210 protein-coding genes, 4 tRNA genes, 2 pseudogenes and 1 riboswitch (2 of these 217 only partly in view) are annotated in these 226,037 nt (G+C 72.8%); of the genes and pseudogenes, 125 read left to right on the top strand and 91 right to left on the bottom strand.

Going from position 1 to position 226,037, the window contains the following annotated elements:
* The 3 genes from rpsR to rpsF form a co-directional block, all read right to left on the bottom strand.
* A protein-coding gene (gene rpsR, locus AC5L34_RS06790) for a 30S ribosomal protein S18 (protein WP_007073789.1) crosses the window boundary here: on the bottom strand, positions 1-110 show its 5' portion. The gene continues 130 nt to the left of window position 1, outside the view; only the first 110 of its 240 coding nucleotides appear in the window; the start codon lies at positions 108-110; the stop codon falls past the left edge of the window.
* A gap of 41 nt (positions 111-151) precedes the next feature.
* On the bottom strand, positions 152-688 hold the full coding sequence (locus AC5L34_RS06785) for a single-stranded DNA-binding protein (protein ID WP_172896610.1): 537 nt from the start codon (positions 686-688) through the stop codon (positions 152-154).
* An 81-nt stretch (positions 689-769) separates the two neighbouring features.
* Positions 770-1,060, bottom strand: a complete 291-nt coding sequence (gene rpsF / locus AC5L34_RS06780; protein WP_074315517.1) for a 30S ribosomal protein S6 — start codon at positions 1,058-1,060, stop codon at positions 770-772.
* 630 nt (positions 1,061-1,690) lie between these two features.
* On the opposite strand from rpsF, the gene AC5L34_RS06775 reads away from it, so the two are divergent.
* Both AC5L34_RS06775 and AC5L34_RS06770 read left to right on the top strand, forming a co-directional pair.
* Complete coding sequence (locus AC5L34_RS06775) at positions 1,691-2,482, top strand: deoxyribonuclease IV (protein WP_441173927.1); 792 nt, start codon at positions 1,691-1,693, stop codon at positions 2,480-2,482.
* A 353-nt stretch (positions 2,483-2,835) separates the two neighbouring features.
* A complete protein-coding gene (locus AC5L34_RS06770; protein WP_441174090.1) occupies positions 2,836-4,785 on the top strand; it encodes a putative glycosyltransferase family protein in 1,950 nt (649 codons plus the stop codon).
* Between the two features lie 49 nt (positions 4,786-4,834).
* Here the strand turns inward: AC5L34_RS06770 and AC5L34_RS06765 are convergent, their stop codons facing one another.
* The 3 genes from AC5L34_RS06765 to AC5L34_RS06755 all read right to left on the bottom strand — a co-directional run bounded on the left by AC5L34_RS06765 (position 4,835) and on the right by AC5L34_RS06755 (position 10,054).
* Positions 4,835-6,340: a glycosyltransferase family 87 protein gene (locus tag AC5L34_RS06765; RefSeq protein WP_441173926.1), complete on the bottom strand. Its 1,506-nt coding sequence runs from the start codon at positions 6,338-6,340 to the stop codon at positions 4,835-4,837.
* Positions 6,341-6,458: 118 nt separating this feature from the next.
* Positions 6,459-9,392, bottom strand: coding sequence for a transglycosylase domain-containing protein (locus AC5L34_RS06760; RefSeq protein WP_494824097.1), 2,934 nt, complete (start codon positions 9,390-9,392; stop codon positions 6,459-6,461).
* A 194-nt stretch (positions 9,393-9,586) separates the two neighbouring features.
* Positions 9,587-10,054, bottom strand: a complete 468-nt coding sequence (locus tag AC5L34_RS06755) for a DUF5318 domain-containing protein (RefSeq protein ID WP_441173924.1) — start codon at positions 10,052-10,054, stop codon at positions 9,587-9,589.
* 175 nt (positions 10,055-10,229) lie between these two features.
* Here AC5L34_RS06755 and AC5L34_RS06750 point away from each other — a divergent pair, with 175 nt between their 5' ends.
* Both AC5L34_RS06750 and AC5L34_RS06745 read left to right on the top strand, forming a co-directional pair.
* Positions 10,230-10,868 (top strand): PadR family transcriptional regulator, encoded by a 639-nt coding sequence (locus tag AC5L34_RS06750; protein WP_101413433.1) that lies wholly within the window; start codon positions 10,230-10,232, stop codon positions 10,866-10,868.
* A 23-nt stretch (positions 10,869-10,891) separates the two neighbouring features.
* Positions 10,892-11,971 (top strand): inositol-3-phosphate synthase, encoded by a 1,080-nt coding sequence (locus AC5L34_RS06745; protein ID WP_334561472.1) that lies wholly within the window; start codon positions 10,892-10,894, stop codon positions 11,969-11,971.
* 104 nt (positions 11,972-12,075) lie between these two features.
* On the opposite strand, the gene AC5L34_RS06740 is transcribed toward AC5L34_RS06745, so the two are convergent.
* Positions 12,076-12,555: a methylated-DNA--[protein]-cysteine S-methyltransferase gene (locus tag AC5L34_RS06740; RefSeq protein ID WP_441173923.1), complete on the bottom strand. Its 480-nt coding sequence runs from the start codon at positions 12,553-12,555 to the stop codon at positions 12,076-12,078.
* A gap of 83 nt (positions 12,556-12,638) precedes the next feature.
* Here AC5L34_RS06740 and AC5L34_RS06735 point away from each other — a divergent pair, with 83 nt between their 5' ends.
* Together AC5L34_RS06735 and AC5L34_RS06730 are read left to right on the top strand one after the other, a co-directional pair.
* Positions 12,639-13,160 (top strand): NfeD C-terminal domain-containing protein, encoded by a 522-nt coding sequence (locus AC5L34_RS06735; RefSeq protein ID WP_357659798.1) that lies wholly within the window; start codon positions 12,639-12,641, stop codon positions 13,158-13,160.
* Between the two features lie 28 nt (positions 13,161-13,188).
* Positions 13,189-14,706, top strand: coding sequence for a flotillin family protein (locus AC5L34_RS06730; protein WP_441173921.1), 1,518 nt, complete (start codon positions 13,189-13,191; stop codon positions 14,704-14,706).
* 221 nt (positions 14,707-14,927) lie between these two features.
* Here the strand turns inward: AC5L34_RS06730 and AC5L34_RS06725 are convergent, their stop codons facing one another.
* Positions 14,928-16,388 (bottom strand): CCA tRNA nucleotidyltransferase, encoded by a 1,461-nt coding sequence (locus tag AC5L34_RS06725; protein WP_494824094.1) that lies wholly within the window; start codon positions 16,386-16,388, stop codon positions 14,928-14,930.
* A 134-nt stretch (positions 16,389-16,522) separates the two neighbouring features.
* Here AC5L34_RS06725 and murJ point away from each other — a divergent pair, with 134 nt between their 5' ends.
* The 7 genes from murJ (at position 16,523) to AC5L34_RS06690 (ending at position 25,066) form a co-directional block, all read left to right on the top strand.
* Entirely contained in the window at positions 16,523-18,274 is a 1,752-nt protein-coding gene (gene murJ / locus AC5L34_RS06720) for a murein biosynthesis integral membrane protein MurJ (RefSeq protein WP_441173919.1), read from the top strand.
* A 462-nt stretch (positions 18,275-18,736) separates the two neighbouring features.
* On the top strand, positions 18,737-20,341 hold the full coding sequence (locus AC5L34_RS06715) for a protein kinase family protein (protein WP_363891985.1): 1,605 nt from the start codon (positions 18,737-18,739) through the stop codon (positions 20,339-20,341).
* Between the two features lie 43 nt (positions 20,342-20,384).
* On the top strand, positions 20,385-21,176 hold the full coding sequence (gene sigM / locus AC5L34_RS06710; RefSeq protein WP_441173918.1) for an RNA polymerase sigma factor SigM: 792 nt from the start codon (positions 20,385-20,387) through the stop codon (positions 21,174-21,176).
* On the top strand, positions 21,173-22,264 hold the full coding sequence (locus AC5L34_RS06705) for an RsmA family anti-sigma factor (RefSeq protein WP_441173917.1): 1,092 nt from the start codon (positions 21,173-21,175) through the stop codon (positions 22,262-22,264). Before sigM ends, AC5L34_RS06705 begins: the two co-directional genes overlap by 4 nt.
* 180 nt (positions 22,265-22,444) lie before the next feature.
* The gene (gene trxB, locus AC5L34_RS06700; protein WP_441174089.1) at positions 22,445-23,398 is read left to right on the top strand and encodes a thioredoxin-disulfide reductase; all 954 of its coding nucleotides are present in this window, start codon (positions 22,445-22,447) and stop codon (positions 23,396-23,398) included.
* A 32-nt stretch (positions 23,399-23,430) separates the two neighbouring features.
* A complete protein-coding gene (gene trxA, locus AC5L34_RS06695) occupies positions 23,431-23,754 on the top strand; it encodes a thioredoxin (RefSeq protein WP_089002804.1) in 324 nt (107 codons plus the stop codon).
* A gap of 148 nt (positions 23,755-23,902) precedes the next feature.
* The gene (locus AC5L34_RS06690) at positions 23,903-25,066 is read left to right on the top strand and encodes an N-acetylmuramoyl-L-alanine amidase (protein WP_441173916.1); all 1,164 of its coding nucleotides are present in this window, start codon (positions 23,903-23,905) and stop codon (positions 25,064-25,066) included.
* 43 nt (positions 25,067-25,109) lie between these two features.
* On the opposite strand, the gene AC5L34_RS06685 is transcribed toward AC5L34_RS06690, so the two are convergent.
* Complete coding sequence (locus AC5L34_RS06685) at positions 25,110-25,775, bottom strand: GNAT family N-acetyltransferase (protein WP_210834776.1); 666 nt, start codon at positions 25,773-25,775, stop codon at positions 25,110-25,112.
* A gap of 293 nt (positions 25,776-26,068) precedes the next feature.
* Between AC5L34_RS06685 and AC5L34_RS06680 the strand changes: the two genes are divergently transcribed.
* Positions 26,069-27,382 carry an aminotransferase-like domain-containing protein gene (locus AC5L34_RS06680; RefSeq protein ID WP_441173915.1) on the top strand — a complete coding sequence of 438 codons (1,314 nt, stop codon included), beginning with the start codon at positions 26,069-26,071 and terminating at the stop codon, positions 27,380-27,382.
* Positions 27,383-27,389: 7 nt separating this feature from the next.
* Entirely contained in the window at positions 27,390-28,388 is a 999-nt protein-coding gene (locus tag AC5L34_RS06675; RefSeq protein WP_494824091.1) for a D-alanine--D-alanine ligase family protein, read from the top strand.
* Positions 28,389-28,684: 296 nt separating this feature from the next.
* Here the strand turns inward: AC5L34_RS06675 and AC5L34_RS06670 are convergent.
* The 9 genes and pseudogenes from AC5L34_RS06670 to rpmH all read right to left on the bottom strand — a co-directional run.
* Positions 28,685-29,279: pseudogene (locus tag AC5L34_RS06670) on the bottom strand (hypothetical protein); the annotation flags it as partial.
* 1,488 nt (positions 29,280-30,767) lie between these two features.
* A complete protein-coding gene (locus AC5L34_RS06665) occupies positions 30,768-31,808 on the bottom strand; it encodes a ParB/RepB/Spo0J family partition protein (protein WP_494824090.1) in 1,041 nt (346 codons plus the stop codon).
* Positions 31,809-31,835: 27 nt separating this feature from the next.
* On the bottom strand, positions 31,836-33,128 hold the full coding sequence (locus tag AC5L34_RS06660; protein ID WP_494824088.1) for a ParA family protein: 1,293 nt from the start codon (positions 33,126-33,128) through the stop codon (positions 31,836-31,838).
* 277 nt (positions 33,129-33,405) lie between these two features.
* Positions 33,406-34,290 (bottom strand): 16S rRNA (guanine(527)-N(7))-methyltransferase RsmG, encoded by an 885-nt coding sequence (rsmG, locus tag AC5L34_RS06655; protein ID WP_441173909.1) that lies wholly within the window; start codon positions 34,288-34,290, stop codon positions 33,406-33,408.
* 199 nt (positions 34,291-34,489) lie between these two features.
* Complete coding sequence (locus AC5L34_RS06650) at positions 34,490-35,080, bottom strand: Jag family protein (RefSeq protein WP_441173908.1); 591 nt, start codon at positions 35,078-35,080, stop codon at positions 34,490-34,492.
* Between the two features lie 214 nt (positions 35,081-35,294).
* The gene (gene yidC / locus AC5L34_RS06645) at positions 35,295-36,284 is read right to left on the bottom strand and encodes a membrane protein insertase YidC (protein WP_089002794.1); all 990 of its coding nucleotides are present in this window, start codon (positions 36,282-36,284) and stop codon (positions 35,295-35,297) included.
* A 3-nt stretch (positions 36,285-36,287) separates the two neighbouring features.
* Complete coding sequence (gene yidD, locus AC5L34_RS06640) at positions 36,288-36,527, bottom strand: membrane protein insertion efficiency factor YidD (protein ID WP_231926251.1); 240 nt, start codon at positions 36,525-36,527, stop codon at positions 36,288-36,290.
* Between the two features lie 44 nt (positions 36,528-36,571).
* Positions 36,572-36,988 (bottom strand): ribonuclease P protein component, encoded by a 417-nt coding sequence (gene rnpA, locus AC5L34_RS06635; protein WP_494824085.1) that lies wholly within the window; start codon positions 36,986-36,988, stop codon positions 36,572-36,574.
* Positions 36,989-37,024: 36 nt separating this feature from the next.
* The gene (gene rpmH, locus AC5L34_RS06630; protein ID WP_089002791.1) at positions 37,025-37,162 is read right to left on the bottom strand and encodes a 50S ribosomal protein L34; all 138 of its coding nucleotides are present in this window, start codon (positions 37,160-37,162) and stop codon (positions 37,025-37,027) included.
* 635 nt (positions 37,163-37,797) lie between these two features.
* Here rpmH and dnaA point away from each other — a divergent pair.
* The 5 genes from dnaA (at position 37,798) to AC5L34_RS06605 (ending at position 44,269) form a co-directional block, all read left to right on the top strand.
* Positions 37,798-39,633: a chromosomal replication initiator protein DnaA gene (gene dnaA / locus AC5L34_RS06625; protein ID WP_441173907.1), complete on the top strand. Its 1,836-nt coding sequence runs from the start codon at positions 37,798-37,800 to the stop codon at positions 39,631-39,633.
* Positions 39,634-40,475: 842 nt separating this feature from the next.
* Positions 40,476-41,609, top strand: coding sequence for a DNA polymerase III subunit beta (gene dnaN, locus AC5L34_RS06620; RefSeq protein ID WP_101413456.1), 1,134 nt, complete (start codon positions 40,476-40,478; stop codon positions 41,607-41,609).
* Positions 41,610-41,650: 41 nt separating this feature from the next.
* Positions 41,651-42,523 (top strand): phosphogluconate dehydrogenase (NAD(+)-dependent, decarboxylating), encoded by an 873-nt coding sequence (gene gnd / locus AC5L34_RS06615; RefSeq protein ID WP_494824083.1) that lies wholly within the window; start codon positions 41,651-41,653, stop codon positions 42,521-42,523.
* A 17-nt stretch (positions 42,524-42,540) separates the two neighbouring features.
* The gene (recF, locus tag AC5L34_RS06610) at positions 42,541-43,674 is read left to right on the top strand and encodes a DNA replication/repair protein RecF (RefSeq protein ID WP_441173906.1); all 1,134 of its coding nucleotides are present in this window, start codon (positions 42,541-42,543) and stop codon (positions 43,672-43,674) included.
* The gene (locus AC5L34_RS06605; protein ID WP_441173904.1) at positions 43,664-44,269 is read left to right on the top strand and encodes a DciA family protein; all 606 of its coding nucleotides are present in this window, start codon (positions 43,664-43,666) and stop codon (positions 44,267-44,269) included. The genes recF and AC5L34_RS06605 overlap by 11 nt, the downstream gene beginning before the upstream one ends.
* 2 nt (positions 44,270-44,271) lie before the next feature.
* Here AC5L34_RS06605 and AC5L34_RS06600 read toward each other — a convergent pair whose 3' ends face one another.
* Positions 44,272-44,499, bottom strand: a complete 228-nt coding sequence (locus tag AC5L34_RS06600; protein ID WP_089002785.1) for a hypothetical protein — start codon at positions 44,497-44,499, stop codon at positions 44,272-44,274.
* A 94-nt stretch (positions 44,500-44,593) separates the two neighbouring features.
* Here AC5L34_RS06600 and AC5L34_RS06595 point away from each other — a divergent pair, with 94 nt between their 5' ends.
* Positions 44,594-45,079 carry a MarR family winged helix-turn-helix transcriptional regulator gene (locus tag AC5L34_RS06595; protein WP_441173903.1) on the top strand — a complete coding sequence of 162 codons (486 nt, stop codon included), beginning with the start codon at positions 44,594-44,596 and terminating at the stop codon, positions 45,077-45,079.
* On the opposite strand, the gene AC5L34_RS06590 is transcribed toward AC5L34_RS06595, so the two are convergent.
* Positions 45,064-45,618 (bottom strand): hypothetical protein, encoded by a 555-nt coding sequence (locus tag AC5L34_RS06590; RefSeq protein WP_101413461.1) that lies wholly within the window; start codon positions 45,616-45,618, stop codon positions 45,064-45,066. The genes AC5L34_RS06595 and AC5L34_RS06590 overlap by 16 nt on opposite strands.
* Before the next feature lie 508 nt (positions 45,619-46,126).
* Here AC5L34_RS06590 and gyrB point away from each other — a divergent pair.
* From gyrB to AC5L34_RS06560, 6 genes are all read left to right on the top strand, one after another.
* Positions 46,127-48,073 carry a DNA topoisomerase (ATP-hydrolyzing) subunit B gene (gene gyrB / locus AC5L34_RS06585; RefSeq protein ID WP_494824081.1) on the top strand — a complete coding sequence of 649 codons (1,947 nt, stop codon included), beginning with the start codon at positions 46,127-46,129 and terminating at the stop codon, positions 48,071-48,073.
* A gap of 131 nt (positions 48,074-48,204) precedes the next feature.
* The gene (gyrA, locus tag AC5L34_RS06580) at positions 48,205-50,724 is read left to right on the top strand and encodes a DNA gyrase subunit A (RefSeq protein WP_357866783.1); all 2,520 of its coding nucleotides are present in this window, start codon (positions 48,205-48,207) and stop codon (positions 50,722-50,724) included.
* Positions 50,725-50,728: 4 nt separating this feature from the next.
* The gene (locus AC5L34_RS06575; RefSeq protein WP_441173899.1) at positions 50,729-51,640 is read left to right on the top strand and encodes a DUF3566 domain-containing protein; all 912 of its coding nucleotides are present in this window, start codon (positions 50,729-50,731) and stop codon (positions 51,638-51,640) included.
* Between the two features lie 208 nt (positions 51,641-51,848).
* A tRNA-Ile gene (locus AC5L34_RS06570) sits at positions 51,849-51,922 on the top strand.
* 42 nt (positions 51,923-51,964) lie between these two features.
* Entirely contained in the window at positions 51,965-52,093 is a 129-nt protein-coding gene (locus AC5L34_RS06565; protein WP_210834795.1) for a DLW-39 family protein, read from the top strand.
* A 44-nt stretch (positions 52,094-52,137) separates the two neighbouring features.
* Positions 52,138-52,213, top strand: a tRNA-Ala gene (locus AC5L34_RS06560).
* Positions 52,214-52,274: 61 nt separating this feature from the next.
* Here AC5L34_RS06560 and AC5L34_RS06555 read toward each other — a convergent pair.
* Positions 52,275-52,499, bottom strand: coding sequence for a tyrosine-type recombinase/integrase (locus AC5L34_RS06555; protein WP_441174088.1), 225 nt, complete (start codon positions 52,497-52,499; stop codon positions 52,275-52,277).
* 21 nt (positions 52,500-52,520) lie between these two features.
* Positions 52,521-52,895: an ArsR/SmtB family transcription factor gene (locus tag AC5L34_RS06550; RefSeq protein WP_441173897.1), complete on the bottom strand. Its 375-nt coding sequence runs from the start codon at positions 52,893-52,895 to the stop codon at positions 52,521-52,523.
* Between the two features lie 77 nt (positions 52,896-52,972).
* On the opposite strand from AC5L34_RS06550, the gene AC5L34_RS06545 reads away from it, so the two are divergent.
* Both AC5L34_RS06545 and AC5L34_RS06540 read left to right on the top strand, forming a co-directional pair.
* Complete coding sequence (locus AC5L34_RS06545; RefSeq protein ID WP_441173895.1) at positions 52,973-53,125, top strand: hypothetical protein; 153 nt, start codon at positions 52,973-52,975, stop codon at positions 53,123-53,125.
* A gap of 19 nt (positions 53,126-53,144) precedes the next feature.
* A complete protein-coding gene (locus AC5L34_RS06540) occupies positions 53,145-53,600 on the top strand; it encodes an ArsI/CadI family heavy metal resistance metalloenzyme (RefSeq protein ID WP_494824078.1) in 456 nt (151 codons plus the stop codon).
* 259 nt (positions 53,601-53,859) lie between these two features.
* Here the strand turns inward: AC5L34_RS06540 and AC5L34_RS06535 are convergent, their stop codons facing one another.
* The 3 genes from AC5L34_RS06535 to AC5L34_RS06525 all read right to left on the bottom strand — a co-directional run bounded on the left by AC5L34_RS06535 (position 53,860) and on the right by AC5L34_RS06525 (position 55,609).
* Positions 53,860-54,132, bottom strand: coding sequence for a hypothetical protein (locus AC5L34_RS06535; RefSeq protein WP_441173893.1), 273 nt, complete (start codon positions 54,130-54,132; stop codon positions 53,860-53,862).
* Positions 54,133-54,281: 149 nt separating this feature from the next.
* Positions 54,282-55,037 (bottom strand): HAD family hydrolase, encoded by a 756-nt coding sequence (locus tag AC5L34_RS06530; RefSeq protein ID WP_441173892.1) that lies wholly within the window; start codon positions 55,035-55,037, stop codon positions 54,282-54,284.
* A 29-nt stretch (positions 55,038-55,066) separates the two neighbouring features.
* Entirely contained in the window at positions 55,067-55,609 is a 543-nt protein-coding gene (locus tag AC5L34_RS06525; protein WP_101413467.1) for a DapH/DapD/GlmU-related protein, read from the bottom strand.
* Positions 55,610-55,718: 109 nt separating this feature from the next.
* Between AC5L34_RS06525 and AC5L34_RS06520 the strand changes: the two genes are divergently transcribed.
* Complete coding sequence (locus AC5L34_RS06520) at positions 55,719-56,705, top strand: L-threonylcarbamoyladenylate synthase (protein WP_494824076.1); 987 nt, start codon at positions 55,719-55,721, stop codon at positions 56,703-56,705.
* Between the two features lie 154 nt (positions 56,706-56,859).
* A complete protein-coding gene (locus tag AC5L34_RS06515) occupies positions 56,860-57,279 on the top strand; it encodes a CBS domain-containing protein (RefSeq protein WP_441173890.1) in 420 nt (139 codons plus the stop codon).
* Positions 57,280-57,370: 91 nt separating this feature from the next.
* On the opposite strand, the gene AC5L34_RS06510 is transcribed toward AC5L34_RS06515, so the two are convergent.
* Together AC5L34_RS06510 and AC5L34_RS06505 are read right to left on the bottom strand one after the other, a co-directional pair.
* Positions 57,371-58,174: an MBL fold metallo-hydrolase gene (locus AC5L34_RS06510; RefSeq protein WP_441173889.1), complete on the bottom strand. Its 804-nt coding sequence runs from the start codon at positions 58,172-58,174 to the stop codon at positions 57,371-57,373.
* A gap of 91 nt (positions 58,175-58,265) precedes the next feature.
* Positions 58,266-62,696: a cation-translocating P-type ATPase gene (locus AC5L34_RS06505; protein ID WP_441173888.1), complete on the bottom strand. Its 4,431-nt coding sequence runs from the start codon at positions 62,694-62,696 to the stop codon at positions 58,266-58,268.
* Positions 62,697-63,056: 360 nt separating this feature from the next.
* Here AC5L34_RS06505 and AC5L34_RS06500 point away from each other — a divergent pair, with 360 nt between their 5' ends.
* From AC5L34_RS06500 to AC5L34_RS06490, 3 genes are all read left to right on the top strand, one after another.
* On the top strand, positions 63,057-64,451 hold the full coding sequence (locus AC5L34_RS06500) for an MFS transporter (RefSeq protein WP_441173887.1): 1,395 nt from the start codon (positions 63,057-63,059) through the stop codon (positions 64,449-64,451).
* A gap of 205 nt (positions 64,452-64,656) precedes the next feature.
* Positions 64,657-65,442 (top strand): SDR family oxidoreductase, encoded by a 786-nt coding sequence (locus tag AC5L34_RS06495; protein ID WP_441173886.1) that lies wholly within the window; start codon positions 64,657-64,659, stop codon positions 65,440-65,442.
* 37 nt (positions 65,443-65,479) lie between these two features.
* Complete coding sequence (locus AC5L34_RS06490; protein WP_089002770.1) at positions 65,480-65,674, top strand: hypothetical protein; 195 nt, start codon at positions 65,480-65,482, stop codon at positions 65,672-65,674.
* A 176-nt stretch (positions 65,675-65,850) separates the two neighbouring features.
* On the opposite strand, the gene AC5L34_RS06485 is transcribed toward AC5L34_RS06490, so the two are convergent.
* Positions 65,851-66,051, bottom strand: coding sequence for a hypothetical protein (locus AC5L34_RS06485; protein ID WP_144082310.1), 201 nt, complete (start codon positions 66,049-66,051; stop codon positions 65,851-65,853).
* 150 nt (positions 66,052-66,201) lie between these two features.
* Between AC5L34_RS06485 and AC5L34_RS06480 the strand changes: the two genes are divergently transcribed.
* Positions 66,202-66,750 carry a YbaK/EbsC family protein gene (locus tag AC5L34_RS06480; RefSeq protein ID WP_151452791.1) on the top strand — a complete coding sequence of 183 codons (549 nt, stop codon included), beginning with the start codon at positions 66,202-66,204 and terminating at the stop codon, positions 66,748-66,750.
* A 96-nt stretch (positions 66,751-66,846) separates the two neighbouring features.
* Here AC5L34_RS06480 and AC5L34_RS06475 read toward each other — a convergent pair whose 3' ends face one another.
* The 4 genes from AC5L34_RS06475 to AC5L34_RS06460 all read right to left on the bottom strand — a co-directional run bounded on the left by AC5L34_RS06475 (position 66,847) and on the right by AC5L34_RS06460 (position 70,255).
* Entirely contained in the window at positions 66,847-67,482 is a 636-nt protein-coding gene (locus tag AC5L34_RS06475; RefSeq protein ID WP_494824073.1) for a DsbA family oxidoreductase, read from the bottom strand.
* Positions 67,483-67,502: 20 nt separating this feature from the next.
* Positions 67,503-67,931 (bottom strand): SufE family protein, encoded by a 429-nt coding sequence (locus AC5L34_RS06470; protein ID WP_357866730.1) that lies wholly within the window; start codon positions 67,929-67,931, stop codon positions 67,503-67,505.
* Positions 67,932-68,004: 73 nt separating this feature from the next.
* Positions 68,005-68,430: a CBS domain-containing protein gene (locus AC5L34_RS06465; RefSeq protein ID WP_089002765.1), complete on the bottom strand. Its 426-nt coding sequence runs from the start codon at positions 68,428-68,430 to the stop codon at positions 68,005-68,007.
* Between the two features lie 55 nt (positions 68,431-68,485).
* Positions 68,486-70,255 (bottom strand): proline--tRNA ligase, encoded by a 1,770-nt coding sequence (locus AC5L34_RS06460; protein ID WP_494824071.1) that lies wholly within the window; start codon positions 70,253-70,255, stop codon positions 68,486-68,488.
* A gap of 416 nt (positions 70,256-70,671) precedes the next feature.
* Here AC5L34_RS06460 and AC5L34_RS06455 point away from each other — a divergent pair, with 416 nt between their 5' ends.
* The 10 genes from AC5L34_RS06455 to AC5L34_RS06410 all read left to right on the top strand — a co-directional run bounded on the left by AC5L34_RS06455 (position 70,672) and on the right by AC5L34_RS06410 (position 81,078).
* Positions 70,672-70,905: a hypothetical protein gene (locus AC5L34_RS06455; RefSeq protein WP_494824070.1), complete on the top strand. Its 234-nt coding sequence runs from the start codon at positions 70,672-70,674 to the stop codon at positions 70,903-70,905.
* Between the two features lie 105 nt (positions 70,906-71,010).
* A complete protein-coding gene (locus tag AC5L34_RS06450; RefSeq protein ID WP_441173882.1) occupies positions 71,011-72,150 on the top strand; it encodes an NAD-dependent epimerase/dehydratase family protein in 1,140 nt (379 codons plus the stop codon).
* Positions 72,147-73,352: a DegT/DnrJ/EryC1/StrS family aminotransferase gene (locus tag AC5L34_RS06445; RefSeq protein ID WP_441173881.1), complete on the top strand. Its 1,206-nt coding sequence runs from the start codon at positions 72,147-72,149 to the stop codon at positions 73,350-73,352. The genes AC5L34_RS06450 and AC5L34_RS06445 overlap by 4 nt, the downstream gene beginning before the upstream one ends.
* Positions 73,352-74,221, top strand: a complete 870-nt coding sequence (locus AC5L34_RS06440; RefSeq protein ID WP_441173880.1) for a TauD/TfdA family dioxygenase — start codon at positions 73,352-73,354, stop codon at positions 74,219-74,221. Before AC5L34_RS06445 ends, AC5L34_RS06440 begins: the two co-directional genes overlap by 1 nt.
* Positions 74,209-74,778 carry an HAD family hydrolase gene (locus AC5L34_RS06435; RefSeq protein ID WP_494824067.1) on the top strand — a complete coding sequence of 190 codons (570 nt, stop codon included), beginning with the start codon at positions 74,209-74,211 and terminating at the stop codon, positions 74,776-74,778. Before AC5L34_RS06440 ends, AC5L34_RS06435 begins: the two co-directional genes overlap by 13 nt.
* The gene (locus AC5L34_RS06430; RefSeq protein ID WP_441173878.1) at positions 74,775-76,586 is read left to right on the top strand and encodes a M3 family metallopeptidase; all 1,812 of its coding nucleotides are present in this window, start codon (positions 74,775-74,777) and stop codon (positions 76,584-76,586) included. Before AC5L34_RS06435 ends, AC5L34_RS06430 begins: the two co-directional genes overlap by 4 nt.
* 68 nt (positions 76,587-76,654) lie before the next feature.
* Positions 76,655-77,917, top strand: a complete 1,263-nt coding sequence (locus AC5L34_RS06425) for an ATP-grasp domain-containing protein (RefSeq protein WP_494824066.1) — start codon at positions 76,655-76,657, stop codon at positions 77,915-77,917.
* Entirely contained in the window at positions 77,806-78,933 is a 1,128-nt protein-coding gene (locus AC5L34_RS06420; RefSeq protein ID WP_441173875.1) for a radical SAM protein, read from the top strand. Before AC5L34_RS06425 ends, AC5L34_RS06420 begins: the two co-directional genes overlap by 112 nt.
* 58 nt (positions 78,934-78,991) lie before the next feature.
* Complete coding sequence (locus AC5L34_RS06415; protein WP_441173874.1) at positions 78,992-80,005, top strand: LLM class flavin-dependent oxidoreductase; 1,014 nt, start codon at positions 78,992-78,994, stop codon at positions 80,003-80,005.
* Entirely contained in the window at positions 80,002-81,078 is a 1,077-nt protein-coding gene (locus AC5L34_RS06410) for a GDSL-type esterase/lipase family protein (protein ID WP_441173873.1), read from the top strand. The genes AC5L34_RS06415 and AC5L34_RS06410 overlap by 4 nt, the downstream gene beginning before the upstream one ends.
* A gap of 166 nt (positions 81,079-81,244) precedes the next feature.
* On the opposite strand, the pseudogene AC5L34_RS06405 reads toward AC5L34_RS06410, so the two are convergent.
* From AC5L34_RS06405 to AC5L34_RS06385, 5 genes and pseudogenes are all read right to left on the bottom strand, one after another.
* Positions 81,245-82,267: pseudogene (locus tag AC5L34_RS06405) on the bottom strand (MFS transporter); the annotation flags it as partial.
* Positions 82,264-83,427, bottom strand: coding sequence for an ATP-grasp domain-containing protein (locus AC5L34_RS06400; RefSeq protein WP_441173872.1), 1,164 nt, complete (start codon positions 83,425-83,427; stop codon positions 82,264-82,266). The pseudogene AC5L34_RS06405 and the gene AC5L34_RS06400, both read right to left, overlap by 4 nt.
* A gap of 278 nt (positions 83,428-83,705) precedes the next feature.
* Positions 83,706-84,809, bottom strand: coding sequence for a tyrosine--tRNA ligase (tyrS, locus tag AC5L34_RS06395; protein WP_441173870.1), 1,104 nt, complete (start codon positions 84,807-84,809; stop codon positions 83,706-83,708).
* A gap of 438 nt (positions 84,810-85,247) precedes the next feature.
* Positions 85,248-85,754: a roadblock/LC7 domain-containing protein gene (locus AC5L34_RS06390; protein WP_441173869.1), complete on the bottom strand. Its 507-nt coding sequence runs from the start codon at positions 85,752-85,754 to the stop codon at positions 85,248-85,250.
* Positions 85,751-86,122, bottom strand: coding sequence for a hypothetical protein (locus tag AC5L34_RS06385; RefSeq protein WP_132235405.1), 372 nt, complete (start codon positions 86,120-86,122; stop codon positions 85,751-85,753). The genes AC5L34_RS06390 and AC5L34_RS06385 overlap by 4 nt, the downstream gene beginning before the upstream one ends.
* A gap of 412 nt (positions 86,123-86,534) precedes the next feature.
* Between AC5L34_RS06385 and AC5L34_RS06380 the strand changes: the two genes are divergently transcribed.
* The 3 genes from AC5L34_RS06380 to AC5L34_RS06370 all read left to right on the top strand — a co-directional run bounded on the left by AC5L34_RS06380 (position 86,535) and on the right by AC5L34_RS06370 (position 88,720).
* Positions 86,535-87,302 (top strand): SGNH/GDSL hydrolase family protein, encoded by a 768-nt coding sequence (locus AC5L34_RS06380; protein WP_441173868.1) that lies wholly within the window; start codon positions 86,535-86,537, stop codon positions 87,300-87,302.
* A 3-nt stretch (positions 87,303-87,305) separates the two neighbouring features.
* The gene (locus tag AC5L34_RS06375; protein ID WP_441173867.1) at positions 87,306-87,752 is read left to right on the top strand and encodes an imidazolonepropionase-like domain-containing protein; all 447 of its coding nucleotides are present in this window, start codon (positions 87,306-87,308) and stop codon (positions 87,750-87,752) included.
* A 65-nt stretch (positions 87,753-87,817) separates the two neighbouring features.
* Positions 87,818-88,720 carry a sulfurtransferase gene (locus tag AC5L34_RS06370; RefSeq protein WP_441173866.1) on the top strand — a complete coding sequence of 301 codons (903 nt, stop codon included), beginning with the start codon at positions 87,818-87,820 and terminating at the stop codon, positions 88,718-88,720.
* A 112-nt stretch (positions 88,721-88,832) separates the two neighbouring features.
* On the opposite strand, the gene AC5L34_RS06365 is transcribed toward AC5L34_RS06370, so the two are convergent.
* The 3 genes from AC5L34_RS06365 to AC5L34_RS06355 all read right to left on the bottom strand — a co-directional run bounded on the left by AC5L34_RS06365 (position 88,833) and on the right by AC5L34_RS06355 (position 91,287).
* Positions 88,833-90,014 carry a hypothetical protein gene (locus AC5L34_RS06365; protein WP_441173865.1) on the bottom strand — a complete coding sequence of 394 codons (1,182 nt, stop codon included), beginning with the start codon at positions 90,012-90,014 and terminating at the stop codon, positions 88,833-88,835.
* Positions 90,011-90,553, bottom strand: a complete 543-nt coding sequence (locus AC5L34_RS06360) for a SigE family RNA polymerase sigma factor (protein WP_441173864.1) — start codon at positions 90,551-90,553, stop codon at positions 90,011-90,013. Before AC5L34_RS06360 ends, AC5L34_RS06365 begins: the two co-directional genes overlap by 4 nt.
* A 155-nt stretch (positions 90,554-90,708) precedes the next feature.
* Positions 90,709-91,287: a TetR/AcrR family transcriptional regulator gene (locus AC5L34_RS06355; protein ID WP_441173863.1), complete on the bottom strand. Its 579-nt coding sequence runs from the start codon at positions 91,285-91,287 to the stop codon at positions 90,709-90,711.
* A gap of 107 nt (positions 91,288-91,394) precedes the next feature.
* On the opposite strand from AC5L34_RS06355, the gene AC5L34_RS06350 reads away from it, so the two are divergent.
* Positions 91,395-92,558, top strand: a complete 1,164-nt coding sequence (locus AC5L34_RS06350) for an FAD-dependent oxidoreductase (RefSeq protein WP_441173862.1) — start codon at positions 91,395-91,397, stop codon at positions 92,556-92,558.
* Between the two features lie 12 nt (positions 92,559-92,570).
* Complete coding sequence (locus tag AC5L34_RS06345; protein ID WP_441173861.1) at positions 92,571-92,981, top strand: VanZ family protein; 411 nt, start codon at positions 92,571-92,573, stop codon at positions 92,979-92,981.
* Here the strand turns inward: AC5L34_RS06345 and AC5L34_RS06340 are convergent.
* Complete coding sequence (locus tag AC5L34_RS06340) at positions 92,875-94,224, bottom strand: MFS transporter (protein ID WP_441173859.1); 1,350 nt, start codon at positions 94,222-94,224, stop codon at positions 92,875-92,877. The genes AC5L34_RS06345 and AC5L34_RS06340 overlap by 107 nt on opposite strands.
* A 209-nt stretch (positions 94,225-94,433) precedes the next feature.
* Between AC5L34_RS06340 and AC5L34_RS06335 the strand changes: the two genes are divergently transcribed.
* The 3 genes from AC5L34_RS06335 (at position 94,434) to AC5L34_RS06325 (ending at position 97,562) form a co-directional block, all read left to right on the top strand.
* A complete protein-coding gene (locus tag AC5L34_RS06335) occupies positions 94,434-95,057 on the top strand; it encodes a TetR/AcrR family transcriptional regulator (protein ID WP_089002753.1) in 624 nt (207 codons plus the stop codon).
* A 77-nt stretch (positions 95,058-95,134) separates the two neighbouring features.
* Positions 95,135-96,472, top strand: coding sequence for an acetyl-CoA carboxylase biotin carboxylase subunit (locus AC5L34_RS06330; RefSeq protein ID WP_441173857.1), 1,338 nt, complete (start codon positions 95,135-95,137; stop codon positions 96,470-96,472).
* Positions 96,473-96,641: 169 nt separating this feature from the next.
* Complete coding sequence (locus AC5L34_RS06325) at positions 96,642-97,562, top strand: hydroxymethylglutaryl-CoA lyase (protein WP_441173856.1); 921 nt, start codon at positions 96,642-96,644, stop codon at positions 97,560-97,562.
* Between the two features lie 82 nt (positions 97,563-97,644).
* Here AC5L34_RS06325 and AC5L34_RS06320 read toward each other — a convergent pair whose 3' ends face one another.
* The gene (locus AC5L34_RS06320) at positions 97,645-98,205 is read right to left on the bottom strand and encodes a snapalysin family zinc-dependent metalloprotease (RefSeq protein WP_441173855.1); all 561 of its coding nucleotides are present in this window, start codon (positions 98,203-98,205) and stop codon (positions 97,645-97,647) included.
* A 205-nt stretch (positions 98,206-98,410) separates the two neighbouring features.
* Here AC5L34_RS06320 and AC5L34_RS06315 point away from each other — a divergent pair, with 205 nt between their 5' ends.
* From AC5L34_RS06315 to AC5L34_RS06305, 3 genes are all read left to right on the top strand, one after another.
* Positions 98,411-99,943 (top strand): acyl-CoA carboxylase subunit beta, encoded by a 1,533-nt coding sequence (locus AC5L34_RS06315; protein ID WP_441173854.1) that lies wholly within the window; start codon positions 98,411-98,413, stop codon positions 99,941-99,943.
* A 106-nt stretch (positions 99,944-100,049) separates the two neighbouring features.
* Positions 100,050-101,204, top strand: coding sequence for an acyl-CoA dehydrogenase family protein (locus AC5L34_RS06310; protein WP_441173853.1), 1,155 nt, complete (start codon positions 100,050-100,052; stop codon positions 101,202-101,204).
* Positions 101,205-101,363: 159 nt separating this feature from the next.
* Positions 101,364-103,994, top strand: a complete 2,631-nt coding sequence (locus AC5L34_RS06305; protein WP_441173852.1) for an ATP-binding protein — start codon at positions 101,364-101,366, stop codon at positions 103,992-103,994.
* A gap of 263 nt (positions 103,995-104,257) precedes the next feature.
* On the opposite strand, the gene AC5L34_RS06300 is transcribed toward AC5L34_RS06305, so the two are convergent.
* Positions 104,258-104,767: a MarR family winged helix-turn-helix transcriptional regulator gene (locus tag AC5L34_RS06300; RefSeq protein ID WP_441173851.1), complete on the bottom strand. Its 510-nt coding sequence runs from the start codon at positions 104,765-104,767 to the stop codon at positions 104,258-104,260.
* Between the two features lie 104 nt (positions 104,768-104,871).
* On the opposite strand from AC5L34_RS06300, the gene AC5L34_RS06295 reads away from it, so the two are divergent.
* Complete coding sequence (locus tag AC5L34_RS06295; protein WP_101413495.1) at positions 104,872-105,453, top strand: YceI family protein; 582 nt, start codon at positions 104,872-104,874, stop codon at positions 105,451-105,453.
* A 451-nt stretch (positions 105,454-105,904) separates the two neighbouring features.
* Positions 105,905-107,383: a glutamate-cysteine ligase family protein gene (locus tag AC5L34_RS06290; protein ID WP_101413496.1), complete on the top strand. Its 1,479-nt coding sequence runs from the start codon at positions 105,905-105,907 to the stop codon at positions 107,381-107,383.
* A 118-nt stretch (positions 107,384-107,501) separates the two neighbouring features.
* Here the strand turns inward: AC5L34_RS06290 and AC5L34_RS06285 are convergent, their stop codons facing one another.
* The gene (locus AC5L34_RS06285; protein WP_494824060.1) at positions 107,502-108,932 is read right to left on the bottom strand and encodes a hypothetical protein; all 1,431 of its coding nucleotides are present in this window, start codon (positions 108,930-108,932) and stop codon (positions 107,502-107,504) included.
* 124 nt (positions 108,933-109,056) lie between these two features.
* Here AC5L34_RS06285 and AC5L34_RS06280 point away from each other — a divergent pair, with 124 nt between their 5' ends.
* Both AC5L34_RS06280 and AC5L34_RS06275 read left to right on the top strand, forming a co-directional pair.
* Positions 109,057-109,731: a PASTA domain-containing protein gene (locus AC5L34_RS06280; protein ID WP_441173848.1), complete on the top strand. Its 675-nt coding sequence runs from the start codon at positions 109,057-109,059 to the stop codon at positions 109,729-109,731.
* A 173-nt stretch (positions 109,732-109,904) separates the two neighbouring features.
* Entirely contained in the window at positions 109,905-110,696 is a 792-nt protein-coding gene (locus tag AC5L34_RS06275) for a PASTA domain-containing protein (RefSeq protein WP_441173847.1), read from the top strand.
* A 33-nt stretch (positions 110,697-110,729) separates the two neighbouring features.
* Here the strand turns inward: AC5L34_RS06275 and AC5L34_RS06270 are convergent, their stop codons facing one another.
* Entirely contained in the window at positions 110,730-111,182 is a 453-nt protein-coding gene (locus AC5L34_RS06270; protein WP_441173846.1) for a hypothetical protein, read from the bottom strand.
* Positions 111,183-111,281: 99 nt separating this feature from the next.
* The gene (locus tag AC5L34_RS06265; protein WP_441173845.1) at positions 111,282-111,569 is read right to left on the bottom strand and encodes a hypothetical protein; all 288 of its coding nucleotides are present in this window, start codon (positions 111,567-111,569) and stop codon (positions 111,282-111,284) included.
* A 676-nt stretch (positions 111,570-112,245) separates the two neighbouring features.
* Here AC5L34_RS06265 and AC5L34_RS06260 point away from each other — a divergent pair.
* The 3 genes from AC5L34_RS06260 to AC5L34_RS06250 all read left to right on the top strand — a co-directional run bounded on the left by AC5L34_RS06260 (position 112,246) and on the right by AC5L34_RS06250 (position 113,919).
* Positions 112,246-113,127 carry a helix-turn-helix domain-containing protein gene (locus tag AC5L34_RS06260; protein ID WP_101413499.1) on the top strand — a complete coding sequence of 294 codons (882 nt, stop codon included), beginning with the start codon at positions 112,246-112,248 and terminating at the stop codon, positions 113,125-113,127.
* Positions 113,097-113,318, top strand: coding sequence for a DUF397 domain-containing protein (locus tag AC5L34_RS06255; RefSeq protein ID WP_089002739.1), 222 nt, complete (start codon positions 113,097-113,099; stop codon positions 113,316-113,318). Before AC5L34_RS06260 ends, AC5L34_RS06255 begins: the two co-directional genes overlap by 31 nt.
* A 193-nt stretch (positions 113,319-113,511) precedes the next feature.
* On the top strand, positions 113,512-113,919 hold the full coding sequence (locus AC5L34_RS06250) for a hypothetical protein (RefSeq protein ID WP_441173844.1): 408 nt from the start codon (positions 113,512-113,514) through the stop codon (positions 113,917-113,919).
* On the opposite strand, the gene AC5L34_RS06245 is transcribed toward AC5L34_RS06250, so the two are convergent.
* Positions 113,887-114,486 carry a hypothetical protein gene (locus AC5L34_RS06245; protein ID WP_441173843.1) on the bottom strand — a complete coding sequence of 200 codons (600 nt, stop codon included), beginning with the start codon at positions 114,484-114,486 and terminating at the stop codon, positions 113,887-113,889. The genes AC5L34_RS06250 and AC5L34_RS06245 overlap by 33 nt on opposite strands.
* Before the next feature lie 217 nt (positions 114,487-114,703).
* On the opposite strand from AC5L34_RS06245, the gene AC5L34_RS06240 reads away from it, so the two are divergent.
* Positions 114,704-116,566: a S8 family peptidase gene (locus AC5L34_RS06240; RefSeq protein ID WP_441173842.1), complete on the top strand. Its 1,863-nt coding sequence runs from the start codon at positions 114,704-114,706 to the stop codon at positions 116,564-116,566.
* Between the two features lie 72 nt (positions 116,567-116,638).
* On the opposite strand, the gene AC5L34_RS06235 is transcribed toward AC5L34_RS06240, so the two are convergent.
* The 3 genes from AC5L34_RS06235 to AC5L34_RS06225 all read right to left on the bottom strand — a co-directional run bounded on the left by AC5L34_RS06235 (position 116,639) and on the right by AC5L34_RS06225 (position 118,709).
* Positions 116,639-117,445: a WecB/TagA/CpsF family glycosyltransferase gene (locus AC5L34_RS06235; RefSeq protein ID WP_441173841.1), complete on the bottom strand. Its 807-nt coding sequence runs from the start codon at positions 117,443-117,445 to the stop codon at positions 116,639-116,641.
* On the bottom strand, positions 117,442-118,557 hold the full coding sequence (locus AC5L34_RS06230; RefSeq protein ID WP_441173840.1) for an NAD-dependent epimerase/dehydratase family protein: 1,116 nt from the start codon (positions 118,555-118,557) through the stop codon (positions 117,442-117,444). The genes AC5L34_RS06235 and AC5L34_RS06230 overlap by 4 nt, the downstream gene beginning before the upstream one ends.
* A 66-nt stretch (positions 118,558-118,623) precedes the next feature.
* Positions 118,624-118,709, bottom strand: a tRNA-Leu gene (locus AC5L34_RS06225).
* A gap of 224 nt (positions 118,710-118,933) precedes the next feature.
* Between AC5L34_RS06225 and AC5L34_RS06220 the strand changes: the two genes are divergently transcribed.
* From AC5L34_RS06220 to AC5L34_RS06185, 8 genes are all read left to right on the top strand, one after another.
* Positions 118,934-119,722 carry an FHA domain-containing protein gene (locus AC5L34_RS06220; protein WP_089002733.1) on the top strand — a complete coding sequence of 263 codons (789 nt, stop codon included), beginning with the start codon at positions 118,934-118,936 and terminating at the stop codon, positions 119,720-119,722.
* 6 nt (positions 119,723-119,728) lie between these two features.
* On the top strand, positions 119,729-120,214 hold the full coding sequence (locus AC5L34_RS06215) for an FHA domain-containing protein FhaB/FipA (RefSeq protein WP_089002732.1): 486 nt from the start codon (positions 119,729-119,731) through the stop codon (positions 120,212-120,214).
* A complete protein-coding gene (locus AC5L34_RS06210; protein ID WP_494824057.1) occupies positions 120,211-121,647 on the top strand; it encodes a PP2C family protein-serine/threonine phosphatase in 1,437 nt (478 codons plus the stop codon). Before AC5L34_RS06215 ends, AC5L34_RS06210 begins: the two co-directional genes overlap by 4 nt.
* A 25-nt stretch (positions 121,648-121,672) precedes the next feature.
* The gene (locus AC5L34_RS06205; protein WP_494824055.1) at positions 121,673-123,166 is read left to right on the top strand and encodes an FtsW/RodA/SpoVE family cell cycle protein; all 1,494 of its coding nucleotides are present in this window, start codon (positions 121,673-121,675) and stop codon (positions 123,164-123,166) included.
* A complete protein-coding gene (locus tag AC5L34_RS06200; RefSeq protein ID WP_441173837.1) occupies positions 123,163-124,668 on the top strand; it encodes a peptidoglycan D,D-transpeptidase FtsI family protein in 1,506 nt (501 codons plus the stop codon). The genes AC5L34_RS06205 and AC5L34_RS06200 overlap by 4 nt, the downstream gene beginning before the upstream one ends.
* A 1-nt stretch (position 124,669) precedes the next feature.
* Positions 124,670-126,088, top strand: a complete 1,419-nt coding sequence (locus AC5L34_RS06195; RefSeq protein WP_441173836.1) for a serine/threonine-protein kinase — start codon at positions 124,670-124,672, stop codon at positions 126,086-126,088.
* Positions 126,085-127,896, top strand: a complete 1,812-nt coding sequence (gene pknB, locus AC5L34_RS06190; RefSeq protein ID WP_441173835.1) for a Stk1 family PASTA domain-containing Ser/Thr kinase — start codon at positions 126,085-126,087, stop codon at positions 127,894-127,896. The genes AC5L34_RS06195 and pknB overlap by 4 nt, the downstream gene beginning before the upstream one ends.
* 199 nt (positions 127,897-128,095) lie before the next feature.
* The gene (locus AC5L34_RS06185; RefSeq protein ID WP_441173834.1) at positions 128,096-128,713 is read left to right on the top strand and encodes a SanA/YdcF family protein; all 618 of its coding nucleotides are present in this window, start codon (positions 128,096-128,098) and stop codon (positions 128,711-128,713) included.
* 67 nt (positions 128,714-128,780) lie between these two features.
* Here AC5L34_RS06185 and AC5L34_RS06180 read toward each other — a convergent pair whose 3' ends face one another.
* The 4 genes from AC5L34_RS06180 to AC5L34_RS06165 are packed head-to-tail and all read right to left on the bottom strand — an operon-like array spanning position 128,781 to position 132,463.
* The gene (locus tag AC5L34_RS06180) at positions 128,781-129,431 is read right to left on the bottom strand and encodes an aminodeoxychorismate/anthranilate synthase component II (RefSeq protein WP_441173833.1); all 651 of its coding nucleotides are present in this window, start codon (positions 129,429-129,431) and stop codon (positions 128,781-128,783) included.
* 7 nt (positions 129,432-129,438) lie between these two features.
* Positions 129,439-129,726: a hypothetical protein gene (locus AC5L34_RS06175; protein ID WP_441173832.1), complete on the bottom strand. Its 288-nt coding sequence runs from the start codon at positions 129,724-129,726 to the stop codon at positions 129,439-129,441.
* A gap of 2 nt (positions 129,727-129,728) precedes the next feature.
* Positions 129,729-131,660 carry a class E sortase gene (locus AC5L34_RS06170; protein ID WP_441173831.1) on the bottom strand — a complete coding sequence of 644 codons (1,932 nt, stop codon included), beginning with the start codon at positions 131,658-131,660 and terminating at the stop codon, positions 129,729-129,731.
* Positions 131,657-132,463, bottom strand: coding sequence for a DUF881 domain-containing protein (locus AC5L34_RS06165; protein ID WP_101413513.1), 807 nt, complete (start codon positions 132,461-132,463; stop codon positions 131,657-131,659). The genes AC5L34_RS06170 and AC5L34_RS06165 overlap by 4 nt, the downstream gene beginning before the upstream one ends.
* Positions 132,464-132,690: 227 nt before the next feature.
* On the opposite strand from AC5L34_RS06165, the gene AC5L34_RS06160 reads away from it, so the two are divergent.
* Both AC5L34_RS06160 and AC5L34_RS06155 read left to right on the top strand, forming a co-directional pair.
* A complete protein-coding gene (locus AC5L34_RS06160; RefSeq protein WP_089002723.1) occupies positions 132,691-132,954 on the top strand; it encodes a cell division protein CrgA in 264 nt (87 codons plus the stop codon).
* A 354-nt stretch (positions 132,955-133,308) separates the two neighbouring features.
* Positions 133,309-135,507 (top strand): (Fe-S)-binding protein, encoded by a 2,199-nt coding sequence (locus AC5L34_RS06155; RefSeq protein WP_441173830.1) that lies wholly within the window; start codon positions 133,309-133,311, stop codon positions 135,505-135,507.
* A 61-nt stretch (positions 135,508-135,568) separates the two neighbouring features.
* On the opposite strand, the gene AC5L34_RS06150 is transcribed toward AC5L34_RS06155, so the two are convergent.
* Positions 135,569-136,249, bottom strand: a complete 681-nt coding sequence (locus AC5L34_RS06150; RefSeq protein WP_441173829.1) for a GOLPH3/VPS74 family protein — start codon at positions 136,247-136,249, stop codon at positions 135,569-135,571.
* Between the two features lie 304 nt (positions 136,250-136,553).
* Between AC5L34_RS06150 and AC5L34_RS06145 the strand changes: the two genes are divergently transcribed.
* On the top strand, positions 136,554-137,549 hold the full coding sequence (locus AC5L34_RS06145; RefSeq protein ID WP_494824052.1) for a C40 family peptidase: 996 nt from the start codon (positions 136,554-136,556) through the stop codon (positions 137,547-137,549).
* 76 nt (positions 137,550-137,625) lie between these two features.
* On the opposite strand, the gene AC5L34_RS06140 is transcribed toward AC5L34_RS06145, so the two are convergent.
* The gene (locus tag AC5L34_RS06140; RefSeq protein ID WP_494824051.1) at positions 137,626-139,644 is read right to left on the bottom strand and encodes an N-acetylmuramoyl-L-alanine amidase; all 2,019 of its coding nucleotides are present in this window, start codon (positions 139,642-139,644) and stop codon (positions 137,626-137,628) included.
* A 238-nt stretch (positions 139,645-139,882) separates the two neighbouring features.
* A riboswitch (cyclic di-AMP (ydaO/yuaA leader) is annotated at positions 139,883-140,016 on the top strand.
* Positions 140,017-140,028: 12 nt separating this feature from the next.
* Here AC5L34_RS06140 and AC5L34_RS06135 point away from each other — a divergent pair.
* Positions 140,029-141,069 (top strand): C40 family peptidase, encoded by a 1,041-nt coding sequence (locus AC5L34_RS06135; RefSeq protein WP_494824049.1) that lies wholly within the window; start codon positions 140,029-140,031, stop codon positions 141,067-141,069.
* Between the two features lie 54 nt (positions 141,070-141,123).
* Here AC5L34_RS06135 and dcd read toward each other — a convergent pair whose 3' ends face one another.
* Positions 141,124-141,702, bottom strand: coding sequence for a dCTP deaminase (gene dcd / locus AC5L34_RS06130; protein ID WP_363622692.1), 579 nt, complete (start codon positions 141,700-141,702; stop codon positions 141,124-141,126).
* Between the two features lie 78 nt (positions 141,703-141,780).
* Between dcd and AC5L34_RS06125 the strand changes: the two genes are divergently transcribed.
* A complete protein-coding gene (locus AC5L34_RS06125) occupies positions 141,781-142,332 on the top strand; it encodes a pyridoxamine 5'-phosphate oxidase family protein (RefSeq protein ID WP_441173825.1) in 552 nt (183 codons plus the stop codon).
* Between the two features lie 145 nt (positions 142,333-142,477).
* Here the strand turns inward: AC5L34_RS06125 and AC5L34_RS06120 are convergent, their stop codons facing one another.
* The gene (locus AC5L34_RS06120) at positions 142,478-143,464 is read right to left on the bottom strand and encodes a zinc metalloprotease (protein ID WP_494824047.1); all 987 of its coding nucleotides are present in this window, start codon (positions 143,462-143,464) and stop codon (positions 142,478-142,480) included.
* Between the two features lie 305 nt (positions 143,465-143,769).
* Here AC5L34_RS06120 and AC5L34_RS06115 point away from each other — a divergent pair.
* Positions 143,770-143,843 (top strand) — tRNA-Gly (locus AC5L34_RS06115).
* Positions 143,844-144,007: 164 nt separating this feature from the next.
* Here AC5L34_RS06115 and AC5L34_RS06110 read toward each other — a convergent pair.
* Positions 144,008-144,745: a VOC family protein gene (locus tag AC5L34_RS06110; RefSeq protein WP_494824046.1), complete on the bottom strand. Its 738-nt coding sequence runs from the start codon at positions 144,743-144,745 to the stop codon at positions 144,008-144,010.
* Positions 144,746-145,011: 266 nt separating this feature from the next.
* Between AC5L34_RS06110 and AC5L34_RS06105 the strand changes: the two genes are divergently transcribed.
* Positions 145,012-145,488: a hypothetical protein gene (locus AC5L34_RS06105; RefSeq protein ID WP_494824044.1), complete on the top strand. Its 477-nt coding sequence runs from the start codon at positions 145,012-145,014 to the stop codon at positions 145,486-145,488.
* Between the two features lie 124 nt (positions 145,489-145,612).
* On the opposite strand, the gene AC5L34_RS06100 is transcribed toward AC5L34_RS06105, so the two are convergent.
* Positions 145,613-146,026 carry a hypothetical protein gene (locus AC5L34_RS06100; protein WP_494824043.1) on the bottom strand — a complete coding sequence of 138 codons (414 nt, stop codon included), beginning with the start codon at positions 146,024-146,026 and terminating at the stop codon, positions 145,613-145,615.
* A 271-nt stretch (positions 146,027-146,297) separates the two neighbouring features.
* Between AC5L34_RS06100 and AC5L34_RS06095 the strand changes: the two genes are divergently transcribed.
* From AC5L34_RS06095 to AC5L34_RS06085, 3 genes are all read left to right on the top strand, one after another.
* Entirely contained in the window at positions 146,298-147,248 is a 951-nt protein-coding gene (locus tag AC5L34_RS06095; protein ID WP_494824041.1) for a hypothetical protein, read from the top strand.
* Positions 147,249-147,369: 121 nt separating this feature from the next.
* Entirely contained in the window at positions 147,370-148,080 is a 711-nt protein-coding gene (locus tag AC5L34_RS06090; RefSeq protein WP_441173819.1) for a class I SAM-dependent methyltransferase, read from the top strand.
* A 267-nt stretch (positions 148,081-148,347) separates the two neighbouring features.
* Positions 148,348-149,127, top strand: a complete 780-nt coding sequence (locus AC5L34_RS06085; protein WP_441173818.1) for a DUF4253 domain-containing protein — start codon at positions 148,348-148,350, stop codon at positions 149,125-149,127.
* 22 nt (positions 149,128-149,149) lie between these two features.
* Here the strand turns inward: AC5L34_RS06085 and AC5L34_RS06080 are convergent, their stop codons facing one another.
* Positions 149,150-150,247 (bottom strand): hypothetical protein, encoded by a 1,098-nt coding sequence (locus tag AC5L34_RS06080; RefSeq protein ID WP_494824040.1) that lies wholly within the window; start codon positions 150,245-150,247, stop codon positions 149,150-149,152.
* An 87-nt stretch (positions 150,248-150,334) separates the two neighbouring features.
* Positions 150,335-150,655, bottom strand: a complete 321-nt coding sequence (locus AC5L34_RS06075; RefSeq protein ID WP_089003778.1) for a PadR family transcriptional regulator — start codon at positions 150,653-150,655, stop codon at positions 150,335-150,337.
* A gap of 91 nt (positions 150,656-150,746) precedes the next feature.
* Between AC5L34_RS06075 and AC5L34_RS06070 the strand changes: the two genes are divergently transcribed.
* A complete protein-coding gene (locus AC5L34_RS06070; protein ID WP_441173816.1) occupies positions 150,747-151,628 on the top strand; it encodes an LLM class flavin-dependent oxidoreductase in 882 nt (293 codons plus the stop codon).
* Between the two features lie 112 nt (positions 151,629-151,740).
* Here AC5L34_RS06070 and AC5L34_RS06065 read toward each other — a convergent pair whose 3' ends face one another.
* Positions 151,741-152,172: an ASCH domain-containing protein gene (locus AC5L34_RS06065; RefSeq protein WP_441173815.1), complete on the bottom strand. Its 432-nt coding sequence runs from the start codon at positions 152,170-152,172 to the stop codon at positions 151,741-151,743.
* A 104-nt stretch (positions 152,173-152,276) separates the two neighbouring features.
* Here AC5L34_RS06065 and AC5L34_RS06060 point away from each other — a divergent pair, with 104 nt between their 5' ends.
* Complete coding sequence (locus AC5L34_RS06060) at positions 152,277-152,813, top strand: alpha/beta fold hydrolase (protein ID WP_441173814.1); 537 nt, start codon at positions 152,277-152,279, stop codon at positions 152,811-152,813.
* A 100-nt stretch (positions 152,814-152,913) separates the two neighbouring features.
* Here the strand turns inward: AC5L34_RS06060 and AC5L34_RS06055 are convergent, their stop codons facing one another.
* Positions 152,914-153,465 (bottom strand): phosphoribosyltransferase family protein, encoded by a 552-nt coding sequence (locus AC5L34_RS06055; protein ID WP_441173813.1) that lies wholly within the window; start codon positions 153,463-153,465, stop codon positions 152,914-152,916.
* A gap of 233 nt (positions 153,466-153,698) precedes the next feature.
* On the opposite strand from AC5L34_RS06055, the gene AC5L34_RS06050 reads away from it, so the two are divergent.
* The 4 genes from AC5L34_RS06050 to AC5L34_RS06035 all read left to right on the top strand — a co-directional run bounded on the left by AC5L34_RS06050 (position 153,699) and on the right by AC5L34_RS06035 (position 158,638).
* A complete protein-coding gene (locus AC5L34_RS06050) occupies positions 153,699-154,343 on the top strand; it encodes a septal ring lytic transglycosylase RlpA family protein (protein WP_441173812.1) in 645 nt (214 codons plus the stop codon).
* A gap of 121 nt (positions 154,344-154,464) precedes the next feature.
* Complete coding sequence (locus AC5L34_RS06045; protein WP_363892184.1) at positions 154,465-155,592, top strand: PP2C family protein-serine/threonine phosphatase; 1,128 nt, start codon at positions 154,465-154,467, stop codon at positions 155,590-155,592.
* Between the two features lie 207 nt (positions 155,593-155,799).
* Positions 155,800-157,656: an acyl-CoA dehydrogenase gene (locus AC5L34_RS06040; protein ID WP_494824038.1), complete on the top strand. Its 1,857-nt coding sequence runs from the start codon at positions 155,800-155,802 to the stop codon at positions 157,654-157,656.
* Positions 157,657-158,368: 712 nt separating this feature from the next.
* Positions 158,369-158,638, top strand: a complete 270-nt coding sequence (locus AC5L34_RS06035) for a DUF6458 family protein (RefSeq protein ID WP_013730795.1) — start codon at positions 158,369-158,371, stop codon at positions 158,636-158,638.
* Positions 158,639-158,926: 288 nt separating this feature from the next.
* Here AC5L34_RS06035 and AC5L34_RS06030 read toward each other — a convergent pair whose 3' ends face one another.
* On the bottom strand, positions 158,927-159,463 hold the full coding sequence (locus AC5L34_RS06030; protein WP_441173810.1) for a SixA phosphatase family protein: 537 nt from the start codon (positions 159,461-159,463) through the stop codon (positions 158,927-158,929).
* A gap of 115 nt (positions 159,464-159,578) precedes the next feature.
* Here AC5L34_RS06030 and AC5L34_RS06025 point away from each other — a divergent pair, with 115 nt between their 5' ends.
* Complete coding sequence (locus AC5L34_RS06025; RefSeq protein ID WP_089002696.1) at positions 159,579-159,863, top strand: DUF6458 family protein; 285 nt, start codon at positions 159,579-159,581, stop codon at positions 159,861-159,863.
* 59 nt (positions 159,864-159,922) lie between these two features.
* On the opposite strand, the gene trhA is transcribed toward AC5L34_RS06025, so the two are convergent.
* The gene (trhA, locus tag AC5L34_RS06020) at positions 159,923-160,600 is read right to left on the bottom strand and encodes a PAQR family membrane homeostasis protein TrhA (protein ID WP_441173809.1); all 678 of its coding nucleotides are present in this window, start codon (positions 160,598-160,600) and stop codon (positions 159,923-159,925) included.
* Positions 160,601-160,707: 107 nt separating this feature from the next.
* On the opposite strand from trhA, the gene AC5L34_RS06015 reads away from it, so the two are divergent.
* Genes AC5L34_RS06015 through AC5L34_RS06005 form a run of 3 tightly spaced genes read left to right on the top strand, consistent with a single transcriptional unit; the run spans position 160,708 to position 162,930 of the window.
* Complete coding sequence (locus tag AC5L34_RS06015; RefSeq protein ID WP_494824035.1) at positions 160,708-161,343, top strand: 5-oxoprolinase subunit B family protein; 636 nt, start codon at positions 160,708-160,710, stop codon at positions 161,341-161,343.
* Positions 161,241-162,197, top strand: a complete 957-nt coding sequence (locus AC5L34_RS06010) for a 5-oxoprolinase subunit C family protein (protein ID WP_494824206.1) — start codon at positions 161,241-161,243, stop codon at positions 162,195-162,197. Before AC5L34_RS06015 ends, AC5L34_RS06010 begins: the two co-directional genes overlap by 103 nt.
* Positions 162,181-162,930, top strand: coding sequence for a LamB/YcsF family protein (locus AC5L34_RS06005; protein WP_494824033.1), 750 nt, complete (start codon positions 162,181-162,183; stop codon positions 162,928-162,930). The genes AC5L34_RS06010 and AC5L34_RS06005 overlap by 17 nt, the downstream gene beginning before the upstream one ends.
* A 57-nt stretch (positions 162,931-162,987) precedes the next feature.
* Here the strand turns inward: AC5L34_RS06005 and AC5L34_RS06000 are convergent, their stop codons facing one another.
* From AC5L34_RS06000 to AC5L34_RS05985, 4 genes are all read right to left on the bottom strand, one after another.
* Entirely contained in the window at positions 162,988-164,829 is a 1,842-nt protein-coding gene (locus AC5L34_RS06000; RefSeq protein ID WP_494824032.1) for an NHL domain-containing thioredoxin family protein, read from the bottom strand.
* A 193-nt stretch (positions 164,830-165,022) separates the two neighbouring features.
* The gene (locus AC5L34_RS05995) at positions 165,023-165,622 is read right to left on the bottom strand and encodes a hypothetical protein (protein ID WP_441173801.1); all 600 of its coding nucleotides are present in this window, start codon (positions 165,620-165,622) and stop codon (positions 165,023-165,025) included.
* A gap of 112 nt (positions 165,623-165,734) precedes the next feature.
* Positions 165,735-165,980 (bottom strand): flavin reductase, encoded by a 246-nt coding sequence (locus AC5L34_RS05990; RefSeq protein WP_441173799.1) that lies wholly within the window; start codon positions 165,978-165,980, stop codon positions 165,735-165,737.
* On the bottom strand, positions 165,980-166,291 hold the full coding sequence (locus AC5L34_RS05985) for a hypothetical protein (RefSeq protein ID WP_308220822.1): 312 nt from the start codon (positions 166,289-166,291) through the stop codon (positions 165,980-165,982). The genes AC5L34_RS05990 and AC5L34_RS05985 overlap by 1 nt, the downstream gene beginning before the upstream one ends.
* A gap of 376 nt (positions 166,292-166,667) precedes the next feature.
* On the opposite strand from AC5L34_RS05985, the gene AC5L34_RS05980 reads away from it, so the two are divergent.
* Together AC5L34_RS05980 and AC5L34_RS05975 are read left to right on the top strand one after the other, a co-directional pair.
* Positions 166,668-167,435, top strand: a complete 768-nt coding sequence (locus tag AC5L34_RS05980) for a DUF5753 domain-containing protein (RefSeq protein WP_250102468.1) — start codon at positions 166,668-166,670, stop codon at positions 167,433-167,435.
* Entirely contained in the window at positions 167,426-167,617 is a 192-nt protein-coding gene (locus tag AC5L34_RS05975; RefSeq protein ID WP_250102467.1) for a DUF397 domain-containing protein, read from the top strand. Before AC5L34_RS05980 ends, AC5L34_RS05975 begins: the two co-directional genes overlap by 10 nt.
* Positions 167,618-167,785: 168 nt before the next feature.
* Here AC5L34_RS05975 and AC5L34_RS05970 read toward each other — a convergent pair whose 3' ends face one another.
* From AC5L34_RS05970 to pdhA, 5 genes are all read right to left on the bottom strand, one after another.
* On the bottom strand, positions 167,786-170,776 hold the full coding sequence (locus AC5L34_RS05970) for an LppU/SCO3897 family protein (protein WP_494824030.1): 2,991 nt from the start codon (positions 170,774-170,776) through the stop codon (positions 167,786-167,788).
* A gap of 342 nt (positions 170,777-171,118) precedes the next feature.
* Complete coding sequence (locus AC5L34_RS05965) at positions 171,119-171,256, bottom strand: hypothetical protein (protein WP_165947779.1); 138 nt, start codon at positions 171,254-171,256, stop codon at positions 171,119-171,121.
* A gap of 258 nt (positions 171,257-171,514) precedes the next feature.
* Positions 171,515-172,963: a dihydrolipoamide acetyltransferase family protein gene (locus tag AC5L34_RS05960; protein ID WP_494824204.1), complete on the bottom strand. Its 1,449-nt coding sequence runs from the start codon at positions 172,961-172,963 to the stop codon at positions 171,515-171,517.
* A gap of 5 nt (positions 172,964-172,968) precedes the next feature.
* Positions 172,969-173,958: an alpha-ketoacid dehydrogenase subunit beta gene (locus tag AC5L34_RS05955; RefSeq protein WP_494824028.1), complete on the bottom strand. Its 990-nt coding sequence runs from the start codon at positions 173,956-173,958 to the stop codon at positions 172,969-172,971.
* The gene (gene pdhA / locus AC5L34_RS05950; RefSeq protein ID WP_089002685.1) at positions 173,958-175,133 is read right to left on the bottom strand and encodes a pyruvate dehydrogenase (acetyl-transferring) E1 component subunit alpha; all 1,176 of its coding nucleotides are present in this window, start codon (positions 175,131-175,133) and stop codon (positions 173,958-173,960) included. The genes AC5L34_RS05955 and pdhA overlap by 1 nt, the downstream gene beginning before the upstream one ends.
* 551 nt (positions 175,134-175,684) lie before the next feature.
* Between pdhA and AC5L34_RS05945 the strand changes: the two genes are divergently transcribed.
* Together AC5L34_RS05945 and AC5L34_RS05940 are read left to right on the top strand one after the other, a co-directional pair.
* Entirely contained in the window at positions 175,685-176,518 is an 834-nt protein-coding gene (locus AC5L34_RS05945; RefSeq protein ID WP_441173794.1) for a hypothetical protein, read from the top strand.
* Between the two features lie 208 nt (positions 176,519-176,726).
* Positions 176,727-177,317 carry a phosphatase PAP2 family protein gene (locus tag AC5L34_RS05940; RefSeq protein ID WP_441173793.1) on the top strand — a complete coding sequence of 197 codons (591 nt, stop codon included), beginning with the start codon at positions 176,727-176,729 and terminating at the stop codon, positions 177,315-177,317.
* Positions 177,318-177,345: 28 nt separating this feature from the next.
* Here AC5L34_RS05940 and AC5L34_RS05935 read toward each other — a convergent pair whose 3' ends face one another.
* From AC5L34_RS05935 to AC5L34_RS05925, 3 genes are all read right to left on the bottom strand, one after another.
* Positions 177,346-178,566 carry a hypothetical protein gene (locus AC5L34_RS05935; RefSeq protein WP_441173792.1) on the bottom strand — a complete coding sequence of 407 codons (1,221 nt, stop codon included), beginning with the start codon at positions 178,564-178,566 and terminating at the stop codon, positions 177,346-177,348.
* A 115-nt stretch (positions 178,567-178,681) separates the two neighbouring features.
* The gene (locus tag AC5L34_RS05930) at positions 178,682-180,367 is read right to left on the bottom strand and encodes a GTPase (protein WP_494824026.1); all 1,686 of its coding nucleotides are present in this window, start codon (positions 180,365-180,367) and stop codon (positions 178,682-178,684) included.
* Entirely contained in the window at positions 180,364-182,205 is a 1,842-nt protein-coding gene (locus AC5L34_RS05925) for an ABC transporter (protein WP_441173789.1), read from the bottom strand. Before AC5L34_RS05925 ends, AC5L34_RS05930 begins: the two co-directional genes overlap by 4 nt.
* 223 nt (positions 182,206-182,428) lie before the next feature.
* Here AC5L34_RS05925 and dnaK point away from each other — a divergent pair, with 223 nt between their 5' ends.
* From dnaK to AC5L34_RS05900, 5 genes are all read left to right on the top strand, one after another.
* Entirely contained in the window at positions 182,429-184,309 is a 1,881-nt protein-coding gene (dnaK, locus tag AC5L34_RS05920; protein ID WP_441173788.1) for a molecular chaperone DnaK, read from the top strand.
* A 47-nt stretch (positions 184,310-184,356) separates the two neighbouring features.
* Complete coding sequence (gene grpE, locus AC5L34_RS05915; RefSeq protein WP_363892215.1) at positions 184,357-185,085, top strand: nucleotide exchange factor GrpE; 729 nt, start codon at positions 184,357-184,359, stop codon at positions 185,083-185,085.
* A gap of 84 nt (positions 185,086-185,169) precedes the next feature.
* Positions 185,170-186,363 carry a molecular chaperone DnaJ gene (gene dnaJ / locus AC5L34_RS05910; RefSeq protein WP_441173787.1) on the top strand — a complete coding sequence of 398 codons (1,194 nt, stop codon included), beginning with the start codon at positions 185,170-185,172 and terminating at the stop codon, positions 186,361-186,363.
* A 46-nt stretch (positions 186,364-186,409) separates the two neighbouring features.
* Positions 186,410-186,847 carry a heat shock protein transcriptional repressor HspR gene (locus AC5L34_RS05905; protein ID WP_089002673.1) on the top strand — a complete coding sequence of 146 codons (438 nt, stop codon included), beginning with the start codon at positions 186,410-186,412 and terminating at the stop codon, positions 186,845-186,847.
* Positions 186,848-187,250: 403 nt separating this feature from the next.
* Positions 187,251-187,460, top strand: coding sequence for a hypothetical protein (locus tag AC5L34_RS05900; RefSeq protein ID WP_494824022.1), 210 nt, complete (start codon positions 187,251-187,253; stop codon positions 187,458-187,460).
* Between the two features lie 171 nt (positions 187,461-187,631).
* Here AC5L34_RS05900 and AC5L34_RS05895 read toward each other — a convergent pair whose 3' ends face one another.
* The 3 genes from AC5L34_RS05895 to AC5L34_RS05885 form a co-directional block, all read right to left on the bottom strand.
* Positions 187,632-188,063, bottom strand: coding sequence for a hypothetical protein (locus AC5L34_RS05895; protein ID WP_441173785.1), 432 nt, complete (start codon positions 188,061-188,063; stop codon positions 187,632-187,634).
* 293 nt (positions 188,064-188,356) lie between these two features.
* Positions 188,357-189,562: a cation:proton antiporter gene (locus AC5L34_RS05890; protein ID WP_494824020.1), complete on the bottom strand. Its 1,206-nt coding sequence runs from the start codon at positions 189,560-189,562 to the stop codon at positions 188,357-188,359.
* Positions 189,563-189,569: 7 nt separating this feature from the next.
* Positions 189,570-190,070, bottom strand: coding sequence for a cation:proton antiporter regulatory subunit (locus AC5L34_RS05885; protein ID WP_121397280.1), 501 nt, complete (start codon positions 190,068-190,070; stop codon positions 189,570-189,572).
* 262 nt (positions 190,071-190,332) lie between these two features.
* On the opposite strand from AC5L34_RS05885, the gene clpB reads away from it, so the two are divergent.
* The 14 genes from clpB to AC5L34_RS05815 all read left to right on the top strand — a co-directional run bounded on the left by clpB (position 190,333) and on the right by AC5L34_RS05815 (position 202,430).
* Positions 190,333-192,924 (top strand): ATP-dependent chaperone ClpB, encoded by a 2,592-nt coding sequence (clpB, locus tag AC5L34_RS05880; RefSeq protein ID WP_494824019.1) that lies wholly within the window; start codon positions 190,333-190,335, stop codon positions 192,922-192,924.
* A 107-nt stretch (positions 192,925-193,031) separates the two neighbouring features.
* Complete coding sequence (locus AC5L34_RS05875) at positions 193,032-193,412, top strand: hypothetical protein (RefSeq protein ID WP_441173782.1); 381 nt, start codon at positions 193,032-193,034, stop codon at positions 193,410-193,412.
* 70 nt (positions 193,413-193,482) lie between these two features.
* A complete protein-coding gene (locus tag AC5L34_RS05870; RefSeq protein ID WP_441173781.1) occupies positions 193,483-194,307 on the top strand; it encodes a hypothetical protein in 825 nt (274 codons plus the stop codon).
* A 118-nt stretch (positions 194,308-194,425) separates the two neighbouring features.
* Positions 194,426-195,052, top strand: coding sequence for a DUF4178 domain-containing protein (locus AC5L34_RS05865; RefSeq protein ID WP_441173780.1), 627 nt, complete (start codon positions 194,426-194,428; stop codon positions 195,050-195,052).
* Positions 195,052-195,558: a DUF2617 family protein gene (locus tag AC5L34_RS05860; protein ID WP_441173779.1), complete on the top strand. Its 507-nt coding sequence runs from the start codon at positions 195,052-195,054 to the stop codon at positions 195,556-195,558. Before AC5L34_RS05865 ends, AC5L34_RS05860 begins: the two co-directional genes overlap by 1 nt.
* Positions 195,555-195,980 carry a DUF4247 domain-containing protein gene (locus tag AC5L34_RS05855; protein WP_441173778.1) on the top strand — a complete coding sequence of 142 codons (426 nt, stop codon included), beginning with the start codon at positions 195,555-195,557 and terminating at the stop codon, positions 195,978-195,980. Before AC5L34_RS05860 ends, AC5L34_RS05855 begins: the two co-directional genes overlap by 4 nt.
* 31 nt (positions 195,981-196,011) lie before the next feature.
* Positions 196,012-196,434 (top strand): DUF350 domain-containing protein, encoded by a 423-nt coding sequence (locus AC5L34_RS05850; RefSeq protein WP_363622600.1) that lies wholly within the window; start codon positions 196,012-196,014, stop codon positions 196,432-196,434.
* Positions 196,434-197,234, top strand: a complete 801-nt coding sequence (locus tag AC5L34_RS05845; protein WP_441173777.1) for a hypothetical protein — start codon at positions 196,434-196,436, stop codon at positions 197,232-197,234. Before AC5L34_RS05850 ends, AC5L34_RS05845 begins: the two co-directional genes overlap by 1 nt.
* Positions 197,231-198,802 (top strand): polyamine aminopropyltransferase, encoded by a 1,572-nt coding sequence (locus tag AC5L34_RS05840; protein WP_494824015.1) that lies wholly within the window; start codon positions 197,231-197,233, stop codon positions 198,800-198,802. The genes AC5L34_RS05845 and AC5L34_RS05840 overlap by 4 nt, the downstream gene beginning before the upstream one ends.
* A 114-nt stretch (positions 198,803-198,916) precedes the next feature.
* A complete protein-coding gene (locus AC5L34_RS05835) occupies positions 198,917-199,732 on the top strand; it encodes a hypothetical protein (RefSeq protein ID WP_494824014.1) in 816 nt (271 codons plus the stop codon).
* Between the two features lie 73 nt (positions 199,733-199,805).
* Complete coding sequence (locus tag AC5L34_RS05830) at positions 199,806-200,468, top strand: hypothetical protein (protein ID WP_441173774.1); 663 nt, start codon at positions 199,806-199,808, stop codon at positions 200,466-200,468.
* Positions 200,469-200,477: 9 nt separating this feature from the next.
* A complete protein-coding gene (locus AC5L34_RS05825) occupies positions 200,478-201,287 on the top strand; it encodes an SDR family NAD(P)-dependent oxidoreductase (protein ID WP_441173773.1) in 810 nt (269 codons plus the stop codon).
* A 168-nt stretch (positions 201,288-201,455) separates the two neighbouring features.
* Positions 201,456-201,995 carry an orotate phosphoribosyltransferase gene (gene pyrE / locus AC5L34_RS05820; protein WP_089002659.1) on the top strand — a complete coding sequence of 180 codons (540 nt, stop codon included), beginning with the start codon at positions 201,456-201,458 and terminating at the stop codon, positions 201,993-201,995.
* Positions 201,996-202,052: 57 nt separating this feature from the next.
* Positions 202,053-202,430 carry an ArsR/SmtB family transcription factor gene (locus AC5L34_RS05815; protein WP_089002658.1) on the top strand — a complete coding sequence of 126 codons (378 nt, stop codon included), beginning with the start codon at positions 202,053-202,055 and terminating at the stop codon, positions 202,428-202,430.
* A 58-nt stretch (positions 202,431-202,488) separates the two neighbouring features.
* Here the strand turns inward: AC5L34_RS05815 and AC5L34_RS05810 are convergent, their stop codons facing one another.
* From AC5L34_RS05810 to AC5L34_RS05795, 4 genes are all read right to left on the bottom strand, one after another.
* Positions 202,489-203,202 (bottom strand): DedA family protein, encoded by a 714-nt coding sequence (locus tag AC5L34_RS05810; protein ID WP_441173771.1) that lies wholly within the window; start codon positions 203,200-203,202, stop codon positions 202,489-202,491.
* Between the two features lie 79 nt (positions 203,203-203,281).
* Positions 203,282-205,807: a polynucleotide kinase-phosphatase gene (locus AC5L34_RS05805; RefSeq protein WP_494824011.1), complete on the bottom strand. Its 2,526-nt coding sequence runs from the start codon at positions 205,805-205,807 to the stop codon at positions 203,282-203,284.
* Positions 205,804-207,297, bottom strand: coding sequence for a 3' terminal RNA ribose 2'-O-methyltransferase Hen1 (locus AC5L34_RS05800; protein ID WP_494824009.1), 1,494 nt, complete (start codon positions 207,295-207,297; stop codon positions 205,804-205,806). Before AC5L34_RS05800 ends, AC5L34_RS05805 begins: the two co-directional genes overlap by 4 nt.
* A gap of 286 nt (positions 207,298-207,583) precedes the next feature.
* The gene (locus tag AC5L34_RS05795) at positions 207,584-209,155 is read right to left on the bottom strand and encodes an LPXTG cell wall anchor domain-containing protein (protein ID WP_494824008.1); all 1,572 of its coding nucleotides are present in this window, start codon (positions 209,153-209,155) and stop codon (positions 207,584-207,586) included.
* Positions 209,156-209,336: 181 nt separating this feature from the next.
* On the opposite strand from AC5L34_RS05795, the gene AC5L34_RS05790 reads away from it, so the two are divergent.
* Together AC5L34_RS05790 and AC5L34_RS05785 are read left to right on the top strand one after the other, a co-directional pair.
* Positions 209,337-209,822, top strand: a complete 486-nt coding sequence (locus AC5L34_RS05790; RefSeq protein ID WP_494824006.1) for a SigE family RNA polymerase sigma factor — start codon at positions 209,337-209,339, stop codon at positions 209,820-209,822.
* Positions 209,819-210,880: an LCP family protein gene (locus tag AC5L34_RS05785; RefSeq protein WP_494824004.1), complete on the top strand. Its 1,062-nt coding sequence runs from the start codon at positions 209,819-209,821 to the stop codon at positions 210,878-210,880. The genes AC5L34_RS05790 and AC5L34_RS05785 overlap by 4 nt, the downstream gene beginning before the upstream one ends.
* Before the next feature lie 54 nt (positions 210,881-210,934).
* Here the strand turns inward: AC5L34_RS05785 and AC5L34_RS05780 are convergent, their stop codons facing one another.
* On the bottom strand, positions 210,935-211,147 hold the full coding sequence (locus AC5L34_RS05780) for a hypothetical protein (protein WP_494824002.1): 213 nt from the start codon (positions 211,145-211,147) through the stop codon (positions 210,935-210,937).
* Positions 211,148-211,275: 128 nt separating this feature from the next.
* Here AC5L34_RS05780 and AC5L34_RS05775 point away from each other — a divergent pair, with 128 nt between their 5' ends.
* Together AC5L34_RS05775 and fbaA are read left to right on the top strand one after the other, a co-directional pair.
* A complete protein-coding gene (locus tag AC5L34_RS05775; protein WP_441173763.1) occupies positions 211,276-211,659 on the top strand; it encodes a phage holin family protein in 384 nt (127 codons plus the stop codon).
* A 151-nt stretch (positions 211,660-211,810) separates the two neighbouring features.
* A complete protein-coding gene (fbaA, locus tag AC5L34_RS05770; protein WP_089002651.1) occupies positions 211,811-212,836 on the top strand; it encodes a class II fructose-bisphosphate aldolase in 1,026 nt (341 codons plus the stop codon).
* 69 nt (positions 212,837-212,905) lie between these two features.
* Here the strand turns inward: fbaA and AC5L34_RS05765 are convergent, their stop codons facing one another.
* A complete protein-coding gene (locus AC5L34_RS05765) occupies positions 212,906-214,162 on the bottom strand; it encodes an LOG family protein (protein ID WP_441173762.1) in 1,257 nt (418 codons plus the stop codon).
* Between the two features lie 264 nt (positions 214,163-214,426).
* Here AC5L34_RS05765 and AC5L34_RS05760 point away from each other — a divergent pair, with 264 nt between their 5' ends.
* Positions 214,427-214,855: a DUF3151 domain-containing protein gene (locus AC5L34_RS05760; protein WP_441173761.1), complete on the top strand. Its 429-nt coding sequence runs from the start codon at positions 214,427-214,429 to the stop codon at positions 214,853-214,855.
* Between the two features lie 122 nt (positions 214,856-214,977).
* On the opposite strand, the gene AC5L34_RS05755 is transcribed toward AC5L34_RS05760, so the two are convergent.
* The gene (locus AC5L34_RS05755) at positions 214,978-216,627 is read right to left on the bottom strand and encodes a MinD/ParA family ATP-binding protein (RefSeq protein ID WP_441173760.1); all 1,650 of its coding nucleotides are present in this window, start codon (positions 216,625-216,627) and stop codon (positions 214,978-214,980) included.
* Between the two features lie 1,058 nt (positions 216,628-217,685).
* The gene (locus AC5L34_RS05750) at positions 217,686-218,807 is read right to left on the bottom strand and encodes a diacylglycerol kinase family protein (RefSeq protein ID WP_494823999.1); all 1,122 of its coding nucleotides are present in this window, start codon (positions 218,805-218,807) and stop codon (positions 217,686-217,688) included.
* Between the two features lie 122 nt (positions 218,808-218,929).
* Between AC5L34_RS05750 and AC5L34_RS05745 the strand changes: the two genes are divergently transcribed.
* From AC5L34_RS05745 to AC5L34_RS05725, 5 genes are all read left to right on the top strand, one after another.
* On the top strand, positions 218,930-220,216 hold the full coding sequence (locus AC5L34_RS05745) for an adenylosuccinate synthase (RefSeq protein WP_441173758.1): 1,287 nt from the start codon (positions 218,930-218,932) through the stop codon (positions 220,214-220,216).
* 164 nt (positions 220,217-220,380) lie between these two features.
* Complete coding sequence (locus tag AC5L34_RS05740; RefSeq protein WP_441173757.1) at positions 220,381-221,298, top strand: type IV toxin-antitoxin system AbiEi family antitoxin domain-containing protein; 918 nt, start codon at positions 220,381-220,383, stop codon at positions 221,296-221,298.
* A gap of 107 nt (positions 221,299-221,405) precedes the next feature.
* Complete coding sequence (gene purD / locus AC5L34_RS05735; RefSeq protein ID WP_494823997.1) at positions 221,406-222,653, top strand: phosphoribosylamine--glycine ligase; 1,248 nt, start codon at positions 221,406-221,408, stop codon at positions 222,651-222,653.
* 59 nt (positions 222,654-222,712) lie between these two features.
* Complete coding sequence (locus AC5L34_RS05730; RefSeq protein WP_494823995.1) at positions 222,713-223,231, top strand: SigE family RNA polymerase sigma factor; 519 nt, start codon at positions 222,713-222,715, stop codon at positions 223,229-223,231.
* Positions 223,224-224,063 (top strand): hypothetical protein, encoded by an 840-nt coding sequence (locus AC5L34_RS05725; RefSeq protein ID WP_441173754.1) that lies wholly within the window; start codon positions 223,224-223,226, stop codon positions 224,061-224,063. The genes AC5L34_RS05730 and AC5L34_RS05725 overlap by 8 nt, the downstream gene beginning before the upstream one ends.
* Positions 224,064-224,072: 9 nt before the next feature.
* Here AC5L34_RS05725 and AC5L34_RS05720 read toward each other — a convergent pair whose 3' ends face one another.
* Together AC5L34_RS05720 and AC5L34_RS05715 are read right to left on the bottom strand one after the other, a co-directional pair.
* On the bottom strand, positions 224,073-225,437 hold the full coding sequence (locus AC5L34_RS05720) for an MFS transporter (protein ID WP_441173753.1): 1,365 nt from the start codon (positions 225,435-225,437) through the stop codon (positions 224,073-224,075).
* A gap of 127 nt (positions 225,438-225,564) precedes the next feature.
* A protein-coding gene (locus AC5L34_RS05715) for an AMP-binding protein (protein ID WP_441173752.1) crosses the window boundary here: on the bottom strand, positions 225,565-226,037 show its 3' end. The gene runs 1,093 nt beyond the window's last position; 473 of the gene's 1,566 nt are visible here — the last part of the coding sequence; the start codon falls outside the window, past its right edge — the gene reads right to left on this strand; its stop codon occupies positions 225,565-225,567.

Raw genomic sequence — 226,037 nt, 5'->3', positions numbered from 1 at the left:
ATGAACTTGCGCAGCAGCGCGGTGTCCTTGTAATCGATGTAGGTGATCCCGTCCTTGTCGAGCGGGTTCACCTTCTTCTTCGGTTTGCGAAGTGCAGCGGCCTTGGCCATTGCTCGTGCTCCTGGTTTGCGATCGCGGGCGCTCGGCGCCATTAGAACGGGGGCTCCTCGTCGAAGTTGCCGCCACCCGAACCACCGCGCGAGGGTGCCGGTGCAGCCGAGGCCCAGGGGTCGTCGAAGTTGCCTCCGCCGCCGCCCTGGCCACCTCCACCACCGCCGCCGAAGCCGCCGCCACCGCCGCCGGAGCGGGACATCTTCTGCACCTTCGCCGTGGCGTAGCGCAGCGACGGGCCGATCTCGTCGACCTCGAGCTCGATGACGGTGCGCTTCTCGCCCTCGCGCGTCTCGTACGACCGCTGACGCAGCCGGCCCGAGACGATCACGCGGGCGCCCCGCTGGAGCGACTCGGCGACGTGCTCCGCCGCCTGCCGCCACACGGTGCACGCCAGGAAGAGCGGCTCGCCGTCCTTCCACTCGCCGGAGGCCTTGTCCATGAACCGGGGCGTCGAAGCGACCCGGAACTTGGCGACCGCCGCACCAGAGGGGGTGAACCGCAACTCGGGGTCATCGGTCAGGTTGCCGATGACCGTGATGGTGGTGTCTCCTGCCATGACCATCTCCTCGCGCACTCATCTGTTCTGCCGTACAGGCTCTCAGAGCCCTCCGACAGTGCCGATGAGGCTGATCCGGGTGAACCGGGTTGAATGCTTTTAGCGCATCTCCGGCCGGATGACCTTGGTGCGCAGCACGGACTCGTTGAGCCGCAGCTGACGGTCCAGCTCGGCCACCGCCGCGGGCGTCGCCTGCAGGTCGACGACGGCGTAGATGCCTTCGGCCTTCTTGTTGATCTCGTACGCGAGGCGCCGGCGGCCCCACACGTCGGTCTTCTCCACCGAGCCACCCGCGGTCCGGATCACGTTCAGGTACGTGTCGAGCGACGGGGCGACGGTGCGCTCCTCGAGACTGGGGTCGAGGATCACCATTACTTCGTAATGACGCAAGACGTGCTCACCTCCTGTGGGCTAGGCGGCCACGGTCCTTCCGTGGCAGGAGGTCTGCGTCGTGGCCCACGCCGGTTCCGGGGGGACCCGGCCGGACGCGGACAACCGGACCAGGATACCCGGTCCCGACGATCATGCCCGGGGTGGTCGGCGGGAGCCGTCCGCCGGGCGAAGCGACGGGGGCCCGCCTCGACGTCGCTGTCGATGCGAGCCCCCGTACACGAGGCCGCGGGGCGTCCCGTCCGCATTCCTTGGGTGGGACCTGGGGAGGAACGACCACACCGATGAGGTTGGACCGGGGACGCCCCGCGGAGCTTTATCGTGTTGTTACCTGACGTTACAACGGCTCTTGCCCCTTGTCGGGGGTTATGGCGGAATTCTCCGACAAATTTCCCGATGAGTCCGCTTCCGTCAGGGCGGGCCCCCGCCGCGCCGGGCCGCGCGGGCGGGGGTGCCCCTGCCTTACGGGTACGTCCGGTCGGCCGACCGGCGGCCGTTCCTGGCCGGCTGCGGCAACCGTGGATCCCACTCGCATCAACGACCGCCCATGCCGGGAGGTGACGCGCGGGGCCGGCGAGTCCGCCACCGCCGTCATCCCGGCTGTCGGAGACGCGACGTAGGCTCCCCTGCATGCGTATCGGAGCCCACGTCGATTCGACCGACCCGATGGCGGAGGCGACCGCCCGAGGGGCCGAGGCCGTGCAGTTCTTCCTCTCCGACCCGCAGGGGTGGAAGGCACCGAAGCCGCGGGAGGACGCGGACCGGCTGCGGGCCGCGGACGTCGACCTCTACGTGCACGCGCCGTACGTCATCAACGTCGCCACCCTCAACAACCGGATCCGGATCCCCAGCCGCAAGTTGCTGCTCGGGCACGCCAAGGCGGCCGCCGCCATCGGCGCGAAGGGCCTGATCGTGCACGGCGGGCACGTCAACGCCGGCGACGACCTGGCCGTCGGCTTCGACAACTGGCGCAAGACCTTCGCGTACGCGGCGGACTCCGGCGGCTTCGACGTGCCGGTCCTGATCGAGAACACCGCCGGCGGCGACAACGCCTGCGCCCGGCGACTCGATGCGCTCGCCCGTCTCTGGGACGCAGTGGGCGACCACGAGGTGGGCTTCTGCCTGGACACCTGCCACGCCCACGCCGGCGGCGAGGAGCTGCTCGGGCTGGTCGACCGGGTCAAGGCGATCACCGGGCGGATCGACCTGATCCACGCCAACAACTCCAAGGGCGCGTTCAACTCCGGGCAGGACCGGCACGACAACCTCGACGGCGGCACGATCGACCCGGAGCTGGTGGTGGCGGTGATCCGCGCGGCCGGCGCACCCGTCATCGTCGAAACCCCCGGCGGGGTCGACGGTCAGGGTGCCGACATCGCCTTCCTGCGTGACCGGCTGGGCGCGGGGAGCCCTGCGGCATGACGACCGAGCAGTCCGCCGCCGGCAGCCCCCGTCCCGACGCCGCCGCCGGGAACGCCGACGCCGCCGGGAAGACGGACGCCGCCGCCACGACCGGCAAGGCGGAGGCCGAGGCCTCCGGCACCGCCGGGAAGGCGGACGCCGCCGGGAAGGCAGACGCCGCCGGGAAGGCGGACACCGCCACCACCGGCAAGACGAAGGCCGAGGCCTCCGGCACCGCCGGGAAGGCGGACGCCGCCGGGAAGGCAGACGCCGCCGAGGCTGGCGCGACCGGCGGGACGGACGCCAAGGCGGACGCGGCCGGCAAGACGGACGCGGCCGGCAAGACGGACGCGGCCGGCAAGACGGACGCTGCCATGGCAGGCACGACCGGCAAGAAAGAGGCCGAGGCCCGCGGCTCGGACAAGACGGATGCGACCGGCAAGGCAGGCGCAGCCGGTACGGCCGGTGCCGAGGGCGCGGGTGGGGACGGCGGCAAGGCTGCCACCGGTAAGGCCGGGGACGGGAGCGGAAAGGCCGAGGACGGGAAGCCCGACCGTTGGGAGGCCTTCGCGTCCGCCCCCGAACCGGTGCCGTCCCGGCTCGGGCGCGCCGCCCGGGCGGTCGGCCGCCTGCTGGTGCACGAGTGGACGCTCGCGGCGCTCGCCTCGCTGGCGTTGGCCGTGCTGCTGACCTGGCCGACGCTGCGCTACCCGCGCCACACCCTGCCGCAGGACTACTGGGACCCCAGCCTCCAGGCGTGGCAGATGGCCTGGTCGGGGCACATCCTGCTGACCAACCCGGCGCAGCTGTGGCAGTCGAACACCTTCTTCCCGGAGCCGTGGAGCTTCGCCTTCTCCGACACCCTGCTCGGGTACGCCCCGGCGGGCATGATCGGCACCGGCCCCGAGGCCGCCGTGCTCCGCTACAACATCATGTTCGTGCTGGCCCACGCGCTCGCCACGCTCGGGGCGTACGCGCTGGCCCGGCAGCTCGGCGCGGGCCGGATCGGCTCCGCGGTGGCCGGGGTGAGCTTCACGTACGCGCCCTGGCTGCTGGCCCAGGCCGGGCACCTGCACGTGATCTCGAACGGCGGCATCCCACTGGCGCTGGCCATGCTCGCCCGGGGACACGGCTGGTCGCTGCGGCACGGGTACCGTCCGGAACGCCGGCACGACGGCTGGGTCTACACCGGCTGGATGGTCGCGGCCTGGCAACTCAGTCTCGGCTTCGGCATCGGGTTGCCGTTCGCGTACTTCCTCGCCGGGACCGTGCTTGTCGCGGCCGTCACCTGGTTCCTGCGACGCTGGGTCGTCCGGCCGGTCAAGCGCCCGTTCGGCCGTCGGCTGCTGATCGCGGACCTGGTCGGCGGTCTGCTCTTCGCCGGCGTCGGCGCGCTGCTGGCCTACCCGTTCTTCACGGTGGCCGAGGCGCACCCGAACGCGAAGCGCTCCATCGGCGACATCGCCATCTTCTCCCCGCCGGCGAGCGGTTTCTTCACCGCGCCCGCCGAGTCGCGGGTGTGGGGCGGGCTGCACGAGGGGGCGAGGGCGTTGCTGCCCTGGCATCCGGAGATGACCCTGCTGCCCGGCTTCGTGCTCTACGCGCTCGCCGCCGGCGGTCTCTTCTTCTCGGTCTGGAAGCTGCGCCACCGGCTGCTGCTGCTCGCCGGGGTGGTGGTGACGATGGTGCTCGCCATGGGCACCCGGTTCTTCGACGGCACCTTCACCTACGTGCCGCTGTTCGAGTACCTGCCCGGTTGGAACGGCCTGCGTACGCCGGGCCGGCTGATGCTCTGGACGACGCTGCTGCTCGGGCTTCTCGCGGCGGGCGCGGTCAGCGCGTTCGCCACCCGGGTCCGGGAGATCTCCGCCGAGCGGATCCCCTCCTGGCCGAGCCCGTGGCTGCGGCTGGCCACGCTGCTGCCGCTGGTGCTGGTGATCGGCGAGGGGTTGAACTCCACGCCGCACCCGGTCGTGCCACCCCAGCCGGCCGCGATGCGGACCGTGGACGGGCCGCTGCTGGTGCTGCCCAGCAACCAGAGCCTCGACCAGCCGGTGATGCTCTGGTCCACGACCAGATTCCAGGACGTGGTGAACGGAGGGAGCGGCTTCACGCCGCGGCAGCTCGACGACGTACGCCGGGTCACGCTCTCCTTCCCCGACCAGGTCAGCGTCGACTACCTGCGCGTCCTCGGCGTCCGCAACGTCCTGCTGATGCGCGACCACATCGCCGGCACGCCGTGGGAGGTCACCGTGGACGCGCCGGTCGACGGGCTCGGCATCACCCGCGAGGAGATCGGCGACGTGGTCGTCTACCGCCTCTGACCGGTGTTCTCCCGGCCGTCGGGGTCGTCGCCTACGGCCGGGGGTCCGGTCAGACGGCGGCGGGCGTCGGCTCCGCCGGCACCTCGGGGCGGCGTCGCCAGCGGTCGAGCCAGGGCGCGTCCGGGGCCCCGTCGAGCAGCCCGCCATCCGGGTCGTCGGCGTAGGTCCGCCGCACCGGATCGAGTTCCGGCCGCAGAATCTCCCGGACGACCAGCACGCAGAGCACCACCACGGTGGCCAGCCGCAGGGTCGACGCCAGCACGAAGACGCCCTCCGGAAAGACCGGCTTGCTGGTCGCCGCGCCGAGCAGCTCACCGTAGAAGGCCACGAAGTAGCAGACCTCGGCCACCTGCCAGGCCAGGAAGGCGCCCCACTTCGGGCGGGCGAGCACCACCAGCGGCAGCAGCCAGAGCACGAACTGCTGCGACCACACCTTGCTGAAGATCAGGAAGGCGGCGACCACCAGGAACGCGAGCTGGGCGAGCCGGGGCCGGCGCGGGGCCAGCAGCCCCAGCGCGGCCACGCCGAGGCAGGCCAGCCCGAAGAGGGCGTACGACAGGGTGTTCAGCGTCGGGATGTTGACGTTCAGCCACTCGAACGGACCGAGGTCGGCGGGGTTGGTGCTGCCGACCTTGCCGTCCAGGTAGCGGCCGATGTACCAGAGGGTGCCCCAGTCGATGGGGCGGGTCGAGTTCAGCTCGAAGAAGCGGTCCCAGTTCTCCCGGTAGGGAATGGCGACCGGAAGGTTCACGAGGACCAGGGAGACCAGGGCGGCGCCGAAGGCGGTGAGGGCGGCCCGGAGGCGCCCGGCGCGCAGCGCCAGCACCAGGATCGGGCCGAGGATGAACAGCGGCCACATCTTGGCCGCCCCGGCGAGACCGAGCAGGACGCCGGCCGCCAGTGGTCGGCTGCGCGCCCAGGCGAAGAGGCCGAACGCGGCCAGACCGATGGCGAGCAGGTCCCAGTTGACCGTGGCGGTGAGCATCAGCGCGGGGGCGAGCGCGAAGAGCGCGGCGTCCCAGGGTCGGCGGCGGCGTAGGGCGAGGAGCACCGCCACCGTGGCGACCGCCAGCGCGCCGAGCACCAGGGCGTTCAGGTTGTAGAACCACATGCCCTGGTTGAGCCCCGGGTCGTTCTGGCCGAGGGCGTGCACGGGCAGGCCGAGGGCACCCATGAAGTACCCGGTGAGCACCGGATACTCGACGGGGTGGTCCTGGTAGGGCACCGCGCCCTCGTTGAGCCGCTCGGCGTAGTAGAGCGCCAGCACGTCGGTGTAGCAGAACCGGGTGTACTGCACGTTGTTCTGCCAGGCGCCGTCCTGGCAGGGCGACTTCTGCACCCAGTGCAGCGCCAGGGTCAGGCAGACCAGGGCCAGGACGATGCGGGTCGCGGTCCAGAACCGGCTCTCCCGCCCGGCGGGCCGGTCCAGGGCGACGGCGTGATCGCCCAGCGGGCCGCCGATGGCGCCGGAGAGGCCCCGGACGAAGCCGTCGGAGCGGGACGGATGGTCAGGGGCACCGGCGTCGTCGATGCCTGGCGTCGACTGCGTGCTCATGAAGGTGCATCCTGCCGTACATCGGGCCTCCGCGTCCCCTCCCTCTCACGACACGTCGATATGCGAAACGCCGCCGGCGGCCGGAGAGGTTGCTCCGGCCGCCGGCGGCGTTCGTCGATCAGTCGTTGTCCGGTCGGGGTGTCAGGCTCGGTAGCAGCCCGCCCCCGCCGCCGTCCCGGCCAGGGCGCGGATCGGTCGGAGTGGTGGGCGCCGTGGGACCACCCGGAGGGTTGCCGCCGCCGTTGTTTCCGCCGCCGTTGTTCCCGCCACCCGGCGGGCAGAACAGGCCGAGGGGATCGCAGTTCGGCGGGCCCGACGGAGGCGGCGGGGGCGGGGGCGCCTCGCCGTTGCCGGTGTTCGGGTCGCCGACGTTCGCCGCGGGCGGGAAGTCCTTCTTCTCCCAGTCCTTGACCTTGTGTGCCTCGTCCATGAACCGTTCCCAGATGGTGCCCGGCAGGTTGCCGCCACTGATCTTGGTGCCGTTCTTCAGCTTGAGCGGCTTGCGGTCCTTGACGTTGCCGACCCAGACAGCGGTCGCGATCTGCGGGGTGTAACCGATCATCCAGGCGTCGCCGTTGTCGTCGCTGTTCGACTTGAGTTCCCAGGTGCCCGTCTTGGAGGCGGCCTTCCGGCCGTCGTCGAGCTTGTGGTTGACCCGTGCCGGGTACTGCTCCAGCACCGAGGTCACGTCCGCCACGACGTTCTTGTCGATGCGCTGCTCACCCTTGAGCGAACCCTCGTCGGCGATCTTCTTCCACTTGCCGGTCAACTCGTCCCGCTTCTCCACGGAGTAGAGGAAGTGGGCCTTGTGGTAGCGGCCCTGGTTGGCGAAGGTGGCGACGCCGTTGGCGTGGTCCAGGACGGTGATCGGATACTGACCGTAGCCGACGACGTGGAAGAACGGGCTCGGCGCGATGTCCTTCGGGTCGGTCTTGGTGAGGTCGTAGCCCTTCGGCGGGTTGGTGTCCGAACGCCACATCATGCTGACCCCGGCCTTGGCCGCCATGTCGACGACCTTGTCCGGGCCGATCGTCTCGGTGACGTGGTAGAACGGCACGTTCAGCGACTTCAGGGTGGAGACCGTCAGGGTGCAGGAGTCGCCGCACTCCGGGTTGTCGACGCCGGCGTTGCTGACCTTGAACTTGGTGCCCTTCGGCGTGAACGCCCTGCCCTTCCAGCGCGACTCGAGGGCCTTGCCCTCCTTGAGCGCCGCCGCCAGGGTGTAGATCTTGAAACTCGAGCCCGGCGGGTGACCGCCGTAGGGGTTGCCGGAGGCGTCGGTGTTCTTGCCGGCGTAGTCGGTGCCGGTGCCGTTGTCGCCGCCGTAGTAGGCGAGCACGCGACCGTTCTTCGGCTCGATGGCGACCACCGCTGCCATCAGGTTCGGCGGCTGGTCGGAAAGCTCCGACCCCTTCCTGCTGCGCTGGGCGGTCTCGACCGCCGCCTTCTGGATCTTCGTGTCGATCGTGGTACGGATCTTGTAGCCACCCGACATCAGCGCCTGGGAACAGAGCGGCTTGGCGTCGGTGACCTGATCCTCCTTGTCGACGCAGATGCCCTTGTCCCGCATTTCCTGCTTGACGTAGTTGATCACGTTGCCGTACGGGGTGTTGACGCCGTAGTCGATGCCGGCGCCGCCCTGGCTCGGCTTTCTCAGCGTCTTGGTCGGGTACTCGGCCAGAGTGGGAGCCTGCGGCTTGCCCGGGGCGTTCAGCCAGCCCTCGGCGACCATGCCGCTGATGACGTACTCCCAACGGGACTTGGCGTCGGTGGGGTTGACCGCCGGATCGTAGCCCTTGTGGCCCGCGTTGGCCTCCGGCTGCTTGATCAGCGCCGCGAGGACCGCGCCCTCGGCCACGCTCAGCTTGTTCGCCGGCCTGCCGAAGTACGTCTGTGCCGCCGCCTCGATGCCGTGCGCGCCCCGCCCGAAGTAGATGATGTTCAGGTAGTGCTGCATGATCTGCGGCTTGGTGTACTCGTCGTTCAGCTTGGAGGCGAGGATCGCCTCCTTGACCTTCCGGGCGTACGTGTCGTCCTTGAGGTTGTCGAACGCGTTGCGGGCGTACTGCTGAGTGATCGTCGAGGCGCCCTGCTTGCTGCCACCGGAGACGTTGTTCCACGCGGCCCGGACGATGCCCTTGTAGTCCACACCGGAGTGCTCGTAGAAGTTGCGGTCCTCGGCCGCCGCGACCGCGTCCTGCACGTGCGTCGGAATCTGGTCGATGGTGACCAGGGTCCGGTTCTGCGTGCCGACCTTGGCGATGATCGTCTTGTTGTCCGAAGCGTAGAGGGTGGTCGCCTGCGGCGGCGTGGTGTCCTCCGGAAGCACCACGTTGGTCGAGTAGTAGGTGAAGCCGACCACGCCGAGCCCGGCGAGCATGATGAAGACGGCAAAGCTGGCGATCAGCAGGTTCACCCGCTTGCGCTTCTTCGCCCGCGCCGCGCCGGCCGGGTCGCCCGCTCCCCGCGCGCGTCGGCCGGGGCCGGTCGGCCCGCCGGGCCCACCCGGTCCACCGGAGGCCGGCGAGACGCTCGCCCGCGCCGTGGCCCGGCCGCTGACGCCACCGACCGCCGCCGACCCGACACTGGCCCGTCCGGCCGAGGCGGCACCCACGGCAGCCGTACCGACCGTGGCCCGACCGGCCGACCCGCTGGCGGCCGGGGAGACCGGCACCGACGCGCGACCCGCGCCGGCCGCCCGGCCGGCGGCCGGCGCCGGCGAGACGGGCACGGAGGCCCGACCCGGCCCCGCCCGCCCCACGGAGGCGGAACCCACCGAGGCCGAACCGGCGGCGGAACCGCCTCGCGGCGGGACGGCCGCCGACGCCGAACCGGAGGCCGGAGCGCCGCGCTGCGGCACGGACGCCGAGCCGCCGACCGAGGCCCGCCCGGCACCGGCGGCCCGAGGCGCTACCGAAGCGCGGCCCGCGGGTGCCGTACCCTCCTGTGCAGCCGACCAGCCGCCCCCGCGGGCGTCACCGCCGGGGTCGCCGTGCTGGCCCGGAATCTGGGCCCGCCCGCGCGGGGAACTGGAATCGCCGTACGAGTTCATTCCTCACACCCTGCCGTCGCGGTGGGACGCGGCTGCGCCGCCACCGGTTTGCCGTGAGATGGGACACCCGTCGAGGGCGGCACGTACGTGCCGGTCGACCGGTGCCACTTGCGAATCAATCGGGCCAATCAGACCAACGAGCCGTCGGTCTCCCCGGGCGTGCGTGCGGCCGGGGTCGGCCGATCGAGCGAAGATCACCGTTGCGCCTCTCGCCTCCGTCGACCACCCGCACCGTTGCCCGTGGCGGCCGCGCCGCCCACCGCGTCCTGATCCGGCCCGCCCTCCGGGCTGCCGGTCAGCCCGTCCCGGCCGAGCAGGTACTGCTCGACGAGATGGTTCCAGTCACAGCCGAGACACACCTCCACCACGAAGACCTGGAACTCACGCACCGTCATCGCCAGCATCGGCAACTCGGCCAGTGTCCGGGCCTGTCCGGCGGACTGCTTGAGTTCGTCGCCGTAAATGTAGTGGACGTGGGTCAGGTTCTCGCTCCGGCAGATCGGACACCGCTCGTCGGTCGGCTCACCGTGGAAGCGGGCAGCGTTCTTCAGGTAGGGCGAGGCGTCGCAGACGTCGTACGTGCCGACCCTGCCCGCGAGGAGTTCACGCAGCACCGCTCGCTTCCGGAGCGAGTAGTCGACCATCTGGCGCTGCGTACGCATGCGGAGAAGGGTACGCGGTCTCGCCGGACGGGGCGACCACGGTGACGATGCGTGACCACGGAACCGCGGAAACGAGGGTTTGCCCTGATCACGGTGATCCGCTAGCGTGCGATGTATCGGTCCGATACATCGCGGCGGTTACCGCTCCGCCTAGAGGGTACAGAGAGGATGGCCCGTGCTCGAGCTCGCCATCCTCGGCCTCCTGCAGGAGTCTCCGATGCACGGCTATGAGCTGCGCAAGGAGCTGACCGCCAAGCTCGGTGCGATCAGGGCGGCGATCAGCTACGGCTCGCTCTACCCGACCCTGCGCCGCCTCCAGGCGGCGGGGTGGATCACCGAGGCCGCCGACGCACCCGCCACCGCCGAGGAGGTTCCCGCGCTGACCAGCCGGCGAGGCCGGGTGGTCTACGAAATCACCGCGGAGGGCAAGGAACGCTTCGCCCAGTTGATCGCACAGACCGGGCCGGAGACGTACGACGACACGGGCTTCGGCGTGCACTTCGCGTTCTTCGCCCGGACCGACCAGGCGACCCGACTCCGCATCCTCGAGGGTCGCCGGCGGAAGATCGAGGAACGCCGCGAGGGGCTTCGTGACGTGCTCGGCCGCGCGGCCGAACGCCTCGACGCCTACACGCTGGAACTGCAGCGCCACGGCCTGGACGCCTGTGAGCGCGAGGTCCGCTGGCTGGAGGAGCTCATCGCCAACGAGCGCTCCGGCCGTGCCCCGACCATCCCGTCAACCGGGACGGCCGGCGGCCGACGAGAAGACAACAGCCCGCCTCCGCCTGGAGAGTCCAGGAATGAGCGGCCGTGATGAAGAAGAAGGAGGCAGACGCTATGGGCTCCGTCCGCGTCGCCATCGTCGGTGTGGGTAACTGCGCCTCGTCCCTCGTGCAGGGCGTGGAGTACTACCGGAACGCCGACCCGAACGACCGCGTCCCGGGTCTCATGCACGTCACCTTCGGCGACTACCACGTCTCGGACGTGCAGTTCGTCGCGGCGTTCGACGTGGACGCCAAGAAGGTGGGCATGGACCTCGCCGAGGCGATCGTCGCCAGCGAGAACAACACCATCAAGCTCTGCGACGTGCCGCCGACCGGCGTCACCGTGCAGCGCGGTCCGACCTTCGACGGTCTGGGCCAGTACTACCGCGAGATCGTCGAGGAGTCCGACGCCACGCCGGTCGACGTCGCCCAGGCGCTGCGCGACGCGCAGGTCGATGTCGTGGTCTCGTACCTGCCGGTCGGCTCCGAGCAGGCCGACAAGTTCTACGCCCAGGCCGCGATCGACGCCGGCTGCGCGTTCGTCAACGCGCTTCCGGTCTTCATCGCCTCCGACCCGGAGTGGGCCAAGAAGTTCGAGGACGCGGGCCTGCCGATCGTCGGCGACGACATCAAGAGCCAGGTCGGTGCCACCATCGTGCACCGCGCGCTGGCGAAGCTGTTCGAGGACCGGGGCGTCGAGCTGCTGCGCACGTACCAGCTCAACTTCGGCGGCAACATGGACTTCATGAACATGCTGGAGCGCAACCGCCTGGTCTCGAAGAAGATCTCGAAGACCCAGTCGGTCACCTCCCAGATCCCGCACGAGATGAGCAAGAGCGACGTGCACATCGGTCCGTCGGACCACGTGCCGTGGCTGGACGACCGCAAGTGGGCGTACATCCGCCTGGAGGGGCGCTCCTTCGGCGACACCCCGCTCAACGCCGAGCTCAAGCTCGAGGTGTGGGACTCGCCGAACTCGGCCGGCGTCATCATCGACGCCGTCCGCGCCGCGAAGATCGCGCTGGACCGGAAGATCGGCGGCCCGATCCTGTCGGCCTCGTCGTACTTCATGAAGTCCCCGCCGGTGCAGTACGCCGACCACGACGCGCACGCCGCCGTCGAGGCGTTCATCGCCGGTGACGTCGAGCGCTGACGCGCCGACAGCAGCACCGTCGAGGGCCGGGTCCACGGGGACCCGGCCCTCGCCGCGTCCGGCCCTCCCGCAGCCGTACGCGCAGGGGGCCGTCTCGCGCCGCGTCAGGACCAGGCGCGCCGCAGGGCCACTCCCGCCTCCAGCTCCAGCAGCGTCACCTTGCGGTCCAGGCCACCGCCGAAGCCGACCAGCTTGCCGCCCGCGCCGACGATCCGGTGGCACGGCACGAGCACGGGGATCGGGTTGCGGTTGCAGGCCACCCCGACCGCGCGCGCGGCGCCCTGGTCGCCCAGCCGCCGGGCCACCTCGCCGTAGGTGAGTGTCTCCCCGTACGGGATGAGGGTCATCTCGCGCCAGACGCCCCGCTCGAATTCGGAGCCGCCCGGCGCCGCCAGCGGCACGGTGAAGGCGGTCAGCTCGCCCGCGAAGTACGCCCGCAGCTCCGCCAGCGCCTGCCGGGCCGCCTCGTCGTACGGCTCCTCGGCCGCCCCGGGGGCCCGACCGAAGTGGGCCCGGCACACGTGGGTCCCGTCGGTGGCGACGGAGAACTCGCCGATCGGGGAGTCGAGCACGGTCCAGCGCATCCCGCCATTGTCCCCCGCGCCCCGACACGGTCTCCCGCCCGAGCCGCCGACGCCCCGGCCGACGTTTGCGGGCCACCGATACCGTGCAGGTCGTGGCCACGGGGACGCTGATCTTCCTCATCATCGGCGGCGCGGGCGTCGCGGTCCTGGCGCTCGCCCTGCTCGGCGGCGAGCTGCTCCACTTCGGCAACCCGGACTTCGACGGTCCGGTGTCGGTGGAGGCGGTCGCCGGGTTCACCGGAGCGCTCGGCTTCGGCGCCGCGATCGTCAACGAGCTGGTCGGTGGGCGTACGCCCGGGATGATCGCCGTGGCCCTGGCCGGCGGCGTCGTCGCGGCCGTGCCCACCGCCTGGGCCGCGGCCCGGCTGAGCCGGGCGGCCCGCGACATGCGCACCGATCCCACCCCCACCCGCCACCACCTGGTCGGCGCGCTCGGCCTGGTGGTCACCCCCGTGCCCGCCGACGGCTACGGCGAGGTCCGGGTCCGGGTGGCCGGCCAGCCGGTCAAGCTCAACGCCCGCGCCGACCGACCGATCCCGGTCGGCGCCCAAATCTTCGTGGTCGAGGCGCTGAGCGAGACCAGCGTGCACGTCGAGACCTACTGAACCCCCTCATAGAAAACAGGACGGTCACATGCCCCTTCTCATCGCCATCGGCGGCGCGGTCCTCCTCGTCCTCGTGCTCGTGCTCTTCGTGCTCTCCCGCATCAAGGTGGCCGGGCCGAACGAGGCGTTCATCGTCACCGGCCGCAAGGGCCGCACCACCCAGACCGCCGACGGCGGCCGGTCGACCGACAACTCCGGGCAGAAGGTCGTGCTCGGCGCGTCCGTCTTCGTCCTGCCCGTGGTGCAGAAGCTCCAGTCGCTCGACCTGTCCAGCCGGCGGATCGACGTCGGTATCAAGGGCGCCGTCAGCAAGCAGGGCATCCGCGCCGACCTGCACGGCGTCGCGATCGTCAAGGTCGGCGGCACCGAGGACGCCATCCGCGCCGCCGCGCAGCGCTTCCTGCACCAGCAGGACGAGATCGAGGACTTCACCCGGGAGGTGCTGGCCGGCGCGCTGCGTTCGATCGTCGGCCGGCTCACCGTGGAGGAGGTCATCCGGGACCGGGCGGCGTTCGCCAGCGCGGTCGCCGAGGAGGCCGAGCACTCGATGACCAACCAGGGCCTGGTGCTGGACACCTTCCAGCTCCAGGACATCCTGGCCGAGGGCTCCTACCTCCAGGACCTGGGCCGGCCGGAGGCCGCCCGGGTACTCAAGGACGCCGCCATCGCCGAGGCGCGGGCCCGGCAGCAGGCCGAGCAGGAGCGGCTGCTCGCCGAGGAGGCCATCGCCGAGGCCAACCGGAACCTGTCGCTGAAGCAGGCCGCCATCCAGGCGGAGATCGACGCGGCCAAGGCGAAGTCCGCCGCCGCCGGTCCGCTGGCCCAGGCCGAGCGGGACCAGGCGATCCTCTCCGAGCAGCAGAAGGTCGCCGAGCGCAACGCCGAGCTCAAGCAGCGCCAGCTCGACACCGAGGTGCGCAAGCCGGCCGACGCCGCCCGCTACAAGGTGGAGCAGGAGGCCGAGGCGTCCCGCAACGCGGCTGTGCTGAACGCCGACGCGCAGCGCCAGGCTGTCATCGCCGCCGCCCAGGCCGCCGCCGAGCAGGCCCGGCTCACCGGTGAGGGTGAGCGGGCCCGCCGGGCCGCGCTGGCCGAGGCCAACGCGATCGAGGGCGCCAAGGAGGGTGAGGCCGAGCAGCGCCGCCGCTCCGCCATCGCCGAAGCGGTCGAGCGGGAGGGTGCGGCCGAGGCCGCCGCAATCCTGGCCAAGGGCCAGGCCGAGGCCGACGCGATGGCCCGCAAGGCCGAGGCCTTCGCGGCGTACGGCGAGGCCGCCGTGCTGGACCTGCTGGTCAAGGTGCTGCCGCAGGTGGTCGAGGCGGCCAGCGCCCCGATCGGCGCGATCGACAAGATGACCGTCATCTCCACCGACGGCGCCTCGTCCCTGACGAAGTCGGTGGCGGGCAACGTCGCCCAGGGGCTCCAGCTCGGCAGCGACCTGACCGGCATCGACCTGGCCGGCCTGCTGGGGAAGCTCGGCTCGGCGGCGGCGACCACCGGCAACGGCAAGCCGCCGGTCGACGGCACGACCGTCGAGACCCGCTGACGCCACCAGCGCAGCGGTCGGGCCGCTGAGCGCGACAGGGCGCCGTCCCCGGCAGGGGGCGGCGCCCTTCCCGTGCCGGAGCCGGGCCACGCCGTTGCTGTCGGTGCCGGTGGTCGCCCTGGCCGTCGGCCGGCTCGACCAGTCCGACCCCGTCGGCCGGATCGATCAGGCCCTCGTCGTCCGGCCCGGTCCGTCGGACCCGTCCCGCGGAACGCGGCGGGCTAGCCGACGATGCCCTCGTCGCGGGCCCAGCGCAGCAGCTCCGCCTCGGCCTCGTCGCGGTCCAGCGGGCCGCGCTCCAGGCGCAGCTCCTTGAGGTGCTTCCAGGCCTGCCCGACCACCGGCCCCGGCGGTACGCCCAGCAGCTCCATGATGGCGTTGCCGTCCAGGTCGGGCCGGACCCGCGCCAGGTCCTCCTCGGCGGCGATCCGGGCGATCCGCTCCTCCAGCGCGTCGTAGTCGGCGGCGAGTTGGGCCGCCTTGCGCCGGTTGCGGGTCGTGCAGTCCGACCGGGTCAGCTTGTGCAGGCGCGGCAGCAGGTCACCGGCGTCGGCGACGTAGCGGCGCACCGCCGAGTCGGTCCACTCGCCCCGCCCGTAGCCGTAGAAGCGCAGGTGCAGCGCCACCAGCGCGGTGACCTTGGCGGTGATCTCCTTCGGGTAGCGCAGCGCCTTCATCCGGGCCTTGGTGAGCCGGGCGCCCACCACCTCGTGGTGGTGGAAGCTGACCCGGCCGTCCGTGCCCACCGCCTTCGTCGCCGGCTTCCCGACGTCGTGCATCAGCGCGGCCATCCGCAGGACGAAGTCCGGCCCCTCGGTCTCGTACGAGACGGCGTTGCTCACCACGGTGAGGGTGTGCTCGTAGACGTCCTTGTGCTGGGCGTGCTCGTCGATCTCCAGCTTCAGCCCGGTCAGCTCCGGCAGGAAGCGCTCGGCGAGCCCGGTGTCGACCAGCAGCCGCAGCCCGGTGATCGGGTCCGCGCCGCAGAGCAGCTTGGTGAACTCGTCGCGGATCCGCTCGGCCGTGATCCGGTCCAGGTCGGTGGCCATCCGGGCCATCGCCTCGTACGCGTCGGGGTGCACCGCGAAGCGCAGCTGGGCGGCGAAGCGGGCCGCGCGCAGCATCCGCAGCGGGTCGTCGCCGAAGGACTCCGCCGGGGTGCCCGGGGTGCGGATCACCTTGGCGGCGAGGTCGTCCAGCCCGCCGTGCGGGTCGGTGAACCGGTGCTCGGGCAGGCTGACCGCCATCGCGTTGATGGTGAAGTCGCGCCGCCTCAGGTCCTCGGCGAGGTCGGTGCCGTACTCGACGACCGGGTTGCGGCTGACCTGGTCGTACGACTCGGCGCGGAAGGTGGTGATCTCCAGTCGCAGCCCGTCGCGCTGGCACCCGATGGTGCCGAACTCGCGGCCGGTCTCCCAGATCGACTCGGCCCAGCCGCGCACGACGCGCAGGGTCTCGTCGGGGTGCGCGTCGGTGCAGAAGTCGAGGTCGTCGCCGAGGCGGCCGAGCAGGGCGTCGCGTACCGAACCGCCCACCAGGTGCAGCTCGTGGCCGGCCCGCGCGAACCGGCGGCCCAACTCGTCGGCGACCGGGGAGACCCGGAGGAGTTCGGCGACGGCGTTGCGCTGCGCGGCGGTGAGTTCGCGGCGGTCGGCGGCGTGGGGAGCGGAGGCGTCGGACATGGGAGCGCCAGCCTATCGGTCCCGGCGGGGATGTGGTCCGCCGGGCGCGGGTAACGGGTGGCCGTTGACTATCGTCTGTGACGTGCGGGCCGGGCCCCGGCTGCGACGTACCTCTCTGCCTTGGAGGCGACAAGATGAGCGGCGGTCTCTACCGCAGCGCGAACGCCGCCCAGGGCGGCGCCGCGCCCGGCCGGCCGTCGGACGGCGCCACGTTCATCTCCGCCGAGCCGCTCAACCAGCCGGCCCTGGAGTCGACCGCGCCGCCGCAGGAGCAGGTGGCCGAGGCCAGCGCCGCGACCAACAGCGCGGTGATGGCGATCGGCAGCCTCGTCAGCCGGGGTACGGGCTTCCTGCGCAACCTGGTGATCGCGGCGGCGCTCGGCGGCGCGCTGGTCGGTGACGCGTACACGACCGCGCAGATCCTGCCCGGGATGGTCTACGAGTTCCTGCTCGGCGGAGTACTCACCAGCGTGCTGATCCCGGTGCTGGTGCGGCGGCGCAAGTCCGACGCGGACGGCGGCCAGGCGTACGCCCAGCGGCTGCTCACCCTGGCGGTGCTGGCGCTCGGCGTGGCCGCGCTGTTGGCGGTGCTGGCGGCATCGTGGCTGACCTGGCTCTACGGGAGCGGCGAGTCAACGGACGGCTACTCGGATCTGGTCACGGCGCTGGCCCGCCTGATGCTGCCGATGATCTTCTTCTCGGGTCTCAGCGCGCTGATCAGCGCGGTGCTCAACACCAGGGGCCACTTCGCCGCCCCGATGTGGGCGCCGATCCTGAACAACCTGGTGGTGATCGCCACCGCCGGCCTCTACATCGCGATCTTCGGCGCGAAGATCATCCAGCCGGACGAGATGACGACCGGGCGGGTCCTGCTGATCGGCGGCGGCACCCTGCTCGGCGTGGCGATCCAGGCCGCCGGCCTGCTGCCGGCGCTGCGCAAGGTGGGCTTCCGCTGGAAGCTGCGCTTCGACTTCCGCGAGCTGGGCCTGCGCGAGCTGGGCCGGCTCGGGGCGTGGATGTTCTGCTACGTCGCGGTCAGCCAGATCGGCCTGATCGTGCTGTTCAACCTGCTGAACCGGGCCGGCCGGGAGAGCGCCGCCGGTCCGCTGATCTACAACAACGTCTTCCTGCTGCTGATGACGGCGCACGGCATCATCGCCGTTTCGATCATCACCGCGCTGATGCCCCGGATGAGCGCCGCCGCCGCCGACGGCCGGTACGCCGACGTGGCCGCCGACCTGTCCCGGGGCACCCGGACGGTCACCGCGGTGCTCGCGCCGATCGCCGTCTGCTACGCCGTCCTCGCCTCCCCGATCGCGTTCACCCTGTTCAGATGGGGAGCGTTCGACGAGGAGAACGCCGCCGCCACCTCCGTGGTGCTGCTCGCCGCCGCGCTCGCCCTGGTGCCGTTCGCGGTGAGCCAGTTGTTCACCTTCGCCTTCTACGCGCTGCCGGACACCCGCACCCCGGCGCTGATCAACATTCCGGTGGTGGCGCTGCGCATCGGGGTGCAGGTCGTGCTCTACGTGGCCTTCTCGGCGAGCTTCGTGGGTGCCGGCATGATGATCGGCAACGCCGTCTCCTACCTGGCCGCCGCCGTCGCCTCGGCCTGGCTGCTGCGCCCCCGGGTGGGCCGGATCGGCCTCGGCGAGATCATGCGGACCGGCGGCCGGGTCCTGGTCGCGGCGCTCGGCTCGGCGGTGGTCGGCCTGATCGTGGTCAAGTTGCTGCCCGGCGACGACACGCCGAGCCGCCTGGAGGCCATCGTGCAGCTGGTGGTCGGCGGCGCGGTGATCGGCGGGACGTACCTCGGGCTGGCGACGGTCCTGCGGATCGGCGAGATCACCGAGGTCGTGGGCATGGTACGGCGCCGGTTGGGCCGCTGACCGATGCCCGACTCCCCGGCCGGCGGCCGTCCTGCGGGCGGACTCCACTCTCTGTGAACGAGGATCACCAGCCTGGGGATGCGCCTGTGGATAACTCCGCGATTCACCGCTCAGCCACCGGATCGGCCTGTGGATAACCAACCGTACGGATGAGCATGATGGGCCCGGTCGGGGGGAACCCGGCGGCGTCGGCGCGATCGCCGCACCGGCCGGCCCCCTCTCTGCGGGTGCTTGCGGTCAACCTCTAGATTGGCCAGTACATGTGCCAGCAACGTGGCCGACAACGGGCGCAACCGGACAAGCCGGCCGCCTGCCGGCAGCTCAGCCCGGGAGCGGCGCGAAGATGACATGTCGGGGAGACGGCCAACCCGGGTAAGGTCGCACTCGACGGGTACGGCAGGCGCCGGCGCTCCGCGTCGACACCGGTCGACCGGTTCCTTCGAAGGCAGAGCGGGAAGCCACATGCCCAGCAGCGCGGGTCCATCGATCGACACGATCACCGAGGGAGGACGGGTGACCCAGGTCGGCGAAGGTCAGGAGGCGGAGGAGAGCGCTCCTCAGGTCGTGACCTTCGGTGCTCCCACGGCCGGTGAGATCCTCGCCGAGCGTTACGAGTTGGTCGAGCACATCAACAACGACAGCGCGGGTCGGCTGGTCTGGCGCGGGGTCGACGTCATCCTGCGCCGTCCCGTCGCGGTCGTGCTGCGCTACCCGGGTGGCGACTCGGCCACCGAGATGCTCCAGGGCGCCGTCGCGGCCAGCCGCGTCATCCACCCCAACCTGGTCGGCGTCTACGACGCGATCGACGAGGCCGAGCGGGCGTACGTGGTGCGGGAGTGGGTCGACGGGCAGTCGCTGCGCGAGCTGGTCGCCGACGGCCCGCTGGACCCGGCGCGCGCCACCACCATCGGCAACGCGGTCGCCAGCGCCCTCGCCGCCGTGCACGCCACCGGCATGGTGCACGGCAACGTCCACCCCGGCACGGTGATGATCAGCGACGACGGCCGGGTGGTGCTGGCCGACGCGCGCACCGACGGCGCCGACAGCCAGCAGAGCGACGTCCGGGCGATCGGCGGGGTCCTCTACTTCGCCCTGACCGGGCACTGGCCGCACGCCGAGGCCCCGCTGCGGGGCGCCACCGCCGGCCACGGCCGGGCCGCCATCCCCGACGCCGTACGCGACGCCGGGGGTGCGCTCGCCGCGCCCCGGCAGGTCCGGGCGGGCGTGCCGGCGTACCTCGACGACCTCACCATGGACCTGCTCGACGCCGAGATCGAGCCGCCCTCGTCGGACGTGCTCGCGGCCGAGCTGGCCCGGCTGGACGTGCCGGCCGACGAGCAGTTCCTCGACAACGCCGGCCCGCTGCGCTTCACGGCCGACACCGGCGAGGAGCCGTCGCCGCTGGCCGCCGCCGGCGGGCGCAAGGTCGCGATCGGCATCGCCGGCCTGCTGGCGGTCGCCCTCGTGGGCCTGCTGATCGGCATCACCACCCTGCGCGGCGGTGACAACGACCCCCAGACGAACCCGGTCGCCGCGCCCTCGTCGAGCGCGCCCGGTGACGACGCGACCCCGGCCGCCGTCACGGCCGGGCCGCTGAAGATCAGCGCCGCCCGGATCATCGACCCGGAGGGCGACCGGACCGAGGTCCGCAACGCCGACAGGGTCTTCGACGGCAACGAGGACGAGGGCTGGGAGACCCAGACCTACCGGGGGCGGGCCAACTTCGGCAACCTAAAGAAGGGCATGGGCGTCTGGATCGACCTCGGCGGCGAGCACACCGTCAAGTCCGTCCAGGTCCTCCTGTCCGCCCGGGGCGCCTCCGCCCAGCTCTACGCCGGCACCACCGACCGGCCGTCGTCGTCCTCCGGGGACGCGCAGCTCTTCGCGGACTACAAGAAGACCGCGATCGGCCAGCCGTTCGAGGAGCACGAGGGCACCAAGATGACCTTCAACGGCTTCAACGCCGACCAGAAGTACCGCTACCTGCTGTTCTGGATCACCGAGCTGCCGTCGAGCGACGGCGGCTACAAGCTCGGCGTCCAGGAGATCACGGTCCAGGGATCGTGAGCCGGCCACCGCGCTCCGGGCACCGCATCCGCCGGACGTGGTGATGGGCGTACGCGGAGAACGAGCGACCGGTGGACCAGTGGGTCCACCGGTCGCGTCGTCGGTGCCGCCGGCCGGGGCTGCGGACCTCGACCTCCTGCACGCCCACGTGGCCGGCGACCCGCACGCCTTCGCCGAGCTCTTCCACCGGCACCGGGACCGGCTCTGGGCGGTGGCCCTGCGTACGCTCGGCGACCGCGAGGAGGCCGCCGACGCACTCCAGGACGCCCTGCTGTCCGCCCACCGGGCCGCCGGCCGGTTCCGGGGCGACTCGGCGGTCACCACCTGGCTCCACCGGATCGTGGTGAACGCCTGTCTGGACCGGATCCGCCGCCGCCAGGCGCACCCCACGGTGCCGCTGCCGGACGGGGTCCGCGACACCGACTCCGGCACCGGGGGCGTCGAGCCGGCGGCGCCCGTGCAGGACCACGACACGGCGCTCGTGGTCCGGCAGGCGCTCGCCGAACTGCCGGCCGAGCAGCGGGCGGCGCTGATCCTGGTCGACGTGCAGGGCTACCCCGTCGCCGAGGTGGCCCGGATCCTCGGCGTGGCCGAGGGCACGGTCAAGAGCCGGTGCGCCCGGGGACGGGCCCGCTTGGCGACGCAGCTCGGCCACCTGCGCCCCCGTCCCGCCCCGCAGCGGGCCGAGGAGCGGTCCACCCCGCAGCGGGCCGAGCCGGCCCCGACGGCGGGTCCGAACGTGCCGGCCGTCACCCGAGGGAACCCGCGGTCGTCCGAGGGCGTCCGATCGGGGTCGGGACGGTCCCGGCGGGATGCCCACCAGGAGGACGCGTGACGGCCGGGGGGTTCAGGGAGGTCGACCACGACCTGCTCGCCGACTACCTCGGCGGGGCGCTGGACGGCACCCCGGAGGAGGAACTCGTCGCCCGCCTGGTCGACGAGGACGCCGACTGGGCGCAGGCGTACGCGCTGCTGGCCCCCGCCGTGGCGGACGTCCGGGCGGACCTGGCCGCCTGGGGCTCCGCCGCACCCGAGATGCCGGCCGACGTCGCCGAACGGATCGCCGCCGCGCTGGCCCACGCCACCGCCACCGGTGCCGCGTCCTTCGGGCCGGGCGGCGACTCCGAGCCGGTCCTTGCGGGGCCCGGTTCTTCGGGGTCCGCCGACGTCGGGCCAGGCCCTTCGGCTGGCGGCGCGGAAGCGGAACACGCCGGGGCGCAGCCGGGGGTCAGGATCGGCGCCGGCGCGGTGCCCACGCAGCCGCTCGGCGGTTCCGGAAGGCGTCCGGCGGGCGTACCCCGCTCGGAACCGGGTCGCGGCGGGGCCACCGGGCCCGGCCGACGGCGGCGCCGCTGGGGCCGGCTGGCGGGGCCCGTCGCGCTGGCCGCGGTGTCGATCGCGGCGGTCGGCCTCGGCGTCAACCAGTTCACCAGGGAGCAGCAGACCGGCGGTGCCGCGGACACGGCGTTGCCCGGCTCCGCGCACCGCGAGGAGGCCGGCCCGGCCACCGTCACGCCGTTCCGGATCTCCGGCGAGCCGTCGGTACGCAGCGGGACGGACTACACGCCGGAGTCACTGGCCGCCCTCCCGTCGTCGCCGAAGGCACGGCCGTTCACCGGCGGACCGCCCAGGGAGCAGCCCGGCGTCCAGGCGGAGGGCGGGCGGCTGCCCGGCTCCGCCCTCGGCCTCGAGCGGCTCACCGACCCCGCCGCGCTGGGCGCCTGCATCGGCGCGATCAAGGCCGAGCACGGCAACGGTCCGCTGGTGGTCGACGTGGTCGACTACGCCCGCTTCCAGGGGCGCCCGGCGCTGATCGTGCGCTTCACCGACGCCACGGGGACGGGCTGGGCCTGGGCCAGCGGCCCGGAATGCGGGGTCCCCGGGTCCGGCTCGGACAGCCGCTACCGCACGCGGGTAGGGTGAATTCGCGGCCACCGGACGTTTGACCGTCCGCGTGACCTGACCCACCCGGATGACCGGCTCGGGAATCCCCGGTTCGTACGATGACGTTCTGCACATCGAAGTGCCGGCACCCGAGGGGCGTCGGCATCGGATCGGCATCGGTGCGCGCCGATGACGAACAACACGAATCGGGAGACGGCAGTGGACGAGGTCCGCAACCTGATCATCATCGGCTCCGGGCCGGCCGGTTACACGGCGGCGGTCTACGCGGCGCGCGCCAACCTCAAACCGCTCATCATCGAGGGCGTGCAGTCCGGCGGTGCGCTGATGACGACCACCGAGGTGGAGAACTTCCCCGGCTTCGCCGACGGCATCCTCGGCCCCGAACTGATGGACAACATGCGCAAGCAGGCCGAGCGGTTCGGCGCGGAGTTCCTCACCGACGACGTGACGCGGGTCGAGCTGAAGGACACCGGCAGCGTGGGCTCCGACGCCCTGAGCACCGTGTGGGTGGGCCAGACCGCGTACCGGGCCAGGGCGGTCATCCTCGCCACCGGCTCCGCGTGGCGTCCGCTCGGCGTGCCCGGCGAGCAGGAGTACCTGGGCCACGGCGTCTCCTCCTGCGCGACCTGCGACGGCTTCTTCTTCCGCAACCAGCACATCGTGGTCGTCGGTGGCGGTGACTCGGCGATGGAGGAGGCGAGCTTCCTCACCCGGTTCGCCGACTCGGTCACCATCCTCCACCGCCGGGACTCCTTCCGGGCCAGCAAGATCATGGCCGAGCGGGCGCTCAGCAACGACAAGATCAAGGTCGAGTGGAACACCGTGGTCGAGGAGATCCTCGGCGACGATGGCAAGGTCTGCGGGGTGCGGGTACGCAACACGCACACCGGCGAGTCCAAGGTCCTCGACGTCACCGGCGTCTTCGTGGCCATCGGCCACGACCCGCGCAGCGAGCTGTTCCGGGGGCAGGTGGAGATGGACGACGAGGGCTACGTGAAGGTCGAGGCGCCCAGCACCCGCACCAGCGTGCCCGGCGTCTTCGCCGCCGGCGACCTGGTGGACCACACCTACCGGCAGGCGATCACCGCCGCAGGCACGGGCTGTGCCGCCGCGCTGGACGCCGAGCGCTTCATCGCCACGTTGCAGGGCTGAACAACCGAAACACATTCCGGAGGAGGGTCATAGTGGGAGCAACGAAGTCGGTCACCGACGCGAGTTTCGCCGTCGATGTGCTGAAGTCCGACAAGCCGGTTCTGGTGGACTTCTGGGCCGAGTGGTGCGGCCCGTGCCGCAAGGTGTCGCCGCTGCTGGAGGAGATCGCCGGCGAGATGGGCGACCAGGTCACCATCGTCAAGCTCAACATCGACGAGAACCCGGAGACCGCCCGCGCCTACCGGGTGATGTCGGTCCCGACCCTCACCGTCTTCAAGAACGGCGAGCCGGTGCAGTCGATCGCCGGCGCCAAGCCGAAGGGCGAGCTCGTCAAGCTCATCGAATCGGCGCTCTGAGCAGCACCGACGCGCGTCGACCCCGTACCCGGTCCGCCGGGCACGGGGTCGACGCGTTTTTCCCGACGTGGGGCCCCGGAGCCCCCGGAGCGCATAACCTCAACCCGGGGCCGCCCGGCCAGCAACCGTCGTGCAGAGGGGGTCGTGCGTGCGTCCGATCCGACCCGGTGACCGTGGACCCGCGGTGACGGAGATCCGTACGGTGCTCACCGGCCTCGACCTTCTCACCCCGACGGCGCCGGACGCCGACGAGTTCGACACGCACACCGAACGCGCCGTGCGAGCCTTCCAGCAGTCCCGGGGGCTCAGCGTGGACGGCCGCGTCGGCGCCGAGACCTGGCGGGCCCTGGACGCTGCCCGCTGGCGGCTGGGCGCCCGCACGCTCTACCACGCCGTACCGGAGCCGCTCACCGGCGAGGACGTCCGCTCACTCCAGGAACGGCTGCTGGAGATGGGGTACGACGTCGGGCGCGCGGACGCCATCTACGGCGTACGGACCTCCCGGGCGGTCGCCCAGTTCCAGCGGGAGGTCGGGCTGACGCCCGACGGCTCGTGCGGCCCGCACACCATGAACGCGTTGCGCCGGCTCGGCCGCAAGGTCGTCGGCGGGCGCCCGCAGTGGCTGCGCGAGTCCGACGCCATCCGGCAGTCCGGCCCGACGCTGGTAGGGCGGACCGTCGTCATCGACCCCGGGCACGGGGGCACCGACCCCGGCGTGCTGGTGCCGGACGGGTCCCTGCGGTGGACCGAGGCGGATCTCGTGCACGACCTGGCCAGCCGGTTGGAGGGCAGGCTCGCCGCCTCCGGCGTCCGCGTACAGCTCACCCGCGGGCCGGCCCCGGAGGAGTGCCTGCCGGACGTCGACCGCGCGGAGCTGGCCAACTCCCTCGGCGCCGACGTGTTCATCTCGCTGCACGTCGACGGGCACGCCAACCCGGAGGCCGAAGGGGTGGCGACCTACCACTACGGCACCGACAACGGGGTGACCTCGGCGACCGGGGAGCGGCTGGCCGGGCTGGTGCAGCGCGAGATCGTCGCCCGCACCGGGCTGCGCGACTGCCGGACGCACGCGAAGGCGTGGGACCTGCTCCGGCTGACCCGGATGCCAGCCGTACGCGTCGAGGTCGGCTACCTCACCTCGCCGGCCGACCGGGACCGACTGGTCGACCCCCGGTTCCGGGACCGGGTGGCGGAGGCCATCGTCGCCGCCGTGCAGCGGATGTACTTCCCCGTCGAGCGGGACGTCCCCACCGGCTCGATCGACGTGAGCGAGTTGCGGGCGGTGGTGGCCGCCGGCACGGTGGTGGACTGAGCCCGCTGCCGCCTAACGTCGCCCGAAGTCGCCCTTTGCAGGGTCAGCCGGCGGTCGAGCGGGTGGCCGGAGCCGGGCGTACGGGGCGGAGCAGCGTCTCGGGACTCATCGAGCCGAGCAGCTTCTCCAGCGCGTACTCGACGTCGGACTTCCAGCTCAGCGCCGTACGCAGCTCCAGCCGCAGCCGCGGGAAGCGCGGGTGCGGGCGGACCGTCTTGAAGCCCACGGAGAGGAAGAAGTCGGCCGGGGCGACGCAGGTGCCGGCGGGGTCGGCCGCGTCGCCGAACTTGGCGTCGCCGAACGCCTCGATGGCCTTGATGCCGCGCTTGGTGAGGTCCCGGGCGACGCCCTGGACCAGCATCCGGCCCAGCCCGCCGCCGGCGAACGCGGGCACCACGTTGGCCGTCATCAGCAGCGCGGCGTCGGCGGATACCGGGGAGGTGGGGAATGCCATCGAGCGCGGCACGTAGGCCGGCGGGGCGTAGAGGACGAAGCCGGCCGGCATGCCGTCGACGTAGACGAGCTTGCCGCAGGAGCCCCACTCCAGCAGGGTCTGCGAGACCCAGGCCTCCTTCTCCAGCCCCGGGTCGCCGGCCGCGCAGGCCCGGTCCGCCGAGACCGGATCAAGCTCCCAGTAGACGCACTGCCGGCACGGACGGGGCAGGTCCTCCAGGGTGTCCAGGGTCAAGCTGACCAGACGTCGCGACATTGGTGCATCCCCACATTAGGCTCGGAGGTGAGACCGGCACGGAACGACAACGCCGCTTTCCTGCCCCCGACGAGCGATCGTACGCCGCAAACGGACGCGGCGGGAGGGGACGCGCGAATGCCCCTCCCGTCGGGGCGCCCGCCGGGTCCGCGATGTGGACGCCGGCCGCCGGCACGGTGGCATTCTGGCAGGCGGCGACTAGGATCGACACCCGGCGTCCCGCGTCGCCATGGTCGTCGGTGTCCCGGGTACGCCGGGGCGGGAGCCACCCGAGCAGCCATCGAGGTGATGTCATGACCGGCACAACGCTCGACGACTACACCGACCGGTACGCCCGCCGCGTGCGGGGCATGACCGCCTCGGAGATCCGCGCGCTCTTCGCGGTGGCCAGTCGCCCGGAGGTGGTCTCGCTCGCCGGCGGCGCCCCCTACATCGCGGCGCTGCCGCTCGACGCGGTCGGCGAGATGCTCGGCCGGCTCGGTGCCGAGCACGGTGCCACCACCCTCCAGTACGGCATCGGGCAGGGCACCCTGGAGCTGCGCGAACGGATCTGCGAGGTGATGGCGCTCTCCGGCATCGACGCCGCGTGCGGCGCTTCCCCGGACGACGTGGTGGTCACCGTGGGCGGTCAGCAGGCCCTCGACCTGGTGGCCCGGCTCTTCCTCGACCCGGGGGACGTGGTGCTCGCCGAGGGCCCCACCTACGTCGGCGCGCTCGGCGTGTTCCAGGCCGCCCAGGCCCAGGTGGCGCACGTGCCCATGGACGACGACGGGCTGATCCCGGAGGCGCTGGAGGCGGCCATCGCCGAGCAGGCGCGCGCCGGCCGGCGGGTGAAGTTCCTCTACACCATCCCGACCTACCAGAACCCGACCGGCGTGACGCTGACCGAGGAGCGGCGGGAGCGGGTGCTCGACATCTGCGAGCGCGCCGGCCTGCTCGTGGTCGAGGACGACCCGTACGGTCAGCTGGGTTTCGCCGGGGACGCGCCCGCGCCGCTGCGCGCGCGGCGCCGTGACGGGGTCTTCTACCTCAGCACCTTCTCCAAGACCTTCGCACCCGGCCTGCGGGTCGGCTGGATCCTCGCGCCGCACGCCGTCCGCGACAAGCTGGTCATCGCCAGCGAGGCGCAGATCCTCTGCCCGAGCGGCTACGCGCAGGCCGCCGTCTCCACCTACCTCGGCACCATGCCCTGGCGGGAACAGCTCAAGGTCTACCGCGAGGTCTACCGGGAACGACGCGACGCGATGCTCACCGCGTTGGACGACCTGATGCCCGCCGGCACGACCTGGACGACGCCGGCCGGCGGCCTCTTCGTCTGGGCGACCCTGCCCGACGGCCTCGACTCCAAGGCGATGATGCCCCGGGCCATCGCCGCCCGGGTGGCGTACGTGCCGGGCACCGGCTTCTACGCCGACGGCACCGGCACCGGCAACATGCGGCTCAACTTCTCGTTCCCGTCCCCTGAGCGGATCCGCGAAGGCGTGCGCCGGCTGGCCGGCGTGATGGAGCAGGACATCGCCATGCGGCGGGTCTTCGGCACGGTCGGTCGCCCCGGGGCGCGACGCGGGCAGGCCGGCTCGGACGCGCCGGGACCCGACTTGGCATGATTCCGGCATGGTTCCCACCGCTGCCGACCGTTCCGTCGTGACCGACCCCGCCGCCACCGCCGACCTGCGGGTGCTGGTGCTCGCCGGCGGGCTCTCCTACGAGCGTGACGTCTCGCTGCGGTCCGGACGCCGGGTGCTGGACGCCCTCCGGGCCGTCGGCATGGACGCCGAGCTGCGGGACGCCGACGTGGCGCTGCTGCCGGCCCTGGACGCCGATCCGCCGGACGCCGTCGTGATCGCCCTGCACGGCGCCACCGGCGAGGACGGGTCGCTGCGCGGCGTGCTGGACCTCTGCGGCATCCCGTACGTGGGGTGCGACGCCCGCGCGTCGCGGCTGGCGTGGGACAAGCCGTCGGCCAAGGCGGTGCTCCGCGAGGCGGGCATCCCGACCCCCGACTGGGTCGCCCTGCCGCACGACCGGTTCTCCGAGCTGGGTGCCGTGGCGGTACTGGACCGGATCGTCGAGCGGCTGGGGCTACCGCTCATGGTGAAGCCCACGCAGGGCGGTTCGGGGCTGGGCGCCGCCGTGGTCCGGGACGCCGCGTCCCTGCCGGCCGCGATGGTCGGCTGCTTCGCGTACGACTCGACGGCGCTGGTCGAGCGGTACGTGCCCGGCATGGACGTGGCGGTCTCCGTGGTCGACCTGGGCGACGGGCCGCGCGCCCTGCCGGCGGTGGAGATCGTGCCCCGCAACGGGGTGTACGACTACGCGGCCCGCTACACCGCCGGCCGGACAACCTGGCACACGCCCGCACGGCTGGCGCCGGAGGTGGCCGGCGCGGTGGCCGACGTCGCGCTGGCCGCGCACACCGCACTGGGCCTGCGCGATCTCAGCCGCGTCGACCTGATCGTGGACTCCGCAGGACAGCCGCACGTGCTGGAGGTCAACGTCTCGCCGGGGATGACCGAGACCTCGTTGCTGCCGCTCGCGGTCCAGGCCGCCGGCCTGGACTTCGGCAGGATGCTCGGAAGCCTGGTGGCCCGCGCCGCGACCCGGCGCCCCTGACCGGCCTCTCTCTCCGGGGTCTCGTCCGATCGGTCGTGGGCCCACCAGCTGAGCACGTGAGCCGGCTGCGGCCGGGGACGTTGCGGTGACCGGTCCCGCCGGACCTCCCGCTCGGAGCCACCGAGCGCCCGTTCGAGGGATCGGCAGGACGGACAAGCCCTAGACGCGCGGCCTTCGGGCTTCCGCGGCGGACGCCTCGTCTCCCGGTTCCTCTGCTGGCGGGACCTCCTCGGCGGACTCGATCACGGACACCGCCTCGCCCTCCGTCGGCTCGTCCTCGACCGGGGACTGCCCGGTGAAGCTGGAGGGCGCCTGCCACTGGATGCGCGGCGGCTCGGCCAGGGGGCGGCCGCCGAACTCCGCCAGCCAGGCCGCGACCATGGCGAGGTTCTCTCGCCATTGCGACTCCGAGATGGGCGGCAGGATGGAATCCCACAGGGAGAGGAAGGTCCCCCGCAACTGAAGCTGACCGTAGGGCCGGGCGAGGAACCACATGTGCAGGTGCGCCGAGCCGTCGCCCCAGCGGTTGACGTGTACCCGGGCCACCCCGTCGAGGGACCGGATGGCCCGCTCCAGCCGTACGGTCATCACCCCCAGTTCGGCGGCGAGCAGGTTCGGCAGGTCGCCGAGATCCAGATGCGAGCGGGATTCGAGGATCAGCACCATCGGCAGCCCGGTGGGACGGTCCATGGCGCGTACCCGCCATCGCTCGCCCACCCAGATGTACGCATCGTCCGGGGCGTTGCAGGCGGTGCATTCCCGAAGTCCCTCGCCCCTGCGCGGCGGCTCGACCGGGACCGGATCATCGAGTTGCTTGACACGAAGGTCGCCCTCGAAGGGGAAGGACGGCCACTGGGTGAAGTCCGGAACGGAGGGAGGGGTGTCCTGCACGACGCTGACACTAACCGGTTCCGGCACCGCTGTCCCTACCCGAATGCGCCACGGAGCGATGCCGCTCCGGCCCCTAGGTGGGCGCGCGGAGCGACTTATCCACAGGCACGCACAGGCATCCACAGGCTGATGAGACGCCGGACACATGCCGTCATCCACAGGCTGTCACCCTGTTCCACACGGGGTTTCACGTGAAACGGGGTGGCCTGTGGATAACCCCTGTGGATAACTTCGGCGTCCGGAGCCTCTGCTTCGGGTAGGAGAGCGGTCGGATGGTTCCACGTGAAACCAGCGGACGCCGTCGACGTCGGCCGCACCTCGTCATCGCTCCAGTCCTCGCCCTCGCCCCGCTCGGTCCTCGCCGTGAACGTGACCACCGAGACCGTCATCGTCGTCGCACGTCGTCGCGCTCCCAACCGCCGAGTGAGCTCCCGATCCCGTGATCGCCGCTCCATGGCCGCCGGGAGCGCCGCCTCTAAATCCGCCGTTTCCGGGTCCGTCGCCCTCGAATCCGCCGTCTCCAAGTCCGCCGCCCTCGAAGCCCGCGCCTCCCGGTCCACGCTTCTGAGTCCGACGCGTCCGGGTCCGACGCCTCCGGCCTTCGACCGATGGCTGTCCATCGCGCTCCGACCGTCGTCGGTCGTGGGGTCGCCGTTCTCAGCTTCGTTTCCGGAGGGGTCGTATCGACGGATGCACGACGCCGTTGCTGGTCTTACGTTCAGGACCGCCGGAGGGCATCCTGCCGAGCTCACGTCAGGATGCTGCGATCGTCGGTGCGCGTGCGCCGGACCCTCCGGAGCGCTCTGCCAGCAGCATGAGTGCGACTGGCATCCCAAGACCCGGCGACGGCCCGATCGGGCAGCACCCGAGAAAGTTCGGCCGGGCAGGGGTGCGTCAATGAGGCAGTGGGGTTACGGCTCGATCCTGGCGAGCAGACACACGTCCCTCACAGCGCTAACGGTCCCGCTTAGCCGCAGGGGTGGCCCTCGGGGTGCCAGAGTCGGCACGAGGCGCTCCGACGCACTCTCACAGCCCCGGCAGTTGGCCTCGCGGTCCCCTCCGGCAGCCCCTGCTACTGCTTCGCGTTCCTCTGCTCAGTTCGGCTCGGGTGGGTCTCGCCCGTACTCCTCGTTGCCCTCTCGACCGCCCCCTCTCGACCGCCGGACCGCCGGCCGCAGAACCGGGGGCCGCAGAACCGGGGGCCGCAAACCCGCCGAACGCAGAACCGGGGGTCGTTTCACGGGAAACGGTCGCGACGGCGGCTGAGCCAGCATGCGCCGCCCGCGCGGTTTCACGTGAAACGGCCCCGACCTCCGCGATCCGTTGCCGCGCGCTCGACGCACCAACAGCGCTGCCGGCTCGTGGAACGGTGAACTCAGCTCCTGGGCGACACAGAACAGCCGCGTGACCCTGAGGGTCACGCGGCCAGCGATGTCTGCCGTTCAACCGACGTGGATCCGCCCGTAGAGCCGGAGCGCGTCGGCCAGGTCAGGCCTCCGGCTCCTCCTCCTGGCCGACGCCGATGAGACCGACGATTCGCTCCAGGTCGTCGACCGTCGCGAACTCAATGGTGATCTTGCCCTTGCTCCGGCCGATGTCCACCTTCACGCGGGTGTCGAACCGGTCGGAGAGCCGGTCGGCCAGATCTGTGAGGGCGGGGGCGTGCGGCTTCGGGCGGCGCTTGGCCGCCTCCTTCTTCGTCGTACCGTCGCTCAGGGCCAGCGCGACGATCTCCTCGGTCGCGCGTACCGAGATCCCCTCGGCGACGATCCGGCGTGCGAGCTGCTCCTGCGCCTCGGCCTCGTCGAGGCTCAGCAGCGCACGGGCGTGCCCGGCGGAGAGGATGCCCGCGGCGACCCGGGTCTGGACCTGCGCGGGCAGGTTGAGCAGTCGGATGGTGTTCGAGATCTGCGGCCGGCTCCGCCCGATGCGCCGGGCGAGTTCCTCGTGGGTGGCGCCGAACTCGTCCAGTAGTTGCTGGTACGCGGCCGCCTCCTCCAGCGGGTTCAGGTTCGCCCGATGGATGTTCTCCAGCAACGCGTCGCGGAGCATGGCGTCGTCGTGGGTGTCCCGGACGATCGCCGGGATCTTCTCCCGCCCGACGGCCTGCGCGGCCCGCCAGCGTCGCTCGCCCATGACGAGTTCGTACTTCTCGTCGTCGAGCTGCCGTACGACGATCGGCTGGAGGAAGCCGACCTCCTGGATCGAGGTCTTCAGCTCCTCCAGGGCGTCCTCGTCGAAGACCTGGCGGGGCTGCTTCGGGTTCGGCACGATCGTGTCGACCGGAATCTCGGCGAACCGGGCCCCCGGGACGGGGCTGAGTACGGGCTCCGGCTCGGGCTGCACAGCGGCGGGCGGCCTCGCCACGACGGGTGCCGACTCCTCCGGGGCGTCGACGGCGATCGACGCCTCACCCGTCGCAGGCGGTTCTACGGCGGGGGTCGGCTCCACCACTGCGGTCGGCGCCGGCCCGGTCGGGATGAGGGCCCCCAGGCCCCGCCCCAGACCGCCCCGAGGACGGTTCTTCATGCCACGCCTCCCAGCGACAGTTCCGCACTACGCATTCCGGCCCACCGGCTCCTTGACGCCACGCTCGGCGATCTCCTGGGCGGCTTCGAAGTAACTCGTCGCCCCCCGCGACCCCGGATCGTAGGTCATCACGGACTGGCCGTAGCTGGGTGCCTCCGAGACGCGGACGTTACGGGGGATGACCGCCTGGAGCACCTTGTCGCCGAAGTGGTTCCGCACGTCCTGCTCGACGGCGTCGGCCAGCCGGGTACGCCGGTCGTACATGGTGAGCAGGATGGTGGAGACGTCGAGCTTGGGGTTGAGGTGCTGGCGGACCAGGTTGATGTTGTTGATGAGCTGGTTCAGCCCCTCCAGCGCGTAGTACTCGCACTGGATCGGGATGAGCACCTCCTGCGCGGCCACGAGCGCGTTGACCGTCAGCAGGCCGAGCGAGGGCGGGCAGTCGATGAAGACGTAGTCGAAGTGGCCGGGGTAGGCGGCGATCGCCCGGGCCAGCCGCGACTCGCGGGCGACCACCGACACCAGCTCGATCTCCGCGCCGGCGAGGTCGATCGTCGCCGGTACGCACCAGAGGTTGGGGATGCCCTCGACGCCCTGGGCGACCTCCTCCAGCGGCACGCTGTTGATAAGGCAGTCGTAGACGTCCGGCACACCGGTGTGGTGCGGGACGTTCAGCCCGGTGGAGGCGTTTCCTTGCGGATCGAGATCGACCACCAGCACCCGGTTGCCGTGTAGGGCGAGTGCCACCGCAAGGTTCACCGTGGTCGTGGTCTTCCCCACGCCGCCCTTCTGGTTCGCGACGCACATGACCCGGGTCCGTTCCGGCCGAGGCATCGTCACCTCGCCACTCGGATTAAGGATCTGCACGGCGCGCATCGCCTCCATAGCCAACGGTGGGTCATCCTCTTCGCGCGTCGGGGTTTCACGTGAAACGTACGCGGCCTCGGCAGCACTGGCTCCCGGGGCGGCGGTCGTGTCGGTGACGTGAACGGGTTCGGGGGTCGCGTCCGGCACGGAGTCCGGGGTGGGCTGCTGCGGCACGGGAAGCTCGAAACGGGCCGAGGCCGAGGCGTTACGCCGGATCGGAATCACCCGGCCGCCGGCCGAGTTGCCGGCGCGCGGCACGTCGGGAGCGGCGCGCGTCGCCGGGCGCTCCGGTCCAACCGCCTCGGCGTCGGACGGCCGGACGGCCGCGTCCCAGCCGGGCGGCCGGAGCGACGGGCCGTCGGGCGCCCAGTTGGGGTAGTCGGTTTCACGTGAAACGGGGTCGCCCGCTGACCCCGTCACGCGTGGATCGTCGTGCCTTCCGTCGTCATGCACCTGTCATCCCTGCCCGCTTCGGATGGTCGGTCCGCACCCCGTCAACTGGCCGCACGCGATCGCACCGCGGAGCGTACGGCCCGGCGGGAGCGGCGGGACCGGTGAACGTCCGTTGCCGCCCGCTCCACACTATCGACGCGCAGCCAGCCTACGGCTCACGGGCGCAGCCGGTCCACGTCGGGTTCTCATCCTTCCGTCCACCCGTACCGGTTCAACGACGCAACCGCCGGCCGGGAAGCCGGCATCGCGTACATCCGAAACGGTGTCCGAGAGGGACTCAGCGCCGCCGGGACCGGCCGCCTCGCGACCTCTTCGGGGCCTTCGGCCGGGCCGGCCCCACCATCCGCTCCCGCACGATCTCCACCACCGTCGTCGGCGGATCGATCACGCCCTCGCCGCAGCGGTGCACCTCGGGCTCGCCGCCGCCGAGCCGGGCGACCGTCTGCGCGTGCTCGGCGATCTCGTCGGCCGCGGACGCGCCCTTGAGGGCGATCAGCCGACCGCCGGGGACGGCCAGGGGCAGGCACCACGTCGAGAGCCGGTCCAGCGGCGCGACAGCGCGCGCCGTGACCACGTCCCCGCTCAACGGGCCGACGCCCGTCGCGCCGGTCGCCGCCTCGTCGGCCCGCCCCCGGAACACCCGGACCATTTTCGCCAGGCCCAGGTGCTGCACCGCCTCGATGAGGAAGGAGGTGCGGCGGGCGAGCGGCTCGATCAGGGTCACGGTCAGGTCGGGACGCGCGATGGCCAGCACCAGGCCGGGCAGCCCGGCGCCGGAGCCGACGTCAAGGACCGTCGCCCCCTGCGGGATCCGCTCGGCCACCGCCGCGCAGTTGAGCAGGTGGCGGTCCCAGATCCGGGGCGCCTCGCGCGGGCCGATCAGGCCGCGGACCACGCCGTCGGTGGCGAGCAGTTCGGCGTACGCGGCCGCCAGGTCCAGCCGGTCGCCGAAGAGCGCGCGGGCCGCGCCGGCCAGTTCCGGCGGCAGCACCGCCACGGTCGGGGAGGGCGCGTCCTGAGCAGCCCCGGCCGGGGGTGTCGCGCCCTCGGAGGCGTCGCCCGGAGACGGCGGGTCCTCCGGGCCCGCCGCCGGCGACGACGCGGCCTCGGGAGCGGCAGCCGAAGACGGCCGGCCCTCGGGAGCGGCAGCCGAAGACGGCATGGCCTCGGAAGCGTCGGCCGAAGGCATCGGGACCGAAGGAGCGTCGCCCGAGGACGGCGTCGCAGCCTCAGGAGCGCCGGTCGGGGGCGCGGAGGTGTCGGGGTTCACGGGCGGCTCGGGCCGGACAGGCGACGGCCCGGGCGGCGTGCCACCCGGGCCGTCCACGGCACCGGCCGTGGTGTCGTCGTGGGTCACCCGGTCAGTCCGCCGGCCGGACGATGATGCGGCGGTTCGGCTCGACGCCCTCGGACTCGCTCTCCACACCGCTCATCGCGTTGACGACGTCGTGTACGCACTTGCGCTCGAACGCGGACATGGGCTCCAGGCGTACGGGCTCGCCGTACTCCTTGACCTTCTCCACGGCGTTCTTGGCAACGGCGGCGAGTTCCTTGCGGCGGGTCGCCCGGTAGCCGCCGACGTCGAGCAGCAGCCGGCTCGGGGTGCCGGTCTGCCGGAAGACGGCCAGCCGGGCGAGCTCCTGGAGGGCCTCCAGGGTGGCACCGCGCTGGCCGACCAGGTTCTGCAGCCGGCCGCCCACCACCTCGACGACGGGACGACCGCCGGAGACCAGCTCGTCGATGTCGCCGTCGTAGTCGAGGATGTCGAGCAGGCCCTCGACGTAATCGGCCGCGATCTCGCTCTGCCGGAACAGTTCGCTCTCGCCGACGGCCTTCTTCTCCTTGGGGCCCGACTCCTCGTCGGTCTCCTCGGTCTCGCCGTTCACCGCGGTCGGCTCGGTCCCCTCCTCGTCCAGGGACTCGTCGGCGCGGGGGGTGCTGGTGTCGGTCACGGTCTCATCTCCGTACTCGCTCGGCCGGACCGTCGGGTCCGCTGGTTTCCCGGGGCCGGCGGGAGGTCGCCGGTGCCCACGGGCACGTCTGTCGTACGGGCAGTCTCGCCCGTGGCCGCGCCGCGCGCGGCGGTTCCGCCCGGCGCCGGCCGTACGGCGGCTGCGCGGTGCGGAACGGGCCGCCGTCGGTCTCCCGACGGCGGCCCGAATGTCCTCAGCCCTGCCGCTTGGCGGGGCGGCTCTTCTTCGGGTTGGCCGGCTTGGCGCCCGGCTTGGGGCCGGCGACCTTGGGCGCGGCCGGCTTCGCCGGGGCCTGGGGGGCCGCCTTGGCGCGGCCGAGCAGACCGCCCGTCTTCGCCGGCTGCACCGGGTTGCGGGTCGAGGTGCCCGGCTTGCTGGTGGCGGTGGGCGGCGGCGGGAACTTCCGCAGCACCCACTGCTGCTGCGCCAGGGTGAAGAGGTTGTTCGTGACCCAGTAGATGATCACACCGATGGGGAAGATGGCGCCGGAGATGAGCAGCGACAGCGGGATGCCGTAGAGCATCAGCTTCTGGATCATCCGCTGCTGCGGGTCCTCGGCCCAGCCGGTCTTGAGGATCATCTGGCGGCTGGTGAGGTAGGTGGTGCCCATCATCACCAGGACGAGGATGCCGGCGATGATCTTCACGGTGGTGCCGTTGGCGCCGAGCCGGGCCAGTTCCTCGGCGGTGGAGCCGAACTTGCCGGCGATCGGGGCGGTGAAGAGCTTCGCCGCCGAGGCGCTCTCGAACTGGCCGAGCGTCCAGCCGTAGAGGGTCTTGCCGGCCTCGCTCTTGTCCGGGTTGAGGCGGCGGAGCACGTGGAAGAGGCCCAGGAAGACGGGGATCTGGAGGAACATCGGAAGGCAGCCCATGAGCGGGTTGGCCTTTTCCTTCCGATAGAGCTCCATCATCTCTTTCTGGAGCGTCTCCCGGTCACCCTTGTGCTTCTCCTGCAGCGCCTTGACCTGCGGCTGGAGGGCCTGCATCGCCCGCTGCGACTTGATCTGCTTGACGAAGACGGGGAAGAGGATCACCCGGACGGTGACCACGAGGAAGACGATGGCGAGGATCCAGGCCCAGTTGGTGCCGATCACCGCCGCGTCCGGCACCCCGATGGCGTCCCAGGCCCCATGCCAGGCCAGCAGGATCCACGAAATCGCGTAGTAGATCCAGTCGAGACTCAATTCTCAGGCTCCAGTCACATCGGCACGGCGGCGGCCGCCCGGCTCCGGCACCGGGTCGTGTCCACCTGGGTGGAAGGGGTGGCAGCGCAACAACCGCCGGGCCGTCAGGCCCGCTCCCCGGATCGCGCCGTGAACCGCCACCGCCTCCAGGGCGTAGGCACTGCACGACGGGTAGAACCGGCAGCGGGCCGGCAGAGCCGGACTTATCCACCGACGGTACGCGACGATCGGCCCGCTCAGCACCCGGGCACCGATCGTCGCGGGCCGGGGCCCGGTCGCTCCGGTGGTCACCGGGACCGCCGTCCGCGGGGTGCCTTCGCGGCGGCGATCGCCGCGTCCAGATCGGCACCGAGTCGCGGGTACGACGTGTCGGCCGCGGCGGGCAGCGCCCGTACGACCAGGGTGCTGCCGGCGGGCAGGGCGGCCAGCCGCTCGCGGACCAGGTGTCGCAGGCGACGGCGGACCCGGTTGCGGACCACGGCGTTCCCGACGGCCTTGGACACGACGAAGCCGGCGCGGGCCGGTGCGGAGGGTTGCTCCGTACCGATGCTCCGCGCCGGCTCCGGCGAGGTTGCTGTCGCGGGTTCGAGGGTCGTCGGCTGGCTCAGGTGGACGACGACGGCACCACGGCCGGCGCGTCGGCCACCCCGGACCGCTGCGGCGAAGTCAGTGCTGCGCCGCAGTCGCTGTGCGGCCGCCAGCACGACTGCCCACGTCCCCCGGACCTGACCCGGTCGGCCTCAGGCCGACAGGCGGGCGCGGCCCTTGGAACGACGGGTCGAAAGGATGGCGCGGCCGGCACGGGTGCGCATGCGCAGCCGGAAGCCGTGGGTCTTCGCGCGCCGGCGGTTGTTCGGCTGGTAGGTGCGCTTGCTCACGTCAGGCTCTCCGTTTTCGTACGCCCCGGGCGAGGGGTCGCCGGGATCGTGTGGTGGTCCAGGCCACCTCGGCGGTGGCCCCCGATCGGTGCTGCCCGGCGGCGCGGGACCTCGGCGATGCGGGGAAGCGACCGCGGACAGCAAGCACCTATCACCCTAGCAGAGGGCGAGAGAGCAGCCGTTCCAGCCTACGCAGGGCGGCAACCACCGTCAAACACCTCCAGCAGGGCGGACACCGGGCCCCGTGGGCGACCGATGCGGCGGTTTTCGCTGATGTTGCCAAGGGTCGCCGCGCGTCGGCGGTTGATGGCGTGCCGACAACGCTGTTACCGTGCCCGATTGCGGTCAGCGTCGAAAGGTCCGGTCGTCGCCGGCGGGCAAGACCGGACAAGGTAGTGAATCGTTCGGCACGGTGAACCCGCTTCAGCGCCCGTCCAGGCAGGGGGCAGGTCCGACCCGCGTCCGGCGGGCGGCCACAATCGGTGCGTACACAGGCTGTGGATAACTTGTGGACGAGGACCGGTCGGTCGCCCGGTGGGTGTCGTTCCACCCGCGCGTACGCGGCGGGTCCGGGGACGGCCGACCGGAGATGACGGCGGCGTCGGCGCAGCAGAGGCGAGGGGGGTGGCACGACGGTGACCGGTACGACCGACCTTGCCGCGGTGTGGACAGCAACGACCGACGAACTCGCCGACGAGATCATCTCCGCGCAGCAGCGGGCGTACCTGCGGCTGACCCGGCTGCGGGCCATCGTCGAGGACACCGCGCTGCTCTCCGTCCCGGACGCCTTCACCCGGGACGTGATCGAGTCGCGGCTGCGCCCGGCGATCACGGAGGCGCTCACCCGCCGGCTGGGTCGGCCGATCCAGGTCGCGGTGACCGTCCGCGTGCCCGAGGACGGCTCCGGCCGCCCGGCGGGGACCGTCTACCGCAGCGTCCCCGAGTCCGGGCCCGCCGACCACGACGGCGGGCCGCTCGACCACGTCGACGCGCCGGCCGGCTTCGACGGGATGGTCGGTCAGCGCGACGGCGGGGCCTTTGACGGCGGGCAGCCGCCGCTCATCCCCGAGCAGGCGCACCCCCAGCGTCGCCCCGACGGCCCGGCGCCGGGCGACGAGGGGCACCGGCCCGGCGACCGGGGCGGGCAGGAGGCCCTGTTCAGCACCCACTTCGCCGAGCCGCCGGACCGGTCGGCGCCGCCCCGGCACCCGGGCGAGCGCCGGGGCTACGACGAGCAGGCCGCCCGGTTGGACCCGCCGGCCGCCGACGCCCGGGGTTACGAGCCCCGCTACCGCGAGGACGCCGTCTCCCCCCGCGACCAGCACGTCATCCGGGCGCTGCCCCGCGACACCGGCACCGACAGCGGGCCCGGACGCGGTGGCGCGGATCACCATCGGCCCGGTGGCCGGGACGACCGCCGGCTGCCCGGCGCCGACAGCGGCGGCAACCGGCTCAACCCCAAGTACATGTTCGAGACGTTCGTCATCGGCTCGTCCAACCGCTTCGCCCACGCCGCGAGCGTGGCGGTCGCCGAGTCGCCCGCGAAGGCGTACAACCCGCTGTTCATCTACGGCAGCTCGGGGCTGGGCAAGACGCACCTGCTGCACGCCATCGGGCACTACGCCACGACGCTGGGCAACGCCCGCTCGGTCCGGTACGTCTCGACCGAGGAGTTCACCAACGACTTCATCAACTCGCTCCGGGACGACAAGACCAGTGCGTTCCAGCGGCGCTACCGCGACGTCGACATCCTGTTGATCGACGACATCCAGTTCCTGGAGAACCGCGAGCGTACGCAGGAGGAGTTCTTCCACACCTTCAACACCCTGCACAACGCCAACAAGCAGATCGTGATCACCTCGGACCGGTCGCCGAAGCAGCTCGCGACCCTGGAGGACCGGCTGCGTACCCGCTTCGAGTGGGGGCTGCTCGCCGACATCCAGCCGCCCGACCTGGAGACCCGGATCGCGATCCTGCAGAAGAAGGCCGCGCAGGAGCGCCTCTACGCGCCGCCGGACGTGCTGGAGTTCATCGCCTCGCGGGTGTCGAACTCGATCCGGGAGCTGGAGGGCGCGCTGATCCGGGTCACGGCGTTCGCCAGCCTGACCCGCTCGACGGTCGAGCTGTCGCTGGCCGAGGAGGTGCTGCGGGACTTCATCCCCGACGGCGCCGGGCCCGAGATCACCGCCGACCAGATCATGGTCTCCACGGCGGACTACTTCGGGGTGAGCCTGGAGGACCTGCGCGGCCACTCCCGCTCCCGGGTGCTGGTGAACGCCCGCCAGGTGGCCATGTACCTGTGCCGGGAGCTGACCGACCTGTCGCTGCCCCGCATCGGGCAGGCCTTCGGCGGCCGGGACCACACCACGGTCATGCACGCCGACCGCAAGATCCGTCAGCAGATGGCCGAGCGGCGCTCGCTCTACAACCAGATCGCGGAGCTGACCAACCGGATCAAGCAGAACACCTGAGCGACGCCCGACAGGTCGCCGCGCGGCGTCAGGCGCGCCGCACGCACGCTGTCGATCGCGTATGCCCGCCGCCCGCGCGGCGGAGAGGGGCCACGGAGGCGCCCGGCCGGACCACCGGTCGGGCGTTTCTTCGTTCTCCACAGCCCGTCCGGCTTGACCCTCGACATGGTGTAGGCCACAGCATCGAGCCCGTGTCCGTACACAGCCCGGATCGTTGTCCACAACTCGTCATCCACAGCCTGTGGGAAACTACGATCCGTCCACGCCCCGGTTACCCACAGGTTGTGGACAAACCCTGGGGACGAGCTGTGGACGCCTGGGGACAACCGGCTCGTTGCCCACCGACGACGGTGGGCCTGTGGGAAACCTGTTGAAGGTTCTGGGGATGACGCCGTCGGCACGGCTTCCGCCTGTCCACAGGTCTGGGGAGAAAGTCGGTGGATAACCGGTGGATAACCGGTGGACGACGGTGGACAACCTGGGGGCGCCGACCGCCTGTGGACCGGGACACGAGTTGTACCCCGGGTTCTCCACAGGTAAACCACCGGTGGATAACGTGTCTGAGCTGCGCAAACGCGGGTTCTCCACAGTTTGCACAGGTGCGATGAAGATGACGAGTTATCTCTTCTAAGAGAACAAAAACCAATCATCACCGTTGGACTTCCTGTGGATTGGCCGGAACGCCGTCGTGGACGGCCTCCCGGCACCAGAAGTCCACGGGGTCGGGCGCACAGCCGATGCCCACGCGCCCTAAGGTGCGATGGGTACCCGCACGGACAGGCGGGTCGGTAGGCAGCGGTCGGCATGAGAGAGTTGTCGCTGACGTCGACGCGGAGGCATTGATGAAGTTCCGAGTGGAGCGCGACGCGCTCGCCGAGGCCGTGGCCTGGACCGCGAAGAGCCTGCCCAACCGGCCGTCCGTACCGGTGCTCGCGGGCGTGATGCTGCGCGTCACCGACGGCCACCTGCAGGTCTCGGGCTTCGACTACGAGGTCTCCAGCCAGGTCACCGTCGAGGTGCAGGGGGACGCCGACGGCGCCGCCCTGGTCTCCGGCCGGCTGCTCGCCGAGATCACCAAGGCGCTGCCGGCCAAGCCGGTGGACATCGCCGCCGTCGGCGCCCACCTCGAACTGGTCTGCGGCAGCGCCCGGTTCACCCTGCCCACCATGCCGGTCGAGGACTACCCGTCCCTGCCGGAGATGCCGGAGAGCGCCGGAACCGTCGACGCCGCCGCGTTCGCCTCGGCGGTCGCCCAGGTCGCCGTGGCCGCCGGCCGCGACGAGACGCTGCCGATGATGACCGGCGTACGCATCGAGCTCTCCGGCGGCACGCTGGCCATGCTCGCCACCGACCGCTACCGGCTGGCCCTGCGCGAGATGGAGTGGAACCCGGACGACCCCGAGGTGAGCATCAACGCCCTCGTGCCGGCCCGGACCCTGAACGACACCGCCAAGGCCCTCGGCCCGATCGGCGGCCAGGTCACCATGGCGCTGTCCCAGGGCAAGAGCGGCGAGGGGATGATCGGCTTCGCCGGCGGCACCCGGCGCACCACCAGCCGGCTGCTCGACGGGGCGAACTACCCGCCGGTGCGCTCGCTCTTCCCGGCCAGCCACAACGCCGAGGCGCGGGTGCCCGTCAGCACCCTGATCGAGGTCGTCAAGCGCGTCGCCCTGGTGGCCGAGCGGACCACCCCGGTGCTGCTCAGCTTCAGCGCCGACGGCCTGGTGGTCGAGGCCGGCGGCACCGAGGAGGCGCGGGCCAGCGAGGCCATGGAGGCCACCTTCACGGGCGACCCGCTGACGATCGGCTTCAACCCCCAGTACCTGATCGACGGCCTGACCAACCTGGGGGCCCAGTTCGCCGTGCTCTCGTTCGTCGACGCCTTCAAGCCCGCGGTGATTTCGCCCGCCGGCGAGGATGGCGAGGTCATCCCCGGGTACCGGTACCTCATCATGCCGATCCGCGTCTCCCGCTGATCGCATCCCGAGAAGACCCCGACGCACGGAGGTAGGAACACATGCAGCTCGGCCTGGTAGGGCTCGGCCGGATGGGCGGCAACATGCGCGAGCGGTTGCGCGCCGCCGGGCACGAGGTGGTCGGCTTCGACCACAACGCGGAGCTGAGCGATGTCGCGACCCTGGCGGAGCTGGCGGAGAAGCTGGAGTCCCCCCGCGCGGTCTGGGTCATGGTCCCCGCGGGGGTCACCGACGCGACCATCGACGAACTCGCCGGCATCCTCGGCGAGGGTGACATCGTCATCGACGGCGGCAACTCCCGCTTCAGCGACGACGCGCCGCGGGCGGAGCGGCTCAACGAGCGCGGCATCGGCTACATCGACGTCGGCGTCTCCGGCGGCGTCTGGGGCCGGCAGAACGGCTACGCGCTGATGGTCGGCGGCGCCCAGGAGCACGTCGACCGGCTGATGCCGATCTTCGAGTCGCTGAAGCCGGAGGGCGAGTTCGGCTTCGTGCACGCCGGGCCGGTCGGCGCCGGGCACTACGCCAAGATGGTGCACAACGGCATCGAGTACGGCCTCATGCACGCCTACGCCGAGGGCTACGAGCTGCTGGCCAAGTCCGAGCTGGTCACCAACGTGCCGGGGGTGTTCAAGTCCTGGCGCGAGGGCACCGTGGTGCGCTCCTGGCTGCTCGACCTGCTGGACCGGGCCCTCGACGAGGACCCGGAGCTGGCCGAGCTGAGCGGCTACACGGAGGACACGGGCGAGGGCCGCTGGACGGTCGACGAGGCGGTCCGGCTCGCCGTGCCGCTCAACGTGATCACCGCCTCGCTCTTCGCCCGCTTCGCCTCCCGCCAGGACGACTCGCCGGCCATGAAGGCCGTCGCCGCGCTGCGTCAGCAGTTCGGCGGTCACGCCGTCCACAAGCGCTGACGGGAATCCACGCACCTGTGTACGTCCGCCGGCTCGAACTGGTCGACTTCCGCTCGTACGAGCGGGTCGGCGTCGACCTGGAGCCGGGGGCCAACGTCCTGACCGGCGCCAACGGCGTCGGCAAGACGAACCTGGTCGAGGCGCTGGGCTACGTGGCGACCCTGGATTCGCACCGGGTCGCCACGGACGCCCCCCTCGTCCGGATGGGCGCCGCCTCGGCGGTGATCCGCTGCGCGGTCGTGCACGAGGGCCGCGAGCTGCTGATCGAGCTGGAGATCGTGCCGGGCAAGGCCAACCGGGCCCGGCTGGGACGCTCGCCGGCCCGTCGGGCGCGCGACGTACTCGGCGCGCTGCGGCTCGTGCTGTTCGCCCCGGAGGACCTTGAACTCGTCCGGGGCGACCCGGCCGAGCGCCGCCGCTACCTCGACGACCTGCTGGTCAGCCGCCAGCCCCGCTACGCCGGGGTGCGCGCCGACTACGAGCGGGTGGTCAAGCAGCGCAACGCACTGCTGCGCACCGCGTACCTGGCCCGCAAGACGGGTGGGTCGCGCGGCGGGGACCTGTCGACCCTGGCGGTGTGGGACACGCACCTGGCCCGGCACGGCGCCGAGCTGCTCGCCGGCCGGCTCGAACTGGTCGCCGCGCTGGGCCCGCACGTGACGAAGGCGTACGACGCGGTGGCGGCGGGACGGGGTGCCGCCGGGATCGCGTACCGGCCGTCGGTGGAGCTGGCGGAGCCCACCACCGACCGGGAGGCGCTGGCGGCGGCGCTGACCGCCGCGCTCGTCGAGTCCCGCGCCGCCGAGGTGGAGCGGGGCACCACCCTGGTCGGCCCGCACCGCGACGAGCTGGCGCTGACCCTGGGGCCGCTGCCCGCCAAGGGCTACGCGAGCCACGGCGAGTCCTGGTCGTACGCCCTGGCTCTGCGGCTCGCCGGCTACGACCTGCTGCGTTCCGACGGCATCGAGCCGGTGCTGGTGCTCGACGACGTCTTCGCCGAGCTGGACGCCGGACGGCGGGAGCGGCTGGCGGAGCTGGTCGGCGGGGCGAGCCAGCTGCTCGTGACCTGCGCGGTCGACGAGGACGTGCCGGTGTCCCTGCGCGGCACCCGGTACGCGGTGGGCGAGGGGACGGTGCGGCGTGTCGGATGAGCAGCAGCTTCCGCCGGCCCGCCTCGGCCCCGGCCGCGGTGGCGCACCGCCCGGCGGGGAGCCCGGCGGCGAACCGGCGGCCGGGGCGAGCGGCCCGGAGCTGGCGCGGGCGGTGCTGGACGCGGCGAAGGCGCGCCGGGACGCGGCGGCCCGCACGCGCCGGCGTGCCCCCGGCGGGGGAGGCGACGGCGAGGGCGGCCAGCGGCGCCTGCGGGGCTACTCCGGCCCGGGGCCGGACCCGCGCGACCCGCAGCCGCTCGGTGCGGTGCTCAACCGGCTCGTGAAGGCACGCGGCTGGCAGCAGCCGGCGGCCGAGGCGACGGTGTTCGGCGCCTGGGAGCGGGTGGTCGGCCCGGAGGTGGCCCAGCACAGCCGGCCGGTGAAGCTGGAGGACGGCGAGCTGACCGTGGAGGCCCGCTCGACCGCGTGGGCCACCCAACTGCGCCTGCTGGCCGGCTCACTGCTGAAGCAGATCGCCAGCGAGGTCGGCCACAACGTGGTGCGCAAGCTGCACATCCACGGCCCCGCCGCGCCGTCCTGGTCGAAGGGCCCGCGCCGGGTCCGTGGCCGAGGCCCACGCGACACCTACGGCTGACGCTAGCGTCCCTCGCGCCGGGCCTCCCGCTCGGCGCGCTTGCGTTCCCGCTGCTCGCGGCTCCACTGCTTGCGCCGCTCCAGGTCCTGCTTCCATGCCTCCCGGGCGTGGTTGGAGCCGCCCTGCACCGCGCCCTGCACCTCGGGCGGGCCCGCGAGGCGCCGGAACGCCCAGGCCATCAGGCGTCCGCCCTCGCCGGGGGCCTTCGGGGTGGGCTTCTCCTCGGTCATCGCCTGGCCTCCGGTGCGCGCTGAACGGTTGGTCTACAAAACATTGGTACACCAATCATTGGTACGCTCGCAACGACGACGAGGAGGTGGGTCCGTGACCGACCAGCCCGACGGGGATCCCCTGGCGCTGGAACAGCAGGTGTGCTTCGCGCTCTCCGTCGCCGCGCGCGGCGTCGTCGCGGTCTACCGGCCCCTGCTGGAACCGATGGGGCTGACCCATCCGCAGTACCTGGTGATGCTCGCGCTCTGGCAGCACGCGCCGCTGTCCGTACGCGACCTCAGCCGGCTGCTCCAGCTCGATCCCGGCACCCTCTCGCCGCTGCTCAAGCGGCTGGAGGCGGCCGGCTACGTCCGGCGCGAGCGCGACCCCGCAGACGAGCGGAGCCTCGCGGTGACGCTGACCGCCGCCGGCCAGGCCCTGCGGGAGCGGGCCGAGCGGATCCCGCCCGCGATCGTCGAACGGCTCGGCATGCCGGTCGAGGAGCTGCGCCACCTGCACACCGTGCTGACCCGGGTCATCGACGCCGCCAACCGCGCGGGCGGGTCCGGCGCCACCTCAGGAACTCAGGCGTCGGCGTAGACGGCGAAGCCGCGGTCGGCGCAGCGCCGGTAGAAGGCGGCCAGCACGGCCAGTTCGGCGCAGGTGAAGTTCCACTGCGGCGGCTCGCCGCTCTCGTCGCGTAGCGCGTCCAGGCGGCTGTCGAGCCAGCGCAACTGCTGCTCGGCCAACCGCCCGTCGGCGAGCAGCGACCGCAGCACCGTGCTCACCGACTCGAAGGTGACGGCCTCGCCGTGCGGACGGTGGCCCGCCACGAACCGCTCGATGCCGCCGGCGACCCAGGCGCAGCCGTCGGGATCGATTACCGGGTCCTCGTCCTCGGCCGCCGCGTCCGTGGCGTAGAGCACACCCTCGAGGCCGAGCAGCAGGTCGACCAGCTCGGTGTACGCGGTCGCCCGCACGGTGCCGGTCTTGGCGATCAGCTCGGCGAGCGCCGCCGTGGGCGCGGAGATGCGGGGCATGTCGACGATGTCGCCGAAGTCGACGAACTCGGCCGGCGCGACCGGGTCGTAGAAGCGGCCGGTCCGCGGCCACTGCACCGCGACGTTGTCCAGCCCCATCTGGCGTCACCTCTTCGAGAGCACGGGTAGTTCCTATCGGCTCGATCGTCCGGTTCCGGCCGGAAAAGATCAAGGCCGGGCCTGCGGCGTGGCGGCGGTCGCGTCTCCGGCCGTCCGGCCGGCACCGATCGTCAGGCGGCGGCGCCCCCGAACGCCCCCTGGCGTGTAGGGGGAGTCGTGGGCGGCGCGGTTCGGGCGGCTACGTCGGTCTCAGCCGCCTCGCAGGGGGTGCCGAGTGGTGGTTCTGTCGTCCGCGCACAGTAAGATTGACCCTGAGACGAAGACCCGGTGCGGAGCGACGAGACACGGGCCCGGAGCGGGGCCCGCGATCATTGTCCACGTCGGGTCGAGCCGATCGCGATCCGCGGGCAACCGCGGCGACCGGCGCGTTCGACCCGCACCCCGGAATTGTCCCCGGTGTCGGTCCGCGCGCCGACGTCGCGTCCTGTCCGCCGAACCCGCGCCCGACGCGCCACCAGGTGCGGACGGCGCGAGAAAGTGGCCGAAGGTGGCAGCGCAGGACAAGCAGGAGTACGGCGCCGGGTCGATCACCGTTCTCGAGGGGCTGGAGGCGGTCCGGAAGCGCCCCGGTATGTACATCGGGTCCACCGGTGAGCGCGGTCTGCACCACCTGGTGTGGGAGGTCGTCGACAACGCGGTGGACGAGGCGCTGGCCGGCCACTGCGACACCATCGACGTGGTGCTGCTCGCCGACGGCGGCGTCCGGGTCACCGACAACGGCCGGGGCTTCCCGGTCGACCTGCACCCGAAGCTGAAGAAGCCGGGTGTCGAGGTGGCGCTGACCGTGCTGCACGCGGGCGGCAAGTTCGACGGCAAGGCGTATGCGGTCTCCGGCGGTCTGCACGGCGTCGGCGTCTCCGTGGTGAACGCCCTCTCCACGAAGATGGCGGTGGAGATCCACAAGTCCGGCTCCGTCTGGCGGCAGCAGTACCACAACTCCAAGCCGACCCCGCTGGAGAAGGGCGAGTCGACCGACCGGACCGGCTCCGCGGTCGCCTTCTGGCCCGACCCGGACGTGTTCGAGACGGTCGACTTCGACTTCCAGACGATCTACCGGCGGATCCAGGAGATGGCCTTCCTCAACCGGGGCCTCACCATCCACCTGCTCGACGAGCGGGTCCCGGAGGAGGAGGACGGCCGCCAGCGCGAGGTCACCTTCTGCTACAAGGGCGGCATCGCCGACTTCGTCCGGCACCTCAACGCCTCGAAGAACCCGATCCACAAGACCGTGGTCGAGTTCGGCGCCGAGGAGGAGGGCATGTCGGTCGAGATCGCCATGCAGTGGAACGAGTCGTACGGCGAGTCGGTCTACACCTTCGCCAACACGATCAACACCCACGAGGGCGGCACGCACGAGGAGGGCTTCCGGGCCGCGCTGACCAGCGTCGTCAACCGCTACGGCACCGACAAGAAGCTGCTCAAGGGCGACGAGAAGCTCTCCGGTGAGGACATCCGCGAGGGCCTGGCCGCGATCATCTCGGTCAAGCTGGCCAACCCGCAGTTCGAGGGCCAGACCAAGACCAAGCTGGGCAACACCCCGGTGAAGAGCTTTGTGCAGCGCGTCTGCAACGAGTGGCTGGTCGACTGGTTCGACCGCAACCCGGCCGAGGCGAAGATCATCATCCAGAAGGCGTCCCAGGCCGCCCGGGCCCGGATCGCCGCGCAGCAGGCGCGCAAGCTGGCCCGGCGCAAGTCCCTGCTGGAGTCCGGCTCGATGCCGGGCAAGCTGGCCGACTGTCAGTCCACCGACCCGCGCGAGTCCGAGGTCTTCATCGTCGAGGGCGATTCGGCCGGCGGCTCGGCCAAGCAGGGGCGCGACCCGCGTACCCAGGCGATCCTGCCGATCCGGGGCAAGATCCTCAACGTGGAGAAGGCCCGGATCGACCGGGTGCTGAAGAACAACGAGGTCCAGGCGCTGATCACCGCGCTGGGCACCGGCATCCACGACGACTTCGACATGGAGAAGCTGCGCTACCACAAGGTGGTGCTGATGGCCGATGCCGACGTCGACGGCCAGCACATCCAGACGCTGCTGCTCACGCTGCTCTTCCGCTTCATGCGCCCGCTGGTCGAGATGGGGCACGTCTACCTGGCCGCCCCGCCGCTCTACAAGATCAAGTGGAACAAGCGCGGCGACGACGCGCAGTACGCGTACTCGGACCGCGAGCGCGACGGCCTGATCGCGCTGCGCCAGCAGAAGAAGCCCAACGCGAAGCCGGACGACATCCAGCGCTTCAAGGGTCTCGGCGAGATGAACTACCCCGAACTGTGGGAGACCACGATGAACCCGGCGACGCGTACGCTGCGTCAGGTCACGCTCGACGACGCGGCCACCGCCGACGAGTTGTTCAGCGTGCTGATGGGTGAGGACGTCGAGGCGCGCCGCTCGTTCATCCAGCGCAACGCCAAGGACGTCCGGTTCCTGGACATCTGACGGACCTCGGCGGGCCGGCCGGTCATCCACCGGCCGGCCCACCGATCCACAGAGTTATCCACAGCGCGGCCGGTATCCACAGCCGTTATCCACAGCACGAAAACGACTCTGAGTCTGATAAGGGTTAACAAGTGACCGATATCCCCGAGTCCACACCCAACGAGCCCGAGGTCCCCGAGACCATCGCCGCCGTCGTCGCGCACGACCGCATCGAACCGGTCGGGCTCGAGGTGGAGATGCAGCGCTCCTACCTCGACTACGCGATGAGCGTCATCGTCGGGCGGGCGCTGCCGGACGTCCGGGACGGGCTCAAGCCGGTCCACCGCAAGATTCTCTACGCCATGTTCGACTCCGGCTACCGGCCGGACCGGGGCTACGTGAAGTGCTCCCGCGTGGTCGGCGACGTGATGGGTCAGTTCCACCCGCACGGCGACTCGGCGATCTACGACGCGCTGGTCCGGATGGCGCAGCCCTGGTCGCTGCGCTACCCCCTGGTCGACGGCAACGGCAACTTCGGCTCGCCCGGAAACGATCCGGCTGCGGCCATGAGGTACACCGAGTGCAAGCTCGACCCGCTGGCCATGGAGATGCTGCGGGACATCGACGAGGACACGGTCGACCTTCAGGACAACTACGACGGCCGGGCCAAGGAGCCCACCATCCTGCCGTCGCGGATCCCGAACCTCCTCGTCAACGGCTCCGAGGGCATCGCGGTCGGCATGGCCACCAAGATCCCGCCGCACAACCTGCGCGAGATCGGCGCGGCCGTGCAGTGGTGCCTGGAGCACCCGGAGGAGGACGAGGCCACCACTCTCGACGCGCTGCTGGAGATCGTCAAGGGGCCGGACTTCCCCACCCACGGCCTGATCGTGGGCACCCAGGCGATCCAGGACGCGTACCGCACCGGGCGCGGGTCGATCCGGATGCGCGCCGTGGTGGAGGTCGAGGAGGACAAGCGGGGCCGCCCCTGCCTGGTCGTCAGCGAGCTGCCCTACCAGGTGAACCCGGACAACCTGGCCGAGCGGATCGCCGAGCTGATCAAGGAGGGCAAGCTCGCCGGCATCGCCGACATCCGCGACGAGTCCTCCGGGCGTACGGGCATGCGGATCGTGCTCGTGCTCAAGCGCGACGCGGTCGCCAAGGTGGTGCTGAACAACCTCTACAAGCACACCCAGCTCCAGGAGACCTTCGGCGCCAACATGCTGGCACTGGTCGACGGAGTGCCGCGCACGCTGAACCTGGCCCAGTTCATCCGCTACTACGTCGAGCACCAGATCGACGTCATCCGCCGGCGGACGGCGTTCCGGCTGCGCAAGGCCGAGGAGCGGGCGCACATCCTGCGCGGCCTGTCCAAGGCGCTGGACGCCCTCGACGAGGTCATCGCCCTGATCCGGCGCTCGCCCACGGTCGAGGACGCCCGGCAGGGCCTGATCCGGCTGCTGGAGATCGACGAGATCCAGGCGACCGCGATCCTCGACATGCAGCTGCGCCGGCTCGCCGCGCTGGAACGGCAGCGGATCCTGGACGACCTGGCCAAGCTGGAGCTGGAGATCGCCGACCTCAAGGACATCCTCGCCAAGCCCGAACGGCAGCGCAGGATCGTCTCGGAGGAGCTGGGCGAGATCGTCGCCAAGTGGGGCGACGAGCGGCGCACCAAGATCGTGCCGTTCGAGGGCGAGGTCTCCATGGAGGACCTCATCGCCCGCGAGGACGTGGTGGTCACGATCACCCGTACGGGTTACGCGAAGCGGACCAAGGTCGACCTCTACCGGTCCCAGCGTCGCGGTGGCAAGGGTGTCAGCGGGGCGACCCTCCGGCAGGACGACATCGTCAGCCACTTCTTCGTATGCTCGACGCACGACTGGATGCTCTTCTTTACCAACAAGGGGCGCGTCTACCGGGCGAAGGCGTACGAGCTGCCCGAGGCCAGTAGGGTGGCCAAGGGCCAGCACGTGGCCAACCTGCTCGCGTTCCAGCCCGACGAGCAGATCGCGCAGATCATCGAGATTCCGAACTACCAGGTGGCTCCCTACCTGGTACTTGCCACGAAGAACGGCCTGGTGAAGAAGACTCGGCTCGAGGAGTTCGACTCCCCCCGGTCCGGCGGCATCATCGCGATCAACCTGCGCGACGAGGACGAGCTGGTCGGGGCGGCGCTCGTCGCGCCGGAGGAGGATCTGCTCCTGGTCTCGAAGAACGCGCAGGCGATCCGGTTCAACGCCAGCGACGAGGCGCTGCGCCCGATGGGGCGCGCCACCTCGGGCGTGATCGGCATGCGCTTCAGCGAGGACGACGTCCTGCTTGCCATGGAGGTCGTCCGCGAAGGGCTGGACGTCCTGGTGGCCACGAACGGGGGATATGCGAAACGCACCCCGATCGAGGAATACCCCGTGCAGGGCCGGGGAGGTAAGGGCGTGCTGACTGCGAAGATCACCGAGCGGCGCGGTGGTCTGGTCGGCGCGGTGGTGATCGACCCGGACGACGAGCTGTTCGCGATCACCAGCAACGGTGGTGTCATCCGGACTCCGGTGAAGCCTGTACGCCGTACGCGTGACCGGAACACAATGGGGGTCAAGCTGATGGACCTCCCGGATGGCGTGACTATCGTGGCGATTGCTCGCAATGCCGACGAGCCTGACGAACAGGACTAGTTGAATGACGGAGACACAGGCGAAGTCGGGGAACACGGGGACCTCGGCCACCCCGGTCGACGAGGAGGCCGCGAAGAGCGGCACACCAGCGACCGGCCGCGCGGCCGTGGGTCGGGCAACCGTCCCCGCCGACGCGCCTGCCCCGAAATTCACCCGGGCTCCCGGAATGACACCGCCTCCGGACAAGCCCTCGGAGGACGGGGACGCCCCGGACCGGACGGAAGCGGTGGGGGGCGACAAGCCGGCCCCCACCGCCAAGCCGGCCGCCGCCACACCGACGACGACACAGCCGCTGAAGGTCGGTGCCGCCCAGTCGACCGGCACCACCGGCACACAGCCGCGGATCACGGGCGCCACCGGCACGCAGCCCCGCGTCACGGGTACCGCGAAGCCGCAGTCGGACGGCGCCCGCCCGACCGGCGCCGGTCGTCCCGCCAACGGTGGCGGCCTGCCGCCGGGGATCAGTGGCGCCGCCGCCGTCGGGGCGGCGCGCGTGGGTGACGCGGTGCGCGCCGCGCGTACGTCGGTCAGCTCGGCCGCGTCGCGCGGACCGCGCCGGGCCCGGCTGAACCTCAAGCGGATCGACCCCTGGTCCGTCATGAAGTTCGCGTTCGCGGTCTCGGTGGTGCTCTTCATCGTCGTGGTGGTGGCCACCTCGGTGCTCTACCTGGCCCTCGACGCGATGGGCGTGTTCACCAGCGTCAACGACAGCCTGACCGACCTGGTCAGCGCCGGCGGCGGCCAGAGCACCAGCGGCTTCCAGATCACCGCCAAGGGCGTGATCCTCAGCTCGGCGCTGATCGGCCTGGTCAACGTCGTGCTGTTCACGGCGCTCGCCACGCTCGGGGCGTTCGTCTACAACGTCTGCGCGGACCTGGTGGGCGGCATCGAGCTGACCCTCGCCGAGCGCGACTGAACCACCTCGGAAGCCGGGGCACCGCCGAGCGCGGCGCCCCGGCTTCCGTGCATCCTGGGCGCCTCGCCGGGCCGCAGGGACGACGTAATCGGCTGGCCGGGCGGCAGGCCTCCGGTAGGTTCAGAGGCGACGGCAACACCCGGACGTCGCGGCGGCCCCCGATTTGGGGCCGGACGGACGGATGGGTTAACCTTGCTCGTCGCCACGCGGGGCTATAGCTCAGTCGGTTAGAGCGCAGAGCTGATAACTCTGAGGTCGCTGGTTCGATTCCAGCTAGCCCCACCGCACATCGTCCGACGGCAGTCGAGCGCGAGGGTAGGGCCCATGTTCAAGAAGCTTCTGATCCTGGCCGGTGTCGTCGGTGTGGCAGCCGTGGTGGCCAGGAAGGTCAAGGCTTCCAACGACGAGCGCGCCCTGTGGCACGAGGCGACCACCGCGCCCGACCTGCGCTGATTCCCCGCCGGCACTGTCGGCATCGGCGGCGTCGTCCGCCTCCCGGGGCCCTAGCTCAACTGGCAGAGCACTGCCTTTGCAAGGCAGGGGTTAGGGGTTCGAGTCCCCTGGGCTCCACCAATACCGCCTCTGATCAGGCGACTCCTCATCGCAAGATCAACGGACACGAGCCGGGCACAGGTCAGTCATGATCTTGCGGCCGGATGGTCGCCTTGTTGGCACGTTCCGCCGCTGAGCTCAGGACCGAGCCAATGACGCCGCTGGGCCGGTCTCGCTTCGGCAGCCAGTGCACGTACGTCTCCAACGTGATGCGCAACGTCCTGTGTCGAAGCAGACGCTGTACCTCCTGCGGCTCGACGTGGTTGGTGATCAGCGTCGTGGCGAAGAAGTGCCGTAGTGCGTGCAGTACACGCAGGTGGTTGGAGGCTCACGCCGTGGTGTCGGCGGCGGGGGCGGTGGACATGTCCAGCAACGCGCCGAGCTGCCGGAATGCCTCCGGCTTCACCCGGTACCACACCCAGGTGCCGCGTCGGTCGGCGTCGACCAGGCCGGCCTCGCGTAGCACCTTGAGGTGGTGGGAGATGGTTGGCCCGGAGAGGTCGAACGCCGGGGTCAGGTCGCAGACGCAGATCTCCGGCACGGAGGCGATCATCGACATCAGCCGCAGCCGGATCGGGTCGCCCAGTGCCTTGAACATCGGCGCGACCACCGCCGCTTGATCGGCCTCCAGGGGGCGGACGGCGATCGGTGAGCAGCAGGCCACGGCTTGGAGGTCCACCACCGGCAGCGCTTGTTTCGACATAACTCTAGGTTGACAGATCTCGAAACAGGGTGCAACGTAGGTCCTGCTTCGAAAAACATCTAGGCAAGGGTGAAGTGATGCTCAAGCTGTCCTCCCGTCGTCGCAACACCCACGTCCGAGACGTGACCCTCTGCGAGTCGTGCGGGCAGGTGTGCACTCCGGATTGCCACGCCGACGCCCGCTACGAGCGCACCCGCACCGCCGCTCTCACCACCTACCACATCCGCTAAATCCGTCAGGAGGGGAACCATGTCCCGCGTCCAGCTCGCCCTGCGTGTATCCGACCTCGAAGGCTCCATCGCCTTCTACTCGAAGTTGTTCAACACCGAGCCGGCCAAGCTTCGCCCCGGCTATGCCAACTTCGCCATCGAGAACCCGCCGCTGAAGCTCGTGCTTCTCAAGGGCGAGGCCGACCAGCCCACCGTGATGGACCACCTGGGCGTCGAGGTGTTCAGCACCGACGAGGTCGACGCCGCCACCAAGCGCCTCACCGACTCCGGCCTGATCACTCTCGAAGAGAACAGCACCGAATGCTGCTACGCCCTCCAGGACAAGGTGTGGGTACGCGGCCCCGGCAACGAGCCCTGGGAGGTCTGCACCGTCAAGGCTGACTCCGACCACCTGGAAAAAGTCGCCGCAGATGCCTGCTGCACCCCGGACGCCGCGAAGGAGCCAGCCGTGACGGGTAGCGCAAACTGCTGCTGACGGCGCGACGACGAGACGCAGGCCAACCCGCCCGCAACGCCTGGCTTCCGCTTGAAGTGCGAGGCAGGCGGCGGGCGGGATGGCAGCAGAACAGGGCTACCTGGCGGGGACTGTGCAGGATCAACGGGCACAGATCCGGCACAACTGAGCCCGAAAACCCGTGTAGAACGTCGAGAAGCGCCAAACGTGCGTACGAAAGATCCCCACCTGCGTTTCCGCAGGTGGGGATCTTTTTGGCCCGGCGATGGGTCCTCAGAGATCAGGCCAGCGGTCGGGCGCGGGTGGCGGTGACCGTCGCGGTGCCGCCGCTGGACAGGCCGGAGATCAGGTACGCCCGGTAGGTCGGTAGCACGGCCCAGAGGTCCGGGGTGCCATCGGCGTTGATGTCGGCGGCCTGCAGCGTCGTGATCGTGACGCCGGTGTCGACGCCGTCCGCCCGGAACGCGTTCACCAGTTGCAGCGGGCTGTTGCCGTTGGCATCGATCTGATTGTCGGAGAAGATCGAGAACTGGTTTCCGTAAGGGTTGGCCATCGTGCCGTCCCCAGTGCCGTGGATGACGCCACCGTTACGTTCCGTCGGACCCGGTGCCGTCGAAGCACGGCACCGAGAACGACAGATCCGGGCTTCGAGTCTCCGTCGCCGCCGATGATTCGAAGCCACCGAATCACAGGAACAGACGGTCAGGCGCCGGCGTACTCACGCAGCAGTGCGAGGAGTCCGTGGCCGTCCTCGATCCGCGCGTCCGGTTCGACGCCCGCAAGCGCCGGCTCCCGGTCGGTGCGGGGCGAGCGCATGAGGATCGCGGCGCCCGTACCGGCGCGACGGGCGCACACGATGTCGCGGTGCACGCTGTCGCCGACGAACCAGCAGTCGCCGATCGGCACCGCGACGGCGCGGGACGCCAGCAGCGCCAGTTCCGGGTTCGGCTTCCGGGGGCCGGCCTCGTCGCTGTAGAACTCGGCCCTGAACAGCCCGGAGAGCCCCGCGGCGGCGAGGAAGTCCCGGTGGGCGGCGCCGCAGAGCGTGTTGCTGACGACCGCCATCGGCAGGCCGGCGTCGGCGGCGTGGCGCAGGGCCTCGCCAATGCCGGGACGCACCGCCCACGCCTCCCGCCAGGTCCAGGCGTACGCCAGTGGGGTCGCCTCCCGCTCGACGGCGTCGCGGGCCTCCCGCGGCCAGGACCGGGTCACGAAGTCGGCCCACACCTGGGTGTGCGGCAGCTCGACGGGATCACCGGCCCTGCCGACGTCGTCGCGCCACAGGGTGTATGCCCGCGCGCCCTCGCCCAGGTCCCGGGCGATCTGCTCGTCGGGCACCGCGCCGTCGACGAGATCGGCGAGGCGCCGCACGAGCCCCGGCGGGGCCGGCGGTTGGGGTGGCGCGTCGGCCAGGACGCCGCCGAAGTCCAGCAGGAGAGCCCGAGGGGTACGAAGCATGGCGCCATCCTCGCGTACCGGGACGGGTGTCACCACTGTCGATGCACCGTCGCCTTGCGGCCCGTCACCAGGCTGGCCGGCGGTACGTCCTCGGCCACGACCGAGCCGGCGGCGACCACGGCGTCGCGGCCGATGCTGACGCCGGGGAGGATCGTGGCACCGGCGCCGATCCACACGTTCTCGGCCACGTCGATGGGGGCGCCGCTGAGCCAGCCCCGCCGCTGCGCCGGATCGACCGGGTGGCCGACGGTGATGAAGGTGGCCTTCGGTCCGACCATCACTCCCGCACCGAGCCGGATGCCCGCGTAGTCCAGGAACGTGCAGTTCTGGTTGATGAAGACGCGCTCCGCGAGGTCCAGGCGGAGGCCGTGGTCGGTGTAGAAGGGTGGATAGATCGTGACTCTCCTCGGCAGCGGCCTGCCGAGGATCCGTTCGAAGAGCGCGGCCTTGCCCGCCTCGTCCTCGAAGGGCAGGACGTTCAGGCGGGACGTGAGTTCGGTGACCCGCAGGACCCGCTCGGCCATGGCCTGGAACTCGGCGCTGTGGATGCGCAGCAGACGGTCGTTGGACACGGCACGATCCTTCCTGGTCCGGTCACGCCCGACGCGGGGCACCGCCGACGCGTACGGACCCGCACGGCCGCCCACGAGCCGCCCGCCCCGGCAGGTTAGCGTCGGAGGCGTGACCACCGGATCCCCACGCGTGCTCCCGGCCGACAGCGGCATCGCCGAAGCGGCCTCCGTCCTGCGTACCGGCGGGCTGGTGGCCTTCCCCACCGAGACCGTCTACGGGCTGGGCGCGAACGCGCTGGACGCCCGTGCCGCCGCCCGGATCTTCGAGGCGAAGGCGCGCCCCAGTTTCGACCCGCTGATCACCCACCTCGCCGACGCCGCCGAGCTGGAGAAGCTGGTGGGGGCCGTGCCGGCGGCGGTCGCGGCGTTGGCCGAGCGCTTCTGGCCCGGGCCGCTCACGTTGATCGTGGACCGGCCGGCGGCGATCCCGCCGATCGTCACGTCCGGGCTGCCGACGATGGCGGTCCGCGTGCCCGACAACGCGTACGCGCGGGCGCTGATCGCCGAGGCCGGGGTGCCGGTGGCGGCGCCGAGCGCGAACCGGTTCGGCCAGCTCAGCCCGACGCGGGCGGAGCATGTGGTGCGAGGGCTGGGCGCCGCCGTCGACGTGGTGCTCGACGGGGGGCCGACGCGGTGCGGCATCGAGTCGACGATCGTGGACGCCCGGGACGGGCGGCCGGTGGTGCTGCGCCTCGGCGCGTTGCCCGTGGAGGCGCTGGAGGAGGCCGTGGGCCCGGTGACCGTACGCCCGGGCAGCTCGGGGCAGCCCGTCGCGCCCGGCGCGCTGGCGGCGCACTACGCCCCGCGTACGCCGCTGCGGCTGGCGTCGGGCGGCGAGCCGCCGGCGGCCGACGGGGTCCGGCGCGGCTTCCTGGCCTTCCGGGACCGGCCGGCGGGCGACTGGGCGGCGGTGGAGGTGCTCTCGGGCGCCGGTGACCTGACCGAGGCCGCCGCGCGGCTGTTCGACGCGCTGCACGAGCTGGACGGCGCCGGGGTCGGCGAGATCCTGGTCGAGCCGGTCCCCGAGGTGGGCGTCGGCCGCGCGGTCAACGATCGGCTGCGCCGCGCCGCCGCCACCTGGCACCCGGCGGCGTGAGGCGGGCACCCGGCGTCAGGCGGCGGCGGCTCCCGCGGGCTGCGACGGCGTCCAACGTCGGCTGTCGGTGCCGGCGGTTCCTTCCGTGTGCATGGGCGGGGAGGCCGGGGGTAGGAGAAACGGCAACGACCCCCTGGAAGTGAGGTGTCAGCCAATGCCGACCGCACGCGAGATCATGACGAACGACGTGACCTGCATCCGTGAGCAGGACGACCTCAGGACGGCCGCGAAGCAGATGGCCCAGTTGGGTGTCGGCTCGCTGCCGATCTGCGGGGACGACAACCGGCTCAAAGGCATGTTGACCGACCGCGACATCGTGGTGAAGGTCCTCGCCGAGGGCCGCGACCCGGGTCGCGTCACCGCCGGTGAGCTCGCCCAGGGCGAGGCGGTGACGATCGGCGCCGACGACGACGCGGCGGAGATCCTGCGGACCATGAGCGAGCACAAGGTACGCCGGCTGCCGGTGATCGACGGGCACGAGCTCGTCGGCATCGTGGCCGTCGCCGACGTGGCCCGCTCCCTGCCCGAGCGCCCGGTGGGTGACCTCATCGAGGCCATCTCCGAGCGCGTCTGACCGCGCGTCACGACCGATCGCCGCCCTCCGGCCCCGGGCCGGGAGGCGGCGATCGGCGTACGCGGGTCCGTCGACCCGGCGGGTCGGCGGCTCAGTCGGGCGGGGTCAGCGGGACGGTCTCGCCGCGGGCGATGGTGCGGACGCTCCCGGCCAGGCCGCGCCGCCGTACCTCCGCCACGAAGTGACCCAGCGGCGAGCGGAACACCGGATAGTCGTCGTAGTGGATCGGCACGGTGAGCTTCGGCCGGACCAGCTCGACCAGGTCGGTGCCCTGGCGCGCGTCCATGGTGAGCAGGAGCCCGGCGATCCGGGTGCCGCCGAGGTGGATCAGCATGGCGTCGATGTCCGGGTACCGCTCGGGGATCTCGGCCAGCATCGGCCGGTTGAGCGTGTCGCCGGTGACGTAGAGGCGGAACCGGCGGCTGCCGTCGCGCTCCAGGTCGATCATCGTGCCCATCACGTCGGGCAGCAGCAGGTCCAGCGCGCCGGGCCCGTGCCTGCCCGGCATCGAGGTCAGGCGTAGCGTCTCGCCGTCGCGGCGCAGCTCCCGGGAGTTCCAGGTGGGCAGCCCTTCGGCGGCCCGGAAGCCCCAACGGCGCAGCTTGCGCTCGGCGGCGGGGGTGGTGACGATCGGCAGCTCCCGGTCGAGTTCCCGGCGGGCCACGCGGTCGAAGTGGTCGCCGTGCAGGTGGGAGAGGACGACCGCGTCCAGCGACGGCAGCTGGGCGATCCGCAGCGCCGGGTCGGTGCGCCGGCGCGACCAGAGCCCCTTGCCCAGGTACGCGCGCTGGCCCCGGTGCAGGAAGTTCGGGTCGGTGAGCAGGGTGAACCCGCCGATCCGCAGCACCGTGGTGGCGGTGCCGATGAACGTGACCTCGGGCTGCGTCGTCGACATGTGCACCTCCACCGGTAGCCCTACCCGTGATCGGCGGGCCCATTCCGGCCGGGGCCACGGCGTGCTGGTCGCCCGCGTACGCCGGGCGCGGTCACGCCGGTTCGCCGTCCGCGCCGGACCCGGAGCCGGGCAGGCGCCCTACGAGGCGGGTGAGCGCGCCGTTCGCGAAGGTGGCGCCGAGCGCGGAGCCCGTCGCGATGGTCCAGCCGACCGGGCCGAGGGGCGTGCAGCCGAAGAAGTGGCTGACCCCGGGCGTCTGGACCACCACCGTCAGCACCCCGAGCGACGCGGCGGTGGAGGCCAGTACGGCCGGGCTGGTGCCGCCGGCCAGCACCGTCTGCCCGAGCTGGGTGCCGACCAGCGAGACCAGCGCGACGGTGCCCGCCCGCCGGCGTCGCCCCGTGTAGCGGGCCAGCGTCCAGCCGGCGGTGGCGCCCAGCGTCGTGGCGGCGGCGCGCAGCCCGATCTCCCGGGTCATCGGCTCGCCCAGCGAGGTGTCGGGGCCCTCCCGGAGCAGGCCGTCGGCGTGGTCCGCCGCGGGTGGGCGGATCGCGATCGCCAGCGCCGGTGCCAGGTCGGTGAGCAGGTTGACCAGGAGCAGTTGCCGGCCGGTGAGGGCCGAGCGGCCCGTGGCGGCGGCGGTCAGCACGCTGAACGCGATCTCGCCGAGGTTCCCGCCGACCAGGATGCTGAGCGCGTGGCGTACGGAGGACCACATCGCCCGGCCCTCGACCAGGGTGGCGATGATGGTCTCCAGCCGGTCGTCGGTGACCACCAGGTCGGCTGCCGCCCGGGCCGCCGGGGTGCCCCGCTGACCGAGGGCGATGCCGACGTCGGCCAGCCGGATCGCTGCGGCGTCGTTGGCGCCGTCGCCGGTCATCGCGACCGTACGCCCGCACGCGCGCAACGCCTGGATGATCCGGACCTTGTGCGCCGGGGTGCACCGGGCCACCACGTCCGTGGCGGCGAGCCGCGCGCCGAGGGCCTCGTCGTCGAGCTGGTCGAGTTCCGTCGCGGTGACGACCCGCTGGTCCTCGTGGTCGCTGATGGTGGCCGCGATCGCCTCGGCGGTCGCCGGATGGTCACCGGTGATCATGATGGTGTGCACGCCGGCCTGGCGGATGCGGCGCACGGCGGGCGCGGCGCTCTCGCGTACCCCGTCGGCGAGAGCCAGGAAGCCGACGAAGGTCAGGTCGCGCACCTGCCCGTCCGTGACGTCGGGCGAGGAGGCCGGGCACTCGGCCACGGCGAGGATCCGGTGCCCCGCCCCCGCCCGGTCGGCGAGCATGGCGTGCAGCCCGGCGCGCCCCTCGTCGTCGAGCGGCTCGTCCTCGCCGCCGGGCGTACGCCGGCCGGAGCACCGGGGCAGCACCGACTCGGGGGCCCCCTTCACGCTGAGCAGCAGCCGGTCCCCGGCCCGGCCGACGGTGGCGTGGTAGCCCCGGGACGGCTCGAACGGCAGCCCGCCGACCGGCTCCCATCCCCCGGCGCCGGTCTGCTCGGTCACGCCCGCCGCCTGGGCGCCGGAGCGGACCGCGCGGTCGGTCTGCTGGGCCAGGTCGTGGGGTTCGTCGGCGCCGGGGGTGGCGCGCAGCGCCGCCGCGAGGGTGTCCCGCAGGACGTCGTCGAGCCGGTCGACGGGTGCGTACCGGCCGTCGTCGCCGACCCCGGCGAGCAGCAGCCGGCCCTCGGTGAGGGTGCCGGTCTTGTCGAAGCAGAGCACGTCCACCCGCCCGAGCGCCTCGATGGTGCGTGGGTTGCGGACCAGCGCGCCGTGCTCCGCCAGCCGCCGTGCGGCAGCCAGCTGCGCGGCGCTGACCAGGAACGGCAGCCCCTCCGGCACGGACGCGACGGCCAGGTTCGCGGCGGTCGCGGCGGTCTGGGCCAGCGGTACGCCCCGCAGCAGCCCCGCGCCGGCCACCGCCACCGCCGAGCCGGCGGCCAGCGGGATCGCCGCGCGGGTCAACCGGCCCAGCCGCGCCTCCACGCCGCTCGACGGCGGGGCCTGCCGGGCCATCGCCAGGCTCCGTCCCGCCTCGGTGTCCGCGCCGGTCGCGACCACCACCGCCGTCCCGGTTCCGGCGGCGACGCTGGTGCCCTCGTAGAGCATCGAGCGCCGGTCGGCGACGGCGGCGGCGACCACCGGCTGGTCGGTCTTGGTGACCGGCAGCGACTCGCCGGTGAGCGAGGACTCGTCCATCTCCAGCCCGGCCGACTCCAGCACCCGGCAGTCGGCCGGTACGGCGTCGCCCGATTCGAGCAGGACGACGTCCCCGGGCACCAGCTCCTCGGCCGGCAGCGTCCGTTCCGTGCCGTCGCGGCGTACGCGGGCGGTGACCGCCGAGCGGGACAGCAGCTCGGCCAGCGACCGTTCGGTGCTGTGCTGGTGCACCGCCCCGAGCAGCGCCGACCCGCCGACCACGCCGCCGACCAGGGCGGCGTCGACGGGCGAGCCGAAGGTGGCCGAGAGCACCGCCCCGGCGGCCAGTACGGGGGTGAGCGGGTTGGCCAGCTCGTCGACGAAGGCGCGCAGCAGCCCCGTGGGTCCGTCGGGCCTTACGCTCCGGTCGCCCCGGCGGCGCTCGGCCTCGGCGGTGGTCAGCCCGTCGGGGCCGGTGTCGAGGTGGTCGAGCACGGTCGGGGACGGCATCAGGTGCCAGGCGGTGACGGCCGGGGTCGGGCCGTCCGTCCGGTCGGGCAGCCGGTGCGCCCGCAGTACGCCGTGGGCGAAGGCCAGCGCGGCCGCCCCGTTCACGGCCACGACGGCGCGTCCGGGCAGCCGTGCGCGGGGGGCGGTGAGCGCGTTCAGCGCGCCGAGGCCGGTGCCGGCCATGGCCAGGCCGATGTTCTGCCGGGCCATCCGGCGGGCCACCCCCGCCGCCTCGATGAGCAGTGCCGCGACCCGCAGGTCGGCGCCGACCAGCAGGTGCGCCCCCCAGGGCGGCAGCTCCTCGGGGCCGCTGAGCCCCAGTCCGCAGTCGGCGGCGCCGAGCGCGGCGCGGTCGGCGGAGACCACCATCACCATCGCCCCGTCGCGTTGCAGGTCACGCACCGACTCGGCCAGCCGGTCGCGGCCCGGCAGGTGGGCGTCGGCGAAGCCGTACCGCTGCTCGTCGTCGCCGGCCACGACCAGCCGCAGGCCGGCCTGGCGGGCGGCGGCCGGCAGGGCGTCGACGCCCGGCGCCGGCTCCGGTTCGACCCGCAGCACGGCGGCGAGGGTGCCGCCGTCGGCCAGGCCGAGCAGCAGTCCGCCCGCGTCGCGCAGCCGCCGGCTGTCGGTGGTGTCGCCCGGGTCCTCGACGTCCAGCGCGTCCAGCGGCCCGAGCCGCCAGCCGTCGGCGTGCCGTGGCTCCCGGGGCGCGGCGGGGTCGAAGAGGGCGAACGCGCGCGCCGCCACCCGCCCGGTGTCCGCCCCCGCGAGCGGCGCCAGGTCCGCCAGCGCTCCCCGGTCGGAGCCGAGCACGGCGGCGTCCAGCAGGACGGTGTCGATCCGGTCCAGTTCGCGCAGCACGCTGCGGTCCATCGCGATGACCCCGCGCCGGGCGAGGATCAGGCCGAGCTGCGCGGCGTAACCCTCGCGGCCGCTGCCCGGCGCCTTCGGCAGCGTGGAGAGGCCCAGCGCGGCGGCCCGCTTTCCACCCACGACCGGCGTCGCGGCGGCCGCCGCGACGGCGCCCGCGTCGAGCGTCCGGGACACGTACTTCTCGACGGGGCCGTCCGGCTTCGGCCGGGGGCGCTCGATCTTCGGCGCGGGGGCGGCGGCCCGCTCCGGATGCCCGGTCAGCCGAGGTTCGGCCTGTGCCCACGCGCGGAGCTGGGCGCGCGCCTCGCCCCACTGCACCACCCGGTGCGCGCCGTCGAGCACGAGCCCGGTCCAGCTGCCCGTGAGGCCCTGCACCACCGCCTCGGCGAGCGGGAACAGCAGGTCGGCTCGCGGGTCGGCGCGCAGCCCACGGTCCGCCAGCGCGTGCAGCTTCGGATGCAGGTCGACCGCGCCGAGCAGCCCGGCCACCTCCCCGGGCACCGGCGTGAACGGCAGGATCCGGGTGGCGGCGGAGAGGGTCAGGCCCAGGGCGTCGGAGGCCAGCCCGCCGAGGGTGCGCGGTGTGCGGGGTCCCTCCTCGGGTGGGTGTGGCGGCGGGATCTCCGGGTCCGGCTCGTGGGGGCAGGTGCGTTCGGTGCGGGCGACGGTCGCGATGAGGTCGCGCAGGGCGGGCTCTGGCGTACCGACGGCGACGACCACCCGGCCGGACGGGGCGTTGACCCGGGCCCACTCGACGCCGGGCATCCGCTCCAGCGCCGCCTCGACCTGCCGCGCGAGGACGTCGCCGCCGTCCTGGCAGACCCCGAGCACCTCGATGTGGTGCCGGCCGGGGCGGGACCAGACCCGGCGTCGGCTCAGTCCCGCGACCCGCGCGAGCCGGGCGGCGACGGCGCCGACGTTCCGGGACGCCTCACCGACGACCGGCGGCACCGGGACCGCCGGAAGGAGCCGGCCGGCCGCGCGGCCCAGGGAGATCATCGAGGCGTACGACCGGACAGGCGCCGGTCAGGCCCCTCGCCACCGCTGCTCCCGCCGTACGCCATCACGCCTCCCACGCCTGCGCTCCGGCGGCCTGGCTTCCCGGTGGGTAGTCGGTTATGCCCCCGGGCGGCGGAGGTTTCTCCCGTGCGGCCGTCGTGTCCGAGGGTGTCCGTCGGCTTCGGAGGGCCGGAGATAGGAGGGCCGGAGAGAGGCGGGTCACCCTTGACCTCAACCCGGATTGAGGTCCCAGGCTGACCTCATGCTGATCGAACTGCTCCGCGCCGAGGCGGGTACGCCGTACCCGCGGGCCCGCCCTGGCCACCGACCGCTGTGCCTGCCGCGCCCGGCGGGCCGGAGGTGACCGACACGGCGGCGCCCGTCGCCCCGGACGTCGGGGAGGCGGGGCTCTTCGCACCCCGGCTGCGGGCGATGACGGTGGGCAGCGTGGCGCTGATCTCGCTGCTCGCATTCGAGGCGCTGGCGGTGGGCACCGCCATGCCGTCCGTCGCCCGCAGCCTCGACGGGCTGGCCCTCTACGGGATCGCCTTCGGGGGACCGTTCGCCGCCGGGGTGCTCGCCATGGTCGCCTCCGGCATCTGGTGCGACTCCCGGGGCCCCCGGGCCCCGATGTGGCACGGGCTCGTCTGGTTCGTGCTGGGGCTGGTGCTCGCCGGCAGCGCCACCAGCATGGGCGTCCTGGTGGCCGGCCGGATCGTGCAGGGCTTCGGCTCCGGGCTGCTCTCCGTGGCGCTGTACGTGATCGTCGGGCAGGCGTACCCGGAGGTGCTGCACCGTCGGATCTTCGCGGCGTTCGCCGCCGCGTGGGTCGTACCGTCCCTGGTCGGGCCGGCGCTGGCCGGCCTGATCGTGGAGCACCTCGGCTGGCGCTGGGTCTTCCTGGCGGTGCCGGCGGTGGCGGTGCCGGCGGTGCTGCTGATCCACCCCGGCCTGCGGGCGGTCGGCGCGACCACGGCGACCGGGCTGCCGTCCGGCGCGGCGGCCCGGATCGGCTGGGCCTGTGGGGCGGGGGTGAGCGCCGCACTGTTGCACATCGGGGGGCAGCAGCGCGGCGCCACCGCCGTCGGGTTGGTGGCCCTGGCGCTGGCGGGGCTGCTGGTCTGCGCGCCCCGGCTGCTGCCGGCCGGGTTCCTGCGCGCCGGCCGGGGCCTGCCGACGGTGGTCGGGCTGCGCGGCCTCGCCTCGGCGGCGTTCGTCGGCGCCGAGGTGGTGATCCCGCTGATGCTCTCCCGGGAGCGCGGGCTGTCGCCGACCGCCGCCGGCCTGGTCCTGACCACCGGCGCGCTCGCCTGGTCGGCCGGTTCCTGGTTGCAGGGTCGGATGCCCGCCCCGCGCTCCCGGGCCACCCTGCCGAGGGCGGGACTGACGTGCATCGCGGCCGGTACGGCAGTGGTCACACTCGCCGTCGCGCCGGCCGTGCCGGTCTGGGTGGGCGTGCTCGGCTGGGCCGGCGCCGGCCTCGGCATGGGATTGCTCTACCCGTCGCTGTCGGTGCTGACGTTGGAGCTGTCCGCGCCCGGCGAGCAGGGGCGCAACAGTTCCTCGCTGCAACTGGGCGACTCGCTCTTCGCGGCGACCGTGCTGGCGCTCACCGGCGCTGTGCTCGCCGCCGGCGCGGCCCCGGGGCCGGCCAGCTACGCCGGCACGCTCGCGGTGACCTCCGGCCTGGCCGTGCTGGGCGTCGTACTCGCCGGTCGGGTGGTGCCCGGCGTGCCCGGGATCCGCGCCGGCTGACCGCCCCACCGCCGCGGGTGGGCGGGTGCGCCGATTCGGGCCGGTGACGGCCGCCGGCCCGGGACGATGGGCTCCTGACCATCCTCCCGATGGCCGTGGTGATGGGCCGCCGTGAGGCGCCGCACAGTCGGTCACACGCGCGGGTCGGGTGCCGTCTGCCCACTGTCGCGCGGCGGGCGTGCGGCGGCCGGAGAGGGAGGGAACCATGCGGGTGCTGGTCACCGGGGCGGGCGGTCGGCTCGGGCGGGTGGTGCTGCCCCGGCTGCGTGCCGAGGGCTGGGAGGTCCGGGCGACGAGCCGGCGGGCGCGTACCGACCGGTCGGCGCGGTGGGTGGTGGTCGACCTGGCCACCGGGGAAGGGCTGGTCGAGGCGGTGTCCGGCGTGGACGCCGTCCTGCACCTGGCATCGTCGCCCAACCGGGGGCGGCAGACCCACCGGGTCGACGTGCTCGGCACCCGCCGGCTGGTCGTCGCCGCCGGGCAGGAGGGCGTACGGCACCTGGTCTACGTCTCGATCGTGGGGGTGGACCGGGTGCCGATTCCCTACTACCGGCACAAGCTCGCCGCCGAGCAGGTCGTGGCGGCCGGGCCGGTGCCGTGGACCGTACTGCGGGCGACCCAGTTCCCGGAGTTCCTCGACGGGATGCTGCGCGGGGCGAGCCGCCTCGGCCCGGTCGTCGGCGACCCGGCCGTGCTCGCCCAGCCGGTCGATCCCGGCGAGGTCGCGGACCACCTCGTGCGCCGGCTCACCGCCGGCCCGCTACGCGGCATCGAGGAGTACGGCGGCCCGGAGGTCCTCCGCTTCGACGAGGCGGCCCGCGCGTGGACGGCCGCCCGGCGGTCCCGTCGCCCGCTGCTGCCGGTGCGGATACCCGGCCGGCTGGGCCGCGCCCTGCGCTCGGGCGGCCTGGTCACCGGGGCGACCCCGACGGGCACCCGGACGTGGGCCGACCACCTCGCCGACACGTACGGGGGAACCGACGCAAGATGAACGGCTCCCGCGTTCACGTCCGGCCTACCGTGACGCCATGTTCGCCATGGTCGCCACCGTCATCCTGTACGTCGCCGGTTTCGTCTTCCTCTACGGCGTGATCCGGCTCGCCATCCGCCACGCCCTAGAGGAGATGGAGGTGCGCCGGGTCCAGGCCGAGCGGGCCGAGGAACTGGCCGCCGTACGGGACCGCGCCCTGCTGCGCGACAACGGCTTCCTCACGGGCAACTGACCGGCGCCACCCTGCGGTGGCCCTCGGCCCGGCCCGCTCTGCGGCTGGCCGAGCCGGCGCCCGGCCCGCTCTGCGGCTGGCCCGGTCTGGCCGCGGCTGGCCCGTTCCAACTGGGCGGCGGCTGGCCCGGCCGGCCCCGTCCCGGTGGTCCGGGACGGGGCCGGTGCGCCGGGTGGCTAGAAGTCGGCGGCCACGGCGAGGTTGAACTTGTCGATGGCGGCCTTCTTCTCCGGGGGGAGCGCCTCGACGTCGATCCGGTCGGTCTCGCCCCTGCCGTCGTGGGTGTCCACACCCTTCAGGAGGTGGTCGACGATGGAGTTCGCCTCGTCGGTGGTGAAGCCGGCGTCGGTCAGGATGTGCAGCGGAAGATCACTCATGTCGGCGCCGGTACCCGGCATCGCCGGCCCCCACACGCCGCCGGCACCCGTCTCCGGATCGATAGGGGTGACCCCCTGCCGCCGACGTTTCCGGCCGTCGACGGTGTGCCGGCGGCCCGGGTGTGGCCGGGTGCGAGGATCGCAGGCGTGATGGGGACGCTGAAGACCGAACCTGCCCGCAGCCGGCTCGACCTGCTGGCGCCGCCGGTCGCCGCCGCCGTCGGGCAGTGGCCCGCCGAGGCGCCGGTGGACGTGGACGACGTGCTGGTGGCGCCGATCGACGCCGAGCTGGCCGACACCGCCGCCTTCTGCGCCGCGTACGAGGTGGGGCTGGATGAGTCGGCCAACTGCGTCGTGGTGGCCGGCAAGCGTGAGGGGGTCGTGCGCTACGCGGCCTGCGTCGTGCTCGCCACCACCCGCGTCGACGTCAACGGCGTGGCCCGGCGCGCGCTCGACGTGCGGAAGGCGAGCTTCGCGCCGATGGCCGAGGCGGTGGAGCTGACCGGAATGGAGTACGGCGGCATCACCCCGATCGGGCTGCCCGAGCAGTGGCCGATCCTCGTCGACGCGCGCGTCATCGCCGCCCCGCACGTGATCATCGGGTCGGGCGTACGGCACAGCAAGATCGCGCTGCCCGGGCCGGCGCTCGGCGCCCTGCCCGGCGCGCGCGTGGTGGAGGGGCTGGCCAGGCCGGCCTGACCGTTCACCGACGTCGATACCGTTGCACGTGAAACATCGCGCGCGTCGATGTAAGTGGCCGGTGGTCGACCCCGCCGTCGTCGCCTGCGGGCCGGCTCAGCCGGCTGCGGCCTCGCGGCGGCCCACCTCGGCCAGGGCGGCGAGGAGCGTCTCCGGCTCCTGGGCGCCGGTGACCGCGTACCGGCCGGCCAGCACGAAGGTGGGCACGCTGGTCACCCCGATCTGCCGGGCGGTGGCCAGCTCGTCGGAGAGTTCCGCCACCCGCTCGTCGGAGTCGAGGAAGCGGCGGGCCTCGGTGGCGTCCAGGCCCACCTCGGCGGCGAGCCCGGCGAGCGCGTCCCGGGAGCCCACGTCGACGCCGTCGGTGAAGTGGGCACGGTAGAGCGCGTCGACCATCTCGGCGGCGCGCCTCCGGTCGGTGGCCCAGGCGACCAGGCGGTGCGCGTCGAAGGTGTTCGCGGCGACCGCGCGGTCGAAGTCGAGCTTCAGGCCGACCTGGGCCGCCACCTCCGTCACCTGACCGAACATCTGCCGGACCCGGTCCGGCCCGCCGAACTTCGCGGCCATCGCCTCCACCAGGGGACGCGGCTGCGCCATCGGCGACGGATCGAGCTGGAACGGCCGGTAGCGGACGGTCACCTCACCGTCGTACGACTCCAGGGCCTGCTCCAGCCGCCGCTTGCCGATGTAGCACCAGGGGCACACGACGTCGGCGTAGATCTCGATCTCCATGTCGGGTGACAACCCTCCGTCTAGCTGGTCTGTTCCCGGACCTGGCGCTTGAGCCGGGCCAGGATGGCCGTGCCGCCGCGCACCCGCAGCGGGCTGATCGCCTGGGCCAACCCCATCCGCTGGTAGAGGTCGTCGGGCACGGCGAGCACCTCGTCCGCGCTCGCCCCGGCCAGCCCCTCGGCGAGGATGCCGGCGAACGCGCGCGTGGTCGGCGCCTCCGGCGGGCAGTCGAAGAGGGTCTCCACCGTCTTCTCCGGAGTCACCCGGGCGCGCAGGAAGAACGCCGTCTGACATTCCGGCACCTGCTCCATGCCCTCCCGGTCGGCGGAGCCGGCGGGCAGCGGCGGGACGACGTCGGCGTACTCCAGCAGCATCTCCAGCACCACGTCGCGGGGCGCGGCGGCGAACTCGTCGACGATCTCGGAAAGCCTGGCCGGCATGGATGACATGCCCCGAGGCTACCGCCGTCGGGAAGGGACCCCTCCGCTACCGGGAACCTGGGGAAGGGCCCTTCCGTACACCTCAGACGGTGGGCGCCTGCTCGCTTATCTCGCTCAGCGCCGACTGGGGGTCGAGCTGCATCGCGAGGTCGCCGAGGGAGACGATGCCGACCAGCTTGCGCTCGCTGTCGCAGACCAGCACCCGCCGGATGCCCCGCTCCCGCATCAGGGCCGCCGCCTCGGCCGCGGTCGAGTGCTGCTCGATCATCACCACCTCACGGGTGATGATCGAGCCGATCGTGGTGGTGGCCGGGTCGCTGCGCTCGGCCACCGCCCGTACGACGATGTCCCGGTCGGTGAGCATGCCGGCGAGGGTGGCGCCGTCGGTCACCACCACGTCGCCGATGTCCGCCTCCTTCATCACCCGGGCCGCCTCGTCCAGGTTGGTCTCGGCGGGCAGGTAGATGACCTGCTTCGTCATCACGTCGCTGACCCGGTAACCGGTCATGAGAGCCTCCAGAACACTTGCGCCGATCGGACTGCGGTACCCCGTGACACGTTCGCTACACCACGCTCCCGCGCTCCCGGTGTACCCGTTCGACGAGTCGGTCAGCCACCTCGTCGACCGGCAGTTCGTCGCGCTCGCCGGACGCCCGGTCGCGCAGCTCCACGTACCCCTCGGCGAGACGGCGGCCGACCACGACGGCGCGCGGGATGCCGATCAGCTCGGCGTCGGTGAACTTCACCCCGGCGGAGACGTGCGTCCGGTCGTCGACGAGCACCCGCAGGCCGGCTGCGGCGAGCCGCCGGCCGAGCTCCAGCGCCGCCTCCAGCTGCGGCCCCTTCCCGGCGGCCACCAGGTGTACGTCGCACGGCGCGACCGCCTCCGGCCAGACCAGCCCCCGCTCGTCGTGGTGTTGTTCGGCGATCGCGGCGACCGCGCGGGACACCCCGATCCCGTAGCAGCCCATGGTCGGCCGGACCGGCTTGCCGGCGGGGCCGAGCACGTCGACGGCGAACGCGTCGGTGTAGCGGCGACCGAGCTGGAAGATGTGTCCGATCTCGATGCCGCGCCGTATGGTCAGCTCGCCGGTGCCGCACGCCGGGCAGGGGTCGCCGGGGCGCACCTCGGCCGCCTCGATCGTGCCGTCCGGGACGAAGTCCCGGCCGCAGACCACCCCCGTCGCGTGCCGGCCCGGCTCGTTCGCGCCGGTCAGCCACGCACTGCCCGGCACCACCCGGGGGTCGACCAGGTAGCGGATGCCGAGCTTCGCCATGACCTGCGGGCCGAGGTAGCCCCGGACCAACTCGGGGTGGTCGTCCCAGCCGTCGAAGACGTCCACCGTGGCCGGGGCGACGGCCGCGCCGAGCCGCTTCAGGTCGACCTCGCGGTCGCCGGGTAGCCCGACCACCAGCAGCTCGGTGGTCTCCGCGCCGGGGCGGCGCAGGGCGAGCACCACGTTCTTCAGGGTGTCGGCGGCGGTCCAGTCGGCCCGGTCGCGCAGGCTTCGGGCGTTGGCCAAGGCGACCAGGCTGGCGATGGTCGGGGTCTCGGGGGTGTCGTGCACCTCGGCCGCCGGCTGCGCGTCCGGGTCGCCGGCCGGCGGGGCGGGCGTGGTCACCGCCTCGGTGTTGGCCGCGTAGTCGCAGGCGGTGCAGCCGACGAAGGTGTCCTCGCCGACGGGCGTGGCCGCCAGGAACTCCTCCGACGCCGAGCCGCCCATCGCCCCGGACGTCGCGCGCACGATCGTGTGCTCCAGCCCGAGCCGGTCGAAGATCCGCCGGTACGCGCCCCGGTGCCGCTCGTACGCGGCCTGTAGGCCCGCCTCGTCGAGGTCGAACGAGTAGGCGTCCTTCATCAGGAACTCGCGCCCGCGCAGCAGGCCGGCCCGGGGCCGGGCCTCGTCGCGGAACTTCGTCTGGATCTGGAAGAGCGTCACCGGGAAGTCCCGGTAGGAGCTGAACAGGTCCTTGACCAGCAGCGCGGCCAGTTCCTCGTGGGTGGGCGCGAGCAGGTGCTCCGCGCCGCGCCGGTCGGCGAGGGTGAAGATGTCGTCGCCGTACTCCGTCCACCGGCCGCTGGTCCGGTAGGGCTCGGCCGGCAGCAGCGCCGGGAAGTGCACCTCCTGGTCGCCGATCGCCGCCATCTCCTGTCGGACCACCTCGGTGACCCGGTCCAGCACCAGCTTGCCCAGCGGCAGCCAGGTGTAGCCGCCCGGGGCGGCGCGACGGACGTAGCCGGCGCGCAGCAGGAGCCGGTGGCTCGGCACCTCCGCGTCCGCCGGGTCCTCGCGCAGGGTCCGGAGCAGCAGGGTCGACATGCGTAGCAGCATTGGCGCAGCGTACGGCGGGGGCCGGCAACCAGCGATCCGATTTGTTCCCGACGACCGAATCAGCCTGCCGCCCGCCGGCCCCCACGATCGCGCAGGTGGCCCGCGACCACGGCATCTCGTGGCCGGTCGTCGCCGGCGCGTCCACCGTCCACGCGCCCAGGTGCGGCCGGCCGAGCCGGAGTCGGTCACGGTGTCCGATATTGACGAGGATCGTCGGGCAACCACGCAACTGGTCTGCCTCTCTCCGTTCCGCTCAGTGATTATACATCATCGTCGGCGGTCGCTCGCATAACGGACCAAAAGCGTGCGAATCTGAGCTGTGGGGATTCGCAGACGTGGCATTGACGCGTTTCCTTGGCCGGTGTTAACGTGTCGAAACCAACCGATCTCCCGAAGGGACTGGCATGCTTCCTCAGGTGGTCCGAGACATCGAAGCCAAAGTGGCTCCCGACGAGTGGTACAACGCAGTTCAGGCGCTGACTGTTGCTGACATCGAAGAAATCAGCATCAGCGACATCAGCAGCCTGGAGAACAACTCCCTGAAGGACCTCATCAACCACGCGGTGACCAATCGGCTGGCCAGCCACCTCGGTGGCACCTACACCTCGCCGCCGAAGGGCTCGATCGCCGAGCACACGATGTCCTCGTAACGTCGGCTCGGTCGTCGTATCTCAGGGTGGATGGATTCGTTTACGACCCCATCCACCCTGAGATCTTCTTTTGCTGAACCATTTTCGGCTAGGGGGTGTCCGCTCATGCCAATTGGTAACATCGTGATTCTCGGATGTGGCGGATATATAGGTAGTCATCTGCTGGATCGACTTCTGAGAGAACCGGGCAACAAGATCTTCGGGTGGGATCTCGAACATCGGAAGATCGAGCATCACCTGGGTAATCCGGCGCTGAATTTCGAAGAGTCGAACATCGGCTCGACGTACGCCCGTCAGCGACTCGAGGAACAGGTCGCGTCCGCTGACGTGGTGATCAATCTCGCAGCGATCTGCAACCCCGCCGAATACAACACCGAGCCGCTTCGCGTCCTCGACGCCAACCTCTTCGACCTCCAGCCGGTCCTGCGGATGTGCGCCGAGCAGCGGAAGTGGCTGATCCACTTCTCGACCAGCGAGATCTATGGGCGGACGATCTCGAGCTACCTGCCCGACGAGTCCTTCGACGATCCGGATCTGTACGTCCTGAAGGAGGACGAGACTCCCCTCATCATGGGGCCGATCCGGAATCAACGGTGGACGTACGCGGCCGCCAAGCAGGTGGTGGAGCGGCTGGTCTACGCGTATCACCGGGAGCGCGGGATGCCGTTCACCGTCATCCGCCCGCTCAACTTCTTCGGGCCCAGGATGGACTACCTCCCCGGCCACGACGGTGACGGCGTGCCGCGGGTGTTGGCCTCCTTCATGGCGGCCCTGATCGACCGCAAGCCGCTGCAACTCGTCGACGGCGGCTGGGCGCGTCGCACGATCGTCTCCATTGACGACGCCATGGACGCTGTCATGGCCGTCCTGCAGCAGCCGGAACGCTCCCAGAACCAGTTCTTCAACGTGGGCAATCCGGACAACGAGGTGACGGTTCGCGAGCTGGCGGAACTCATGCGGACGGTGTACGCCGAGATCACCGACGACAAGACGTATCTCGAACATCCCATCCACGACGTCTCCGCGGCCGACTTCTACGGGGCGGGCTACGAGGACTGCGACCGTCGTATGCCCAGCATCGAGAAGGCCAAGGCGCTGCTCGGCTGGACCCCGCGCAAGAGCCTGCGTACGACGCTGCAGGAGACCATGCGGGCGTACCACGAGACCTACGTGGTCCAGGCCGCCGCGTCCGGGGCGCCGGCGGAGGCGACCGGTCCGGCGGTCAGTTCCGAGGAGGCACGGTGACTTCGCTCCCCTCCGACCAGGACACCAGCGGTCGGACGCTCGGCGCCGAGGAACTGGCGCTGCTTGGTGAGGTCATCGCGAGTGGCGTGCTCAACTCCACGCGCGGCACCCAGACCGCCCGTTTCGAGAAGGCCTTCGGCGAGCTGCTCGGCCATGGCCGCAGCGCGATCGCCTGCAACTCGGGAAGCGCCGCGGTACACACGGCGGTGGCGGCCCTCGATCTCGAACCGGGAGACGAGGTCATCGTCTCGCCGTTGACGGATGTCGGCGGGGTGGCGCCGGTGCTGTGGCAGGGATGCATCCCGGTCTTCGCCGACGTCGACCCGTACACCCTCAACATCACCGCCGACTCGGTGGCGGCGCGGATCACCCCGCAGACCAGAGCGGTGATCGTGACCCACCTCTTCGGGAATCCGGCCGATGTCTCCGGCATCCTCGCGGTGGCCCGGCAGCACAACCTGTACGTGCTGGAGGACTGCGCCCAGGCCTTCGGCGCCGAGACGGCGGGCCAGCCGGTGGGCACCCTCGGCGACCTCGCCTGCTTCAGCCTGCAGCAGACCAAGCACATCACCACCGGCGAGGGTGGTCTGGTGTGCGGTGCCGACGCGCAGCTCGTCGCCCGAGCCCACCAGTTCGTGAACAAGGCGCGCATCTACTCCGATCCGGAGCCCGAGCACCACTTCCTGGCGATGAACTACCGGATGACGGAGCTGCAGGGTGCCGTCGGGGTCGCGCAGCTCGAGAAGCTGCCCGAGGTGGTCCGGGCACGTCGGGAGAACGCCGCTCGCCTGGTCGCGGCCCTGGACGGGGTCGCCGGTGTCTCGGTGCCCGGCCCGCTGCCCGGGGCGCAGCACTCGTACTGGAAGATCCCGCTCCAGGTGGACCCAGCGGTGCTCGACGGAGGCGGCGCGGCGTTCGGCGCGGGACTCGCCGAGCGGGGTGTCGGATCGGCACCCGGCTACCAGCGGCCAGCCTGGACCTGGAGCGTGATCGCCCATCAGCGGACGTTCGGCACCAGCCGGTACCCGTTCACCCTGGCCCGACCGGAGGCTCTGGACTACTCGCCGGAGCGGTACCCGGGCACCCTGGCCGGTCGGGCCAGCGTGGTGGTGCTGCCCTGGAACGAGCGTTACACCAAGTCCGACGTCGATCAGATCGCCACGGCGATCGACGACGTCGCGGCCACCCTCCGGCGGCAGTGATGCCGGAGAACCGCGAGGTACCGATCGTCGACGTGGCCGCCGACCGCCACGACATCGAGATCTTCCAGGCCGGTGGGACGGTGCCCGCGAACTACCGGCGGGCCGAGCGCGAGGGGCTGGCGGCCCTGGACCGGACGCCGTTCGGCTTCGTGCTGCGGGGCACCGGCTTCGAAACCCTCGACGATCCGCAACGGGGTGCCTACATCCGCCGGCTCACCGGACTGTTCGGCCGGATCTCGGACAGCAACCGGTTCAGCGAGACCAGCAACGTGTTCGTCGACATGGTCGCGCCCACCGAACCGGGCAGCGCGGATCCGACCTTCTCGCTCGGCGAGTGTGAGGCCCACTCCGACGAGAGCTCGAAGCCGAGGCCCGAGGACGTCGTCCTGTTGTGGTGTGTGCGTCCGGCCGAGGAGGGTGGGGAGAGCCTGTTCTGGCCGGCGGACGAGCTGCGGCGGACGATCGGGGCCACCGCCGGCGGTGCCGCCCTGATCGAGGAACTCGGCCGCGACCAGTTCCTCTTCGGCGGCAAACTGCGCAATCCGCCGAGGGTGCTCCGGGCGCCGATCCTCTTCCCGGGCGACGGAATCCGGTTCCGGCTCGGCTCGCTGCAGGATGCCGGCGAGGTCTCCGGCAGGCCGCCGACGAAGGAACAGCGCGCGGCGATCGGAGCACTGTTCGACGCGGTCTCCGGCACCACCCCGTACCGCTACCGGCTGGAGGCCGGGGAAGCGCTCGTGCTGATGAACCGGAAGATGCTGCACGCGCGGACCGATTTCACGGACGACCGCCGGCTGCTGTTGCGGACCCGCTGCTTCAACGACGAGTTGTCGAACAGCCGTTACGACCATGCCGCGTGGCTCTCGTGACGGCTGTCATCTTCGACCTCGACGGTGTCCTGGTGGACAGCTTCGCGTTCTGGCTGGTGCTGATGAACGACTGCGCCAGGGCGTCCGGCCATCGGGAGATCGACGCCGACGCCCTGGCCCGCAGTTGGGGGCAGAGCGGGCGCGAGGACCAGGCGGAGTTCTTTCCCGACTGGACCGTTGAGCAGGTGACCCGGCACTACGACGCGCGGATGACGGCGTACGCCGGATCAATCGCCCCGCGTGCGGAGACGGTCGACCGGGCCCGCTCCATCCAACGCCAGGGGGGTCGGGTCGCGGTGGTGACCAACTCCTCGCGGGCGTTCACCGATCTCGCACTGCGGCGGTGCGCGCTGACGCCCGACGTCGTGGTCACCGTCGATGACGTCCAGCAACCCAAGCCGCACCCCGAAGGGTTGCTGCTGGCCTGCCGGCTGCTGGACACCCCGGTCCCCGCCGCGTTGTTCGTCGGCGACTCCGCGTGCGACGCCGAGGCGGCCCGGGCTGCCGGCGTGTCGTTCCAGCTGGTCGGCTCGCCGTTGCCCGAGGCTTGCCGATGAGCGAGGTGGACGACGCGGCCGACGGCCCGCTCCACTGGGATCTGACGGACCTGACCCTGGTGGGCGAGCACCGGATGGGACCGGACGACCTGCTGGACCGGGCCAGCGGGCACGCGGCGGAGTTGGTTGCCAGACCGGACCAGGACTGGACGGCTGACGCGACGCGGATAGCCCGGTTCATGGCCCACCGGGCGACGGTGGACGATCTGATCGGGCGGGCTCGCGCTCTGGTCGAGCTACCGCTGATGGTGGCCCCGGCGGATGCCGGTTCGCGGGCCCGATGCGCCGCCGTCCAGGACCGGGCGCGCGAGATCGAGTCCCGGTTGGCGTTCTTCGACCATGAGTGGTGCGGGCTGCCGGCGGACCGGGCCGAGTCGTTGTTGGCGGAGCCGGAGCTGGCCGGCTGCCGGGAACTGCTGCGGAGGCTGCGGGTCGAGGCGGGTGCCCGGCTCGGGGAGGAGGCCGAGCGGGTCCTGGCCGAAATGGCCTCGTCCGGGATCGACGCCATGCGCCAGCTGCACCACCAGCTCGTGTCCACGCTGCGCGTCGAGGTCGGCGAAGTGGAGCTACCGATCGACGCGGCGCAGAACGAGCTCGCGTCCGGCCTGAGGTCCCGGCGTCACGCCGCCGGCACGGCAATCTCCGCTGCCCTGTCCGACACCGCCGAGGTGCGGGCCACGGTGCTCACGGCGGTGGTACGGCACGCGGCGGCCAGTGACCGGTTGCGCCGGCGCGGACACTGGTTGAGCGCCCGGAACAGCGCCAACGACCTGCCGGACAGCGCCGTCGACGCCCTGGGCCGGGCGGTCGACGCGCGCTACGACGTGGCTCGGCGCTGGTACCGGCACAGGGCGCGGCTGATCGGCGTCGACCGGCTCACCGAGTACGACCGGTCGGCGCCGGTCGGTCCGTCCGCCGGGGAACCGCTGAGCTGGGCCAGCGGCCGGGACCTGGTGCTCGCCGCCTTCGGGGACCTCGATCCCCTCCTGGGGCGTACCGCCGCCGACTTCTTCGAGCAGGGCTGGATCGACGTGGGCGCCGAGGACGGCCGGCGGTCCGGCGGCCACTGCGCCTTCACCGTGCCGTCCGTGCACCCGTACGTGATGCTGAGCTGGCACGGCGGTGTCGAGGATCTGGTCACCCTGGCGCACGAACTCGGTCACGGGGTGCACGGCATGCTCGCCCGAGCGGCCGGAATCCATCACTACCAGGTGCCGGAACTCTTCGCCGAGACGATCGCCCTGTTGGCGGAAACCGTCGTCGTCCAGTACGCGGTGCGCAGCGGTGCGGCACCGGGCCAGTCGGGGGCGATCACCAACTGGCTGCTCGACCGGGCGGTCTCGACGATCTTCCGGCTACGGGCGCTCTGGCGGTTCGAGCAGCAGGTGCACGAGGTGGTGCGGGCGAACGGTCGACTCGACGCGGACCGCCTCGATCGGATGTGGTCGGGATGCCTTTCCGAGCTGTACGGAGACGCGGTCGACCTGCCCGGGACGTACCGGCACGGATGGGCGCTGATCCCGCACTTCGTCGATGCGCCCGGCTATCTGTACAGCTACGTCGGAGGGCAGTTGCTCGCGTTCTCGGCCGCCCGGCACCTCTCGGCGGCGGGGCACGCCGGTGATCTGATCGACGCGCTGCGGGCCGGCGGTTCGGCTCCGGTGCCCGAACTTTTACGCAAGCTCGGTGTGGGTGTCCATTCGCTACAGTGCTGGACGGATGGACTGGACGAATTGACCGATTGGCTGCGCCGGGTCGAGGACGGCAGCGCGCCGTCGGCGTTGACCGCGGGGGTTGATCGAGGATGAACGCGCGCCCACTGGTCGGGGTGGTGAGCCCGATGGGGCAGGCTCAGCGGGAGTACCTGCTCAGGTCGTTGGCGGGGGAGTTCGACGTCTGGGCGTTCGACGACCAGCGGCGGAACTGGGTGGATCGCTACGTGGTCGGTCAGTCGACCATCGATCCGTACGACGAGGAGCAGCTGATCCGGGCCGCCGGCGCGGCCGGGGTCGACGCGTTGATCAGCTGGGACGAGCTGAGCGCGTACCCCACCGCCCGGGCCGCCCGGGCGCTCGGCCTGCCGGGTCCCAGCCCGGAGGCGGTGAGAGTGTGCCGTGACAAGTATCTGACCCGGCGGGCGCTGTCCGAGTACGGCATGCCGATGCCGGCGTCGGTGCCGGTGTCCGGCATCGACCAGGCGCTGGCGGCAGCGTCGCAGACCGGGTATCCGGCGGTGCTCAAACCGCGGGCACTGGCCGGCAGCGTCGGTCCGATGCTGGTCCGCTCTCCCGACGAGTTGGTCCGCGTCTTTCCGGACGTGCTCGGCGCGCGGTTGCCTGGAGTCCGGGTCGACCTGGCCGAGCCGTTGGTCCTGGAGACCTACCTGGACGGTCCCGAGATCAGCGTGGACAGCGTGTGCTTCGACGGTGTCGTACATCCGTTGTTCGTCGCCCACAAGGAGCTGGGGCCTCCGCCCTTCTTCGAGGAGACCGGGCACTGGGTGGAGGCGGGGGACGCCCTGCTTCGCGACGAACAACTCTTGAGCCGGCTGCGCGACGTGCACGCCGGGGTGGGCTTCGATCAGGGGTGGACCCACACCGAGTGGCGGCTGACCCGGAACGGCCCAGAACTGGTAGAGATCAACTCGCGGCTGGGTGGTGACCTGATTCCCCAGTTGGGTGGGCTCGCCACCGGCCTGCGACCGGCGGTGATCGTGGCCGAGGTGGCACTCGGCCGGCGGCCCGACCTGACCTCGCGGAGCCTTGGCGCGGCCGCCGTCCGGTTCGTCTATCCGGACCAGCCGGGCGAATTCGAAGCCCTGGTGGTCGACGAGGAACGGTTGCCCCGCGAGGTGATGCGCCTCGACCCGTTGGCCGAGTCCGGGCAATGGTTGTTGCCGTCCGCGCAGGTCGGCGGCCGGGCCGCGTTGGTGGCCTGTGCGGGTGATCGCATCCCCGAGGTAGCACGGGCGATAGACGAATCCCTGTCCGCAATCACCCTCGTCCTGCGGAAGCCGGGAGGAGAACCATGCCTTTTGACACCTACGTCTGGAAGATCGCCAGTAGGTGCAATCTCAATTGCACCTACTGCTACGTCTACAACCTCGGCGACGAGTCCTGGCGGCAACAGCCTCGGCTGATGAGCGAGGAGGTCGCCCGGACCGCGGCGGTGCGGATCCGCGACCACGCCGTACAGCACGGCTTGGATCGCGTGGACATCAACTTCCACGGCGGCGAGCCGTTCCTCGGTGGCCGCCGACACCTGGAGCTGATCCACTCGGCCATCACCGAGAGCTTCGCCGGCAGCGGAGTCGCGGTCAGCACAGCGGCGCAGACGAACGCGTTGCTGTTCGAGCCGGCGATCGGCGACCTGCTGATCGAGCGCGGCATCGCCCTGTACGTCAGCCTCGACGGGCCTCCCGAGATCAACGATCGGTACCGCCTCGACCTGCGCGGGCAGCCGACCGGCGCGCGGGTCGCGGAGAAGCTCAAGGAGATCTCGGCGCCGCCGTACGACCGGATCTTCGCCGGCATCCTCTGCGTCGTGGACCCGACCTCCGACCCGCGTGCGGTGGTGGACTACCTGGCCACCTTCCGCCCGCCGATGGTCGACTTCCTGCTACCGCTGAACAACCACGACAACCCGCCCGTGCGTGGTGTCGACGAGTACGCCGACTGGCTACGTGCCTGCTACGACCACGTCATGTCGCTGGCCGAGCCGATGCGGGTACGCATCTTCGACGACATCATGCTGGCACTGCTGGGGCACGGCGCCGGCGACTCCGACCGCCAGTACCTGGTCATGGAGACCGACGGCACGCTGGAGTTGGACGACACGCTCAAGACGGCCTTCGACGGCGCGTCCAAACTGGGTTACGACATCGCCCGGGACGACCTCGACGTGGTGGCGGCCGACCAGCGGCTGTTGCCGCTACGGGCCGAGATCGCCCGACTCGGTCCCACCTGCCGTGCCTGCGCCCTGGTCAAGGTCTGTCGGGGCGGGCACGTCTCGCACCGGTACTCCGAGAGTCAGGGGCTCGACAATCCGAGCGTCTACTGCTCCGCGCTCCAGCGCCTGATCCTGCACATCCGATCCCGCCTGCTCGCCGAGGTCGCCGCCGCCGGCTCCCGGCCGGCCGGTCAGTCGGCCGGGTGACCACCTACTCTCCATCTCCACCTATCGCGACACTGGGAGGCCAGTTATGAGGCTGGGCATGGGTCTGGCGTTGATGAACCCCGGCAACCGCCCCGATCACGAGGTCTACCGGGACTCGCTGGCCCTGGCAGATCTGGCCGAGCCACTGGGCTTCCACTCGATCTGGACCGTGGAACACCACTTCACCGGCCACTCACCGGTGCCGAACCCGCTGCAGTTGCTGGCGTACGTCGCCGCCCGCACCACCCGGATCGAACTCGGTACGGCGATCCTCGTCCTACCCTGGCACGACCCGCTGCGGGTGGCGGAGGAGATCAGCGTCCTGGACATCCTCTCCGGCGGCCGGACGACCATCGGATTCGGTCGTGGCCGCAGTGAGATCGAGTACGCGGGGTTCGGGGTGGATCCACAGGAAGGACATGCCCGGCTGGCCGAGGGCATCGACTTCCTGCGACGCGCCCTCACCGAGGACCCGTTGCACTATGCCGGGAAGTTCTACCACTGCGCCGGGCTGTCCATCCGGCCCCGGCCGCTGCACCAGCCCGAGCGCGGCTTCCACGGTGCCGCGCACAGCTCCGCGTCGGCGACCCTGGTCGGTGCCGCCGGACTCCGTCTGATCTTCTCGCCGGAGACCGACGAGGAATTCACCGACGGGTTGCTGCGGGCGTACCGGGATGCCGCGGCGACCAACGGGCACCAGCCCGGACCGTCAAGCGCCCATCTCTACGTCTGCGTGGACACGGATCGGCGGCGGGCCTTCGATCGGGCCCGCCGGTACATGACGCCAATGGTCGAGTCACTCGCCCGCCACTACCGGGCCCGCCCCCACCAGATCCTGTCCCCGGCCGACCCGGATCCGGAGGAGACGACCGACGCCGTCTCGCAGTTCATGGCCAAGCATGTGGTCGGCACGCCGCAGGAGTGTGTCGACAAACTCGCCCGCCTGGGTGAGCGGTTCGACATCGGCCAGTTCATCGGTGAGTTCAGCTACGGCGGCATGCCGGTCGACGAGGCCAGGGAGAACCTGACCCTGTTCGCTGCCGAGGTGCTGCCGGCACTGACGGACGCGTGACCGGCGGCGCGGTGCGGCTGGAGCCGCCGCCATCGGCCGGCAGCGGGTGGCGCCGGCTGGCTCTGACCGACGACCGGCTGGAGATTGTCGGCGCGGTCAGTACCCGGCACGGTCCGGGGGGCCTGCAACCATGGCGGCTCCAGCACCGCGACCTCGACCTCTACCACCCGTCCCTGCTCGGGCCCGGGGCCTGCCCCGCCGGAGTGCGGCTGCGGCTGCGCTGCGACACCACCCGGCTCCGGCTCCGGCTCGCCGCCAGCGAGTCGGTTCCCGGCCCGCATCCCCGAGTGGTTCCACTCTGCGACCTGGCCGTCGACGGCGAGCTTCGGACGACCCGCGCCATGCCGCCGAGCGGCGAGATCGAGTTCGGCGGCCTCGACGGGACCACGGCGGGCCTCGAGGTGTGGCTGCCGACCGCCCCGGCCCTACGGATCATCTCGGTGGAGGTGGACCGGGGGGCGCGGGTCGATCCACTCCCGCCGGACCGACAGCCGGGCTGGGCCGTCTACGGCAGCAGTCTCACGCACGGAGTCGGGCTGAGCCCGGCCCGGACATGGACGGCGCTGGCCGCCAGAGCCGCCGGGCGACGGTCGTACTGTCTCGGCTACGACGGCGGCGCGCATCTCGACCCACAGGTGGCCGCCGCGATCGGGGAACTCCCGGTCGAGGTGATAACCCTGGAGATCGGCATCAACGTGCACCTGGCCGGCTCGTTCACCGGCCGGACGTTCGCGCCGGCGGTGCACGGCTTCCTCGACCGCATCCGGCTGCACCAGCCGGCGGCTCCGGTCGTTGTCGTACCCCCGCTCCTGAGCCCGGCCCACGAGGCGACCCAACCGGAACACGGACTGGCCCTGGCCGAGATCCGTGCCCAGTTGGCACAGGTCGTCGAACTGCGCCGCCGCCGAGGTGACGCGGCGCTGCACCAGGTGGCTACAACTGACCTGCTGGACGACCCGGCACTGTTTCCGGATGGTCTGCATCTGTCCGCAGCGGGGCACCGGGAACTGGCTCGCCGTTATCTGGAGTGCGAGTCTCGGCTGTTCGACCGGCCGGGCCCGACCCCGGCGTGAGCCGGAACCAGCCGGACGCCAGACCGGCGAGCAGCAGCAGGGCGGCCAGTCCGAGCCAGCCCGGGACACCGGCGGTCAGCACGATCCCGGTCAGGATGATCGGGCCGACCATCTCCTGAGTGGCCGTACCGAGCGAGAAGAGGGCCAGGTGGGAACTGCGGTGTTCCTCCGGCGCGCCGTCGTAGGCCAACTCCCACTCGCCGGTCGCGTGCCAGATCTCGCCGAGGGTCAGCAGCACGATGCCGGCCACCGCCAAGGCGACCGCCACCGGGGTCGGCACCTTCGTCACCACGGCCAGCAGCACACAGCAGGCGGCCAGTGCGGCTCCGGCGAGCCGTACCGAGAGGACTCCCCGGCCGGCGGTCATGTTGGTCAGCGGCACCTGCAGCAGGATGGCCAGCACGGTGTTCAGCACGATCAGCAGCGGCAGGGTCCACGTGGGCACCGCCGCTGAGGTCGCGAGCCAGACGGGTATGCCGACCGCCAGCAGGGTCATGTGGATGCTGAGGAAACCACAGATCCCTGCCAGTCCCATGTAGCGGACGTTCCGCGCCGCCCGGCGGATGCCGGCGGTGACCGAGGTCGACTTCGGCGCGGTGGCGCCGAAGGCACCGATCCGAAGCAACAACAGGGCGGCCACGACGAAGGTGAGCGCGTTGCCGAGGACCGCGGCCACCAGCGCGAACCGGCCCGGATCGATCAGCAGCGCCGCACCGATCCCGCCGCCGACCGCGAAGCCGAGGTTGCGGACCGTGCGGACCACCGCCATCGCCTGTACCCGCTGCTCGGGGCTGCTGAGCCCGGCGACCGCAGCCTGCGTGAGCGGGCCGGACGGGCCCTCCGCGAAGGCTGCGGCGGCCAGCACCAGGGTGAGGGCGAGCCAACCGTCGACGAAGGCCAGCGTGACGAAACAGCCGGCGCGCCACGTGTAGAGCCCGATCAGGGCGGTCCGGACACTCAACCGGTCGCCGAGCGCGCCGAGCGGGACACTGGCGAAGCGGACGATCCCGGCGATGGTGAAGCTGAGGCCGATCTGCTGCGGGCTCAGCTCGAGCACGCGGAGGAAGAGGATGACCGCGGTCGCCATGTAGAGGCCGGTGCCGACGGCGTCCAGGAGCGAGGCCAGGGTGAAGAGCCTGACCGCAGGCTGGGTCGGCAGACTGGCACGTAGCCGGGTCCCCAAGCTCATGTGCCCTCTACCTGGATCTGGATGCCCCGGGCCACCTCGTCGGCGAGGGCGGCGGCCGCCGCGCCGTCGGCGCCGCGGGCGATCACATAGCCGCAACGCTTGTTGGAGTCGGTGATGGGAGCGATGACATCGCCGACGTCGACCGTCATCGCGACGCGGAGCACGCCCGGCCGCTCGCGGGCCTGGTCGACCCCGGTGATGGCGCTGACCCGACCCGGCGAGGCGCCGAGGAAACGGACCGCCGCGCCCTGCTCCGCCGCGGGAGCCTCCGTCTTGCCGCCGGCGAGCACCTCCAGCAGCCGGGCGACGAGGCTGCCACCGTAGGCGAAGTCCAACAGCTGATCGATGTAGTCACCGGGAAGCCGGCCAGCGCACTCGACCAGATGCGGCACCCCGGCTTCGATGATCCACTCGGAATGCAACACCCCGGTACGGAACTGCGTCGCGCCGATCAGCTCCTCGACGCTCAGCCGTAGCCGATCGATGAGTTCGGCCGGCAGTGGTGCGGGCGCGACGTGGGCCATCTCCACGGGGAACCGGCCGTCCTGCACGGTCTTGGCGGTGACGTTGAAGAAACCGATCTGACCCTCGTGGACCAGGCACTCGACGCTGACCTCGGAGCCGGTCAGCCACCGTTCGACGAGGATCCGTCCGCCGGCCGCGTACCGGGCGCGGCGTTCCACCTCGTCCGCGCCGGCGGAGATCGCCCAGGCTTGCGCGGAGTCGGCGGACTCCGCAAGCCGCTGCACGCCGATGCTCGCCTGGAGAGTGGTGGGCTTCAACACGCACCGACCACCGTGCCGTTGACGGAACGCCGACAGATCCTCCGGGCCGTCCGCCAGGATCCAGTCGGGTTGAGGAATTCCCGCCCCGGCGGCCACCGTCCGCAGCCGGGCCTTGTCCCGCAACACCGTGGCGGCGGCGAGCCCGGCACCGGGCAGACCCCATGCCTGCGCCAACGCGCTCGCCCCGACGACGCCGTACTCGGTGCTCGGGAGCACCGCGGACACCTGAGCCGGTCGCTCGATCGCCTCGACCAGCCGTTCGGGGGTGCCCTCCGCCTGGGTGGGCGCGGTGACGAACGAGGCCACGCACGGGTGACCCGCCAGGAGCGCGGGAACATCGCGGATGGCGCTGATTTCCGGTTCCTCGATGACCATTACCGAATTGGCGGGAAGCAGTCGATCGAGATCGGTGAGAAGCTGGCCGCTGAAGCCAACCATGACGTGTGTGACGTGCATGATCCACCCCCGTGTGAGATGTTGCGTCCCGCTACGCCGGTGCGCGTCGCAAGCACGCTACCCGAGTCCCGATAGTCCGTCATGCCACCTGTCCTTGACCGAACAGTTCGGGCGGCACCCTGATGAGGACAAATGTCCGGAGCCTCCGCGGGCCGTCGAAACGACTTCCGCCGCCCCCGGCTCGCGGGGCGGTGCGACTACTTGACGGTGATCCGATGGAAGCGGCGCTTGCCCAGTTGCAGGACGAAGGTGCCCGGTTGCAGAGTCTGCTGTTCGTCGGTCACGGTCGTACCGTCGATCCGGACCCCGTTGCCCTTGATTGAGCGACGCGCGTCATTCTGCGACGTGGCCCAACCCAGTTCGACGAGGATCTTCGGCAGGTACGCCTCCGTGGTGCTCGACTCCGGGATGTCCTCGGGCGCCTGGCGGTGTACGAATCGGCGGTCGAACTCCTGCTCGGCCTGCTGGGCGGCTTCCGGGCCGTGGAACATCTCGACCATGGAGCGGGCCAGGGTCCGCTTGAGCTTGACTCCGCCGAACTCCTCCAGCAGCCGGTTCTTCTCGGCCGTCGGCAGATCGAGGGCCAGCCGTACGTAGTCCGGCATCGCACTGTCCGGGATCGACATCGCCTTGCCGAAGATCTCCTGGGGCGGTTCGGAGACGCCGATGTAGTTGCCGTAGCTCTGGCTCATCTTGCGCGCGCCGTCGGTGCCGACCAGCAGTGGAGCGCACACGCAGGACTGCGGGTCCTGACCGGCGCGTTGTTGCAGGGACCGGGCCAGGACGAAGTTGAACTGCTGGTCGATCCCGCCCAGCTCGACATCCGCCTCGACCGCGACCGAGTCGTGGCCCTGCAACAGCGGGTAGAGGAATTCGATCAACGAGATCGGGCGGTGTTCCACGAACCGCTTGTGGAAATCGGCCCGTTCCAGCAGTTGCGCGACGGTGACGCTGGCGGCGAGTTCGAGCACGTCCGGCATCTGCATGGCGCCCAACCACTCCGAATTGCGCCGGATCTCCAGCCGTTCCGGGTCGAGGATTCGGAGCAACGCGTCCGTGCAGGCGGCGACGTAGGTCTCCACCTCGTCGGCGGAGAGCCGGCGACGGGTGGCCGACTTGCCGGACGGGTCGCCCACCTGGGCGGTGAAATCCCCGATCACCAAGACCGCCGTGTGGCCCAATTCCTGGAACCGGCGTAGCCGGCGCAGCGGGACCGACCAGCCCCAGGTGACCGAGACGGCGGTCGGGTCGACGCCGAACTTCACCCGCAGGGGCACGCCCCTGGCGAGCTTGCTCTCCAATCCACCCTCGGGAAGCTCGGTGAATCCGTCCGCCAGGAGATAGGCGGCCTGTGCCCGGACATCGTCACGGAGTTGTGGAGCTAGAGCCGGGGGTGAGTACCGCATCGCGCCCTCCAGGCGGAATCGACAGCGCCGACGCCATGGACGGTTCCGTGTCCGTGGGCCGTCGACATCCTAATGGATGTCTCGCGGCCCGGCCCGGGCGTTGACGGCCACCGGTGCTGGCGTCGGTCCGGCCGAAGCGGTGCGGTAAAGGTGGCCATGCCGTAAGCGGCGTCGGTGAATATGATCGGCGCGGCGGTACTCGCACAGATCATGCCGACCCCTCCCCTGATCCCGGGCACTTGGGCCGTGGTGACTACGTTCCGTCCAGCCGGCTCAGCGGTTGCCCGTCTCCGGCGGCGGAATGCCACCGCGATCGGGAACAACCGCTGACCGTCAAGACCTGTCGCCAGCGGGGGACGTGACCTGATCCAGCAGGGCGGCGAGCCGCCTGGCCACCGCCGGGGCGTGCAGGTGCAGCCGGGCCACGTTGATGGTGTCCTCACCGACCACGGCGAGCAGCGCCTGCGAGCTGACCGCGTAGACGCTCAGGTAGCCGCTGGCGTTGCGGACGGTGGACTGCTGGAAGTCGCCCTGCCCCAGCCGGAGCCCGACCTGTCGGCCCAGCCCGTACGTGGTGGCGGCGAGCGCCGCCAGGTCGCTCGGGTCGACGTCGGTCTGCAGGTTGTGGGTGATGAGCAGACCGTCCACGCCGCCGAGGACGCAGCCGTGCACCCCCGGGATCTGTAGTCGCAGCTCCGACAGCTCGTGCCCGATCGCCGGGTACGGCAGCGACGCGCTCCCGGCGAGCGACGGGGGCAACGGTCGAGGCGGCGGGAGGGTTCCCGTGCCGCGTGCGGTACGGCGCGGCAGGGGAGTCTCGGTGTCGTCGATCCCGCTCACAGCTCCAGGCTCTCCTCGATGCTGCGCAGCTGGTGGCGTGCCATCGCCAGGTTGGCGCGGCTCTTGCTCACCATCAGGTAGAGGAAGAGCCCCTTGCCGGTGCGGCTGGTCACCGGGCGGATCAGGTGGTACTGGGTGCCGAGGGTGATGAGGATGTCCTCGATCTCGTCGTTCAGGTTGAGCATCTCGATGGTGCGCAGCTTGGCGCGGACGACATCGGTGTTGCCGGCGGCGGCGACGGTCAGGTCGATCTCCCCGGTTCCGCCTGCCACGCCGAGGGTCATCCCGCTGTTGTAGTCGACGAGTGCGGCGCCGATCGCGCCGTCGATGCTCATCGCGGTCTTCAGTGCCAGGTCGAGGTTCGGCACGGTGTTTCTCCCAGGACGTACGGGCGGCGTCGCCGTCTGCGGTGCAGAGGGTGATCCGGCGGTGACAAGTGGTGTGACCTCGTAAAAAGGGCTTGGACGAGGCTCGCACACCGGGGACCGCGGCGCACCTGCTGGCGCCCCCATCCACCTGACCGGACGGTGCCGGCCGGCCGGCAGTTCCCGCAAATGGAACGCTCCGACGGATGGCCGACAGCGCCATCGAACTCCATGATCCCGAGCGGAGCGAAGATCAGGCCCCGCCCTCCACGATGACCTCCGCCACGTTTGTCCGTCGGTGCCCCCCGGCACCGGCCCTCCTGGTGAAGACTGTCCCGCGTCGGGAAGGGCCCCTTCCTCCACCGGAAGTGATGACGAGGCGCCCTTCCCCGCCGCACGTCGGAGGGATGATCAGGTGCGCTGGCGCAGTTACGTGGCGGTCGGGGACAGCTTCACCGAGGGCATGGACGACGCGTACCCGGACGGCAGCTACCGGGGCTGGGCGGACCTGGTGGCCACCCGGCTGGCCGCCGAGACCGGCCCCGACTTCCGCTACGCGAACCTGGCCATCCGGGGCCGGCTCTTCCCCGGCGTGGTGGCCGAGCAGGTGCCGGCGGCGCTCGCCATGAAGCCCGACCTGATCAGCTTCGCCGCCGGCGGCAACGACGTGCTGCGCCGCACGTTCGACCCGGACGCCCTGGTGACCCGCTTCGACGACGTGGTGCGCAGGCTGCGCTCCGGCGGCGCCGACGTGGTCCTCTTCCGGTTCGCCGACGTGATGGCCCGGCTGCCCGGTCAGCGGCTCGTCGCGCCCCGGGTGCAGCTGCTCAACCGGGCCGTCGGCGAGACCGCCGAGCGCCACGGCGCGATCCTGGTCGACCTGTACGCCGACGACGCGTACCTGAACCCGATGCTCTGGAGCACCGACCGGCTGCACCTGTCGGAGGTCGGGCACCGTCGGGTCGCCGCGCAGGTGCTCACCGCGCTGGGCGTCGGCTGCGACGAGGATTGGCTGATGGTGCCGCCGCATCCGGCGCCCACGCCCTGGCTGGCCGCCCGCGCCGCCGACCTGCGCTGGGCGGGGCGGCACCTGGCGCCGTGGATCAAGCGCCGCCTCACCGGCCGCTCCTCCGGCGACACGGTCACCGCCAAGCGCCCGTCGCTCGACCCGATCGCCGACTGAGTCGTGCTCACCCTGCACGCCGCGCCGCTGCTGCGGACCGCGCCCGACGCCGCACCCGTCGCCGGGGCCGCCGTCGCGGTCCGGGCCGACCGGATCGTCGCGGTCGGCCCGCTGGCCGAGCTGACCGAGGCGTACGCCGAAGCCCGGATCCGCCGCTGGCCCGGCACGCTCGGGCCGGGGCTGCTGCACGACGGGCCGCTGCCGGTCGCCGACACTCCCCGCGAGCGGGTGCACGCGCTGCTGCGCGTCGGGGTGACCGCCGTGTTGGCCGGTCACCTGACCGATCCGGCGCTGCGGGCCGCCGTGGAGCGCAGCGACCTCCTGGTGCTGCCGGCCCCCGCACCGCCGACGCTGGCACCCGGCGGGCGCGCCGACCTGGCGGTCGTCGACGCCGACGGCGCCTGCCTGGTGACCGTGGTCGCCGGCCGGATCGCCCACCGCCGCGCCTGACCGTCGGGCGACGCCGCTTGCCGATGACCGGCCGCCGGCCCGCGATGCGGCGTACCTTGGGGATCATGTCTGTGCCGAGCGATCCCGATCCCCGACTCCAGTCGTACGCGGACCCGCAGCGGTTGGTCACCACCGAATGGTTGGCCGAGCATTTGGGCGACGAGGGCCTCGTCGTGGTCGAGTGCGACGAGGACGTGCTGCTCTACGACACCGGCCACATCCCGGGTGCCGTGAAGGTGGACTGGCACACCGAGCTGAACGACCAGGTCACCCGCGACTACCTCGACGCGAAGAGCTTCGCCGAGCTGTGCGCCGCCAAGGGCATCGGCCGGGGCGACACGGTCGTCTTCTACGGCGACAACTTCAACTGGTGGGCCGCGTACGCCCTGTGGGTGTTCACCCTCTTCGGCCACCCGGACGTGCGGCTGCTCGACGGCGGGCGGCAGAAGTGGGTCGCCGAGGGGCGCGAGCTGACCCGCGACAAGCCGGCCCGGCCGCACGCCGACTATCCGGTGCCGCAGCGCAACGACGCGCCGGTGCGGGCGTACCGCGAGCAGGTCATGGCGCACGTGGCGGCGGGCCGCCCGCTGGTCGACGTCCGGTCGCCGGGCGAGTACACCGGCGAGATGCTGCACATGCCGGACTACCCGCAGGAGGGCGCGCTGCGCGGCGGGCACATCCCGGGGGCGGTCAGCAAGCCGTGGAAGTCCGCCGCCAACGACGACGGCACGTTCAAGTCGGCGGACGAGCTGCGCGCGATCTACGCCGACCAGCTCGGGCTGAGCCCGGACGACGACATCGTGGCCTACTGCCGCATCGGCGAGCGGTCGAGCCACACCTGGTTCGTGCTGCGGCACCTGCTGGGCTACCCGCAGGTGCGCAACTACGACGGCTCGTGGACCGAGTGGGGCAACCTGGTCCGGGCCCCCGTCGTGAAGGGCGACCAGCCCGGCGGCCTGGCGGGCTGACGCGTCGGCCGGTCCCCGCGCGCCCGTCGCGGTCGCGCGGGGACCGACCCCGCTGTCGTACGACGGCAGGACCGTCGTCGACCTCCCGGCCCGGCGCTTGCCGGCCGCCCGCTCAACCGGCGGCGAGCGACACCGCCCCGAACAGGTTCCGTGTCACGCCCGTGATCTCGCGGGTCTCCGGCCGCCAGCGCAGCAGCCCGCCCGGGTTGTGGCGCAGCAGTACCGCGCCGTCGGAGTCCCAGCCGAGCACCTCGCAGCAGCCCTTCCAGCGGTCCCGGCCCAGGTCGAGCAGGTGAGTCACCACGCGCGTCCGGGCGTTCAGCAGCGCGACGCCCTCCAGCCCGCCCATCGTGTCCGTGGTGATCCAGCCGGCGCGAGCCACCCGGTCTCCGCGCTGCCAGCCACGCCCGTAGAACTCGTCGACCCGGTGACCGGGTGGCAGCGCGCGGAAGTCGACCGCGCCGTAGCTGCGGTGCGTCTCGTCGTCGCTCCACCGGACCGCCGTCAGGTCAGGCGGCGTGCCACCCAGTTCGAGCAGGACGTTCGGCGGGGCCGTCGGGTCGGGCGCGACGACGTTCCAGGGCGACACCGGCACTTTCCGGGCGGTTCCGGTGGCCCGGTCCAGCTCGTACGTGGTGTCGTCGTCGCCGACGAGCAGCCGGTCGCCGGACCAGAGGACGTGCTCCAGGTAGCCCTTGAGCGGGTGGCGGCGCACGGCGGCGGTGGTCAGGTCGACCACGATCACCTCGTCGGTCTGGGCGAAGGCGGCGGTCCGCCCGTCCGGGGAGAGGCTCCCGCTCTTCAGCGGTACCGCCTCGTTGCCCCCGGCGTCGCGGGTCGGGGCGGGGGTGACCACGTCGAGGTCGCGTACGACGCCGTCGTCGCCGAGCACCCGGATCCGGCCGGCGGCGCCGGTCTCGGGGTCGACCGGCTGGTGCAGCGCCAGCGCCTTGCGTACCGGGCGGGCCGAGAGCGTCGCGCCGACCGGGTCGCCGAGGCGGCCCAGCGGGTGCCCGGGATAGGCCAGGTCGGCCGGGGGCGTCTGCACGGGTACGGGGTGCGGGGTCGGGTTCCGGTGCGGTGTCGCGGTGGTGGCCGGTGGTGGCCGGTCGGCGGGGCGCAGGGCGAGTGCCGTACCGCCGGTGAGCAGGGCGACCGCGAGCGCGGTGGCGCCGGCGGCGCGGCGGGCGCGACGCACCCGGCGGGCCCGTTCCCAGCCGGTAGCCGCCGGATGCGCCGGCCGGACGTCCTCGGCGGCGACGGTGAGCAGCCGGTGCAGATCCTCTTCCCTCACGGGTTCACCTCCATGCCGGTGACCAGGTCGCCGGAGCGACCCTCGTCGCGCGCCAACTCGGGTGCCACCTCGCGGAGCCGGCGCAGCGCGGCGTGGCACTGGCTCTTGACGGTGCCGACGGTGACGCCGAGCGCCTCGGCGGTGGCGGCCTCGGTGAGGTCCTCGAAGTAGCGCAGCACGAGCACGGCCCGCTGCCGGGGCGGCAGGTGACCGAGCGCGTCGCGCAGCGCGAGCCGCAGCGTCCCGTCGCCCTCGGCCGTCGCCCGCTCCGGCGGGTACGCGCTCAGCCACTCCCGGCGGCGCCGTCGCCACCAGGAGACGGCGTCGCGGTAGAGGATGGTCCGCACGTACGCGGCCGGGTCGCCCTGCCGCACGACGGGCCAGCACAGGGCCAGCTTGAGCAGGGCCTCCTGGAGCAGGTCCTCGGCCTGGTGCCGGTTGCCGCAGACCAGGTAGGCCGCGCGCAGCAGCCGGTGCTGGTGGCACTCGACGAAGGTGACGTAGCCGTCGCGCCCGTCGTCGGTCGTCGGCGGTCCCATCCGCCCTCCCTCCGGCCGGCCGTCGTGTGTCACAAGTGAGACGCACCGGGCCCGCGAAAGGTTGGGCGGCCGTTCGCCCGAGTGCCGGACGGCGTCGGCGCGACCGACGACCACGCGCCGGGTGGACGGATCTCACCCTGATGGGCGGGGGCCGGTCAGGCGTCGGGTGCGTCGCGCAGGTAGCGCTGGACGGTCGGCGCGATCCAGGCCACCAGCTCAGCCGGGTCGGCGTCGACCACCGGGGGCAGCCGGAGCACGTACCGGGTCAGCGCCAGGCCGAGCATCTGGCTGGCGACCAGCCCCGCCCGCCGGGGGGCCTGCGCCGGTTCCGGCACGACCCGGACCACCGCCGTGGTGAGCTGGTCGGCGAAGATGCCCCGCATCCGCTCGGCCGCCGCCGGGTTGGTGGCGGCCGTACGCAGCAGCGCGGCCATCGTCCCGTCGGTCTCCCACCGGTCGACGAAGTGCCGGACCAGCAGCTCGCCGAGCCGTTCGGGTGGCGCGTCGGCCAGCTCGGGCAGCCGCAGGTCGAACTCGGCCGCCGCCGCGAAGAGCCCCTCCTTGCTGCCGTAGTAGCGCATCACCATCGACGGGTCGATCCGCGCGTCCGCCGCGATGGCCCGGATGGTCGCCCGGTCGTAGCCGTCGGCGGCGAAGCGTTCGCGGGCGGCGCGGAGGATCGCCGCCCGGGTGGCGTCGGAGCGGCGGGTACGGGTCGGCGCGGCGTCGGTCATGCCCACGACCGTATGCCAACACCTGTTGACAATCCATCGGCGGCCGGCCTAACGTTGCCAACAAGCGTTTGCCAACAGGCGTTGGCATGGACGGACGGAGGCCGACGATGCTGCCCACGAACACGGACGTCCTGGTGGTGGGTGCCGGCCCGACGGGGCTCACCGCCGCGCTGACCCTCGCCCGGGGCGGGGTCGACGTGACCGTGGTCGACCGGCTGGACCGGCCGCCGCAGACCTCCCGGGCGGCGGTGGTGCACGCGTACACCCTGGAGACGCTGGACCGGATCGGTGCCGGCGCCCCGCTGGTGGCGCGCGGGCTGCGGTCGCCGGGTTTCACCGTCCGCGACCGCGACCGGGCGCTGCTCACCGTGCCGTTCGACACGCTGCCCTCCCGGCACGCCTACGCGCTGATGGTGTCCCAGTCGGTCACCGAGGAGGTGCTCGCCGGGCAGCTCGCCGCGCTCGGCGTCCCGGTGCTGCGTCCGTACGCGTTGACCGGGCTGGCCCCCGACGCGGCCGGCGTGGTCGCCACGTTCGCAGGCGGCGCGACGGTCCGGGCCCGCTACCTGGTCGGCGCCGACGGGATGCACAGCACGGTGCGGGAGCGGGCCGGGATCGGCTTCTCCGGTGCGGCCGGCGGCGAGGAGTCGTTCGTCCTCGCCGACGTCCGGCTGGAGAGCGCGCTGCCCCGCGACCGGGTGTCCCTCTTCCTGGCCCGCTCCGGCCCGCTGGTCTGGGCGCCGCTGCCCGACGGGGTGGTGCGGCTGGTCGCGGCGGTTGCCGAGGCCCCCGCCGTCCCCGACCGGGCACACCTCCAGGCGCTGCTCGATGAGCGCGGGCCGAGCCGCCGGCCGGACCGGGTGACGGAGGTGCTCTGGGGCTCCCGGTTCCGGATCCACCACCGGATCGCCGACACCTTCCGCCGGGGGCCGGTGCTGCTCGCCGGCGACGCCGGGCACGTGCACAGCCCCGCTGGCGGCCAGGGGATGAACCTCGGCATCGTGGACGCGGTCGACCTCGGCGCCACGCTCGCCGACGTGCTGGCCGGCGCTTCGGACACGCTGCTCGACGCGTACGCGGCCCGGCGCCGCCCGATGGCCGAGGAGGTGGTGGCCCTCGCCGCCCGGCTGACCCGGCTCGCCACCCTGCCGCCGGCCGCCCGGCCGGCCCGGAACCTGCTGTTCCGGCTGCTCGGCGCCGTGCCGCCGGCCCGGCACCGGGTCGCGATGCGCCTCTCCGGCCTGCACCACCGCGACGGGGCGCGCGGCTAGGCTGCCGGTGCGGTGGCCGGCACCGTGCCGTGGGTGTGGATGATCCTCACTCCCCGGCCCGCGCCCCGGCAGGTCGACCCGGTGCCGCTGCGCGACCTGGCGGACCTGCCGACCGGGCCGCCGACGACCGCCGTGGTCCAGGTCGTCGGCAACCTGCTGGTCTTCGCCGCGCTGGGCTTCTTCGCCCCGGTACGCGTGGCCGCCCTGGCCGGCGTCGGCCGGCTTTTCCTGCTCGGGGCGGCCGGTTCCGTGCTGGTCGAGGCGCTCCAGTACGCGCTCGACCTCGGCCGGGTGTCCTCGGCCGACGACGTGCTGCTCAACGCGACGGGCGCCGCCCTGGCCGGGCTGCTGTCCCGGCGCTGGTGGGCGCGGCGGCCGGTGCCGGCGGGACCGGCCGCAGCAACCGCCACACCGCGAGTGTGACCAGCACGAAGACCCCGGCCAGCGCCGCCGCCACCGGCCCCACCCCGTACGCCGCGCCGCCCAGCCCGGCGAGCGTCGCCCCGACCGGCGCGGTGAGCAGGCCGACCAGCCGCTGGGCGGCGCCCACCCGACCGAGCAGGGCGGCCGGCACGTGGCGCTGCCCGTACGAGGCCCAGAGGCTGTTCCACACCGTCGTGCCGGCCGCGAACACGGCCAGCGCCAGCCCGCCGGGCACGGGGTGCCGGGCCAGCGCCAGCCCGGTCAGCGCGACGGCCTGGCCGGCGAGTACGAGGCGCAGCGCGGGCACCGTGCCGAGGTGGGCGGCCAGCCGGCCAGCCCCGAGTCCCCCGGCGAGCCCACCGAGGACGGCCCCGGCGGCGAAGAGGCCGTACCCGGCCGGCGGCACCCGCAGCACGTCGAGCGCGTAGAGCACCAGCACCGCCATCAGTCCGCTGATCGCCAGGTTGCATCCGGCTGTCGCCACGGTCAGCCGCCACAGCATCGCGTCGCCGCGTACCCACCGCATCCCCTCGACGGCCTCCCGCCACACCGCCCGCCCTCGCTCCGGGCCCCTCTCCGGGCCCCTCTGCGGGCGACGAGATCGCGAATCGGGGCGAAGGGGCTGCGTCTCGGGGCGACGGGGTCGCGTCTCCGGGCGGCGGGGGCGCGGCGGGGTCGGGCGCAGGGCGAGGGTCAGCAGGGCGGCGCAGAGGAACGTGAGCGCGTCGACGGCGAACGGCAGCGGCGCGGCGAGGGCGAACAGCACGCCGGCGGCCGGGGCGCCGAGGAAGCCACCCGCCACCGCCGACCCGGCCTGGAGGCGGCCGTTGGCGCGGGGCAGCGCGGCCGGCGGCACCACCGACGGCAGCAGCGCGAACGAGGCGGAGTCGAAGAGGGTGCCGAGCGCGGCGAGCAGGAACGCCACCGTCACCAGCGCGGCGCCGCCCGCCCCGTCGAGGGCGACCGCGACGGCGAGTCCGCCGACCACCGCCGCGCGCAGGCCGTCCACCACCGCCATCGTCCGACGGCGGTCCCAGCGGTCCGCGTACACGCCGCCGAGCAGGCCGAACAGCAGCGGCGGGAGTTGCCCGGCCACGGTCACCGCCGCGATCACCCGGGGATCGCGGGTCAGCGTCGCGGCCAGCAGCGCCAGTGCCGGCGTACGCAGGGCGTCGCCCAGGCGCGAGGACACGGCGGCGGACCAGAGCAGTCGGTAGTCGCGGCCGAGCGGGGGTGCGGTCATGCGGCGACCCTCGGGGCTCGACCCGGTCGAGGGTCAAGGGCCACGGCGCCGTAGGGGCGAGGCCCCGGCCGCCCCGCCGCTCCTCCTGCGCGCGCAGGACCGCATGCCCGCCCTGGGGCCCCGGACCTGGCATCACGGGCGGCGGACGTGAGCCAACCGACGGGTAACGGAGGCTCCACGCCGGGCCGGTCGAGGTCTACGCTTGCCCGGTGACGGTGGAGCAGCAGGCACGGGGCAGGGCGAACGGTGCCGCGGGGTCCGGCCGGCGCCGGTCCCGCAGGGACGAGATCCTGGAGATCGCGGTCGGCCTCTTCGCCTCCCGGGGCTACCACGGCGTCTCGATGGACGACATCGGCGCGGCCGCCGGCGTCACCGGCCCGGCGCTCTACCACCACTTCGCCGGCAAGGAAGCCATGCTGGTCGCCGCGCTGATCCCGGTCAGCGAGGAGCTGCTGGCCGGGGGCCAGCAGCGGTCCGCCGGCCACCCCGACGACCCGCGCGGCGCGCTGGAGTCGCTGATCGACTTCCATGTCGACTTCGCGCTGGCCAACCCGGCGGTGATCGCCCTGCACCTGCACGAGCTGGACCGCCTCCCCGACGAGCCGCGCCGCCGGATCCGCCGGCTCCAGCGGCTCTACGTCGAGCAGTGGGTGACGGTGCTGACCGCGCTGCACCCGGGCATGCCCGACGGCGAGGCACGGGTGCTGGCCCACGCCGCGTTCGGCCTGATGAACTCGACGCCGTTCCTGGGCGGCGAGGTGGACCGGCGCCGCCGTGCCGAGCTGCTCCGCGCCGCCACCCTGGCCGCCCTCCTGGCCCATCCCGGCTCCTGACCCCGGGCCAACTCGTCAGTAACCTTCCGGCCATGGTTCCCTAGCACCGTCCCGACCCCTGGACGCTGGGAGGAAACATGATCGAGTCGCTGCTGGTCGCCAACCGGGGCGAGATCGCCCGCCGGATCATCCGGACCGCCAGGCGGCTCGGCATCCGCGCGATCGCGGTGCACTCGGAGGCCGACGCCGACCTGCCGTTCGTGACGGAGGCCGACGAGGCGGTGTGCGTGGGACCGGCCAACCCGGCCCAGAGCTACCGCAACGTCGAGGCCATCCTCGCCGCCGCCAAGTCGACCGGTGCGCAGGCCATCCACCCCGGCTACGGCTTCCTGTCGGAGAACGCGGACTTCGCCCGTACCGTCGAGGCGAGCGGTCTCGTCTGGATCGGGCCCGGCGCGGACGCGATCACCGCGATGGGCGACAAGATCAACGCCCGGAACCTGATGGCGGCGGCCGGCGTGCCGGTCGCGCCCGGCACCACCGACCCGGCGGCCGACCTCGACGCGGCGGTCGCGGCGGCGGCGGAGATCGGCTACCCGGTGATGGTCAAGGCCGCGGCCGGTGGCGGCGGCATGGGCATGGGCGTGGCGACCGACGAGGCCGCGTTGCGCACCGAGTACGACAAGGTGCGCTCCTTCGCCGAGCGCATGTTCGGCGACGGCTCGGTGCTGATCGAGCGGTACTTCCCCCGGGTGCGCCACGTCGAGGTGCAGATCCTGGGCCTGGCCGACGGCCGGGTGGTGGCCCTCGGCGAGCGGGAGTGCTCGGTGCAGCGGCGCAACCAGAAGCTGGTCGAGGAGTCGCCGTCGCCGGCGGTCTCCCCGGAGCTGCGCGAGCGCATCCTGGCCGCCGCCGTGCGCGCCGGCGAGGCGGTGGAATACCGCAACGCGGGCACGGTCGAGTGCCTGCTCGATCCCGCGACGCAGGAGTTCTTCTTCCTGGAGATGAACACGCGTCTCCAGGTGGAGCACCCCGTCACCGAACTGGTCTACGGCGTCGATCTGGTCGAGGAGCAGCTGCGGGTGGCCGCCGGCCTGGCGCCGACCTTCGACCCGGACGCGCTCGCCCCGCGCGGGCACGCCATCGAGCTGCGGATCAACGCCGAGGACCCGAAGCGCTTCCTGCCCGGCCCCGGCGTGATCAAGACCTGGGTGGAGCCGACCGGCGAGGGCGTACGGGTGGACTCGGGCTACGTCGAGGGCAACACGGTCACCCCGTTCTACGACAGCCTGATGGCCAAGCTGATCGTCGACGGCGCGACCCGGGCCGAGGCGATCGAGCGGGCGCGGGCGGCGGTGGCCGCCTTCGACCTGGCCGGCCCCAAGAACAACCTCCCCTTCTTCGCCGAGCTGCTGGAGAACGAGGAGTTCCTCTCCGGCGACTACGACACGGGCATCGTCTCCCGCATGCGCTGACCCACCCCGGCCCCGGTTTCGCCGCGTCGATCATGAGGTTGGCCGTGCGATTCGTCGCTGTTGTCGCGGTCAACCTCATGATCGACGCGGCTGGGTGCGGAACGGGCGGGGTGGGTGGGAGGCTGGAGGGACCCAGCACAAGCACTGCGTCACAGTGAGGTGACCCCTTATGGCGGAAATGCCGAACTCCGTGTCGATCCGGGAGGTCGGGCCGCGCGACGGGCTCCAGAACGAGGAGCCGATCCCGACCGAGGCCAAGGTGCGGCTGCTCGACGCCCTCTCCGGCACGGGGGTGAAGCGGATCGAGGCCGTCTCCTTCGTGCACCCGAAGGCGATCCCGCAGATGGCCGACGCCGACGAGGTGTGGCAGCGGGCCGCGAAGGCCGACGGCGTGCGCTACTCGGCGCTGGTGCCGAACACCCGGGGAGCGCAGCGGGCGCTGGCCGCCGGGTTCACCGAGATCGAGGTCGTGGTCTCGGCCAGCGACACGCACAACCGGCGCAACGTCAACCGCTCCACCGAGGAGTCGCTGGACGACATCGCCGAGCTGATCGACCTGCTGCACGGCGCCGGCGCGCAGGCCGAGGTGATCGTCGCGACCAGCTTCGGCTGCCCGTACGAGGGGGACACCGATCCGGCCCGGGTGGCCACCATCGTGGACCGGGTGGTCCGCGACGGCGCCGACCGGGTGGCCTTCGGCGACACCACCGGCATGGGTACGCCCCGGCGGGTGCGCGAGCTGCTGACGGCGGTACGCGACCGCAACGCGCACATTCCCGTGCTGCTGCACTTCCACAACACCCGGGGCACCGCGCTGGCCAACATGCTGACCGCCCTGGAGCTGGGGGTGACCGAGTTCGACGCCAGCGTCGGCGGTCTCGGCGGCTGCCCGTACGCGCCCGGAGCCAGCGGGAACCTGGCCACCGAGGAGGCGGTGCACATGCTGCACGACATGGGCGTCGACACCGGCATCGACCTGGACGCCCTGATCGAGGTGGCCGAGCTGGCCGAGGAACTGGTCGGCAGGCAGCTTCCGTCCGGGGTGCTCCGCGCGGGCCCGCGTACCCGGCTGACGCCGCTGCCGGGCTGACCACACGTAGACGCCGCTGCCGGGGTGACCGCACGCGGGGAGGGGCCGGCACGATGCCGGCCCCTCCGACGTGCCCGGTCGGTCAGCCCACCGTGGCGGGCGTGGCCGGCCAGCTGTCGCGGAAGATCTGCGACCCGACGCGGTTCGTGCTGAGAGTGCCGGCGAAGAGGCTGGACACCCGGTTGGCCTCGGTGGTGCTCGGGTACGGGTTGGTGCAGCTGGTGCCGGCGCTGCCACCGGACATCAGCAGCGCGCAGTTGCCGTTGTAGTTGTCGGGCAGGCCGAGGATGTGCCCGATCTCGTGCGTCATGATCCGCAGCGGGCTGTACTGCTGGGCCTGCTGGGTGTCGATGTAGACCCGCCCGTTGCCGAGGCTGGTCCGGACGGCGTACGAGCCACCGCCGGTGATCTGGTAGATCCGCAGGTTGGAACCGCAGTTCGCCGTGAGCGTCAGGTTCGACGTGGCGTTGTTCCAGATCGAGGCGGCCTGGTTGGCCGTGCCGGCGAAGCTGCCCGCCTGGCTGGTGTTGTAGCAGATGGTCATGGCAGCCGAGGCGGGCGTCGGGTTGGCGACCGTGACGCCGAGGGTGGCGAGCGCCGTCGCGGCGAACGCGGCCGCGAGCCGGTTGAGTCGTGAGGTCATCGCTGACTCCGATCCGGGAGGAGGGGTGTCCGGAGCGTAGCCCCACAAATCCATGATTTTCAATGTCTTGCGGACGGTTGCGACCCGGTGCCGACTCCTCCGCGCCCGCGGCTCGCCGAGCACCGTGCGGATGCGCTAGCCTAACGATCGTTCAGGTCAGTCGGTCCGCCGCGAGGTGACCGGCTCAGGTGGCGAGGGAGTCGGCGTGACGCTCGACGGTGAGGCACTGGAGCAGCTGCGCAAGCGGGCCCGGGCCGGCGGTGCGGACAAGTACCACGCGGCGAACGCCGCCAAGGGCAAGCTCTTCGCCCGGGAGCGGGTCGCGCTCCTGGTGGACGAGGGCTCCTTCGTCGAGGACGGTCTCTACGCCAACGCGATGGCCGAAGGGCTCCCGGCCGACGGCGTCGTCACCGGCACCGCCACCATCGACGGCCGCCCGGTCTGCCTGATGGCGAACGACTCCACGGTCAAGGCGGGCAGCTGGGGCGCCCGCACCGTCGAGAAGATCATCCGGATCATCGAGCGGGCCTACTCGACCAGCGTGCCGATGGTCTACCTGGTCGACTCGGCCGGCGCCCGGATCACCGACCAGGTCGACCTCTTCCCCGGCCGTCGCGGCGCCGGCAAGATCTTCTGGAACCAGGTCCGCGCCTCCGGCTCCATCCCGCAGGTCTGCGCGCTGTTCGGGCCGAGCGCGGCCGGCGGGGCGTACATCCCGGCGTTCTGCGACGTGGTCGCCATGGTCGACGGCAACGCCAGCATGTACCTCGGCTCCGACCGGATGGTCGAGATGGTCACCGGCGAGAAGACCACGCTGGAGGCCATGGGCGGGGCCAAGGTGCACTGCGCCGAGTCCGGCGTCGGGCACTTCCTCTGCAAGACCGAGGCCGACGCCCTCGACGTGGTGCGGCGCTACCTGTCCTACCTCCCGACCAACTGGACGCAGCAGCCGCCGGCCGCGCCCGCCGTCGAGGCGCCCGAGACGGCCGACCTGGCCGCGCTGGTGCCGGCGAGCGAGCGGCAGGCGTTCGACATGCGGCGGTACGTCAAGGGCCTGCTCGACGACGGCTCCTTCTTCGAGATCCAGGCGCTCTGGGCCAAGGAGCTCACGATCGGCTTCGGCCGGCTGAACGGCGAGGTCGTCGGCGTGGTCGGCAACAACTCGATGTTCAAGGGCGGCGTGCTCTTCGTCGACTCGGCCGACAAGGCGACCCGCTTCGTGCAGCTCTGCGACGCGTTCAACGTGCCGCTGCTGTTCCTCTCCGACGTGCCCGGGTTCATGGTCGGCAGCGCGGTGGAGAAGCAGGGCATCATCCGCCATGGCGCCAAGATGATCACCGCGATCTCGGAGGCGACCGTACCCAAGATCTGCGTGGTGGTCCGCAAGGCGTACGGCGCCGGCCTCTACGCGATGGCCGGTCCCGGCTTCGAGCCGGACGCCACGATCGCGCTGCCCACCGCCAAGATCGCGGTGATGGGCGCGGAGGCGGCGGTCAACGCGGTCTACGCGAACAAGATCGCGGCGATCGGGGACGAGTCCGAGCGGGCCGCGTTCGTCGCCGCGAAGCGCGAGGAGTACGAGCGCGACATCGACGTGGTGCGGCTCGCCAGCGAGCTGGTCGTCGACGCGATCGTCGAGCCGCACGAGCTGCGTGTCGAGCTGGTCCGCCGGTTCGCCGCCGCCCGCACCAAGGAGCGGCACTTCTCCCGGCGCCGGCACGGCGTCACCCCGGTCTGATCCGTCGCCGGCCCACCCGGCCGGCCCGGATCCGCACCGCGCACCAGCGACCCGTCCGTTCCCGGCGTCACGAGCGCCCGGCGGCCCATCCACACAGGAGGATTCCATGGACTTCCGGCTCACCGAGGAGCAAGAGGCGCTGCGGGAGAGCGTGCGGGAATTCGCGCGCGAGGTGGTCGCCCCGGTCATCGCCGAGCACTACGAGAAGCACACCTTCCCGTACGAGGTGATCCGGCAGATGGGCAAGATGGGCCTGTTCGGCCTGCCCTTCGCCGAGGAGCACGGCGGCATGGGCGGCGACTACTTCGCGCTCTGCCTCGCGCTGGAGGAGCTGGCCCGGGTCGACTCCAGCGTGGCGATCACCCTGGAGGCGGCGGTCTCGCTGGGCGCGATGCCGATCTACCGCTTCGGCACCGAGGAGCAGAAGGCGACGTGGCTGCCGAAGCTGCTCAGCGGGGAGGCGCTGGCCGGCTTCGGGCTGACCGAGCCGGGCACCGGCTCGGACGCCGGGGGCACCCAGACCCGCGCGGTGCTCGACGAGTCGACCGGCGAGTGGGTGATCAACGGATCCAAGGCGTTCATCACCAACTCGGGCACCGACATCACCGCGCTGGTCACCGTCACCGCGGTCACCGGCACCCGCCCGGACGGCTCCAAGGAGCTCTCCACCATCATCGTGCCCTCCGGCACCCCGGGCTTCACCGTCGCGCCGGGCTACTCCAAGGTCGGCTGGAACGCCTCGGACACCCACGAGCTGACCTTCGACGACTGCCGGGTGCCGGCGGCGAACCTGCTCGGCCAGCGCGGCCGGGGCTTCGCCCAGTTCCTGCGCATCCTCGACGAGGGGCGGATCGCCATCGCCGCCCTGGCCGTCGGCCTCGCCCAGGGCTGCGTCGACGAGTCGGTCAGGTACGCGAAGGAGCGCCAGGCGTTCGGCCAGCCGATCGGCAACTACCAGGCGATCCAGTTCAAGATCGCCGACATGGAGATGAAGGCGCACACCGCCCGCCTGGCCTACTACGACGCGGCGGCGCGGATGCTCGCCGGTGAGCCGTTCAAGCGGCAGGCCGCCATCGCCAAGCTGCACGCCAGCACCATCGCCGTGGACAACGCCCGCGAGGCGACCCAGATCCACGGCGGCTACGGCTTCATGAACGAGTACCCGGTGGCGCGCTTCTGGCGCGACTCCAAGATCCTGGAGATCGGCGAGGGCACGTCCGAGGTGCAGCGCATGATCATCGCCCGCGACCTGGGCATGTGACCCGGCTCGGGCCCGGTGGCGTGGGGCGGCCCCCTCCGCGCCACCGGGCCCGTCGCGTGTCGTCGTCCCTCCGGGCCCCTGTCGGATTTCCGCACCGGTGCGTCGGCAGGGCGACGATCGTCTGCCGCCGGTCGTACCCCGTCCGTACCCTTCCTGGTCATGACTCCGGATCATGATCGTTCGCCGCAACCGGGCGGTCGGACCGGGCTGTCTGCACTGCTGCGCGGGCACCGGCTCGCCGCCGGCCTGACCCAGGCCGAGCTGGCGAGCCGGGCCGGCGTCGGCGTCCGGACCGTCCGCGACCTCGAACGGGGCCACTCGTCCCGGCCACAGCGCACCACCGTCGAACTGCTCGCCAACGCGCTGGAGCTGGCCGGAGCCGCCCGGTCGGCGTTCCTGGCCGCCGCCCGGGGGCCGGTGCCGGCCGCCGGGCCGGTCACCCCCGGAGGCGCCCCGCCGGCCCGCGTCGACCTCGACCACCACGCCGGTACGCCAGCCACGCTCCCGCCCCCGGTCGCGCTGGTCGGCCGCGACCGGGACCTGGCCGAGCTGGCCGGGCTGTTCACCGACGGGCACGGGCCCCGGCTGGTCAGCCTGGTCGGGCTGGCCGGCGTGGGCAAGACCGCGCTGGCCCTGTCGGTGGCCCACGCGGTCGCCGGCGACCATCCCGGCGGCGCGGCCGGGGTGCTCATCGGCGAGGGCTCGGACGCCGCCGACGTCCTCTCCGCCTCGGTCGCCGTCTTCGGCGTCGCCCGGCTGTGCGAGCTGACCGCCCGCCTCGACGGCCGAGCGGCGCTGCTGCTCGTCGACGCGGCCGAGCGGGCCCCCGACGCGGTCGCCGAGACGGTGCACCGCCTCACCGGGGCGGTGCCGTCGCTGCGGGTGCTGGTCACCGGCCGGCACCCGGTCGGCCTGCCCGGGGAGCGGGTGTGGCCGGTCGCCCCCCTCGACGTACCGCCGCCGGGCAGCGAGCGGAAAGGGCCGTTGGCGCTGGGCGACTACCCCGCCGTGGCCCTCTTCATCGCCCGCCTCACCCAGGTGCGCCGCGAGCCGCCCGGTCCCGCGGAGCTGCCCGCCCTCGCCGCCCTCGTACGCCGACTCGGCGGGCTCCCGCTCGCCATCGAGCTGATGGCGGCCCGGGGCCGGATCCTCGACCTCAACGAGCTGCTCGACCGGTACGGCGACCGCGTCCTCGACCTGGCCACCTCGTCCGGGGCGGCCGAGCGGCCGGGCTGGGACACGAGGGATCCGGGCCGCCCGGAGAGCCCCCGGGCGGCGGTGGCGGAGACGCTGCGGGACGCGGTGGCCGTCAGCTACCGCCTCCTCGCCCCGGACGAGCGGGCCGCGTTGCGCCGGCTCGCCGCGTTCGGCAACCGCTGGTCGGTCGCGCTGGCCGAGGAGATGCTCGCCGACCCCGCCGACACCGACGGGACGGTGGTCGTGGACCCGGTGCCGCTGCTCGACCGGCTCGTCGAACTCGGCCTGCTGAGCGTCCGGGGCAGCGGGCCGTTCCGGTTCCGCCTGCTCGACGCCGTACGCGACTTCGCCGCGGAGCAGGCGACCGGCGCCGGCGAGTTGACCGCGATCCGGCGCCGGCACGCGCAGGTCGTCGCCCGGCTGGTGGCGCGGACCGCACCGGAGCTGGTCGGCGCCGACCTGCCGGCGGCGGTGCACCGCCTGGACGAGGTGAGCGGCGACATCAGTTCCGCCCTGGCGCACGCCGCCGTCGACGACCCGCTGACCGCGTTGCGGCTGGCGGCGGCGCTGTCGCGCTGGTGGCGGTTCCGGGGGCGCGACGTGCCGGGCCGGCAGTGGCTGCGGCGCCTGCTGGCGGATCCGCGTACGGCCGATGTCGACCCGGTGCTGCGGGCGTGGGCGTCGCTCGGGGTGGCCCGGCTCGCGGCCGAGCACGGCGCCGGGGCCGAGGAGCTGCCGGCGGCGCGGGAGGCGCTGGCCGCGTTCCGGGAAGCCGGCGACGTCTCGGGCGAGCTGGAGGCGCGTACGGTGCTCTGCGCCCTCCTGATCGCCCTCGGCGAGTACGGGGAGGCGCGCACGCAGGCCGAGACGGTGCTCACGCTGGCCGTCCGGCACGGGCGGGTCCGGGACATGGCGGTGGCGCAGAACAACCTGGCCTGGCACGACATCCGGGTCGCCGACCTGGCGGCTGCCCGGCGCCGGCTGGCCACGGTCGACCGGCTCGCGGCGCAGAGCGGTGAACAGCGGTTGCGCGTCCTCGCCCGGGCCAACCTGGCCGAGGTGTCCCGCCTGGAGGGCCGGTACGCCGACGCCGTCGACCAGGGGCGGCGGGTGGTGGCGGCGCTGGCGGACCTCGGCGATCCCGGCCACCGCCGTCGGGTGCTCGGCACGGTGGGGCTGGCACTGGCCCGTGCCGGCCGTTCCGCCGAGGCCGTCGCGGTGCTGGCCGAGCTGCGCCCGCCCCCGGGGCCGCCCGCGCCGCGCCTCGGGGAGGCCTGGCCGTCGGGGCGCCTTCCGGGCGTGACGCCGGGGGTGCGACCCGAGGACGGGATCTGCGCGTTGATCGAGGGGAACCTGGCCCTGCACCGGGGCGATCGTGAGCTGGCGGCGGAGTGGTTCGCGGCCGCCGCGGCGGCGGGCGCTGGCGGTCAGGACCGGCGGGACGTGGTGGAGGCGCTGGTGGGCCTGGCCGCCAGCTCGGGCGATCCCGCGGTCATGGACCACCTGGAGCGGGCCTGCCGGCAGAGCGGCGTACGGCTGCTGCCGCACGAGGAGGAGCTGCTGCGCGCGTCGACCGCTAGCCGGAACGGATAGCGCGGAGAAGGCGGGCCGCGGCGGTGGCGGCCGGGTCGGCGAAGGGGCTGGTCAGCGGACCGGACCGGGGGTGGCGCGGACGACGGAGCCCCTCTTGCTACCCCTCGCTCGTCGTCCGCGCCGTCACCCCCCGGTGCGTCCCCACTGCCCGAAGACTAGCCACCGCCCGCACGCGGCCTCGTCCGGTTTGATCGTCTATCGGCGCGTGGGTGCGGCAGTTCTGCCGCTCTTTCTGCCGGTGCCGAGTGGGCCTCGGGGACGGGTCAGGACGGGGTGCCGTTTTCGTCCTGATCGGCGACGAATCCGGTGCTTCCGGCGGTGGCGCCGGGGTGCACCGCGTCGCGGACCCGGCGCAGCCCGTCGAGCAGGGCGCCCAGCGCCGCCGGGTCGAGTTGGCCGGTGAACCACTGCTCGATGATCCGCAGATGCCCGGGCAGGGTCTCGTCGAGTCGTTGCAGGCCGGAGCCCGTGACCACGGCGAACGAGCTGCGCCGGTCGGAGGGGCACGCGCGGCGGGTGAGCAGCCCGTCGCGTTCCATCCGGTCCACCACGCGGGTGACGCCGCTGGTCGACAGCGAGGTCTGCGCGGCCAGGTCGGTCATCCGCAACTGGTTGCCGGGTGAGCGGGCGAGTCTGGTCAGTACCTCGAACTCGACCGGTGAGAGGCCGTGCTCCTCGAACTGGGCGGCGAACCGGGCCGAGAGCCCGGCGTGCGCCTCGACGAGCAGGCCGACGGCGGTGATCCGGGGGTCGTCGAACACGTTCTGGTCCACCCGTCCATCGTAGCAGTACTTGACACCGGGAATGTTGTTATGCCTATAGTTGCTGTGGCAGTCGTTGGGCTACTAAACCAATTTCCCCACGGAGGGCAGTTTCCATGACCAGCAGCACCGCACCGGTCACCCGCGACTGGGACGGCCTCACGATCCCGACCGCCGGCACCTACCTGCTGGACGCGGCACACAAGCGCGTGGGCTTCGTCGCCCGGCACATGATGGTCAGCAAGGTGCGCGGTGAGTTCGCCGATGCGAGCGCCACCATCACCGTCGCCGAGGACCCGATGCAGTCGGCGGTGAGCGCCACCATCCAGGCGGCCACCATCAACACCAACCAGGCCGACCGCGACACGCACCTGCGCAGCCCCGAGTTCCTCGACGTCGAGAGCTTCCCGACCCTGGAGTTCCGCAGCACGGGCGTGAAGTCCCGCGACGGCAACGAGTTCGTCCTCTCCGGCGAGCTGACCATCAAGGGCGTCACCCGCCCGGTCGACCTCGAAGTCGAGTTCGAGGGCGTCGGCCGCAGCCCGTTCGGGCAGGACATCTTCGGCTTCTCCGCCACCACCGAGATCGACCGCGAGGACTTCGGCCTGACCTGGAACGTCGCCCTGGAGACCGGGGGCGTGCTGGTCGGCAAGAAGATCAAGATCGAGATCGAGGGCGAGGCCGTCCGCCAGGCCTGATCCGTCGTACCGCTTCCGGGCCCGCGCCGCACCACGGCGCGGGCCCGACGCGTGTACGCGGGGTGCGGGCCTGGGCGTTGACGCGAAGCGCGGGCCCGACGCGTGTACGCGGGGTGCGGGCCTGGGCGTTGACGCGAAGCGCGGGCGTGACGCGTGTACGCGGGGTGCGAGCCCGGCAGCGGCACCGCGAAGCGCGGGCCGATGCGGGGTGCGGAGCGCCGGGCGGGTGTAATTTGTCACGACTCATTCGCGGTCCGGCCCGGTGCCGGCGGCACCGGCTGGGTAGAGATGCGGCCGGGAGCGCGTCCGCCGACCGGAACAGGGTCGTCCCGGCCGTGGGATCGCCGGGACCTCCTCTGGTCCCGACGATGCCGACACTCCTAACGTGGAGGGTTCACCACGCGCTGACCGGGCCGGCACGGCCCGACTGCGCCTCGCGCCGGGAGGAAACATGGGCAGGGACGTCGAGCAGGGCGCCTTCTCCCGGGAGGACCGGGTCCGCTACCGACAGAAGGTCCGGCGTTGCCTGGACGTCTTCGCCCTGATGCTGGACGACTTCGGCTTCGACGCCGACCGCCCGATGACCGGGCTGGAGATCGAGCTGAACCTGGTCGACTCGGCGGCTGAGCCCGCGATGCGCAACGACCAGATCCTCGCCGACATCGCCGATCCGCTCTTCCAGACCGAGTTGGGCCAGTTCAACCTCGAGCTGAACGCGCCGCCCCGGCTGATCGAGGGGAACGGGTTCGCCGACTACGAGCAGGACCTGCGCGGCAGCCTCTCGCGCGCCGACGAGCGGGCCGCCAAGTCGGACGCGAAGATCGTCCTGGTCGGCATCCTGCCCACTCTCACCGAGCGCCACCTGGTCGAGGACAACCTCTCCACCAACGAGCGGTACCGGGTGCTCAACGACCAGATCGTCGGCGCCCGGGGCGAGGACATCGAACTCGACATCCGGGGCGTCGAACGCCTCCAGACCCATACCGACTCGATCGCCCCCGAGGCGGCCTGCACCAGTCTCCAGTTCCACCTCCAAGTCGCCCCGGACAGCTTCGCCGACTACTGGAACGCCTCCCAGGCCATCGCGGGCGTGCAGGTGGCCGTCGGGGCCAACTCGCCGTTCCTCTACGGGCGGCAACTCTGGGCGGAGACCCGCATCGCCCTGTTCGAGCAGGCCACCGACACCCGGCCGGACGAGCTGAAGGCGCAGGGCGTACGCCCCCGGGTCTGGTTCGGCGAACGCTGGATCACCTCGATCTTCGACCTCTTCGAGGAGAACGTCCGCTACTTCCCGCCGCTGCTGCCGATCTGCGAGGACGAGGACCCGGTCGAGGTCCTGCACGGCGGCGGCGTACCGGTCCTGGGCGAGCTGCGCCTGCACAACGGCACCGTCTACCGGTGGAACCGGCCGGTCTACGACATCATGAACGGCCGCCCGCACCTGCGCGTGGAGAACCGGGTCCTGCCGGCCGGCCCGACCGTGGTCGACATGCTGGCCAACGCGGCCTTCTACTTCGGGTTGGCGCGGGGGCTGGCGGAGGCGGAACGACCCATCTGGAGCCAGCTCACCTTCAGCTCCGCCGAGGAGAACTTCCACGCCGCCGCCCGGCGCGGCATGGACGCCGTCCTGCACTGGCCCCGCCTCGGCGAGGTGCCGGTGACCAAGCTGGTCCTGGACGTCCTGCTGCCCACGGCCGCCGCCGGGCTCGACCGGTTCGGGGTGGCCCCGGCCGAACGCGACCGGCTGCTCGGCATCATCGAGCAGCGTTGCCGTACGGGCCGCAACGGCGCGGTCTGGCAGACCGAGGCGGTGTGGGCGGCCGAGCGGCACCGGGGCATGGACCGGGACGCCGCCCTGCACCACATGGTGCAGCGCTACGCCGAACTGCAACGTGGCAACGAACCCGTGCACACCTGGCCCGTCGACTGACCCGGGCCGGTCCGGCGCTCGGCTCCCACCCGGGACCGTTGTGCCGGGCGGCGCTCACCCGGGCCGGGCATGCGCTCACCCGGGCCGTCGGTGGCCGGCGCCTGAGCCGGGCCGGCGCTCAGCGCGTGCGGCGACCGGAACGAGGGCGACGGCTGGTGGCCTGCGGTTCCGTCGGCTCGTCGGCCCCCGGCTCGGCCGGCTCTCCGGCGGGCGCCGACGCCGGCGTGCCGGCGGACGGGGTGGCCGGCTCTCCGGTCGAGGTGCCGGACGTGGCCGCGAAGCTGGCGGCGGGAGCCGGCACCGGTCCCCGGTCGGCGGGGAGGCCCGTGGGCGTCCCCCCGCCCGCCGCGACGGCGTCCCGGCTCGGCGCGGTGCCGCCCGCCGCCGCGACAGAGCCGGAGCCGCCCGCCGCCGCGACAGAGCCGGACCCGCCCGGCGCCGCGACAGAGCCGGAGCCGGGCGCTGCCGCGACGGTGTCGGTGCCGCCCGGCGTGGCGGCGGTGTCTACGGTCGGTGGGGTGTGCCGCCCCGACGACGGGTCGCCGGCACCAGGACCGTCCGGACGGGCCGGGTCACTCTGCTGGTCGGCGGGTTCGCCGGCGCGTTGGCGGGGCACCCGCACCGGTCCCCGGGCCGCGGCCCGTCGGGCGGCCCGCTGAGCGAGGCCGGTGACCAGGACGGCACCGCCGACCCCGATGATCACCGCGTACGGCGCGATCAGGTGGGCCGACACCTGCTCCGGGCTGATCGCGGTCAGCCTCGGCACCGCCAGGAAGTACGCGGTCGCGACGAGCAGCGGCCCGGCCGCACCCGAGGCGGCCGCCCCGACCCGACGGTCGGGGTCGCGGGCGTCCCGGCGGGCGGCGAGGGCACCGATCACCAGCGCGGAGCCGAGGGACAGCAGCGCGCCGGGCCAGTAGAAGTAGTCGCGGATCCAGTAGCGCCCGTCGTCGGGACCGAGCTGCCAGATCCCGAGCTGGGCACTGGTGAGGCCGCGCCCGGCCAGTACACCGTCCACGACGGCGATCACGGCGAGCAGCCAGAGCCAGCCGACCGTGGCGATGACGTTGGTCGCGGCGGCCCGCGAGCGCAGCGCCCAGACCGCCGTCAGCACGCCGACCAGCACGCCGACGGCCGCGTACGCCGCCGCGACGTTGCGGGGCGAGCCGGTGTCGGCCACCGCCACCGCCTCGCGGGCCGGTACGGCCACCAGCAGCACGGTGATCAGCGCGCCCACCCCGGCGGCCACGGCGAGCGCGGCGGAGCCGAGGGCGCCGCCGCCCGGTCCGGCCGGAGCCGGATCGGCGTCCGGTGCCGGGGCGCGGTCTCGCAGCCGCTGCGCGCAGACCGCGCCGAACACCGTCGAGGTGGCCGCGATCCAGGTGGCCCAGATCAGGCCCGCCACCCAGGCGGTCGCGCCGGCGTTCGCGTCCGCCGGCGCCCAGTTGATGATGCCCAGCCCGTAGCCGAAGCCCAGTTGGGCCGCGCCCGCGCCGGCAGCGACGCCGACCGCGGTCGCGATCGATCCTCCCCAGCCCCGTCTGGCCATGCGGGGGAGCGTAACGTCCCGAGGTCGGCGCGGCGAGTCGTGACGGTCCAACAGGATGGACCGCGATGACGCCGACGCCGGCGCGGACGGGTACGGTCGCCGGTGATCGAGGCGGGGTGGGCGGATGACGGACGGCGACACGGGCGAGCGGAACGACGCCGCAGCGGACCGGTCGGCGGTGCTGCTCAGGGGCGGTCTGGCGGTCGTGCTGCTGGCCGCCGTCGGCGCGACCGGCGGCTGGCTGCTGGCCGGCGAGGACGAGCCACCGGCGACACCGCCGGCGGCGGCGGAACGCCTGCCCTCCGCCACCGGCACCCCCGGTGCCGCCCGGTCGACCCCGGGCCGGTCCGCACCAGCGGCTCCCCGCACGACCGGGCCGAGCCGCTCCGCCGGGCTGACGGTGCCGGCGGTCGTCGGCGAGGACTTCACGGACGCCCGCGACGAGCTGCGCGAGAAGCGGCTGGGCTGGCGGCTCGTCTTCGGCCGGGGCACTGGGACGACCGTGGAGCGCACCTCGCCGGAGGTGGGTACGGAGGTGCAGCCCGGGCGCACCGTGACGCTCTACGTGAGCGGTCCGGCGCCGGCCGCCACCGTGCCGGACGTGGTGGGCGACGACTGCGACGAGGCGGCGGACGAACTCGTCGACGAGGGCTTCTACCCGCAGTACCGCACGGGCAAGACGGGCAAAGTCAGCCGTCAGGATCCGGCCGGCGACGGCACGGGCCGGTGGAACGACCAGGTGTCGATCTGGTGCGGCGACGTGCCGGAGGACGACGGATCGGCCTCCCCGACACCGTGACGGCTCCGGCACGCTGATCCCGGCCGATGGCCCCGGGAACCGCTAGGTTGGCGGTCAGGGGCCCGCGCGCCCGCCCGGGCCGGGAGAGGACGTGCGATGAGCGAGCGTCAGCGAGCGAGTCATCGGCACAGTGCGGTGGTGTCTCGGGTCGGCACGCGGAGCGGAGTGCCGGCATGAGCGACGATCGCCGGGAACCGCCCGCCGGGGAACACGACGACCGGACCCGCCCGCTGCCTCCGTCGGGCGACGCCCCGACCGGGGCGGAACCCGACCGTACGCAGCCACTGCCCCGCCCCGACCGGCGTGCCGCGGATGCCGGAGACGCCAGCCGGCAGGTGCCCGTCGACGGCACCGCCCCGCTGGACCGTACGGCCGCCATGCCGCCGGAGCGGTCCGGGCCGGCGGCGTGGTCGGGCCGGGCGGAGGTGCGCCCCGCCGGTCCGGCCGACCAGCCGGAGGCCGAGTGGTACGCCGAGGACCAGGGCGCGCGGCGTTGGTGGCTGCCGATCCTGTGGGGCGTGATCGTGCTGCTGCTGGTCGGCCTGCTCGGCGTCGGGCTGTGGCTGGCCCTCCAGCCGGGCGACGACGATCCGAGCGGGCCCGAGCCGTCGCCCTCGCCGTCGGTGACCCGCGCGTCGCCGACCACCCCCGCACCGACCTCGGCCGCCCCCACCAGCGCGTCGCCCTCGGCGTCCCCGTCGCCCTCGGTGCCGGCGGAACTGCCGATGCCGCCGGTGGCGAACCTGCCGCTGGCGACGGCGCAGGCCATCCTGGACGACGTCGGGCTGGGCCACCGGGTGGAGTACGAGACGTCCGACCGTCCCGCCGGCACGGTGATCCGCAGCGAGCCGGAGGCGGGAGAGCTGGTGCCGCGGGACGAGGAGGTCACGCTGGTGGTGGCCCGCGAGGCCGCCTCGCCGACCGACGGGGTCACGCCGTCGGTCGAACCGACCGCCACCCGGTGAGCCGTTGACCGGTGGGCCCCGCTGGCCGCCGCGTCACCACATACGTCGCCTCGTGCCGACCATGCCGAGCCCGGCCAGCGAGATGGCCAGGCCGAAGATGCCGGACCAGAAGAGGGAACGGCGGACGTCGTCCGGTGCGGGACGGGCGGCCTGCGCCGCGCCGGCCTGGGCGTCGGTGGGTACGTCGGTCCCGGCGACGGCCGGCTCGGGCTCGTCGGCGGCGCCGAGCGCGTCCGGCTCCTCCGGCCCGCCCCAGGCGTACGGGGCGTCGAGGGCGTCCGGCTCGTCGTCGTCGGGATCCTCGTCCACCACGGTGATCTCCGGTGCGGGGACCGGGGTGGTCAGCCGCGTCGTGGACGAGAGGGCGGGATCACGGACCACTACCACCAGCAGGGTGGCGGCGCCGATCAGCGCCAGAAGTCCGAAGGCGTAGGCGATACGGGAGCGGTGGTGCCGCCGCGCGGCGGGCTGAAGGACCATGGCCATCCCAGGTTCGGGGTCCTGGACGCGCGGGGTGGAACGTGCCGGGGTGGGCGTACCTCATTCTATGGCGACGGCACGCCCCCCGGCTGCCGATCGCGCAGGTCAGCCCACCCGGACCGGGGTGCGGGCGACGGGCCGCCGCGGCGCGCGCACGGTGTGCGGGCGCGGCTCGGGGGCCGACCGCAGGTGGCGCAGCCCCTCCCGCTGGACGAAGATCGAGCGCCGGCTGACCGCGTCCCCCGATGCGTTCAGCTCGTAGCCTTCGAGCCAGATCCAGCCGTCGTAGGTCGGCCAGTCGAGGACCCGGATGACCCGGAACATGATGGGACTGAGGAACTGGACACTCGCCGCGCGAGTCACGTGCAGTACGTCACCGGAGCGGGGAAGCACATGGGCTCCTGGGAAGGGTCGGCCGGCGCACGGGCCGGCGGTGCGGGTCGGGGGACGTCGGTGGCCCGGTGGCGGGGTCGTGCCTCGTGGACCGGTGTCGCGGGCGGTGGTGGTCGGGCCGTACCCGCTGGTGGCGAACCGCCACCCGACCAACACCCGGCTGCTCCGGGTACCGCTCCCGCCGCCGCAGCCAACTGGCGTGCAGCGGCGAGGTCATCAACCCGGGGCAGGTCTGGTTGTCGACTGACGGGCGGCCCCACCGCCGCGCGCCCCGCGCCCCGTGGGGTCACCACGGCGGGGAAGCGGACGGAGACGGTGAGTAACCCGTGCCATACGGACAGAGTGCATCAGCGACGTGCTTCATGCAAGTTGCACGTCGACTTTTGCCGATACATGAGCGGCTCGCGCGAAGCAGCGCTTGAAGGGGTTCACGTCCGCCCGGCACACTGGGGTCCGGTTTCGCCCGTCGCGGCCGGCCGATGACCGGCACCACCCCACGCCGCGAACGACGCCCGCCGTACGACGGTCGCGCCCCTGGCGGGTGACGACAGTGGCGCACGGCGAGGCGGAGGTGGACCGGTGAGGCCTGACAGCCGGTGGTCCCGACCAGCGGGGCCGGTGATCCCGTGACCGCGACAAGTGGGCCCGACCCGCGGTCACGGACCGAGGTGGCCCCGTGAGCGAGCGGCGCAGCCCCACCATCCGACGTCGTCGCCTCGGCGCCGAACTGCGTCGGCAGCGGGAGACGGCGGGAATCACCATCGAGGCGGTCGCCGAGCAGTTGGAGTGCTCGGCGTCGAAGGTCTCGCGGATCGAGACCGGCCACACCACGGCCACCCCGCGCGACGTGCGGGACATGCTGCGGATCTACGGCGTGGTCGGTGCCGAGAGTGACGAGCTGGTGCAGATCGCCCGGGAGGCGCGGCAGAAGGGCTGGTGGCACCCCTACAGCACGGTGCTGGTCGGCGCGTACGTCGGGCTGGAGGCCGCGGCCAGCTCGATCCGGGCGTACGAGCAGCAGGTGGTGCCCGGGCTGCTGGAGACCGAGGAGTACGCGGGTGCGATGATCCGGGCCGCCCGGCCCGACTTCACGCCGGAGCAGGTGCAGCAACGGGTGCGTGTCCGTCTGGGCCGTCAGTCGTTGTTGACGCAGGATGATCCGGTCGATCTGTGGGTGGTGCTCGATGAGGCGGTGGTAAGCCGTCCGGTGGGCGGGGACGAGGTAATGCGTGACCAGCTCAAACGCCTGGTCGAGGTGGCGGAACTGCCGAACGTGACGCTCCAGATCCTGCCGTTCGCGGTGGGGGCGCACGCCGGCATGGACGGCACCTTCACGATCCTCAGCTTCCCTGAGCCCGGTGATCCGGATGTCGTGTACGCGGAGAATGCCACGGGTGGGCTCTTCCTCGAGAAGAGTGACGAACTGCAGAAGTACAGCTTCATCTTCGATCACGTCCGAGCGGCGGCCATTCGTCCGGAGGAGTCCATCGCACACATCGCGAAACTGGCAGAGGAGCCGTTGTGGAAATGGCGACCAATGGGTTCCCCGTGGACCTGACGCAGGCGACGTGGTTCAAGAGCTCGAAGAGCGGGCCGAACTGCGACAACTGCGTGGAGGTGGCATACGTGACGGGGGCGGTCGGCGTGCGGGACTCGAAGGACAAGACGGGCCCGGCCCTGGTCTTCGCTCCCGGTGACTGGCACGCCTTCGTCGCCGGCACCAGGGGCGGTGTGTTCGACAAGGGCTGACCGTGATCTGACGGGGTGCCCCCGTCCGGCTGGGAGCCGGGCGGGGGCTTCGTCGTGCCCGCGTCCGCCCGGGCCGACGAAGACGTCCCGCCGTCGGCGTCGCCACATCGGGTCCCGTGTCGTTGTACCCCTCGGTACGGCGCTGGTCGACGACCCGCCGCACGGACGGCAACCGAGCGAGGCAGGCGAGACGATGACGACGATCGGGTCAGACAACCTCACCAACGGGCCGGGCAAGCCGGAACGGTTCGGGGGCAAGTACCGGGGGGCACGCCGGGACACCGTCCTCACGGAGGTGGTGTCGACCGACGCCGAGATCGGCGCCCGGGAGGCCCCGGCCGCCCCGCCGGAGCAGGCCGGCCCGCCGCTCTCCCTGCCCTCGTTGGATCCCAACCCGCTGACGGAGCCGTCGTTCCCGCCCGGTGGCTGGTCGGTGGAGCCGGCCGAGTCGCTGGTCGACCACCCGCTCCTGCGCGGGCTGCTGATGGAGCTGCCGCCGAAGGGCAGCGTCCCGCCGCCCGGCTGGCTCGACCGGTGGTTCGAGGCCACCCGGGCGATCCTGGAGCTGCTATACGTGCAGGGGCCCGGCCGCTCGCGCTGACGCGGGCCGGGCGGGCACGGCCCGCTCGGCGAGCCGGTTGTGGCGCAGCGCGTGGCGTACGCCGATGGCGGCGACGCCCAGCACGCCCACGGTGATCGCCGGCCCGGTCACGCCGGGCCCGAACAGCAGGTCCGGGGTGCTCGCCGCGATCACCGCGGGCAGGATCGCCAGGCCGGTGACCTGCACCGGTAGCCCGATCAGCGGGTGGGCGGCGGAGGCCCGCAGGCCGTGTGGCGCCGGGGTCTCCGGCGCCGAGGAGAGCGCGCCCGCGCCCGCCCGGAGCCGGCGTACCCGACGCACCGTGCAGGCGGCGACCACGAGGGCGGGGAGCGCGGCGAGGGTGAGCCCGGCGGCCGCCCGGTCGGCGGCGGTCGCGCCGGCGCTGGAGAGCCCCGCGACCAGCACGACGGCCGTCAGCCCCAGGCCGGTCAGCGTCAGGGCGAGCACCCAGCCGGTGCGCCGTCGCAGGGCGCGGGCGTGGTCCAGCCGGGGCAGCCCGTCCGCGAGCCATCCGGCGGCGAGCCAGACGGCGGTCAGCGACAGCAGCACGGCGAGGTGACTCTCCATGACCCACAGCCTTGCCCGCTTTCGACGATCGTGAATCCGGGCAGGTCCCCGGTTCGTCCCGCAGCCGCCTCCCCTAGGGGCCATCTTCCCGATGGTATGGGGAAGTCGACATGTTTGAATTCCCGTTTATCCCCACCTACCCTCAGCTTGATCGGCATTCATCGATTCACTCGTCACGAACAGTTGGACGGTCGGTGCCGGTCGGAGGGAGTAGAAGATGGGTCTTCCACGCAGGTCCGTACTCGTCGGGGTGGCCGCGCTGGCCATGGTGGCCACCGCCACGCCGGCCATGGCCGCCGAACCGGTGGGCACGATCCGCGCCGCGGGCGGTGCCACCGCCGTGGCCGACAGCTACATCGTCGTCTTCAAGGACAGCTCGGTCGCCCGCGGTGGGGTCGATGACTCCGCGCAGCGGCTGGTCGGCCGGCACGGCGGCTCCGTCGCCCGCACCTACGGCGCCGCGTTGCGCGGCTTCGAGGTCCGGGTCGGCGCGAAGGCCGCAGCCCGCATCGCCGCGGACCCCGCCGTGGCGTACGTCGAGCAGAACCACACGGTCTCCATCAGCGGCACCCAGACCAACCCGCCCTCCTGGGGCCTCGACCGGATCGACCAGCGCGCGCTGCCGCTGAACAGCTCCTACACGTACCCGAACACGGCGAGCAACGTGCACGCCTACATCATCGACACCGGCATCCGGTTCAGCCACAGCGACTTCGGCGGCCGGGCGGTCTCCGGCTACGACGCCGTCGACGGCGGCTCGGCCGACGACTGCAACGGGCACGGCACGCACGTCGCCGGCACCGTCGGCGGTTCGGCGTACGGCGTCGCCAAGGGCGTCCAGCTGGTCGGCGTGCGGGTGCTGAACTGCCAGGGCAGCGGCACGAACGCCGGCGTCATCGCCGGTGTCGACTGGGTGACCGCCAACGCGGTCAAGCCGGCCGTGGCCAACATGAGCCTCGGCGGCGGCGCGAACACCACGCTCGACACCGCCGTACGCAACTCCATCAACTCCGGCGTGAGCTACGGCCTGGCGGCCGGCAACGACTCCGGCGGCAACGCCTGCAACACCTCGCCCGCCCGCACCGCCGAGGGCATCACCGTCGGGTCGACGACCAACACGGACGCCCGGTCGTCGTTCTCCAACATCGGCACCTGCCTGGACATCTTCGCGCCGGGCTCGTCGATCACCTCGGCGTGGCACACGAGCGACACCTCCACCAACACGATCAGCGGCACCTCGATGGCGACCCCGCACGTGGTGGGCGCGGCGGCCCTGGTGGCCAGCGCCAACCCGGCCTGGACGCCGCAGCAGGTCCGCGACTACCTGGTCAACAACGCCACCAGCAACGTGGTGACCAACCCGGGCACCGGCTCGCCCAACAAGCTGCTCTACGTCGTCAACGGCGACACCCCGCCGACCAACGACTTCTCCGTCTCGGTCTCGCCGACCTCGGGCTCGACCGCGCCGGGCGGCTCGGTGACCGCCACTGTCGCCACCGCCACCACCAACGGCTCCGCCCAGTCGGTGAGCCTGTCGGCCAGCGGCCTGCCGTCCGGGGCCACCGCCTCGTTCAGCCCGGCCACCGTCACCTCGGGCGGTTCCTCGACGCTGACCATCAGCACCTCGGCGAGCACCCCGCCCGGCACCTACTCCGTGACCGTGACGGGCACCGCGGCCTCCGGCAGCAGGACCGCGACCTACTCGCTGACGGTCACCGGCACCGGTGGCGGCGGCTGCTCCGGCACCAACGGCACCGACGTCGCGATCCCGGACACGGGTGCCACGGCCAGCAGCTCGATCGTGATCTCCGGCTGCGCCCGCAACGCCTCGTCGGCCTCCACCGTCGCGGTGAACATCGTGCACACCTACCGCGGTGACCTGGTCATCGACCTGGTCGCCCCGGACGGCTCGTCCTACCGGCTGAAGAACAGCAGCTTCTGGGACGGCGCCGACAACATCAACACCACCTACACGGCGAACCTGTCGAGCGAGGCGGCGAACGGCACCTGGCAGCTGCGGGTGCGCGACGTCTACTCGGGCGACACCGGGTACCTGAACACCTGGACCCTCACCCTCTGACGGAGTGACGAGAGGGGCCCCTTCCCACCACCTCGTGCGTGGGAAGGGGCCCCTCTCGGTGTCTGTCGGTAGTCAGACGGCGAAGGTCGCCGGCCGCTCCGTGGCGGGGGCCGGCGGCCGCGCCTTCCACAGCCCCGTCTTCTGCCCGGCGAGCCGGGTCAGGTAGGCCGGGTTGAGGATCACGTAGCGTCGCCAGAGCCGCTTGGGCTCCAGGCCGAGGCGCCAGAACCACTCCAGGCCGGCCCGCTGCATCCACGGCGGGGGCTGGCGCAGCAGCCCGGCGTGGTAGTCGAAGGCCGCCCCGACCGCCATCAGCGGCATGTCCAGCAGCGGCCGCATGGCGTACGTGAAGACCTCCTGACGCGGGCAGCCCAGGCCGACCAGCACGAGCCGGGCCCCGCTGGACCTGATCCGGTCGGCGATCTCCACGTCCTCGCCCGGCTGCACCGCCCGGAACTTGGATGGCTCGACGCCGGCGATCTTCAGAGCCGGGAACATCCGCTCCAGCGCCGGGATCAGCCTGGCCAGGGTCTCCTCGGTCGACCCGTAGAGGTAGACCGGCAGGCCCTCGTCGGCGAACCGGGAGAGCACGTGCAGGGTCAGGGTGGGGCCGTAGACGCGGTCGGTGAGCCCCGCGCCGTGCAGCAGGTTGAGCGCCCAGCGCACCGGCTGGCCGTCGGGGGTGACCACGTCGAAGGAGTTCAGCCGGGCGTTGTGCGCCGGGTCGAGCACCCCGGTCATCACGCCGTGCACGGCCAGCGCCGTCAGCGCCAGCGGGCGGCGCTCCTGCGCGGCGGCCACCACCTGCTCGGTCGCCGCGGCGTAGTCGGTGGCGTCGACCAGGACCCCGAGGACGTTCCGCTTGCCCTTGCCGGTCATGCCCCCGGCACCCACTTGTCCACGTTGGCCTCGTAGATCTCCCGCATGATCATGGGCACGTCGTAGACCTGCTTCCACTCGGGGTAGTCGGCGTGGAAGGCCTCGTTCGAGCCGATCCACCACTTGTGGTCGCCGATCCGGTTGGCCTCGACGTACTCGGTGATCATCTCCTGGCCGGTGATCTGCTCGGCGAGCGCGAACGCCTCGCGGTTGGAGGTGTTCGAGTGCCGCCCGCCGCCGAGGTTGTAGACCGCCGCCGAGCGCGGGTTGCGGAAGAACGCCTCGAACGCGGAGACCACGTCCGAGCTGTGGATCGCGTCGCGGACCTGCTTGCCCTGGTAGCCGAAGATCTTGTACGTCCGGCGTTCCATGTTGGCGCGCATCACGTAGCCGAGGAAGCCGTGCAGCTCCGTCGCGGAGTGCGCCGGGCCGGTCAGCGTCCCGCCCCGGAAGCAGGCCGTACGCATGTCGAAGTAGCGGCCGTACTCCTGCACCATGACGTCGGCCGCCACCTTCGACGCACCGAAGATCGAGTGCAGGCAGGCGTCGATGGACATGTCCTCACGGATGCCCTGCTCGTACGGGTGCCCCGGCTCGATCTCCCAGCGCGACTCCAGCTCCACCAGCGGCAGGCTGTTCGGCCGGTCGCCGTAGACCTTGTTCGTCGAGCAGTGGATTACCGGCGCCTCGACGCAGTGCTCGCGCACGTTCTGCAGGACGTTCAGCGTGCCGGCGGCGTTCACGTCGAAGTCGGTGAACGGGTCGCGCACCGCCCAGTCGTGCGACGGCTGGGCGGCGGTGTGGATCACCACGGCGACGTCGGTGCCGTACCGCTTGAACAGCTTGGCCAGCGCGGCCCGGTCCCGGATGTCGATGCTGTGGTGCGAGTACGCGGACCCCAGCTCGTCGGTCAGCCGGCGGACGTTCCAGGCGGTGGACGCCTCCTCGCCGAAGAATTCCTGCCGCATGTCGTTGTCGATGCCGACGACCTCGAGACCGAGGCCGGCGAAGTGCCGGACCGCCTCGGAGCCGATCAGACCGCCCGACCCGGTCACGAACGCGACACTCACACGACACTCCTGGTCCGTCGGAGGCAGAAACCATCGGAGCATAGCGTGACGTACGGCACGCCCCGATACGGCGCGAGGGCCCCGCATCGCTGCGGAGCCCTCGCGTATTGGTGGGGAAGGGGGGAGTTGAACCCCCACGCCCTTTCGGGCACACGGACCTGAACCGTGCGCGTCTGCCATTCCGCCACTTCCCCGTGGCTTGACCTCGAACACTGTAGTCTGTGCCGGTCCTGCTGTCTCCAGCGGGCCCGGACATCTTACCGGTCCGTGATCGTTGCGACGATTGGTTACCGTCCGAGGAGCGGTTACCGTTCGTGGCGGACGAAAGAGTAGCACGGCAGTATCGGCCCGTCCGAACGGGCCGCCGTCAGACGGCCGAGCGGCGTGTGAGCTGCGCGCGCGCCGGCCGGATACCATCATGTCCTCGGGACCCGAGGAGGAGCCGGTGAGCGTGCTGCAACGCTTCGAGAAGCGTCTGGAAGGCCTGGTCGAGGGGGCCTTCGCCAAGGTCTTCAAAGGGGTGGTCCACCCCGTGGAGATCCTCAACGCCATGCAGCGGGAGGCCGAGGCGCACAAGGCGATCCTGGCCGGTGGGCGCACGTTGGTGCCCAACCGCTACGTGATCGATCTCTCGCCCTACGACCACAGTCGTCTGGCGCCGTACGCCGCCGCGCTGGCCCAGGAACTGGCCCAGTCGCAGGCGGAGTTCATCGGCGAGCAGGCCTGGACGGTCTACGGCGACGTGATCGTCGAGATCGAGCGCGGCGAGGGGCTGGACACCGGCATGTTCCGGGTCACCGCCGAGGTCTACACCGGCGGCGAGGTCGCCCCGGTCTCGGCGCCCGGCTACGACTCGGGCCAGCCCGCCTACCCCGCGTACGACCAGGGGGGTGGCTACGGTCCCCCGCCCGGTCATGGCGGCGGCCGCAACGTGCGGCTGGTCTCCGGCGACGGCCGCACCTACCCCCTCCAGATGGGCTCGACCGTGATCGGCCGCGGCGACCAGGCCAACCTGCGCCTGCCCGACGTCGGGATCTCGCGGCGACACGCCCGGCTGGACTTCGACGGTGGTCAGGTCGTGCTGACCGACCTCGGGTCGACCAACGGCACCATGGTCAACGGCCAGCGGGTCTCCGCCGTCGCGCTCAACCCCGGCGACATGATCCAGCTCGGCACCACGACGCTGACCTTCCGCGTGGACGGCTGACCCGCGTTGCCGGAACTCGTCATCACCGTCGCCCGGTTCGGGTTCCTCATCCTGCTGTGGATCTTCGTGTTCACAGTGGTCGGCGTGATCCGCCGGGACCTCTTCGCGGGTGCCCGGTCGGGCCGGCTCGTGGCCGCCCCCCGGGCGGTCGGCGCCACGCTCGGGCAGGCGTCGAAGCCGGCGAAGGCGAAGCGGGGCAGGGCGGCGCACCAGCTCGTGGTGACCGCCGGTCAACTGGCCGGGACCCGGATCACCCTCGGCGAAGCCCAGATCACCATCGGCCGGGCCGAGGATTCGACCCTCGTCATCACCGACGACTACGCCTCGGCGCGGCACGCCCGTCTGGTGCCCCGCGACGGCCAGTGGTTCGTCGAGGACCTCGGCTCGACTAACGGCACCTACCTGGATCGCGCTAAGGTCACCGGACCAACCCCCGTCCCCCTCGGCGTGCCGATCCGGATCGGCCGCACTTCTCTCGAATTACGGCCATGACTCTGACCCTGCGCTATGCGGCCCACAGCGACCGCGGTCTGATCCGAGACGGTAACCAGGATTCCGTCTACGCCGGGCCGCGGCTACTCGCCGTCGCCGACGGCATGGGCGGCATGGCCGCCGGTGACGTCGCCAGCAACATCGTCATCGGTGCCATGGCGCCGCTCGACGAGGACGTCCCAGGTGACGCCCTCGTCGACGCGTTGCGTTCGGCCGTGGGCACCGCCAACCAGCAGCTCCGCGACACCGTGGACGCCAACCCCCAGCTGGAGGGGATGGGCACCACGCTCACCGCGACCCTCTTCTCCGGCAGCAAGCTGGGCATGGTCCACATCGGTGACTCGCGGGCCTATCTCCTGCGCAACGGCGAGTTCGCGCAGATCACCAAGGACGACACGTACGTCCAGATGCTCGTCGACGAGGGCCGGATCAGCGCCGAGGAGGCGAGCAGCCACCCGCAGCGGTCGCTGCTCACCCGCGCGCTCGACGGCCGCGACATCGACCCGGAATACAGCGTCCGTCAGGTGCTCCCCGGCGACCGCTACCTGATCTGCAGCGACGGCCTCTCGGGTGTGGTCAGCGCCGACACCATCGGCGAGACGATGCGCGAGTACGCCGACCCGCAGCAGTGCGTCGAGCGGCTGGTGCAGCTCGCCCTGCGCGGCGGCGGCCCGGACAACATCACCGTGATCATCGCGGACGCCACCGACCAGGACATCGTCGAGGCGAGCCCGATCGTCGGCGGTGCGGCCGCCCGGGACCGGGGCATGGCGACCTCCGCCGACGTCTCCACTCCGGCCGCCCGCGCGTCCGCCCTCTCCGCGCCCCGCCCGCCCGCTCCCGAGGAGCCGTCGGCCGCCGCCGACGACGAGCCGGAGCGCCCGAGGCGTCGCCCGGTGCGGGCCGCCGCGATCTCGGTGGCGCTGCTGGTCCTCGTGGGTGGGGCGGTCTTCGGCGGCTGGAGCTACACCCAGCGCCAGTACTACGTGGGCGCGACCGAGAACGGCCAGGTCGCCGTGTTCCGGGGCATCCAGGGCGAGATCGCCGGCATGGACCTGTCGACCGTGCACTCCACCAGCCCGGCCGATCTCGAAGACCTGACGCTGGCCGCCCAGGAGCAGGTCAAGCAGGGCATCCCGGCCAAGAGCGAGCCCGACGCCGAGCGTCGGCTGGCCGAGCTGACCAGCGACAACCCGATGAACCCGAACCTCAAGCCCATCTGCCCGCCGAGCCCCAGCCCGAGCGCCGTGGCGGTCACCACCGCCCCGACGCCGACCACCGGCCCGGTGTCGCCCGCCCCGACCGCCAGCGCGAGCGCCCCGGTCAGCGGTCGACCGAGCACGCCGGCCGCGCCGACCACCACGCCCGACGCCCCGCCCTCCGACACCGACTCGCCGGCGCTCGACCCCGCCGCGTGCCGGTCGCCGGAGTAGGCGCGGCTCGATCCGAGGACGTTCCGTGACCGCAGCGGCCCTTCCGGCACCCTCGCCCGCCACCACGGGCGAGCAGCCCGGCGTACGCCTGGCCCGGTCCCGGCGCAACGCCGAGTTGTCGCTGCTGCTGGTCGCCATGGTGCTGGTGGCCGCGTACGGGGCGATGGTCGAGGCGAAGGTGCTCGACACGGTCACGGCCGACTTCTGGATGCCGGCCGCCGCGCTGACCGCCGTGTTCCTCGGCCTGCACCTGGTGATCCGGTTCCTGGCGCCCTTCGCCGACCCGGCCCTGCTGCCGGCGGTCGCCCTGCTCAACGGGCTCGGGGTGGGCTTCCTGCGCCGGATCGACCTGGGCAAGGCGGCACCGGCCGAGCGGGAGGACCTGGCCATCTTCGCCGGCACGGGCGGCCGGCAGCTCGCCTGGACGCTCGTCTCGGTCATCCTCGCCGCCGGGCTGCTCGCCATCATGCGGGACCACCGCTCGGTGTCGCGCTACGCGTACACGCTGGGGCTGGCCGGCATCGTGCTGGTGATGATCCCGGCGGTGCTGCCCAGCCGGTTCTCCGAGATCAACGGCGCGAAGCTGTGGATCAAGTTCGGCGACAGCTTCTCCATCCAGCCGGGCGAGTTCGCGAAGCTGGCCCTGCTGGTCTTCTTCGCCTACTACCTGGTGCGCAAGCGCGAGGTGCTGTCGTTGGCGAGCCGCCGGTTCCTCGGCATCGACTTCCCGCGCGGGCGAGACCTCGGCCCGGTGGTCGCGGTCTGGCTGGTCAGCGTCCTGGTCCTCGTCTTCGAGAAGGACCTGGGCACCTCGCTGCTCTACTTCGGCATGTTCGTGGTGACGCTCTACATCGCCACCGAGCGGGTCAGTTGGCTGCTCATCGGTCTGGTGCTCTTCTTCGGCGGCGTCTACCTGGCGTACGTGCTCGGCGACGTGGTCGGCGGGCCGTTCGCCAACTTCTACCTGCGGGCCCAGATCTGGCTGGACCCGTTCGCCGACCCCTACAACGACGGCTACCAGCTCGTGCAGGGGCTGCTCGCGCTCGGCACGGGTGGCCTCTTCGGCGCCGGCCCGGGCGGTGGCCAGCCCAGCCTGCTGCCCGAGGTGCAGAACGACTTCATCTTCGCGGGCATCGGCGAGGAGATCGGCCTCTTCGGCCTCTCCGCCCTGCTCGTGGTCTACCTGCTGATCGTCGAGCGGGGGCTGCGGGCGGCACTGGCGGTCCGGGACTCGTTCGGCAAGCTGCTGGCCGGCGGCCTGGCCTTCACCCTCGGCCTCCAGGTCTTCGTGATCGTGGGCGGGATCAGCAAGCTCATCCCGCTGACCGGGCAGACCACCCCGTTCCTCTCCGCCGGCGGTTCCTCGCTGATGGCGAACTGGCTGCTCATCGCGGCCCTGCTCCGGATCTCCGACGGGGCCCGTCGCCCCGTCGCCGGCGGTGGCGGCAAGGCGGCCCGCCCGTCCGGCGGCCCGCCGGAGCAACTGCACGGTGCCCCCACGGAGGTGATCAGGCCGTGAACGCACCCCTGCGCCGCGTCGGCGTCGTCGTCATGGTTCTCTTCGGCCTGCTCTTCGCGAACCTGAACTGGATCCAGGCCTACAAGGCCGACGAATACCGCACCAGCGACTACAACGGTCGGGTCCAGGTCGCCGAGTACGAGCGCAAGCGCGGCAACATCGAGGCCGGCGGCACCGCCTTCGCGCTGAGTAAGGAGACCGGCGGCGAGCTGAAGTTCCAGCGCGCCTACCCGGGCGGGGCGAGGTACGCGCACGTGCTCGGCTACAAGCCGGTCAACCTCGCCGAGACCGGCATCGAGAAGTTCGAGAACGACTTCCTGGCCGGCACCAGCGACCAGCTCATCGCCAACCGGGTCAAGGACATGTTCACCGGCGACCAGACCGGCGGCGGCAACGTACTGCTCACGATCTCCAAGGGCGCCCAGAACACGGCGTTCGAGCAGCTGCGCAACAACCGGGTCAACGCCGCCAAGGGCGCGGCGATCGCCGTCGACCCACGTACCGGGGCGGTGCAGGCGCTGGTCTCCATGCCCAGCTTCGACCCGAACCCGCTGGTCAGCCACAGCACCAGCGAGGCCACGGCCGCGTACAACAAGCTGGAGCAGGACCCGGCGGGTCCGCTGAAGAACCGGGCCCTCGGCGAGGTGCTGCCCCCGGGCTCCACCTTCAAGATCGTGGTGGCCGCCGCGGCGCTGGAGAACGGCGTCGGTCAGGAGACCCGGATCCCGGCCGGTGCCAGCTACACGCCGCCCACCTCGGGCTCCCAGATCCGCAACGCGGCGCCGTCCATCTGCCCGGAGGACGAGGTCACCCTGATGAACGCGGTGACCGAGTCGTGCAACACCGGCTTCGCGCAGCTCGGCGTACGGCTCGGCGCGGACAAGGTCAAGGAGAAGGCCCGGCAGTTCGGCTTCGAGCAGGAGGACCTCACCGTCGGCCACCTCAACGAGGCCGGTCACCCGGTGGCGGCGAGCCGGACCGGGGACATGCAGAACCCGGACGGCAGCACCGACCCGGCCGCGCTGGCGCAGTCCTCGATCGGCCAGAACAACGTGCGGATGACCCCGCTCCAGGGCGCCATGATCGCTGCGGCGGTGGCCAACGACGGCAGCCAGATGCGGCCGTACCTGGTCCGTCAGCTGCTCGCCCCGGACCGCACCACCAGCTACTACACGGCCAAGCCCAAGGAACTGCGGCAGCCGATCAGCGGCCAGGTCGCCGGCGACCTGCGGGACATGATGGTCAGCGTCGTCAAGAACGGCACGGGCGAGAACGCGCGGATCAACGGCTACACGGTCGGCGGCAAGACGGGCACCGCCCAGTCCGCGCCGGACCGGCCGGACCACGGCTGGTTCATCGGCTTCGCCCTGGACAAGAACGGCACGCCGGTCTCCGCCGTCTGCGTGGTGCTGGAGCAGGCCGGCCCCGGTGGCAGCGCCGAGGCGGCCCGGATCGCCGGGCAGGTCATGCGCGCCGCCATCACCGACCCGGGGGGCCGCTGACATGTTGAGCCCCGGGGTGCAGCTCGGCAACCGCTACCGCCTGGACGAGCGGATCGCCAGCGGCGGCATGGGCGACGTCTGGCGCGGCACCGACCAGGTGCTCGGCCGGACGGTCGCCGTCAAGAGCCTGCTCCCCGCGCTGCTCGACGACCCCGACTTCGCCGAGCGCTTCCGGGGCGAGGCCCGCACCATGGCCACGATCAACCACCCCGGTGTGGTCGACGTCTACGACTTCGGCAACGACCAGCAGATCGCCTTCCTGGTCATGGAGTACGTCGAGGGCGACGCGCTGTCGGCCACCCTGGCCCGGGTCGGCCGGCTCACCCCGGCCCGCACCATGGCGCTCGTCGCCCAGGCCGCCGATGCGCTGCACGCCGCGCACGTGAAGGGCATCGTGCACCGGGACGTGAAGCCCGGCAACCTGCTGGTCCGGCCCAACGGCACCCTCGTGCTGACCGACTTCGGCATCGCCCGCTCGGAGTTGGTCGCCCAGCTCACGGCGGCCGGCTCGGTGCTCGGCACGGCCTCGTACATCTCTCCGGAGCAGGCCACCGGCGGCGTCGCCACGCCCGCGTCCGACGTCTACGCGCTCGGCGTGGTGGCCTACCAGTGCCTCGCCGGCCGCCGCCCCTTCGAGGGCGACAATCCCCTCGACATCGCGATGCGGCACGTGCGGGAGACGCCCCGGCCGCTGCCGGCCGACATTCCGCCGCAGGTCCGGGCGGTGGTCGAGCGGGCACTGGCGAAGGACCCGGCGGCACGCTGGCCGAGCGCCGCCACGCTGGCCGGGGTCGCCCGCCAGCTGAAGGCCCAGCTCTCCCAGCAGGCTCGGGCGGCAGGCCAGCCCATCTCCGCCGCCCCGGCGTCGCCGGCCGGCCCGCCCGGCCGGGCCCAGGTGCCGCCGCCGCGTCCGCCGGTGTCGCCGCCCCACCGGCAGCCGAACGTCGCCGCGCAGCCGCCGCGTCCGCCCATGGCGGCGCATCGGCCGCCGGTGGCGAACCCCCGGCCGGCCGCCGCGCCGCACCGCCCCACCTCGGTCGCGCCCGCCGCGCCGGCCCAGCACCCGCAGATGGCACCGACCGGCTACCCGCGCGGCGCGGCGCCCGTGCAGCAGGCCCGGCCGATGTCGTACGCGGGACACGCCGTCCCGCCGGCGCACCAGCCGGGTGGACAGCGGTCCCGGCCCGGGATGGTGTTCCTCGCCATCATCGTGGCCGTACTGGTCCTCGTCTGCTCCGGCGTGATTTCCTACAGCGTGCGGGAGAGCACGAAGTCGAGCGCGGTCACTCCGCCGACGGTGACGTCCGGCGCGCTGTGGCCCGACGGACGCGACGATCCGGCCGGGACGTCGTACCGTCGACAGGAACTGCCCCGGTCGGGCAGCGACGAGACGACGAGCGAAGGACGACAGACGCGATGACAGCGCAGGCCCGCCTGCTCGGTGGCAGGTACCAGGTCGGCGAGCTGCTCGGCTATGGCGGTATGGCCGAGGTGCACCGCGGTCGCGATCTCCGGCTCGGTCGGGACGTCGCGATCAAGATGCTCCGCACCGACCTCGCCCGGGACGCCACCTTCCAGATGCGGTTCCGCCGGGAGGCGCAGAACGCCGCGTCCCTCAACCACCCGGCGATCGTCGCCGTCTACGACACCGGCGAGGAGACCGCGCCCACCGGCGAGACCCTGCCGTTCATCGTCATGGAGTTCGTCAACGGGCGGACCCTCAAGGAGGTGCTGGGGGTCGAGGGGCGGCTCCAGCCGCGCCGGGCACTGGAGATCTGCGCCGACATGTGCGCGGCTCTGGAGTTCAGCCACCGGCACGGCATCATCCACCGCGACATCAAGCCCGGCAACGTGATGCTCACCCAGACCGGCCAGGTCAAGGTGATGGACTTCGGCATCGCGCGGGCGCTGGCCAGCGGTGCCACCACCATGACCCAGACCAGCGCGGTCATCGGTACGGCGCAGTACCTCTCGCCGGAGCAGGCGCGCGGCGAGGCGGTCGACGCCCGCTCCGACGTCTACGCCGCCGGCTGCGTGCTCTTCGAGCTGGTCTGCGGGCACCCGCCGTTCGTCGGGGACAGCCCGGTCAGCGTGGCCTACCAGCACGTACGCGAGACGCCCCCGACCCCGAGCGACATCAACCCGGACGTCAACCCGGCTGTCGACGCGATCGTGCTCAAGGCGCTGTCGAAGAACCCCCTGAACCGCTACCAGAGCGCCGGCGAGATGCGCGCCGACCTGCTCCGCGCGGCCGCCGGCCGCCCGGTGATGGCGACCCCGGTGCTGCCGCAGGAGGAGACGACGCAGCTCGCCCCGGCCGGCGCCGGCTACGCGGGCGCCCCCGGCGCCCCGCAGACCCGGCAGATGCCGGCCCGGGTCGGCGATCCACGCCGACGCAAGGCGTCCTCCTGGCTGATCGCGACGTTCGCCGCGGTGGGCGTCCTCGCGGTGATCGCCCTGGCCGCCGCCCTGCTGAGCCAGCGCGACGGCGACGACCGGGTCACGGTGCCCACGGTGACCGGCCTGACCCAGCAGGAGGCGTTCGCCCGGATCTCGCAGGCCAACCTGGTGCCCAGGGTGGGCGACCCGGTCACGAACGACAGCTGCAAGGAGGGGCAGGTGGTCAACCAGACCCCGCCCGCGAACTCCGCCTTGGAGCCGAACCGCGAGGTCATCGTCCAGGTCTGCGCCGGCCCGGCCACCAAGGTCATCCCGACCGGCCTCGTGGGCTCGACCTTCGAGAACGTGGAGGAGCGGCTCAAGAACGAGGGCTTCAAGGTCAAGAAGGAGTCGAAGGACAGCCCACAGCAGGAGGGCATCGTCCTGGAGGTGTCTCCGGCCTCGGGCACGAGGGTGCCCGAGAACAGCCAGGTCGTCGTCACCGTCTCCAGGGGCAACGTCGGCAAGGTGCCCAACGTGGTCGGCGACAGTGAGGACGACGCCAAGGAGGAGCTGGACGAGGCCGGCTACAAGTTCGACGTCAAGCAGGGCCGGGAGGTGCCGCCGGAGGAGGCCGGCCGGGTCACTAAGCAGGACCCGCCCGCCGGCAGCAACCTCGCCCGGGGCAAGACCGTGACGATCGTGGTCACCGTGCCGCAGGCCGAGCCGACGCCCACCGAAACGCCGAGCCCGACGCCCAGCGTCACGCCGACCACCCCCGGGGACGGCGGTGGCGGCGGAGGCTTCCCGCTGCCGACCACCCCGCCGATCCGGCTCCCCGAGCGCTGACGCGCTCGTGAGTGCGGAGGACCCGGCCGGGCAGCGCCCAGCGGATCCCGCCGGTCAGGGCCCTGTCGACGCCGGCGGGCAGCGTCCTGCCGGCGCCGCCGGGCGGCGTCCTCCGGCTGCCGACGACGACGGACGGCCGGCGACCGGCGCGGCGAGCCGGTGGCGGCGACGCCTGACCCGTACGGCGGCTCTGGGCCTGGTGGCATTGCTCCTGGCCAGCCTTCCCTGGCTCTGGACGACGACGGCCGCCCGTGGTCATGTCTACGGCGAGGCCGACGCGCCGGCCGCCGACGTCGTGATCGTCCTGGGCACGGCGGTGGCGGCGGACCGCCGCCAGCCGGGTGACCGGCTCACCGGCCGCCTGGAGACCGCTGCCGCGCTGGTGACCAGCGGGCGGGCCCGGGTCGTCCTCGTGTCCGGCGACGGGGGTGGCGCGTCCGGCGACGAGACGGCGGCGATGACGGCCCACCTGACCGAGCGGCTCGGGGTCGACGCGCGCCGTGTGGTGGCGGACCCGTACGGCCTGGACACCTACGACACCTGCGCCCGGGCGCGGGACGTGTACGGCATCGAACGCGCCCTGATCGTGACCCAGTCCTACCACCTGTCCCGTGCGGTGACGCTCTGCCGGCACCTCGGCCTCGACGTCGACGGGGTGACCGCCCGCTGTACCGGCTGCGGACCCGTCCTGCTCGTCGGCAAGGGCGTCCGCGACTACTTCGCAAGCGGCAAGGCGGCCTGGGACGCGGTGCGGGGCCGGCCGCCCGCGGTCCGCTCGCCCGCCGACCCGGCGCTCCAGGACGCGCTCAAGGGCTGACCCGGGCGGCTGTGGCCCGGACAGACGGAACCGCGCGGACACCGGCCGGTGGAGCCAGACCCTCGCGTCAGGCCGTGGCGAAGGCGGCGCGGCGGCGCGCGTCCACCTCGGCGGCCAGCGCAGGAGCCCGCTCCAGCGCCTCCGGGTGGCCGCAGGCGGCCAGCCAGTTGGCCAGCATCAGGTGACCGCCCTCGGTCAGCACCGACTCCGGGTGGAACTGGACGCCCTCGATCGGCAGCGTACGGTGCCGCACCGCCATGACCACCCCGGAACCCGTCCAGCCGGTGACCTCCAGCTCCTCGGGCAGCGTCTCGGGCAGTACGGCGAGCGAGTGGTAGCGGGTGGCGGTGAACGGGTCGGGCAGGCCGGCGAGCACCCCGACGTCGCGGTGGCGTACCTCGGAGGTCTTGCCGTGCAGCAGCTCGGGGGCGCGGGTCACGGTGGCGCCGAAGGCCTCGCCGATCGCCTGGTGACCCAGGCAGACGCCGAAGATCGGCAGCTCGCCCGCGTACGTGCGGATGACATCGAGGCAGATGCCGGCGCGGTCGGGGCTGCCGGGGCCGGGCGAGAGCAGGACGCCGGCCGCGCCGACCCTGCCCACCTCGGCGACCTCGATCTCGTCGTTGCGCCGGACGTCGCAGTCGACGCCGAGCTGGCCCAGATACTGCACCAGGTTGAAGACGAACGAGTCGTAGTTGTCGATCACCAGGACACGCATCAGGGGCTCACTCGTCCGGGGAGGCGGGAGGGGTGTTGTTCTGCTCGGTGTCGTACGGCAGGTCGTGCTCGTCGCCGGTGGGGGCGCCGTCGCCCTCCCCGCTGCCCGGCACCGCGTCACTGCCGGGGTCGCCGGAATCCTGGGTGACCTGCACGTCGTCGAAGGGCAGCAGGGGCTCGGCCCACGGGAAGACCACGTACCAGAGCAGGGCCACCATCGCGCTGGCGATCAGCAGGCTGCCGACGAGCTTGCCGGGCAGCCCGAAGGGGAGCTTGCGCCAGATCCAGCCGTACACCGTCAGGCCCCCAACTCGGCCGGGCGTCCCGCCGACTTCGGCTGGCTGCGGGCCAGCTCGGCATGAATGATCAGGCGCTGGTAGTTGTCGAACTTGGGGTTGCAGGTCGTCAGGGTGAGCATCGCCTTGGTCGGCTTCTTCCCGGGCTTGCCGGGCACCGGCGCCACCACCTCGACCTGGGTGGGCTTGACGATGTGGTTGTCGGTCACCTTGTAGATGTGCCAGTCGTTCTTGCCCTCCACCACGATGGCGTCACCGTCGTGCAGCTCGTCGAGCCGCCAGAAGGTGGCGCGGTTGCGGTGCCCGGCGACGGAGAAGTTGCCGACCTGGCCCGGCAGGGCGCTGGACGGGTAGTGGCCCGGCGCGTACCGGATGTCCTTCTGCGTGACGCCCTCGACGACGACCCAGTTCTTGTCGAGCTTGGGGATGTAGAGCCCGGCGATGGGTTTGCCCTGCACGGGGGGCTTCGGCTTGGCGGACGCACTCGCCGACGGTGCCACCGTCGGATCGCCTTCGGGGCCCCAGGCCTGCGCCAACTGCTGGCTGAGGTCGGTCTGGTGGGCGTCGACGATCGCGGACTTGCCCCACACCTCGTAGCCGGCGAAGAGCAGCACCACCAGACCGAAGGTGATCAGTAGCTCGCCGCTGATCCGGATGCCGGTACGCAGCCGGGAGCCCAGCGACGGCCGGGTGAGCTCCGAGTAGACGCTCTTGTAACCCTCCCCGGTCTGCTCCGGGCGGAGCTGGACCACCCGCTCGCCCCGGCGCGGCCGAGGCTGCTCGCCGGCAGGGGCGCTTTCCGGCTCGTCCGTCTTCGGGGGACGCGGCACCGCGCCCATCAGCGCGGTCGACTCGACGAGCGCGGCCGGGGCGGCCTGCGTACGCCCGGGCACGGCCGGGATCAGGGCGGTGGCCCCGGGATCGACGTCGCGCGGGGCGGCCGGGGAGATCGGGGCCGACGGGCCGTTGGCCGACGCGCCCACCTTGGGGATGAAGGCGGTCGGCGCGTCGCCGGTCGGCAGGCCTTCCCGGGCGGCGGCGCGATCGACCGGCGGGCGGGGCGGGTGCTGCTGCCCGCCACCGGCCTCGGCGGCGCCCGGGCGTCGGCGGTCGTCGGACGGCGGAGCGGGATGGGCCGGAGCGGCCGGTCGGACCGGGCCGGCACCGGACCACGGCGGCGGCGGCGGGCCGGCATCGGGTCCCGCAGACGGGCCCGAACCGGCCGGGCGGGACCGGCGGAAGTCGGCGGAGTCCGGGCGGTCGACGCCCGTGGGGCCGGGACGGCGGGGGTCGTCCGCACCCGACCGGCCGAAGCCGGCGGGCCCGGGGCGGTCGCCGCCGGCGGACCGGGTGAAGTCGGCGGACGCTGGTCGGCCAAGGTCAGCGGACCCGAAGTCCGACCCGCGCCGGCCGAAGTCCGACCCACGCTGGTCGAAGTCCGACCCACGCTGGTCGAAGTCCGACCCGCGCTGGTCGAAGTCGGCTCCGCGCCGGTCGAAGCCCGACCCTTGCTGGTCCGGGCCGGGGCGGCCGAAGCCGGCAGGGCTCGGCCGGTCGAAGTCCGGGTGACCGGGACGGCCGGGTTCGGTGGGCCGGGCGGGGTTGCCGGCATGACGGGGCTGGTCGGCGCTCGGGAACCGGCCGGGGTTGGCGCGACGACCCGGCTCCGACGTCGGGCGGCCCGGCCCCGGCGCGTCGCGCGACCACTCGGTGCCCGGGCGGGCTTCGGTAGCAGCCGGGCCGGGCACGTGGGGCGGGCGGAGGGCCGGGGACTGGGGCGGGAGCGTGGGCTCCGGCCAGGCGCCGGCCGGGGCGGGACGGGCGGGGGCGGGGCCGGGCCGGTCGATCTTGGGCAGGAAGGCGGTCGGCCCGTCACCCTGGTCGCGGTGGTGGCCGTCGCGGTCCTCGGACCAGTCGTCCAGGGGGCGACTCACCGTGGCACCGTCGCCGAGCGCAGCGTGGTCGAATCCTCGAACGCCGGCACGGTCACCGTGGAGACCGTCTCCTTGTAACCGAGCTTGTAGTCGTCGACCAGGTCCCTGAACAACCGGACTCCCTGAGAGTCGGCGAGGGCCTGCTGGAGGGCAGCGGGATCGCCGATTGCTACGATCTTGAATGGTGGGGAGTACACCCGGCCGTGCAGCAGCAGGGTGTTACCCACGCAGCGTACCGCGCTGGTCGACAGCACGCGGACGTTCATGATGGACATGGCCTCGGCGCCACCCGCCCAGAGCGCGTTCACCACCGCCTGCACGTCCCCCTGGTGGACGACCAGGTCGTCGTTGGTGGCCCCGGCGGGCAGCGCGCCGTCGTTGCGGCGGGGCGCGTCGTCGAGTTCCACCGTCACCCCGGGGCCCGCGAGCGCCGTGAAGCCGGCGTCGTCCCGGCTGGCGGCGGCCCGGTTCTGCTGTTCCCTGATCGGCCCGTCGGAGCTGGCCAGGGCGTTGGTGCGGCCCTCGACCTCGGCGCGTAGGTTGGCCGCCCGCTGTTCGCTGGCCGCCACCTCCGCGCGCCGGTCCTCGATCAACTGGTTGAGCTGGGGCCGGCGGTCCTCCCGCAGTGCGGTGCCGCCGGCGGTGGTGGCCGTGGTGGTGAAGAGCAGCCCGGCCGCGGCGGCGATCAGCGGCACCCCGATCGACCAGCCCGGTCGTCGCTGCCGTGGGCGCCGAGGCAGCAGCCCGGCGACGGCCCGCCGGAGCACCTTCTGCCAGGAGGCCGCGCCGGATGTGTACTCCACCGAGCGTTCCTTCCCCGTCGTCTGGTTCAGCCCGCGGAGCCGCGGACCGCTGCGGCGACCCGAACAGTCCCGCCTTTTTCGGTCACTGGCTGCATCGGCCTCGCCCCATTCGTGGATTGGACGGGCCTTCGGGACTACGCTAGCTGTCGAACATTATTGGCCATGGACCGTCGCCCCCGCGCCCGGTTGTCAGGCCGGACGAGGTCGTAACCCCTCTGGAGAGCGTCGTGCCCAAGTCTCAGGTCCGCAAGAAGAAGGTGTACACCCCGCCGACGGACGTCCGTCCGACGGCGACGGCGGCGACGCGCAAGCCTAGCCCGGTCTGGCTGCCGGTCTCGGCGGTCGCCCTGATCGTCTTCGGCATCGGCTGGCTGGTGGTCTACTACCTCTCCGAGCAGGAGTACCCGGTCATGGCGTGGGGTTACTGGAACCTCGCGGTGGGCTTCGGCGCCATGGTCGCCTCCCTGATCCTGCTCTCCCGCTGGCGCTGAGCGTCGCGGCCCCGCCGCCGGCCCGGCGGCGGGGCCGCCGAGCGCGACCGCCCCTGCCGTCGACGGTGGCGCGGCCCGGCCGTTGCCGGCAATGCATGTCACCCCGTGGAGCCCCTACCCGGCGGTGACGGTGCCCGCGCCCTATGGTGTGCGCAGGGCGGCGCGGCCTGGATGCGAGATGACTCACGTTACTCCTGGGTAACCTTGCGCGTAGGCTGCACTGCATGACCGAGCGGAGCGAGGTCATCGACCGGTCCGGTCGAGGGTGCGGCAGTTGCGGCTCGCCGATCGCGCCCTGACCCGGCCCCGGTCGCCGAGCCGCTCGACAGGCAGCAGACCGGGGAGGCCAACTCGATGGGCAGCGTCCAGATCGTCACCACGATCCTCGCGTTCGCCATCACCGCCGTGGCGGTGTGGCTTGCGGTACGCGCGGTCATGAAGATGGTGGCCGTCATCCGGCTGGGTCAGCCGGATCCGACCCGCTTCGGTGACAAGGGCACCCGCACCAAGACCATGCTGGCCGAGACCGCCGGCCACACCCGCATGCTCCGCTGGAGCGTCGTGGGTGCGGCCCACTGGTTCGTGATGGTCGGCTTCATCGTGCTGTCACTGCTGGTGCTGGAGGCGTACTTCGAGGTCGTCTCCCCGACCGGCGGGCTGCCCCTGGTCGGCAACTGGGCGATCTACGGGCTGGTCACCGAGTGGCTCGCGATCCTGGGCCTCGTCAGCATCCTGGTGCTGATCGCGATCCGGCTCCGTAACCGGCCGACCCGGCCGGGTGGGCGTTCCCGGTTCACCGGCTCCACCATGTGGCAGGGCTACTTCGTCGAGGGCATCATCCTCGCCGTACTGATCATGGGCTTCGTCATCCGGGGCTTCAAGGTCGCCACCGACCACTTCGAGTACCCGGTCTGGGCCACCCCGCTCAGCCACGCCGTCGGCGGCGTGCTGCCGAACTGGGAGGCCGGCGTCAGCATCGCCGCGCTCATCAAGATCGCCATCTCGATGACCTGGCTCATCGTGATCGCGCTCAACGTCACCATGGGCGTCGCCTGGCACCGCTTCCTGGCCTTCTTCAACATCTTCTTCAAGCGTGACCCCGGCGCCAACGTCTCCGGCCTCGGCGCCCTGCGGCCCATGACGAGCCAGGGCAAGCCGCTGGACTTCGAGGAGGCCGACCCCGAGAAGGACCAGTTCGGTGTCGCCCAGGTCGAGCAGTTCACCTGGAAGGGCCTGCTGGACTTCAGCACCTGCACCGAGTGCGGCCGCTGCCAGTCGCAGTGCCCCGCCTGGAACACCGCCAAGCCGCTGTCGCCGAAGCTGCTGGTGCTGAGCCTGCGCGACCACGCGTACGCCAAGGCGCCGTACCTGCTGGCCGGCGGCGGCAAGGACCTGACCGGCGAGGAGAAGGCGACCGCCGCCCAGCTCGCCCACATGGACGTCCTCGCGCTCGCCGAGGCCGAGAGGCCGCTGATCGGCACCGCCGAGGAGGGCGGCGTCATCGACCCGGACGTGCTCTGGTCCTGCACCACCTGCGGCGCCTGCGTCGAGCAGTGCCCGGTCGACATCGAGCACGTCGACCACATCGTCGACATGCGCCGCTACCAGGTGCTCATCGAGTCGAGCTTCCCGTCCGAGGCCGGCGTGATGCTGCGCAACCTGGAGAACAAGGGCAACCCGTGGGGCGCCCCGCAGAACACCCGCGAGGACTGGACCAAGGGCCTGGACTTCGAGGTGCCGCGGGTCGGCGAGGTCGACGACTTCGAGTACCTCTTCTGGGTCGGCTGTGCCGGCGCGTTCGAGGACCGGGCCAAGAAGACCACGCGGGCGGTCGCCACGCTGCTCAACGAGGCGGGCGTGAAGTTCGCGATCCTCGGCGAGGGCGAGACCTGCTCCGGCGACCCGGCCCGTCGCATCGGCAACGAGTTCGTCTTCCAGATGCTCGCGCAGCAGAACGTGGAGACCCTCAACGAGGCGTTCGAGGGCCGGGAGAAGAGCAAGCGGAAGATCGTCGCGACCTGCCCGCACTGCTTCAACACCCTCGGCAACGAGTACGGCCAGCTCGGCGGCGAGTTCGAGGTGGTCCACCACACGCAGCTCCTGGCGCACCTGGTCGCCACCGGCAAGCTCACCCCGGTGCAGCCGGTCGACGGCGGCGTCACCTACCACGACCCCTGCTACCTGGGTCGGCACAACCGGGTCTTCGCCCCGCCGCGCGAGGTGCTGGGCACGGCCATCTCCGGTGAGCTGACCGAGATGCCCCGCAACAGCGAGCGCTCCTTCTGCTGCGGCGCCGGCGGCGCCCGGATGTGGATGGAGGAGAAGATCGGCAAGCGGATCAACGTGGACCGGGTCGAGGAGGCCATGTCCACCGGGGCGAAGACGGTCGCCGTCGGCTGCCCGTTCTGCTCGACGATGCTCAACGACGGCGTGAACGGCAAGGGCGCCGGGGAAGAGGTCGAGGTCGTCGACGTGGCCAGCGTGCTGCTCCGGTCGGTCAAGCCCGATGCGCCGGGCGGCACCGACACCGAGCGGCTGCCGGTCGCCGGCTGACGCGTACCCCCTGCGACGCCCGACGGCGGCGGCACCCTCCCGGTGCCGCCGCCGTCGGCGTTCAGGAGCTCGTGGTGGTGATGATGACGGCCGTGGTCGCCGTGGTGGTGGCGATCAGCACGGCGGCCTGGGTCTCCTCGATGGCCTTCCGCGTGGCGGCGGACGCCCAGTCGCCGGCGGCGATCTCGGTCAGCCGGCGCTTGACGTGCTCCTTCGACAGTTCCGCGAAGAGCTTGCGATCCAGGCCGACGGCCCGCGCGAGGCCGATGAGGGCGGCCGTACGCCCGTCCACCGGGCCGTCCCCGGCCACGGCGGCGACCATCCGCTGCCGGGCCTGCGTCTCCACCGCCGGCTCCGCGCCGGTGGACGAGGGATAACGGGTACGCGGGAAGACCCACAGCACCTTGTCCGAGTCGCGGCGGAGCACGCCCGCGGTGACCAGCCCGTCCAGCACCTGCTCGGGCAGGTCCTTGGCGAGCCGGCTGATCCAGTCCGTCGGCTTGCGCCGCTTCTCGTCGGCGGCGATCCGGGTCAGCGCGTCGTCGAGCTGCCGCTGCCCGACGGGGGTCGGATCGGTCACCACCAGCCGGCCGTCGGCGATCTCGACCCGGCCGGCGAGCGCCAGTTCCAGCAGCAGGGCACCGGCCAGGCCGTAGTCGAGCGTGGGCCGGCCGAGCCGGTTGACGCCCGCGTCGTCGTAGCCGAGCAGGGCGAGTTCGTGGGCGAGCGTGAGCGGTGCCATGTCCCGACGGTAGCCGGGCCCGGTGAAGCGGGCGGCCTTCGCGCCGCGCCCGGGGTCGCCATCACCCTCCCGGGCGTCGTCACGTCCCCCGCTGCATCGACTGCCCTCGTTGAGCAGCGGGCCGATACCCTTGGTGTGCAAGCGGTTGCGCAGGCGTGAAGTGGACCTCGGTCGCCTTGATTCCGCTGCCGGCCTTCCCTAATGTTGGGCACCGGCCGCTGTGGGTCGTCTGTCTCGCCCCTCTTTCCCTCGCGCGAGGCGCCAAGCGGCCGGGTTGCAAAAGGAGTCGGTGCCGGTGGCAACCATGCCCCCTCATCGTCACGCACCTCGACGGTCTGCTCGTCCGGGTGGCCTACGCAGGGCCGCCCACCGTCTGCTCACCCTGGTCGCCGCGGCGGTCGTCGGCGCCGGCATGCTCGCCGCGCCCGCCCACGCCGAGCCCTCGGTCGACGAGATCGAGGCCGCGATCGACCAGAAGTGGCGGCAGCTCGAGCCCACCATCGAGCAGTACAACAAGGTGCGGGCGCAGCTGAAGGTCAACCGCAAGAAGTCGGAGGATCTCCAGAAGAAGATCCAGCCGTTGGCGCTGGAGAGCGAGCTGGCGATGGACCGGGTCGGCGACCTCGCCTCCCGCTACTACATCTCCGGCCCGTCGCAGGAGATCGGCGCGCTGCTGGTCAGCGCCAAGCCCCACACGCTGACCGAGCAGCTGACGCTGCTGGACCGGCTGGCCGCTCAGGAGCGTAAGCAGCTCGAGGGCGTGACCAAGGTCCGTCAGAAGTTCGACGCGGAGAAGCAGAAGCTCGACACGCTGATCGTCTCGCAGACGAAGCAGCAGAACGACCTGGCTGCCAAGAAGAAGCAGATCGACGCCGACATCAAGAAGCTCGAGGCGTCGCTGCCGGTCACGACCGTCAAGACGGAGAAGTGCCCGACCATCAACGGCGTGGTCAGCGACGCGGCCCGCACCGCGATCCGTACCGCCTGCGCGCAGGTCGGCGACCCGTACGTCTGGGGTGCCACCGGCCCGAACTCGTTCGACTGCTCCGGTCTCACCCAGTACGCCTACAAGGCGGCGGGGATCCACCTGACGCACTTCACGGGTGCGCAGTGGAACGAGGGCAAGGCCATCCCGCGTTCCGAGGCGCGCCCGGGTGACCTGGTCTTCTTCTTCAGCGACCTGCACCACGTCGGCCTCTACCTCGGCAACGACAAGATGGTGCACGCGCCCCGGGCCGGCAAGCCGGTCAACGTCTCCAGCATCAACACGATGCCGGTCGCCGGGTTCCGCAGGCCCTGACGCGCCCACTGATCCCGCGTACGCGACGAAAGAGCCCCCGGTCGGATCGACCGGGGGCTCTTCTCGTGCGGGTGGATCAGCGGGGCGCGCCCAGCGGGGAGGGCACCAGGTTCACGTCGTCCAGGTTGACGTACATGATCCGGTGACCGAACTGGATCTGCACGTACCGGTTGTCGCCGCGGACGACCGTCCGGTCACCCGGGGCGGAGCCGTCAAAGGTCACGGCCCGGTAGTACTCGCCGGGGAGCAGGTTGCCGACGGCGTACCGCTCACCGGCCGAGAGGGTGTACTGCAGCGGCGAGATCGCCTGGTACGGCACGCCCTCCGGGTACGCGGCCTGCTCCGGATAGGCGCGGCCGTACACCGGGATGGTGGCCTTGCCGGCCTTCGGGGTCACCACGAGCCCGACGGACCACTTCGCCGTCGGCTTGGCGGCGGGGTTGTGGAACCACCCCTTCTGGCCGAGGTACCAGATGGCGGTCCAGTCGCCCCGCACCTCGGCCAGCGCGTACGTCTGTCCGGCCGAGACGCGGGCGCCGTGGTCGGAGACGTACATGGTGTTCGGGGTGCCGTCGGGCCGCAGCGCGATGTCGTTGAGCAGCGGCGCGTCGTGGCTCGGCGCGTTGTGCAGGAACAGCGCCGAGGAGCCGCGCAGCGGGCAGGGGGCGGTCGCCGGGGGCGGGTTCGGCACGCCCGGCGGCTGCCGGTTGCAGCCGGTGAACTGCGGCTGGTTGGTGGCGAAGTCCGGGTCGATGGTGACCAGCCCGGTGCGGTGCGTGCCGGTCGACTTGAACGGCGCCTTGAGCAGGTCGAAGTAGTGCGACCAGTTCCAGTACGGACCCGGGTCCCAGTGCATGCCGCGCACGGTCGAGGCGACGGTGCCGGGGACGTTGTCGTGCCCGATGATGTGGTTGCGGTCGAGCGGGATGTTGTACGCCCGCGCCAGGTGGCGGACCAGCTTGGCGGAGGTGCGGTACATCGCCTCGGTGTACCAGGTGCCGTGCCCCGCGAAGCCCTCGTGCTCGAGACCGATGGACTTCGAGTTCACGTACCAGTTGCCGGCGTGCCAGCCGACGTCCTTGGTCTTGATGTGCTGGGCGATGTGGCCGTCCACCGAGCGCAGGGTGTAGTGCCAGCCCACCCGCTTCGGGTCCTTGACCAGGTTGACGCTGGGACCGAAGTAGCCCTCGGTGTCGTGGATGACGATGTACTCGATCTTCTGCTCGACGGGCCGGTTCCCCAGGTCGTGGTTGCCGTAGTCGCCGAGCGTGGGGCCGTACTGCTGGTAGGGGGCCGGAATCCACTCGCAGGAGATGTCGCTCGGGCACTCCAGGCCGTCGGGCCGGGCGAGCTTGCGCAGGCGCAGCCGGTCCAGCCAGGAGCGCTCCGGCCGGACCGCGCTGCCGGCGAGCGTGACCCGCTGCCCGTCGTCGGTCAGCCGGCTGTCGCCCGTGGCGATGGTGGCGTACACCTCGTCGGCGAAGGCCGCCGCGGCGTCGGCGCTGTCCGCGCCGGAGTATCGGGCCACCGCGCCGTACCAGGCCGCGGGGTCGGTGCCGGCGCCGACCGGGGCGCCGATCTCCTTCTGGTACGCGGCCAGCAGCGCCGCGCCGCCCCGGATGTTCGTCGTGACGTCCGTGCGCAGCGCCTCCTCGCTGGCGCCGGTCAGCTCCGCGGCGGCGTCGACCGTACGGAGTGCCGCCTCGGCGGGCGGGGCGGCGGCCGGCGGCTCGTGGGCCTCGGCCAGGGACCGGCGGGAGTCGTCCCCGCGCGGGTCCTCGGTTCCCTCGTCGTGGTGGGTGCCGCCGGAGGCGGCGACGTGCTCGGCGTCGGTGAGGTGCATCGGTCCGTACCCGCCGCTGGTGCTCGGCGTGCCGGCGTTGGTGTCCCAGCGGGACTGCAGGTAGGAGACCCCGAGCAGGACGCTCTCCGGCACGCCGTACTCGGCCGCCGCGGCGGCGTACTGCTGCTGCCGGTCGGTCGTCGGCGCCGCGGCGGCGGATCCGGCGGCGGTGAGCGGCGTCGCCGCCAGGGCGGCGGCCACGGCGGCGGCCAGCAGGACGCGTCTGCTCCTCGATGTCGCTGACAGGTGCATCAGACCCCCAGTTCGGGCGGGCAAAGGTGGGGCCACCTTCGCCCCGTCCACCGCCTCCGGTCAATACCTTTCCGTCAGACACTTCAGAAGGAAGAAAATCTTCGTCCTCCGGGTTGCGGATCCGCCGGGTCCTGGTGAGTACGGAGTGTCACCGCCCGGAGGGTTGCGGATCGATAACGGTCGTCTCTACTCTGGTCATTCGTCGGCCGGTGACAATCCGTCCACCCAGGGCGGTGACGGTCCGACACCGCCGAGTCGCTCACGAGCGAGCCGGGGACCCAGGTACCCGGGGTGAATCCGCAGTCCCTGCGGTAGGGCGCCCCTTCCCGCCCGAACCCGTCAGCTAACCCGGTAGGCGGTCCGGAAGAAGGAGTACGGAACCCGGTGGCACACCATGCCCCGCGGCCACCGTCGGTCCGGTCGGCCCCGGCCGATCCGACGACGGCTGCGCCGCGCCCACGCTGGTACCGCTGCACCACCGCCCTCGCCGCCCTGGCCGCGTTCGCCGTCGTCCTGACCGGCGGCGCTACGGCGGCCCACGCCGAACCGACGGTCGCCGAGATCGAGCGGCAGATCGACGAGGACTGGAACAAGCTCGAACCGGTCATCGAACGGCACAACGCCACCCGGCAGGACCTGGCCGCCAGGCGCAAGCAGGCCGACGCGCTCGCCGCGCAGATCGGGCCGCTGGAGAAGCAGGTCGACCAGGCGATGGAGAAGGTGGGCGCGCTGGCCGCCCGCGCCTACAAGGGCGAGAACGTCTCCGTCGTCAACGCCCTGCTGGGCAGCCGGTCGCCCGGCGAGACGGTCGGGCAGCTCGAACTGCTCGACCGGTTCGCCCAGCATCAGCAGCAGGACGTACGGCAGGTCGCCGAGCTGCGCGACCGGCTGGCCGCGAAGAAGGCGCCGCTGGACGAGATGGTCGCCCAGCTCAGCCGCACCGAGGCCCAGCTCGCGGCGAAGAAGAAGCAGATCAACGCCGAGATCGACCGGTTGCAGAAGCTGCGGCTGCGCGTCTACGGCAACGGCGGCGGCGGGCCGCTGCGTCCCGCCCCGTGCCCGGCCGGCTATCCCGGCGGTCCGGCCGGCACCGCCGTGAAGTTCGCCTGTGCCCAGATCGGCAAGCCCTACGTCTGGGGCGCCGAGGGGCCGAACTCGTACGACTGCTCCGGCCTGATGCTCGCCGCCTGGGCGAAGGCCGGGGTCTCGCTGCCGCACAACGCCGCGCAGCAGCGCCGGGCCACCGCGTCCGTCAGCCGGGGCGAACTGCGCCCGGGTGACCTGGTCTTCTACTACAGCGACCTGCACCACGTCGGCATGTACGTCGGCGGGGGCTGGGTGGTGCACGCCTCCCGCGCCGGGGTGCCGGTCAGGATGAAGAAGGTCGACGACGGCCCGATCCACAGCTACGGCCGACCCGGCTGACGTGCCCGGGGGGTCCCTGCCCGGCGGGGGCCCTCCGCGCGGCCGAGGGTCGGGTCAGCGCGTCGGCCAGGTGCGCCAGTGCTGCCAGGAGCGGCTCGGGGTCGGCCCGCGCTGCCCCTGGTAGCGGGAGCCGTAGACGGCCGAGCCGTACGGGTGCTGCGCCGGCGACGAGAGCCGGAAGATGCAGAGCTGGCCGATCTTCATGCCTGGCCAGAGGGTGATGGGCAGGTTCGCTACGTTGGACAGCTCCAGGGTCACGTGGCCGGAGAAGCCCGGGTCGATGAAGCCCGCCGTGGAGTGGGTGAGCAGGCCCAGCCGGCCCAGGCTCGACTTGCCCTCCAGGCGGCCGGCGAGCTGGTCGCCGAGCGAGATCACCTCCAGCGTCGAGGCGAGCACGAACTCGCCCGGATGCAGCACGTACGGCTCGCCCTCGGGCACCTCGACCATCGACGTGAGGTCGTCCTGCTGCTGCGCGGGGTCGATGTGGGTGTAGAGGTGGTTGTTGAAGACCCGGAAGAGCTTGTCCAGGCGTACGTCGATGCTGGACGGTTGCACCAGCGCGGGCTCGAACGGCTCCAGCGCGAGCGTCCCCGCCTCGATCTCGGAGGCCAGGTCGCGGTCGGAGAGCAGCATCCGCACACCTTAGCGAGCGACACGCGTGACCTGCGTGTCGGAGTGCGTCTTCGTACGTTTGTTCGATAGAATGCCGGCATGGCTTCCTGGTCCGAATTCGCCGCCGACGAGCCCCGCCTCGCCGACGGGATCCGCCTCCTCATGCAGCAGTACGGGCCGGGCTTCGGCTACCTGGCCACCGTCCGCGCCGACGGCGGTCCCCGGGTGCACCCGGTCTCCCCCGTGATCACCGACGAGGGGCTCTTCTGCTTCGTCGTCGACTCGCCCAAGCGGCGCGACCTCGAACGCGACGGCCGCTACGCGCTGCACTCCTTCCCGCCCGAGGAGAGCGACGACGAGGCCTACGTCGCCGGCCACGCCCGGCCGGTGACCGATCCGGCCCGGGTCGCCCGGCTGGCCCGCAGCCACCGGGCCGCGCCGCAGGTCGACTGGCGGGTCTTCGAGTTCACCGTCGACGTGGCGATGCTGGCCCGCCGCGAGTCCGGCGTGGCAGGCGGTGCCGCCGAGTCGCACGGCCGGCCCGCCGTCCAGGTGTGGCTCGACCCCGGCGCGGCCGCCGCCGGCACCGCCGTGCTGCCCGAGACGCGGTCGGGGAGCGCCGGCGGCCACGCCGCCCGCCCGGCCGCCTGAGACGCGGTGTGGCGCCCCGGGCCATCCCCCGCCCGGGGCGCCACACCGTGACCACCGGCCCGCTCCCGCGCGCCCAGCCGGCCGCGCAGACGCCGGTGCCGGCCCCGTCGAGCGAGGCCGGCACCGGTGCGGTCGTACGGCGGAACTACGCCGCGCGGTACGCGTTCCAGGCGGTCAGCATGCGGCTGGCCTGCCCGGCGGTGAACTGGTACATGCAGGAGTCGTAGCTGTAGTCCATGAAGTTGGTGATCGGGTCGACGCCGGGGGCGGTGCAGGTGTCCCGGCCGGTCGGGCAGCCGGAGGCCGGAGACGCCTCGGCAGCGGTGTCGCTGACGCTGTCGCCCGAGCCGGAGCAGCCGCCCTGGAAGGTGTGGTAGAGGTTCAGCCAGTGGCCGACCTCGTGGGTGCCCGTGTCGCCCTGGTTGTAGTTGGTGGCGGTGCCGCCCGGCAGCGACTCGCTCAGCACGACGACGCCGTCCATGCTGTTGAGTTTCCGGGTCGGGAAGGTCGCCCAGCCGAGCAGGCTGTCGCTCAGCTCGCCCAGGTAGATGTTGAGGGTGTTCTTGCCGCCCGTGCGCAGTGAGGTCTTCATCGACCGCTCCGCCGACGAGCCCTGCACGATCGGGTACCAGGACGGGTTCGTCACCCGGTTGATCTTCTGGAGTTGGAAGCTGAACGCGGTGGACGCGCCGCCGGTCGCCCCGCTGAACGACTGGTTCAGCACGCTGATCTGCGAGTTGATCATCGAGTCGGGGATGTTGCCGCCGGCCCGGGTGCTGTTCTCCTGGATCACGTGCACGACCACGGGGATGGTGACGGTGGCCGCCATCGTGGTGGCGCCGGCACCGGCCCGGAACCGGGCCCGCTCGCGCAGGGCGGCGGCGAGGTCGGCCTCGCGCTCGCGGGTCTCCGCGAGGGTCAGCTCGTTCGGCTCGTGCTTGGCCCCGCCGCCCGGCTTGATGCGGGCGTCCGAGTGGACGTCGGCCGGCTCGACGCAGACCTCGCCCGGGGCGGCGGAGAAGGCCGAAGCGGCCGGCACGACGCCGACGGCGGCGGTGCTGAGCAGCAGCGCGAGGGTCGTCGACGCGACGCCGGCCGTACGCCGGGTCAGCAGGTTGGGACGGAGTCCCATGGGCCCACCTCTTTCTGGCGGCGCGACAGGGGGTATGTCACGCCGTGGCTGAGAACGTTGGGCAGACGTTACAACCGATCGAAGGATTTGAGAACGCCCATATGTTGCCGCGCTGAAACTTCTTCCTGGCGGCGGCGCGGCTGACGTCTGCTGGTGGGCGGCCGGCGGCCCGACGAGGCCGCCGCGAGATCTTGGTGGGTTCACGCCCCTGTGGGGCCGTTCGCTGCCAAGGTTGGGACACCGGGGAGCGGCGGAGGGGTACCTGGGTGCACCGGCGTGACGACTCAGGTACAGTGGTGCCGCCTGCGGGTGTAGTTCAATGGCAGAACATCAGCTTCCCAAGCTGACAGTGCGGGTTCGATTCCCGTCACCCGCTCCAGCGCGAAGGCCCCGACCAGGACTTGAATCCGGTCGGGGCCTTCGTAGTTCCACGGCCAGCGCCTATCGGCCGATCGCTCCGCGGTCCGTTCCCTGGACGGAGCAGCCGATCGCCTAGCTCCACCTGTCGCCGCGCCCCTCTGCAAGCGGCTGGCGAGGGTCGGGTCAGCCGGGGGTGAGGAGGCAGAACTCGTTGCCCTCCGGGTCTGCGAGGACGGTCCACGGGACATCGTCCTGGCCGAGGTCGATGACGGTGGCGCCGAGGGTTCGCAGTTTGGCCGCCTCGGCCGCCAGGTCGTCACCCGGGTACGGGCGGATGTCGAGATGGACGCGGTTCCACACGGTCTTCACGTCGGGTGTGCGGAGGAACCGCAGGTATGGGCCGACGCCCTTGGCGGAGCGCAGCATTGCGTGGTGGTCGGTCACCTCGTGCAGGGTCCAGTCCGTGGCCTCGCCCCAGAAGCGGGCCATGGCTCGCGGATCTGCGCAGTCGACCACCACCGCGGCGATCGGCCCGGTGTCGCGGTGGAGCGGACGGGGGTCCAGGACGCAGAACTCGTTGCCCTCCGGGTCGGCCATGACCGTCCACGGGGCGTCGCCCTGGCCTACGTCGGCGGGTGTCGCGCCGAGTTCCTTCAGGCGCGTGACCATCTCCGCCTGATGGGCCGCAGAGGTGGTGGCGAGGTCGACGTGCACGCGGTTCTTCACCGTCTTCGGTTCCGGGGAGACGACGAGGTCGAGGCAGACGGCGACGGGGTCGGGGTAGACGAAGCCCTCGGGTTCGAGGTTGGTCACGCCGGGTCCCTCGCTGGAGACTCCCCAGCCGAGCACCTCCGCCCAGAAGTCGCCGAGGGCCGAGTCGTCCCGAGCCTTCATGTTGATCTGTACGAGCCGCGTTGCCATGCCGGAGATGCTAGGGCCCGTCGAGACGGCGGTGGTGCCCCGTGCCAGCTGGTCATGATCGCATCGGCGGCGTCAGCCGGTCACGGGCCGGAGATCGCGGTGATGGACTCGTGCCCGGCCTGTTACAACCCGAACATGAGCAACAACCTGCAGTCGTGGGACATCAACTCGTATCACAGCGTATGGGGGTCCTGAGCATGAACCGCCGCCTTGTTCGACCGCTGGTCGTAGGCGCCGTCGCTGTCGCGGTGGCCTCTGGTGGGTGGTTGGCCTACGACTCGCTGCGCGCGGGTGAGATGCACTCGGTGCACTCGTCCTACGCGTTCGATGTGAAGGATGAGACGAAGGTGGCCGGGTTCGCCGACTACGTCGTCGTTGCAACGGTGGACCGTGTCGCCGAGGTGCAGGAGCGCGACGGCGCGCCCTACACCGTCTTCGACGTGACAGTGGACATGACCCTCAAGGGCGAGCCGGTCAAGACGCTGCGGGTGGTCCAGTTGGGTGGGACCCTCGGCAAGGACACCTGGCGGGTGGAGGGCGAGCCCTTGCTGCGGCCCGGCACGACCTATGTGCTGGCGGCGAAGACGGAGCAGGGGAGTGGGACGCACCAGCTGGTTGGCGGGGCGGACTTCCCGGTCGTCGACCGGGAAGCGGCCCTTGCTGGGCGATCGGGCCCGGTGGCCGACTGGCGGGACAGCGTCGACCGCCAGCGGTGGCCCCAGGAACTCCCCAAGAGCTCCTGACCGCCGTCCGTCGGTCGAATACCCCTTGGCCTGCCGCCCTGGCCAGGCATCGAACCCCGGTCTGCCCCGGTACCGGCCAACCAGCAACAGCAGTCGATCAAGCGCGACGGAATCACTCTCCGCGTCAGTACCCGCCCGGTTCGGACGCGCGCCGGGTGCGGCGGTGCTGCCACAGCGCTCCGCCGAGGAACAGGGCGCCCAGCCACAGGTTCTGCCAGACAGTTCCCTCCGGCGCGAACGCGCGGGTGTCCTTGGCCCAGTTCGACTCCCGAAGGTGAACCACCGTCATGGTCTCGCCGACCTCGGGAGCGCCCTCCCACGCCCAGAGGTTCGTCTCCTCCCCGGAACTGACGCGTACGCGCACGAAGTCCGAGCGGCCACCGAGCTGCCTGTCCACGACCTCGGCCCGAGTGGTGACGCCGTTCGCGTCGAGGTAGCGCACCTGACCGATGGTGAACAGGGCGTAGGACAGCGTGAGTGCCCCGGCGGCGACCCCCAGCCACACCCGCCATCGGCCCGGGCGGACGGGCGGAACCATGATCGGTTCGTAGCGGGGCTGGTGAGGGTGCATGCGACGAGCATGTCAGTGGGGAGCCAGAAGATGGCCGCCCCCGCGTCCCTTCCGGCTACGTGCCGCTGCGTTCGTCCCGAGTGGACCGGCGGCAGAGCCAGCGCCGGCAGGGCAGATCGAGGCGGCTGGTCCGTTTCGTCCCCGGGGACAGCGTGGACGGGACGAGCCTGGTTATGTTGCTCGGGCAGCATGCGTCCGCTACGGCGCGTGATGAACCACGGGGGAAGGTGCGTCCAGCATGTCCATCACTCTGTCCACAGGGCGTCGCGTCTCGGCTGCCGCGCTCGGCCTGGCGGTCGTTGCAGCCGCCGCGGTCGCCAGCGCGGCCCCGGCCGTCGCCGCGCCGCACCCGTCCAGCACCGGCACGCTGTCCATCACGGCGCAGCGGCTGATCCTGGAGCCGACCGACCAGGGCTACGTCGGCACGCTCAACGCCACGGTCACGAACAACGGCCCGACCGCCAGCTACTACAGCCTGAGCTTCCTCGAACCGGCCGGCGCCGCGGAGGGCCACGTATTCCCCGAGGACGCCTGCGTCTGGCAGGGCGCGGTCGGCGTCCGGACCCTGGTGAACTGCGGCAGCGGGAGCGGCGAGCTGGCGTCCGGTGCCAGCCGGGCGCACAGCGTCCGGTTCCACGTCCGGACGACCCCTCGGGACTACCCGATGGTCGTCGACGGCAGCTGGATCGGCGTGGTGCCGAACGGCGATCAGGAGCCGGTCCAGAGCGCCCCGTTCACGACCCTCTTCCGTTCCACGAAGGGCAAGATCACCAAGCCCCGGCCTTACGTGCAGGCGACCCAGACCGACGTCTCGTTGAGCGCGAACCAGGTCAGGCTCGACCGGCTCCCGGACGGGAGCCTCCAGGGCCGCATGCCGCTGACCGTCCGGTACGGCAACGACGCGCCCTCCTTCGGGCTCAACGTCATCGCCGACCTGCCGGCCGGCGTCGTGGTGGACCACATCGAGCCGCAGGACATGCCGAGTTCCGGGGACTGGTTCACCGTGCCGGGCGGCCGGTTCGTGCCCGGTGAGGTGCGCACCTTCGACGTCATCCTCACCGCGCCGGCCGGCACTCCGGCGGGTGAACTGGGCACGGGCTCATACACGCCCACTTCGGACTACGTGGTGAGCCTGACCGACGTGGACCCGGCGGACGACACCACCTCGTTCACTATCACGGCCGGCTGAACCTCACCAGCGCGCGAGGGCCCGGCACCACCCCGGTTCCGGGCCCTGCGTGTAACCGGGGAGTCCCGGCCACCGCCTTCGAGGTCCCTCGGGCAACCGCACACTGTCGTACCGTGGCCCGGTGAAGAACCAGGACCGCAGTACGTACCTGGCCGCCGCCGCGGCCAACCTGACCTACAACGCGCCGCTCGGCGAGGATCGGGTGGCGGACCTGGTCCGGCGACTGGCCCCCACCGGGGCGGGCTGGCGAGCCCTGGACCTGGGCTGCGGCAACGGCGAGCTGCTCCTGCGGCTGTGCGAGGCTCACGGCATCGCCGGCGACGGCGTGGAACGCCACGCCGACGACGGTGAACGGGCCCGGCGACGCGCGACGGAACGGGGAGCCGCCGAGCGGGTCACGTTCCACAGCGCGGACGCGGCCACCTGGGACCGGCCCGCCGACCTCGTCGTCAACGTCGGCGCCGGCCACATCTGGGGCGACTCGGCGACAGCCCTCACCGCGCTGCGCCGGCTCACCAACCCCGGGGGGAAACTGCTGTTCGCCGACGGCTTCTACCAGACCAGACCCGGCGAGCAGGTCCGTGAGACCTTCGGCGACCTGCCCGACCTGGCGACCCTGGCCCAGCTCGCGGTGGACGCGGGATTCCGGCCGCTGCACATCGCCGTGTCCACGATCGCCGAGTGGGACGACTTCGAGTCCGACTGGCGTGCGGGCATCGAACGCCTCGGCACGCCGGAGGCGCGTGCGTTCGCCGACGAGCGGCGTGCCGAATACCTCGACGGCTACCGCGACGTCGTCGGCTTCGGTTGGCTGATCCTGACGCCGGCCTGACACCCGTACCGCTGCGCGCCGTCGACACCGCCGAGACCCACGGCCGGTCCGGCGGCGGCGAGGCCGCCGCGTGCGTGTGATGCCGCCCTGGACCGCCCGGGCGTCCGGCACGCCCGGCCAGGTGCCGACCTACGTCGGTCGGCCAGCGGCGAGGCCGCCGGGTCCACCGGGGCCGACCGGGCGGGCTCCGCCGACAGGACGAGCCGCATGGGCCCGGGGCGTCGCAGGAGGGCCGGTTAGGTCGTACGGGCCGCCTACGCTCTCGCCGTGATCCCGGACCTCTCCCAGTTGCTGAGTTCGCTACCGCCTACGACGCTGCCGTCCGGCCGCACGGTCGAGCCGGAGGACGGCGGGCCTCCGCCGTACTGGCTGAGCGACGCTCCACCTGATCCGGGGCTGTGGGCGCGGTTGCGGTCGCGGCACCCGGAGTCCGGGCTCTGGCCGCTGCTGCTGACCGGGTTGTCGAGCGACGAGAGGCGCCCGTGGGTCGTCGGCGAGGTGTCTCCGGCCGACATGTCGTCGCCGGAGCTGCACGACGTGGCGGAGCTGCTGGCCCGGTGGTGGGCCGACTGTGCGACGACCGACGAGGACGGTGGGTCGGTCGTCACGGCCCCGTTCGGCCAGGACTGGCCCGGCCTCGCCATGCCCGGCGACCAGGCGGAGCCGCCCGCCCAGCTCGCCGACGAGTGCGCGGAGTTTCTCGTGGACGGGCGGACGCGTCTGGGGCTCGTGCCGGCTGTCCGCGGCGCGGACACCCTCGCCGTGGCGGGTTGGTCCGGCCCGACCAACCACACCGGCGACGCCGGGGAGATCTCGGCGGTGCTGCGGAGTTGGGAGGACCGGTTCGGCGTGCGCGTGGTCGGTGTCGGGTTCGCGACCCTGTACGTCAGCGTGGCCGCGCCACCGACCACCACCGGGCACGCCCTGGCGGTCGCGGCCGAGCACTTCGCCTTCTGCCCGGACAACGTCTGGCAGGGCGCCGGATCGCTGGCCGCCTACGCCGAGGAACTCCTCGGCGTGCACTCCTGGTCGTTCTGGTGGGACTGATCTCGGACCACGTCGGGCGGCGTCAGCCGACGGCGGCCGTGGGCAGCGGGCTGCGTCGGGGTACGGCGGCCAGCGCCAGCGTCAGCAGCGCGCTCGCCGTACCCACCACGAACAGCAGGGAGGCCGCCGGCTGACCCAGCCACTCCCACAGCGGGTGCCAGGTCGGGTGCGGCTCGGCGCGGTGGTGTCGCAGCAGGCCGGGAACGGTCAGCAGGACGGGCGTCCACCAGAGGAACAGGGTGATCGCGAGCAGGACGCCGACCGCTCCCCGGGCGGGGTGTGCCGCCTCGGTGCGCCGGCTGGCCCAACCGAAGACCAGCCAGCCGAGGGCCGCCCCGAGCAGTCCGCCGGCGACACCGGCCGGCAGCACGGCCGGCGGGGCCGTGCGGCTCAGGGCCAGCGACAGGTGGTTGCCGTCGGGCGAGGGCGGGGCGGCCACCTGGAGCTGGAGGACCGTGTCGCCACGCCGGGCGAGCAGGGTGGTGTCGGTGAACGTGACGACCGGGACGCACGTCTTGTCGACACAGCCCGGGTTGCTGCGGACCATCGGCTCGTACACCTGCCAGCCGGTCTCGCGCAGGCGCCGCTGCGCCAGCGCGAGCGTCTCGTCGGCGGACATCCGGGGCGGTCCGGCGGGGCCGGCCACGACGGCGCTCTGCTGGTATTCGCCGCCGTCGCCGAGCAGCAGGTTGTCGAGTGCCCGCACGGTGAGCGGCTGGCTGTAGAAGGTGAAGAGCGCCGGCGCCAGGTCGACGTCGCCGAGTTCGTGACCGGGCAGCACGGCGGCGAAGACGGCGGCGGTCTCGGCCCGGTCGGGCTGCGGGGCGGAGGTCTCCCAGGCGGCGCGGGTGGCGAGGGCGGCGGTGAACAGGCCGCAGATGACGGCGGTGAGGGTGGCCCAGACGCCGACCGTGCGGCTGGCCGGTCGGCCCAGCCGGCAGCGCAGGCCGTGCCGGATCAGGTCGGCGGCCTCGCGCGGCGTGGGGCGGGTGCGGCCCGCCGGCGCCGCGTCGAGCAGGACCCCGACGATCTCGTCGGCCCGGGCCCGCCGGTAGGCGCGGGGATGGCAGAACAGCAGCCGCCGGTAGCGGCGGGCGAGCGGGTCGCCGGTCGTCGGCATGGCTGTCCTTCCGATCGGTACGCACCGGCGCGCCGGTGCGGGAGGTGGCAGGCGGTGCGGCGCACGGGCTCCCGCTGGTGCGGGCGGTCAGGCGGTGCCGGGGCGCAGCGCGCGCAGCCGGGTCTCGGCGGCGGTGGTGAGCTGGCGCAGCCGGACGGTCTCGGCGTCCAGGGCGCGGATCCCGTCCGGGGTGAGGCGGTAGTAGCGGCGGAGCCGGCCGTCGACGGTCTCCTCGCGGTCGGGTGCGACGAGCCCCTGCGCGTGCAACCGGTCCAGCGCCGTGTAGAGGGTGCCCGGCAGCAGGGTGACGCGCTGCGCGGACAGGGCGGTGACCTCCCGGATGATGCCGTAGCCGTGCCGTGGACCCCCGGCCAGCGCGGTGAGGATCAGGAAGGTCGGCTCACGCATCGCGGTCACGGGCGACACGATAGTCAGATCATCGATATATGGTCAAGGCCCGTACAGGCGGCCGGGCGACGGCGGTCCTAGGCTGGCGGTCATGCGGATTGGCATCGTGATCCTTCCCGACCAGCGCTGGTCCGACTCCCGGCGCCGTTGGCGGCAGGCGGACGAGTGGGGCTTCGACCACGCCTGGACGTACGACCACCTGGGCTGGCGGGACCTGGTCGACGGGCCCTGGTTCGACTCCGTGACCACGCTGACCGCCGCCGCGACGGTGACCTCCCGGATCCGGCTCGGCACGCTGGTCGCCTCGCCGAACTTCCGGCACCCGGCGGCGTTCGCGCGGCAGGTCACCGCGCTCGACGACGTCTCCGGTGGACGGCTGCTGCTCGGCCTCGGCGCGGGCGGCATCGGCTTCGACTCGGCCGTGCTGGGTGGAGAGACGCTGCCGCCCCGCCAGCGGGTGGACCGGTTCGCCGAGTTCACCGAGCTGCTCGACCTGATCCTGCGCGAGGACGGCACGACCTGGCGTGGGGAGTGGTTCTCCGCCGTGGACGCCCGGAGCAACCCGGGCTGCGTGCAGACGCCCCGGGTGCCGTTCGTGGTGGCCGCCAACGGGCCCCGGTCGATGCGGCTGGTAGCACGCTTCGGCCAGGGCTGGGTCACCACCGGCCCCGCCGTGGAAGACCTGGAGAGCTGGTGGGACGAGGTGGCCGAGGCCGCCGCCCGGATGGACGCGACGCTCGCCACGGCCGGCCGCGACCCGGGCACCCTGGACCGCTACCTCTCGCTCGACTCCGCGCCGGTCTTCTCCCTGAGCAGTGCCGAGTTCTTCGCCGACCAGGTCGGCCGGGCCGCCGCCCTCGGCTTCACCGACGTGGTCACGCACTGGCCCCGCGACAGCAGCTGGTACGCGGGCGACGAGGCCGTCCTGGTGGACGTGGCCACCCGCCTGCTGCCCGAGCTGCGTCGCGCCTGAGCACGCCGACGGTCGCGTCGGGCAGCGGCGGGACGGGGTGTCCCGGCCGGTGCGGCGGATCGCGGCCGCCCACGCGCACTGCCCGGTCGTGGTCGGCCGTGGCCGGGCGCGCTCAGGTGCCGAGGTCCCCCGTGGCGATGCCGCCGTCGCCGCCCGAGACCAGCCGGAACCGGATGCAGACGACCTCGCTGTCGTCGGTCACGGGGGTGCCCACGCGCGCCCAGTAGGCGGCGTGACCCGCCCGCCACTCCTCGATGGAACGGTCACCCTCCCCTTCGGAGCGGGCGAAGTCCCACGGCACGTCCGCGAAGCGGACCACCTCGACGCCGGTGACCTCCACGACGCCGACCAGCACGTCCTCGTCGTCGACGAGGGTCAGCCGCTCGCCGACGTGTTCCAGCTCCTCGCCCTCCTCGGCGTACTCGGTGGTCAGCCCGGCGGTCGCCGTCTTCACCCCGGCGAGGACCAGGGTGTTGAGCCGCGTCCGCAGCTCACCTGGGGTGCCGAGGGCGAGGGTGCGCAGTCCACCGATCCGAGGCCACATCCTGCCGACGGTACCGGCGCCGCCCGCCACCCGCCGTGGCATTTCCGCCCCCACCGTGGGTGCGGCGGGCGTTACGGTGGGTGGGGCGACGATCGGGAGGCGGCATGGCGGACAGGCGCGTGGTGCTCATCCCCGGTCGGGGCTACGACACCCGGTTCCCGCTCTTCGTCTACGCCGGCGAGGCGCTGCGCCGCGCCGGCTACGCCCTGCATGCCGTCACGTGGGAGGTGCCGGAGCGGTTGGCGCCCGACCGGGAGGGGCCGGGGCGGGCCGTCGAATGGGTGATTGACCAGGTTGCCCCGACCCTCGCCGAGCCCACGGACCTGCTGGTCGGCAAGTCGCTCGGCTCGATGGCCACGCCGCTCGCGGCCGACCGCCGGCTGCCGGCCGTCTGGCTGACCCCGCTGCTGCACGTGCCCGCCGTGGTCGACGGCCTGCGCCGCGCCACCGCGCCGTTCCTGCTGGTGGGCGGCACGGCGGATCCATCCTGGGACGGCTCGCTCGCCCGCCGGCTCACCCCGCACGTCGTGGAGATCGAGCAGGCCGACCACGCGCTGATGGTGCCGGGCCCGCTGGCCCGCTCGGCGGAGGCGCTCGGCCGGGTCTGCACGGCCGTCGAGGACTTCGTTCAGATCAGCTGACCGGCATGTCCGGTGGCGGCCACGCGCGCCGGCCGCAGCGCCGCCACGGCGGCAGGATCTCACCCATGGGGCGATCCTCGGAGTCGAGCCGAGGTTCAGGTCAAGCCGTCAGGTCCGCGCCGTCCACCAGTCCCCGGACGCGCAGCTCGGTGGCGACCGCCGGGGGGCAGTCGAGCACGACGGTGGCGGTGCCGACGGGCTCCGCCCCGCGCGCGGCGCAGATCTCGTAGAGCGCGCGGACCTGCGCCCCGGTGGCCACCCAGTCGTCCACCACCAGCACCCGGTCGCCCCGGCCGAGCCCGTGGTCGCGTACGGCCAGGTCGACCCGCCGGCCCCGGAAGTCCGGCGGGCTCTGTGCCCAGGTGAGCGGCCCGGCGGGCAGCCGCCCGTCGCCCGGCTTGTGCGCCGGTACGAAGCCGACCCCGAGCGCCGTCGCCGCGAGTGGGCCGAGCAGGTAGCCGGTGACCGCCGGCGAGACGACCACCGTGGGCCGGGCGGCCCGGAACGGCGCCACGAGGGCCGGTCCCAGCCGGGCGAGGACCTCCGCGTCCCGCCACCAGCCGGAGACGTCGCTGACCAGGTGGCTGGCGCCGGGGCCGGGGTCGATCCACCTGACCAGCGCGGCGAGGCGTCCGCTCAGCTCGGATGGCATGCACCCATCCTCCGCCACGGGAGCGACCCGGGCGCCCCGGCCCTCACCCCGCATCCGGCTCCAGGGCGCCGAGCCGCAGCCATACCCGGGCCGCCCGGGCCACCACGGGTCGGATGATCGGCTACACGTATCATTGCAATTCCGGCCATACCATCATGATCACGTTGACTTCGGAAGTGCTTCTCTCGTTACGGTCCGACCCGATTTGCTCGGAAGACGAAAGGACCGCACCGGTGACTGGCAGGCACTCCCGTACCCGCATGTTCTCCTCGCCGGCCGGCATCGCGGCCACCGCGGCGGTCGGAGTCGCCCTCGCCGTCGGTGGCACCGTCGGCGCCGTACAGCTGACCTCGGGCGCGCAGAGCGCCCGGCCGGCCGCCGTCGACCTCGCGCCCACCGGCCTGCCCACCGGCGCTCCCAGTTCGCCGGCGGTCGTGCCGAGCGCGAGCGCCTCACCGAGCGCCAGCGTGTCGCCGAGCGCGACCGCGAGCCCCAAGGCCAGCCGGTCCACCCAGGCACCGTCCCGGAGCAAGCCGCGTACCGCCGCGCCGAAGCCCACCGCGACGAAGAAGAGCAGCACCGCCCGCCCGGTCGTCGACAGCGGCTCGTGCGGCGCGTCCTTCTACTCCGAGGGGCAGCTCACCGCCAACGGTGAGAACTTCAACCCGTCGGCGCTGACCGCCGCCCACAAGACGCTGCCGTTCGACACGAGGGTCCGGGTGACCAACCCGGCGAACGGCAAGTCCGTGACCGTACGCATCAACGACCGTGGCCCGTTCATCGAGGGGCGCTGCCTGGACCTGTCCCGGGCCGCCTTCGCCGACATCGCCTCGCTCGACGCCGGCCACGTCGAGGTCCGCTACGAGGTGCTCGGCTGAGCAGGCGCCGGGTGGCGATCGGCACGCGCCGGGTGGCGATCGGCCCGCGGACACGATCCGGCCGGCCAGAAGATTCTCGGACGACGGGCCAGGTTCATTCACCCGCTCACGTCAATCAGGCATGCTGTCCCTCGTACGCACGCGACCCTTCCAGTCGGGCCCCGGCCCACTGAGCCCCGGATCCCGCGCCGGCCTCGGCGCGGCCTTCGTCCTGCTCGCGATCGTCTCGGCCGTGGAGCTGGCCGACGGCCGTCCGGCCAACTACATCGCGCTCATGGTGGCCGCGCCCTTCCTGACCGCGGCGCTGGCGTCGTGGCGGATCACGCTCGGCGTGGGCCTGGCCGCCACGGCCCTGGGGGCCGGCTTCGCCCTCTGGGAGGAGACCGTGGCGCTGCCCACCACGGTCGCCGTCGCGGGCATCGCGCTGGGCACCGCGATCGCGGTCGCCACGGCAGCCGTACGACAGCGGCAGGCCGAGCGGATCGCCGAGCTGTCCCGACTCGCCTCGGTCGCCCAGCAGGCCGTGCTGCGCCCGCTCGGCCCACAGGTCGGCTCGCTCTCGGTGGCCGCCCGCTACATCTCGTCCACCGCCACGGCCGAGATCGGCGGCGACCTGTACGAGGCGGTCGACACGCCGTACGGGGTGCGGATGATCATCGGCGACGTGCGGGGCAAGGGCCTCGACGCGGTGCGGCTCGCCAGCATCGTGCTGGGCTCGTACCGGCACGTGGCGTACGAGCGGGCGGACCTGCGGGCCGTCGTGACCGACCTGGACCGGGCGGTGGCCCGCAGCGTGGGCGACGAGGACTTCGTCACCGCCGCGCTGGTCGAGGAGCGGGGCGGCACGCTCACCATCGTCAACTGCGGCCACCCGCCGCCGCTGCTGCTGCGCCGGGGCGCCGTGATCCCGCTCGAACCGCCGGCCCCCGCCCCGCCGCTGGGCTTCATGCCGGTGGTGCGCCCCCGGGTCGAGCGGCTGGAGCCCGGCGACCGGCTGCTGCTCTTCACCGACGGCCTCGGCGAGGCGCGCCGGGACGGGGAGTTCTTCCCGACCGCCGACCGGGCCTGGCGGCTGCTCGGCCACGGTACCGTCGGCGACGGGCTCGCCTCACTGGAGACCGCCCTGGTCGAGTGGGTGCACGGCCGGCTCGACGACGACATCGCCCTGGTCCTGATGGAGTACACGGGCTCGCGTAGCGCCGCGACGGTGGCCGTGCCGAGCTGGGAGGTCGGCGCGGCCGAGAGCTGAGCCGACCGGCGCGGTGGGCGTCGTGCGGACCCCGCTCGGCTGCGTCATGCGGGCCCGCCGGGTGTGGGTACGCACGCCCGTTCGCAACCTGAACGGGAAGTGTGTAATCGCCGTCACTTCCGAGATCGGCTTGTCGCTGCCTACCCATCGGTAATACAGTCGGGGTTACTGATCGGTAACACCTGTCCGGAAGCGGGGCCAGCGAGCATGACCCACTACAAGAGCAACCTTCGGGACCTCGAGTTCAACCTCTTCGAGGTCTTCGGGGCGGACCAGGCGTTCAGCCAGGAGCCGTACACGGACCTGGACGTCGACACCGCGCGCGACATCCTCGCCGAGGTCGACCGCCTCGCCCGTGAGGATCTGGCTGCCAGCTACACGGACAGCGACCGCAACCCGCCGGTCTTCGACCCGGCCACGCACACCGCACCGCTGCCGGAGTCGTTCAAGAAGTCCTACCGCGCGTACATGAACTCCGAGTTCTGGCGGTTGGAGCTCCCGACCGAGCTGGACGGCAGCAACGCGCCCCGGGCGCTGGTGTGGTCCCTCGCCGAGCTGATCGTCGGCTCCAACGCCGCCGTGTGGATGTACGCCTCCGGCCCGTCCTTCGCGCACGTGTTGCAGGTCGAGGGCACGGAGCAGCAGAAGAAGTGGGCGAAGCTCTTCGTCGACAAGCAGTGGGGCTCCACGATGGTGCTCACCGAGCCGGACGCCGGCTCGGACGTGGGCGCCGGTCGGGCCCGCGCCATCCAGCAGCCCGACGGCTCCTGGCACATCGAGGGCGTGAAGCGCTTCATCACGTCCGCCGAGCACGACCTGAGCGACAACATCATCCACTACGTGCTGGCCCGTCCGGTCGGCGTCGAGGGTGTCGGCGGCCCGGGCACCAAGGGCCTGTCCCTCTTCGTGGTGCCGAAGTACCACTTCGACGAGAACACCGGCGAGCTGGGCGAGCGCAACGGCGTCTTCGCCACCAACGTCGAGCACAAGATGGGCCTGAAGGTCTCCAACACCTGCGAGGTGACCTTCGGCGAGCACGGCGTACCGGCCAAGGGCTGGCTGCTGGGCGAGAAGCACGAGGGCATCCGGCAGATGTTCATGATCATCGAGAGCGCCCGGATGATGGTCGGCACCAAGGCCATCGCCACTCTCTCGACCGGCTACCTGAACGCCCTCGAGTACGCCAAGAGCCGGGTGCAGGGCGCCGACCTCACCCAGATGGCGGACAAGACCGCGCCGCGCGTCACGATCACCCACCACCCGGACGTGCGCCGTTCGCTGATGCTGCAGAAGTCGTACGCCGAGGGCCTGCGCGCCCTGGTCTGCTACACCGCCACCTGGCAGGACAAGGTCGCCATCGCCGAGGCGGCGGGCGACGAGAAGGCGACCAAGCTCGCCAAGCGGGTCAACGACCTCCTCCTCCCGCTGGTCAAGGGCGTCGGTTCGGAGCGCGCGTACGAGCTGCTCGGCCACGAGTCGTTGCAGACCTTCGGCGGCTCCGGCTTCCTCCAGGACTACCCCCTGGAGCAGTACGTCCGGGACGCGAAGATCGACACCCTCTACGAGGGCACCACGGCGATCCAGAGCCTCGACCTCATCTTCCGGAAGATCGTCCGGGACAACGGCAAGGCCCTGATGGCGGTCGCCGGTGAGATCCAGGAGTTCATCGCCACCGAGGCCGGCAACGGCCAGCTCAAGGAGGAGCGGCAGGCGCTGGGCAAGGCGCTCGCCGAGATCCAGAACATGGTCGGCGTGATGACCGGCTGGCTGGGCGAGGCGCAGGGCGGCGACACCCGGGCGCTCTACAAGGTCGGCCTGAGCAGCCGCCGCTTCCTGCTGGCGATCGGCGACCTGGTCGTCGGCTGGCTGCTCCAGAAGCAGGCCGACGTGGCCCTGAAGGCGCTGGCCGGCGAGGTCTCGGCCGCCGACAAGGCGTTCTACACCGGCAAGGTGGCCGCCGCCCGGTTCTTCGCCCGCGAGGTGCTGCCCCGCATCGGTGCCGACCGGCGGATCATCGAGGGCACCGACCTGGACATCATGGACCTCCCGGAGGAGGCCTTCTGAGGTACGCCGTAGCGCGCCTCGGCGCGGCGACGGAGCCAGCCGGGGCGACCCGGCGGTGACTCGACGATGATCGGCACGACGGCCGGTGGGCGACAGCCCGCCGGCCGTCGTCGTCCGTCCCTGAACCGGACGCAGCTCAGCCGCAGCGCCGGTGCAGGCTCGCCGCCTGCCCGCCTGCCCGCCTAGCAGGCTTGGCGGTATGCCGGCCTGGCGAGCCGAGGCGGTGCCGGACGTCGACCTCCCCCAACTCACCGGTGCAAGTGGCGAAGATCGCTCACGGAAAGTCACGTCAAGCAATCCCTCGACCCCATCCCTTCCCACGCTTTGCTCTGCAGCCACGGACGCACCGGGCACCCGGAGTTACCGGTGCGTCCGTGGCTGCAGAGCAAAGCGGCCGTATGGGTGTGGGCGGTGAAACGTGAATCGGGCTGTGGGTGGCCGCTAATGCAGCATTAAGGCTGATAGTCCGATTCGATGCATCAGAACTGTGTGACCGTCGGTAGTTGTGCCGCCCCCTCCGGGTGTGGTCACCGTGCGTAAGGGAAACGCGGGGGCGGCCGAGGCGAGGACGGCGGATGCGGTACCGCAGCGGGCGGGCCCTGCGGGTGCTATTCGCAGACCTCATCCGGGTAGCCGGGCGGTGTGGCGGGTAACCGTCGCGAGGCCACGTCAGAGAACGCCCAGAGCCACCGCACGGGGGAGTGCAGCGCACATGGGCATTGGTAGCGGAATCTTCCTGATCGCCATCGGCGCCATCCTGACCTTCGCCATCAGAGCCAACGTCTGGTGGGTCGACCTGCGCGCGGTCGGCTGGGTGTTCATCCTGGCCGGGCTGGGCGTCCTGCTCACCACGCTCTGGTTCTGGCAGGACCGCCGCAAGCGGGCGCGGACCCTCATCGTCGAGGAGAACCGGCTCTCGCACCCGACCGCGATGATGCCACCGCCGCCCGACCCGCCGCCGCCGACGGCGCCGCCGTCCTGACCCACCGCAGAGGGCACCCGCCGTCCTGACCCACGGTCGACTGCGCGGCCGTTCCTGACCGGCGTCGACTTCGCCGTCGGTCCTGCCCCACCGTCTACGGCCCGCGAGCCGGCCGGGCCGGTCCAGCCGGGTCCGCGGTCCAGCCGGTCCAGCCGGTCCAGCCGGTCCAGCCGGTCCAGCCGGTCCAGCCGGTCCAGCCGGTCCAGCCGGGCCCGCGAGCCGGCCGGGCCGCGAGCCAGCGGACCGCGAGCGGCGAGCTGAGCCACCCGTCACGCGTCGGCGGGTGGCTCAGCCGCGTGCGGTGTGCCGGTCAGTGATCGGCGCCCGGTTCGGGGCGAGTTCCGGCCAGTCGACGTCGGGCCGGTGCACCACCACGTCGCTGGTGCGCATGCCGTCCTGGTCCGCCCGCTCGGGGTCGAGCAGCACCGAGAGCAGCGAGATGCCCGGGTTGTGTGCGATCAGCAGCACCGTACGGACGGTCGGGTCCACGGCCCGGAGCAGCGTGAGCAGATCCTCCGGGTGTGCCTCGTACGCCTCGGCCGTGTAGCGCACGACGGGGGCGGGACCGGCCGAACCGCCCTCCGGCGGAGATCCGGTCATTCCCATCGCCACGCCGTGCCAGGTCTCCCGGGTGCGCCGGGCGGTCGAGCAGACGACCACGTCCGGCAGCAGGTCGTGCTTGGCCAGCCACACCCCGGCGGCGGCCGCGTCGGCCTGGCCCCGCGCGGCCAGGGGACGCCGCGCGTCCGGCCCTTCCCCGGGTGGCTCGGCCTTGGCATGCCGGAGCAGCACCAGCGTGCGCCCCTGGGCGGAAGCGTCCGTCATGCTCTCAGCTTGCCCGATTGGCGATCAGAGCGCCTGGGTAAGTCGATGGATGCCGCAACCTCATCGATGGCCGCGGCGGAAGGAAACGCCAGGGGACAGCCGAGGAGGCGACGAGATGGGCTTTGGTGGCAGTATCTTCCTGATCGCGTTGGGTGCGATCTTCGCGTTCGCCGTGGAGGCGGATCTCGGCTGGCTCAACCTGGCCGTGGTCGGCTGGGTGCTGATGCTCGCCGGCGTGGCCGGCCTGCTGCTGACCCTCCACTTCTGGAACTCGCGCCGTCGGGCGGTGGTCGCCCCGGTGCGCGGTGAGCGGGTCGTCGCCGAGCAGGTCGTGCCGGTGCAGGACGACCGCGTGGTGGAGGAGTACCGCGAGGTGCGTCGACCGCGCCGCACCGTCTGAGATCCGCGACATCTTCTTCCGGGGGCTCCGCCGCAGGGCGGGGCCCCCGGTGCGTGTCGTCAGGCGAAGAGTGCGAAGTAGATGGCGATGTGGTGGCAGAGCGCCGCCAGCAGCGTGCAGGCGTGGAAGAACTCGTGGTGGCCGAAGACAGTGGGCCACGGGTTGGGTCGGCGGAGCGCGTAGAAGACCGCGCCCACGCTGTAGATGGCGCCACCCACGACGAGCAGCACCAGGGCGGTGACGCCACCCTGCTGCAGGATGTCGGGCAGCATCGCGACCGAGACCCAGCCGAGCGCCAGGTAGAGCGGCGCGGAGACCCAGCGCGGGGCGTGCGGCCAGACCAGCTTGAGCGCCACGCCGGCGAGTGCACCGCCCCAGACCAGCGCCAGCATGATCGCGGCCGGCCGGGGTTCCAGCAGCAGTACGCAGAACGGCGTGTAGGTGCCGGCGATGAACACGAAGATCATCGAATGGTCCATCCGGCGCATGATCTGGTAGCCGCGCTCGGACCACACCCGCCGGTGGTAGAGCGCGCTCGTGCCGAAGAGCCCGCACACCGTAAGGCTGTAGATGAGGCAGCTGACTAGCGGGGCCCAGCCGGGCCGGGTGGCGGCGACCGCGCTGAGCACGATGCCGCAGACGACGGCGACGAAGAACGCGTACGTGTGCAGCCAGCCGCGCATCCGGGGTTTACCGATGTCGACCGGCTTCAGTCGAAGCGGTGCGGAGGTGGTCACGCAACTAGGTTACGGCACCGTAGGTTACTTTCAAGTAGAGCGTTCGGTCACGTGGGACGGCGGTCGACCGTCCCTGGCGCCCCGCGTCCGTCGGGGAGTATGGCGGGATGCGGATCCGACCCGTCGGGGCGCACGCCCTGCTGATCGACTGTGCCGGCGCCGACCAGGTGGAGGCGTGGCGGGCCGAGCTGTGGCGGCGGCGCGAACGCGGCGAGCTGAGCGCCGTCGAGATCGTGCCGGCGGCCACCACCGTCCTGCTCGACGGCGTACCCGATCCGGCCACGACGGCCGCGCGGATCGCCGACTGGCAGCCCCGCCCGGGCCCGCCCGAGGCACCCGGCCCGGCGACCGCCGCAGCCGGCGACGGGCCGGTCGAGGTCCCGGTGACGTACGACGGGGAGGATCTGCCCCTCGTCGCCGGCCACTGGGGCGTGGACGTGCCGGGGGTGGTCGACCGGCTGCGGTGTACCCCCTTCCGGGTGGCCTTCTGCGGCTTCGCCCCCGGCTTCGCGTACCTGACCGGGCTTCCCGCCGAACTCGCGGTGCCCCGACTGCCCACCCCGCGCCCCCGGGTGCCGGCCGGCGCGGTCGCCCTGGCCGGCCCGTACGCCGGGATCTATCCGGCGGCCTCGCCCGGCGGCTGGCTGCTGGTCGGGCGCACCGGGATGGAACTCTTCGACGTGCACGCCGACCCGCCGGCCCGGCTCACCCCGGGCACCCGGGTACGCCTGGTGGCCACGTGACCCGCGCCGTCGAGGTGCTGCGCGCCGGGGCGCTGACCACCGTGCAGGACCTGGGGCGGGCCGGCTGGGCACACCTGGGCGTACCCCGGTCGGGCGCGCTCGACCCGACCGCGCTGCGGCTGGCCAACCGGCTCGTCGGCAACCCGGAGTCCGCCGCCGGCCTGGAGATCACGATGACCGGCTGCGACCTGCGGTTCCTCCGCGCGACGGCGGTCGCCGTGACCGGTGCCGACGCCGCCGTACGGATCGACGACCGCCCCGGCGACGTGGGCCGGCCGCTGGCGGTGCCGGCGGGTGCCGTGCTGCGGATCGGCCCGCCCCGCGAGGGCCTGCGCAACTGGCTGGCCGTCGGCGGCGGGATCGCCGTCGAGCCGGTGCTCGGCAGCCGCGCCACCGACACCCTCTCCGGGCTCGGCCCGCTCCCGCTGCGCGACGGCGACCGGCTGCCCCTCGGTACGCCGACCGGACCGCCCGCCGGCGTGGACGCCACCGTCACCGCGCCCGTCCCGACCGAGCTGCGGCTGGCCCTGCGCCTCGGCCCACGCGACGACTGGTTCACCGCCACCGCGCTGGAGCGGCTGTTCGGCAGCGCGTACACGGTGAGCCCGGTGGGTAACCGGGTCGGCGCGCGACTCACCGGCGCGGCGCTGCCCCGCGCGGTGGCCGGGGAACTGCCCAGCGAGGGCATCGTGCTCGGCGCGGTGCAGGTGCCGGCGGACGGTCAACCGCTGGTCTTCCTCGCCGACCATCCGACCACCGGCGGGTACCCCGTCGTCGGGGTGGTGGACGACGTGACCCCGCTCGCGCAGGCCCGGCCAGGGACTACGGTCAGGTTCCATGGACCTCAACGCTGACCTCGGCGAGGGATTCGGCATCTGGCAACTCGGCGACGACGCCGCGCTGCTGGACCTGATCACCTCCGCCAACGTGGCCTGCGGCTTCCACGCCGGCGACGCGTCCACCATGCGCCGGGTCTGTGAGGGCGCCGCCGCGCGCGGGGTGGCCGTCGGCGCGCAGGTCGGCTACCGGGACCTCGCCGGCTTCGGCCGGCGGCACATCGCGTACGCCTTCGCGGAGCTGCGCGACGAGGTCACCTACCAGCTCGGGGCCCTCGACGCGTTCTGCCGGCTGTTCCGCACCCGGGTCCGCTACCTGAAGCCGCACGGGGCGCTCTACCACGCCGCCGCCTGCGACGAGGCCCAGGCGGCGGCGCTGGTCGCGGCGGCCGGCGACTACGACGACCAGCTTCCGCTGCTCTGCCCGCCCGGCTCGGTCCTCGCCCAGCTCGCCGCCGGCGCCGGGCTGCGGGTGGTCGCCGAGGGCTTCGCCGACCGGGGCTACCTGCCCAACGGCTCGCTGGTGCCGCGCACCGCACCCGGGGCGCTGGTGACCGACCCGGAGGAGGTGGCCGCCCGGGCCGTACGGATGGCCGTCGAGCGGACCGTGGTCGCGGTCGACGGCACCGTCGTCCCGTGCCCGGTCGAGTCGATCTGCCTGCACGGCGACACGCCCGGCGCGGTGCGCTGCGCCGAACTGGTGCGCGCCGCCCTGATCGACGCGGGGGTGACGCTCACTCCGTTCGCCTGAGCGGGGCCCCGTCCCGCGAAGGACGGGACCCGCCCGGCGTCGGGCCGTGGCCGGGCGTCAGGCGTCGTCCAGGCCGCGGAGCACCAGCGGGAGCCGTGCGGCGGCGCCCTCGACGACCCGGACCGGCACGCCCCAGTCCTGACGGGTCAGGTGGCAGGCCGCGTGCTCGACGTCCGCGTCGCAGGTCGCCGCCTGGGCGGTCACCTGGAGCACGCCTCCCGCCACCGTGCCGTCGACCACCAGCCGGCGGGACAGGTCGGTGCCGGTGCCCGCCCCCTCCACCAGCAGCTCCGGTGGCGACGCCGACACCACCAGCCGCGTCGACGGGCCGTACGTCTCGTCGAGCTTCTGCCCCGGCGCGGGAGTGAAGATCACGTCCAGGGTCACCTCGCCGGCCGCCACGTCGGTGGGCTTGCGTTCCGTGCGGTGCCGGGGGCCGTCGACGGTGCTGGCGCCGGCCGCCGAGAGCGCGCCCGGTGCCAGCCGGGTCAGCCGGTGCGCGGCGGACTCCACCACCAGCACCTCGCCGTCCGGGGTGAGCAGCAGGTCGCTCGGCTCGGCGAGCCCGTCGGCGACCGTCGAGACCCGGTCGCTCTCCGGGTCGAAGCGGCGGACCGCCCCGTTGTACGTGTCGGCGATCAGCACCGAGCCGTCCGGCAGCGCGCACACCCCCAGCGGATGCTGGAGCAGCGCCTCCGACGCCGGCCCGTCGACGTGCCCGAAGTCGAAGAGGCCCTGCCCGACGGCGGTGCCCATGACGTCGTTCTCGACGTACCGGATCGCGCTGGTCTCGCTGTCGGCCACCCAGAGCCGGGCGCCGTCGGCGGAGACGGAGAGGCCGGACGGCTGCGCCATCCACGCCTCCGCCCGCGGGCCGTCGCGCAGGGCCTCGACGGTGGTGCCCGCGTACATGCCGGCGGTGCGCTTCACCGGGTCGAACCACCACAGCTGGTGGATGCCGGCCATCGCGACGACGACCTTGTCGTCGTACCAGGCCAGGTCCCAGGGGGAGGAGAGGTCGACCGAGAGCGCGTCGTGCGAGTGGTCGTCGACCGTGGAACGCCACTGCCGGCCGGTGCCGGCGACGGTCACCACCTCACCGTCCGCCAGCCGTACGCCGCGCAGCAGGTGGTTGACGGTGTCGGCGACCACGAGGTCGTACCCGGCCACCTCGGCGGTGTGCGCCGGCAGCAGGCACAGCCCCTGCGGCTCGGAGAAGGTGGCGGCCCCGGCGGGACCGTCGGCCCGGCCCCGGGTGCCCGCGCCGATCCGCCGGACCAGCGTCTCGCCGTCGGGCGCCAGCTCAGCCAGCGAGTGCCGGGCGGAGTCGGACACCAGCAGGTTGCCGCTCTCCAGCAGCACCGCCTTGCCCGGGAAGCGCAGCGTGGTATCCGGCTCGGCCGGCGGGACGTACGGGCCGTCGCCCCGGTGCAGGGTGCCCTTCGCCTCGTGGGTGGCGATCAGGTCGTCGACGAGGCGGGCGAGCCCTTCGGCGTGACCCTCGCCGGCCATGGTCGCCACCACGTAGCCCTCGGGGTCGATCACCGACAGGGTGGGCCAGGCGCGGGCCGCGTACTGCTGCCACATCTCCAGCTCGGGGTCGTCGAGCACGGGGTGGTGCACGCCGTACCGCTCCACGGCGGCGGCCAGCGCGTCCGGGTCCTTCTCGTGTTCGAACTTCGGCGAGTGCACGCCGATCACGACGAGCACGTCGCCGTACTTCTCCTCCAGCGGGCGCAGCTCGTCGAGCACGTGCAGGCAGTTGATACAGCAGAAGGTCCAGAAGTCAGCGATTACGATCTTGCCCCGCAGATCGGACAGCTTGAGCTCTCGTCCACCCGTGTTGAGCCACTGCCGGCCCCGCAGCTCGGGAGCACGTACGCGCGGTGTCGTTCCCATGGTTGTCAGCCTGCCATGTCGCGCTGGGCCGAGCCGGGCTCCGTGACCCGGACGACAGCGGCGAGCCTGAACTGAAGGATGTCTCGAAACTCGGTGAAGGCGTTGCCCGGCAACGCGGCCACCAGCAACACCCGATCGGGCGATTGCCCCTGTCGAACAGGCACTGGGTGCGGGACCTCCCATGGCGGCACCGTTAGAGGTCGAGCCGGATCTCCCGGATCGCCTGCCGAATCCGGAGGTTCCCGTCAGATGCTTCCAACCGTGCGAGCTCTCGCTGGAACTCTGGTGCCCTGGGCTCGAGGACGCCCAGGAGTTCCAACGCGCCGATCCTGGCTCCGACATGTGATGAACACAGCCAGGGGTAGTAGGCCGCCCGACCGCTGTGGATGACGGCCCGGGTCCGGGTGACGAACTCGGACAGGTGCGTGTCACCAGGGCGCAGGGGCTCGGGGTGGAATGGGCCGTCATCGCCGACACAGCTCAGCAGGAGGGCGAGCGCCTCGGCGGCCACCTCGGGCCTTTCACCGCGACACAGTTCGATCAGGAACGGAGCGGCCGGTTCGGCGGTGCGGTAGTACAGGCCGGAATGGCCGTGGATCAGGGCGCCCCTCAGCGCCTCGCCCCACTCGCGTGCCGCCTGGCCTTCCGCCGTCGCCAAGCCGCGGATCAGGTCTGGGATCTCACACGCGTCGCGTTCGGCGTCTCTGGGATTGCGCGGTCGAAACCTCGCCCAGCCAACCGAGCTCAGCCCCGCAAAGGGTTCCGGACGCGAGCCAGGCGGCGAAACAACCATCGAATCAGAGTACTGGGACCACGTGGGTCAAGGTGTAGCGCCTAGATGCCTGAACGAGGCTGCTCGGTGGTCGCCCGATGGACCCGTCGGCACCCGAGTTACGAGAGGTCCCTTAGCGGGCGCGTGCCCAGCCGGTGAAGCGCTCCGTCAGGTCCGCCGGCGGATTGCCGTGGTCCAACTCGGCGAGTTGCCCGGCGGCCTCCTCGCGCAGCCCCGCAAGGTGGACCATCAGCGCGTCGCGGTTCTCGCGGTACTTCGCGAGGAGGAGAAGCTTCGCCGTCGAGCAGGGCCACGCCACCCCGCAGGCGGCACAGCGCCAAGTGGGCCGGCTGGGGACGTGGGCGCGGACGTGGGCCATCAGCCCACCGCCAGGCGAGAGCGAGACGGTGGCCGGCGGGAGAGGGCGGGCCGGGCAGGCGCCGGCGCGGTGACGACCCACTCAAGGCCCTCGCGCAGGACGAACAGCTCGCGCTTCGCCACCGCACGGCCCTTGGCGTCGAGCTGGTAACCCTCGAACCAGAGCCAGCCGTACGGCGGGAAGCGGTCGGAAAGCTCACGGATGACGCGGACGCGCATCGGGACCACGAACTGAGGGGACGCGGCCCGGGTCAGGCTGAGGACCTCGCCGGCCCGCAGCATCCGTACGGGTGGCGGCGTCCGCGCGGTCACCAGCGGCTCCCGTTCCGCCGGGCCGACCAGCGCGACGCGGGAACGACGTCGCTCACGCGCCCGGGCCCCCGGTACGGCGGGATGAGGGGACCGATCGGCGCCGGGACGACCGGGCGGGCCGGCGGCGCGTCGATCTTCGGCGTGGGTGTCGATCTCGGCCTCTCCTCGGGCATCGCTTCCCCCTCGTGCGGCGGTCGTGGGAGGGGCCGCCCGGTTGCGCGCCCAGGGGGGCGGCCCCGTCGGCGCGACCGGCGGGCTCCCATCGCCTCCACCGGCTCACGCCGTCTACGAAGCACCCTGCCGAGGGTTGTCGGACAATCACACAGCGTTAGATGATTTCTCGGGAACGTTCTGATCGCTCCAGAAGGGACGCGGCATGAACCATGCATTCGTGGCGGCGCTCGCCGAGGCGTGCGAGACAGCCGAGAGCTTGGGAGGTCGCCTCGGAATTCATCCGAAGACCGTTGCTCGGTGGGCAAACCCGGGGCGCATTCCGCAGAGCCGGCATCGTGCCGAAGTCGCGAAGATTCTCGGCAAGAACGTGTCGGAACTTTGGCCGGACACGCTTAACCGCCGCGAGCCCGTGTGGTTCCGACCGTGGGTCGACATCGAGCGTGAGGCGGTGGCCCTACGTGCGTTCCAACTCTCCTGGGTGCCGGGCCTCCTTCAGACCGAGGCTTACGCGCGGGCCACGTTCACAGGCCAGCCGCTGGGAAAGGACGCGGTAAGCGAATTGGTCTCGGCGCGTGTCGCCCGCCAGGCGATCCTGGCTCGCGATCGCGGGCCCCTGTTCGTCGCGGTACTGGACGAGGGGATCATCCGACGTCCCGCCGCCGGAGACCGGAAAATCATGGCCGAGCAGCTCGCCCACCTGGTGAATTGCGCCGAGCTGCCGAGCGTCCAACTCCACGTCGTGCCCCGTGAGACGGCCACGTATCCGGGCCTCGACGGACCTTTCACGCTCGCCGAGCTTCCCGACGGGACGCGGGTGGCGCACGTCGATAGCCAGGCACGAGCACAAATAGTCGACCAAACATCCGACATTGCTACGCTGGAGCACCGGTGGGAACGCATACGGGGTGAGGCTCTTCCCCGAGGGCGCTCCTTGGAACTTCTCAGAGAAGCGGCAGCATCATGGACCTGACCGGCGCGCAGTGGCGCAAGAGCACGAAGAGCGGCGGCAACGGCGGCGACTGCGTCGAGGTCGCCGACAACCTTCCCGGCTTGGTAGGGGTCCGCGACTCGAAGGACCCGACCGGCCCTGCCCTCGTCTTCGCCCCGACCGCCTGGCGGGCCTTCGTCGCCCAGGTCTCCGAACGGTCCTGATCGATCAGACGCGCGAGAGCGCCCGTCCCCCACGCGGGGGCGGGCGCTTCCGTTTCGTGTGACAACACGCGGCGCTGGCGCTGGCGGTGTTCGCGTCCGCACGCGCCGCCGTTCGGAACGACGACGGCGGGGCCACGGCTTCCCGGGGCCCCGCCGTCGTCGTTGAAGCTACTGGCCTGCCGGCTTGAGGCAGAGCACCCGGTTGGTCCCGCCGCCCTGGAGCTCCACGTACGGCTGGGTCGGGTCGGCGCACTTGTCCTTCGCGTCCACCTTGGAGACCACGGTGAAGGCGCCCGCCTCGCCGCACTGCGCCGCCGCCGCACTCTCGCCCGACTTCTTCACGCAGCTGCCGACCGCCGGGTCGAACGCCGGGGCCGGGTCGTCGCCGCCGACCTTGCCGAGCAGCATGAGCAGGCCCAGGGGTACCGCCAGGATGAGCACCGCCGCGACGAGCACCGCCGCGAGCACCCGGCCGTTGCGGACCTTGGGCGTGGGGGCCGGCTCGGCCTTCGGCTCCGCGATCGGCTTGAACGAGTCGAAGCGGTTCTGCTCCTGCTCCGGGCCGCCCTGGTCCCAGGGGCCGGGCTGCTGCGGGGGCGGCGGGAACGCGCCGCCCGACGTGGGCGCGGCGGTCGGGGCGGGCCCGTAGCCGGGTGCCGCGCCGCCGGCGGACGGCGTACCGAAGGGGTCGGCGGGCCGGTCCGCGCTGTCGTGCGGCCGGACCCCGTTCACCGGCCGGTCACTGGCCGGCGGGTCGACGAAGGACGGCACGCCCGGCGGGAAGGCCGGGGGCGAGGCGGGCGCCATCGGTGCGACCGCGCCGAAGACGGCGGTCCCGCTCGGCGCCCGGTCGCGGTCGTCGAAGCGAGCCTCCGGACCCTGGTCGAACCGGTTGTCCTGGCCCTGGCCGAACTGCTCGTCCGGTCCCTGGCCGAACCGGTTGTCCTGGCCCTGGCCGAAGCGCGGCTCGTCGAAGCGGGGATCCGGCCCCTGGCCGAAGCGCGGGTCCTGGTCGAACTGGGGGTCGGGCCCCTGCCCGAAGCGTGGCTCCGGTCCCTGGTTGAAGCTGGGCGCCGGCGGGTGGTCGGGCCGGTGCCCGCCCGGGGCGTCCTGCTCCGGCTCGTCCGCCGGCTCGGGGCGGGCCGGCCTGCCGTACACCCGGGGTTGCGGCGCCGGCGTGCCGACCGGCCGCAGGGCCTGGTCGGTGGGTGGCATGACCCGGCTGGCCAGCGGCACCGAGGCGCTCGCCGACACGCTGCCGGCCGCCGGGTCGGCAGCCTCCGGCGACGGTACGGAGGCCCGCCCGCCCGCCTCCGGCGAGGTACGGGGTGCGGGGACCACCGGGCCGGCGGGCGACTGCGGCTCGTCGTGCCGGGAGCCGGCCTGGGCCCAGCCCGGCTGCTCGTGCTCGTACGCCTGCGGGGTGCCGTCGCGGCCCGGCTGCTCGGGGGCGAACTGGGCCGGCGGGGCGTAGTCGGCGGGCGGCGCGGCGGCCAGGCTCGCGCCGGGCACCCGCTGCTCCTGCGGTGGCAGCGGCACGGCGTTGGCCGGCGAGATGCCGGGCCCCGGTGCGGGCTGGTAGATCGGCGGCTCCTCGGCCCGCTCCGGCTCCCAGCCGTTGCCGGCCTGGGCCGGTGCGGGCTCGCCCGTCTCCGCGCGACCCCACGCCTCGTCCGCCGACCAGGGCTCGACGTCCGGTACGGCCGGGCGCTCGCCGCTGGCACCCCGCTGCGGCAGGCTCTCGGGGGCGGAACCCCACGGCTGCTGCCCGCCGTCGCCGGGCATCGGGACGGAGGCGCGGCCGGGCGGGGTGGAGGCGGGCTGCGCGGCGCCCCAGCCGTTGGCGTCCCGGTCGTCGGGCTGCGGCGGGGGGACGGAGGCGGCACCCCGTGCGGAGCGCTCGTCCCGGGCCGACCACTCGTCGCCCTGGGGCTGGTCGTCGCGGGGCGCGGTCCAGTTCCCGTCCGGACGCTGCTCCGCACCGGCATCCCAGCCGGGCTGCTCGCCCTGCTGCTGCTCGGCGCCGTTCCAGCCGCCGGAGCGGTTGGGGTCGTCCTGCTGCGCTGCGGGGGGCCAACTGCCGGCCGGGTCCTGAGGGGACTCGGCGTTCCGGCCGCCGGAGCGGGAGGGGTCGTCCTGGGCGGGCCAGGGCTGGGGGGCGGGTGTGGCCTGGGGGACCCGGGCGGCGCCACGGGCGGCGGGCTCGGGCTGGGCGGCCCAGGCGGGCGACGCCTGCTCGTCCTGCTGCTGGCCGCCGCCGGCCCAGCCGCCGGAGCGGTTGGGGTCGTCCTGCTGCTGGCCGCCGCCGGCCCAGCCGCCGGAGCGGTTGGGGTCGTCCTGCTGCTGGCCGGCTGCGTTCCAGCCGCCGGAGCGGTTGGGGTCGTCCTGCTGCTGGCCGGCTGCGTTCCAGCCGCCGGAGCGGTTGGGGTCGTCCTGCTGCTGGCCGGCTGCGTTCCAGCCGCCGGAGCGGTTGGGGTCGTCCTGCTGCTGGCCGGCTGCGTTCCAGCCGCCGGAGCGGTTGGGGTCGTCCTGCTGTGCGGCCCAGTCGGCCTGCGGGGGCCGGTCGTCCGGCGTGGCACCGTCGGCCCAGGCGCCGGGACGCGCCTGCTCGCCCTGCTGCTGCTCGGCGGCGTTCCAGCCACCGGAGCGGGAGGGGTCGTCCTGGGCGGGCCAGGGCTGGGGGGCGGGTGTGGCCTGGGGGACCCGGGCGGCGCCGCGGGCGGCGGGCTCGGGCTGGGCCCAGGCGGGGGACGCCTGCTCGGCCGGCGCCCACGCGGGCTGCTCCGGGCCGGCGTGCGGCGGCTGTGGCGGCGGGGGCGGAGCGGCGGCGGCCCACGCCGGGCCGGACTGCTCCTGCGCGCCGGGCCACGCCGGCTGCGGCGATCCGCTGGGCGGCCCCCACTGGCCGGGCTGGGCCGGGTCGGTCTGCTGTGGTGCCTGGGCGGCCCACGCGGGGGCCTGCTGCTCACCCTGCGCGCCCCAGGCCGGCGGGTTCGGTCGGCCCGCCGGGGGCGGGGGCGCCCAGCCCAGGTCGGGGGCGCCGGCGCCGTAGCCGTTGTCCTGCTGTGCCGGGCGGTCGCCGTACGGCGCCGGTCCGCCGGCGCCCGGCGACACCTCGTCCGGCTGCTGGCCGGGGTGGTGCGTGCCCTCGGACGTCATGCGTGCGCCTCCTCCATCACCTGTCGGCCGCCGCTGCCGATCGGTCTTCTCGGCAGGGTGGCCGGCGTCGCCGGTGTACCGGCCGTGCCGGCTCCCCGCACCGTATCGGGTGACCACCCGAGGGCGTCCGGGGAGCACGGCCGTCACTCCCCGTGGCCGGACGGTGTCGAGCGGCTTCTATCGACTCGACTGCTCCGGGTCGGCGGGCGACGACCGAAGCCCACCGTACCGGGCGCTGGGGCGAGGTGGAATCCCGGTGCCAACCGCTGCGAAACGCCGATGACCCGCCCGGGGGGACCGGGCGGGTCATCGATCTGGAGGAGGTGAGGAGGGTTCCGGGCGTCAGCTCATGTGACGCTGGGCGATGGCGAGGATCTCTTCGCGGACCGCGGGCGAGTTCGCGGAGCGCAGCGCGTGCTCGATGGCACGGGCGCGGCGGTTGGCGTCGCGGCGGTTACGGATTCGCTCGATCATGCTCACGGGTCTCTCCTCCTGGCTATTCGGTTGTCAGCCCTTGATGTCTCCATTGAACCCCAAGATGGCGCCAACTTCCATCGATTGTTAGGTGAGCTGGGACACGGGCCGAATAATCGAAGGTGTGGAGGGGCTGTGACCGACGCATTCCTCTGTCCCTGGAGTCGGTCCGATGCCCGGCGTGAGCACGCCCCCAAACGGACACGGCCGGTGTGCCGGGCGTCAACCCGTCGCACACCGGCCGTTCGGCTGGCGTCAGGACCCTCAGGTCCAGGCGAGCAGCGCCGCCTCCGGATCGGCCAGGAACTCCCCGATGTCGCGCAGGAACTTCGAGCCCAGCTCACCGTCGATGATGCGGTGGTCGAAGGAGAGGCCCAGCGTGGTGACCTGGCGCGGCTTCACCTTGCCCTTGTGCACCCAGGGCATCTCGCGGACCGCGCCGAAGGCCAGGATCGCCGATTCGCCCGGAGGCAGGATCGGCGTACCGGTGTCCACTCCGAACACGCCGACGTTGGTGATCGTCAGCGTGCCGCCGGACATGTCGGCCGGCGAGGTCTTCCCGGTCTTGGCTGTCTGCACCAGGTCGGTCATCGCGTCCGCCAGTTCACGCAGCGAGAGCCGGCCGGCGTCCTTGATGTTCGGCACGATCAGCCCGCGCTCGGTGGCCGCCGCGATGCCCAGGTTGACGTAGTCCTTGACGACGATCTCGTCGCCGGCCCAGGTCGAGTTGACCATCGGGTGACGCTTGACCGCCAGCAGCACCGCCTTGGCCACCAGCAGCAGCGGCGAGACCCGTACGTCGCGCCACTCCCGCCGGTTGCGGAGCCGGTCCAGGGCCTTCATCGCCCGGGTCACGTCGACGGTGAGGAACTCCGTGACGTGCGGAGCGGTGAACGCCGAGCGGGACATGTTCTCGGCGGTGAGCTTGCGTACCCCCTTGACAGGGATGCGCTGCTCGCGGTCCGCGCCGAAGCTCGCGGCCGCCGTGGCCGGCGCCGACACCGCGAGCGGCTCGGCCGCCGTCGTGGCCGCGCTCGCCGCCCGCTGTACGTCCTCCCGGGTGATCGAGCCCAGCGGCCCCGACCCGGTCAGCGTGGACAGGTCGACGCCGAGATCCTTGGCGAGCTTGCGTACCGGCGGCTTGGCCAGCACGGGCCCACCGGACGGTCCGTGACCGTTCGACGGCGCGGTGACCACCGGGGCCGGCTGCGTCGGTGCGACCGGCGCCGCAGCCTGGGCCGGCACCGGTGTGTCGCCCCTGCGGGGGCGGCGCTTGGCCGCCGCGGTGCGCGGGCCGTAGCCCACCAGCACGGCGGTACGGCCGCCCGGGGCGGGACCGCCGATCAGGCCCGGCTCGACCGCGCCCTCGGCCGGCGCCACCTCGACCGCGGCCAGCGACGCCGCCGACGGGGTGGGCAGGGCGGAGGCCGGCGCACCGGTCGTCGACTCCTCGATCGGCCCGGCGCCCGGGTCGGTGTCGATCGCGATGATCGGCGTACCGACCTCGACCGTGCTCCCCTCCGGGTGGAAGATCGCCTGCACCTGGCCGGCCCACTTCGCCGGGATCTCGACGGCCGCCTTGGCCGTCTCCACCTCGACGATCGGCTGGTTCAGCTCGATCACGTCGCCGACCTTGACGAGCCACGCGAGGATCTCGCCCTCGGTCAGGCCCTCGCCCAGGTCGGGCAGGTTGAACTCCTTGATCCGTGACATGCCGCTCACCAGCCGAAGGTGCGGTCGACGGCGTCGAGCACCCGGTCGAGGTCGGGCAGGTACTCCTCCTCCACCCGGGCGGCCGGGTAGGGGGTGTCGAAGCCGGTCACCCGCAGCACCGGGGACTCCAGGGAGTAGAAGCACTCCTCGGTGATCCGGGCGGCGATTTCGGAGCCCAGGCCCAGGTTGCCCGGGGCCTCGTGCACGACCACGCAGCGGCCGGTGCGCTTCACCGACTCGTACGCGGCGGCCAGGTCCAGCGGGGAGATCGAGCGCAGGTCGATGACCTCCAGCTCCCGGCCGTCCTCGGCGGCGGCGGTCGCCGCGTCGAGGCAGGTCCGCACCATCGGCCCGTACGCCAGCACCGTGGCGTCCGTGCCGGTCCGCACGACCCGGGACGAGTGCAGCGGGTACGCCCCCGAGAGCGGGGCGTCCAGCTCGACCGGGCCCTTCTCCCAGTAGCGCCGCTTCGGCTCCAGGAAGACGATCGGGTCGTCCGACGCGATGGCCTGCTGGATCATCGTGTACGCGTCCTGCGGGTTGGCGCAGGACACCACCTTCAGGCCGGCGGTGTGGGCGAAGTACGCCTCCGGCGACTCCGAGTGGTGCTCTACCGCGCCGATGCCGCCGCCGAACGGGATCCGGATGACCATCGGGATCCGCACCTTGCCCTGCGAGCGGTAGTGCATCTTCGCCACCTGCGACACGATCTGGTCGTACGCGGGGTAGACGAAGCCGTCGAACTGGATCTCGCAGACCGGCCGGAAGCCGCGGATGGCCAGGCCGACCGCGGTGCCGATGATGCCGGACTCGGCGAGCGGCGTGTCGATCACGCGCTGGTCGCCGAAGTCCTTCTGGAGGCCGTCGGTGATCCGGAAGACGCCGCCGAGCTTGCCGACGTCCTCGCCCATGATGACGACCTTCGGGTCGTTCTCCAGGGCCCTGCGCAGACCGGTGTTGAGGGCCTTGCCGAGGGTGAGCGTCTCCGTGGCCATCAGTGGGCGCTCCCCTCGAACGACTCCATGTACTTCGTGAACTGCGCCCGCTGCTCGTCGAGCTCGGGGGACCCGTTGGGGTAGACGTGGTCGAACATCGTCACCGGATCGGGGTTGGGCATGGCGAGCACCCGTTCGCGCAGGTGCACCGACTCGGTGCGGGCCTGCTCGTCGACGGCGGCGAAGAAGTCCGCGTCGGCGATCTGCTGCTTCTCCAGGAACGCCTTCATCCGGGCGATCGGGTCCTTCGCCTGCCAGGCCTCGACCTCGCTGGCGATCCGGTAGCGGGTCGGATCGTCGGAGGTGGTGTGCGCGCCCATCCGGTAGGTGTAGGCCTCGATCAGGCTGGGGCCCTGGCCGAGCCGGGCGTTGTCCAGCGCGTGCCGGGTCACCGCGTACGACGCGAGGACGTCGTTGCCGTCCACCCGCACACCGGGGAAGCCGAAGCCGCCCGCCCGCTGGTAGAGCGGCACGCGGGTCTGCCGCTCCAGCGGCTCGGAGATGGCGTACTGGTTGTTCTGGCAGAAGAACACCAGCGGGGCGTTGAAGACGCTGGCCCAGACGAACGCCTCGTTGACGTCGCCCTGGCTGGTGGCGCCGTCGCCGAAGTAGGCGATCACCGCCTCGCCGTCCTCGGTGCCGGTCTTGCCGTCCATGTGGACGCCCATGGCGTACCCGGTCGCGTGCAGGGTCTGCGCCCCGATCACGATCGTGTACATGTTGAACTTGAACTCGTTCGGGTCCCAGCCGCCCTGGTCGACGCCCCGGAACAGGCCGAGCGGCATGATCGGGTCGATGCCCCGGCAGTAGAGGACGCCGTGCTCCCGGTAGGTCGGGAAGGCCATGTCCTGCGTACGCAGCGCGCGTCCCGAGCCCACCTGCGCGGCCTCCTGGCCCAGCAGGCTGGCCCACAGGCCCAGCTCGCCCTGGCGCTGCAACGCGGTGGCCTCGGCGTCGAGCTTGCGGACCAGCACGAGGTCGCGGTAGAGCCCGCGGTACTCCTCGTCGGTGAAGTCGACGCGGTACTCGGTCCCGTCCGGGCCGGTCGCGCTCTCGATCCGCTCACCCTCCGGGGTGAGCAGCTGCACCAGCTGCGGGTCGCCGGTCGCACCCTTTCTGGACCGGGGTGCGGCCCGTCGGCCGCGACTGGAGACCCCGGGGTCGCCCTTTGCCATCCGTCTCTCCCTGTCTGTCTGCGTCGGCACCGGGGGGTCACCCGGCCGCGCAACTCGTGCGCCTGCCCGGCTGGTGCCGGACGGGTTCCTGGCGGCCGCGCCTAGCCCCGGTGGGGGTTGCCGCGCGGCGTGAGCCGGATTCTGGCCGAACCCGGTTCGGGAGCGCCGGCGCCCAGCCGCGCCTGCCGCGTGGGTGCGCGGAGGTCGTGGCTGCGTTGCCGTCGTGGTCCATATTCGCATCACACGTGAGCGCGCCCACAGTGCGGCTTCCCCCGGCAGGGGCGGCGGCCCGCTTCGTCGCACGAAGTGCCCGGTGTCCGTTGCATCGACGCCCGGCCGATCCGGCGGTGGTTCGTCACCGTTCGGCCATATACGCGTGTCGACACGCTGTGCAGGGTTGGCTGACCCAGCGTCACTGGTCCAGGCTGTTTGGCACGGGATCGTCCGCGTCGGGCGGTTTGCCGCTCCCGCGCGTCGGGGCGGCGCCCCGGACGGTCGGGGCGGTCCCCGTACGACCCGTCCGCCGCCGGAGCGACGAGGAGGAGTGCGTGGTGTCCGAGCCAGGTCGAGATCCCGCCACTCCCTTCCTCGGCCGGCACCGTGCCGCCGGCGGCTACCGCCGCCTGGTCGGCGCGCACCGGGCGCCCGGCCAGGGCGGACCGTCCCGGGGCTACCTGTTCACGGTGGCGCTGCTCGCCGGCACGGCGTCGATGCCGATCCTGGCGGCGATCAGCACCGGCTCCGCCACCGTCGGCAGCACCGCCCTGCCGGACACCAGCACCCCGTTCCTGCCGACCCCCTCGATCGGCCCGGTGGTCATCCCGGTGCCGGCGACGGGTCAGCCCCCGGCCGCCCCGTCGACCCCGTCCCCCGCCGTGCCCGCCCCGGGCGACTGGCGGACCGTCGTGCCCTTCCCGCGTACGCCGATCGTCGCCGCGCCGGCCCCGCCCCCGGCGCAGCGCCCAAAGCCCCCGCCGCCGTCCCGGCCCGGCGGGCGACCGGTCCCGCGGCCCCCGGCGAGCCCGTCCCCGAAGCCCTCCCCGTCGCCGAGTCCGTCGCCGTCGCCGAGCCCGAGCCCGAGTCCGGCGCCCACGCCGACCGCCGAGCCGACCTCGGTGGAGCCGACGAGCAGCCTCTCGCTACCGCCGCCCGGGCCCACGGCGACGCCCGCGCCCCCGTCACCGGACGGTCCGACCGCCAGCGCGACCGTCGGCCCCGGCCCGACCGCCGCTCCCGGCTCCACCGCCGGTCCCCGCCCGACCGCCGCCGACGGCCCGCAGGCCGGCTCCGGCTCGACGGGCGCTCCCGGCCGGCGCGTCGACCTCGGCCCGACCGGCGGGGTCGGCTCGACCGGCGGTGCCAGCCGCGTCGTCGACCCGGCCTGACCGGCGGTACCGCCGGGACCGGGCACCGGGACGGTTCGTCGCGGGTACCGTGACGTCGACGGCACGTGATCCACGACGGGGCCCGGTCCCGCCGGCGCGCCGGATGCGGACGGGGACGGTCCCGGGCGGCGGCCCGGGGCGGAGCAGAGGCGGGACGCTGAGCGGATCGGGCGGTTCGGACGCGGGGCCCCAGACCCGGCAGACCGCCGTGCCCCGGCCCGGCCCGACCCTCCGGCTCGCCCGGTTCGTCACCGAGATGACCGCGCCCGCCGTGCTGGTCTCGGCGCTGACGCTGGCGGTCGGCTGGCACAGCACCCGGGGCGCGCACGGCCTGGCCTGGGGACTACTGGCCACGCTCTTCGTCAGTGGCATCCCGTTCGCGTACATCCTCGGCGGGGTGCGTCGGGGCCGGCTGACCGACCACCACGTGGGGGTACGGGAGCAGCGTCGGGTCCCGCTGCTGTTCGGGCTCTGCTCGGTCGCCGCCGGACTGGCCCTGCTCGCGGTGCTCGGCGCGCCGCGCCCGGTGCTGGCCCTGGCCGCCGCCGGGCTCGTCGGCCTGGTGGTCGCCGTGACGGTCAGCCACTGGTGGAAGATGTCGATCCACTCGGCGGTGGCCGCCGGCGCCCTGGTCGTACTGGTGGTCACGTTCGGTGCCGGGTCGCTGGCGGCGTCACCGCTGCTCGTGCTGGTCGGCTGGTCCCGGGTCCGCCTGCGCGACCACACGGTGCCCCAGGTGCTCGCGGGCCTGGCCCTGGGCGCCCTGGTGGCCGCCCTGACCTTCGCCCCCCTCCGCTGACGGAACCGCGTACAGGTGCGGGCGCGGGTCAGGCCGGGTCGTCCGTGAGGCGGTGGCGGTTGGCCTCGATCCAGGCGTTCAGGGCGGCCGGGTCGTCCGGGTCGACGCCGTCGGCCATGAGCTGCGCCACGGCGGCCGTGGCGGGGCTGCGGCGTTCGCCCGTGCTGTAGAGGCGCGCGAACTCCGGCACCATCTCCTCGATGGCCGTGTCGATCTGGGTCGCCGCCTGCTCGGGCAGCCCGCGCTTACGGGCCGCGTACCCGGCCCAGGCGCGCAGCACCCGGGGCAGCAGCGCGGCGTCGTCCATGTCCAGCACGGCCCGCCGGTGCACCCAGTCGAGCAGGAACAGCCCGGCCACGGTGGGACTCCACCGCATCGGGTCGGCGTCCGGGAAGCTGGCCGCGTGGTCCAGCAGCAGGCTGAGGCAGAAGTGCAGCGAGGCCAGTTCCGCCCCGTCGATGGCGTCCAGGCCGAAGCGGGCCGCCTCGGGCGAGGCGAGGAAGCGGCGGACCAGGTCCGTACGCTCGGCGGCGGAGAGCGGCTCGGCGGGCGCGGGGGCCGCCCCGGCCGCCCGGGGCAGCAGTGCCAGCCGGGCGCCGAGCAGGGCGCGGTCGGTGGCGAGCGAGCCCTCCCCGGGCAGTTCGGTCAGGCCGTCGGTGATCGCCAGGTGGCGGGTCACCTCGACGCGCATCCTGGCCGGCTCCTCGTCGCGGAACCAGGTCAGCTCGTCCCCCGAGCACATCTGCCGGACCTGCTCGAGGATCCGGTCGGGCGGCCCGCCGACGAAGACGTCCTTGGTGATGCCGATGTTGTGGTCGAGCAGCGTCACCACGGCGTGCGCCGAGCCGCCGGCCGGGTCGTCGTAGGCGAAGGTCGCCAGGTAGGAGGTCTGGTCGCCGTACACGTCGCCGTAGGACCAGCAGCCGGTCAGGTGCACGCGGCCGAGCTGGGCGGCCCAGGCGGGGGTGGCGGCGCCCGGCCGGACGCGGCCGGCGCCCTCGGCGTCGGGCACCAGCGCGGCGAAGACGGAGCGGATGGTGGTCGCCGCGGCCGAGCGGCGGCGGGAGGTGGCGGCCAGGAAGCCGGCCACGAAGTCCCGGACGGCGGCGTCACGCTCGGTCTCGGCGACCGAGTAGACGCTGCCGAGCAGGGCCGCGCCGAGCATCTCCGCGTCGAGGGCGTTGTCCAGCTTGGCCACGTCGCGGGCGGCGTGCAGCACCGCGTCGTACGGGGTCTGAGGCGTTCCCATCCACCGACCCTACGCCGCCACCCGCCCCGGGACGGTACGAGCGACCCGAGCATCCGGCCCGCGTCGCGGCGGCACGCCGCCGACCTGCGGTTGCCGACGGAACCGGATTTCCGGCTCAGCGCCCGGCGGCCTCCTCCAGCGCCGTACGGGCCTCGGCGTAGGAGGCGAGCACTCCCCGCACCGGGGTCAGCACGTGTTCCTCGCCGACCGCCGCCACCGCGGCCGTGAGGCGCCGCTCGGCCCGGCGCCGGGCCCGGCGCGCCGCCCAGCGGACGATCGGCCTGGTCAGGGCGGCCACCAGCAGCCCGGCGAGCAGGCCGCCCAGGAGCAGCAGGGTGGGCAGCGGCACCTCGCCGACCATCGGGTGTTCGAGCGCCGGCAGGCCCAGCGCGCGCAGCGCGTAGCCGAGCGCCAGCCAGCCCAGCCCGGCGAGCGCGGCCAGGGTCACCAGCCACTGGAGGCCGCCGACGAACCGCCACCAGAGCGGTCGCCGGTCCATGCCGAGGTCCGTGCCGGCCACCGCGCGGTCCAGCGCGTCCGGCAGGTCGCCGAGGCGGGACCGGGCGGCGGCGGTGACCGCCGTCGGCCAGGAGGCGGGCAGGTCGGCCCCGGCCCGGTCGGCCACCGAACGGATCGCCAGCCCGAGCGCCGAGCGCTGGGCGGCGGTCGGGTCGGGTACCGAGGTCGCGGCGACGAGGCTCTCCGCCGGTGCGTCGCGGTCGGCGGCGGGGCCCGGCAGGTGCAGCCGGCGCAGCGGGTCGGGCCGCAGCCGCCGCCAGCCCCGGACCAGGGGCCAGCCGGTGGTGGCGGCGCCCCGGTGCCGGTACGCCCGCTCGACCGCCTCGGCGACCGCCGGCACCCCGGCCGCGCCGGCCAGCGCCCGGTGCAGCGCGGTGACGGCGGCGTCGTCCGGCCCGTCGGCCGGCGAGGCATCCCCGACCAGTTCGTCGAGCCCGGCCACCACCGCGTCCACGTCGCCCTGGAGCCGCCGCAGCGCGGCCTGCCGCTCGGCGACCGTGCGTTCCAGCGCCTCCCGCAGCCCGGCCATGCCCGCCGGGTCGACGGCGGTCGTCGCCAGCAGCGGTACGCCGTCCAGGCCGTCGGAGTCGAGCAGCCGGCGCAGGTCGGCCAGCACCCGGGGCAGCTCGGCCGGGGGCAGCCGGTCGGCCTGGTTGAGCACGACCAGGGTGACGTCGCGGTGCCGGTGGAACTCGCGCAGGTAGCTGGTGTGGATGACACGGTCGGCGTACTTCTGCGGGTCGACCACCCAGACCACGAGGTCGACCAGGCCGAGCAGCCGGTCCACCTCCAGCCGGTGGGACCGCTGCACCGAGTCGAAGTCGGGCAGGTCGAGCAGGATCAGCCCGTGCAGGGCGGACTCGTCGTCGCCGTCGAGCACGCTCTCCCGGACGAAACGGTGCCGGGGCAGCACGCCGACCCAGTCGAGCAGGCGGTTGCCGCCGTCGAGCGGCCCCCAGACGCAGGCGTGGGCGACGCCGGTGGTGGGGCGGCGCACCCCGACCGTCGAGAGTTCCATCCGGGCGAGCGCGTTGAACAGGCTGGACTTGCCGCTGCCGGTCGCGCCCGCCAGGGCCACCACGGTGTGGTCGCGGGAGAGCGCCAGCCGGGTGCCGGCCCGCTCGACCAGGGTGTGCGCCGGCACGAGCTGCGCGTCCGGCAGGTGGCCGTCGACGACCGTGAGGAACCGGCGTATGGCGTCGAGGCGAGCGATGAGCGCCTCGGCGTCCACCCGCTGGTCTCCGCGGAACGCCTCGCGCATCCGCCCGACGATGTTGGTCATGACCCTCCACCCTCGGTGCCGGGCAGGCCCGCGACGGCCGCGCCGGCGAGGCCGCTGCGGTTGCGCGCGATCTCCACCTGGTTGGCGGCGCCGCGCAGGGCCTCCGCGGTGTCCGCGGCGGGCCGGGCCTGCGCCGTGCGGTCCAGGTAGCGGGCGGCCTCGTCGTCGAGCAGGGCCCGCACCCGGTCCAGCAGGTCGGCCCGGGCCTTGGCGGCCAGCGTACGCACGGCCTGGTCGCCGAAGATCGCCTGGAGCACGGTCTGCGCGGCGACGGTCGTGCCGGCCCCGGTGGCCACCTCCAGGCCGGTGGGGATGAACGCCGTCGAGGCGAACACCGCGATCATCACGGCGAGCCCGGTGGCGTTGACCGCGTACGCGGCCGTGCGGGCCACGAAGCGGCGGTCGCCACCCTCGGCGCGGACCAGCTCCAGCACGCCCCGCTGCCACTCCCGGACCAGCCGCTCGGCCCGCTCCGGCAGGTCGGCGGAGGGGTGGGCCAGCTCCGGTTCGAGCAGCGCCGCCCCGGCGGGATGCGCCTTCCACCCGGTGTACGCGTTCTCGGCCGCCTCGGCGGCGACGCCCCGCAGCAGGGTCACCAGCTGCGACTCGATCGCGTCCCGCAGCTCGGACGCGGGCGCGGGCCGGCCGGTGACCGCCGCCACCACCCGGTCGCGCAGCCGCCCGATGCGGGCCTCCAGGGTGCGGAAGAACTCGCCGGTGCCGACGAACTCCTGCCAGCGGGCGAGCACCTCGCCGCGGAGCAGCCGACCGTCCTTCAGCCCCTGCTCGACGGTCCGGTGCGCCCCCCGGTACGCGGCCAGCACCCGCTCGTCGAGCGCGTCGGCGGCGGTGACCTGCTCCTCGGCGGCGTCGGCGAGCCCCTCGACCGCGGGGTGCAGCGCGCCGAGCGCGCCGTCCAGGGTCTGCCGGACCACGGCGGCGCGGGCGTCGGCGTCGGCGGCCAGCCGGGCGAACCAGGCGGCGAGCGGCGCGGTGACCCGGTCGGGCAGCAGGCCCTGCCCGTCGACCCAGGTCTCCGGCAGTACGAAGAGCGGGGCCGCCCCCAGTTCCTGCGCGGCGAGCATCTCCGACAGGTGGGCGGCGATCTCGTCGGCCGCCTCCGGGGGCACCCGGTCCAGCACCATGGCGATGACCGCGCCCCGGGCGCGGGCGCTGCGCAGCAGCTCCCAGGGCACGGCGTCGGCGTAGCGGGCGGCGGTGGTGACGAAGAGCCAGAGGTCGGCGGCGGCCAGGAGCTGACCGGCCAGGGCCCGGTTGGCGTCGACCACCGAATCGATGTCGGGGGCGTCGAGGAAGGCCAGCCCGGCGGGCAGGGCCGGGGCGGTGACCAGTTGCAGGGTGCGCGGGTCCTCGCTGGGCTCGGTGGTGCGGGTCAGGCCCGGCAGCAGCTCGCCCTTGCGGAACCAGCCCGAGTCGGCGGGGTTGCAGACCAGCACCGGGGATCGGGTGGTCGGGCGGAGCACCCCGGCGGCGCTCACCCGCGCCTGCACCAGGCTGTTGACCAGGGTGGACTTGCCGGCGCCGGTGGACCCGCCGACCACCACGAGCAGCGGCGCGTCGAGCCGGCGCAGCCGGGGCAGCAGGTAGTCGTCGAGCTGGTCGGTGAGGCTTCCGCCGGCGCGCCGGGCGGGCTCGGCGGAGGGCAGCGCGAGGGGGAACCGGGCCGCCCCGATCGCGGCGCGCAGGCCGGCCAGCGCGGCGGGCAGGCTGTCGTCCCCGGTGGTGGCGGGCCGGTCCTCCCCGGCGTCCGTGGGGCCGGTGCGGGCTGCGACGGTGGGCGTGCCGGCCGGGGTGGCGGGATCGCCGTGCGTCGTCACCGCTAAAGCGTGCCCGACCGACGCAAGGGAAGACAACCGATCGGTAAGAACCTGGGGTTGCGTCGGGTCGGCTCAACCTCGACTTGACGATTTCGCGGGGCGTGGCACTATTGAGTCAAGTTCACTCAACTTGTGGTGGGGTCGCTGCGGGCGACGCCCGCCGGGCAGCTCGACGGGCGTCGCCCGTCACCTGCCCACAACGTGATGAAGCGAGGAAGCGAAGATGGCACGTGCGGTCGGTATCGACCTCGGCACGACGAACTCCTGCGTCAGCGTCCTGGAGGGCGGTGAGCCCACCGTCATCGCCAACGCTGAAGGCTCGCGGACGACCCCGTCGATCGTCGCGTTCGCCCGCAACGGCGAGGTGCTCGTCGGTGAGGTCGCCAAGCGCCAGGCGGTGACCAACCCGGACCGGACGATCCGCTCGGTCAAGCGGGAGATCGGCACCAACTGGTCCGTCGACATCGACGGCAAGAAGTACACCCCGCAGGAGATCTCGGCCCGCACGCTGATGAAGCTCAAGCGGGACGCCGAGGCGTACCTGGGCGAGCAGATCACCGACGCGGTGATCACCGTCCCGGCCTACTTCAACGACGGCCAGCGCCAGGCCACCAAGGAGGCCGGCGAGATCGCCGGCTTCAACGTGCTGCGGATCGTGAACGAGCCGACCGCGGCGGCCCTGGCGTACGGGCTGGACAAGGGCTCCAAGGAGCAGACCGTCCTGGTCTTCGACCTCGGCGGCGGCACCTTCGACGTGTCGCTGCTGGAGCTGGCCGAGGGCGTCGTCGAGGTCAAGTCGACCAGCGGTGACAACAACCTCGGTGGCGACGACTGGGACCAGCGGATCATCGACCACCTGGTGAAGACCTTCCGCGGCGAGCACGGCATCGACCTGGGCCAGGACAAGATGGCCCTCCAGCGGCTCCGCGAGGCGGCCGAGAAGGCCAAGATCGAGCTGTCCGCCGCCACCACCACCAACATCAACCTGCCGTACATCACCGCCGGCGCGGCGGGCCCGCTGCACCTCGACGTGACGCTCAGCCGGGCCGAGTTCCAGCGGATGACGCAGGACCTGCTGGACCGCTGCAAGGGCCCGTTCGAGCAGGCCGTCAAGGACGCCGGCATCAAGGTCTCCGACGTCGAGCACGTCATCATGGTCGGCGGCTCGACCCGGATGCCGGCCGTGACCGACCTGGTCAAGCAGCTCACCGGCAAGGAGCCCAACAAGGGCGTCAACCCGGACGAGGTCGTCGCCGTCGGCGCCGCCCTCCAGGCCGGTGTGCTCAAGGGCGAGGTCAAGGACGTCCTGCTGCTCGACGTGACCCCGCTGAGCCTGGGCATCGAGACCAAGGGCGGCATCTTCACCAAGCTGATCGAGCGCAACACCACCATCCCGACCAAGCGCTCCGAGGTCTTCACCACGGCGGACGACAACCAGCCGTCGGTGCTGATCCAGGTGTTCCAGGGCGAGCGGGAGATCGCGGCCTACAACAAGAAGCTCGGCACCTTCGAGCTGACCGGCCTCCCGCCGGCGCCGCGCGGCGTGCCGCAGATCGAGGTCACCTTCGACATCGACGCCAACGGCATCGTCAACGTCCACGCCAAGGACCTCGGCACCGGCAAGGAACAGAAGATGACGATCACCGGCGGCTCCTCGCTGCCGAAGGACGACATCGAGCGGATGCGCCGCGACGCCGAGGAGCACGCCGAGGACGACAAGCGTCGCCGCGAGGAGGCCGAGACCCGCAACCTGGCCGAGGCGCTCCAGTGGCAGACCGAGAAGTTCCTGGCCGAGAGCGGCGACAAGCTGCCGTCGGAGTCCCGTGATCAGATCAACGAGGCGCTCGGCGAACTGCGTGGCGCGCTCGGCGGCCAGGACATCGAGAAGATCAAGTCGGCGCACGAGAAGCTGGCGCAGGTCTCCCAGCAGGCCGGCTCGCTGCTCTACAACCAGCAGGGCGAGCAGCCGGGCGAGGCCGGCCCGGGTGCGGCGGGTGCCGCCGGCGCCGGGGCGACCGGTGGCCCGCAGGCCGGCGGCTCCGCCGGTGGCGCGGACGACGTGGTCGACGCGGAGATCGTGGACGAGGACAAGGACAAGAAGTGACGGTTCGTCCCGGACACGAAACCACGGCAGAGGGATGAGGTAGCCCCATGACGGAGAAGCCACGAGCTGCCGACCCGGGTGCGACCGGGTCGGCGCCGGGTGGCTCCGCGCCCGCTGAGCAGGCCGGCGACGGGCCGCGGGTCGTCATCCGTAACAACCGCAAGATCAGCGAGACGTCCGAACCGGCCGCCGCCGACGCCGGTTCGGACGCCCCCGCCGAGGGCCTGGTCGAGGAGTCCGAGGTCGTCGTCGACGAGATCGAGGTCGAGGCGGCCGAGGTGACCGGCCCGCCGGTGGTGGACGCCCCGGCGCAGCCGGTCGACGGTGGTCCGACCGCGTTCGGCGCCGAACTCGAGGCGCTGCGCAAGGATCTCGACGAGCGGACCCGGGACCTCCAGCGGGTGACGGCGGAGTACGCCAACTACCGCAAGCGGGTGGACCGGGACAAGGGCCTGGTCACCGAGCAGGCGACCGGCGCGGTGCTCGCCGCGCTGCTGCCGATCCTCGACGACCTGGACCGGGCCCGCGAGCACGGCGACCTGGTCGGCCCGTTCGGCACCGTGGCCGAACAGCTCGTCACGGCGCTCGGCAAGTTCGGGCTGACCCCGTTCGGCGAGCAGGGCGACCCGTTCGACCCGACCCGGCACGAGGCGGTCGCCCACCAGACGTCGGCCGACGTCACCGAGCCCACCTGTGTACAGGTGATGCGTCGGGGCTACCAGGTCGGTGAGCGGCTGTTGCGGCCCGCGATGGTCGCGGTTGCCGACCCGGAGTAGTGCCGTACGACGACCGGACCGTCCCGCCCGCCCGTCGAGGGCAGGCGGGACGGTCGGTCCCCAGCTAGGGAAGGGGGTGGACCGGTGAGTTCCAAGGACTGGATCGAGAAGGACTTCTACGCCGTGCTGGGCGTGGACAAGGCCGCCTCCGCCGACGACGTCAAGAAGGCGTACCGGAAGGTGGCCCGGGATTCGCACCCGGACCACAACCCCGGCGACCCGAAGGCCGAGGAGCGTTTCAAGGCCGCCTCCGAGGCGTACGCCGTCCTCGGCGACGACGCCAAGCGGCGGGAGTACGACGAGCTGCGGTCGCTGTTCGGCTCGGGCGCCTTCCGCCGTGGCGCCCGTGGCGCCGGCCAGCCCGGCGGCGTGCCGTTCGACGTCTCCGACCTGTTCGGGGGCGCCGCCGGCGGAGGCGGTGACCGCCGCTTCGGCGGGGCCGGCTTCCAGGACCTGTTCAGTTCGATCTTCTCGGGCGGTGCCGGCGGTCCCGCCGGTGGGGCGGCGGCCCGTGGCCCGGCCCGGGGGCGGGACATCGAGGCCGAGGTGGCCCTCGACTTCGGCGACGCCGTACGCGGGGTGACGTTCCCGCTGACGCTGCGCGCCCCCGGGGTGTGCGACACCTGCCACGGCAACGGGGCCAAGCCCGGCACCTCGCCGCGCACCTGCCAGGTGTGCCACGGGGCCGGGGTGACCAACCGCAACCAGGGGTCGTTCAGCTTCTCCGAACCGTGCCGCAACTGCCAGGGCGTGGGCACGGTCGTGGACGAGAAGTGCCCCGAGTGCCAGGGCACCGGCGGGGTGACCAAGACCCGCACGTTGAACGTCCGCTTCCCGGCCGGCGTGGCGGACGGCCAGAAGATCCGGCTGGCCGGGCGGGGCGAGCCCGGCGCGCGGGGTGGCCCGGCGGGCGACCTCTTCGTACACGTGAAGGTGCGGCCGGACGAGCTCTTCGGGCGTACCGGCGACGACCTCACGCTGACGGTGCCGGTCACCTTCGCGGAGGCCGTGCTCGGCACGGACCTGCGGGTGCCCACCCTCGACGGCACGGTGACCCTGCGGGTGCCACCGGGCACGCCGAGCGGCCGGATCCTGCGGGCCCGGGGCAAGGGGGTGGTCCGCCGGGACGGCCAGGCGGGCGACCTGCTCGTGACGCTCGACGTGGTGGTGCCCGCGAAGGTGTCCGACGAGGCGCGTGCGGCGTTGGAGAGCTTCGCCGCGCAGACCCCGCCGGCCGCCCGGGAACATCTCGAGGCGCGGGTACGTCGATTCAGTTGACCCGGTGTTCAGTCGGCTCGGTGGAGCGCACGCGGAGGTGAGCGGGATGTCGGACGAGTTCGTCGGCTCGAGTGACCCTGCCTACGAGGCCAAGGTGCTGATGATCTCGGTGGCGGCGCGGATGGCGGGGATGCACCCGCAGACCCTGCGCCAGTACGACCGGTTGGGCCTCGTCCAGCCGGGACGGGCAGCCGGTGGCGGGCGGCGCTACAGCGTCCGCGACGTGGTGCTGCTGCGCGAGGTGCAGCGGCTCAGCCAGGACGACGGCATCAACCTCGCCGGGGTCAAGCGCATCATCGGGCTGGAGCGGTTGCTGGAGGAGGCGCAGCAGCGGGTGGCCCGGCTGGAGGCGGAACTGGACGCCGCGTACCGCCGGATCGCCGAACTGGAGGCGCTGGCCCGCTTCCCCGGCAGCGACCTGGTGCCGACCAACCGCACCTCCACCGCGCTGGTGGTCTGGCGTCCGCGCCGCCCCGAGCGCTGACGACACCGCACCGCATCGCGCCCGGCCGCCCTTTCGCGGCCGGGCGCGACCGTCTTCCCGGCCCGCCCGGCGGCCCCGCGCGGTCTGCGGGCCGACCCGTCGGTCCCGCGCGGTTGCGCAGCCCCGGCGGGTTCTGCGGGCGCTTGTGCCGGCCGGGCGGCTCCGCACGGCTTGCGCCGTCCCATGAGGGTTCGGCGCGCCTTGCCCCGGGCCTTTGCCCCAGGCCTTTGCGCCGGTCGGGCGTCGTCGAGTGGAACACCACGGGTGTCACCGCCCTCGGATGACAGCCGTGGTGTTCCACTCGCGCGCGGTTGCGGGTTCGCCCGCGCGGAAGGTGCCGGATCGGCTAACCTGCGAATCAGGTCCAACCCGCTTAATCCGGACTCCAATGGCAGGGGGAGCCATGACGGAAGCCGCGCGGAAGGTTGCCGAGCAGACGGAGGAACGGCTCCAGGAGGTGGCGAAGAACGCCCGGGAGAGGTTCGACCGGGTCACCGAGGGCCGCTTCACCGACAAGGTCGAGAACGGCGCGTTCGCCGACCGGGCCGACCACGGCACCGACCAGGAGCGTGACCGGGCGGGACGCCGCGAGCAGGGCGGATCGGAACACTGACGATCCGCCGACGTGCGGGCCGGGACCCACGGGGGGTCCCGGCCCGTTCGCCGTTTCGGGGCCGGGACGCCGTGGGGTTCCCTGTGGGGGTCGCGGCTTGTTCGCCGTTTCGGGGCCGGGACGCCGTGGGGTTCCCTGCGGGGGTCCCGGCCCGTTCGCCCGATCCTGGGTTCAGGCGATGCGGCGGTTCTCCCGGACCAGGCCGCCCTCGCACCAGTCCCGGTAGACGAAGAGTTCCGGGCGGGCGAGCAACGCCCGGCTGTTGTACGCCCAGGTGCGCATCAGGTCGTCGCCGTTGCGTTCGGCCTGCTCCACCAGCTTGCGGAAGCGCCGCTTCGGGTGGGCGCGGAAGTTCGTCCGGATGCCGTCGGCGGCGTAGATGTAGAGGCAGTGCAGCGCGAAGCGGCGCGCCGGGCAGGACTGGTCCATCGCCAGGTCGAAGAGCACCGCCACCAGCCGGTCGCCGGAGACCAGCAGGTCCCAGTCGGGCGGCATCGACGTGAGCGGTACGGAGTCGGGCTGGTAGGCCCAGGCGCGCAGCTCGGTGGGGCTCGGGTCGACGGGGTTGGCGAAGCCGTGGAACGTCGACTCCTGCACGCTCACGGCCAACCTTCCGCTCTCGTCCGCAGGGGGCGTCGGCCACCCGCGAGCTCTGGCTGCTGGGGCGAAACGGTAACCCGGAGCGCTGTTCGGCGGTAGACCCCGCGGGGAGCAATTCGACATCCGTCGGCTGAGGGCCGGGCCGACCGTACGGTCGATCCGGCCCCCCGGCCGAGCACTCGGCCCACGGCCCACGGCCCACGGCCCACGGCCCACGGCCCACGGCCCACGGCCCACGGCCCACGGCCCACGGCCCACGGCTGCGGGCTCGGCCCTCGGCCCTCGGCCGATGACGGTCAGTCCGGTACGGCTGCCGGCCTGGCCTGCTGGGCGGCGCCGCGCTGCCGCAGCCAGCGCTTGAACCACGCGAAGTCGGGCAGGCGTGCCAGCATCGGCCCGGTCACCACGGTGAGCAGCACGTACGCCGTCGCGAGCGCCGCCAGTTTCGGCTCGACGCTGCCTGCGGCCACCGCGAGGCCCGCGATGACGATGGAGAACTCACCCCGTGGCACGAGGGCCAGGCCGGCGCGCCATCGACCGGGCTCGCCGATGCCGACCCGGCGGGCGGCCAGGTAGCCGGTGAGCGTCTTCGTCCCCATGGTGACGATGGCCAGCGCGAGCGCGGGCAGCAGCACCGGCGGGATGTCCCGGGGGTCGGTGACCAGCCCGAAGAAGACGAAGAAGACCGCGGCGAAGAGGTCCCGCAGCGGCGTGAGCAGCTCCGTGGCGTGGTGCGCCACCGGCCCGGAGAGCGCGATGCCGACCAGGAACGCCCCGACCGCCGCCGACACCTGGAGCTTCGCCGCGATGCCGGCCACCAGCAGGGTCATCCCGAGTACGCCGAGCAGCAGCGCCTCCGGGTCCTTCGCCGACATGGCGGTGGAGATCAGGTTGCCGTACCGGATGGCGACCACCAGCACCAGGAGCACGGTGCCGACCGCGACCACGAGCGTGAGGCCACCCCCGAGCAGGCCGCTGCCGGCGAGCACCGCCGTCAGCAGGGGCAGGTAGAACGCCATGGCGAGGTCCTCGATCACCAGGATCGAGAGGATCACGGGGGTCTCCCGGTTACCGAGGCGGCCCAGGTCGGAGAGGACCTTGGCGATCACCCCGGAGGAGGAGATCCAGGTGATGCCGGCCAGCACCAGGGCGGCGACCCAGTCCCAGCCGAGCAGCAGCGCGAACGCCGCCCCCGGCAGGGCGTTCAGCACCCCGTCGATCAGCCCGGCGGGGGCGGCGGCGCGCAGGTTGCCGACGAGCTCGTTGGCCGAGTACTCGAGACCGAGCATCACCAGCAGCAGGATCACGCCGATCTCCGCGCCGACCGCGAAGAATTCCTCGCTGGCGTTGAGGGTGAGCAGGCCACCGTGCCCGAAGGCGAGGCCGGCGAGCAGGTACAGGGGGATGGGCGAAAGGCCGATCCGGCGGCTCAGCCGGCCGAGGAGACCGAGCAGGAACAGCAGCGCGCCGACCTCGACGAGCAGGGTTGTCGTTTCGTGCATCCGGGCCTCAGCCGTCCGGGTCGCTGTCGGCGAGGATGGCTGTCACTCCGTCGAGACCCTTGCGGGTCCCGACGACGACCACCACGTCGCCTGCGGCGAAGCGGAAGGACGGATCCGGCGAGGCGATCACCTCGCCGTGGCGCAGCACCGCGACGATCGAGGCGCTCGTGCGGGAGCGTGCCTGCGTGTCACCGAGCTTGCGGTTGACGTACTTCGACCCGGCCGGAATGGCGATCTGCTCGGTGAGCAGCCCGGCGGCCTGGTCGCGCAGCCCGGAGAGCTGGCCGAGCATCAGGGACGCGCCGAGGATGTCGGCGAGCGCCTCCGCCTCGTCGTCGGTCAGCGGTATGTCGTGCTGACATGAGTCGGGATCGTCCGGGTCGTACAGGACGAGGTCACGGCGGCCATTGCGGTGGGAGACGACGCCGAGGCGGCGGCCGGATTCCGTCAGTAGATCGTGACGGACCCCGATGCCGGGCAGGGCGGTCTGTTCGACACGTACGCGCACGGCGGTCAGGCTACTCCCCGCTGTCACCTGCGAATATCGTCAGGAGGCCGGTTGCCGCTCAGTGATCCGCCGGTATCCGTTTGCCACGGACGGACGCCCGTGCCCGGCCGCGAGGATGGCGTACGGCATCGGGGTGTGCCGCGACCGCCCGGCGGACGCCCGGGGTGGTAGGTGTGATCCGGCTCACGCCGCCAGGGTTGAGCGGAATAGGCTCAACTCTGGTTGTGTCCTTCTCAGTGGACACGCCGATCCGGGGGAGCCCATGAACACGGAACGTCTCACCACCAAGAGCCGCGAAGCCATCACCGGTGCCGTCGCGCTGGCGAACCAGCGCGGGCACGCCACCGTGGAGCCCTGGCACCTGCTGCTGTCACTGCTGGACACCGACGGCTCGACCGCCGCCGGCCTGCTGCGCGCCGTCGGGGCCGACCCCGCCGAGCTGCGCCGGGTCGCCCAGCGCTCGGTCGACAACCTGCCCGCCGCCCGGGGCTCCAGCATCGCCGAGCCGACCCTGGCCCGGGAGTTCGTCAACGCCATCGGGGCCGCCGAGCAGATCGCCCGGCCGCTCGGCGACGAGTACACCTCCACCGAGCACCTGCTCGCCGGCCTGGCCCGCGTGGGCGGGGCGGTGTCGAACGCGCTCAAGTCCGCCGGCGTCACCGAGGAGACGCTGGTCGCCGCGTTCCCGTCGGTACGCGGCGGGGACCGCCGGGTCACCAGCGCCGACCCCGAGCAGACCTACCAGGCCCTGGCCAAGTACGGCGTGGACCTGACCGCGAGCGCCCGCGACGGCAAGATCGACCCGGTCATCGGCCGGGACTCGGAGATCCGCCGGGTGATCCAGGTGTTGTCCCGCCGCACCAAGAACAATCCGGTGCTCATCGGTGAGCCGGGCGTCGGCAAGACCGCCATCGTGGAGGGCCTGGCCCAGCGGATCGTCGCCGGCGACGTGCCCGAGTCGCTGCGGGACAAGAAGCTCGTCTCCCTCGACCTCGGCGCGATGGTCGCCGGGGCGTCGTACCGGGGCCAGTTCGAGGAGCGGCTGAAGTCCGTCCTGGAGGAGATCAAGAACTCCGACGGGCAGGTCATCACCTTCCTCGACGAGCTGCACACCGTCGTCGGCGCCGGCAAGGGCGAAGGCTCGATGGACGCCGGCAACATGCTCAAGCCGATGCTGGCCCGCGGCGAGCTGCGGATGGTCGGCGCCACCACGCTGGACGAGTACCGCGAGCACATCGAGAAGGACCCGGCCCTGGAGCGCCGCTTCCAGCCGGTGCTGGTCGGCGAGCCGACCATCGAGGACACCATCGGCATCCTGCGCGGCCTGAAGGAGCGCTACGAGGTGCACCACGGCGTACGCATCACCGACGCCGCGCTGGTCGCCGCCGCCTCCCTGTCGGACCGCTACATCACCGACCGGTTCCTGCCCGACAAGGCGATCGACCTGGTCGACGAGTCCGCGTCCCGGCTCCGGATGGAGATCGACTCCCGGCCGGTCGAGGTGGACGAGATCGAGCGGGCGGTGCGCCGGCTCGAGATCGAGGAGATGGCGCTGGCCAAGGAGCCGGACGCCGCCTCCGCCGAGCGGCTGGAGCGGCTGCGCAAGGAGCTGGCCGACAAGCGCGAGCAGCTCACCGCCCTGTCGGAGCGCTGGCAGCTGGAGAAGAGCCACATCACCAAGCTCTCCACCGCCAAGGAGGAGCTGGAGCGGCTCGGCGGCGAGGCCGAGCGGGCCGAGCGCGACGGCGAGCTGGAGCGCGCCGCCGAGCTGCGCTACGGCCGCATCCCCGCCCTCAAGGCCGAGCTGAAGCAGGCCGAGGAGGAGCTGGCCCGCCTCCAGGCCGAAGGCGCGATGCTCAAGGAGGAGGTCGGCGCCGACGACATCGCCGCCGTGGTCGCCTCCTGGACCGGCATCCCCGCCGGGCGGCTGTTGGAGGGCGAGACCGCCAAGCTGCTGCGGATGGAGGAGTCGCTCGGCGCCCGGGTGGTCGGTCAGGCCGAGGCGGTCGGCTCCGTCTCCGACGCGGTACGCCGCGCCCGGGCCGGAGTCGCCGACCCCGATCGCCCGACCGGCAGCTTCCTCTTCCTCGGCCCGACCGGCGTCGGCAAGACCGAGCTGGCCAAGGCGCTCGCCGAGTTCCTCTTCGACGACGAGCGGGCCATGGTCCGCATCGACATGAGCGAGTACGGCGAGAAGCACTCCGTCGCCCGGCTAGTCGGCGCCCCGCCCGGCTACGTCGGCTACGAGGAGGGCGGCCAGCTCACCGAGGCGGTGCGCCGCCGGCCGTACTCGGTGATCCTGCTGGACGAGGTCGAGAAGGCCCACCCGGACGTCTTCGACATCCTGCTCCAGGTGCTCGACGACGGTCGGCTCACCGACGGGCAGGGCCGCACGGTGGACTTCCGCAACGCGATCCTGATCCTCACCTCCAACCTGGGCTCGTCGGTGATCGGCGACCTGACGCTGGCCGAGGAGCAGCGCCGGGAGGGCGTCCTCGCGGTGGTCCGCTCGCACTTCAAGCCGGAGTTCCTCAACCGCCTCGACGACATCGTGGTCTTCGCCGCGCTACGCGGGGACGACCTGCGGGCCATCGTCGACATCCAGCTCGACCGGATGCGAGCCCGTCTCGCCGACCGTCGGTTGGCACTGGAGATCAGCGACGCCGCCCGCGTGTGGCTCGCCGAGCACGGCTACGACCCGATCTACGGCGCCCGCCCGTTGCGTCGCCTGGTCCAGACGGCGATCGGCGACCAGCTCGCCAAGGCGCTCCTGTCGGGCCAGATCCGCGACGGCGACACGGTCAGGGTCGACCTGGCAGACACCAAGGACGCCCTGGTGGTCTCGGCAGCCTGAGGACCGCCCTCGTCGATCGGGGGGTTCGCGTCGCGGGAGCGCCGCCGAGGACGCGAACCTCTTGATCGACAGGGTGGGCGTGGGCGCGACGGGGAAGGAACAGGGACATGTTCGGGATCGGGAAGAAGCGGGACCGCGAGATCGAGGCGGCCCTCGACGAACTGCGGCAGGCCGAGACTGTGGCGTTCGGCGGCGTGGGCATCGCCGGGACGATGCTGCCGGTGACCGAGGCGTACCAGCGGGTCGAGGCGGCGCTCGCCCAGGACCCCGAGGGCGTACGCCCGCGACTCGACCGGCTGCTCGCCGAGGCGACCCCGGCCGGCCGCGTCTACGCCGCCACGCTGCTGGAGCGCGCCGACCCGTCGGCCGGGCGGGCCGCGTGGGTGGCGCTGGGCGACGATCCCGCCGAGGTCGGCACCTTCACCGGCTGCGTCATGGACCGCACCACCCTGCGCGAGTACGCGGCGCGGCGGCGCGGCGGCGCATGATCCGTCCGCCGTCCGGCGCTGCCCGTTCGGGCGTGCCGGTGGCGACCCTCAGTTCCGTAGCTTCCGTGAGATGACGCCGCCTGCCGACGCCCCGGTACGCCCGCCTCGACCCGTCACCGTCACCATCGCCTTCTGGTCACAGCTCGTCATCGTGCTGGTCCTGCTCGGCCTGGTGGCACTGGTGGTCACCCAGGCGATCCAGTGGGACGGCCAGATCGACCGAGCGGTGCGGGCGGTCCCAGACGCCGACCCGGACGAGGTGCGCGGCGAGCGGTGGAGCAACGTCACCATGGCGGTGGTGCTCGGTCTGCCCACGCTGCTGCTCGCGGGCTGGTTCGCCGCCACCGCGCGGCCGGTGCGTCGTGGCGGCAACGTCGCCCGGGTCATGGTCTTCGTGGCCGGCGGCGTCCAGCTGGTCCTCTGCTGCGCCCAGAGCCTCGTCGGGGTGCTCGTGTTCCCGCTGCTCTTCGCCTTCGGCTTCGATGACGGGCCGTACGTGGAGGGCGAATACCCGCCGGAGGGTCCTGCCGGCGCGGAGGCCGAGATCTGGGCGGAGTCGAAGTTCATCGAGGCCCTCTACGCCCGGCCCGACCCCTTCGAGGCCGTGCTGTTCCCGCTGGCCGGGCTCGGGGTACTGAGCGTGCTGCTGCTCACCGTCGCGGTGGTGCTGCTGCTGGCGCTGCCGCCCGCCCACCGGTGGTTCGTGCCCCGGACAGAGTCACCCGTCGTACCGCTGCCGCCTGGCGCGTACCCCCTGTATCCCGCCTACGCCTCGCCGACCGTGCCCGGTGCCTACGGTGCCGCCCTGCCCGGTCATCTCCGCTGCCCCGACCCGGCGGCGCATCAGCCTCCGCAGCGGCCGGAAGCCCCGGGAACAGGCCCGGCCGAGGGCTGAGCCGGCCCCGGCGCCCGGGCACGTGGCGTAACCGCGCTCTCACTCCCTGGCCAAGCAGTTTCCCCAGGTGCGCGGGGTTGTTACCGTCTCCGCCGACGTACCTGGGGAGGTGGTCGGGATGAGCGGGACGATCGCATACGTGCTGGCGGCGGTGGGCTGTCTGGTCGGGGTCGCGGGTCTGGTGGTGGCCGTGGTGGCCTGGAACCGGACGCGGTCCCGCCCGCAACAACGGGCCAAGGGGCCGGGCGACCCGCTGCGGGACCGCGACGCCGACGCGCTGCGCGGCGACCCGCGCCGCCTGAAGCCCGGCGACATCGTCGAGATCCGGGGCACCTCGTACGCGGTGCGCGGCTCGATCCGCCTCGTCGAGGGCGGCTGGAGCTGGGCGGAACACCTGCTCGACGACGCCGCCGGCGTGCGCCGCTGGCTCTCCGTGGAGGAGGACCCGGAGCTGGAGCTGGTGCTCTGGGGGGCCGAGCAGGGCGCCACCGTCACCCCGGGCGCCCCGACGATCGACTTCGCCGGCCGCCGCTACAACTGGAACGAGTCCGGCCAGGCGCGCTTCACCGCCGTCGGCAACACCGGCCTCGACCCGACCGGCACCATGCGGTACCACGACTACCAGGCGCCCGGCGGGGCCCGGCTCTCCTTCGAGGCGTACGGCGAGGCGGGCTGGGAGGTGGCGCTCGGTGAGCTGCTGCACCGCGGCGACGTGATGATCTATCCGCAGTCCGAGGTGGGCTGATGCTCGTCACCCTCGACGCCCCGTACGTCGACACCAGCGCCGCCGACCTCAGCCTCGCGCTCGACGACGTCGAGCGGCCCGCGCTGCACGTGCTCGACCTCGACCTGCCCGACGGCGTCCGGCTGCGGCTGCGGCTGCTCGGCGCCTCGCACCAGGTGGTCCTGCACGCGCCCGACGCCACGCTGACCGAGACGGTCGCCTGCCTGCCCGGCCGCCCGCCCGAGCTGCCCGGTGCGGTGCGGGACGAGGCGAGCGGCTACCACTTCACGGCGACCGTGCTGCGGCCCGCCGGCGCGGGGCTGAGCGAGCAGGTGGCCGCCCTCCGCGCCGACCTGGCCGACGACCCGTACGCCCTGGTGGGCGTGTTTCCCGGCGACGCCGACGCGGTGACCGCGCTGGCGGTCCGCCCCGACCCGCCGGCCGGCACCCTCGCCTGGCGCACCTGGCACGCGTATCCCCAGACCAACGAGCTGGTCCTGACCGAGACGGTGGTGGCACTGCGATGACGTACCGACGCTGGTTCGTGGTGGGGGTGGCGTTCGCCGTCATCGGCGCCCTGGTCGCCGCCTTCGCCATCTTCTACGGCAGCTTCTCCCCGCGCGGCTTCGTGGAGGACAAGTACAAGCGGGCGGCGAGCCAGGACATCGGCCGCAATGCCATCGCCTACACCTCGCCCCGCTCGCCGAGTCAGGTGGCGAAGGAGGTCACCGACGCGTGGCAGCCGGCCGACCAGTACGTCGACGGCAGCGGCGTGTACCTGCGCTACGACGACGACTCGGTGGTGATCCTGCCCATCGCCGCCGGCTCGGTGATCCTGCTGGAGCGCATGAGCACCGCCTATCCCCGCTACCACTCCACGGTCGGCTCCCACTGGGGCTGGGGCCGTGGCAGCACCGTCCGGGGCGGCGGCCCCGGCAGCGGCAAGTGACGCACCGACCCCCCTCACCCTGGAGCCTCCTGTGCAGACCCTCGTCACCGATCTGCTGGTCACCCTCGCCTACGGGGCGGTCGGCGTCCTGCTGATGGGTATCGGCTACGTCCTGGTGGACCTCGCCACCCCCGGCCGGCTCAACCAGCTGATCTGGACCGAGCGCAACCGCAACGCGGCGCTGCTGCTCGCCTCCAACCTGGCCGGCGTCGGCATCATCGTGGTCGCCGCGATCGCCGCCAGCGACGACGACTTCGTGCTCGGCATCGTCGGCGCGTCCGCGTACGGGGTCCTGGGCCTGGTCATCATGGCGGCGGCGTTCGTGCTGCTCGACGTGGCCACGCCGGGCAAGCTCGGCGAGATCCTGGTCGACCAGCAGCCGCACCCGGCGGTCTGGGTCTCCGCCGTCGTGCACCTCGCCACCGGCGCGATCATCGCCGCCGCGATCAGCTGATGACCGGGGCGAAGACCACCGGCGGGCAGAAGGCGGCGGGCGCGAACGCGACCAAGGGCACCTGGATCGTCTGGGTGGTCATCGGGGTGGTCGTCCTGTGCTGCGTGGGCATCGGTGTGGTCAACGGCCGCGACGGCGGGGACGACGTGCTGCCGCCGACCGCTCAGGAACGCGGCGACACCGTGCCGATCCTGCAACGCTCCAGCGACAGCCAGGGCATCTGCTACGGCTGGGTGCTGCAGGACTACTACCGCTACACCGACCTCAGCGTCGGGTCGAACCTCGGCGAGGGGGTGGCGGTCGAGGAGAACGCGGCCTGCCCGCGCTGGGTGCAGGTGGTCGCGCGGGTCGCATACACCTCGGAGAGCAGCGAGAGCAACGACTTCGCCCGCGTCACGGTGGAGACGTCCGACGACGTCCCCGCGACCGCCCGCCTACGGATGCGGAACGGGCTGGAACGGCTCGGGCTGACCGAGGACGCCTTCGTCGACGAGCCCGGCTGGGCCGTCACCCGGGCGGCCGTCTCGCTGCCGTTGCTCGCCGCCGAGGCGGGGGTGGTGGAGCCGGCGCCGACCCCGGCGGCGGCGACCGCCGAGCCGGCGCCCCTGCCCGACGCGGGTAGCGACCTCTGGCGCGACCGCTGGGGCTACCTGCTCGCCGCGATCGGCCTGCTGCTGTTCACCGCGCTGCTGTTCGCCGCCGGCTTCTGGCAGCGCGGCCGCCAGCGCCGCAAGGGCGCCGAGGGGACCGCGCGGGCGAGGGGCGTCCCGGCTCGCGGGCGTACGCCGGAGGGGCGGTGACCGTCGAGGCGCCGGCACCGCCCGCGCGGTGGCGGCTGTCCCGCGCGGCGGTGCTCGTCGCCGTCTTCGTCTGCGCCGCCTGCGGCCTGGTCTACGAGCTGGCCCTGGTGGCCCTCGGCAGCTACCTGATCGGGGACACGGTCGGGCAGGCGTCGATCGTGCTCGGCGTGATGGTGTTCGCGATGGGCGTCGGCGCGCTTGCCGCTAAGCCGTTGCAGCCCCGGGCCGCCGCCGCGTTCGCCGCGATCGAGCTGGCCCTGGCCCTGCTCGGTGGCCTCTCCGTGCTCGGCCTCTACGCGGCCTTCGCGTGGCTGGACCTCTACGGCCCCGCGCTGATCGGCACCGCGTTCGTGCTCGGCCTGCTGATCGGCGCGGAGATCCCGCTGCTGATGGTGCTGCTGCAACGCATCCGGGAGCAGGCCGCCGGCAGCGCGGTGGCCGACCTGTTCGCGGCCGACTACGTCGGCGCGCTGCTCGGCGGGCTGGCCTTCCCGTTCCTGTTGCTGCCGGTCTTCGGCCAGCTCAAGGGGGCGCTGGTGGTCGGCGCGGTGAACGCCGTCGCCGGGCTCGCGCTGGTCTGCACGGTGTTCCGGCGGGAGCTGAGCCGCCGGGCGCGCGTCGCGCTCGGCGCCGGCAGCGTCGTGGTCTTCCTCAGCCTGGGGTACGCGTGGGTGACCGCGCACGACTTCGAGCTGACCGCCCGCCAGCAGCTCTACCGGGACCCGGTGGTGCACGCCGAGCGCAGCCGGTACCAGGAGATCGTGCTCACCCGCTCGGTCGCCGAGACCGGCCGCGCCGGCACCGACCTGCGGCTCTTCCTCAACGGTGACCTCCAGTTCAGCTCCGTCGACGAGTACCGCTACCACGAGGCGCTGGTGCATCCGGTGCTGAACGGCCCGCGCGGCGAGGTGCTGGTGCTGGGTGCCGGGGACGGCCTCGCCGTACGCGAGCTGCTGCGCTATCCCGACGTCCGGCGGATCACCGTGGTGGACCTGGACCCGGCGGTGGTGGCGCTGGCCCGCAGCGAGCCGCAGTTGCGCCGGCTCAACGCCGGGGCGCTCGACGACCCCCGGGTGCGGGTGGTGCACGCCGACGCGTTCGCCTGGCTGCGTACCGCCGCCGACCGGTTCGACGCGGTGGTGGCCGACCTGCCCGACCCCGACGAGACGGCCACCGCCAAGCTCTACACCGTCGAGTTCTACGCGTTGGTGCGTACGGTGCTCGCCGAGGGCGGCCGGCTGGTGGTGCAGTCCGGCTCGCCGTACTTCGCGCCCCGGTCGTACTGGTCGATCGAGGCGTCGCTGCGCGAGGCGGGCTTCGCGACCACGCCGTACCACGTCGACGTGCCGTCCTTCGGCGACTGGGGCTTCCTGCTGGCGGCCCCCGGGCCGACCGCGCCCGCCCTGGCCCTGCCGCCGGGCGCCTCCGGGCTTCGCTTCCTCGACGCGGCGACCCTGGCCGCCGCCGGCAACTTCCCGGCCGACCGCCGCCGGGTGGACGTGCCGGCCTCCACCCTGCTCCAGCCCCGGGTGCTGGAGTACGCCCGCGCGGAGTGGCGCGGCTACTGAGGCGTCGCTCTCCGGCCCTCCGGCCACCCGTCGTACGGCGGGTCGATGTCCGTCTGACGTGCCGGAGTGGCCCGACCTGGATACGGTGTGACCGCGATCTAGGGAAGGAGAATCATGGTCGATTCCCACAACACGCCGGCCCGCACCCGGCCGGGTGTGGTGACCATTTCGACGTATCTGCTGTGGCTGTTCGCGCTCACCCAGCTGATCGGCCTCATCATCACGCTGTCCACCATCGGCACCATCTCGGAGACGCTCGACGAGGCGTACCGGGGCACCGACGCCAACGGCACGCAGAACCTGGCGGACATCACCACGATGTTCGCCATCGGTGGTTCCGTCTTCGTGCTCCTGCTCGCGGTCGTGCTCGCCGTGCTCGGGGTGTTCAACAACCGGGGCAGCAACGGATCGCGGATCACCACCTGGGTGCTCGGCGGCATCATGGTCTGCTGCACGGGCGGTGGGCTGGTCAGCGGGCTGGGCGGCGGCATCGGCACCGGTCAGACGACCGGCGACGGGCCGAGCCCGGAGGAGATCCAGCGTCGTCTCGACGAGGCGCTGCCCGGCTGGGTCACCCCGGTCACCACCCTCCTCGGCGTGCTCGGGCTGCTCGCGCTGCTCGCCGCGCTGATCCTGCTGGCCCTGCCGAAGGCCAACGAGTTCTTCCGCAAGCCGAAGCAGGGCTGGGAGCCGCCGGTTCCGGGTGCGGCCTACCCGCAGGCCGGCCAGCCCGGTTACCCGCAGACCGGTCAGCCGGGTTACCCGGCCACGCCGGGCTACCCGCCGACGCCGGGGCAGCCGCAGGGCTCCGACCAGCCGGGCTACCCGCCGCCGTCCACGCCGTTCGGCGGGGACCAGCCGGGGTCGAACCCGGGTGGCGAGCAGCCCGGGTCGGACCGTCCCGGCCCGACCCCGCCGCCGGTGAGTTGACCGGTCGATAACAGCGACGCCGACGGTCCCTCCGAGTAGGTTGCAACCCGAACGCCTACCGGAGGGACTCGTCGTGTCGTACCCCGATCGGGCACCGGCCCGTCGCCCGGCCGTGGTCACGGCGGCCGTGGCGGTGCTGGCGCTGATGGCGGTCGCCGCCCTCGCGTACGCCGTCGCCGGCGTGGCGACGCGCGGCGGCACCGTCGACCGGTTCCGCGCCGACGCCGCGGAGACCTCGGCGGGCCCGGACCAGGTCGACCGGGTGGTCGGCCTGCTCGGCGTCTCCACCGTGCTGACGGCGGTGGTGAGCCTGCTCGCGGGGCTGCTCCTCGCCGGTCTCGCAGCGGGCCTGCGGGCCGGCCGCGACGGCGCCCGCACCGCGACCTGGGTGGTGGCGGGGCTGGGGCTGGTCTCCGGATGCTGTGGGCTGGCGCTGCTGATCGGCCAGCGCGCCACCCCGCTGGGCTCGGGGGAGGACGACCGGGCGACGGCGGAACTCTTCGGCCTCCTCGCCGACGCCTACCCGTCCTGGTGGATCCCGTTGGGGGCGGGGCTTTCCGTCGGCCAGGTGCTCGGTTACCTTGTGGTAGCCGTGCTGCTGGCACTGCCGGCGGCGAGCGCCTGGTTCCGCCGGCGGCCCGTGCCGGCCGCCCCGCAGCACCCCGCGCCGCCACCCGTCCAGCCCCCGCAGCAGCCGCCCGGGGCGCCGCCCGCGCCCCCGTACCCGCCGAGGTGAGGACCGCCCGTGACGCTCGACGAGCCGACCAGCGAGCGGCGGGCCCTGATCACCGGAGCGACCGCCGGCATCGGTGCCGCCTTCGCCCGCCGGTTGGCCGCCGACGGCTGGCACCTGGTGCTGGTGGCCCGCGACGCGGCCCGGCTGTCCGCGACGGCCGACGAGCTGACCGGGCGCCACGGCCGGGAGGTCGAGACGATCCCCGCCGACCTGTCCACGGACGACGGTTGCGCGACGGTGGAGCGGCGGCTGACCGGGGGCACGCCGATCGGGCTGCTGGTGAACAACGCCGGGATCAGCCTGAACACCCCGTTCCTGCGGTCGTCCGCCGAGGACGAGGCGCGGCTGCTGCGGCTCAACGTGCACGCCGTGATGCGGCTGACCCTCGCGGCCCTGCGTCCGATGACCGAGCGGCGCTCCGGGGCAGTGATAAATGTCTCTTCGGTGGCGGGGTTCGGCGCGGTCATGCCGGGCTCGACATACTCCGCCAGCAAGGCGTGGGTCACCAACTTCAGCGAGTCCGTCGGCCAGTCCGCCCGCCCCTACGGCGTACGCGTGATGGCGCTCTGCCCTGGCTACACGCGTACGGAGTTCCACGAGCGCGCCGGCATCAACATGTCGAAGACGCCGGAGTGGATGTGGCTGCGGGCCGACGACGTGGTCGACGAAGCCTTGCGTGACCTGCGGAAAGGCAAGCTGGTCAGCGTTCCGGCGTGGAAGTACAAGCTCGCCGTGGCGGGGCTGCGGCACGCGCCCAGGCGACTGCTGGAGGCGGTGTCCCGCGACACCCGGGGGCGGATCGGCCGCGACGTCGGCTGAGCGGCGGCTCGACGACGGCTCGTCGCGTCGGCCCCCGTCGATCGCCCGTTATGTCCGGCTGAACGGTCGCTCAGCGTAGCCGGTCCTCGCCACCCGAGGTCGTTCCCAGGGTTGATCCGGGTGGACCCCACACACGACGTACAGACTTGAGCAGTACCCTCTATCGGCATGGGGGACCACGACGACCTGCGTAAATTCATCACTGACCTGGCTGTGGTCCACGGCCGGGTCGTGCTCTCCTCGGGCCGCGAGGCCGACTGGTACGTCGATCTACGTCGCGTGACGCTCCATCACCAGGCGGCTCCGTTGGTGGGGCGCGTGATGCGTGACCTGACGGCCGACTGGGAATACGAAGCGGTGGGCGGGCTGACCCTCGGCGCCGACCCGGTGGCGCTGTCGATGGTGCACGCCGCGTCCGACACCGATCGCCCGGTGGACGCGTTCGTGGTTCGCAAGGCGGGAAAGACGCACGGGCTCCAGCGTCGGATCGAAGGGCCGGACGTGGCCGGCCGGCGGGTGTTGGCGGTGGAGGACACGTCCACCACCGGGGGAAGCGTGTTGACGGCGGTCGAGGCCCTTCGCGAGGTCGGGGCCGAGATCGTGGGTGTGGCGGTTATTGTTGATCGAGGCGCCGGCGACGCGGTGCGAGCCGCCGGATTGCCGTATCGGGCGGCCTTTACGTTGGCTGACCTCGGCCTTGTGGCGTAAAAGTCTGCCGATTCGGATCCGCCGATATGCAGGCGGATCGATGCTGCTGGTGGAAGGATGGAATTCGTGGGAACTGCGTTGGCTGAAATGACTATGCCTCAGATCTCGCCGCTTGCCGGCGAGCCGATCGAACGTGCCGATGCCGAGCGTCTCGCGGGGGTCCTCAAGGCCCTCGCCGACCCCGCTCGACTGCGGCTGCTCAGCCTGATCCAGTCGGCGCCCGAGGGCGAGGCGTGCGTGTGCGACCTGACCGCACCCCTCGGCCTCTCGCAGCCGACGGTCAGTCACCACCTGCGCATCCTCACCGAGGCCGGCTTGCTGGAGCGGGAGAAGCGTGGTGTCTGGGCCTACTACCGGCTGGTGCCGACGGCGATCGCCACGATCGCCGATCTGCTGACGCCGCCGCGCAAGCGCGCCACCAAGAAGGCGCGCTGACCTTCACCGATCGTCCGGTGCCATTCCCGAACGGGAACGGCACCGGACGGCCGGGCGGTCAGTGCTTGCCGTAGTGCTCGCGGGTCTCCCGGATCGCCTCCTCGGCGGCGGCGATCTCCTGCGGGGTGGTGCCCCGCTTGGCGGCCATCCGTGCCCGGAGCAGTTCGACGGCGATCGGGACCACCGAGATCAACACGATGGCGATCAGGATCGCCTCGATGTTCGCCTTGACGAACGGGATCTGGCCCAGGAAGTAGCCGAGCACCGTCACACCCGTGCCCCAGAGCACGCCGCCGATCACGTTGTAGATCACGAACGTGCGGTAGTTCATCCGGCTGACCCCGGCCACGATCGGCGTGAACGTCCGCACGATCGGCACGAAGCGGGCCAGCACGATGGAGCGCGCGCCGTACTTCTCGAAGAAGTCGTGCGCCTTGAGCACGTTCTCCTGCTTGAACAGCTTCGAGTTGGGCCGGCGGAACAGCGCGGGGCCGACCTTGCGGCCGAACGCGTACCCGACCTGGTCGCCGGCGATCGCCGCGATGGTGATGAGCAGGCAGACCAGCCACAGCGGGTAGGTGATGTACTTCCCGTCCGCGGTGAGCAGCCCCGCCGTGAACAGCAGCGAGTCGCCCGGCAGGAAGAACCCGATCAGCAGGCCGGACTCGGCGAAGACGATCACCAGGATGCCGATCAGCCCGAACGTCGAGATCAACACCTCTGGATCGAGCCAACTCGGCCCCAGGGCCAGGGTGGTGGTGGGCGTCGGCACGAGGCGACCTCCGAAGTATGCCGGTCGGTGACGGAACGTCCGTAGTCTAGGTGGCTGCCCCCCACACCGGTGCTCGACGTCACAGCCGGGGGTCGACCGGCTCGGACTCGCAGGCCAGGATCGCGAAGACCAGCTCGTGGCGGCGCCACAGCGGAGCACCGGCGACCAGCGCGTCCAGCGCCGCGAGCCCCAGCCCGTGCTCGCGCAGCGCCATCCCCCGCTTGCGCCCCAGCGACCGGCGGCGCAGCGCGGCGAGCTGCTCCGGCTCGTCGTAGCCCGGCCCGTAGATGATCCGCAGGTACTCCCGGCCCCGGCACTTGATGCCCGGCTGGAGCAGCGAACCCCGCTCGGTGCGGGCCGCCGGCCCGGCGTACGGCTTCACCACCATGCCCTCGCCGCCGGCCGCCGTCAGCGCCAGCCACCACTCGGTGGCCGCCACCTCGGCGGCCGGGTCGGCCAGGTCGACGACCTCGCGGCGCGTCGGCGTGAAGAACTCCGGGTCGGCGGCGCAGAGCCGGTCGGCCAGCCCCAGGTGCCAGCCGTGGTCCCGGTCGGCGTAGCTGGCCTTCGCGCCGGCCAGCACCGCGAACGGGGCCAGGGTCACCCCGCGCAGCCCGTCGGTCGGCCCCACGTACGCCCGGTAGGTCTCGGAGTAGGCCAGGATCTCGTCGCGGCGGCGGGCCATCCGGTCGCGCAGCCCGTCCACGGGCAGGCCCCGACCGGCCGCCGCCTCCAGCGCGGCCAGCGCCGCCGGGAGCGCGGCCCGGCCGGCGGCGCCGACCCCGGCGTACTGCTCGCGGATCAGGCCGCCCGCCTTCGCCGACCAGGGCAGCAGCTCGCAGTCGAGCAGCAGCCAGTCGGTGCCCAGCTCGTCCCAGAGCCCCGCCCCGCCGACCGCCGTGCGTACCCGGTCGAGCAGTTCCGCGTCGAGCGGCGCCCCGAAGAACGGGCGGCCGGTGCGGGTGTGCACCACTCCGCCGCCCGGCCCGAACGGCCCGCCGTCGGCCTCCCGGCAGACGAGCACCACCGCCCGCGAGCCCATGTGCTTCTCCTCGCAGACCACCCGGTCCACCCCCGCCGCGCGGTAGTCGGCGAACGCCTGCGCCGGGTGCTCCAGGAAGCCGCCCGCCGTGGCCGTCGAGCAGGGCGCCATCGTCGGCGGCAGCCACGCCAGCCAGCGCGGGTCGACCGCGAAGCGGCTCATCACCTCCAGCGCGGCGGCGGCGTTCTCCGCCGGCACCGTCAGCGACCCGTACGCGTGCTCGATGTGCCGCCGGCCGGTCACGTCGGTCAGCTCCAGCACCTGGTCCGGCCGGGCCGGTGCGGCGGACAGCGGGCGGACCGGGGCGTACCACTCCCGCTCGGCCGGCACCGAGACCAGTTCCTTCTCCGGGTAGCGCAGCGCGGTGAGCCGGCCGCCGAAGACGCAGCCGGTGTCGACGCAGATCGTGTTGTTCACCCACTCCGGCACGGCGGCCGGCGTGTGCCCGTAGACCACCATCGCCGAGCCCCGGTACTCCCGCGCCCACGGGTAGCGCACCGGCAGCCCGTACTCGTCGGTCTCGCCGGTGGTCTCGCCGTAGAGCGCGAACGAGCGCACCCGGCCCGACGCGCGGCCCTGGTAGGCCTCCTTCAGCCCGGCGTGCGCGACCACCAGCCGGCCGCCGTCGAGCACGAAGTGGCTGACCAGGCCGTCGATGAAGCTCGCCACCTCGGCCACGAAGGCGTCCGGTTCCGCCGCCAACTGCTCCATCGTCTCGGCCAGCCCGTGGGTGAGCCGCACCTCGCGGCCGCGCAGCCGGCGCAGCAGCTTCTGCTCGTGGTTGCCGGGCACGCAGATCGCGTGCCCGGCGGCGACCATGCCCATCACCAGGCGGAGCACGCCGGGGGAGTCCGGGCCGCGGTCCACCAGGTCACCGACGAAGACGGCGGTACGCCCCGACGGGTGCGTCGCGTCCACCGGCCGGCCCCGCTCGTCGCGGCGCAGCTCCCAGCCGAGCCGGACGAGCAGCGCCTCCAGTTCGGCGCGGCAGCCGTGCACGTCGCCGACGATGTCGAACGGGCCGGCCAGCTCGCGCCGGTCGTTGAACAGCTTCTCGTAGCGGATCTCGGCGGCGTCGATCTCCTCGACGCCGCGCAGCACGTGCACCTTCCGGAAGCCCTCCCGGGCCAACTGCCCGTACGAGCGGCGCAGGTCGCGCTGCATCCGGGTGAGCACCTGCCGGCCGAAGGTGCGGTCGGCGCGGCCCTCGGTGCGTTCCCAGGCCAGCGCCTCCGGCACGTCCAACACGACGGCGACCGGCAGCACGTCGTGCTCGCGGGCCACCCGCACCAGGGCGGCCCGGGCGTGCGGCTGGAGGTTGGTCGCGTCGACGACGGTGAGCCGGCCCCGGCGCAGCCGTGTGGCGGCGACGTGGTGCAGCGCCTCGAAGGCGTCGGCGGAGGCGGACTGGTCGTTCTCGTCGTCGGCCACCATCGCCCGGAACGTGTCCGAGGAGAGCACCTGGCTGGGCGCGAAGTGCCGGCGCGCGAAGGTGGACTTGCCGGAGCCGGAGACGCCGACGAGTGCGACCAGGGCCAGCTCGGGGATGTCGAGGGTGGTCACGGGTTCTCCTTCCGGGTCAGCACGACGAGCTGGGTGGGGGCGCCGACCTCGGGATCGTCGTCGCCGACCCCGCCGATCGCGGCGGTGTAGCCGTACGTGGCGCACACCCGGTCGACCCAGGCGGTGAACTCCGCGCGGGTCCACTCGAAGCGGTGGTCGGCGTGCCGGAACCGCCCGGCGGGCAGCCCCTCGTAGCGGACGTTGTACTCGACGTTCGGCGTGGTCACCACGACGGTCGCCGGACGGGCGTGACCGAGCACGGCGTCCTCCAACGCCGGCAGCCGGGGCGGGTCGACGTGCTCGATCACCTCCATCAGCACCGCCGCGTCGTACCCGCGCAGCCGGTCGTCCCGGTAGGTCAGCGCCGACTGCGACAGCCGGATCCGGTCCCGCTGCCGCTCGGGCAGCCGGTCCAGCCGCAGCCGCCGGGCGGCCAGGGTCAGCGCGTGCGTGGACACGTCGGTGCCGACGATCTCGGTGAACCGGCGGTCGCCGACCAGCGCGGCGAGCAGGGCACCGCCGCCGCAGCCGAGGTCCAGCACCCGGCTCGCACCCGCCTCGGCCAGCGCGCCGAGCACCGCCTCCCGCCGTCGCGCGGCCAGCGACGCCCGCCGGGCGGCGACCTGCCCGCCCCCGTCCCCGCCGCTCGCCTCGTCGCCGTTCGTCGCGTCGCCGGTCGCCTCGTTTCCGGTCGCCTCCACCGTCGGCTCGGCGGCCGGCTCGTCGGTCGGCCGCCGCTCGGCGAGCCGGGCCATGGCCAGGCCGGCGAGGGCCCGCCGGTGCGCCAGGTAGCGGCGGGTGATCACGTCACGCTCCGGGTGCGCGGCCAGCCAGCCCTCGCCGGCCCGGAGCAGCTTGTCGACCTCGTCCGGAGCGACCCAGTAGTGCTTGGCGTCGTCCAGCACCGGCATCAGCACGTAGAGGTGGTTGAGCGCGTCGGCGACGCGCACCGTGCCGGTCAGCGTCAGGTCGACGTACCGGCTGTCGCCCCACTCCGGGTGCCGCTCGTCGAGCGGGATCGGGGCGGCGGTCACCGCCCAGCCGAGCGGGCCGAACATCCGGACGGCCACGTCCGCGCCGCCCCGGCACCGCAGCACGGGCACCCGCACCTGAAGCGGGATCGGTGTGCGGGCCAGCTCGGGGCGCTCGCGGGACTCGCCGCGCAGGGCCGAGCGGTACACCTTGGACAGCGCGGAGGAGAGCAGGCTGGACGCCGCGTACGGCCGGTCGTTGACGTACCGCCCGAGGGTGAAGCTGTCGGGGGTAGGGGCCTGCTGCCGGCCGCGGCCCTTGCCCCGCGCGCCGGCCAGCCGCAGCGGGTCGACGTCGAGCAGCAGGGCAGCGGTGCAGCGCTGCTCGCTGGCCTCCGGGTAGAACACGTGCGCGGTGCCGACGGGCACGTCGAAGGAGTGCGCGCGGTCGGGGTGCTTGATCAGCAGGTGTCCGAGGTCGGTCGCCGGGCGGTGCGTGGTGGTCAGGGTGAGCAGCACGCGCCCATGGTCTCAGCCTCGTCGATCTTGCGTCGTCCCGTTTTCGGGTGCTCGACGGGTGGGGTTTCCGGGGGAGCCCCGCCCGCTCCGGGCGGTCAGGCTTGATCCCTGCGCGGGCGGGGCTCCCCCGGAAACCCGTCGTGGACCCGGTTCGTCCGGTGGCTGCGGCCAGCTGGGGTGGGGGCGCGTGCTGTCGGGGTGGGTTCCGGGGGTGGGTGGATGGGGGCGTGGATGTGGCGGTGCCCCGCCGGCCTGGGGTCGGCGGGGCACCGGTGGTGCGGGTGGATCAGGCGACGAAGCGGGTCTTGCGGCGCTTGGTCACCACGTAGCCGCCGACGCCGGCGACGAGCAGCAGCCCGCCGATGCCGGCGATCAGGCCGGTGGACCCACCGGTGATCGGCAGGGTGCCGCCGTCACCGTCACCGTCACCGTCACCGCCGCCGTTGCCGCCGGTCGCGTTCACCAGGATCTTGGCGGCGTCGTTGGCGGGCTTGAGATCGTCGTAGAAGCCGCCCTCGCACTCGCACGGGACGTTGACCTTGACCGCGCCGGTCGCGTTGTCGATCACCTTGTCGATGCGCAGCCGGAACTCCACGGTCAGCGCCTCCCCGGCGGGCGCGAACGGGCCCGGATAGCAGCGGTACTCGCGGGCACCAGGCGTGCCGGCCTCGGAGTAGTCCGTCCTGTCGCCCACGCGGGGCGCACAGTCGCCGGGCACCTCGACGGCGGTGGTGCCCTCCGGCACGGTGACGTTCACGTAGGTGACGTCTGAGTCCGTGCGGAAGTTCTCCAGCGTCGCCGGACCGTTGTTCCGGAAACCGACGGTGGCCGTCACCACCTTGCCGGCCGCGCCGTCCAGCTTGTCGCCGATCGCCTCCAGGTCGGCGCCGTTCTTCCCGGTGATCTCGATCAGCATCGGGGAGAAGTCGTTGTTGGGATCGGTGTCCGTCTGGGCGGCCCGGGCGGCCATGGCGGAGGCCTTGGCCAGGGTCAGCTTCGCGCCGGTGCCACCTCGGGTGGCCTTCGCCCCGGAGGCCTCGCGGACCGCGAAGAGTTCCTCGAAGTCACTGGGGGTCATGAACCGGGTGTTGCCGTACGCGTTCGACGGCGCGTAGGCGTCCTCGGCGATCCGGTAGTTCAGCGTGGTGGTGCGTCCCTCACCGGCCGGGATCTCCTCATCGAACTTGCAGGCGATGACGAAGTCCTCGGCGTAGAGGCAGTTGCTGAACTTGTCCTTGGCGCGGACCGGGTAGTCGTTGTCGAACAGCGCGACCACACCCTTGGCGGTCGTCTGGCCGATGTTGGCGACGGTCAGGTCCGCCTCGAACGAGCCGCCGACCGCAGCCTTGAACTGCTGCTCGGGGCCGCCTGCCAGATCGACGCCCTCGCCGACGCGGATCTTCGCCGTGTAGGTCGCCCGCTCCTTGCCGCCGACCTGGAAGCTGATCTTCAGGCTGCCGGCGTCGTCGAGCTTCGCCTTGTCGGTGGCGACGATCTCCAGGTCGTTCAGCCAGGCGCCGTAGTACTCGTCCACCTGGACCGGAAGGTGCTCGCGGCAGACGAGCACGCCGGCCTCGGGGGTCTCGCAGTCGTTTCCGTCGAACACCGGGTCCAGCGTGACCTTGCCGGCCAGTGACCGGTAGTCGTACCGGACGCTGACGTCGTGGAGCATGGTCGGCACTTCGGTGTAGAGCTGAAGCGTCCGGACCTTCCCCGGCGCGTCGAGCGCGACGGTGGTGTCCGGGAAGTAGAGCTCGATGTCGTCCGGCGCGGCGGCGGCGGGGCTGGCGGAGGCGGCGACGAGCGCGCCTGCGACGCCCAGCCCGGCCAGCCAGCGCCGGGTGGAGTGCGTGAGCATGTGGGGGGGGTTCCTCCCGTGGGAATGCCAGGAGTGGCCAGCGGATCTTAAGGACTCCTTAAGAGCTGCCGCTGCCCGGTCCGCCCCACCGGGGCAAACATCGACCGAACAGCTGACCAGGACCGCCGCAACGTTCCGGCCGCCCGCATCCGTCTTCAGGAGCAGGAGTCCGGGAGGTGCAGTGACGTACGAGGAGTTCGCCGACTCGCGGCTGGCCGCGCTGCTGCGGTACGCGGTCATGCTGACCGGCGATCCGCACCAGGCGCAGGACCTGGTGCAGGACACCATGGTCCGGGTCCAGCTCAACTGGCGTCGGGTGGCCCGCGCCGACTCGCCCGAGCGTTACGTCCGCCGGATGCTGACCAACCAGTACGTCGACTGGCGACGGGGCTCCTGGATGCGGCGGGTGCTGCTGCGCGCCGATCCCGACGACGCGGTGCCGGCGCCGGCCGACCACGCCCAGCACGCAGTGGAGCGGGACCAGGTCTGGTCCTGGCTGTCCCGGCTGCCCCGCCGGCAACGGGCCACGCTGGTGCTGCGCTACTACGAGGACCTGCCCGACGCGGAGATCGCCGACATCCTCGGCTGCGCTGTCGGGACCGTGCGTTCGTCCATCTCCCGCGCCCTGGCCACGCTGCGCGCCGAATTCGTGGAGGCCCGATCGTGATCGAGGACGACCTGCGTGCCGCCTTCGCCCGGCACGAAGCCCTGGCTCCGCCCGTCGGCCCACTGCGGTCCACCATCGACCGGCTCGCGGCAGCCCGCCGCCGTCGTCGGCTGCGGCTACGGGCCGGCGGTGCCGCGCTGGCCCTGCTCGGCGTACTCGGGATCGGGGTACCCCAGCTCACGCCGGACCGGGTCGCCGGCGACGCCACCCTGCTCGCCGAGCCCACCGGACCGGCACCGACGGACGCGCTGAACTTCCTGCTGCTCGGCGCGGACGGCTCGGCGAAGGAGCCCGCCCGGATGGCGGACTCGATCCTGCTGGTGCACATCCCGGCCGACCGCAGCCGGCCGTACCTCATCTCCCTGCCCCGCGACCTGGCGGTGTCGATTCCCGGGCACGGGACCGACAAGCTCAACGCCGCCTTCCTGCACGGCGCCGGCGAGGGCCGGCCCGACCCGAAGGGCGGCTACGAGCTGACCCGCCGGGTGGTCACCGACCTGACCGGCGTACGCGTGGACGCCGGCGCGGTGCTCACCTACCCGGTGCTGCGCCGGCTCACCGACGAGGTCCGTGGCGTGGAGGTCTGCCTGCCGCGCGAGGTGCGCTCCGTCCACACGAAGCGGGTCTTCCCGAGCGGCTGCCAGCGGCTCGACGGCGCCGCCTCGGTCGACCTGCTGCGGCAGCGGCGGGGACTGCCCGAGGGCGGGCTCGACCGGGACCGGCACACGCAGCTCTTCGCCGCCGGGTTGATCCGGCAGGCCGGTGAACAGGGGGTGTTGACCAACCCGGTCAGGCTTCTCACCCTGTCCGACATCGTCGCCGCGGACCTGATGACGGACGGCGACGGCACGACTCTCGTGGACCTGCTGAGGGTGCTTCCGGATCTGAAGTCCGTCGACCCGGTCGGGCTCAGTTTCCCGGTCGGGCCGCCGGAGGGCCTCGGCTGGCGGCTGTCACCGGATCCGGAGCAAGCCCCGGCGTTCCTCGCGGCGTTGCGGGAGGACCGGCTGGCGCAGTGGGCGGCGCGGCATCCGGACCGGGTCAACCGCACCCGCTGACGCGCGGGCCGGACGCCACCGGGACCGTCCGGCGTCGTCCGGCCCGCGTACGGCTCAGCGGTAGTCGTCCTCGTCGGCGGCGACCACCCGCGCCTGCTCCATCGCGTCCCAGTCGCCGACCTCCAGGCCACGGTGGGGCTCGGTGTCGGCGTCGCCCGGATCGATCACGGCGGCCTGCTCGACCGCGTCGGCCGGCTCGGCCTCCATGTCGCGCTCCTCGGGGCTGAGGTGGTCGCTGGGTGCGAAGTCCTCTTCGGGCTGACCCATATCAGTCCCTCCCGGGATCTCGGCGGACAGTTCCCCACACACCGTACGGGTTGCACCCGCCCGCCGCTCGGAAGCCGAGTCGACCGAATCGGCCCACCGGCCGGTGCCCCCGGTGCCAGGATGGGACGGTGGGCTTCCTGATCCGGCTGGTGATCACCGCCGTCGCGCTGTGGGTGACCACGCTGGTCGTGCCCGGGGTGGAGGTGAGCGGCCGGTCCGGCACCAGCTCCGCCCTCACGCTGGTCGTCGTGGCCCTGATCTTCGGCGTGGTGAACGCGGTGCTCAAGCCGCTGATCAAGGTGGTCGGCTGTGTCTTCTACCTGCTCACCCTCGGCCTGTTCGCGCTGGTGGTCAACGCCCTGCTGTTCCTGCTGACCGACTGGATCGCCCGGGCGCTTGACCTGCCGTTCCACGTGGACGGTTTCTGGGCCGCGTTCTGGGGTGCCATCGTGATGGCCGTGGTGACCTGGCTGATCAGCGTCGTCGTGCCCGACAGGTGGGAGGGGCGGTGACGAGGCGGCCAGGGACCGGGCGCGTACCGGGTCGGTTGTGCCGGCCCCCGTCTTCTACGGGATACTGCCGACGGTGGACAGCGCGGTCCGGCGCACCCAGGGACAACAGCGGCCGGTGACGGCCGACAGCGGTAAGTAAGGAGCGTTCGACATGCCCATCGCTTCCCCCGAGACCTACGCGGAGATGCTGGACCGCGCCAAGGCCGGCCGGTACGCGTACCCCGCGATCAACGTGACGTCCTCGCAGACCCTGAACGCGGCGCTGAAGGGCTTCGCCGACGCGGAGAGCGACGGCATCATCCAGGTCTCGACCGGTGGCGCGGAATACCTCTCCGGCCCCTCCGTGAAGGACATGGTCACCGGCGCGGTGGCGTTCGCCGCGTACGCGCACGAGGTGGCCAAGAAGTACCCGGTCAACATCGCCCTGCACACCGACCACTGCCCGCAGGAGAAGCTGGACAAGTTCGTCCGGCCGCTCATGCAGATCTCCAAGGAGCGGGTGGCCGCCGGCCAGGAGCCGCTGTTCCAGTCGCACATGTGGGACGGCTCGGCCGTGCCGGTGGCGGAGAACCTCCAGATCGCGGCCGAGCTGCTCGACCGGGCCGCCGAGGCCAAGATCGTCCTTGAGATCGAGGTCGGCGTGGTCGGTGGCGAGGAGGACGGCGTCGAGAACGCCATCAACGACAAGCTCTACACGACCGTCGAGGACGGCCTGGCCATGGTCGAGGCGCTCGGCCTGGGCGAGAAGGGCCGCTACATGGCGGCGCTGACCTTCGGCAACGTGCACGGCGTCTACAAGCCGGGCAACGTCAAGCTCCGTCCCGAGATCCTCAACCAGATCCAGGAGGCGGTGGGCGCCAAGTACGGCAAGGAGAAGCCGCTCAGCCTGGTCTTCCACGGCGGCTCCGGCTCGCTGCTCTCCGAGATCCGCGAGGCGCTGGACTACGGCGTGGTGAAGATGAACATCGACACCGACACCCAGTACACCTTCACCCGGCCGGTCGCGGACCACATGTTCCGCAACTACGACGGCGTGCTCAAGGTGGACGGCGAGGTCGGCAACAAGAAGATGTACGACCCGCGGGTCTGGGGCAAGGCCGCCGAGGCCGGCATGGCCGCCCGGGTCGCGGAGGCCTGCGAGCACCTGCGCTCGACGGGCACCACGCTGGCGAAGTGACGCGCTGACGCGTACGACCGACGGCCGGCTCCCCGCCCCGGGAGCCGGCCGTCGGCGTGTCCGGGGCCGTCAGGGCGTCGCGGTGAGCACCCGGACGGCCTCGTGGACGTCGTCGGTGAGGTGCACGGAGGACGACAGGTCGCCGAAGGGCGAGGCGCCCAGCAGCGGCCGCAGCAGCGCCTCCACCGGAAGCTCGTGCGTCCAGTACGCGCGGTCCAGGAAGACGTACGCGCCGCTGGCGCCGTCGGTGCCGTAGTAGGTCTTCGTGGCGGCCTGGAACACCTCCTGCACCGTGCCCGCCCGCCCCGGGGCGAAGACGATCCCGCCCCGGGCCAGCCGCAGGATGGTGTCCTCGCGGATGGCGTTGGAGAAGTACTTGGCGATCCGACCGGCGAAGAGGTTCGCCGGCTCGTGCCCGTACAGCCAGGTCGGGATGGCCAGCCCGCCCGCGCGGGCCCAGTCCACGTCGCCGCGGGCCAGCTCCGCGGAGTCGGCGCGGGAGACGCTGCCGGGGTCGGCGGCCTCGGGTCGGGGCAGCGCCACCGGCCGGCCGTAGAGTTCCCGGACCCGCAGCGCCACCGCCGTGTAACGGTCGTGGTCGGTGAAGTCGGGCGCCGTGGCGAGCAGGTCGATCGCGGCGTCCAGGTCCTCGACCGGCCGCAGCGCGAGGTGGGCGCCGAGGTTGGCGGCCTCCATCACCCCGGGGCCGCCGCCGGTCACCACCAGCCGGTCGGCCCGGGCCAGCTCCCAGCCCAGCACCGCCGCCATCCGGTACGGCGCGCTGCCGCGCGGCACCGCGTGCCCGCCCATGATTCCCACCACCGACTGCGGCCCGTGGGTGGCCAGCCAGGCGCGGGTGGCGTCGGCCAGCGCGTTGTCCACGCCGTGGTCGTGCAGCCGCTGGCCGAGCGCCTCCCGGACGTCCGGCAGCGCCCCGCCGTGCGCCCGGAAGTGCTCGTAGACCCGGGTGTCGTACATCCCGGCGAAGCCGCCCTCGGCGAAGCCGGCGGCCAGGTCCTCCGGCGTGTAGAGGTGGGACGGCTGCGTCGGGTAGGGCAGTCCGGAGAACGGCGGTACGACGTTCGCGCCGCGCCGGACCAGGTCGGCGCCGACCTCGCGGGAGGCGAAGCGGCAGCCCACGAAGAGGGTGCCGGTCACCTCGGCGGCGGTGAGGTCGGGGACGGGATCGAGGTCGAGCCGCAGTCCCTGCACAGTCAGCCCGACCAGGCTGCCGGTGGTCAGCCGCCGGTCGAACTCGGCGCGGGTCTCGATCTCGTCGGTGCAGGTGTGCGGCTCGATGACGTCCGCGGGAGGTGGGGTCGGCACCCTGGCCATCCTGCCCCGCCGCGTCAACCGGCCAAACCTGCGCCGGCCCGCCGCCCGATCCGGGCCGGACCGACGGAAGCCCGGCGGTCGTGGCCGCCGGGCTTCCGCAGTACCCGGTCCTGGGGAGGCTCCGGACCAATAGTTGTAGTCGAAAGTATCGGCCGGGGGCATGGGCCGCAGGCGTGACCAACTCCTCAGCCGTTCAGCCAGCCGGCTCGCCCAACCCCCTCGCGCACCCCGGTGCGAAGCGGGTTGAATGGGGCGATGCAGAACCTGTTGCCGGAACCACCGGCCACCCTCCTCCCCGCGCACGACGAGGCCGACGCCGCTCTGGCCGCCGCTGAGAAGGCCGGCAGCGACGAGGCCCACGCCGAGGTGGCGGCGCGCTTCCCGACCTACAGCGCCGGCTGGGGTTCGCTGGCCGCGCGGGCCCTCACCGCCGGCCAGGTCGTCCCGGCGTACGCCTACGCGCGCACCGGCTACCACCGGGGCCTGGACCAGCTGCGCCGCAGCGGCTGGAAGGGCTTCGGTCCGGTGCCGTGGTCGCACGAGCCGAATCAGGGCTTCCTGCGCTGCCTCTACGTGCTGTCGCGGGCGGCCGACGAGATCGGCGAGTCCGACGAGGCGGCCCGCTGCGCCCAGTTCCTCCGCGACTGCGACCCCGCCGCCGCGGACGCGCTGGCCAGCAACTGACGTCGGGTCCGACGGCCGGCGCGGCTCAGCCCGCCCCGGCCGTCGGCTCGTCCAAGCCTCTGGCCGTCCACCTGGCGGCCCCCAGGTCGCCCGGTGGCGTGACCGGGGACACCGGCGACGCCCTACAACCCCTCCGCGACGGCGGCGGCGATCTTCAGCCAGGCGTCCCGGGTGGCTGCGGAGAGCCCGCCGTACCGGATCGGCTCGCCGGTGTCGATGAGGCGCTCGTACGGCGCGAGCAGCACCGCCCGGGTGCGCGCCGCGAAGTGCTCCTGGATCGCCGGCAGGTCGATCTCCTTGCGTGACGGCGGCATCGAGACCACGGTGACCGCCTGCCGGACCAGCCGCTGCCGGCCGCTCTGCTCCAGGTGGTCCAGCATCCGCGCGGCCGTCTCCGCCGAGTCGTTGCGGGCCGACATGGTGACCACCAACTGGTCGGTGGCGTCCATCGCGGCCTGCCAGTTCTGGGCCCGGACGTTGTTGCCCGTGTCCACGAAGATCAGCTTGTAGAACCGGCTGACCACCTCGCGGATCTCGGCGAACGCGGCGGCGGTGAGCATCTCGCCGCCGGTGGCCGACTCGTCCGAGGCGAGGACGTCGAACATCCCCTCACCCTGCGAGCGGACGTACTGCGACAGGTCACCCACCCGCCCGTGCGCGCCCTGGAACTGGCCCAGGTCCCGCAGCATGTCCCGCACCGTACGGGAGTGGAAGTCCTGCTGGGCGCGCATCCCGAGGGTGCCCTGGGTCTCGTTGTTGTCCCAGGCCAGCACGTAGCCGCCGCGCTTCTGGCCGAACGTCATCGCCAGCAGCAGGATGGCCACCGTCTTGCCGGCGCCGCCCTTCGGGTTCACCACGGTCACCTGGCGCAGCCCGCCGAAGTTGCGGCGTACCGTCTCGATGTCCCGTCGCACCTCCTGCTCGTGGCGGCCGGGCGGCAGCCGCAGCCCCATCCGGTTGACCACCGCCCGTACGCCCATCGTGGCCACCGGTTCGGCGGGCCGCACCTGCCGGCGGCGGGCGAAGTCCTCGGCGGTCGGCGGGTCGGTGATCGCCGGATGCCAGGTGGCGTCGGGCTGCGCCGGCGGTACCGCGGTGACCCCCTCCGCAGGCTGGTACGCCTGCTGCGGAGCCGGGCCGCCCGGGGCGGCCTGCGGCCAGGGCGGCGGATACCACCCGGGCGGGTACGGCCCGGGCGGCGACGCGCCCTGCTGCGGCGGGTACGGCCCGGCCTGGGATGGCGGGTACGGCCCGGCCTGCTGCGGCGGGTACGGGCTGCCCTGCTGCGGCGGGTAGGGCCCGGGCGGTGCGGCCTGCTGCGGTGCGACCGGGTCGGCTCCGAAGCCCGGCTGGGGTGAGTCCGGGCCGGCCCCGGGGCCGGGCTCGGACGTCGTTGGGGCGGCCCCGAAGTCCGGCTCGGGTGCTGTCGGGTCGGGTCCGGGATCGTGCCCGGGCGCTGCCGGGTCGGTCCCGAGGTCCGTGGCGGGCCCGACCGGCGGGTCCTGCCCAGCGTGCGGGTCCTGCCCAGCCTGGCCCTGCGGGCCCGGGCCGTGGAGAGCGTCGGTCCGGGGCGGGGCCTGCTCGCCCGGGTGCCACGGGTGCGGGCCCTGGTCGGCCGGGCCGCGCTGGCTCGGGTACTGCTGGGCGACCTGTCGGGGTTCGGCAGCCTGGGACGCGGGCGTCGGGCCGGCGGCACCGGGCCCCGGCCCGGGCTCGGCGGCCGCAGCGGCGGGGCGCTGTGGCGGCTGCGCCCACGGCGACTCCGCCGGCATCCGCGAACCGCCGCCCGGTACCGGACCGCCGCTCGTCACCCCGCCGCCAGCACTCCCGTTGGCCGGACCGCCGCCAACGGTGCTCCCCGAGCCGCCGGCACTTCCGTTGGCCGGGCCGCCGGCACTCCCGTTCGGAGGACTGCCGGCACTCCTGGTGGCCGGGCCGCCGGCGCTTTCGTCCGGGGAGTTGTCGTTCGTCGCCGTGATTCCGTTCGCCCGGTCGCCGGTCTCGTACCCTCCCGTCGAGAGGCCGTCGGGCGTCGTCGCGTCGGCGGTCGCACGGAGGTGGTCAGTTCCGGCGGGCTCGCCCGCACCCGGGGAGGTCCGGGCGGCGGTCAGCGGGCGCGGGGACGTGACGGGCACGGGTGCCACTGGCTGGTCGAGGCTGAAGGGCATGTCGAGGTCGACCCGGCCGGGGCCGGTCTGCGGGGCCCGGGGAGCGGGCACGCCTGCGGCCGTCTCCGGCGTGGCCGGTCTGCCCTGCGCGGGCGTCGGCGGCGCCCAGGCCGAGGCGCCCGGCCCCCACGCGGCGTCGGCCGCCGAGGCCCCCGAGGCCGCGACCGATGCGGTTCCCGAGGCGTCGACCGATGGGGGCAACGGGATCGCGGTCGGCGGAGGCCCCGATGCCGTGGCCGGTGGGGACGACCAGCCGGCGCCCGGGCCCTGTGGCGCGGGCGTCCCCTCGCCGGAAATGGAGGCCCCGCCGGGGACGGGTGCCCCGCCGGAGACGGGTGCCGCGCCGGGGATCGGCACGCCGCCGGTCAGGGACGGATAGTCGGCCGGCGAGGGCGGCTGACCCGGCCGGACCGGGGGCGGTACGGGGGCCGGGGGTGAGGCGGTCGACGCCCAGGGCGGTGTGCCGGCGCCGATCTGGTCCGGCGGCCAGAGTGGTTCGATGTCCCGCTCCGGCATCGGTTGCTGGCCGGGCGCGTGGACCCGGTCGACGTTCTCGTCCACCACGGTTCCTCCCCATTCCTCCTGCCGAGGATAGGCCCAGTGGCCGCGCCCGGCCGGCCGTCACGGGCCGGTCGCGTCGGTCGCGTCGGGGACGGGCGAGGTCAGCTCGCCCAGACCGCCCAGGCGCCCGGTTCGGTCCACCAGGACCGCTTCCGGCTCAGCTCGCCCTCGGCTCCGTCGTCGAGGAACGGGACCTTCCCCTCGCGGGGCAGCACGGCCACGGCCCGCCCCCGGGCGCGTCGTACCTCCAGCCGCACCCGCTTCCTGCCCAACGCCGAGCGGGTCACCACGGGCACGGCCACCGCCACCTCGACCAGGCCGTCCGTCGGGTCCGGGGCGCCGAGCAGGGCCACGTCGTCGAGCCGGGCGTACCCGCCGGCGTTGCCGATCGCGCAGGCCAGCAGCGGGTCGTCGCCGTTGGAGAGCACGGCGTCGTCCACCTCCACCCGGCCGCGCCAGTGCAGCGGCCGGCCGTCGTCGTCGGCGGCGCCGACGAGCGCGCCGTCCAGGGTCACCGAGCCGCCGTCGTTGCGCAGCAGGTCGAGCCGGCGGGGCGTGCCGTCCAGCACCGCGGCGGCCACCGCCGCCGGATCCCGGGGCAGCCCGAGCTGCGCCGCCAGGTCACGGTGCGTCGTGCTCCGCGCCGGATCGAGCGGGAGTACGCCGATCGGCGGCAGGTCCGGCACCGTCCGGTTGCCGGGCAGGTCGTCGGGGCGGCGGCTCGGCGGTGGGGCGTACCGCCGGACGAGCCGGCGCACGACGGCGCGCAACTGGGCGTCGCTGGCCGAGGCGACCACGAGCCGGGTCTTGGAGTCCGGGTCGGGCCAGGTGAGGCCGTCGGGGCGGGTCGGGCCGTCGAACCGGGCCAGCACCTCGTCGATCTCGGCGTCGGAGCGGGCGGTGACCGTCTCGACGCGGGCGCCCCGGGCGGTGAGCGCGTCCGCGCAGGCCAGCACCGGCACCCGTGGGGTGTCGCAGCGCCCGTCGGCCGTGGTGCCGGCACCGGGGACGCAGGCGTCGGTGCCGGCGGCGGGGGCGCTGGCGTCGGCCGTGGTGCTGGCGGTCGCGTGGGCGCCGGCCGAGGCGGCCCCCTTCTGAGGCGCGGCCCCCTCGTGAGGCGCTGTCCCCTCGTGAGGCGCCGCGCCGCAGCAGCCGCCGCTGCCGCAGGCCCCGCCGGGCGCGTCGCGCTCCGAGCCGAGGGTGAGCAGCACCACGTCGTACACGAAAAGGCCTCCTGCCTCCCGACGCGACCCCTGCCGGCCGCGCCGCCACTACTTGTTAGCCTGACACCCCGGGCTCGCCGACCGGTCGCCACCTGGCACCCGAGCCTTCTGGAGGCGAGAAGATGCCAGCGATCGTGCTGCTCGGTGCCCAGTGGGGCGACGAGGGCAAGGGCAAGGTTACCGACCTGCTGGGTGAGCGGGTCGACTACGTCGTGCGCTACTCCGGCGGCAACAACGCCGGCCACACGGTGATCACGCCGGACGGCCAGAAGTACGCGCTGCACCTGATGCCGTCGGGCGCGCTCTCCCCGAGCGCGATGATCGTCATCGGCAACGGTGTCGTGGTCGACCCGAAGGTGCTGCTGGCCGAGATCGACGGCCTCGCCGAGCGCGGGGTCGACGTCAGCCGGCTGCGGATCTCGGGCGACGCGCACCTGATCATGCCCCACCACCGCGCCCTCGACCGGGTGGTCGAGCGCTACCTCGGCAGTTCCCGGATCGGCACCACCGGGCGGGGCATCGGCCCCGCGTACGGGGACAAGGTCGCCCGGATGGGCATCCGGCTACAGGACCTGCTCGACCCGGGCATCCTGCGCAAGAAGCTGGAACTGGCGCTGCGCGAGAAGAACCAGCTCCTGTTCAAGATCTACAACCGCAAGGCGATCGACGTCGACGAGACCGTCGAGGAATACCTGCGGTACGCGGAGCGGCTCAAGCCGTACATCGCCGAGACCCGGGTGATGCTCTGGGACGCGCTGGACCGCGGCGAGACGGTCCTGCTGGAGGGCGCCCAGGCCACCATGCTCGACATGGACCACGGCACGTACCCCTTCGTGACCTCGTCGAACCCGACGGCCGGCGGGGCCTGCGTGGGCGCCGGCATCCCGCCGACGGCGATCAGCAAGGTGATCGCGGTCAGCAAGGCGTACACGACGCGGGTCGGCTCCGGGCCGTTCCCGACGGAGTTGTTCGACGACAACGGGCAGCACCTGCGCAAGGTGGGCCACGAGTACGGCACCACCACCGGCCGGGAGCGCCGCTGCGGCTGGTTCGACGCCGTCGTCGCCCGGTACGCCTGCCGCCTCAACGGGGTCACGGACCTGGTGGTCACCAAGCTCGACGTGCTCACCGGCCTGCCGAAGGTGCCGATCTGCGTCGGGTACGAGATCAACGGCGAGCGCTTCGACGACATGCCGATGACCCAGACCGACTTCCACCACGCGACTCCGATCTACGAGGAGCTCGACGGCTGGTGGGAGGACATCACCAAGGCACGCACCGAGGACGAGCTGCCCGAGAACGCGCGCCGCTACATCGCCCGCGTCGAGGAACTCTGCGGCACCCGCGTCAGCGTCGTGGGCGTGGGCCCGGGCCGCGAGGAAAACGTCCTCCGCCACCCCCTCCTCTAACCCCCTCCCCTCCCGGGCAACCTGCGCGTTGACCAAGAGGTTTGTGTCCTGGTCCGGCCTGGATTCGGGCGCAAACCTCTTGATCAACACGGACAGCGTGGGAACAGGGTGGGAGTTGTCCACAGGGGCGGTGCGGAGCGCGGGCGGGTCGCCATCGTGGTGGGGTGAGTGTCGATGTTCTCCGCCGCATCGCCGGTCGCCAGGACGGGATGGTGACGGCGGCGCAGGCGTTGTCCGCCGGCTTCAGTCGGAGCCAGATCCGGCACCTGTGTCGCTCGGGTCGTTGGCTCCGGGTGGCGAGGGGTTGCTTCGTGCTGGCCCTCGAGTTGAGCCCTGCCGCGCTCCGCAGAGCCCGCATCCGGGCCGTTGTCGCCAGCCTGGGGCCGGGCGCCGTCGTCGTTCTCGACACCGCAGCGGAGCTTCATCGGATCGCCGGGCTCCGTCCGGCGTCCGCCATCCACGTGTCGCTGCCGCCGAACCGGCCACGCCCACAGCGGATCACCGACCCCGACGTCGTGGTGCACCAGCTCACCATCGATCCCCACGCCGTGGGCGAGGTCGCCGGGATGCCCGTGACCACCCCGCTGCGGACGTTGGCCGATGTCATCCTCCGGGCGGACCGTTACTCGGCGGTGTGCGTACTTGACTCCGCGCTGAACCGGCAGGTCGTCACCGAGCCCGACCTGGCCCGGATGCCGGCCCTTCTCGTGGGCCGTAGAGGAGCCGTCGCGGCCCGCCGCCACCTGGCTGAGGCCGACGGGCGGGCGCAGTCCCCGCTGGAGACCCGGACGAGGCTGCGGTGCGTCGACGGTGGCGTACCGCCCGACGCACTTCAGTTGGAGGTCCGCGACGGGGACGGCTGCCTGCTCGGCATCGGCGACCTCGGTTGGCGGGCGGCGCGGGTGATCGCCGAGGCGGACGGGCAGGCACCCCACCACACGCCCGGGGCGGTCTTCGAGGACCGGGCGCGGCAGAACCGGCTGGTCAACGCCGGTTGGCGGATCCTCCGCTTCACCTGGGCCGACACGCTGCGCCCCGACTACATCCCCCACACGGTTAAAGCGGCCCTACATCCCTACTGACCCACCCGCTCGGCGGTGATCAAGAGGTTCTGGTCCTTCCCGGGGCGGAAATGGGACGCGAACATCTTGATCAACGGGGCTGGGGAGGGGGTCAGTAGGATGCGGGTGTGCGCGTACTTCTTCTTGGTGGTGGGGGGCGGGAGCATGCGCTCGCGCTGGGGCTGGCTGCGGATCCGGCCGTCGAGCAGCTGATCGCGGCGCCCGGTAATCCCGGCATCGCTCCGCTCGCGTCGTTGCGGGCCGTCGATCCGTGCGATCCGGCGGCCGTCGCCGCGCTGGCGGTGGAGACCGGAGCCGATTTGGTGGTGATCGGGCCGGAGGCGCCGCTGGTGGCAGGGGTCGCGGACGCCGTACGGGCCAAGGGGATCGCCGCCTTCGGGCCGTCCGGGGAGGCGGCCCGGCTGGAGGGCTCGAAGGCGTTCGCCAAGGACGTGATGACCGCCGCCGGCGTACCGACCGCCCGCGCGTACACCTGCACGGACGCGGAGAGCACCGGCAGGGCCCTGGACGAGTTCGGCGCGCCGTACGTGGTGAAGAACGACGGGCTCGCCGCCGGCAAGGGTGTCGTGGTGACCGACGACCGCGCCGCCGCGCTGCGGCACGCCGAGGAGTGCGGCCGGGTCGTCGTCGAGGAATACCTGGCCGGCCCGGAGGTCTCCCTCTTCGTGGTCACCGACGGCGAGGCGGCGGTGCCGCTGCTGCCCGCGCAGGACTTCAAGCGGATCGGCGACGGCGACACCGGCCCGAACACCGGCGGCATGGGGGCGTACGCGCCGCTGCCCTGGGCGCCGTCCGGCCTGGTCGACGAGGTCATGCGCGACGTCGTGCACCCGACCCTGGCGGAGATGACCCGCCGGGGCACCCCGTTCGCGGGGCTGCTCTACGTCGGGCTGGCGATCACCGCCGACGGCCCCCGGGTGATCGAGTTCAACGCCCGCTTCGGTGACCCGGAGACGCAGGTGGTGCTCGCGCTGCTGGAGACGCCGCTGGCCGGGCTGCTGCACGCCGCCGCGACCGGCACGCTGGCCGGGCACCCGCCGCTACGCTGGCGCGACGGTGCCGCCGTCACGGTGGTGGTCGCCGCCGACGGCTACCCGGCCGCCCCGCGCACCGGCGACGTGATCAACGGAGGTGAGGCGGCGGGGATCATCCACGCCGGCACCCGCCGGGACGCCGACGGGGCGCTGCGTTCCGCCGGTGGCCGGGTCCTCTGCGCCACCGCCACCGGCACCGACCTGCCCGCCGCGCGGAACGCCGCGTACGCGCTGGTGGGTGGGGTGGAGTTGGCCGGTGGGCAGCACCGCACCGACATCGCCTCCGCCGCCGTCGAGGGGCGGATCAGCATTCCGGGCTGACCGGGCAACCTCCACCCTCCCCGCCTCCGTTTGAGCGGTGAGGCGAGGAGGTGGCGGGATTGCCTGCCGACATCGAGGGCTACCGCGAGTACGTCGGGGCGCGGCTGGAACCGCTGCGCCGCACGGCGTACCTGCTCTGCGGTGACTGGCACACGGCCGACGACCTGGTGTCGACGGCGCTGGTCAAGCTGCTGCGGCACTGGCGGCGCGTGTCGCGGATGGACAGCCCCGACGCGTACGTCCGGCGCACCCTGCTGCGGGTCTGGCTCGACGAGCGGCGCCGGCCGTGGCGGCGCGAGGCCGCCTGGGCCGAGGTCCCCGACGGCGCCGTCCGTTCCGCCACCGACGGTGCCGCGGACCGGCTGACCATCCTCGCCCTGCTGGCCGAGCTGCCGCCGCGCCGCCGCGCGGTCCTGGTGCTGCGCTACTTCTGCGACCTGTCCGTGGAGGAGACCGCCCGGGAACTCGGCTGCACCACCGGCACCGTCAAGAGCCAGTCGGCGCGCGCGATCGAGGCGTTGCGGGGCCGCCTCGTCGATGTGCCGGCCCGACCCGAGGGGGCACGCACCGATGGATGAACTCGCCCGGCAGCTACGCACCGCGGTGGCGTCGCCGCCGCCGACCCGGATCGACGTGGACCACCTGATCGCCGCCGACCGGCAGCGCCGCCGTCATCGGACCTGGGCGGCGGCGGGCACCGGGGTCGCGCTGGTAGCCGCAGTCGCGGTGACACCGGCGCTGCTCGCTGGCCCGGCCGCCGGGCCGGCAGGACTCACCCTGCCGGTCGGTGGTGACTCGCCGTCCGCCGACGCGTCGCTCTGTCCGGTGGTGGAACCGGAGCCCAGTGGTCCGCCGGCGCCCCAGCAGTCGTACGACACGAAGCGCGACCGGCCGACCGAGCGCCCCGACGCCGGCGTGGCCCGGCTGACTCTCGTGCTGCGTCCGGCGCTGTCGGCCGTCGTGCCGGCGGGGCTGTCGGTCGACGGCACGATCCCCGGCTGCGACCTGGTCCAGTTCACCTACGAGAAGAGCCACTGGCACTACTACGCCCACGCCCGGCTGACGCGAGGCGGACAGGCCGACAACCTTACGGTGACGCTTGTCCCGACGGCTGCCGATGAGCCCGTCGGCTGCGCCGCTGCTCCCGATTCCCGTACCTGCACCAGTAGGCGCCTGCCGGACGGCGGGACCCTCGCCATCGGCGGGGCCAAGCCCGGTAAGGAGGGCGCTGAGCAGCGCTGGGCGCAGGTGCAACGGACGGACGGCACGACCGTGACGGTGACGACGGACAACTTTGGCGGCGACAGGGACGGTGTGCCGCCGACGTTCCGGTTCGGTCCGCCGCCGGTGCTCACCGTGGCGCAGTTGACGGCCATCGCCACCACGCCCGGGTTGACGCTCCATCCCTGACGCGGGAAGTCAGCCTCGAACCGGTGCGTCCCGGTGCGGGGCGGGCGGCCACAGCTGTTCGACCCGGACGCGCCCCTGTACGCGGGGCGCGTCCCGGTGCGACGCGGGGGCGTACTGCCCGTTGAGCGGGACGCGTTCCTCCACCCGGTTCGTCGGGCCGCCGGGCGGGGCGGGCGGGTAGCGGGGTGGCTCGTCCAGCGCCCGCAGTGCCGGCAGCGGCGCGGCGCCCAGGGTCGCCACCAGCAGCGCCACGGCCAGCACCAGGAAGGCGGTACGCAGGCCGAGCCACTCCACCAGTGGCCCGGCGAGCAGGTAGCCGGCCGGGCCGGCGGCGTACGCGAAGGAGGTCATCACCCCGACCACGCGCCCGCGCAACCGTTCGGGCGTGCGGGTCTGCATGGCGTAGTTGGACAGCGGGTTGACCGGCCCGTACGCGAGCCCGATCGCGACGGCGAAGCCGATCATGGCCGGGAACGGCGGCAGGGTGGCCAGCCCCACGAGGGCCATTCCGATGACGACGAGGGCGATCACCATCAGGGTGTGCCGCCGGATCAGCCGGCCCGCCACCCCGGAGGCGAGCGCACCGACGACTCCGCCGGCGCTCATCGCCATGAGCAGCGCGCCGAGCCGGGCCGGCTCCCCCCGGCCGACGAACCACGCCGGCAGCAGCACCCCCTCGACCGGCAGGTAGAGCGCGGCCAGCACCATCGTGAGCAGCGCGATGGTCCGCAGCAGACGGTCCTGCCAGACGAACCGCAGCCCCTCGACGGTGCCGCGCCACAGCCCGGACGGGGGGCGTTCGGGGCGGCCGGCCCCCGGCAGCCGGACGGCGGCGATCATCGCGACGGCCAGCGCGAAGCCGGTGGCGGTGACCCAGAGCGTCGAGCCGGGGCCGATCGCGGCGATGAGCACGCCGCCGACGCCGGGCCCGATGAGGAAGGCGAGCCCCCATACCGCCTCGTGCACCCCGTTGGCGCGTTCGATGCGCCAGCCAGCGGCCTGTGCGGCGGCCGGCAGCAGGGTCTCCCGGGCGGTCAGGCCGGCCGGGTCGAACACCGCCCCGAGCACGGCCAGCGCCACGATCCAGCCGAGGTTCAGCCCGAGCAGCGCGTCGACCACCGGGATCGCGGCGACCGAGACGGCGGAGAGCGTGTCGGAGACCAGCGCCGTACGCCGCCGGCCGAGCAGGTCCACGACGGTGCCGGAGACGAGGCCGGACAGCAGCAGCGGCAGGGCGGTGGCCGCCGCTACCACGCCGGCCGCGGTGGGGCTGCCGGTGCGTTCGAGCACCAGCCAGGGCAGGGCCACGTTGGCCACCCCGTTGCCGGTGTTGGAGAGCAGTGTCGCCGCCTCGACCAGCAGGAGCGGTGCCATCCGGGGTCGTGGCTGACGGTGACGGGCATGGTGGCGGTGTCGGGCACGGCGGCGCGGTCCGGAACCGATCATGGTGCCGCCAGCCTAGGGGCGGGGGAGCATCCGGGCAGTAACGGCCGGGGAACGGTCAGCTGTAGTAGTAGCGGTGCAGCTCGCGGGCCAGCACCTTGCCGGTGGCGTTGCGGGGCAGGTACTTCACGAAGACCACGTCCCGGGGTACGGAGAACCGGGCCAGGTAGTGCCGGACGTACTCGCGGACGGCCTCCGGGTCGAGCGTCTCGCCGGGGTGCAGGGCGAGGAACGCGGCGAGCCGCTGGCCGTACCGGGGGTCCGGTACGCCGATCACGGCGGCCTCGCGTACCTGCGGCAGCCGGGCGATCAGGTCCTCCACCTCGGACGGGAACACGTTCTCCCCGCCCGAGACGATCATGTCGTCGGCCCGGCCGTCGACGAAGAGCAGCCCGTCGGCGTCGAGCCGTCCCAGGTCGCCCGTGTCGAGCAGGCCGTCGCGGTGTTCCCGGGTGGTCCCGGACGTGTAGCCCTCGAAGAGCATCTCGTTGCCGACGAAGATGCGGCCGACCCGCCCGGGTGGCACCGGCT

The sequence above is a fragment of the Micromonospora sp. ZG13 genome (genome assembly GCF_059359355.1).
This window is presented reverse-complemented; position numbering and strand designations above follow the sequence as displayed.

Excerpts from the sequence above, each read along its gene's own strand:
- AC5L34_RS06775 (WP_441173927.1), top strand. The coding sequence starts at position 1,691 with ATGCGTATCGGAGCCCACGTCGATTCGACCGACCCGATGGCGGAGGCG.
- AC5L34_RS06770 (WP_441174090.1), top strand. The coding sequence starts at position 2,836 with ATGGCAGGCACGACCGGCAAGAAAGAGGCCGAGGCCCGCGGCTCGGAC.
- AC5L34_RS06765 (WP_441173926.1), bottom strand. The coding sequence starts at position 6,340 with ATGAGCACGCAGTCGACGCCAGGCATCGACGACGCCGGTGCCCCTGAC.
- AC5L34_RS06760 (WP_494824097.1), bottom strand. The coding sequence starts at position 9,392 with ATGAACTCGTACGGCGATTCCAGTTCCCCGCGCGGGCGGGCCCAGATT.
- AC5L34_RS06755 (WP_441173924.1), bottom strand. The coding sequence starts at position 10,054 with ATGCGTACGCAGCGCCAGATGGTCGACTACTCGCTCCGGAAGCGAGCG.
- AC5L34_RS06745 (WP_334561472.1), top strand. The coding sequence starts at position 10,892 with ATGGGCTCCGTCCGCGTCGCCATCGTCGGTGTGGGTAACTGCGCCTCG.
- AC5L34_RS06740 (WP_441173923.1), bottom strand. The coding sequence starts at position 12,555 with ATGCGCTGGACCGTGCTCGACTCCCCGATCGGCGAGTTCTCCGTCGCC.
- AC5L34_RS06730 (WP_441173921.1), top strand. The coding sequence starts at position 13,189 with ATGCCCCTTCTCATCGCCATCGGCGGCGCGGTCCTCCTCGTCCTCGTG.
- AC5L34_RS06725 (WP_494824094.1), bottom strand. The coding sequence starts at position 16,388 with ATGTCCGACGCCTCCGCTCCCCACGCCGCCGACCGCCGCGAACTCACC.
- murJ (WP_441173919.1), top strand. The coding sequence starts at position 16,523 with ATGAGCGGCGGTCTCTACCGCAGCGCGAACGCCGCCCAGGGCGGCGCC.
- AC5L34_RS06715 (WP_363891985.1), top strand. The coding sequence starts at position 18,737 with ATGCCCAGCAGCGCGGGTCCATCGATCGACACGATCACCGAGGGAGGA.
- sigM (WP_441173918.1), top strand. The coding sequence starts at position 20,385 with ATGGGCGTACGCGGAGAACGAGCGACCGGTGGACCAGTGGGTCCACCG.
- AC5L34_RS06685 (WP_210834776.1), bottom strand. The coding sequence starts at position 25,775 with ATGTCGCGACGTCTGGTCAGCTTGACCCTGGACACCCTGGAGGACCTG.
- AC5L34_RS06680 (WP_441173915.1), top strand. The coding sequence starts at position 26,069 with ATGACCGGCACAACGCTCGACGACTACACCGACCGGTACGCCCGCCGC.
- AC5L34_RS06675 (WP_494824091.1), top strand. The coding sequence starts at position 27,390 with ATGGTTCCCACCGCTGCCGACCGTTCCGTCGTGACCGACCCCGCCGCC.
- AC5L34_RS06665 (WP_494824090.1), bottom strand. The coding sequence starts at position 31,808 with ATGAAGAACCGTCCTCGGGGCGGTCTGGGGCGGGGCCTGGGGGCCCTC.
- rsmG (WP_441173909.1), bottom strand. The coding sequence starts at position 34,290 with ATGCCGTCTTCGGCTGCCGCTCCCGAGGGCCGGCCGTCTTCGGCTGCC.
- dnaN (WP_101413456.1), top strand. The coding sequence starts at position 40,476 with ATGAAGTTCCGAGTGGAGCGCGACGCGCTCGCCGAGGCCGTGGCCTGG.
- gnd (WP_494824083.1), top strand. The coding sequence starts at position 41,651 with ATGCAGCTCGGCCTGGTAGGGCTCGGCCGGATGGGCGGCAACATGCGC.
- AC5L34_RS06600 (WP_089002785.1), bottom strand. The coding sequence starts at position 44,499 with ATGACCGAGGAGAAGCCCACCCCGAAGGCCCCCGGCGAGGGCGGACGC.
- AC5L34_RS06590 (WP_101413461.1), bottom strand. The coding sequence starts at position 45,618 with ATGGGGCTGGACAACGTCGCGGTGCAGTGGCCGCGGACCGGCCGCTTC.
- AC5L34_RS06575 (WP_441173899.1), top strand. The coding sequence starts at position 50,729 with ATGACGGAGACACAGGCGAAGTCGGGGAACACGGGGACCTCGGCCACC.
- AC5L34_RS06565 (WP_210834795.1), top strand. The coding sequence starts at position 51,965 with ATGTTCAAGAAGCTTCTGATCCTGGCCGGTGTCGTCGGTGTGGCAGCC.
- AC5L34_RS06550 (WP_441173897.1), bottom strand. The coding sequence starts at position 52,895 with ATGTCGAAACAAGCGCTGCCGGTGGTGGACCTCCAAGCCGTGGCCTGC.
- AC5L34_RS06545 (WP_441173895.1), top strand. The coding sequence starts at position 52,973 with ATGCTCAAGCTGTCCTCCCGTCGTCGCAACACCCACGTCCGAGACGTG.
- AC5L34_RS06540 (WP_494824078.1), top strand. The coding sequence starts at position 53,145 with ATGTCCCGCGTCCAGCTCGCCCTGCGTGTATCCGACCTCGAAGGCTCC.
- AC5L34_RS06535 (WP_441173893.1), bottom strand. The coding sequence starts at position 54,132 with ATGGCCAACCCTTACGGAAACCAGTTCTCGATCTTCTCCGACAATCAG.
- AC5L34_RS06530 (WP_441173892.1), bottom strand. The coding sequence starts at position 55,037 with ATGCTTCGTACCCCTCGGGCTCTCCTGCTGGACTTCGGCGGCGTCCTG.
- AC5L34_RS06515 (WP_441173890.1), top strand. The coding sequence starts at position 56,860 with ATGCCGACCGCACGCGAGATCATGACGAACGACGTGACCTGCATCCGT.
- AC5L34_RS06510 (WP_441173889.1), bottom strand. The coding sequence starts at position 58,174 with ATGTCGACGACGCAGCCCGAGGTCACGTTCATCGGCACCGCCACCACG.
- AC5L34_RS06505 (WP_441173888.1), bottom strand. The coding sequence starts at position 62,696 with ATGATCTCCCTGGGCCGCGCGGCCGGCCGGCTCCTTCCGGCGGTCCCG.
- AC5L34_RS06495 (WP_441173886.1), top strand. The coding sequence starts at position 64,657 with ATGCGGGTGCTGGTCACCGGGGCGGGCGGTCGGCTCGGGCGGGTGGTG.
- AC5L34_RS06490 (WP_089002770.1), top strand. The coding sequence starts at position 65,480 with ATGTTCGCCATGGTCGCCACCGTCATCCTGTACGTCGCCGGTTTCGTC.
- AC5L34_RS06485 (WP_144082310.1), bottom strand. The coding sequence starts at position 66,051 with ATGAGTGATCTTCCGCTGCACATCCTGACCGACGCCGGCTTCACCACC.
- AC5L34_RS06480 (WP_151452791.1), top strand. The coding sequence starts at position 66,202 with ATGGGGACGCTGAAGACCGAACCTGCCCGCAGCCGGCTCGACCTGCTG.
- AC5L34_RS06475 (WP_494824073.1), bottom strand. The coding sequence starts at position 67,482 with ATGGAGATCGAGATCTACGCCGACGTCGTGTGCCCCTGGTGCTACATC.
- AC5L34_RS06470 (WP_357866730.1), bottom strand. The coding sequence starts at position 67,931 with ATGTCATCCATGCCGGCCAGGCTTTCCGAGATCGTCGACGAGTTCGCC.
- AC5L34_RS06465 (WP_089002765.1), bottom strand. The coding sequence starts at position 68,430 with ATGACCGGTTACCGGGTCAGCGACGTGATGACGAAGCAGGTCATCTAC.
- AC5L34_RS06460 (WP_494824071.1), bottom strand. The coding sequence starts at position 70,255 with ATGCTGCTACGCATGTCGACCCTGCTGCTCCGGACCCTGCGCGAGGAC.
- AC5L34_RS06450 (WP_441173882.1), top strand. The coding sequence starts at position 71,011 with ATGCCAATTGGTAACATCGTGATTCTCGGATGTGGCGGATATATAGGT.
- AC5L34_RS06440 (WP_441173880.1), top strand. The coding sequence starts at position 73,352 with ATGCCGGAGAACCGCGAGGTACCGATCGTCGACGTGGCCGCCGACCGC.
- AC5L34_RS06430 (WP_441173878.1), top strand. The coding sequence starts at position 74,775 with ATGAGCGAGGTGGACGACGCGGCCGACGGCCCGCTCCACTGGGATCTG.
- AC5L34_RS06420 (WP_441173875.1), top strand. The coding sequence starts at position 77,806 with ATGCCTTTTGACACCTACGTCTGGAAGATCGCCAGTAGGTGCAATCTC.
- AC5L34_RS06415 (WP_441173874.1), top strand. The coding sequence starts at position 78,992 with ATGGGTCTGGCGTTGATGAACCCCGGCAACCGCCCCGATCACGAGGTC.
- AC5L34_RS06400 (WP_441173872.1), bottom strand. The coding sequence starts at position 83,427 with ATGGTCATCGAGGAACCGGAAATCAGCGCCATCCGCGATGTTCCCGCG.
- AC5L34_RS06370 (WP_441173866.1), top strand. The coding sequence starts at position 87,818 with ATGTCTGTGCCGAGCGATCCCGATCCCCGACTCCAGTCGTACGCGGAC.
- AC5L34_RS06360 (WP_441173864.1), bottom strand. The coding sequence starts at position 90,553 with ATGGGACCGCCGACGACCGACGACGGGCGCGACGGCTACGTCACCTTC.
- AC5L34_RS06355 (WP_441173863.1), bottom strand. The coding sequence starts at position 91,287 with ATGACCGACGCCGCGCCGACCCGTACCCGCCGCTCCGACGCCACCCGG.
- AC5L34_RS06350 (WP_441173862.1), top strand. The coding sequence starts at position 91,395 with ATGCTGCCCACGAACACGGACGTCCTGGTGGTGGGTGCCGGCCCGACG.
- AC5L34_RS06340 (WP_441173859.1), bottom strand. The coding sequence starts at position 94,224 with ATGACCGCACCCCCGCTCGGCCGCGACTACCGACTGCTCTGGTCCGCC.
- AC5L34_RS06330 (WP_441173857.1), top strand. The coding sequence starts at position 95,135 with ATGATCGAGTCGCTGCTGGTCGCCAACCGGGGCGAGATCGCCCGCCGG.
- AC5L34_RS06325 (WP_441173856.1), top strand. The coding sequence starts at position 96,642 with ATGGCGGAAATGCCGAACTCCGTGTCGATCCGGGAGGTCGGGCCGCGC.
- AC5L34_RS06320 (WP_441173855.1), bottom strand. The coding sequence starts at position 98,205 with ATGACCTCACGACTCAACCGGCTCGCGGCCGCGTTCGCCGCGACGGCG.
- AC5L34_RS06310 (WP_441173853.1), top strand. The coding sequence starts at position 100,050 with ATGGACTTCCGGCTCACCGAGGAGCAAGAGGCGCTGCGGGAGAGCGTG.
- AC5L34_RS06305 (WP_441173852.1), top strand. The coding sequence starts at position 101,364 with ATGACTCCGGATCATGATCGTTCGCCGCAACCGGGCGGTCGGACCGGG.
- AC5L34_RS06295 (WP_101413495.1), top strand. The coding sequence starts at position 104,872 with ATGACCAGCAGCACCGCACCGGTCACCCGCGACTGGGACGGCCTCACG.
- AC5L34_RS06290 (WP_101413496.1), top strand. The coding sequence starts at position 105,905 with ATGGGCAGGGACGTCGAGCAGGGCGCCTTCTCCCGGGAGGACCGGGTC.
- AC5L34_RS06285 (WP_494824060.1), bottom strand. The coding sequence starts at position 108,932 with ATGGCCAGACGGGGCTGGGGAGGATCGATCGCGACCGCGGTCGGCGTC.
- AC5L34_RS06280 (WP_441173848.1), top strand. The coding sequence starts at position 109,057 with ATGACGGACGGCGACACGGGCGAGCGGAACGACGCCGCAGCGGACCGG.
- AC5L34_RS06275 (WP_441173847.1), top strand. The coding sequence starts at position 109,905 with ATGAGCGACGATCGCCGGGAACCGCCCGCCGGGGAACACGACGACCGG.
- AC5L34_RS06270 (WP_441173846.1), bottom strand. The coding sequence starts at position 111,182 with ATGGCCATGGTCCTTCAGCCCGCCGCGCGGCGGCACCACCGCTCCCGT.
- AC5L34_RS06255 (WP_089002739.1), top strand. The coding sequence starts at position 113,097 with ATGGCGACCAATGGGTTCCCCGTGGACCTGACGCAGGCGACGTGGTTC.
- AC5L34_RS06250 (WP_441173844.1), top strand. The coding sequence starts at position 113,512 with ATGACGACGATCGGGTCAGACAACCTCACCAACGGGCCGGGCAAGCCG.
- AC5L34_RS06245 (WP_441173843.1), bottom strand. The coding sequence starts at position 114,486 with ATGGAGAGTCACCTCGCCGTGCTGCTGTCGCTGACCGCCGTCTGGCTC.
- AC5L34_RS06240 (WP_441173842.1), top strand. The coding sequence starts at position 114,704 with ATGGGTCTTCCACGCAGGTCCGTACTCGTCGGGGTGGCCGCGCTGGCC.
- AC5L34_RS06235 (WP_441173841.1), bottom strand. The coding sequence starts at position 117,445 with ATGACCGGCAAGGGCAAGCGGAACGTCCTCGGGGTCCTGGTCGACGCC.
- AC5L34_RS06230 (WP_441173840.1), bottom strand. The coding sequence starts at position 118,557 with ATGCTCCGATGGTTTCTGCCTCCGACGGACCAGGAGTGTCGTGTGAGT.
- AC5L34_RS06220 (WP_089002733.1), top strand. The coding sequence starts at position 118,934 with ATGTCCTCGGGACCCGAGGAGGAGCCGGTGAGCGTGCTGCAACGCTTC.
- AC5L34_RS06210 (WP_494824057.1), top strand. The coding sequence starts at position 120,211 with ATGACTCTGACCCTGCGCTATGCGGCCCACAGCGACCGCGGTCTGATC.
- AC5L34_RS06195 (WP_441173836.1), top strand. The coding sequence starts at position 124,670 with ATGTTGAGCCCCGGGGTGCAGCTCGGCAACCGCTACCGCCTGGACGAG.
- pknB (WP_441173835.1), top strand. The coding sequence starts at position 126,085 with ATGACAGCGCAGGCCCGCCTGCTCGGTGGCAGGTACCAGGTCGGCGAG.
- AC5L34_RS06180 (WP_441173833.1), bottom strand. The coding sequence starts at position 129,431 with ATGCGTGTCCTGGTGATCGACAACTACGACTCGTTCGTCTTCAACCTG.
- AC5L34_RS06155 (WP_441173830.1), top strand. The coding sequence starts at position 133,309 with ATGGGCAGCGTCCAGATCGTCACCACGATCCTCGCGTTCGCCATCACC.
- AC5L34_RS06150 (WP_441173829.1), bottom strand. The coding sequence starts at position 136,249 with ATGGCACCGCTCACGCTCGCCCACGAACTCGCCCTGCTCGGCTACGAC.
- AC5L34_RS06145 (WP_494824052.1), top strand. The coding sequence starts at position 136,554 with ATGCCCCCTCATCGTCACGCACCTCGACGGTCTGCTCGTCCGGGTGGC.
- AC5L34_RS06140 (WP_494824051.1), bottom strand. The coding sequence starts at position 139,644 with ATGCACCTGTCAGCGACATCGAGGAGCAGACGCGTCCTGCTGGCCGCC.
- dcd (WP_363622692.1), bottom strand. The coding sequence starts at position 141,702 with ATGCTGCTCTCCGACCGCGACCTGGCCTCCGAGATCGAGGCGGGGACG.
- AC5L34_RS06125 (WP_441173825.1), top strand. The coding sequence starts at position 141,781 with ATGGCTTCCTGGTCCGAATTCGCCGCCGACGAGCCCCGCCTCGCCGAC.
- AC5L34_RS06120 (WP_494824047.1), bottom strand. The coding sequence starts at position 143,464 with ATGGGACTCCGTCCCAACCTGCTGACCCGGCGTACGGCCGGCGTCGCG.
- AC5L34_RS06110 (WP_494824046.1), bottom strand. The coding sequence starts at position 144,745 with ATGGCAACGCGGCTCGTACAGATCAACATGAAGGCTCGGGACGACTCG.
- AC5L34_RS06100 (WP_494824043.1), bottom strand. The coding sequence starts at position 146,026 with ATGGTTCCGCCCGTCCGCCCGGGCCGATGGCGGGTGTGGCTGGGGGTC.
- AC5L34_RS06095 (WP_494824041.1), top strand. The coding sequence starts at position 146,298 with ATGTCCATCACTCTGTCCACAGGGCGTCGCGTCTCGGCTGCCGCGCTC.
- AC5L34_RS06080 (WP_494824040.1), bottom strand. The coding sequence starts at position 150,247 with ATGCCGACGACCGGCGACCCGCTCGCCCGCCGCTACCGGCGGCTGCTG.
- AC5L34_RS06075 (WP_089003778.1), bottom strand. The coding sequence starts at position 150,655 with ATGCGTGAGCCGACCTTCCTGATCCTCACCGCGCTGGCCGGGGGTCCA.
- AC5L34_RS06070 (WP_441173816.1), top strand. The coding sequence starts at position 150,747 with ATGCGGATTGGCATCGTGATCCTTCCCGACCAGCGCTGGTCCGACTCC.
- AC5L34_RS06065 (WP_441173815.1), bottom strand. The coding sequence starts at position 152,172 with ATGTGGCCTCGGATCGGTGGACTGCGCACCCTCGCCCTCGGCACCCCA.
- AC5L34_RS06060 (WP_441173814.1), top strand. The coding sequence starts at position 152,277 with ATGGCGGACAGGCGCGTGGTGCTCATCCCCGGTCGGGGCTACGACACC.
- AC5L34_RS06055 (WP_441173813.1), bottom strand. The coding sequence starts at position 153,465 with ATGCCATCCGAGCTGAGCGGACGCCTCGCCGCGCTGGTCAGGTGGATC.
- AC5L34_RS06045 (WP_363892184.1), top strand. The coding sequence starts at position 154,465 with ATGCTGTCCCTCGTACGCACGCGACCCTTCCAGTCGGGCCCCGGCCCA.
- AC5L34_RS06040 (WP_494824038.1), top strand. The coding sequence starts at position 155,800 with ATGACCCACTACAAGAGCAACCTTCGGGACCTCGAGTTCAACCTCTTC.
- AC5L34_RS06035 (WP_013730795.1), top strand. The coding sequence starts at position 158,369 with ATGGGCATTGGTAGCGGAATCTTCCTGATCGCCATCGGCGCCATCCTG.
- AC5L34_RS06030 (WP_441173810.1), bottom strand. The coding sequence starts at position 159,463 with ATGACGGACGCTTCCGCCCAGGGGCGCACGCTGGTGCTGCTCCGGCAT.
- AC5L34_RS06025 (WP_089002696.1), top strand. The coding sequence starts at position 159,579 with ATGGGCTTTGGTGGCAGTATCTTCCTGATCGCGTTGGGTGCGATCTTC.
- AC5L34_RS06015 (WP_494824035.1), top strand. The coding sequence starts at position 160,708 with ATGCGGATCCGACCCGTCGGGGCGCACGCCCTGCTGATCGACTGTGCC.
- AC5L34_RS06005 (WP_494824033.1), top strand. The coding sequence starts at position 162,181 with ATGGACCTCAACGCTGACCTCGGCGAGGGATTCGGCATCTGGCAACTC.
- AC5L34_RS06000 (WP_494824032.1), bottom strand. The coding sequence starts at position 164,829 with ATGGGAACGACACCGCGCGTACGTGCTCCCGAGCTGCGGGGCCGGCAG.
- AC5L34_RS05995 (WP_441173801.1), bottom strand. The coding sequence starts at position 165,622 with ATGGTTGTTTCGCCGCCTGGCTCGCGTCCGGAACCCTTTGCGGGGCTG.
- AC5L34_RS05990 (WP_441173799.1), bottom strand. The coding sequence starts at position 165,980 with ATGGCCCACGTCCGCGCCCACGTCCCCAGCCGGCCCACTTGGCGCTGT.
- AC5L34_RS05980 (WP_250102468.1), top strand. The coding sequence starts at position 166,668 with ATGAACCATGCATTCGTGGCGGCGCTCGCCGAGGCGTGCGAGACAGCC.
- AC5L34_RS05975 (WP_250102467.1), top strand. The coding sequence starts at position 167,426 with ATGGACCTGACCGGCGCGCAGTGGCGCAAGAGCACGAAGAGCGGCGGC.
- AC5L34_RS05970 (WP_494824030.1), bottom strand. The coding sequence starts at position 170,776 with ATGACGTCCGAGGGCACGCACCACCCCGGCCAGCAGCCGGACGAGGTG.
- AC5L34_RS05960 (WP_494824204.1), bottom strand. The coding sequence starts at position 172,963 with ATGTCACGGATCAAGGAGTTCAACCTGCCCGACCTGGGCGAGGGCCTG.
- AC5L34_RS05955 (WP_494824028.1), bottom strand. The coding sequence starts at position 173,958 with ATGGCCACGGAGACGCTCACCCTCGGCAAGGCCCTCAACACCGGTCTG.
- pdhA (WP_089002685.1), bottom strand. The coding sequence starts at position 175,133 with ATGGCAAAGGGCGACCCCGGGGTCTCCAGTCGCGGCCGACGGGCCGCA.
- AC5L34_RS05935 (WP_441173792.1), bottom strand. The coding sequence starts at position 178,566 with ATGGGAACGCCTCAGACCCCGTACGACGCGGTGCTGCACGCCGCCCGC.
- AC5L34_RS05930 (WP_494824026.1), bottom strand. The coding sequence starts at position 180,367 with ATGACCAACATCGTCGGGCGGATGCGCGAGGCGTTCCGCGGAGACCAG.
- dnaK (WP_441173788.1), top strand. The coding sequence starts at position 182,429 with ATGGCACGTGCGGTCGGTATCGACCTCGGCACGACGAACTCCTGCGTC.
- grpE (WP_363892215.1), top strand. The coding sequence starts at position 184,357 with ATGACGGAGAAGCCACGAGCTGCCGACCCGGGTGCGACCGGGTCGGCG.
- AC5L34_RS05905 (WP_089002673.1), top strand. The coding sequence starts at position 186,410 with ATGTCGGACGAGTTCGTCGGCTCGAGTGACCCTGCCTACGAGGCCAAG.
- AC5L34_RS05900 (WP_494824022.1), top strand. The coding sequence starts at position 187,251 with ATGACGGAAGCCGCGCGGAAGGTTGCCGAGCAGACGGAGGAACGGCTC.
- AC5L34_RS05890 (WP_494824020.1), bottom strand. The coding sequence starts at position 189,562 with ATGCACGAAACGACAACCCTGCTCGTCGAGGTCGGCGCGCTGCTGTTC.
- clpB (WP_494824019.1), top strand. The coding sequence starts at position 190,333 with ATGAACACGGAACGTCTCACCACCAAGAGCCGCGAAGCCATCACCGGT.
- AC5L34_RS05875 (WP_441173782.1), top strand. The coding sequence starts at position 193,032 with ATGTTCGGGATCGGGAAGAAGCGGGACCGCGAGATCGAGGCGGCCCTC.
- AC5L34_RS05870 (WP_441173781.1), top strand. The coding sequence starts at position 193,483 with ATGACGCCGCCTGCCGACGCCCCGGTACGCCCGCCTCGACCCGTCACC.
- AC5L34_RS05865 (WP_441173780.1), top strand. The coding sequence starts at position 194,426 with ATGAGCGGGACGATCGCATACGTGCTGGCGGCGGTGGGCTGTCTGGTC.
- AC5L34_RS05860 (WP_441173779.1), top strand. The coding sequence starts at position 195,052 with ATGCTCGTCACCCTCGACGCCCCGTACGTCGACACCAGCGCCGCCGAC.
- AC5L34_RS05855 (WP_441173778.1), top strand. The coding sequence starts at position 195,555 with ATGACGTACCGACGCTGGTTCGTGGTGGGGGTGGCGTTCGCCGTCATC.
- AC5L34_RS05845 (WP_441173777.1), top strand. The coding sequence starts at position 196,434 with ATGACCGGGGCGAAGACCACCGGCGGGCAGAAGGCGGCGGGCGCGAAC.
- AC5L34_RS05835 (WP_494824014.1), top strand. The coding sequence starts at position 198,917 with ATGGTCGATTCCCACAACACGCCGGCCCGCACCCGGCCGGGTGTGGTG.
- pyrE (WP_089002659.1), top strand. The coding sequence starts at position 201,456 with ATGGGGGACCACGACGACCTGCGTAAATTCATCACTGACCTGGCTGTG.
- AC5L34_RS05815 (WP_089002658.1), top strand. The coding sequence starts at position 202,053 with ATGGAATTCGTGGGAACTGCGTTGGCTGAAATGACTATGCCTCAGATC.
- AC5L34_RS05795 (WP_494824008.1), bottom strand. The coding sequence starts at position 209,155 with ATGCTCACGCACTCCACCCGGCGCTGGCTGGCCGGGCTGGGCGTCGCA.
- AC5L34_RS05780 (WP_494824002.1), bottom strand. The coding sequence starts at position 211,147 with ATGGGTCAGCCCGAAGAGGACTTCGCACCCAGCGACCACCTCAGCCCC.
- fbaA (WP_089002651.1), top strand. The coding sequence starts at position 211,811 with ATGCCCATCGCTTCCCCCGAGACCTACGCGGAGATGCTGGACCGCGCC.
- AC5L34_RS05760 (WP_441173761.1), top strand. The coding sequence starts at position 214,427 with ATGCAGAACCTGTTGCCGGAACCACCGGCCACCCTCCTCCCCGCGCAC.
- AC5L34_RS05755 (WP_441173760.1), bottom strand. The coding sequence starts at position 216,627 with ATGCCGGCGGAGTCGCCGTGGGCGCAGCCGCCACAGCGCCCCGCCGCT.
- AC5L34_RS05745 (WP_441173758.1), top strand. The coding sequence starts at position 218,930 with ATGCCAGCGATCGTGCTGCTCGGTGCCCAGTGGGGCGACGAGGGCAAG.
- AC5L34_RS05725 (WP_441173754.1), top strand. The coding sequence starts at position 223,224 with ATGGATGAACTCGCCCGGCAGCTACGCACCGCGGTGGCGTCGCCGCCG.
- AC5L34_RS05720 (WP_441173753.1), bottom strand. The coding sequence starts at position 225,437 with ATGGCACCGCTCCTGCTGGTCGAGGCGGCGACACTGCTCTCCAACACC.